General features: G+C 66.1%; 162 protein-coding genes, 1 pseudogene and 1 riboswitch. Of the genes and pseudogenes, 69 read left to right on the plus strand and 94 right to left on the minus strand.

The window, feature by feature from the left end:
- Window positions 1-319: 319 nt before the first annotated feature.
- Together AC0IX4_RS21470 and AC0IX4_RS21475 are read right to left on the minus strand one after the other, a co-directional pair.
- Window positions 320-766: a hypothetical protein gene (locus AC0IX4_RS21470; RefSeq protein ID WP_471830998.1), complete on the minus strand. Its 447-nt coding sequence runs from the start codon at window positions 764-766 to the stop codon at window positions 320-322.
- A 975-nt stretch (window positions 767-1,741) separates the two neighbouring features.
- Window positions 1,742-2,821 carry a DNA cytosine methyltransferase gene (locus AC0IX4_RS21475; protein ID WP_471831000.1) on the minus strand — a complete coding sequence of 360 codons (1,080 nt, stop codon included), beginning with the start codon at window positions 2,819-2,821 and terminating at the stop codon, window positions 1,742-1,744.
- Window positions 2,822-3,937: 1,116 nt separating this feature from the next.
- Between AC0IX4_RS21475 and AC0IX4_RS21480 the strand changes: the two genes are divergently transcribed.
- Genes AC0IX4_RS21480 through drmB form a run of 4 tightly spaced genes read left to right on the plus strand, consistent with a single transcriptional unit; the run spans window position 3,938 to window position 15,246 of the window.
- Window positions 3,938-8,635, plus strand: coding sequence for a DEAD/DEAH box helicase (locus AC0IX4_RS21480; protein WP_471831002.1), 4,698 nt, complete (start codon window positions 3,938-3,940; stop codon window positions 8,633-8,635).
- Window positions 8,625-10,358: a UvrD-helicase domain-containing protein gene (locus AC0IX4_RS21485; protein WP_471831004.1), complete on the plus strand. Its 1,734-nt coding sequence runs from the start codon at window positions 8,625-8,627 to the stop codon at window positions 10,356-10,358. Before AC0IX4_RS21480 ends, AC0IX4_RS21485 begins: the two co-directional genes overlap by 11 nt.
- Window positions 10,359-13,493: a helicase-related protein gene (locus AC0IX4_RS21490; RefSeq protein WP_471831006.1), complete on the plus strand. Its 3,135-nt coding sequence runs from the start codon at window positions 10,359-10,361 to the stop codon at window positions 13,491-13,493. It begins immediately after the preceding gene.
- 1 nt (window position 13,494) lies between these two features.
- On the plus strand, window positions 13,495-15,246 hold the full coding sequence (drmB, locus tag AC0IX4_RS21495) for a DrmB family protein (protein WP_471831008.1): 1,752 nt from the start codon (window positions 13,495-13,497) through the stop codon (window positions 15,244-15,246).
- 46 nt (window positions 15,247-15,292) lie between these two features.
- On the opposite strand, the gene AC0IX4_RS21500 is transcribed toward drmB, so the two are convergent.
- The 8 genes from AC0IX4_RS21500 to AC0IX4_RS21535 all read right to left on the minus strand — a co-directional run bounded on the left by AC0IX4_RS21500 (window position 15,293) and on the right by AC0IX4_RS21535 (window position 28,828).
- Window positions 15,293-16,933, minus strand: a complete 1,641-nt coding sequence (locus AC0IX4_RS21500; RefSeq protein ID WP_471831009.1) for a nuclease-related domain-containing DEAD/DEAH box helicase — start codon at window positions 16,931-16,933, stop codon at window positions 15,293-15,295.
- Between the two features lie 165 nt (window positions 16,934-17,098).
- Window positions 17,099-18,736, minus strand: a complete 1,638-nt coding sequence (locus AC0IX4_RS21505; protein ID WP_471831011.1) for a DEAD/DEAH box helicase — start codon at window positions 18,734-18,736, stop codon at window positions 17,099-17,101.
- Window positions 18,733-23,199: an AAA domain-containing protein gene (locus AC0IX4_RS21510; RefSeq protein ID WP_471831012.1), complete on the minus strand. Its 4,467-nt coding sequence runs from the start codon at window positions 23,197-23,199 to the stop codon at window positions 18,733-18,735. The genes AC0IX4_RS21505 and AC0IX4_RS21510 overlap by 4 nt, the downstream gene beginning before the upstream one ends.
- 555 nt (window positions 23,200-23,754) lie before the next feature.
- Window positions 23,755-24,834, minus strand: a complete 1,080-nt coding sequence (locus AC0IX4_RS21515) for a serine/threonine protein kinase (protein WP_471831014.1) — start codon at window positions 24,832-24,834, stop codon at window positions 23,755-23,757.
- A gap of 269 nt (window positions 24,835-25,103) precedes the next feature.
- Window positions 25,104-27,014, minus strand: a complete 1,911-nt coding sequence (locus AC0IX4_RS21520) for an AAA family ATPase (protein ID WP_471831015.1) — start codon at window positions 27,012-27,014, stop codon at window positions 25,104-25,106.
- Window positions 27,015-27,069: 55 nt separating this feature from the next.
- A complete protein-coding gene (locus tag AC0IX4_RS21525; RefSeq protein WP_222630673.1) occupies window positions 27,070-27,447 on the minus strand; it encodes a PH domain-containing protein in 378 nt (125 codons plus the stop codon).
- A gap of 94 nt (window positions 27,448-27,541) precedes the next feature.
- Window positions 27,542-28,177: a VWA domain-containing protein gene (locus AC0IX4_RS21530; protein WP_471831017.1), complete on the minus strand. Its 636-nt coding sequence runs from the start codon at window positions 28,175-28,177 to the stop codon at window positions 27,542-27,544.
- A 39-nt stretch (window positions 28,178-28,216) separates the two neighbouring features.
- Entirely contained in the window at window positions 28,217-28,828 is a 612-nt protein-coding gene (locus AC0IX4_RS21535) for a DUF4352 domain-containing protein (protein WP_471831018.1), read from the minus strand.
- Window positions 28,829-28,997: 169 nt separating this feature from the next.
- Between AC0IX4_RS21535 and AC0IX4_RS21540 the strand changes: the two genes are divergently transcribed.
- The gene (locus AC0IX4_RS21540; protein WP_471831019.1) at window positions 28,998-30,200 is read left to right on the plus strand and encodes a sensor histidine kinase; all 1,203 of its coding nucleotides are present in this window, start codon (window positions 28,998-29,000) and stop codon (window positions 30,198-30,200) included.
- A 4-nt stretch (window positions 30,201-30,204) separates the two neighbouring features.
- Here the strand turns inward: AC0IX4_RS21540 and AC0IX4_RS21545 are convergent, their stop codons facing one another.
- Entirely contained in the window at window positions 30,205-30,969 is a 765-nt protein-coding gene (locus tag AC0IX4_RS21545) for a 3-oxoacyl-ACP reductase (RefSeq protein WP_471831199.1), read from the minus strand.
- Window positions 30,969-31,063: riboswitch (TPP riboswitch) on the minus strand. (Overlaps the previous gene by 1 nt.)
- Before the next feature lie 57 nt (window positions 31,064-31,120).
- On the opposite strand from AC0IX4_RS21545, the gene AC0IX4_RS21550 reads away from it, so the two are divergent.
- From AC0IX4_RS21550 to AC0IX4_RS21560, 3 genes are all read left to right on the plus strand, one after another.
- A complete protein-coding gene (locus AC0IX4_RS21550; RefSeq protein ID WP_307108392.1) occupies window positions 31,121-31,768 on the plus strand; it encodes a response regulator in 648 nt (215 codons plus the stop codon).
- Window positions 31,769-31,935: 167 nt separating this feature from the next.
- Window positions 31,936-32,193 (plus strand): helix-turn-helix domain-containing protein, encoded by a 258-nt coding sequence (locus tag AC0IX4_RS21555; protein WP_222649636.1) that lies wholly within the window; start codon window positions 31,936-31,938, stop codon window positions 32,191-32,193.
- Entirely contained in the window at window positions 32,190-33,416 is a 1,227-nt protein-coding gene (locus tag AC0IX4_RS21560; RefSeq protein WP_471831022.1) for a type II toxin-antitoxin system HipA family toxin, read from the plus strand. Before AC0IX4_RS21555 ends, AC0IX4_RS21560 begins: the two co-directional genes overlap by 4 nt.
- Before the next feature lie 61 nt (window positions 33,417-33,477).
- Here AC0IX4_RS21560 and AC0IX4_RS21565 read toward each other — a convergent pair whose 3' ends face one another.
- From AC0IX4_RS21565 to AC0IX4_RS21575, 3 genes are read right to left on the minus strand one after another with little or no spacing between them, the layout of a single operon-like run.
- Entirely contained in the window at window positions 33,478-33,681 is a 204-nt protein-coding gene (locus AC0IX4_RS21565) for a zinc-ribbon domain-containing protein (RefSeq protein WP_056073455.1), read from the minus strand.
- A gap of 19 nt (window positions 33,682-33,700) precedes the next feature.
- Window positions 33,701-34,537, minus strand: coding sequence for an SDR family oxidoreductase (locus tag AC0IX4_RS21570; RefSeq protein WP_471831023.1), 837 nt, complete (start codon window positions 34,535-34,537; stop codon window positions 33,701-33,703).
- 60 nt (window positions 34,538-34,597) lie between these two features.
- Complete coding sequence (locus tag AC0IX4_RS21575; RefSeq protein ID WP_471831024.1) at window positions 34,598-35,557, minus strand: helix-turn-helix transcriptional regulator; 960 nt, start codon at window positions 35,555-35,557, stop codon at window positions 34,598-34,600.
- Window positions 35,558-35,660: 103 nt separating this feature from the next.
- Between AC0IX4_RS21575 and AC0IX4_RS21580 the strand changes: the two genes are divergently transcribed.
- Window positions 35,661-36,077 carry a VOC family protein gene (locus tag AC0IX4_RS21580; protein WP_471831025.1) on the plus strand — a complete coding sequence of 139 codons (417 nt, stop codon included), beginning with the start codon at window positions 35,661-35,663 and terminating at the stop codon, window positions 36,075-36,077.
- 65 nt (window positions 36,078-36,142) lie between these two features.
- On the opposite strand, the gene AC0IX4_RS21585 is transcribed toward AC0IX4_RS21580, so the two are convergent.
- Genes AC0IX4_RS21585 through AC0IX4_RS21595 form a run of 3 tightly spaced genes read right to left on the minus strand, consistent with a single transcriptional unit; the run spans window position 36,143 to window position 38,942 of the window.
- The gene (locus tag AC0IX4_RS21585) at window positions 36,143-36,742 is read right to left on the minus strand and encodes a LutC/YkgG family protein (RefSeq protein WP_471831026.1); all 600 of its coding nucleotides are present in this window, start codon (window positions 36,740-36,742) and stop codon (window positions 36,143-36,145) included.
- On the minus strand, window positions 36,739-38,205 hold the full coding sequence (locus tag AC0IX4_RS21590) for a LutB/LldF family L-lactate oxidation iron-sulfur protein (protein WP_307091655.1): 1,467 nt from the start codon (window positions 38,203-38,205) through the stop codon (window positions 36,739-36,741). Before AC0IX4_RS21590 ends, AC0IX4_RS21585 begins: the two co-directional genes overlap by 4 nt.
- Window positions 38,202-38,942 (minus strand): (Fe-S)-binding protein, encoded by a 741-nt coding sequence (locus tag AC0IX4_RS21595; protein WP_056073464.1) that lies wholly within the window; start codon window positions 38,940-38,942, stop codon window positions 38,202-38,204. Before AC0IX4_RS21595 ends, AC0IX4_RS21590 begins: the two co-directional genes overlap by 4 nt.
- Before the next feature lie 70 nt (window positions 38,943-39,012).
- Between AC0IX4_RS21595 and AC0IX4_RS21600 the strand changes: the two genes are divergently transcribed.
- Entirely contained in the window at window positions 39,013-39,696 is a 684-nt protein-coding gene (locus tag AC0IX4_RS21600) for a FadR/GntR family transcriptional regulator (RefSeq protein ID WP_471831028.1), read from the plus strand.
- 1 nt (window position 39,697) lies between these two features.
- Here the strand turns inward: AC0IX4_RS21600 and AC0IX4_RS21605 are convergent, their stop codons facing one another.
- Window positions 39,698-40,741, minus strand: a complete 1,044-nt coding sequence (locus tag AC0IX4_RS21605; protein WP_471831030.1) for a glycerophosphodiester phosphodiesterase family protein — start codon at window positions 40,739-40,741, stop codon at window positions 39,698-39,700.
- Window positions 40,742-40,780: 39 nt separating this feature from the next.
- The gene (locus AC0IX4_RS21610; RefSeq protein WP_328812248.1) at window positions 40,781-41,797 is read right to left on the minus strand and encodes a LacI family DNA-binding transcriptional regulator; all 1,017 of its coding nucleotides are present in this window, start codon (window positions 41,795-41,797) and stop codon (window positions 40,781-40,783) included.
- Window positions 41,798-42,076: 279 nt separating this feature from the next.
- Between AC0IX4_RS21610 and AC0IX4_RS21615 the strand changes: the two genes are divergently transcribed.
- The 9 genes from AC0IX4_RS21615 to AC0IX4_RS21655 are packed head-to-tail and all read left to right on the plus strand — an operon-like array spanning window position 42,077 to window position 53,151.
- Complete coding sequence (locus AC0IX4_RS21615; protein ID WP_471831032.1) at window positions 42,077-43,603, plus strand: sugar ABC transporter ATP-binding protein; 1,527 nt, start codon at window positions 42,077-42,079, stop codon at window positions 43,601-43,603.
- A complete protein-coding gene (locus AC0IX4_RS21620) occupies window positions 43,600-44,646 on the plus strand; it encodes an ABC transporter permease (protein ID WP_056073472.1) in 1,047 nt (348 codons plus the stop codon). The genes AC0IX4_RS21615 and AC0IX4_RS21620 overlap by 4 nt, the downstream gene beginning before the upstream one ends.
- On the plus strand, window positions 44,636-45,673 hold the full coding sequence (locus AC0IX4_RS21625) for an ABC transporter permease (protein ID WP_471831034.1): 1,038 nt from the start codon (window positions 44,636-44,638) through the stop codon (window positions 45,671-45,673). The genes AC0IX4_RS21620 and AC0IX4_RS21625 overlap by 11 nt, the downstream gene beginning before the upstream one ends.
- 26 nt (window positions 45,674-45,699) lie before the next feature.
- Entirely contained in the window at window positions 45,700-46,785 is a 1,086-nt protein-coding gene (gene rhaS, locus AC0IX4_RS21630; protein WP_042573774.1) for a rhamnose ABC transporter substrate-binding protein, read from the plus strand.
- 1 nt (window position 46,786) lies between these two features.
- Window positions 46,787-47,134, plus strand: coding sequence for an L-rhamnose mutarotase (locus tag AC0IX4_RS21635; RefSeq protein ID WP_285184499.1), 348 nt, complete (start codon window positions 46,787-46,789; stop codon window positions 47,132-47,134).
- Window positions 47,131-48,300: an L-rhamnose isomerase gene (rhaI, locus tag AC0IX4_RS21640; protein ID WP_042573776.1), complete on the plus strand. Its 1,170-nt coding sequence runs from the start codon at window positions 47,131-47,133 to the stop codon at window positions 48,298-48,300. Before AC0IX4_RS21635 ends, rhaI begins: the two co-directional genes overlap by 4 nt.
- A complete protein-coding gene (locus AC0IX4_RS21645) occupies window positions 48,300-49,715 on the plus strand; it encodes an arabinose isomerase (RefSeq protein ID WP_471831037.1) in 1,416 nt (471 codons plus the stop codon). The genes rhaI and AC0IX4_RS21645 overlap by 1 nt, the downstream gene beginning before the upstream one ends.
- A gap of 20 nt (window positions 49,716-49,735) precedes the next feature.
- Window positions 49,736-51,766: a bifunctional aldolase/short-chain dehydrogenase gene (locus AC0IX4_RS21650; protein WP_471831038.1), complete on the plus strand. Its 2,031-nt coding sequence runs from the start codon at window positions 49,736-49,738 to the stop codon at window positions 51,764-51,766.
- Window positions 51,766-53,151 (plus strand): rhamnulokinase, encoded by a 1,386-nt coding sequence (locus tag AC0IX4_RS21655; RefSeq protein ID WP_471831040.1) that lies wholly within the window; start codon window positions 51,766-51,768, stop codon window positions 53,149-53,151. The genes AC0IX4_RS21650 and AC0IX4_RS21655 overlap by 1 nt, the downstream gene beginning before the upstream one ends.
- A 107-nt stretch (window positions 53,152-53,258) precedes the next feature.
- Here AC0IX4_RS21655 and AC0IX4_RS21660 read toward each other — a convergent pair whose 3' ends face one another.
- From AC0IX4_RS21660 to AC0IX4_RS21675, 4 genes are all read right to left on the minus strand, one after another.
- Window positions 53,259-53,588, minus strand: a complete 330-nt coding sequence (locus AC0IX4_RS21660; RefSeq protein WP_471831042.1) for a TfoX/Sxy family protein — start codon at window positions 53,586-53,588, stop codon at window positions 53,259-53,261.
- Window positions 53,589-53,714: 126 nt separating this feature from the next.
- Window positions 53,715-54,143 carry a hypothetical protein gene (locus AC0IX4_RS21665; RefSeq protein ID WP_471831043.1) on the minus strand — a complete coding sequence of 143 codons (429 nt, stop codon included), beginning with the start codon at window positions 54,141-54,143 and terminating at the stop codon, window positions 53,715-53,717.
- Window positions 54,140-55,102, minus strand: coding sequence for a hypothetical protein (locus AC0IX4_RS21670; RefSeq protein ID WP_471831044.1), 963 nt, complete (start codon window positions 55,100-55,102; stop codon window positions 54,140-54,142). The genes AC0IX4_RS21665 and AC0IX4_RS21670 overlap by 4 nt, the downstream gene beginning before the upstream one ends.
- Complete coding sequence (locus tag AC0IX4_RS21675) at window positions 55,089-55,376, minus strand: hypothetical protein (protein ID WP_156148822.1); 288 nt, start codon at window positions 55,374-55,376, stop codon at window positions 55,089-55,091. Before AC0IX4_RS21675 ends, AC0IX4_RS21670 begins: the two co-directional genes overlap by 14 nt.
- 140 nt (window positions 55,377-55,516) lie before the next feature.
- Here AC0IX4_RS21675 and AC0IX4_RS21680 point away from each other — a divergent pair, with 140 nt between their 5' ends.
- Both AC0IX4_RS21680 and AC0IX4_RS21685 read left to right on the plus strand, forming a co-directional pair.
- On the plus strand, window positions 55,517-55,660 hold the full coding sequence (locus AC0IX4_RS21680; protein WP_197074702.1) for a hypothetical protein: 144 nt from the start codon (window positions 55,517-55,519) through the stop codon (window positions 55,658-55,660).
- A gap of 90 nt (window positions 55,661-55,750) precedes the next feature.
- A complete protein-coding gene (locus tag AC0IX4_RS21685; protein WP_471831046.1) occupies window positions 55,751-56,563 on the plus strand; it encodes a formate/nitrite transporter family protein in 813 nt (270 codons plus the stop codon).
- Window positions 56,564-56,621: 58 nt separating this feature from the next.
- On the opposite strand, the gene AC0IX4_RS21690 is transcribed toward AC0IX4_RS21685, so the two are convergent.
- The 3 genes from AC0IX4_RS21690 to AC0IX4_RS21700 are packed head-to-tail and all read right to left on the minus strand — an operon-like array spanning window position 56,622 to window position 60,710.
- Window positions 56,622-58,331, minus strand: a complete 1,710-nt coding sequence (locus AC0IX4_RS21690; RefSeq protein WP_042573785.1) for a glycerol-3-phosphate dehydrogenase/oxidase — start codon at window positions 58,329-58,331, stop codon at window positions 56,622-56,624.
- Complete coding sequence (gene glpK, locus AC0IX4_RS21695) at window positions 58,328-59,839, minus strand: glycerol kinase GlpK (protein ID WP_471831047.1); 1,512 nt, start codon at window positions 59,837-59,839, stop codon at window positions 58,328-58,330. Before glpK ends, AC0IX4_RS21690 begins: the two co-directional genes overlap by 4 nt.
- 31 nt (window positions 59,840-59,870) lie before the next feature.
- On the minus strand, window positions 59,871-60,710 hold the full coding sequence (locus AC0IX4_RS21700; protein ID WP_471831048.1) for an MIP/aquaporin family protein: 840 nt from the start codon (window positions 60,708-60,710) through the stop codon (window positions 59,871-59,873).
- 166 nt (window positions 60,711-60,876) lie between these two features.
- Between AC0IX4_RS21700 and AC0IX4_RS21705 the strand changes: the two genes are divergently transcribed.
- Complete coding sequence (locus AC0IX4_RS21705) at window positions 60,877-61,869, plus strand: sugar-binding transcriptional regulator (RefSeq protein WP_471831049.1); 993 nt, start codon at window positions 60,877-60,879, stop codon at window positions 61,867-61,869.
- 1 nt (window position 61,870) lies between these two features.
- Here the strand turns inward: AC0IX4_RS21705 and AC0IX4_RS21710 are convergent, their stop codons facing one another.
- Together AC0IX4_RS21710 and AC0IX4_RS21715 are read right to left on the minus strand one after the other, a co-directional pair.
- Window positions 61,871-62,746, minus strand: a complete 876-nt coding sequence (locus tag AC0IX4_RS21710; protein WP_471831051.1) for an SCO6745 family protein — start codon at window positions 62,744-62,746, stop codon at window positions 61,871-61,873.
- A 101-nt stretch (window positions 62,747-62,847) separates the two neighbouring features.
- Window positions 62,848-63,297 (minus strand): Hsp20/alpha crystallin family protein, encoded by a 450-nt coding sequence (locus tag AC0IX4_RS21715; protein ID WP_042573789.1) that lies wholly within the window; start codon window positions 63,295-63,297, stop codon window positions 62,848-62,850.
- 242 nt (window positions 63,298-63,539) lie between these two features.
- On the opposite strand from AC0IX4_RS21715, the gene AC0IX4_RS21720 reads away from it, so the two are divergent.
- Window positions 63,540-64,232 carry a TerD family protein gene (locus AC0IX4_RS21720; RefSeq protein ID WP_471831053.1) on the plus strand — a complete coding sequence of 231 codons (693 nt, stop codon included), beginning with the start codon at window positions 63,540-63,542 and terminating at the stop codon, window positions 64,230-64,232.
- On the opposite strand, the gene AC0IX4_RS21725 is transcribed toward AC0IX4_RS21720, so the two are convergent.
- A complete protein-coding gene (locus AC0IX4_RS21725) occupies window positions 64,233-65,114 on the minus strand; it encodes a LysR family transcriptional regulator (RefSeq protein WP_471831055.1) in 882 nt (293 codons plus the stop codon). It lies immediately after the preceding gene.
- Window positions 65,115-65,216: 102 nt separating this feature from the next.
- Here AC0IX4_RS21725 and AC0IX4_RS21730 point away from each other — a divergent pair, with 102 nt between their 5' ends.
- Genes AC0IX4_RS21730 through AC0IX4_RS21740 form a run of 3 tightly spaced genes read left to right on the plus strand, consistent with a single transcriptional unit; the run spans window position 65,217 to window position 68,157 of the window.
- Window positions 65,217-66,530 carry a CitMHS family transporter gene (locus AC0IX4_RS21730; RefSeq protein ID WP_471831057.1) on the plus strand — a complete coding sequence of 438 codons (1,314 nt, stop codon included), beginning with the start codon at window positions 65,217-65,219 and terminating at the stop codon, window positions 66,528-66,530.
- On the plus strand, window positions 66,527-67,861 hold the full coding sequence (locus tag AC0IX4_RS21735; RefSeq protein ID WP_471831059.1) for an acyclic terpene utilization AtuA family protein: 1,335 nt from the start codon (window positions 66,527-66,529) through the stop codon (window positions 67,859-67,861). Before AC0IX4_RS21730 ends, AC0IX4_RS21735 begins: the two co-directional genes overlap by 4 nt.
- Window positions 67,858-68,157 carry an AtuA-related protein gene (locus tag AC0IX4_RS21740; RefSeq protein WP_471831061.1) on the plus strand — a complete coding sequence of 100 codons (300 nt, stop codon included), beginning with the start codon at window positions 67,858-67,860 and terminating at the stop codon, window positions 68,155-68,157. The genes AC0IX4_RS21735 and AC0IX4_RS21740 overlap by 4 nt, the downstream gene beginning before the upstream one ends.
- 7 nt (window positions 68,158-68,164) lie before the next feature.
- Here the strand turns inward: AC0IX4_RS21740 and AC0IX4_RS21745 are convergent, their stop codons facing one another.
- The 3 genes from AC0IX4_RS21745 to AC0IX4_RS21755 are packed head-to-tail and all read right to left on the minus strand — an operon-like array spanning window position 68,165 to window position 71,793.
- Window positions 68,165-69,685, minus strand: a complete 1,521-nt coding sequence (locus AC0IX4_RS21745; protein ID WP_471831063.1) for an alkaline phosphatase D family protein — start codon at window positions 69,683-69,685, stop codon at window positions 68,165-68,167.
- A 60-nt stretch (window positions 69,686-69,745) separates the two neighbouring features.
- Window positions 69,746-70,951, minus strand: a complete 1,206-nt coding sequence (gene kynU, locus AC0IX4_RS21750; RefSeq protein ID WP_471831065.1) for a kynureninase — start codon at window positions 70,949-70,951, stop codon at window positions 69,746-69,748.
- Window positions 70,948-71,793, minus strand: coding sequence for a tryptophan 2,3-dioxygenase (locus AC0IX4_RS21755; RefSeq protein WP_471831067.1), 846 nt, complete (start codon window positions 71,791-71,793; stop codon window positions 70,948-70,950). Before AC0IX4_RS21755 ends, kynU begins: the two co-directional genes overlap by 4 nt.
- 48 nt (window positions 71,794-71,841) lie before the next feature.
- Between AC0IX4_RS21755 and AC0IX4_RS21760 the strand changes: the two genes are divergently transcribed.
- Window positions 71,842-72,849 carry an alpha/beta hydrolase gene (locus AC0IX4_RS21760; RefSeq protein WP_471831069.1) on the plus strand — a complete coding sequence of 336 codons (1,008 nt, stop codon included), beginning with the start codon at window positions 71,842-71,844 and terminating at the stop codon, window positions 72,847-72,849.
- Between the two features lie 3 nt (window positions 72,850-72,852).
- On the opposite strand, the gene AC0IX4_RS21765 is transcribed toward AC0IX4_RS21760, so the two are convergent.
- Both AC0IX4_RS21765 and AC0IX4_RS21770 read right to left on the minus strand, forming a co-directional pair.
- Window positions 72,853-73,254 carry a (R)-mandelonitrile lyase gene (locus AC0IX4_RS21765; protein ID WP_307091594.1) on the minus strand — a complete coding sequence of 134 codons (402 nt, stop codon included), beginning with the start codon at window positions 73,252-73,254 and terminating at the stop codon, window positions 72,853-72,855.
- 102 nt (window positions 73,255-73,356) lie between these two features.
- Window positions 73,357-73,887, minus strand: coding sequence for a TetR/AcrR family transcriptional regulator (locus tag AC0IX4_RS21770; RefSeq protein ID WP_471831071.1), 531 nt, complete (start codon window positions 73,885-73,887; stop codon window positions 73,357-73,359).
- Window positions 73,888-73,958: 71 nt separating this feature from the next.
- Here AC0IX4_RS21770 and AC0IX4_RS21775 point away from each other — a divergent pair, with 71 nt between their 5' ends.
- The gene (locus AC0IX4_RS21775) at window positions 73,959-74,873 is read left to right on the plus strand and encodes an alpha/beta hydrolase (RefSeq protein ID WP_471831073.1); all 915 of its coding nucleotides are present in this window, start codon (window positions 73,959-73,961) and stop codon (window positions 74,871-74,873) included.
- On the opposite strand, the gene AC0IX4_RS21780 is transcribed toward AC0IX4_RS21775, so the two are convergent.
- Genes AC0IX4_RS21780 through AC0IX4_RS21790 form a run of 3 tightly spaced genes read right to left on the minus strand, consistent with a single transcriptional unit; the run spans window position 74,821 to window position 77,552 of the window.
- Window positions 74,821-75,609: a cytochrome c oxidase assembly protein gene (locus tag AC0IX4_RS21780; protein ID WP_471831075.1), complete on the minus strand. Its 789-nt coding sequence runs from the start codon at window positions 75,607-75,609 to the stop codon at window positions 74,821-74,823. The genes AC0IX4_RS21775 and AC0IX4_RS21780 overlap by 53 nt on opposite strands.
- Window positions 75,606-76,124 (minus strand): DUF2243 domain-containing protein, encoded by a 519-nt coding sequence (locus AC0IX4_RS21785; RefSeq protein WP_471831077.1) that lies wholly within the window; start codon window positions 76,122-76,124, stop codon window positions 75,606-75,608. The genes AC0IX4_RS21780 and AC0IX4_RS21785 overlap by 4 nt, the downstream gene beginning before the upstream one ends.
- A gap of 42 nt (window positions 76,125-76,166) precedes the next feature.
- The gene (locus AC0IX4_RS21790; protein WP_471831079.1) at window positions 76,167-77,552 is read right to left on the minus strand and encodes an acyl-CoA dehydrogenase family protein; all 1,386 of its coding nucleotides are present in this window, start codon (window positions 77,550-77,552) and stop codon (window positions 76,167-76,169) included.
- A gap of 916 nt (window positions 77,553-78,468) precedes the next feature.
- Between AC0IX4_RS21790 and AC0IX4_RS21795 the strand changes: the two genes are divergently transcribed.
- Window positions 78,469-78,927 (plus strand): DUF3558 family protein, encoded by a 459-nt coding sequence (locus AC0IX4_RS21795; RefSeq protein ID WP_471831080.1) that lies wholly within the window; start codon window positions 78,469-78,471, stop codon window positions 78,925-78,927.
- 10 nt (window positions 78,928-78,937) lie between these two features.
- A complete protein-coding gene (locus AC0IX4_RS21800; protein ID WP_471831081.1) occupies window positions 78,938-79,264 on the plus strand; it encodes a hypothetical protein in 327 nt (108 codons plus the stop codon).
- Here the strand turns inward: AC0IX4_RS21800 and AC0IX4_RS21805 are convergent, their stop codons facing one another.
- From AC0IX4_RS21805 to AC0IX4_RS21855, 11 genes are all read right to left on the minus strand, one after another.
- Window positions 79,265-80,533 (minus strand): DUF4185 domain-containing protein, encoded by a 1,269-nt coding sequence (locus AC0IX4_RS21805; RefSeq protein WP_471831083.1) that lies wholly within the window; start codon window positions 80,531-80,533, stop codon window positions 79,265-79,267.
- Window positions 80,534-80,798: 265 nt separating this feature from the next.
- Window positions 80,799-81,203 carry a DUF6992 family protein gene (locus AC0IX4_RS21810; protein ID WP_471831085.1) on the minus strand — a complete coding sequence of 135 codons (405 nt, stop codon included), beginning with the start codon at window positions 81,201-81,203 and terminating at the stop codon, window positions 80,799-80,801.
- A gap of 30 nt (window positions 81,204-81,233) precedes the next feature.
- The gene (locus AC0IX4_RS21815) at window positions 81,234-82,421 is read right to left on the minus strand and encodes a CaiB/BaiF CoA transferase family protein (protein WP_471831087.1); all 1,188 of its coding nucleotides are present in this window, start codon (window positions 82,419-82,421) and stop codon (window positions 81,234-81,236) included.
- Window positions 82,418-83,884 carry a dihydroorotase gene (locus tag AC0IX4_RS21820; RefSeq protein ID WP_471831089.1) on the minus strand — a complete coding sequence of 489 codons (1,467 nt, stop codon included), beginning with the start codon at window positions 83,882-83,884 and terminating at the stop codon, window positions 82,418-82,420. Before AC0IX4_RS21820 ends, AC0IX4_RS21815 begins: the two co-directional genes overlap by 4 nt.
- 12 nt (window positions 83,885-83,896) lie before the next feature.
- A complete protein-coding gene (locus AC0IX4_RS21825) occupies window positions 83,897-85,264 on the minus strand; it encodes an FAD-dependent oxidoreductase (protein ID WP_471831092.1) in 1,368 nt (455 codons plus the stop codon).
- A complete protein-coding gene (locus tag AC0IX4_RS21830; protein WP_471831094.1) occupies window positions 85,261-85,893 on the minus strand; it encodes an aspartate/glutamate racemase family protein in 633 nt (210 codons plus the stop codon). Before AC0IX4_RS21830 ends, AC0IX4_RS21825 begins: the two co-directional genes overlap by 4 nt.
- 28 nt (window positions 85,894-85,921) lie before the next feature.
- On the minus strand, window positions 85,922-86,626 hold the full coding sequence (locus tag AC0IX4_RS21835) for an ABC transporter ATP-binding protein (RefSeq protein ID WP_471831096.1): 705 nt from the start codon (window positions 86,624-86,626) through the stop codon (window positions 85,922-85,924).
- Entirely contained in the window at window positions 86,623-87,342 is a 720-nt protein-coding gene (locus tag AC0IX4_RS21840; protein WP_200933460.1) for an ABC transporter ATP-binding protein, read from the minus strand. The genes AC0IX4_RS21835 and AC0IX4_RS21840 overlap by 4 nt, the downstream gene beginning before the upstream one ends.
- Window positions 87,339-88,376, minus strand: coding sequence for a branched-chain amino acid ABC transporter permease (locus tag AC0IX4_RS21845; RefSeq protein WP_042573813.1), 1,038 nt, complete (start codon window positions 88,374-88,376; stop codon window positions 87,339-87,341). The genes AC0IX4_RS21840 and AC0IX4_RS21845 overlap by 4 nt, the downstream gene beginning before the upstream one ends.
- Window positions 88,373-89,356 carry a branched-chain amino acid ABC transporter permease gene (locus AC0IX4_RS21850; protein ID WP_471831098.1) on the minus strand — a complete coding sequence of 328 codons (984 nt, stop codon included), beginning with the start codon at window positions 89,354-89,356 and terminating at the stop codon, window positions 88,373-88,375. The genes AC0IX4_RS21845 and AC0IX4_RS21850 overlap by 4 nt, the downstream gene beginning before the upstream one ends.
- Entirely contained in the window at window positions 89,353-90,573 is a 1,221-nt protein-coding gene (locus tag AC0IX4_RS21855) for an ABC transporter substrate-binding protein (RefSeq protein WP_471831100.1), read from the minus strand. The genes AC0IX4_RS21850 and AC0IX4_RS21855 overlap by 4 nt, the downstream gene beginning before the upstream one ends.
- Window positions 90,574-90,817: 244 nt before the next feature.
- Between AC0IX4_RS21855 and AC0IX4_RS21860 the strand changes: the two genes are divergently transcribed.
- On the plus strand, window positions 90,818-91,615 hold the full coding sequence (locus AC0IX4_RS21860; protein ID WP_471831101.1) for an IclR family transcriptional regulator: 798 nt from the start codon (window positions 90,818-90,820) through the stop codon (window positions 91,613-91,615).
- Window positions 91,612-92,430 (plus strand): HpcH/HpaI aldolase/citrate lyase family protein, encoded by an 819-nt coding sequence (locus tag AC0IX4_RS21865; RefSeq protein ID WP_471831103.1) that lies wholly within the window; start codon window positions 91,612-91,614, stop codon window positions 92,428-92,430. The genes AC0IX4_RS21860 and AC0IX4_RS21865 overlap by 4 nt, the downstream gene beginning before the upstream one ends.
- On the opposite strand, the gene AC0IX4_RS21870 is transcribed toward AC0IX4_RS21865, so the two are convergent.
- Both AC0IX4_RS21870 and AC0IX4_RS21875 read right to left on the minus strand, forming a co-directional pair.
- On the minus strand, window positions 92,431-93,864 hold the full coding sequence (locus AC0IX4_RS21870) for an MmgE/PrpD family protein (RefSeq protein WP_471831105.1): 1,434 nt from the start codon (window positions 93,862-93,864) through the stop codon (window positions 92,431-92,433). It lies immediately after the preceding gene.
- Window positions 93,861-94,673: a cyclase family protein gene (locus tag AC0IX4_RS21875; protein WP_042573818.1), complete on the minus strand. Its 813-nt coding sequence runs from the start codon at window positions 94,671-94,673 to the stop codon at window positions 93,861-93,863. Before AC0IX4_RS21875 ends, AC0IX4_RS21870 begins: the two co-directional genes overlap by 4 nt.
- 156 nt (window positions 94,674-94,829) lie before the next feature.
- Here AC0IX4_RS21875 and AC0IX4_RS21880 point away from each other — a divergent pair, with 156 nt between their 5' ends.
- The gene (locus AC0IX4_RS21880; RefSeq protein ID WP_471831106.1) at window positions 94,830-96,182 is read left to right on the plus strand and encodes an MmgE/PrpD family protein; all 1,353 of its coding nucleotides are present in this window, start codon (window positions 94,830-94,832) and stop codon (window positions 96,180-96,182) included.
- Between the two features lie 111 nt (window positions 96,183-96,293).
- Window positions 96,294-96,869 (plus strand): excalibur calcium-binding domain-containing protein, encoded by a 576-nt coding sequence (locus AC0IX4_RS21885; RefSeq protein ID WP_052493153.1) that lies wholly within the window; start codon window positions 96,294-96,296, stop codon window positions 96,867-96,869.
- 1 nt (window position 96,870) lies between these two features.
- On the opposite strand, the gene AC0IX4_RS21890 is transcribed toward AC0IX4_RS21885, so the two are convergent.
- The 3 genes from AC0IX4_RS21890 to AC0IX4_RS21900 all read right to left on the minus strand — a co-directional run bounded on the left by AC0IX4_RS21890 (window position 96,871) and on the right by AC0IX4_RS21900 (window position 100,087).
- On the minus strand, window positions 96,871-97,980 hold the full coding sequence (locus AC0IX4_RS21890) for a hypothetical protein (protein WP_156148825.1): 1,110 nt from the start codon (window positions 97,978-97,980) through the stop codon (window positions 96,871-96,873).
- Window positions 97,981-98,095: 115 nt separating this feature from the next.
- On the minus strand, window positions 98,096-99,586 hold the full coding sequence (locus AC0IX4_RS21895; RefSeq protein ID WP_471831108.1) for a fatty acyl-CoA synthetase: 1,491 nt from the start codon (window positions 99,584-99,586) through the stop codon (window positions 98,096-98,098).
- A 48-nt stretch (window positions 99,587-99,634) separates the two neighbouring features.
- Window positions 99,635-100,087 (minus strand): hypothetical protein, encoded by a 453-nt coding sequence (locus tag AC0IX4_RS21900; protein WP_471831109.1) that lies wholly within the window; start codon window positions 100,085-100,087, stop codon window positions 99,635-99,637.
- Between the two features lie 94 nt (window positions 100,088-100,181).
- Here AC0IX4_RS21900 and AC0IX4_RS21905 point away from each other — a divergent pair, with 94 nt between their 5' ends.
- Window positions 100,182-100,664: a hypothetical protein gene (locus AC0IX4_RS21905; RefSeq protein ID WP_042573823.1), complete on the plus strand. Its 483-nt coding sequence runs from the start codon at window positions 100,182-100,184 to the stop codon at window positions 100,662-100,664.
- 10 nt (window positions 100,665-100,674) lie between these two features.
- Here the strand turns inward: AC0IX4_RS21905 and AC0IX4_RS21910 are convergent, their stop codons facing one another.
- From AC0IX4_RS21910 to AC0IX4_RS21930, 5 genes are all read right to left on the minus strand, one after another.
- On the minus strand, window positions 100,675-100,914 hold the full coding sequence (locus tag AC0IX4_RS21910) for a hypothetical protein (RefSeq protein WP_042573824.1): 240 nt from the start codon (window positions 100,912-100,914) through the stop codon (window positions 100,675-100,677).
- The gene (locus AC0IX4_RS21915; protein WP_471831111.1) at window positions 100,911-102,188 is read right to left on the minus strand and encodes a WXG100-like domain-containing protein; all 1,278 of its coding nucleotides are present in this window, start codon (window positions 102,186-102,188) and stop codon (window positions 100,911-100,913) included. Before AC0IX4_RS21915 ends, AC0IX4_RS21910 begins: the two co-directional genes overlap by 4 nt.
- On the minus strand, window positions 102,188-102,475 hold the full coding sequence (locus AC0IX4_RS21920; protein WP_471831113.1) for a WXG100 family type VII secretion target: 288 nt from the start codon (window positions 102,473-102,475) through the stop codon (window positions 102,188-102,190). The genes AC0IX4_RS21915 and AC0IX4_RS21920 overlap by 1 nt, the downstream gene beginning before the upstream one ends.
- On the minus strand, window positions 102,472-102,768 hold the full coding sequence (locus AC0IX4_RS21925) for a WXG100 family type VII secretion target (RefSeq protein ID WP_471831115.1): 297 nt from the start codon (window positions 102,766-102,768) through the stop codon (window positions 102,472-102,474). The genes AC0IX4_RS21920 and AC0IX4_RS21925 overlap by 4 nt, the downstream gene beginning before the upstream one ends.
- Window positions 102,769-103,026: 258 nt before the next feature.
- Complete coding sequence (locus tag AC0IX4_RS21930) at window positions 103,027-103,665, minus strand: CsbD family protein (protein ID WP_471831117.1); 639 nt, start codon at window positions 103,663-103,665, stop codon at window positions 103,027-103,029.
- A gap of 163 nt (window positions 103,666-103,828) precedes the next feature.
- On the opposite strand from AC0IX4_RS21930, the gene AC0IX4_RS21935 reads away from it, so the two are divergent.
- Together AC0IX4_RS21935 and AC0IX4_RS21940 are read left to right on the plus strand one after the other, a co-directional pair.
- Window positions 103,829-104,941 (plus strand): hypothetical protein, encoded by a 1,113-nt coding sequence (locus tag AC0IX4_RS21935; protein WP_471831119.1) that lies wholly within the window; start codon window positions 103,829-103,831, stop codon window positions 104,939-104,941.
- Window positions 104,942-105,044: 103 nt separating this feature from the next.
- Window positions 105,045-107,441 (plus strand): phosphoketolase family protein, encoded by a 2,397-nt coding sequence (locus AC0IX4_RS21940; RefSeq protein WP_471831120.1) that lies wholly within the window; start codon window positions 105,045-105,047, stop codon window positions 107,439-107,441.
- A gap of 54 nt (window positions 107,442-107,495) precedes the next feature.
- Here AC0IX4_RS21940 and AC0IX4_RS21945 read toward each other — a convergent pair whose 3' ends face one another.
- Genes AC0IX4_RS21945 through AC0IX4_RS21965 form a run of 5 tightly spaced genes read right to left on the minus strand, consistent with a single transcriptional unit; the run spans window position 107,496 to window position 112,351 of the window.
- Window positions 107,496-108,830 (minus strand): ABC transporter substrate-binding protein, encoded by a 1,335-nt coding sequence (locus AC0IX4_RS21945; RefSeq protein WP_471831123.1) that lies wholly within the window; start codon window positions 108,828-108,830, stop codon window positions 107,496-107,498.
- Window positions 108,827-109,921: a branched-chain amino acid ABC transporter permease gene (locus AC0IX4_RS21950; RefSeq protein WP_471831125.1), complete on the minus strand. Its 1,095-nt coding sequence runs from the start codon at window positions 109,919-109,921 to the stop codon at window positions 108,827-108,829. The genes AC0IX4_RS21945 and AC0IX4_RS21950 overlap by 4 nt, the downstream gene beginning before the upstream one ends.
- 1 nt (window position 109,922) lies before the next feature.
- Window positions 109,923-110,801 (minus strand): branched-chain amino acid ABC transporter permease, encoded by an 879-nt coding sequence (locus AC0IX4_RS21955; RefSeq protein ID WP_042576085.1) that lies wholly within the window; start codon window positions 110,799-110,801, stop codon window positions 109,923-109,925.
- A gap of 28 nt (window positions 110,802-110,829) precedes the next feature.
- Window positions 110,830-111,561, minus strand: coding sequence for an ABC transporter ATP-binding protein (locus AC0IX4_RS21960; RefSeq protein ID WP_231568773.1), 732 nt, complete (start codon window positions 111,559-111,561; stop codon window positions 110,830-110,832).
- Window positions 111,554-112,351 carry an ABC transporter ATP-binding protein gene (locus tag AC0IX4_RS21965; RefSeq protein WP_471831127.1) on the minus strand — a complete coding sequence of 266 codons (798 nt, stop codon included), beginning with the start codon at window positions 112,349-112,351 and terminating at the stop codon, window positions 111,554-111,556. Before AC0IX4_RS21965 ends, AC0IX4_RS21960 begins: the two co-directional genes overlap by 8 nt.
- A 155-nt stretch (window positions 112,352-112,506) precedes the next feature.
- Between AC0IX4_RS21965 and AC0IX4_RS21970 the strand changes: the two genes are divergently transcribed.
- Window positions 112,507-113,808 carry a helix-turn-helix domain-containing protein gene (locus AC0IX4_RS21970; protein ID WP_471831128.1) on the plus strand — a complete coding sequence of 434 codons (1,302 nt, stop codon included), beginning with the start codon at window positions 112,507-112,509 and terminating at the stop codon, window positions 113,806-113,808.
- Here AC0IX4_RS21970 and AC0IX4_RS21975 read toward each other — a convergent pair.
- Window positions 113,780-114,991 (minus strand): metallophosphoesterase, encoded by a 1,212-nt coding sequence (locus tag AC0IX4_RS21975; protein WP_471831130.1) that lies wholly within the window; start codon window positions 114,989-114,991, stop codon window positions 113,780-113,782. The two genes, AC0IX4_RS21970 and AC0IX4_RS21975, sit on opposite strands and share 29 nt — an antisense overlap.
- Window positions 114,992-115,132: 141 nt before the next feature.
- On the opposite strand from AC0IX4_RS21975, the gene AC0IX4_RS21980 reads away from it, so the two are divergent.
- Genes AC0IX4_RS21980 through AC0IX4_RS21990 form a run of 3 tightly spaced genes read left to right on the plus strand, consistent with a single transcriptional unit; the run spans window position 115,133 to window position 117,944 of the window.
- Complete coding sequence (locus AC0IX4_RS21980) at window positions 115,133-116,557, plus strand: hypothetical protein (protein ID WP_471831132.1); 1,425 nt, start codon at window positions 115,133-115,135, stop codon at window positions 116,555-116,557.
- Window positions 116,554-117,378 (plus strand): ESX secretion-associated protein EspG, encoded by an 825-nt coding sequence (locus AC0IX4_RS21985; protein ID WP_471831134.1) that lies wholly within the window; start codon window positions 116,554-116,556, stop codon window positions 117,376-117,378. The genes AC0IX4_RS21980 and AC0IX4_RS21985 overlap by 4 nt, the downstream gene beginning before the upstream one ends.
- Window positions 117,375-117,944 (plus strand): hypothetical protein, encoded by a 570-nt coding sequence (locus AC0IX4_RS21990; protein ID WP_052493257.1) that lies wholly within the window; start codon window positions 117,375-117,377, stop codon window positions 117,942-117,944. The genes AC0IX4_RS21985 and AC0IX4_RS21990 overlap by 4 nt, the downstream gene beginning before the upstream one ends.
- Before the next feature lie 6 nt (window positions 117,945-117,950).
- Here AC0IX4_RS21990 and AC0IX4_RS21995 read toward each other — a convergent pair whose 3' ends face one another.
- Window positions 117,951-118,679: a siderophore-interacting protein gene (locus tag AC0IX4_RS21995; protein ID WP_471831135.1), complete on the minus strand. Its 729-nt coding sequence runs from the start codon at window positions 118,677-118,679 to the stop codon at window positions 117,951-117,953.
- 14 nt (window positions 118,680-118,693) lie between these two features.
- Entirely contained in the window at window positions 118,694-119,521 is an 828-nt protein-coding gene (locus tag AC0IX4_RS22000; protein WP_197074760.1) for an HAD family hydrolase, read from the minus strand.
- 576 nt (window positions 119,522-120,097) lie between these two features.
- On the opposite strand from AC0IX4_RS22000, the gene AC0IX4_RS22005 reads away from it, so the two are divergent.
- Window positions 120,098-122,629, plus strand: a complete 2,532-nt coding sequence (locus AC0IX4_RS22005; RefSeq protein WP_471831137.1) for a hypothetical protein — start codon at window positions 120,098-120,100, stop codon at window positions 122,627-122,629.
- Window positions 122,630-122,983: 354 nt separating this feature from the next.
- On the opposite strand, the pseudogene AC0IX4_RS22010 reads toward AC0IX4_RS22005, so the two are convergent.
- The 7 genes and pseudogenes from AC0IX4_RS22010 to AC0IX4_RS22040 form a co-directional block, all read right to left on the minus strand.
- A pseudogene (locus AC0IX4_RS22010) lies at window positions 122,984-123,088 on the minus strand (haloacid dehalogenase); the annotation flags it as partial.
- A 30-nt stretch (window positions 123,089-123,118) separates the two neighbouring features.
- Complete coding sequence (locus AC0IX4_RS22015; RefSeq protein ID WP_056073585.1) at window positions 123,119-123,766, minus strand: SDR family oxidoreductase; 648 nt, start codon at window positions 123,764-123,766, stop codon at window positions 123,119-123,121.
- 87 nt (window positions 123,767-123,853) lie between these two features.
- Window positions 123,854-125,119: an ABC transporter permease gene (locus AC0IX4_RS22020; RefSeq protein WP_471831139.1), complete on the minus strand. Its 1,266-nt coding sequence runs from the start codon at window positions 125,117-125,119 to the stop codon at window positions 123,854-123,856.
- Window positions 125,119-126,315 carry an ABC transporter permease gene (locus tag AC0IX4_RS22025; RefSeq protein WP_471831140.1) on the minus strand — a complete coding sequence of 399 codons (1,197 nt, stop codon included), beginning with the start codon at window positions 126,313-126,315 and terminating at the stop codon, window positions 125,119-125,121. Before AC0IX4_RS22025 ends, AC0IX4_RS22020 begins: the two co-directional genes overlap by 1 nt.
- A complete protein-coding gene (locus AC0IX4_RS22030; protein WP_471831141.1) occupies window positions 126,312-127,784 on the minus strand; it encodes an ABC transporter ATP-binding protein in 1,473 nt (490 codons plus the stop codon). Before AC0IX4_RS22030 ends, AC0IX4_RS22025 begins: the two co-directional genes overlap by 4 nt.
- Before the next feature lie 70 nt (window positions 127,785-127,854).
- Complete coding sequence (locus tag AC0IX4_RS22035; protein ID WP_471831143.1) at window positions 127,855-128,934, minus strand: BMP family lipoprotein; 1,080 nt, start codon at window positions 128,932-128,934, stop codon at window positions 127,855-127,857.
- Between the two features lie 168 nt (window positions 128,935-129,102).
- Window positions 129,103-129,303 carry a cold-shock protein gene (locus AC0IX4_RS22040; RefSeq protein WP_027504730.1) on the minus strand — a complete coding sequence of 67 codons (201 nt, stop codon included), beginning with the start codon at window positions 129,301-129,303 and terminating at the stop codon, window positions 129,103-129,105.
- Window positions 129,304-129,560: 257 nt separating this feature from the next.
- On the opposite strand from AC0IX4_RS22040, the gene thiM reads away from it, so the two are divergent.
- On the plus strand, window positions 129,561-130,382 hold the full coding sequence (thiM, locus tag AC0IX4_RS22045) for a hydroxyethylthiazole kinase (protein ID WP_471831145.1): 822 nt from the start codon (window positions 129,561-129,563) through the stop codon (window positions 130,380-130,382).
- Window positions 130,379-131,572, plus strand: coding sequence for a glutaminase A (gene glsA, locus AC0IX4_RS22050; protein WP_471831147.1), 1,194 nt, complete (start codon window positions 130,379-130,381; stop codon window positions 131,570-131,572). The genes thiM and glsA overlap by 4 nt, the downstream gene beginning before the upstream one ends.
- An 18-nt stretch (window positions 131,573-131,590) precedes the next feature.
- On the opposite strand, the gene AC0IX4_RS22055 is transcribed toward glsA, so the two are convergent.
- Genes AC0IX4_RS22055 through AC0IX4_RS22065 form a run of 3 tightly spaced genes read right to left on the minus strand, consistent with a single transcriptional unit; the run spans window position 131,591 to window position 135,023 of the window.
- Complete coding sequence (locus tag AC0IX4_RS22055) at window positions 131,591-132,481, minus strand: pseudouridine synthase (RefSeq protein WP_471831148.1); 891 nt, start codon at window positions 132,479-132,481, stop codon at window positions 131,591-131,593.
- Window positions 132,478-133,326, minus strand: coding sequence for an oxygen-dependent tRNA uridine(34) hydroxylase TrhO (gene trhO, locus AC0IX4_RS22060; RefSeq protein ID WP_471831149.1), 849 nt, complete (start codon window positions 133,324-133,326; stop codon window positions 132,478-132,480). Before trhO ends, AC0IX4_RS22055 begins: the two co-directional genes overlap by 4 nt.
- Window positions 133,327-133,352: 26 nt before the next feature.
- On the minus strand, window positions 133,353-135,023 hold the full coding sequence (locus AC0IX4_RS22065; protein ID WP_471831151.1) for an alkaline phosphatase D family protein: 1,671 nt from the start codon (window positions 135,021-135,023) through the stop codon (window positions 133,353-133,355).
- A gap of 103 nt (window positions 135,024-135,126) precedes the next feature.
- Between AC0IX4_RS22065 and AC0IX4_RS22070 the strand changes: the two genes are divergently transcribed.
- Together AC0IX4_RS22070 and AC0IX4_RS22075 are read left to right on the plus strand one after the other, a co-directional pair.
- Window positions 135,127-136,155, plus strand: coding sequence for an NADPH:quinone reductase (locus AC0IX4_RS22070; RefSeq protein ID WP_471831153.1), 1,029 nt, complete (start codon window positions 135,127-135,129; stop codon window positions 136,153-136,155).
- A 63-nt stretch (window positions 136,156-136,218) separates the two neighbouring features.
- On the plus strand, window positions 136,219-137,529 hold the full coding sequence (locus AC0IX4_RS22075; RefSeq protein WP_471831200.1) for an MCE family protein: 1,311 nt from the start codon (window positions 136,219-136,221) through the stop codon (window positions 137,527-137,529).
- 1 nt (window position 137,530) lies between these two features.
- On the opposite strand, the gene AC0IX4_RS22080 is transcribed toward AC0IX4_RS22075, so the two are convergent.
- The 8 genes from AC0IX4_RS22080 to AC0IX4_RS22115 form a co-directional block, all read right to left on the minus strand.
- Window positions 137,531-137,998 (minus strand): phosphoribosyltransferase, encoded by a 468-nt coding sequence (locus AC0IX4_RS22080; protein ID WP_042574845.1) that lies wholly within the window; start codon window positions 137,996-137,998, stop codon window positions 137,531-137,533.
- 59 nt (window positions 137,999-138,057) lie between these two features.
- Window positions 138,058-138,594, minus strand: coding sequence for a hypothetical protein (locus AC0IX4_RS22085; protein WP_471831155.1), 537 nt, complete (start codon window positions 138,592-138,594; stop codon window positions 138,058-138,060).
- 58 nt (window positions 138,595-138,652) lie between these two features.
- The gene (locus AC0IX4_RS22090) at window positions 138,653-139,159 is read right to left on the minus strand and encodes a mycothiol transferase (protein ID WP_471831157.1); all 507 of its coding nucleotides are present in this window, start codon (window positions 139,157-139,159) and stop codon (window positions 138,653-138,655) included.
- Window positions 139,160-139,289: 130 nt separating this feature from the next.
- Window positions 139,290-140,807, minus strand: a complete 1,518-nt coding sequence (locus tag AC0IX4_RS22095; protein ID WP_471831159.1) for a signal peptidase I — start codon at window positions 140,805-140,807, stop codon at window positions 139,290-139,292.
- The gene (locus AC0IX4_RS22100) at window positions 140,800-141,360 is read right to left on the minus strand and encodes a hypothetical protein (RefSeq protein ID WP_042574848.1); all 561 of its coding nucleotides are present in this window, start codon (window positions 141,358-141,360) and stop codon (window positions 140,800-140,802) included. Before AC0IX4_RS22100 ends, AC0IX4_RS22095 begins: the two co-directional genes overlap by 8 nt.
- Complete coding sequence (locus AC0IX4_RS22105; RefSeq protein ID WP_471831161.1) at window positions 141,357-141,917, minus strand: signal peptidase I; 561 nt, start codon at window positions 141,915-141,917, stop codon at window positions 141,357-141,359. Before AC0IX4_RS22105 ends, AC0IX4_RS22100 begins: the two co-directional genes overlap by 4 nt.
- Window positions 141,914-142,471, minus strand: a complete 558-nt coding sequence (locus tag AC0IX4_RS22110) for a hypothetical protein (RefSeq protein ID WP_471831163.1) — start codon at window positions 142,469-142,471, stop codon at window positions 141,914-141,916. The genes AC0IX4_RS22105 and AC0IX4_RS22110 overlap by 4 nt, the downstream gene beginning before the upstream one ends.
- A gap of 48 nt (window positions 142,472-142,519) precedes the next feature.
- Complete coding sequence (locus tag AC0IX4_RS22115; protein ID WP_471831165.1) at window positions 142,520-143,074, minus strand: alternate-type signal peptide domain-containing protein; 555 nt, start codon at window positions 143,072-143,074, stop codon at window positions 142,520-142,522.
- Window positions 143,075-143,451: 377 nt separating this feature from the next.
- Here AC0IX4_RS22115 and AC0IX4_RS22120 point away from each other — a divergent pair, with 377 nt between their 5' ends.
- The 5 genes from AC0IX4_RS22120 (at window position 143,452) to AC0IX4_RS22140 (ending at window position 149,213) form a co-directional block, all read left to right on the plus strand.
- Window positions 143,452-144,261, plus strand: coding sequence for a TspO/MBR family protein (locus tag AC0IX4_RS22120; RefSeq protein ID WP_471831167.1), 810 nt, complete (start codon window positions 143,452-143,454; stop codon window positions 144,259-144,261).
- Window positions 144,262-144,400: 139 nt separating this feature from the next.
- Window positions 144,401-145,999: an aldehyde dehydrogenase (NADP(+)) gene (locus AC0IX4_RS22125; RefSeq protein WP_471831169.1), complete on the plus strand. Its 1,599-nt coding sequence runs from the start codon at window positions 144,401-144,403 to the stop codon at window positions 145,997-145,999.
- Between the two features lie 77 nt (window positions 146,000-146,076).
- A complete protein-coding gene (locus AC0IX4_RS22130) occupies window positions 146,077-147,030 on the plus strand; it encodes a 5-dehydro-4-deoxyglucarate dehydratase (protein WP_471831171.1) in 954 nt (317 codons plus the stop codon).
- Window positions 147,027-148,289, plus strand: a complete 1,263-nt coding sequence (locus tag AC0IX4_RS22135; RefSeq protein WP_471831172.1) for a glucarate dehydratase family protein — start codon at window positions 147,027-147,029, stop codon at window positions 148,287-148,289. The genes AC0IX4_RS22130 and AC0IX4_RS22135 overlap by 4 nt, the downstream gene beginning before the upstream one ends.
- A 33-nt stretch (window positions 148,290-148,322) precedes the next feature.
- Entirely contained in the window at window positions 148,323-149,213 is an 891-nt protein-coding gene (locus AC0IX4_RS22140; RefSeq protein WP_042574856.1) for a LysR substrate-binding domain-containing protein, read from the plus strand.
- Here AC0IX4_RS22140 and AC0IX4_RS22145 read toward each other — a convergent pair.
- Together AC0IX4_RS22145 and AC0IX4_RS22150 are read right to left on the minus strand one after the other, a co-directional pair.
- Window positions 149,210-149,596 (minus strand): universal stress protein, encoded by a 387-nt coding sequence (locus AC0IX4_RS22145; protein WP_042574857.1) that lies wholly within the window; start codon window positions 149,594-149,596, stop codon window positions 149,210-149,212. The genes AC0IX4_RS22140 and AC0IX4_RS22145 overlap by 4 nt on opposite strands.
- The gene (locus tag AC0IX4_RS22150; RefSeq protein WP_471831175.1) at window positions 149,593-150,591 is read right to left on the minus strand and encodes a 2-hydroxyacid dehydrogenase; all 999 of its coding nucleotides are present in this window, start codon (window positions 150,589-150,591) and stop codon (window positions 149,593-149,595) included. Before AC0IX4_RS22150 ends, AC0IX4_RS22145 begins: the two co-directional genes overlap by 4 nt.
- A gap of 403 nt (window positions 150,592-150,994) precedes the next feature.
- Between AC0IX4_RS22150 and AC0IX4_RS22155 the strand changes: the two genes are divergently transcribed.
- The 8 genes from AC0IX4_RS22155 to AC0IX4_RS22190 all read left to right on the plus strand — a co-directional run bounded on the left by AC0IX4_RS22155 (window position 150,995) and on the right by AC0IX4_RS22190 (window position 160,205).
- On the plus strand, window positions 150,995-152,542 hold the full coding sequence (locus AC0IX4_RS22155) for an ABC transporter substrate-binding protein (protein ID WP_471831177.1): 1,548 nt from the start codon (window positions 150,995-150,997) through the stop codon (window positions 152,540-152,542).
- A 42-nt stretch (window positions 152,543-152,584) separates the two neighbouring features.
- Window positions 152,585-153,511, plus strand: a complete 927-nt coding sequence (locus AC0IX4_RS22160) for an ABC transporter permease (RefSeq protein WP_042574903.1) — start codon at window positions 152,585-152,587, stop codon at window positions 153,509-153,511.
- Window positions 153,512-153,521: 10 nt separating this feature from the next.
- A complete protein-coding gene (locus AC0IX4_RS22165; protein ID WP_082043077.1) occupies window positions 153,522-154,505 on the plus strand; it encodes an ABC transporter permease in 984 nt (327 codons plus the stop codon).
- Complete coding sequence (locus tag AC0IX4_RS22170) at window positions 154,502-155,518, plus strand: ABC transporter ATP-binding protein (RefSeq protein ID WP_471831178.1); 1,017 nt, start codon at window positions 154,502-154,504, stop codon at window positions 155,516-155,518. The genes AC0IX4_RS22165 and AC0IX4_RS22170 overlap by 4 nt, the downstream gene beginning before the upstream one ends.
- On the plus strand, window positions 155,490-156,521 hold the full coding sequence (locus AC0IX4_RS22175; protein ID WP_042574860.1) for an ABC transporter ATP-binding protein: 1,032 nt from the start codon (window positions 155,490-155,492) through the stop codon (window positions 156,519-156,521). Before AC0IX4_RS22170 ends, AC0IX4_RS22175 begins: the two co-directional genes overlap by 29 nt.
- Window positions 156,518-157,234, plus strand: a complete 717-nt coding sequence (locus AC0IX4_RS22180) for a TSUP family transporter (RefSeq protein ID WP_471831179.1) — start codon at window positions 156,518-156,520, stop codon at window positions 157,232-157,234. The genes AC0IX4_RS22175 and AC0IX4_RS22180 overlap by 4 nt, the downstream gene beginning before the upstream one ends.
- Window positions 157,235-157,920: 686 nt before the next feature.
- Window positions 157,921-159,234, plus strand: coding sequence for an enolase C-terminal domain-like protein (locus AC0IX4_RS22185; protein WP_471831202.1), 1,314 nt, complete (start codon window positions 157,921-157,923; stop codon window positions 159,232-159,234).
- Window positions 159,231-160,205, plus strand: coding sequence for a 2-hydroxyacid dehydrogenase (locus AC0IX4_RS22190; protein ID WP_471831180.1), 975 nt, complete (start codon window positions 159,231-159,233; stop codon window positions 160,203-160,205). The genes AC0IX4_RS22185 and AC0IX4_RS22190 overlap by 4 nt, the downstream gene beginning before the upstream one ends.
- Window positions 160,206-160,270: 65 nt before the next feature.
- On the opposite strand, the gene AC0IX4_RS22195 is transcribed toward AC0IX4_RS22190, so the two are convergent.
- Complete coding sequence (locus AC0IX4_RS22195; RefSeq protein WP_471831181.1) at window positions 160,271-161,401, minus strand: acyl-CoA dehydrogenase family protein; 1,131 nt, start codon at window positions 161,399-161,401, stop codon at window positions 160,271-160,273.
- An 11-nt stretch (window positions 161,402-161,412) separates the two neighbouring features.
- Window positions 161,413-162,588 carry an acyl-CoA dehydrogenase family protein gene (locus AC0IX4_RS22200; protein WP_042574865.1) on the minus strand — a complete coding sequence of 392 codons (1,176 nt, stop codon included), beginning with the start codon at window positions 162,586-162,588 and terminating at the stop codon, window positions 161,413-161,415.
- A 99-nt stretch (window positions 162,589-162,687) separates the two neighbouring features.
- Between AC0IX4_RS22200 and AC0IX4_RS22205 the strand changes: the two genes are divergently transcribed.
- Window positions 162,688-163,305: a histidine phosphatase family protein gene (locus AC0IX4_RS22205; protein WP_471831183.1), complete on the plus strand. Its 618-nt coding sequence runs from the start codon at window positions 162,688-162,690 to the stop codon at window positions 163,303-163,305.
- Here the strand turns inward: AC0IX4_RS22205 and AC0IX4_RS22210 are convergent.
- On the minus strand, window positions 163,271-165,589 hold the full coding sequence (locus tag AC0IX4_RS22210) for a putative bifunctional diguanylate cyclase/phosphodiesterase (RefSeq protein ID WP_052493259.1): 2,319 nt from the start codon (window positions 165,587-165,589) through the stop codon (window positions 163,271-163,273). The genes AC0IX4_RS22205 and AC0IX4_RS22210 overlap by 35 nt on opposite strands.
- Window positions 165,590-165,902: 313 nt before the next feature.
- Here AC0IX4_RS22210 and AC0IX4_RS22215 point away from each other — a divergent pair, with 313 nt between their 5' ends.
- Window positions 165,903-167,186, plus strand: coding sequence for an MFS transporter (locus AC0IX4_RS22215; RefSeq protein ID WP_471831203.1), 1,284 nt, complete (start codon window positions 165,903-165,905; stop codon window positions 167,184-167,186).
- An 82-nt stretch (window positions 167,187-167,268) separates the two neighbouring features.
- Here the strand turns inward: AC0IX4_RS22215 and AC0IX4_RS22220 are convergent, their stop codons facing one another.
- Window positions 167,269-168,963: a DEAD/DEAH box helicase gene (locus tag AC0IX4_RS22220; protein ID WP_042574868.1), complete on the minus strand. Its 1,695-nt coding sequence runs from the start codon at window positions 168,961-168,963 to the stop codon at window positions 167,269-167,271.
- Between the two features lie 146 nt (window positions 168,964-169,109).
- Here AC0IX4_RS22220 and AC0IX4_RS22225 point away from each other — a divergent pair, with 146 nt between their 5' ends.
- Both AC0IX4_RS22225 and AC0IX4_RS22230 read left to right on the plus strand, forming a co-directional pair.
- Complete coding sequence (locus AC0IX4_RS22225; RefSeq protein ID WP_471831184.1) at window positions 169,110-170,900, plus strand: AMP-dependent synthetase/ligase; 1,791 nt, start codon at window positions 169,110-169,112, stop codon at window positions 170,898-170,900.
- A gap of 115 nt (window positions 170,901-171,015) precedes the next feature.
- A complete protein-coding gene (locus tag AC0IX4_RS22230; protein ID WP_471831186.1) occupies window positions 171,016-172,578 on the plus strand; it encodes a molybdopterin-dependent oxidoreductase in 1,563 nt (520 codons plus the stop codon).
- A gap of 1 nt (window position 172,579) precedes the next feature.
- Here AC0IX4_RS22230 and AC0IX4_RS22235 read toward each other — a convergent pair whose 3' ends face one another.
- Entirely contained in the window at window positions 172,580-173,179 is a 600-nt protein-coding gene (locus AC0IX4_RS22235) for an alpha/beta hydrolase (RefSeq protein ID WP_471831188.1), read from the minus strand.
- A gap of 89 nt (window positions 173,180-173,268) precedes the next feature.
- Between AC0IX4_RS22235 and AC0IX4_RS22240 the strand changes: the two genes are divergently transcribed.
- Both AC0IX4_RS22240 and AC0IX4_RS22245 read left to right on the plus strand, forming a co-directional pair.
- Window positions 173,269-174,222 carry an alpha/beta hydrolase gene (locus AC0IX4_RS22240; protein ID WP_471831190.1) on the plus strand — a complete coding sequence of 318 codons (954 nt, stop codon included), beginning with the start codon at window positions 173,269-173,271 and terminating at the stop codon, window positions 174,220-174,222.
- A 30-nt stretch (window positions 174,223-174,252) separates the two neighbouring features.
- Window positions 174,253-177,666, plus strand: a complete 3,414-nt coding sequence (locus tag AC0IX4_RS22245) for a TM0106 family RecB-like putative nuclease (protein WP_471831191.1) — start codon at window positions 174,253-174,255, stop codon at window positions 177,664-177,666.
- 3 nt (window positions 177,667-177,669) lie between these two features.
- Here AC0IX4_RS22245 and AC0IX4_RS22250 read toward each other — a convergent pair whose 3' ends face one another.
- Window positions 177,670-178,305 (minus strand): TetR/AcrR family transcriptional regulator, encoded by a 636-nt coding sequence (locus AC0IX4_RS22250; protein ID WP_056073649.1) that lies wholly within the window; start codon window positions 178,303-178,305, stop codon window positions 177,670-177,672.
- 53 nt (window positions 178,306-178,358) lie between these two features.
- On the opposite strand from AC0IX4_RS22250, the gene AC0IX4_RS22255 reads away from it, so the two are divergent.
- Window positions 178,359-179,654, plus strand: coding sequence for a D-arabinono-1,4-lactone oxidase (locus AC0IX4_RS22255; RefSeq protein WP_471831193.1), 1,296 nt, complete (start codon window positions 178,359-178,361; stop codon window positions 179,652-179,654).
- Between the two features lie 13 nt (window positions 179,655-179,667).
- On the plus strand, window positions 179,668-181,164 hold the full coding sequence (locus tag AC0IX4_RS22260) for a molybdopterin-dependent oxidoreductase (protein ID WP_471831194.1): 1,497 nt from the start codon (window positions 179,668-179,670) through the stop codon (window positions 181,162-181,164).
- Between the two features lie 495 nt (window positions 181,165-181,659).
- On the opposite strand, the gene AC0IX4_RS22265 is transcribed toward AC0IX4_RS22260, so the two are convergent.
- Together AC0IX4_RS22265 and AC0IX4_RS22270 are read right to left on the minus strand one after the other, a co-directional pair.
- Entirely contained in the window at window positions 181,660-183,699 is a 2,040-nt protein-coding gene (locus AC0IX4_RS22265) for an MDR family MFS transporter (RefSeq protein ID WP_471831195.1), read from the minus strand.
- Between the two features lie 19 nt (window positions 183,700-183,718).
- Window positions 183,719-184,198: a MarR family winged helix-turn-helix transcriptional regulator gene (locus tag AC0IX4_RS22270; protein WP_042574908.1), complete on the minus strand. Its 480-nt coding sequence runs from the start codon at window positions 184,196-184,198 to the stop codon at window positions 183,719-183,721.
- 198 nt (window positions 184,199-184,396) lie between these two features.
- On the opposite strand from AC0IX4_RS22270, the gene AC0IX4_RS22275 reads away from it, so the two are divergent.
- Window positions 184,397-201,988, plus strand: a complete 17,592-nt coding sequence (locus AC0IX4_RS22275; protein WP_471831196.1) for an amino acid adenylation domain-containing protein — start codon at window positions 184,397-184,399, stop codon at window positions 201,986-201,988.
- Window positions 201,985-202,743 carry a tyrosine-protein phosphatase gene (locus tag AC0IX4_RS22280; RefSeq protein WP_471831198.1) on the plus strand — a complete coding sequence of 253 codons (759 nt, stop codon included), beginning with the start codon at window positions 201,985-201,987 and terminating at the stop codon, window positions 202,741-202,743. Before AC0IX4_RS22275 ends, AC0IX4_RS22280 begins: the two co-directional genes overlap by 4 nt.
- Window positions 202,744-202,816 lie beyond the last annotated feature (73 nt).

Here is a 202,816-nt window from a genome sequence, read left to right on the forward strand (position 1 = left end):
CCACCGACCCCACACAGGCATCGACGGCAAGTCACCCATCGAGCGACTCACCGTCCACAACCTCCCCGCGAAGAACATCTAGCTCTGTACCGACTCACCTTCGGCCAGCCGCGACAGGAAGACATGCTTGCGCTGCTCAGGAAGCGGGGACTCGAAGCGGACCCCGTCAAGCTGGCCGGCATGCGAATCGATCTGTCACCGCCGTATCGCAGTGAGACCCCGAAATGAACATACGGGCAATGCCTTCGCTGTTGTCGATAGCAGAAGCCTGTATTACCGCGCGTCTCCGCAGCAACCCGAAAGTGAACTCTGCCGCGAACTAGAACCCAGACGCACGCGAGATCATGGAGTCATCGCGATCGCATTCCCAACCATGCGCCCGCAACTCCTGCACGATCTCCGTCTCCGATTCGGGTCGCAGAATCAGGAATTCGCCGTTCAGGACACTGCTCTCGACCCGGCCGTATTCCTTGATCACTTCTATTGGGATTTCTGCGAGCATGACCTGGGCGGGCCACTGTGGCCAGTCTCCATCGACATGCCCCGGGATGGCATCTAAATCGAAGGGTTCGACATCTTCGGGCTGGTCGATCTCAGATTGCGAGAACACTGCGTCAATCTCATCGAGAGTAGTCTTGTCCAGTGTCGCTCGCGCCTTGCCCCAGTTCACGAACTCCGACCGCAGGGCACTCAATCGCTCTGCGAGATCGCGCCTCGCAAACACTAGGTTCCCGTCGACTTCGCCGTAGATGAAGGATTCGCTCATGATCTTGATTCTTTCAGGTTCCCCGACAAACCACGACGATATGCCGAATCTTCAGCGTCGAGGCCATCGCAGCCTGTGGAAAAGGGCGCAAAACCCGGGGCCCGGTCAACCAGAGCGACTCCGGCCCATTGGCTCTCGTGGACATCCTCAGCGGTTCAACGCCTGCGCCCCGGCTTGGGTACTCATCGGCCATTCACATACCGACCCGATCCGCTCGGATTGACACGGGCTGGTGTGCGCGTCGCCTACACCAAACTGTGAACGCAACCGTAGCGTGTTTGCCTAGCGACGTCTCGATCCAGGGAGCCCACTAGGCAAGGCCCGGACGCTTGAGCGTGTCTCGTCATTGTAGTCTCGCTGTTCTTGCAGTTTGACTAGTTTTCGGACCTCTGCCGCCTCACGCTCGGCTTTGAGCTCCTCCGCCCATTCCAGCGCGTGGGCACGCCTACGTTCCTCGGCAACTCTTTGCCGTTCGGAGTCCGCCTTACTCGCATTCAACGCAAGCTGAGCATGGGTTCGCGCAAGTTCTCGCGCCTTCAGATCAGTCCTTGCTTGATCGACGGCCTCGTCGCTGCTTCCGCAAGCCTCATGGGCGCGGAGCGCGTCGCGTGCATGCGCGACCGCCACTCTGGATTCGCTCAGCACCTCCTTCAACTGCTCACGCGACAGGCTTCTCATGTACGCCCTCTCGAATCAGTCGGTGTGGAATTCAACGGCGTTACAACTACCCTAAGCAGCGACCTTCGGCGGTGGGCCAAGTTGACGGATACACTGGCTCACAGCTGGTGAGAGCTCGGTCCCTGCTCGCAGTCAGCGCAATCGAGCGTCATGTAGCGAACTTCGCGAGTTTTCCGACCAGGACCACTGGTGAAGACGTCGAGCGGCGTCAGCGTCGATCGCACTCATCCCGTGCGATCGTGCCGAGGCATGCTAATTCGCTTATGCGTTATCGGAGTTCACGACCAGGTCGCCATTTCATATAGCACCGGACAACACAGGAACGCCGCCACGTGACTTCGACCATTTCGAAGTCACTGCTCTGTCGAGAAATGTTGGGTCCAGCGTCATACCCGTTGCGGCTGCAAGCACGTGAGCCGCAAGTCGTGGCGGGATCGCATTGCCGATTTGCTGGCTGACGTCGTTTCCCGACCACGGGTAGTCGGAGGGGAATGTCTGCAGGCGGCCGGCTTCCTGCAGGGTCAAGTTAGTTGTCGTCCCGTCTGCCAACTCGATCCGATTACGGGTGACCTTGCCTGTCACGGTTGCCGACGGTTCATCCCACTCCCGTCTACCCCGATTCTTCGGGTCGCCACCGCTTCCATAGTTGGAAACAACGGTAAATGAGTGTTCTCGGCCGAGTGCCTCGCTCATAGAAACCCAGGGTTCCAGACCCATCTCAGCTTGGCGCGGCACTCCCTTACGAAAGTGCTGATGCGTGGGAGCTGGAAGCCTTACTTGCCCCTGCCAGCGGGCGATGAGTATGGCGCGACGGCGAGTCTGCGGCACGCCGAACTGCTCGGTCCTCAGGATCCCGCAGTCCGCCCCGTACCCGTGCCGCTCCAACGCAGTCTGGATGGCTTGCCAGATCGGCAGCACTGCCGGAACCTGCTCCATCACGACTGCTTCATACGGCCTTCCCAGCCGAACAGCCTGTAGCGCCCATCGGAGGGGCTCGAGCACCAACCCGGTTCGCTCGTCCTCGAACATCGTCAGGCTCTTGGTCACATCCGCCCCACCTGCCATCTCATCCACGAGAGCAAGAACTTTGTTCAACGCTTGCCTACCTGCGCCGTTGCCCGCCAGGGTGTATGTCTGACAGGGCGGGCCCCCAGCGAGAATATTCGCATCAGCAAAGTCATCTGGCCCGAAGTCTCGGACGTCGCCCCGCACGGTAGGCAACCGCGCTGAAGCCCTGGTAGCGCAGGCGTGGCGGTCGAGTTCGATGCCATTGGTCTTCATGCCTAGCCAGTGAGCCCCCACATCAAGTCCTCCGGGGCCGGCGAACAGATCGACCACCTCGTGGCGAGAGGCGAGGTCGGGCATGGGGGTGGCCATGGTGCCGAATACTATCTCGGTCCGCGGCCCTACGACCGACGTCATGACACATTGCTCGACGGCGTGCGAGCGAGACCTCGGGCGGTGGTCCCCCACGGGGGACCCAAGGCCGGTCACGCGCAAACAAGCCGCTCGGCCACCCGGCCGCAGGTATAGGGCCAGCTCGGATGGCCACTCCCAGCGTTTCAGGCACACAGAGTTGATGGGCGTGAACGATCCCAGTGGGTCAACGACCACCTCAGACGCCCGCTCGAGCTGGTGACTACAGGAGATCGATCTGCAGCGTGGTCGCCGGCTTTCGTAGGTCGGTTTCGCCATGCACCCTCCAAACAGCCCCACAACGCGTGGCCGGTTGATCGACCGCGGCGCAATCCGGTACCACGATCGAGGCGCTGCCGGCCCCTTCGGCATGCCGATGGATCCGAACCAGCCCGCCAGAGCGTCCACAATGCCCGCCAGCAGCTCGTCAAGATCGAAGAGACTCTGTCGGCCGGGGTGCGGTCCTCGTCACACGAGCCCATCGCCGCGCTGGTCGGCGACGAGCTCGCGCGCCTATTCGGGCATGCGGTGCGCTGACACCGTTGACGTGACGCTACCTCGCACCACGTCAACCAGATTCCAGACCTCTACCCTGTCATCAAGGTGATGCGCATTGCCCAGCGAGATGAGCAAGGTCTCCAACCAGATCGCCAGCCGCACGCCTGGCGCGCCATTCCAACTCGACAGCGAACCCTGGCGTCATGTTCGAGATTGCGGACCTCTCACGGGCAGTCGCTCGACCGACGTCGCTGCTGGCTGCGACCCGAAGTGGTCGTCGCAGTCGCCGCCATGGTCGCCACCGGACTCCTAGACGTCGTGCAAGCCGTGTCCGCAAGAACCCGCCCATAATGACCGCTCGCGACGCGAAACTATGGTTGGCTGAAAACGTCACATCGTCAGCAACCGACTGCAACGCGGCATGGGTATGGTTGCGCGAAGCGCTGTTTCACGCAACAGACCCACCGAACTCGAGTCGGATCGTACGCGTTGCCGTCAGTCCAGTGTCGGTAACGTCTGGTAGGAATTTCGAGATAGGCAAGCAAAGGCGCTCCCCGCGCCCTGGTAAACGGAGGCTCGATGCGTGCACAAGGCTGGTCCACTCCAACTCAGGAGCTCATCGGCCTCGTCAACGACTATCACGCGAAGTGCGTCCAGGTGTACCGACAGGATGTCAACCGGGTCCAAGAAGACGCCGGCAAAGAGCGGGGAATCGCCGAGGGCGGATACGGGCGTAAACAGATCCAAGAACTGGTACAGAACGCGGCCGACGCTCTGCGTGGAACTCGGGGTCGTGTCCAGGTGACCCTCACCGATGATGCTCTGTACGTGGCGAATCAAGGCGAACCGTTCGAAGGCACAGGTGTACGCGCACTCCTGTACACCCATTTATCGAACAAGACCGGGGATGAAATCGGGCGCTTCGGCCTCGGATTCAAGTCCATCAGCGGTATATCGGACGGCCCTCAGATTTTCAGTCAGACCGTGTCTTTCGAGTTCAGTCGGCATCGGACTGCAACTGAGCTTTCGCACGAGCTGGGCCAAGACTTCGATGACGCCGACGTGCCAGCTCTGCGGCTTTCGTGGGTGATAGAACCTACGCTGGAGATTCGCTCCGATCCATTGCTCGCGGAGATGACCAATTGGGCTATGACCGTAGTCAAGGTGCCCCTCAAGCCAGGTGCTGCGGAACACCTTTCGGAGGAGATTGCAGAATTCGACGAATCCTTCAGCCTGTTCGCTCCTCATGTTCGTCAGCTAGATCTGCGCGACGTTGTTGCGGGTCAGGAACGATCGTTCTCTGCGACGAAGAAGGGAAACCGACTCACGCTCACCACCGAGGACGGTGCGCGCGACTGGCTCGTAATCTCGCGAGAGCACAGACCTTCCGACGCAGCCTTGGCTTCTGCAGGATACGCAGCACGTCGAGACGCTGTCACAGTCAGCTGGGCAGTACCCACCACCGGCAAGCTCGGGCTCGGACAGCTGTCCGCATTCTTCCCAGTCAAGTCGGATTTGTCTCTCAGCGGCCGCGTGAACGCCCCGTGGAAGCTGTCGGATGATCGAATCAACGTCATCGAATGTGAGTTCAACAGGGAAATACTTGCGGACGTTTTACCGAAACTTGTTGTAGACGCTCGACGAGAGCTGGTTGCGGACGGCTCGTACGGAAGATACATAGATGTCCTGCCGGCCCGTGGTCGGGAGATACGGAGCTGGTCTGACGGCGTACTCAATGAGCCCGTCTACGAGGCACTACGAGACGCCCGCTGCCTTCCCGACTTGGACGGCCAGCTGAGGTCCCCGAATTCCGTAAGGCGCGCACCCAGCGAGATTGTAGGAAACTTCACCGATCATTGGTTGAGCATTACTGGCGCTCGAGGCGACTGGGTTCACCCCGAGTGCACCGCAAATAGAGAAAGAATAGCGAAGGTAGACCGACTGATGCAGGACAACCCACACCGGGTTGGACGGATCGTTAGTTGGATCGAAGCTGTAGTGGCAGACCCGACCGCCAAGCAGTCGGCCGCAGCGATCGAGCTCGCAGCGGAGATTGAAGCGCTGGGGGGAAACGCACCGAAGGACGTACGCGACTCACAGATCGTCCTACTGGAGAACGGAAAACTGCAACAACCTGTCCGCGGGCGGTGCTTCATCAGGACCGACTCGGACCAAGGTGGCGCCGTGTTCATCGATGGCGACGTTACTCGTTCCCCGTCGACTCTCGCAGCACTGGAACACCTCGGCATCACCTCGTTCGAAGACGGCGGCGAGATGAGTCAGTTGATGTCCACGCTAGCTCGCGATGGTGTCGTGGACTGGGACGCGCTGTGGATCGCGATGAGGGGATCGGGCGAAGCGTCCGTGCTGGATTCCTTCAATCGAATCCTGCACGGGCATGCAGACAAGATCGTACGCGTCAAGAACGGAAATTCGGACTGGGTTCTGCCTTCCGACATGTTTCTGGCCGGCGACTATCTGAAGCAAATCAAAGAAGATTCAAGTTACCTCGCCGATAATGCTTACCACGCAGCAGACGCAGAGATCCTTGCACTTCTCGGGGTACGGTCACGACCGACGAGAGACGGGACGAGAGCTCGCGAAAAGTGGTTGGGCCGCTACCTGACCGAGCTCAAAGAACACGTCGGCGATCAAATGAAGCTCGGCATTCAGGCTCGCGAGAACATACACGTTGACAACATCGACACTGTTCTACGGCCATTGCAGTGCCTTCCTCAACTCAGTCCGACCAATCGCGCCGCTCTCACAGTGTCGATCTTGAAGGAATTACGCGATTCGTATGTTCGCGTTACCCATCCTTCAGTGAATAAAGCCGCCCGGTATATTGCACCGGAACTGTGGTGGATCAAGAACCAGGGCATGCTTCCGACGAGTCTCGGATTAGTCCATGTTTCGAAGGCATTCACCCCTTCAAGTGAAGCGGGCGAGTTTCAAGGTCTCCTGCCGACAGCGGGAGTCCCAGAGCTGAGCGACGAAGTCGTCAGGTTGCTCCGTCTTCGCACCGACATCGCCACACTCAGTTCAGAAGACTTTCAGTGGCTTATCGACGCGCACAAAGACCGTGACGACGTCGTAAGCGTCGGAAGAATCTACGGTTGGTGGTGCCACACTCATACTGATCACGCACCAGCCACCATCTGGGTCCGTCAGCGCGGTACTTGGGCCCCTGTCGAAACCGGCCAGGTAGCAGTGGCGCCGAACACCGAGGCTCAGCGCGACCTCGAAGAATTCGGAATTCCCTGCGTTCTTCTGGACACCGCCGAAGACTGCTACAACCTTCGAGAGTTCTGGGGTTGCCTCGAAGGTCGCGAGCTACCACTCACCTACTCCTACGAGACCAGCGCAGAACCAGCGCCACTACTCGACATGTTCGACATCTTCGATGAGTTGGATCTAGATTACGACCCCGATGACTTATCGATCCAGAAATGCCTCTCGATCAGCAAGGTTGCCGCCGTACCCGGCCGTCCGGAAGTCCGAGTCGGGTGCCAGTACGGCCGAGAAGGCAATATTGTTCTTGTCACAGGAGAGAACGAAAGAGACATCCTGCAGCAAGTTCTTGCTTGCCTCGAACTCGACGACTCACGTGAACAGGTCGACGCACACCTTGACACCCGCCAGCGCAAACGCGACACCAAACTCATGCGTCAGATTCGAGGGGCAGCCGACGACGGCGAGCGGCTCCTACTGTTTGCAGGTGAAGACAGGCTGAAGGCGCTGATCCCTAAAGATGCCCTCGATTACCTCAGCTCGACCGCAGGCACCTCGATCAGCGGGTCGGAACTAACGAGGCTCTGCATCACCATGCTGGGAACACGCGCACTGGAACGTGTCTGCAAGGTAGAGGCGGGCGGTCTTCCCGTCACCCCGCCATCCACGTGGCACGGGTCCTTCCAAACACGGAAGTGGGTTCGAGATCTGGGTTTCGGAGACGAGTGGGCTGGGCAGAAAACCGGACGTCGCAACAAACCGACTGAGTACATCGAGGGCCCCACAAAGCTGAACAAGCTCCACGATTACCAGGAAGCTGTTTCAAACCGTCTGTTGGGCATGCTGATCGGTGACGGTCCGAACCGAGGAATCGTGTCCCTGCCTACCGGCGCCGGCAAGACGCGTGTCGCAGTACAGACAATCATCTATGCAATCCGTGGTGGGGCAATGGGGGAATCGACCACTGGATTCTCGGGCCCCATCTTGTGGCTCGCCGACGGTGAGGAGCTCTGCGAGCAGGCCATCGATGCGTGGTCGTACTTGTGGCGCGCGGAGGGCCAACAGGACACCCAACTTGTGCTCAGTCGGTTCTGGTCGAACTACGAAACAGAAGAAGAAAGCGGTGGAGTTCAAGTAGTCGTCGCCACGTGGCAGAAAATACTGAAGCGGGCGGTGGGTGAACCCGATTTCGCGTGGCTCGCCGACAGTCCCTTGGTCGTCATAGACGAAGCTCACGGGGCACTTCACAAGTCCTATACCCAAATCCTCGAGTGGACAGGTAGAGGCACTCATCAGAGGGATAAACCACTCTTGGGCCTGACGGCGACTCCGTTCCGAGGACGTAAAGGGAGCGAGGAAACGCTTCGTCTTCTCAGACGTTTCGACGACAACCTCCTCGACGAAGGTGTATTCGGCGACGACATCCCTCAGGTACGTCTGCAACGTGACCGCGTGCTGGCGCGTGCGCGACTCGAAATTCTGCACGGTGTGTCGATAGAGCTGTCTGATCAAGAATTGGAGGAATTCCGCAAGAAGTACTGGATGCCCAAGAACGCGGAAAAGCGCCTCGGCCAACGCGAAGATCGCACCCGAACGATCCTGGATTCAATTCTGAGCAAGCCTGATGATTGGCCGATCGTGGTGTTTGCCGCGTCCGTCGAGAATGCGCAGACGCTGGCGACTTTGCTGACGTTGCAGGGCCGACCGGCCGCTTCGATCGACACCGACACCAGCCCAGACGACCGACGAAGTGCCGTTCAGCGATTCAAAGACGGCGAACTGCGGGTGCTCACGAACTATGCCGTGCTGTCGCAAGGATTCGACGCGCCGTTGACTCGCGCGGTTTACATCACCAGGCCGACAAGCAGTGAAGTTCGATACCAGCAGATGATCGGTAGGGGGCTTCGTGGACCGAGAAACGGCGGAAGCGAGGAGGTCCTCATCGTCAACGTGCTCGACAATATCGTCGAGTTCGGAGACAGTATCGTGTACGACAGCCTCACAGAGATTCTTGAGATTGAGGAGCCCGAGGTAGGTGCACATTAATCTCGACGAGTCACAGCGCGCAATCGTCCACGCGAACTATTCGGACCGCCGTATCGTCACGGCGGGACCGGGCGCAGGTAAGACAGCTACCGCTGTAGCGCTTGTCGAGGAAATTACATCGCGCACAAGAACCGATTCCGACGACGTTTCACAGGTGCTCTTCGTATCGTTCTCTCGCGCCTCGATCAACGCGTCCATCAATGCTTTCGGTAGCGGCCTCGACAAGGACACCGATGCGGTTGTTGCGATGACTTTGGACTCCCTGGCTTGGGAGCTGACTGGAACGAGGAATGATCAGTTCGCGGCACGCATCGACTTCGACGCAATTATCGAGCTGGCAATCAACAAGGTATGTGGTGACTACGGCGGGGAGTTGGACGACGTCGTCCACTTGATAGTCGATGAGGCTCAGGACATGACCAATGTCAGGCGGAAGTTTCTGCTCGCATTGATTGATCGGCTGCCTGCGGATTCCGGATTGACCGTCTTCGGCGATCCGCTTCAGTCAATATACGAGTTTCTGGATTCTTCTGCTGAGAATGGTCAGTCTGCGTGGGACAGTCTGTTGACAGGCCTGCGAGACCGTGACGTCACCTCGTTCTTGACGCTGGACGGAGAGTACCGTGCACGGCGACGTGGTCCACGGAAAGTGTCCACGGCGGCTCGAGCGATGCGCCACGTCGGTGCAACCGAGCGCATTGACCTACTCGACGAATTAGTCACGGACCTTTCACTCTTTAACGCTGCACAGTTCGGACAACAGGCTGCCGACTGGGTAGGTACCACCGCTGTTCTCGTCCGCACAAACGCGGGTGTTGTCGCGCTTCATGACGAGCTTGCGAAGGCCGGTTTTCATTGCCACGCCCGCCATCGGGATGCCCGACAAGCGACCGTCGCCCCCTGGGTGGCGGATTTATGGGAAGCGGTGTCTGGCCGACCCGTAACGATGGCAGCATTCGATGAGTTCGCATCGTTCCGTGACGACGTGGAGTCGGGCTGGTTTCGGTTGCTTCTGCACGCGACGCACGCAGGAGAAACCGTCAGCTGGAACTCATTTGCGAGAATCTGTTCGACCAGCCTCGACTCGGCCCAGCCCTGGTTTACTCCCGATGTGGATGTACCGGTCATATCGACAATCCATCAGGCAAAAGGTCTGGAGTGGGACAATGTCGCGGTCGCAGACGTTCCTACGCTGCTCAGGCCCGCCGGCAAACGCGAGCCCGAGAGTGAGCTGCTCTTCGTAGCTTTGTCCCGCGGACGCGACAAGGTCGTAATAATGGATTGGGAAGCGCCGTTCTACAGAACCGCGCCAAGAAGCAACCTGATGTATCGGCCCCATCCGCGCCTGAACTTCCCGACAGAAGTGCTCATCACGCCAGAAAGCCTGCGACTCGATGACATGATCGGCGACGCCGGAGGCCAGGCATGTCTACGCTCGGCTGCGCCCGGGTCGAGAGTGGACTTTGAGCTTCTGTCGTCCGGGTCAGGTTGGCCGAACTACCGTTGCCTTGTGAGCGGCGAGGTTATCGGTGCGACGACACCCGAGTTCGGCAGGGCTTTCTCGCAGCTCTTGCGAGGTCGTGGCGCCGGTGGATGGCCGCAGCTGGGTAGCGTCACGCTGGAAGGTGTCGAATCCAGGTGGTCGACGATCGAGAACACAAAGTTTTGGTTGCAGGCACGACCATTCGGTATGGCCGAAGTACTACGAAAGGGACCTGAGTAGATGGCCGAGGATCTTGCACCGTGGTACCGAGCTCGAGACGACATCTTCGACAGCCTGGAAGACGAGCTGTTGGGTCCGGCCGACGGCCCGTTGTCCGAGTTTCCTCTCAACAGAATCATCGTCGGGATCCTGCACCCACAGAAGCCCCATCAGGCCATCGCCACCGAGTATCACGAGAAGCTCGAGGCCGACGAGCCTGCGGAGGACGCGCGCTCGGCCTCTCTCGACAGTAGTGCGACCGAGTCTGCTGTTGCACGGTCGCATGCCCACAAACCGTCCGCAATGGGCCTGACTTTCAGCGTGGACTCGACGAAAACCACGTCAGTCATCGTTGACGTCATGGCGCACCGGTATGAAGAACAAGGCGACGGTTCGTGGCTGCCGATCCGCGTCGCGACGGACCACCCGGTCGAACTCGACCCACTCGGACCGCACCAGCTGAGCGCGGTCGTCGCAGAGAACCTGTTGCTCAGAGGCGTCGTACGAGACCCTGTCGACGGAGTCGTCCGCATTACACTTTCCCTGGTCAATACCAACGTTCAGAGCGCAGGCGAGGGCCACGACGACGCAGCATGCTGGTTCCGTCCGTCGATCACGGTGGCGACCGCGAACGGGAAGTTTGTCGACCGACGACGACCACGGGATGTAGCCAGCAGCGACCCCGATGTACGTTCGTCAGAGTTTCTGTACCGAGACGAACCAGCGTTGGCCATCGGTCACGGGTGCGCAGTGTCGTGGGATGAGACTGCCACTGATGTGACTCACCTTCGTACGACATTCCTGCCTTCACACGATGTACGACTCGCGCGACCATCGGGTGGTGACGATGATGACCCGTTCGGGTCCTATCAACTGGTGATGAACGACCTTGCGTCGAGTGACGACAGAACACACCTGTCCGGCATGGCGTCAGCGTACGAAAGATGGATCGAGGCGCGGGAGGCTGACAGTGGGCTGTTGGCAGGGCCTGCGCGCGAGGCTGCCCTCGAGCACATCGACATGGCGGCAGTGTGCGCTCGCCGGATGAGGGCGGGCATCGAGGCGCTCGAAGACCCGTTGGTCAATCGAGCATTTCGTCTGATGAACGAGGCAATGGTTGCACAGCGAGACGCACAGGACAAAGCACGTGGAGAGGCGCCTTCCACTCAAAAATGGCGACCATTTCAGCTTGCATTCATTCTCATGAACATTCCAGGAATCGTTGATCCGACTCACGATGACCGCGACGTGGTGGATTTGTTGTGGTTCCCGACTGGTGGCGGCAAGACAGAGGCATACCTCGGATGCATCGCACTGACAGTGCTGCTGCGGAGATTGCGCCGCGCGGACGACGGCGGTGTTTCGGCAATCATGCGGTACACCCTGAGACTCCTGACGAGACAGCAATTCGAACGTGCAGCAGGTCTCATCTGTGCGCTCGAGTTGATCAGACGCCGAGATCTGCCGAAGTCGAAAGAGATCACACTCGGCCTGTGGGTCGGCGACAAGGCGTCACCGAACAAGGTCGAGGACGCAAAAGCCATCCTCGACAAGTACGCATCGGGCGAGCAGCCCGAAGGGTCGACGCCGGTTCAACTTCTTCGCTGTCCATGGTGCTCCGCTGAACTCGGTCATTTGAATTATCACATCGTGAACAAGAGTGAGCTCGTTATTCGATGCCCGAATTACTCATGCGAATTCAGCGATGGCCTACCGTGCTTCGTTACCGATGACGATGTCTACCGAGTGCGACCGTCTCTCGTCATCGGGACCGTCGACAAGTTCGCTCTCATGACGTGGAGGTCTCGCGTCGGATCACTTCTCTCGGTCGACGGTCCGGATTCTCGGCCCGATTTGATCGTCCAGGACGAGCTTCACTTGATTTCGGGCCCTCTCGGAACGATGGTCGGACTTTACGAATCGGCGCTGGATCTGGCCTGTACGGATGCCGGCCGTCCCAAAGTATTAGCCTCGACAGCCACGATCAGGCGCGCGCAGCAACAAGTGAAGAGGGTTTTCGACAGAAATTCCGTTCAGTTTCCGCCACCTGGGTTGAATCCATCGGACAACTACTTCGCTGTCGATGCGACTCCGGAGCAGAAAGGGTCGCGCCGCTACGTCGGAGTGATGGCTCCCGGTACGAGCCAAGCGACTCTACTGGTGCGTCTGTACTCGGTTTTGCTCCAGTCAGTAAGCGAACTGGAAGCGCCCGATGCAGTACGAGACGACTACTGGACGCTACTCGGCTACTTCAATAGCCTGCGGGTTCTTGGTTCGACGTATCTTCAGGTGTTGGACGATGTGCCTGACCGTCTTCGCATCGTGGCCGCGCGACATCGATCCGAGGCCCGAGTCATCTCTCAGGAGCCCGTTGAACTGACTTCCCGTGTTGATCAAACCAAGATTCCGACCGCGATGGGAAAGTTGGAAACGTCATACCCGTCGCCGGATAGCCCCGACGTTGTTCTCGCAACCAACATGATCTCGGTTGGCCTCGACATCGATCGCTTGGGCCTGATGGTCGTCGCCGGGCAGCCGCAGAGTTCGTCGGAATACATTCAGTCGACAAGCCGGGTCGGCCGGAGGCACCCAGGATTGGTCATCGTCGCACTCAATGCGCAACGTTCGCGTGACTCGTCTCATTACGAATCATTCATCCCGTTCCACAGAGCTCTCTACCGTGAGGTGGAGGCCACCACAGCGACGCCTTTTGCCTCACGAGCCCGCGATCGGGGCGCCCATGGCACGCTCGTGGCAGCGATACGCTTGTTGATACCCGGTCTCCGCGACGACAACTCGGCAGTCGCGATAGCCAAGTATCCCGCTGAGACACGCAAGATCGTGGACGCACTCGTCGCGCGGGCCGAACGTGTCGCACCTGACGAATACGAAGCCTATAGAGACCAGTTGCTCACCTACATCAAAATTTGGGAAGAAGCAGCCGAGCGAGAGCTCATCGACGAATACGGCAAACTCACGCATCCGAGAGCATCGCGACAAACTGCGCGGAAGCCACTGCTAGCGTCGACAAGTGGCAATTCGCAGCCTGCCAGTTACCCAGTTCGGGAACCCGCATGGCCTACCCTCTCCAGCATGCGCGATGTGGACGCGGAGACCCAAATGTTCGAAAAGTACCTGGCGAGAGAAGCTCAGTGACATGGTAATCAGTAGAAGCCTCAAGAGTAAAAAGCCGCCGGTCAAGGCCACTGTTCGCCGTAGCCAACTGATCAGCACTTATGGCGTTGGCTCGATATTGCCGGTCGAGTCTGAAAGTTTCATCGTCGCGGGACTCGATTACTGGAAACCCACTGCAGCGGACGAAATCGAAGAACCCCGACTGTGCGGACTCCTTGGCGTGACGCGGTTGTATTCACCTCCGGGTGGCGAAGGCGCGGGCATGGTCCCGATTGCGCGATTCCCAGAATGGGTGTACTGCCCAAGTTGTGCCAGACTCGATAAGTTTTGGCGGCTGGCAGACAAGATGGAAACCCGTTACATCAACAAGTGCCGTCACTGCATTACCGCAAGACTGGTCCCGTCGAGGTTCGTCGCATGCTGCACGAACTGCCACATTCAAGACTTCCCGTACAGGTATTGGGTTCATCGTGGAAAAGCCGACATCGCCGACTCGGATCATTCGCTGCGAATCGATACTGACGCAACCGATTCGACACTGGCCGGGATCACTATCCGCTGCAGCTGCGGGCAATTCCGAACGCTGGAAGGAGCGCTCGGAAGCAACTCTTTGCGTATGCGTTGTGGAGGAGCGTCGCCCTGGCTCGATGGTGACAGGGTGGACTGCGATGAGCAGCTGGTGGGCTTGCAAAGAGGCGCGTCCAACGTGTGGTTCGCGGACGTGCGATCTGCGCTGACCGTCGACCGAACCCAGACCGACATCGAACGCGTTCTCGAGCGCATTGCGCCGGAGCTTTCGGAGATCAGTGAAGTCGACGTTGTGGTGATGTTGGGCGTACGAGCTCGCCAATACCACGTGGACGAACAAGAACTGATCGATGCGTACCGGAAGTACCACGATGCACCGCAGTCGTACGAGGACGCTGCGAAGCAACTCCGCGCGGACGAGTACGAAGCTCTGGGGAGATCTCACCCCGAAGTGGATGGAACCGAAACCTTCGTGTGCGAACCGTCCTTCATGGGAGTGGATGACACAGCCGACAGTCGCATCGAACTCGTCTCGCGGGTGACGCGCCTTCGGGAAGTTCGCGCACTGCGAGGCTTCGCTCGCGTCAGCACAGTCAACGAAAGTGTCGCTACATCACCCGGCTCGCTGGCGAGAAAGAGAACCAATTGGCTGCCGGCAGTCGAGGTGTTGGGTGAGGGCGTCTTCATCAGACTCGGCGAAACTGCGATAACGCACTGGCAGCAGACTCAGTTCGCGCGTGATCGAGCAGAAACGCTCACGCAAGCGATGCAGGCCGCCGCACCCGAACGCGTCGGCTTGGTGTCTCCAGTTTCTCCGCGCTTCTTACTTCTCCACTCTCTGTCACACGCCCTTCTCAATGAACTCGCCCTGGACACCGGTTACCCTGCCTCATCGATCCGAGAACGGGTTTACGCAGACAAGGGTCAAGCCGGGGTGCTCCTCTACACGGCCACCGCGGACGCCGCTGGAAGCCTCGGCGGCTTGTGTTCGCACGGAACCATCGACAATGTACTTCGCCTTTTCGAGTCAGCCACAGAGCGAGCCCAGTGGTGCTCCGCAGATCCTGTATGTCTCGAGTCGATGTCGACCGGCGCCGGCGCCGCCAACCTGGCGGCGTGCCACTCCTGCCTCCTAGTACCTGAAGTGTCATGCGAGCATCAGAACAAGTTGCTCGACCGCGCTTGCCTGGTGGGCCGCGAAGCCGACCCTCATGATGGCTTTCTGGCAATTAGTCCAGCTCGTTGACCCGCGACGCTCGAGGCGTCTTTCAGGCTCGGACGGGACAACCCCGTCACACACCGAGGCGCGTTGCACACTCATGGCCGCCGACATGACGTATGTACTCGGGATCTCCACACACCACGAGTTGGTCTCGCGCCCGTGACAATCCGACATAGAGACGCTCTCTCGACCGGTCACGACTGCCCGACTCGTTGACCGCCAACACCACCGCCCGCCGCTCCAGTCCTTTGAATCCGAGAACGTGCCCGTAAAACACCTGCTCCTTGTCCCAGAAGCTGTCCCAGTAAGCCCGTTGACCCTCGAGCTGACGAGACACCTGCTCGGGATGGCGGGTCCCCGTAGACAGAAGCGCAAGATCTTCCGGTCGCCATCCGGTGTTGATCAGTGCCTCGATCTCGTCGTCGGCGCGATCGAGCGCTTCATCAGGCGAGCACCTGACCATCGTCACCTCGGGACCGTCGCCTCCGAGTAGACGCATCCGCTGGTTTGCAAGCGGACTGAAGCATGTCGCGATCTGGCGGGTGTTGCGAAGGTTCTGGTCGAGCACTATTGGAACGAGGTCGAGCGGCGGTGTCCCATGGCGATCGAACACGCGCTGCGCTTCGTCGCTGAACAGGTAGATCCCGCCGTCTTCATCGCGAAGTGATTCAACCACCGGACGCCACCATGGATCCGCGAAGTCCTGCGCCTCGTCGACAACCACCGCGTCGAAGCGTTTGCCCCAATCCAAGGCGCCCGCAAGGTCAGCCATCTGGGCCGGGAGCACCTCTTCCCAGAACCGAACGCTCTCCGCTGTTCGCACCGACTCGGCCGGTCCTGCCGCGGCACCCCACTCTCGCCCCAATGTGTGGAACTCCCCCACGTAGGCCGGGCGCTCCTTCCAGTGCCAAGTCTCGGTCACCCTACGCAGATACGACGCAAGCCCATGTGAATAGCAGAGCAGTGCGACTCGCTTGTTTGCCTTCGTCAGCCTTCGTGCCTGCTCCAGCGCCAAGAAAGTCTTTCCGCTTCCAGCGCCGCCGCGAATTTCAACCCGCGGAAGTAGCTGGATGGCATTCAAAATCACAGTCTGCTGCGTGGTGAGAGCATCTGCCGCATCCTCATTGGCGAGTGCCCGCGACAAGAGATCTTTCTGCGGAAGGCCGCGGCCGTTCAAGACCATGCGAAGCTGTTCGCCGGCCTCGGAGCCCACCTCGCGGTGTGATTTATTCTCCAGCACCGTGCGGACGGCAGCCACCAGCTGATGCAACTGAGCTCGGTCTACGACTTTCCACCGAGGGCATTCGGGGAGAGAGAAGTCGGCCGTCAGCTCGGTATTGGGGAGAACTAGCAAGTGCACCCACGGCACGCGCCCCTGCGTCCACCTAGCGTCTGACTCGACGTACTCACGCAACGCATAAGTCGCATTGAGCACTTGCCGGACCGGATCGATCTGGTGATCGCGACCGCCGCGAGACTGCACCCACGTGGACCCGTCGTGCCACACTTGGCCACCCTTGACCTCGAGGCATGCAACACCCAGGCCATCAATAGCCACGACAAAGTCGATCTCATGGTCTTTGTCGTGATTGGAGATTCGTTGATTGGCTGCGACGAAGTCAAACTCGCCGAGCTGTGCCGACAGCGCGTCCCACACGGCCCTTTCCGCGCCGTTCACCAAGGGCGGGTCTTCCGTTGCTTTCACCACCATGGGACCAGCGTGCCAGTCGCCACGCGCGTGCGCTTCCAAATTTTCGATTGCTGTGCCTGACCGGCGACGTAGCAATGCGTGCCGGACCCGTCAGCGCCTGCTCGACAGCGACGTCAACACCGAACTATCCACCTTATCGGGCTGGTGTGCGATGAGTCATTGGCGTCACGTCGGTGCCAGCCCTTCCAGCCCTCTTATGGCCGCCTGACGGATGGCGATGACGTCAGGGGGATCAACACCCGCACTCGTCGCAATGTCTTCTATGAGACTGGGAGGTGTACCGCCCAGGCCGAACAGGTCGACAACAACTCGAGCCTGTATCGGTGGCAGGGTGGCGGCATATCGCAGCATCGCGTCCACGCCACCCTGGACATCGTCGAAAGGCGACGCTGAGAGCACGTGCTGTTGCGAAGAGGCGAGACGCAGCGGCGTCTGTTCCTCCTCTGCGGGTTCTACGGACGCGGGCGAATAGTCGGAGGGGCGACGCTGTTCCCTCGGCGTCGTGATCGGCTGAGCCAACCAACCAATGAGCGTGCCTGCAGCATCGGACAACGGAACATCGACCTGCTCTTCAGCAACGTCCAGAAGCTGATCCAAGAACGCCTCATGAGCACCCCACGCGGGGTCTTCCATGGTGCCGGGCACGTACAGGATGACGAACGCTGCCGCGCGGTCGCCTGGCTTAGGGCGCAGAACGCGCCCCATCCGCTGGATCATTTGGCGACGGGAGCTACTGCTTGCGATGATGACCCCGACATCGACGGATGGAACGTCGATGCCCTCGTCCAACACTCGCGGAGCCACGAGATTGGTCAGCGCGCCGGCCCGGAACTGCTGCAACACGCGCGTCCTCGCCAGCCGATCGAGCCCGCTCGAGTACGCACTCGACTTCACACCCTTGTCACGGAGGGCGGCCGCACCAGCTCCCGCAGACAATTTCGTCTCGGAGAACACGATGGAACGATCCGACTGTGCCAGCGCCGGCGCCAACGCGGCGAGAGCGTCGAGCTTCCCTCTGCAGTCCGCGAGCAACGACCGCCTTTTGCTGAAGGCAGACATGTAGCGGCTCGCCAGTCGGCCCTCAGGTAGCTCCCGCTGCTCTGCCAACACAGTGACGTCCTTCATGAACGCCCCGAACGGTGCAGCGGCGCAGCCGTACTTGCTGATGAGATTCTTACGGGCTTCGCGAGCGATCGCGTCGTGCTCGTCGAATTTCTGACGTTCCTGCGTGGTGAAGTCGATGGCGACGGTCATGACGCGGACCGGAGCAAGGACGTTGTCCCGCCGGCCCCGAGCGAAGTCACACCCGGCGATCCTCGACTCGAAGTACGGGAGGATGTATGAGTCGACGCCCTCGTCCTGGCGCTCCAGCGTCGCGGTCAATCCGAGGCGGTGATCGAACCGGTCACTGAACACACGAGCAAATCCGTCCGTGCCATAGCGGTGCACTTCGTCGGCGATAAGCAAAGCTCCCGGACGTGGTTGCGGAGCACCCCTCACGATTGCCGAATGGATAGTGCTGATAAGGATGCTGCTGTGCCTGAAGTCGTCCTTGTGGCCGTTACCCCGTCGGCCCACCGAGACAGAAGGGAGCAGCTGCTTAGTTTCTGTGAACCACTGTTCGAGAAGGTCGATCGTCGGAACCACCACGAGAATCTGCTGTTGCATACTCCGCGCAGCGACCATCGCGGCGATTCCGACACGCGTCTTGCCCGTCCCCGTGACCGCCTCGACGATGCCGCGGTGCCCAGCGGCTCGCCATGCGTCGAAGGCCTCGACTTGCCATTCTCGAAGTTGCGTCACGCTGCATCCTCCGGTCGAACCCACTCTGCGACGCCGTCGCGCCGTTGGCGCCGCACCAACTTCCCAGAACGCTGAAGCTCACCCAACAGCTGAGTCGCCACGACCGGTGTCAAACCAGTGACCAACGCACATCGTCGGACAGTCAGCGGAGCACCCGGCCGCGCAGCAGCCACTGCAATGACACGCCCTGTCGCCATCGACGCAGCAGGCAGTGCTGCCAACCTCGCCTGGATCTCCGGTGAGAGGGTCTCGATCCCGGTCGCGGACGTCACTGGGACAGCGGGGGCTGCCGCTGGTGTGTCCACGCGTTTCGGAATCACTGTGGACGAAGGACGCGGCGCAGCCGGGCGAGGCTGAACAGAAGGCGTCGCACTTGATCGTCGGGACGACCCGTAGCGCGAATCGACACGGATCACGGTCGACCCGTCAAACCGCGGGGGCCGTGTTTCGCCGGGTTCGAGCTCAGTCGCCGGCATCCGGCTCGATCGCGTGTCCGCGACGACCGGCGGAGGCAGGGGAGCCACGTCGGTCAGCACGGAAGGAGCCAACGCGACGAGCAGTTTTTCCTCTGGACCGTCGTCGTCCTCGTCGGCCGCTGTGAGGGTGACAGGATGCCAGTCGCCCGTCTTGCGCTCCTGGTCGATGGTGACCTCGCCCGGAAGGATGCCCAGCGCGTCGAGCGCTTCGATCACTGGTGCGACTGCGGTCCCGGGGTCCGCGAAAAGATCGGAAGCGCGGAGGCGTACGAAGTTCCATCCAGCGCGGCGCAGATCAGCTTCGCGATCGAAGCGAACAGCCACGGCATCGACGGACTGGTCGCGGTCGTCATCGCACTCCACCGCCAGCCGAGTGTCGACACCGGTGACCACAAGATCGAGCTCGAGGTCGTTGATCTCGACGGACGGATTCACGTGGTAGCCACGGTCTCGCAGGATCATGAACAAGCGCTGCGCGGTCATCGACGCGAAGGAAGAATGTGGTGTATGCGCGTCGGATACATCGGGCATCTGCGGCACAGGAACGGCAGGCAATGCATGCACGTAAGTGAGAAGCGAGGCTCGTAGATCGGCCGGCGACAGCTCCTCGACCCTCACGGAATGGAACAGCCACATCTGATCTCGCGCTCGACTCGCCGCCACGTTGAAGCTGCGTTGCCAGCGAGCACTGGTAAGTGCGTTCGTGACCGACGTCGGTGCCACGACCATGGATACGAACACGACATCGCGTTCGTCGCCTTGGAAATCGGAGGGTGTTCCCACGCGGAGTCGCAGCTCGTCCCGCTGCTCCGCAGGAATCTTCTCGGCAAGGCGCGCCCGAATGAACTCTGCGTGCGCTTGGCTCTGCAGGACTACGACGCCAAAAGTTTTGCCTTCGTAGTCTGTGTCGGCTACGCATGTACACAAGGCCTCGACGAGGCTCTCTGCCTCGGCCTCGTTGACGAGCGTGGTGCCGGATCCCCTGGTGGCGGCACCCGACACGAACGTGGCGCGCAACGGTTTGAGTCGATCAGCGCCGAACTGCCGCACTGGCACCAACGGGGTGTCGCGATAGAACTGAGTGGACGACCACTCGATGATCTCCGGCATGGACCGAAAATGCTCACGGAGCCGCACTCGCTGCGCATAGCGGCTTCGTAGCAGGGAGAACAAGCTCGATCCCGGTCCGAAGTTGTTCCGCACGTGCATCGGAAGATCCGTGAGGTAGGTGTCCAGTCGTGCGAGCACCCTCTCCTCGCTCTCCTGCGGGATCAGGTTGGGAGCGCACTGGCGGTCGTCCCCCACCACGATGACTCTCGGGGCAAGCCACATGAGGAACAGGCTGCTCGGCTCTGCCTGGCTGGCCTCGTCGACGATCACCACATCGAAGCTGTCCTGCACGGGCGGGATGGTCGACAGCACCTCGCCGATCGGCATGATCCACGCCGGTACAGCACTCTGGGCTTCGTGCATCGCTGTTCGAGCTGCGGCCCGGTATCGCTGGGTTCGTCTGTTTCGTCCATCGCCGATATGACCGACGCTGTCCTGGTAGGTACGGAGCGCCTGCATCTCCCGGGTAGTCATGCGCTGTAAGCACGCACGCCATGCAGACTCTGCAGCAAGCGTTGCGGTCAAAGCTGACAGGTCGCCGTCTGCAGCATCGAAATCGTCGTCGAGGTTCGGCGCCGTGGGGCGGGTGAGTCGTTGCTTGACCTGCTGACGAGCCCAACGCCACGCCCACGCATCGTTGAAAGTGGCTGCCAGCGCAGGCCAGTCGGTCGTGCGGTCCTCGACAAGTTGGGTGCTGAGGCTGGGAGCCTCCAGGTCCAGTCGCGAGAGGAGCGCGTCGAGGGCGGACTGTTCATGGTGCTCGCCCAGCGCGTGCTCATAAGCGACGACCGCGTCATCGAAGGCTGCCCGGTCAGCAAGGCGAAGGGCGTCGGAAACCTGCAGCGCCTCAGGACTGTCGGCTCCGCCGGTCGCTGCCTCGAAGTCGCTTGCGTGCGCGATCAACCGTTCAGCGACGTGCTGATTCTCCGCTGACGTGACGACCGCCGCGAGGTCATGGATCAACGATTGAACATCGTCGATCGACAGGAGACGAATACGTCCGTCCAACGCGGATTCGAGCGACGCGATCGCAGACGTGACCGCCCTGACGTCGACGAGCCGGTCCCACACCGCTTGCACCTGCTCCAACAGTTGTCGGCGGTCGCGTGCAGGCGGCAATTCGATTCCCAGTTCGAACAGGGTCGACCGGGCGTCGTCGAGCAGCAGGGCGAATTGCAGGTGGTCGGCAACTGCTCGGTAGTCGGTAGCAGTGCGCGGCACGTTGCCGTCGAGGGTGACTTCCACACCCAGTTCAGCCACGGCTGTGAGCTCTCGTGGTGTCCGGAGGCGCCGGAGACCACGTCCTCCGGCGAGCGCTTGTGCAGCGAGGTCGTATGCCTCGAACACGCGTCGACTGGCGTCTCCGACGGAAATCGCCGCAGAACCCAGACGTCGGTCCAGATCTCGGGCCCGCTCCACAAGCTGCGGCAGTTCGCTCGCCTTGTCCCAGCCAGCACTGAGCCGTCCTGACAACGTCTCCAGGAGCATTCGTTGTGAGTCGCCATCGAGAGCCGTTGCCTTGCCGAGGATCCGCCGAGCCACTGCAGCATGCTGCCGCGCATCCGTCGGTTGTACATCGGCAAGATGTGCCGGCACCGATGCCTGACTCGACTGCTCGAGAAGGCGTCTGATGGCCGCCGCTGGAGGAAGGACGTCGCCCAACCGCGGAAGGGTGTGCTGCCTGCGGTCCACTTCGTGCGATTCACTGCTCACGAGCAACGTTGCAAGCGAGAGAAATTCAGTTTCAGTGATCGGTGGCGCTTCGGAGTACACCGGCCCCGGAACCCAGCTGAGGTGTTCAGTGCCCTCCAGTTTCTGCAGAATGCCTACCAGGGTTCCGGTGTATCGATGCCCGAAGTGATGATGTTCCGCCTCCGCTCGACGTGCGGAGACGGCTGACTGCTTGATGACATGGCGCCGCTGGTACGCACCGTGCCGGCGTCGGGTCAGATCCGAGATGCGACGATCGGCGTCGCCGAGTTCGAACTTCTCGAGCCGGTCGGCGATGACGGACACGCTGTGGTCGAGCTCCGCGGAACCACCTTTCGCGAGGTCGGTCACCGAGACGCAAAGGTCTTGCAGCTCAGCGGGGAGCTTGTCCCGGAGAACGCGCAATGCCTGCGCCTTCTCGCTCGTGACGAGAACCCTTTTGCCCTGGGCCAACATCGCCGACATCAAGTTCGCGATGGTGTGAGTTTTACCTGTTCCGGGAGGGCCCTCGACGACCACGCCGGTGTCGAGGGCAAGTTTCTCCATGATGCTGCCTTGTGCGCGGTTGACTGCGAGCGGGAACAGGACTTCTGCGGGCGCTTCGCCGGGTTTCCTGGACAGCCAATCCAACCGATCCGTCGAGTCGATGCTCTCGACCAGTTGCTGCAGTCCCAGCGGCACCGGAGTGCCGGTGTCCATCGCTGCGATCATCGCGTCGAAGTAGGAGATCAGCGCGAAACCCGAACGTGGCCGCAAGAGCAGCGCCGGAGCTTCCCTGACGGTTCCCCTACGGATGGCGGGCGGCATGTCCGACGCGCTGACATATCTGAGTCCGCCCACGGCACTGGCAGCCCACTCGCTCAGCACATCAGAGACCTCTGGGGACAGCGGCGTCGATGCCGTCTCAGTCAGTTTGGACAGAAGACGATCGGACTGAGAGATGTCCAGACCGTGCAGTCCAGCGAAGATCTGCTTGTCCTCGAGTCGAGCACTGCTGCCGAGCGTGGCGCGGACGAGAAGGTCACCGGTCTCGTCCTCCCGCATGATCTCCACGGGCTGCGTCACCAGATGCGCGTCGATGGCGGATCCGCCGACATCCACCGACAGCAGGCCGGACGCCAGGACCACCTCGACCGTTTCGGGTTGCTCGAGAATATCCTCCCTCATCCGGTCCACTGACAAGTAGAGAGCTGCGAAAGGACGGATACGAGAGTCTTCCTCCGCCCAACGCGACCATTCGGCAAGCCACTCATGCGCCGCTGCACGATGTTCGCGAGGGATTGCTGGGTCCACGACAGGACGCTTGCGCGCGTCTTCAAGCGTTCCATTGACCCACGCGCTCCACGTCGGCGACGGCACTGGTGCAGTTTCGACACTTACCCGCGGAACCCGAACCGCCGTCTGCCCCGGCGCGGCGTTCGTGTCGATCTCCAGCGCGCGACCCGGACGGTACAACCACTCAAGCCGAGTGCTCGGCCCATACGCGCGAACAGGCTTGGAGCGCGCCGCCACAGTCTCCCGCAGGAACCCCAGAAGCCGACGCACCCGCGCACGCACCTCGGCATCGCCACTGTCGACCACTGCACTCCTCTTCACCATGCGACGAAGTGCCAATCTAACCGGAGGATCCGACAAACAGGTCAGGTGGTCCGTTGGTCTCCGCGGACCCTGCCCCTCCAGGTGTCACGCGAGGTCTCGGGTGCTCACGACGATGAGCCGCACCTAGCTCAAGGCGCGGACCAGCTGCCCACCTGAAACGATGTGTATTTTCTGTCCGGTTCGCCTGCGCTCGCGGACTGCGAATAATTTCCGGCCTTCCGTCTCACCGAGCACATTTCGCACAGTGCCGCGTATCAACAGCGAGGTCTCATTTGTCACAGTTTCCTGGACACGAGCGCCTGCGCGCATAAGCCCGCCGATCGCATCTTTCCGAGTCATCCCGTCTATCCGACCTGTCAGGACCACGTGCTGGTTCGCCAGGCGGGAGGGGAACCGGCCCGGTGCCATAGTGTCTCGGCCCAGCGTGTTCAGGGCATGGGCGGCTTCTCGCGCCGATTGGTAGCGACGCGCCTTCGGCGACGTCGTGTGCCAAATCCAGCACATAAGGTCGTCAGCAATCTGCGAATGCCTCAATCCTGCAAGGTCGTCTGTTTGCCAGACTGATCCGGTGAGGAGGGTGGCCGTGAGCAGACCGACTTGAAACACATCCACAGCAGGTCCCCACAGGAATCCGTCACCGACGTCTCGCGGACTGAACGCCGGAGTCCAAGCGTCCACCTCGCTACGCTGCACACCCAGAGTCATCTTGGATATCCCGAAATCACCCAGCACGAGGGCCCCGTTGCGGACATAGACGTTGCTCGGCTTAATGTCTCGGTGCGTGATTCCTGCCTCGTGCATCTTGGCAAGTAGGATGAGTAGAGCTGAAATCCGCGAGCGCACACGAGACTCGCTCCAAAGTGGTCCATCGCTATCCCCCACACGGTCCGCGACCGTTCCCTCGCTCATGAGCTCGGAAACGAGCACATAGCCGATGCGAGACTTGCCGATCGGGTGCGCGAAGGAGTCGAGGACGCGGACGACTCCCCGCTCTCGCGCAAGAAGCTCGCCGTAGAATGCCTCACCGTGCCAATCGCGTGGCGTCGAGCATACTTTGACTGCTACTGCTTGCTGATCCTCGGCACCAAACAAGCGGTGCGCTAGGTACACCCGACCAAAGCCTCCAGCGCCTATCTCGCGGACAATTCGGTAGCGTTGCCCCTCCGCGTTCGCAAGCACGGTCCGAGGCTTCAATTCACTCATCCCGCTATTCGACCAGAGGTTCACCAACCCGGTGACGCATCCGGACATCGGATGTCTGACGTTTCGTTCGCCACGACGACCACTGACGCGAAACGGTTGCGACCAGATGGCTAAGAACCCGCTTCGCCGGGGTCCTTCGAGTACCCGTCGCGGTTCGACGTCCGCCGGCACGGTTCCGTATGCGGCAACTTCTGGCTCGATCAGGGCGGACGCCGCTCGCGAGGAGCGCAAACGGAGGCAAGCAACCAGGTATGGCAGCTACTAGTCGTTCAGTGCATCTCCAACCTTGTCGGGAGCGGCTTGGCGTGCAAGACGACAAGCTTCTTATTCGCACGCGTAAGCGACGTGTAGAGCGGTCCTGATCTACCGAGATTGCGGCGGAAGTCCGCCGGCTCCAAAACCACTACCGCGTCGAATTCCAGACCACGTGCGGAATCAGCGTCATGAACCTCGACTCGGTTCTGCCGGTGGCACCAGGTTGCATCTCGGACCGGCGTCCACCCCCGTGCCTGTAGACGACTTTGGGCGCCAGTCCGGTCATGAGCGATGATTGCCACGGTTCCGTCTGGGTAGCGGTCGACCAGTTGCTCGATCAGACGTACCAGCGTTCGACCTACCTCCGCGGACCGCGTCTGCACGATCTCTGGAGCGGGACCATTCGCCCTCAATGCTGTAATCCGCCTCGACTCTCGTGGCAGTAGTCGGGCGGCGTAGTCCAGGATCGGCTGGGTCGAACGATAACCGCGATGCACGCCAGCCCGTGTCTCCCCGCCTGCCTCGACCTCGAGGATGTCCATGACCGATTCCCAGCTGGCAGGTGTGTGGTCAGATCGCCGTTGATTCAGGTCGCCCAGGAGTGTGTACTGGCGCGTCTCGTTCAACAAGTGAACGAAGAACCATTCGAGCGCTGTCAGATCTTGGGCCTCGTCAACGATGATGTGTTCGATATTCGCGTAGGCGGGATCGGGATCGACTGACCATTGCAAGATCGCGAGAAGAGGGAGGTAGGCACGCGTCGTGGCAGCCCTGGCGAACGACGGCAACTGCCTCAGATAGCGCGTCCACTCCGCAAAATCTCGATTACGCTCGGAAACTAGACCCCGTCGCAGCTGCTCAAACGCGTGCTTCGCTGTCACGTGTTCCCCGTGAGCGTTGCGGGCCCTGGTCACCGCCGCCTGCGCGAACCTACCCAACTCGAAATCAGCATCACGCCAGCTCCGAGTAGGTGACCCCGACGGCTCCGTCCGCAATCCGGCGATTTCCTGCATCAAACCCGGTAAGGCTTGAATGCGAATGCGTTCCCCACTATCGGCAAGCGAAGACACCACTGAGGCGACGTGGGAAACGTAACCTCTTGTCGGCCCGAGGAGAAGGACGTTGCCGTCCATCGAATTCTCGGGTGGGGTATCACGGCTGACCACGTAGGCGGCGCGGTGAACCGCGATTACGGTTTTGCCACACCCAGGCGGCCCTTCGATAAGGGTCGTGTGCATCGCCGGCGCTGTCACCAGGTCGTATTGCTCGCGCTGCAGGGTCGCCAGGTGCGAGGCCAGAACTGTCGATTTCGGTGCCGTCACACTCGCGTGTAGCGCAGCCGGGTTGCGTATCTCGTTGTCCTCAACACGTTCCGCGGGATTGGCGCCCAGGCCGGAGTCACGACTTCGCCGCGGGGACACATCCGGCATGCGGTTCGCACTAGAGCTGCGCTCTAGACGAGATCTGAATCGTGACCCACCTGCGAAATCCTGATCAAGCCCCGAGAGCCGGTGCCCACTGACATCGTCAACGTAGCCTGACACGACTCCATCGCTATACAGCAAGGTCCGCACTCCCGCGACGGTGCTGCACAGGTCGTGATGCTGACGGCCCCCGAAGAATGCGCAGGCGATCGGCGCTGTCCAATTGAAGACTTCGACGTCACCTAATGCGGCATGGGCTCCGCCGACGTAGAAATACCTGCGTCCGTTCAACACGTCCTGGTCTGCCTTGAACAGCTCTACTCGACCCAGCAACACGGCGTCGCTCAGCCGCTGTTGCTGCGGTAGGCCGGTGCCGGTCCACAAACCATTGCGCGGACCGGCGTACCGCACCGCCTCCGACGATTGCTGGGTCAATTCGCGCTGATACTCGGCGTGGACACGACGGAGCGCGTGCAGCTCGTGTTGTTCCCCGTGGTTCACCTGAGCTCCGTCGACCTTCGTTCCAACCGTTGTCGGATAGAGCCTTGAGTGGGTTTCACACTGCGACGAAGTGCGACAGGATCCCCTGCACCTCGTAGATGTCGACCGACTTGTTGAATTGCTTCTCGATGGGTGCAGGGTTGCCGGAGATCCAAATCTTCAGCTCGGCGTCCAGATCGAACGTGCCCGCTGTCTCCACGGAGAAGTGGGTGATCGCGCGGTAGAGAACGCTGTGGTACTCCACCTTCCGGCCAGTGATGCCCTGCTTGTCCACCATGATGAGACGACGGTTGGTGAACAGGAACGCATCGCGGATCAACAGGTAGGCAGCGTGGATCTGTTCTCCGTTGCCGAGGAGCCGGCCGTACTCGGCGTGAGCCGCCTGCGGATCTATACGGCCCGCATTACCCATCATGCCGTCGAACAGTCCCATAATTCACTCCATCGATCTCGCCAGTCTCAGAGTCTCGGACGGTACCGGATATCGCTCGCGTCGAACGGTATTCGGCGCACAAGCGGTTGAACACCTACCGCCCCGCTCGCCGACGATCCCCCTCCGAAAACCCGCCCACCTGCCCAACCCCGCCGGCGCGCTTCCGATCCTGGTAGTCCACCACCGCTGAGAACGCTGCGCTCACACCCACCGACGAGGCGTCGTAGGTCAGCGACTTGTCGGCCTTGAAGCCCATCTGCGAACCCGTGTCCACCGCGTCCATGTTCGCTCCGAGGAACACGAAGTCCCACCCGTACTGCGATTCCTGCTGCTCGATCAGCTCGCGAACCGCCTGATTCGACCACTCCCGACTCGAGTTCTCCTGTCCATCGGTCATCACCAGCACGGTGACCGATCCCGGCCGTTCTTCCTCGGGCAGGGCCGCAAGCGATGAGCCGATCTCGGTGACGAACTTCCCCACCGCGTCGTACAACGCCGTCATCCCGCGGGGTATCAAGTACAGCGGAGGGACCTGGTCGATCGGTGTCGAGTCGTAAACCATCGCGTACTGATCATCGAACTGCGCCAGCGTTACGACGGTCGTGCCGTCGTGACCACGCTCGGCGTCGATGAAGGCGTCGAATCCTCCGCGGGTGTCGTCGGCGATAGACGACATCGAACCGGAACGGTCGAGAAGGGCTGCAACGAGGGACAAAGAAGGATCTGGCATGGGAACTCCTGACGTGGTGACGGATAGGTGGACTGAAGATCAGGCGACGGAGACGGTGACGCCACCGGAGAACAAGGAGTCGTGTAGCTCGATCTCCGACGGTGCGGTGCCCGCCGGCACGTCGTAGACGAGTGTCGCCACGAGCGAGTTGCCCGGATTGATCTGTGAAAACCCGAGATTCGGGTCGTTGGTCACCGTCGCGAGCGTGTCGGTCGAGTACTCGCGCCCCTGCCCATCGAGCAGCTTCTGCGACGACGTGTCGAACAGCTGCTGCTCGTTGCCGATGTTCGCGACATTCAGGGTGACCAGCACGTACTCGCCCTGCGGCGTCTGCGACGTGTACTGATCCCCCACACTGGCGACGCCACGCTCGACGTTCTGCACGGTGAACTCGAACTTGCCGTCCCTCACCGCAGCACCGATTCCCGGTGCCGACTCTTCGGCCGGCGTACTGCTGCCCTCCGTTGCAGCCTGCGAAGAGGACGTGGTGCCACTCGTGGACGAGTCCTGTCCTCCGCTCGCCAGATTGACGCCGACAGCGATGACGACGACCGCACCGATCGCCGTGAGGATCTTGTGCCGCAGGAACCAGTTCTTCTTGGTCGGCGGCTGCTGTGGCTGCGCGTACGGGTTCTGGGGAGGCTGAGTCATGGCGAGTCCTTTCGGCGGTACCGGCACCGGTCGGTGCGTCCCACCAAGAACACAGCAGTGACCCCGTCGGGCACCTCGTCGATTCGGCCGGTCTCACTCCTCCTTTCGGTCGGCATTCGCGACCGAAGAACGGAGGCTCATGTCGGACCATGGCCGTACCGTCTTCTCTGTGACCACTACTGCAGCTACGGTTCGGCGTCGCGCCTGGACCGTCGGCGCAGTGACGCTCAGCTTGTTCTGCACCTTCATGGCTGCCGGTCTCGCAGGCACATCGGGAACACCGGTGTGGAACGTCGCGCTCGGGGTCGTCCTCAACATGGCCGCCGCGATTGCGTTGATCTGGCGACACGACAAACCGTGGATTGTCCTCGCGATGGCCGTCGTCGGTCCGCTCTTCTTTGCCACCGACGCAACGGCCGCGCTGATAGCCCTCTACGCGGTGGGCGTCTTCGCTAGGGGTCGCGCTCTCGCCGGAGCTGCCGTCGCGGTCTACCTGGCCTGCGCGATATCCCTCGTGTACGACGCAGGGCGCCGCCGCGACTATTCGGTCCTGACGATCGGAGTCAAGCACGTCGAGGGCACTCCTCCGCCGACGTGGTCGCTTCCCTGGTGGCTTCCCTGGCTCGTCGCGGCCGTCCTCGTCGCCGTCGTTCTGGGGCTTTCTCAACTTCGCCGTACCAAGTCCGATCTTGTTGTGGCCGTGCAGTCCCGCGATCAGGCGACCGCGCAGTCGCAGCGCATGCACGAGGACATGCTGATACAGCAGGAACGCTCCCGCATCGCACGCGACATGCACGACACCCTGGCCGCCGGACTCAGTCGAATATCGTTACTGGCGGGCGGTTTACAGGTCGGGAGCAATGACGGACCGGAGAAGATCTCCAACACGTCGGCACTGATTCGGTCCACGGCTCACGAGTCCCTGGACGAGCTCAAACGCATCATCGGCGTTCTCCGCGGGTCCGATACCGGCGGCGAGGATGCTGGTCGGCGAAGCATCGCGGGAATCGGGGACCTCGTCGACGCAGCGCGTTCTGCCGGGTGTCGGGTGACGCTGGTTCAGGACATTCATCCCGGTGTGGTCGGCGATCTGACCAGTCATACCGCGTACCGGATCGTGCAGGAAGCTCTGACCAACAGTCAGAAGCATGCCCCGAGTTCCCCCCTTCACATCACGGTGAGTGGGGCGGACACGGACGGCATCAGCCTGACCGTGCGCAACCACATGTCGACGACAGCGCAACCTGGACCTGGTTCGCGAACCGGACTGGCCGGCCTCGCAGAGCAAGCTCACAACGCAGGCGGGTGGGTGCGGTGGACTGCCACGGGTGGCGAGTTCATCGTGACGGCCTGGCTCCCCTGGTACTCCTGACGCGTCAGTCCTTCACCAATCCGCCGTCGACGACCAGGTTCTGCCCCGTCACCGCTCTCGACCACGGCGATGCGAAGAACAGCACGGCATCCGCGAACTCGGACGGCGTCGTCACCCGGCGCAGCGGGGTGCTCTCGGCGATCATGTCGAACACCGCAGGCGGGGTCGCGGAGCTGGCATCGGTGGTCCGCAACAGACCACCGGACACCATGTTGACGGTCATGCCGTCAGGCCCGAGATCCGCCGAGAAAGTCCTCGTGAGCGCCAACAGAGCAGCCTTCGCCGCCGTGTAGTCGTGATACGGAACGACGGGGTTCTGCACGAGATTGGTGCCGATCGTGATGATCCGCCCGAATCCCGCCGCACGCATGCCCGGCACAGCTGCCTGCGTGGTGTGCAGAGCGCCGGCAACGCTGCCACGGAACTGCGAGTCGAACGCCGACCAGTCGATCTCGTCGGCCTTGGCACGGTCGTCACCGTTGAACGAGAAGTCGATCAAAGCGTTGTTGACGACGGTGGTGACAGTCGACCCGAAATGTTCACGTGCCCTGTCGAACAGCGCGTCGACCTGGTGTCGGTCCGTGACATCGGCCTGCGCCGCGACAATGCGGTCAGGACCGAACTCGGATGCCAGAGCGTCGGCTGCGGCTGCACTGCGGTGGTAGTTGACCACGACGCGGGAACCTTGCTGCAGGAACGCTCGCGTGATCGCAGCACCCAGTCCGCGAGCACCGCCCGTCACGAGCACGATCTGTTCGGCCAGCGGCACTGTGCGCATCTCGACATCCCTTCGCCAGCATGACCTGGTCAGGTTCGACGGGTGTGTTCTCAGCCGGTTCGGTTCGGCACCCCGTGTCCGACTCCATAGAACACCTCGTCCGCTGTGGCGTGTCGGCACGACCCGATACGGTCGACCCATCATGGACTCCGATGCGGTCATCACCGTTCTCGTCGTGGACGACGACGCATTCGTTCGTCGCGGCGTGGCGGACATCTTCGCCGCCACCACGGACATCGTGGTGGTCGGATCGGTCTCGGACGGTGACGAGGTACCCGCCGCAGTCGCCGCTCATCGGCCCGACGTCGTCCTGATGGACTTGAAGATGCGCCGAGTGGACGGACTCGACGCCACGCGAGCATTGATGGCATCTGCACACCCACCGAAGGTCGTCGCGATGACGGCGATGGACGTGGACGACCTGGTGGTCCAGGCTATCGAGGCCGGAGCCCACAGCTTCCTCAGCAAGTCCGAGGCGCCCGAGACGTTCCACCAATCGATTCGCGCCGTCGCTGCCGGCAACACTCTGTTCTCCGAGGAGTCACTCCGAAAGATCGTGGCCACCACCCGACCACCACGGCCGACGGTGACGCTGGAAGCGCTGACCGACAAGGAACGAACAGTGTTGTCGGTCATGGCATCAGGGGCAACGAACGCCGACATCGCACGGCAGCTCTACATGGCAGAGACCACGGTGAAATCGCATCTCACTGCCGTCAATCACAAGCTGCACGTCACCAACAGGGTCGAGGCTGCGCTGATGGCGTTCCGTGCGGGACTGGTTGTCTGAGGACCTCGGGTCAGGCTACGCCTGTTGACGCATGCTTTAGCCGGATTCGTGCTGGCCATTACACGCATCGGCCCTTAAGCTTGCTGCAAACGACATAAGAATGTTCAATCGTCGTCACCGGCGGTAACGTGACCTTAAGTTGTCTCTGGCAAGCATTGGAAACCCGCATGGCACCTCCTCGAAAGTCGCGTCGTACCGACGTCAGCAATCTCGCCAGGTCTTTCACAGCGCGCCGTCACGAATTAGGTCTGACGCAAGCTGAGCTCGCTCTGCTGGCCGGAGTCGGCCGTTCGACTGTTCAAGCTATCGAAGGCGGCAAGGACGCGCCTCAACTCGACGGGGTCAACGCCGTCGCTGACGCGTTGGGGTGCGATCTGACGCTTGTGACCCGCGCCGGAGCCATAGTCGAACCAGGGGAACGATGACCACCGGAGCCGACTTGCGCGACATCGATCGAGCAGACGTCTACAAGGGCAACGTTCGCGCAGGGTCACTGACGAGGTCCGGCGACAACGTCAGCTTCCACTACGACGATGACTACCTGGCGCGACCCGGCGCGGACCCGGTTGCCTGGTCGCTGCCCACCGACGCTGTCGACGTCAGCGTAGGAGCGGGGAGCGTGCCGCCCTTCTTCGCAGGATTGCTCCCGGAAGGTGTTCGTCTCTCCGGCGTGGTCGCCGGGATGAAGACGTCGGAGGACGACCACTTCACCATTCTCCTGGGCGTCGGATCGGACACTATCGGCGACGTGCGCGTCGTCCCCCACGGAACCGAGCTGCAGCCTGCAACGCTCGCCTTCGATCCGGAATCCCCGTCACCGGATTTGCGGGCGTTGTTCGATCAGTTGTCCGGGCCGGATTCGATGCGCGTCGATACCGCGAGCTTGCCCGGGGTGCAAGGCAAGGTGTCCGCCCAGATGTACACGTCGCCCGTAGCGACGACGCAAGGGGCAGCCATTCTGAAACTGGCTCCGCCGAACCGCTTTCCGCGTCTGGTCGAGAACGAGAACTTTTTCATGACTGTCGCCGAGAGCTGCGGGCTCGTCGTACCGCGTCGGCACATAGTGACCGACGCCCGTGGAGTATCGGGACTTCTCGTTCAACGTTTCGATCGGGACGGTGATCGCAGGCTCGCGCAAGAGGACGCGTGTCAGATCAACTCGCTGTACCCATCGTCGAAGTACCGGATGAAGACCGAGACGGTGCTCGACACGCTCGCCTCGACTGTCGAACGCGGTGGAGGTTCCGCGCGCCAGTCGGCGCTCGAACTGCTCAGGCTCACCGTGTACTCGTATGCGATCGGCAATGGAGATCTCCACGGGAAGAATTACTCCATTCGTCGGAACACCAGCGGAATGTGGGGAGTCACTCCGGCATACGACCTGCTGTGCACTCAGCCGTACATGGGCTGGAACGATCCGATGGCACTGACGTTCTACGGTCGGAACAATAAGTGGTCGCGCGACCACATAGTTGACGGCGCGGCACGCCATCGACTTCCACGTAAAGCAGTAGAGCGAGTTCTGGACGACGTGTGCGCCGGTGTACGCGCGGCGACCAGCGACGTGGAATCGATCGGCTTCGACGACAAGACCACGTCGCGGATGACCAGGTTCATCAGCGCGCGCTGCGACGAGCTGTCCAGCTGACGCACCTCCGACATCCACCCGCGCAGTCAGGTCGCCATGACGGACTGCATATTGCAGTGAATCACGCGTAGACAGCTGCCCCGCAGATTCCACACTCCTCGAACTCGGTGCGCTTCCAGCGCGCAAGCGGGATGAAGAAGACGCTGAACTGCTTGTACTGCTGCATGCGAGCCCACTGAGTGGTGTTGTGGCAGCGCTGGCAGGTGCGGGTGTGACCCGCGCCGAGGGATCTGCGTTTCAGGCCGAAGCCGAAGAGGAGGAACACCTCTCCCAGGATAGGTGGTCTAGTCGTTCTGAAGAACCTCTCGCAGCGTCATCGCACGTCGGCCCGTCACCCGCTCGACGTCGTCGGTCACAGCACTGAGTTCGCCGGACGCGATCGCCGTGTACGTCGACACCCAGGCATCGTTCTGCCAGTCCGGTGCGTTCCACACCGCTCGTGACTCGTATGCCTCGCCCAGCATCTCGTCGTGGAACGACACCGCACGACCTCGAACGTCGGCAATGGTCGCGGCGATCTCGGGCATCGACAGTGCCTCCGGCCCCGTCAGGTCGTAGGTTCTGTTCGCGTGTTGCTGGGAGTCGGACAGAACGCGTGCCGCGACTCGCGCAACGTCTGCGCGCGCCACCAAGGACACTCGTCCGTCCGCCGCCGGGCCGCGGATGACACCGTCCTCGCCGGCGAACAGTTCCATCACGTCGCTGTAAAAGTTGTCGCGGAGAAATGTGTGGTCCAGCCCGGAATTCTGGATGTGCTGCTCGGTGAAGTAGTGATCGCGCGCGAGAGTGAACGTCGCGTCCGGCGCAGCCCTGAAGAACGACGTGTAGACGATGTGCCGAACTCCGGCCTGCGCCGCAGCATCGATGAAGGTGCGGTGATCCGTCAGCCGTGTCGCATTCTCGGCGCCGGACACCATGAACAACACGTCGATTCCTGCCAAGGCCTGCGTGGCAGCTTCCGCGTCAGCGTAGGAACTGGTGCCGACGGTGGCACCGGGCAGCTTCGGCGCTCTGGACGGATCGCGCACCAGCAAGTGTTGTGGTGTGCCGGCTTCCGCGAGGTGCGCTGCAACAACGCCTCCCACCGAGCCCGTCGAACCTGTGACAGCAATAGTCGGCATGATCGTCCCCCGCAGCAGTGTCGAACGGGTGACCGTTCGCGTCCGAGTCGAGTATGCCCGTCACCCACTCGCCACCGCCCGCCGCAAGCGCTCGCCGACCCTCACCACCGCGTCGACAAGCTCCTGGGGACGTAGGTCCTCCAACTCTGCGTCGAACCGCGCCAACGATGCCGCGATACCCGTCCACGACCACGCGCCGGTGCGGACGCGACACCGACCGTCGCCGAGATCTTCGACCGTCCCGTCGGCGAGATAGGGAGCGACCTCTGCCGCCGGAAGGTGCACCGTCGCCTCCCCTTCGCACGCCCAATCACCCGAGAACGTGCCGCGGAAGCGTCGACGGAGCAGCTCGGCCGACGAGCCGCCGGGGATCGGACGCGGGTTGAATCGCACGCCCGTTCGCATCTTCGGTGTTATGCGATCGACTCGGAACACACGCCAGTCGTCGCGGTCCAGATCCCACCCGACGACGTACCACCGGCCTCCGGCACCGACCACTCCGTGCGGCTCCACGCGTCGCTGAGGTTTCACTGAATCATATTCCGCCGATGCGTAATCGAAGCGAATCAACTCACTATTGCGCGCCGCTTCTCCTAACGTGCGTAGCACCGCGGGATCGATCGGGTCTCCGGCTGCGGGCAGCGCAGTGAGCGCCAGCGCGTCGACGCGGTTGCGGACGCGGGTAGGCATGACAGTCCGGAGGGTTGCCAAGGCTCGCTCGGCGGCATCGGCGATGTCGATACCCAGGGCCGGCACGACCTGCAACGCGAGTGTCAGTGCGACTACCTGGTCGTCGTCGAGAAGTAACGGCGGTACTTCTTCGCCCCCGTCCAGCCGGTAGCCACCGTCGGACCCGCGCAGCGCAGCGACGTTGTAGCCGAGAACGCGCAATCGGTCGACGTCGCGGCGGATGGTTCTCGGGCTCACACCGAGCCTCCCGGCCAGTTCGGTACCCGGCCACTCGCGGCGGACCTGCAGCAACGACAACAGGGTCAACATGCGTGAGGACGGTTCCGACATCACTCGAGTATGCGCGACCAAGCGGTCAGGATCTGACCTATTGACCTGCGATCGTCGTTCCTGTCGGCAAAGCCTGCCGAAGTGAACTACTCGAGGAGTCTCGATGGCCGTCATCACCGCCCTGCACATCAATCTTCGCGGCAACGCACGTGAAGCGTTGGAGTTCTACCAGTCCGTCTTCGGCGGCGAACTGGTCGCATTCCCCTACGGCGACACCGAGTCGGGCCAGGGACCGACACAGTCCGAGCAGATCGCCTGGGGTGAGGTCAGTACACCCGGCGGGTTCCGCGTGATGGCGTACGACATCCAGGACTCGCTTCCCTACAACGCGGGTGAGAACGCCTTCTACAGCGCGCTTCGAAGCCATGATGCGGACGAGATCACCGCAGCATTTGAGGGTCTATCGGCTGGGGCAACAGTGTTGGTGCCCCTCGGGCCGGTCGGGTTCTCACCGCTGTACGGCAAGCTCGTCGACAAGTTCGGCGTCGTATGGATCCTCGACGTCATCCCCCAGTGGTGAGGTAACTGCAGCTGGTTGTGGACTTCTGCCACCGCTGAGCGGGGGTAGAAGTCCACGACCTTGAGTCACTCGACGATGAGCACATCCAACCGCCGGGGCCCGTGGACTCCCTCCACCCTGTTCAACTCGATGTCACTGGTCGCACTCGGCCCGCTGATGAAAGTCAGCGGCCGAGTGGCGTCCAGCACCGCGAACGCCTGCGGCACCGTGTCCACTACCTGGTCGGCGCGGACGATGCAGATGTGGTGGTCCGGCACCAGTGTCAGAGCCCTACGACCCTGCGCGACAGACGCATCGAGCACGATCGTTCCCGTGGCGGCGATCCCCACCGCGCAGCCGGTGATCACCGCGTCGAGGGCATCGAGTTGGTCGATCGACAGGACCTCGTCCGGAACCACCGCTATGCCGTCGACCCAGGCAGAGGGCAGATCGACGGGTACAACCGCTCGACCACCACCGAGCAACGACGCCACCGTGCCGGCGATCTCGGCCTCGGATATCCGGTACACCTGCGCCCGGTAGTCGTCGACCGTTTCGGCGAAGCGGTCCACGTTCCCCGGCCCGACAAGAGCAGCTCGGTCGTAGTCCCGCGGAACATCGACTCCGGCAACCCCACCCGCGGTAGCGGAACGGATGCGCTCGAGAATCTCCGACTTTGCGTTCATGACTCATCCTCGTGCGTTCGTGCCCACCACTGGCGGAACGTTTCTTTCGGAGGCGCCGGCATGTCACGGCTGGTGGTCCACAACGATCCTGGGAAGGGAAGAGACTCGATGTGGCCCTTCTTCCCTGCCAGCAGGCGTCCGACGCCTGCAGCCTTCTCGGCCATCCCGAATCGCTTCGGCGAGTTCATCGCCCACCCTGCCGCCCGCATCGCGATCTCTTGCGCGCCGGGGATGCCGCCGCGTTCGGAGTCGACCTGCTCCGCCCGAAGGTGCACCAAAATCTCCGGGATGTTGATACGTACGGGACACGCATCGAAACATGCCCCGCACAGTGACGACGCATACGGCAGTGAGGCATTGGGATCGTCGTGACCGGTCGTGCCGGTGAGCTGGGGCGACAGAATCGCACCGATCGGGCCCGGATACACAGACCCGTACGCGTGCCCACCGGTCCGCTCATAGACCGGGCACACGTTCAAGCACGCGCTGCAGCGAATGCAGTTGAGGGCGGCGCGGCCTACCTCGTCGGCAAGCACGTTGGTTCTGCCGTTGTCGATGAGCACCAGGTGGAAGTTCTGGGGACCGTCGCCCTCATGCACCCCGGTCCACATCGAGGTGTACGGGTTCATCCGCTCGGCCGTGGACGAGCGGGGAAGCAGCTGCATGAACACTTCGAGGTCCGCGAACGTGGGAACCAGCTTCTCGATGCCCATCAGTGTGATGAGGGTGTCGGGCAGCGTCAGACACATGCGCCCGTTGCCTTCGGACTCGACGACGGCGAGCGTCCCCGTCTCGGCGACACCGAAGTTTGCGCCGCTGATGGCGACCTTCGCCGACAGGAACTTCCGCCTCAGGTGCTCGCGCGCCGCCATCGCCAGTTCGCGCGGCTCGTCGGTGATGGCCGCGTCGACACCGGGCATCCGGCGGAGGAAGATCTCTCGAATCTCCGCGCGGTTCCGGTGAATTGCGGGAACGAGGATGTGGCTGGGCTTGTCGTCACCCAGCTGCACGATGAGCTCGGCCAGATCGGTCTCGATCGCGGCGATGCCCTCGGCTTCGAGGTACTCGTTCAGGCCGGTCTCCTGGGTGGCCATGGATTTCACCTTGACCACCTCGTCACTGCCCGTGGCCTTGACCAAGTCCGTGATGATGCGATTGGCCTCGTCGGCGTCGCGTGCCCAGTGCACCACTCCCCCGCGGGCGGTGACGTTGGCTTCGAGTTGCTGCAGCAGTTCGGGCAGCCTCGACATCACGTCGGTCTTGAGGGCACTACCGGCAAGGCGCAGTTCTTCCCAGTCATCGCACTCCGCAACAGCTCCCAGTCGTTTTTCGCGAATGGTCTTGGTCGCAGCCCCGACGTTGCGCCGCATCTGAGTGTCCTGCAGCGCGCGCTTCGCGGCCTTCGGGAAGCTCTCCTCCCCGCGAATGTTGCCGATGCCGGGCGAACCCAAGAAGGTGGTCATGCTGCCTCCGTCGACGCAAGGATCTCGGCAAGGTGGACGGTCTTGACGCCGGTGCGCAGGCGGGACAGTCCGCCACCGATGTGCATCAGGCAGGACGAATCCCCGGCGCTGCACACCTCGGCCCCGGTGGACAGCACGTTGGCCATCTTGTCCGAGAGCATCGCCGTCGACGTCTCGGAGTTCTTCAGCGCGAACGTTCCGCCGAAGCCGCAGCACGACTCGGCCTGGGGCAGTTCGACCAAGGTCATGCCGCGCACGTTGCGCAGCAGTTCGAGGGGCTTGTCGCCGACGCGCAGCATTCTCAGCGAATGGCACGTGGGGTGGTAGGTGACGCGGTGCGGGTAGTAGGCGCCCACGTCGGTGACTCCGAGGACGTCGACGAGCAGTTCGGACAGCTCGTAGGTGCGTCCGGCGATGTCCTCGGCGCGCGTGGCCAGGTCCTCGTCACCGGCGCGGCGGGCGACCATCGCGTGCTGGTGCCGCACCGATCCGACGCACGATCCCGACGGTGCTACCGCGACATCCCACGACGATTTCTCGAAGACCTCGACGTGGTGGCGCACCAGCGGTGCGGCTTCTTTGAGGTAGCCGGTGTTGACGTGCATCTGGCCGCAGCATGTCTGGTCCGACGGGAAGACGACGGTGTGACCGAGCCGTTCGAGCAGTGAGACAGTCGCTTTCGCTGACTCGGGGAAGAGTGCGTCCGCCAGACAGGTGGCGAACAGGGCGATCCGCATGGAGCCTCCAGAGCGTGTGGTCTGACCACAGTAACCCCTGTGGTCAGACCACACCAGCTATTCTCCGACAATGCGCGCACACGAGGTGGTTCTCCACCGCATCGAACAGGACCTGGCGGCGGCCCGACTCCGCGTCGGCGACCGGCTGTCGGCCGAGCGCGCACTCGCTGAGGAACTCGGCGTCGGCCGCAGCTCGGTTCGCGAGGCCATCCGCGTCCTGGAGGCGATGGGCGTCGTTAAGACGTCGGTCGGGTCGGGCCCCGACGCGGGAGCAATCGTGGTGGCGGACCCTGCCACGTCCATCGGCTCGGCACTGCGCCTGCACATGGCCACGCAGTTCCTGCCCATCGCCGACGTGGTGCAGACGCGCGTGCTCCTCGAGTCGTGGGCGCTACGCGAAGCCGCGGCGCGCACCCCCGACCTCACAGCCATCGACGAGCTACTCGACCGAATGGACGACCAGAGCCTCGAACCCGATCAGTTCCACCGCCTCGACGCCGAGCTGCATGTTCAGTTCGCCGGGCTTGCGGGCAACGTGTTGATCGAGGCGATGATGACCTCGCTCCGCGACTCGATCCATGGCTACGTCATGGACGCCGTGCCGATGCTCGACGACTGGTCGGCCGTCGCCGTGAACCTTCGGTGCGAGCATCGCGGCATCGTCGACGCGTTGCGCCGAGGCCACGGCGCCAAGGCCGCCACCCTGGCGCGCGAGCACATCGAGGGGTTCTACGGGTTGATGCGGCTCGACTAGCTCAGCGCGTCGTGGCCGGGTCCGGTAGCGCCATCCCTCGCTCCCCCATTACCTCTCGCAGACGGTCGGGATAGTCGGTGATGATGCCGTCGACACCCATGTCCATCAGCGCCGCCATGGTCGCGGGATCGTCCACCGTCCACGGCACGACACGGATCCCGGCGGCATGCGCGGACGCCACCATCTCGGGTGTCACGTAGAACTCGAAGTCCGGATCGCCCACGACTCCCTTCTGCGGGGTGCCCTGGACGGGCGAGAGAGCGTGGGCGCCGAACGACTGCACCGCCGCCACCGGATCGCCGTCGAACTCGTCGATGTCGAGACCGCCCAGCCACGGAGATGCCCCCGCTTCTCCGACCTGGAGGAAGTCGGGCTCCGTGAGCGCGACCAGACGCATCGACGGGTCGACCTTCTGCACCGCGAGGAGAGCGCCCCAGTCGAAACTCTGAATGGTGGTGCGATCGAGCAGGCCTGCCGCCCCCACCGAGGCGAGCACCACGTCGGCGAACTGCTCACGGGGCGCCGTCTCGGTGGGCGCCGCCGCCTCCACCTTGGTCTCGATGTTCAGCTGCACCGTGGAGTCGTACGAGTTCACCAGCGCGAGAACCTCGTCGAGGGTCGGGATGCCGGCAAATGTCGCCACCCGCTGATCGGGATAGCCGTCGAGCTGCGTCACACCACAATTCAGGGTCCGCACCTGCGCCAGCGTCAGGGTGTTGACGAACTTCCCGACGTAGGGAAACTCGGGATCGTCGTCGGTCGCGGGCCGGGTATCGCGGCACTTCGCGTCCGACACTTTCCCGTCGTGCGTCACGACGGCGATGCCGTCCTCGGCGATCTGGGTGTCCATCTCGAGGGTGGTGACGCCGAGCTCGAGGGCGTTGGTGAACGAGGCGAGCGTGCTCTCGGTGACCAGTCCGAGGCCGCCGCGGTGCGCTTGGAGGTCGAAGCCATCGAGCGGCTGCGCGGTCTCGGTCTCCTGCGTGGAGCAGGCCGCCAACGCCATACACATCGAGACCGTCAGCAGCACTCGTCGCATCGCCATGACGCCCACGCTAAGCCGGAAAGGTGAACGCTTGATGGATCAGCGCGCGCGCCACCCCTGATCGGTCGACCCTCGCACCACCAACGACGGCTCGAAGGTCAGCTGCCGGAACTCGTGAGCGCCCGACGCCGAGACCTGCTCGAGCAGTAGTTCGGCTGCAGCCCTGCCTAATTCGGCTCGGGGCTGCGAGATGGACGTAAGGGGAACTGCTGCACCCGCGGCGTAGTCGATGTCGTCGTATCCGACGATGGCCAAGTCCTCCGGCACACGCACGCCGCGGTGCACACATTCCTGCAGCACACCCAGCGCGAGCAGGTCGTTCGCGCACACGACCCCGGTCGGCGGGGCATCGGTCATGTCGAAGATCCGGGCGGCAGCTCGTGCGCCGGCCTCGATGGACAACGACGTCGACCACACGGTCGACATGCGGGTACTGGCCGATTCGGCGACAGCCGTGAGTGCGCCGGAGCGGCGGTCGCGCACCTGCCGAATGCTGTCCGGGCCGCCGACGTAGACCAGGGTGCGGTGTCCCAGATCCATGAGATGCCGTGCAGCCAACCGTCCCCCGAGAACGTCGTCGACCGCGACCGACGATCTGCCGGGGGCATGCGACCCGCGATCGAGCAACACCACCGGGGTGCCCTGGCGGTCGAGGTTGTCGAGCATCGGCACGTTCTCGCCCACGGGACTGAGCAGGATGCCCTGCACGCGCTGCTCCATGAGCAGGCGAAGCTGACGGTTCTCGCGCTCTTCGGACTCGCCGCTGCCGACGATCACGGTCAACAGATCGTTCACGTCCGCCACGGATTCGGCACCGGCTGCCACGTCGAGGAAGAACGGGTTCCGGGCGTCGAGGACCACGACGGCGAGCATGCGGGACTGGCCGGCTCGAAGTTGGCGGGCCGCGTCGTTACGCACGAATCCGAGCTGCGCGATGGCCGCCTCGACGCGCTCACGGGTGGCGGCGGAGACCATGTCGGGCTTGTTCAGAACATTGCTGATGGTGCCCATGGAGACTCCCGCTAGAGCGGCGACCTCACGCATGCTCGCTGCCACGATCGCCCCCCTTCGATGCCGTTACGGTCGCCATTGAATCGGTTTACCGACGGTGACGCAACTGAACGGCGTTCTCGAACCCACCGAGCCGCCCCACGACACGACAGTTCGTGACCGATCCTCATCGTTGCTGCTCAACATTGGAAACATCACGGTTCGGTAACGCTGTGTCGTGATCCGGGTCACGGGGTTGACCAGTGGCCCCCGTCACTTCTATGTTCACGGAGCTGAATGAACCGATTCAATTCGAATCGCTTCGGTCCGACGGAGGTCCCATCCATGAGCGTCCCCAGTGCGACGACGCCCACCGCAGTTCCCCTGCTCGAAGTCCGTGACGTCACCAAGTCGTTCGGAAGCGTCGCCGCCGTCTCCGGGGTGTCCTTTCCGCTCTACGGCGGTGAAGCGCACGCACTCGTGGGCGAGAACGGTGCCGGCAAGTCCACCATCGTCAAGATGCTGGCCGGTGTGCACAAGCCGGACACCGGCACGCTGCTCGCCGGCAGTACCCCGATCACGCTCGACTCCCCCGCCGCCGCGAAGGCCGAGGGCATCGCCGTCATCTACCAGGAGCCGACGCTGTTCCCGGACCTGACTATCGCCGAGAACATCTACATCGGTGCCCAGCCCACCTCGCGCGGCCGGATGATCGACCGCGGCGCCATGAACACCGCCGCCGATGCACTGTTCACTCGCCTGGGTGTTCCGATGGATCCGAACCGGCTCGCGAGCGGACTGTCCATCGCCGATCAGCAGCTCGTCGAGATCGCCAAAGCGCTGTCCACCAAGGCGTCCGTCATCGTCATGGACGAACCCACCGCCGCGCTGTCGGGTAACGAGGTCGCCCGCCTCTTCAAGGTCGCTCGCTCCCTGTGCGCCGACGGAGCTGCCGTGCTGTTCATCTCGCACCGCTTCGAAGAGATCTTCGACCTCTGCCAGCGCGTCACCGTCATGCGCGACGGCAAGCACATCTCCACCGCACCGCTGGCCGGACTCACCGTCGACGACCTGATCAAGCAGATGGTCGGCCGCGAACTCGGCGCACTGTTCCCCAAGCTCGACGTCATCCCCGGTGCCGTCATCCTCGAGGTCGAGAACCTCACGCGTGCCGGAGTGTTCACCGACGTCAGCTTCCAGGTGCGAGCAGGCGAGATCGTCGCACTCGCCGGATTGGTCGGGGCCGGACGCTCCGAGGTCATGCAAGCCGTCTTCGGCGTCGACCCCCGCGATTCCGGTTCCGTCAAGGTCCGCGGCAAGGTGCTGAAGGCCGGCAATCCCAAGGCCGCCATGCGAGCGGGTATCGCCCTCGTTCCCGAGGACCGTCGCCAGCAGGGCCTGATCCCCGAGATGTCGATCGAGCGCAATGCGACGCTCACGCGTTCACAGGCGCTGTCGCGCTTCGGGTTCCTCGTCGGTGGTGGCGAGCGCCGCTCGGCCCAGGAATGGACGAAGAAGCTGCAGACCAAGTTCTCGCGCATCACCGACCCTGTCGGCACCCTGTCCGGCGGCAACCAGCAGAAGGTGGTGCTGGCCAAGTGGCTCGCCACCGACCCGATCGTTCTCATCGTCGACGAGCCCACCCGCGGCATCGACGTCGGCACCAAAGCCGAAGTCCACAAGATCATTTCGCGTCTCGCCAGTGAAGGAGTCGCCGTCGTCATGATCTCCTCGGAACTGCCGGAGGTCCTCGGTATGGCCGACCGCGTGCTCGTCATGCGCGAAGGCCGCATCGCCGCGGAGATCGATCGCGATCATGCCACCGAGGAATCGGTCATGTTCGCCGCCATGGGATCGGAGTCCGCAGCATGACCGTCACCACCCAGACCGCCCCGGCGGCCGACCCGCTCAAACCTGTCACCAAGGACGGGAGCTCGCTGGTCGAGAAGATCCTGAGAATGCGCTCGCTGGGCATCCTCGGCGCGCTCGTCGTCCTCATCGCCGTGACCGCGGCGACCAACAGCTCGTTCCTGTCCGGTCAGAGCATCCGCGACCTGCTGCTCGCCGCGTCGATCATCGCCGTGCTTGCCGTCGGTCAGACAGTCGTCATGATCACCAAGAACATCGACCTCTCCGTCGGCTCGGTGCTGGGCCTGTCCGCATTCGCTGCGGGGTCGGTCATGAAGGCCGGCTCGCCGATCGTGCTCGGCATCCTCGCGGGCATCGTCGTCGGCACGCTGTGCGGAGTCTTCAACGCGCTGCTCGTCCGCTACGGCGGCGTTCCCGCCCTGGTGGTCACGCTCGGCACCATGTACATCTTCCGCGGCATCGCCTTCTTCTGGGCGGGCGGCGAGCAGATCACCGCCGACGAGATGCCCGGCTCCTTCCTCGATCTCGGCACGGCCAGTGTTCTCGGACTCCCCGTCCTGGTGATCGTCGCCGTCATCGCACTCGTCGGAGCTGGCATCTACCTCGGCCGATACCGCAGCGGCCGCGACCTCTACGCCATCGGGTCCAACGGTCACGCCGCCGAACTCGCCGGCATCTCCGTCGGCAAGCGCACGCTGGCGGCCTTCGCCTTCTCCGGCGCCATGGCCGGTATCGCCGGAGTCATGTTCGCCGCCCGCTTCGGCACCGTCGACGCGGCCGCCGGCACCGGCTACGAACTCAACGTCATCGCAGCCTGCGTCGTCGGCGGCGTGGCCGTCGTCGGCGGGGTCGGCACCGTGTGGGGAGCCGCCCTCGGCGCCCTGCTGCTGACCACCATCAACAGCTCGCTCCCGGTCCTGCAGATCGATCAGTTCTGGCAGCAGGCCATCGTCGGCGCGCTCATCCTCATCGCCATCGCGGCGGATCGCATCGCGGCCGTGCGTGCCGCCCAGCAACTTCGGAAGAGGAGCGCTCATGTCGAGTGATCTCGCCACCCGTCCCGACGCCCCCGCACCGACCGTGCAGCAGGGCAGTCGCATCCGGGAGCTGCTGGCCAGCTGGGACACCGCGGTCATCTTCCTGACCATCGTCGTCGTGCTCGGTGCGTCGGTGATGAACCCCGACTTCGGCAGCGCCACCAATTTCACCTTCCTGGTACTCGACCTCGCGCCGATCTTCCTCATCGCGCTGCCGATGACGTTGATCATCGTCACCGGCGAGATCGACCTCTCCGTCGCCAGCACCCTCGGTCTGAGCGGCGCGGCGATGGGCTGGATGTGGAACAACGGCTTCACCATCGAGGCCATCGTCCCCATGTGCATCCTGCTCGGTGCACTGCTCGGCGCGCTCAACGGATTCCTCGTCGCCACGCTGGGTCTACCGTCCCTCGCCGTCACGATCGGCACGCTCGCGCTCTTCCGCGGACTCGCCTTCGTCCTGTTGGGCGACACCGCCGTGTCCAACTTCCCGCGGGCCTACACCTCGTGGGTCACCGGCACACTGGGAGATTCGTCGGTTCCCAATCTCGCTGTGCCACTGATCATCCTCGCGGTAGTGTTCGGCGCGGTCCTGCAGTTCACCTCGCTCGGCCGCAACATCTACGCCACCGGCGCCAGTGCCACGGCCGCGAAGTTCGCCGGCATCAACGGCAACCGCATCAAGTTCTGGCTCTACGTCGTCGCCGGAGCGGTCGCCGCCCTGGCCGGTGTTCTGTGGAGCCTGCGCTACTCGAGTGCTCGCGCCGACAACGGTGCCGGCCTCGAACTGTCCGTCGTCGCCGCAGTCCTTCTCGGTGGCGTCTCGATCTTCGGAGGCAAGGGCCGGCTCGTCGGCGTTCTCGCCGCCGTCGTCCTCCTCGCGGCACTGCAGAACGCACTGCGTCTCGAGGACATCTCCAACGAAGCACTCACCGTCGTCACCGGCGTCCTGCTCATCGTCGCCGTCCTCCTGCCCAACCTCATCAAGGCAGTCCGCACCTCGTCGGACCGTCGCAAAGCCGTCGCACGACTCTGATCCACCCCCTTCCCGAAAGGTCCACCATGTCCCGCACCTCCCGGCGCCTCGCGCTGGCGCCGCTGGCCGGCATCGCCGCCCTGTCTCTCGTCCTCACCGCCTGCGGTGGCACGACGCAGGAGTCGGCCTCCGAGTCCTCCGACAGCGGAAGCCGCGTCACCGGCACCGCCAACCCCGACGCCGAGATCCAGGACGGCCTCAAGATCGGCTTCCTGCCCAAGCAGCTCAACAACCCGTACTCCGACATCGAGGTCGCCGGTGGCGAGAAGGCAGTCGGCGAGTTCGGGGGCGAGTACAAGCTGGTCGGCCCCAACGACGCCAGCGCATCGTCGCAGGTGTCCTACATCAACACCTTGATCCAGCAGAACCAGAACGTCATCGCGATCGCAGCGAACGATCCCAACGCGGTGTGCCCCTCGCTGAACCAAGCGCGTGACGCCGGCGTCAAGGTCGTCACCTTCGACTCCGACGCCGACAAGAGCTGCCGCGACCTGTTCATCAACCAGGCCACCACCGAGGGTGTCGGCGAGTCGCTGGCGAAGATGACGAGCGACCAGATCGGCGGATCCGGCAAGATCGCCATTCTGTCCGCAACTCCCAACGCCACCAACCAGAATGCGTGGATCGAGGTGCTGAAGGAGCAGCTCGCCTCCAACCCGGAGTACAAGGACATCGAGCTCGTCACCACCGTCTACGGCAACGACGACGACCAGAAGTCCTTCCAGGAGACCCAGGGTCTGCTGCAGACCTACCCGGACCTGAAGGCCATCGTCTCCCCCACCACCGTCGGCATTTCCGCTGCCGCCCGCTACATTTCGGGCTCGTCGTACAAGGACAAGATCGTCCTCACCGGACTCGGCACGCCGAACCAGATGCGTGAGTACGTCAAGAACGGCACCGTGAAGCAGTTCGCGCTGTGGGATCCCACCGACATCGGCTACCTCGCCGCCTACGCCGGTGCAGCCTTGTCGTCCGGTCAGATCACCGGCGCCGAAGGTGAGAAGTTCACCGCGGGCGAGCTCGGCGAATACACCATCGGTGTCGACGGCGAACTGGTCCTCGGACCGCCCACGGTCTTCGACTCCGCCAATATCGACCAGTACAACTTCTGACATGAACCGGTACTGCTTCACGCTGCAGCTCAGGCCGGAATCGGTCCCCGAGTACTCCCGTCGTCACGCCGAGGTGTGGCCCGAGATGCTCGAGGCCCTGAAAGTGAACGGCTGGAACAACTATTCCCTGCACATCCGTGACGACGGCCTGATCGTCGGCTACGTCGAAAGCCCCGACTTGGGCGCGGCGCAGGCAGCGATGAGCAGTACCGACGTCAACGCACGGTGGCAGGCCCAGATGGCTCCGTTCTTCACGGGCCTCGGGTCTGCCACCCCCGACGAAGGATTCGTGCTGCTGCGCGAACTCTTCCACCTCGAGACTCAACTCCGCGAAGGTCACCCATCATGAGCACCACAGCAGTTCAGGACATCTCGGCCCTCGCCGACTTCGGTATCGAGGTGCCCAGCTGGGCCTACGGAAACTCCGGAACCCGCTTCAAGGTCTTCTCCACCGCCGGCGTGCCCCGCACTCCTTTCGAGAAGGTAGCCGACGCCGCCGAGGTCAACCGCGTCACCGGCGCAGCTCCCCGCGTCTCGCTGCACATTCCGTGGGACAAGGTCGACGACTACTCCGCGCTCGCCTCGTTTGCCGCCGAGAACGGCGTCGCATTGGGAGCCGTGAACTCGAACGTCTTCCAGGACGACGACTACAAGCTCGGGTCATTGACCAACGCCGATAAGCGGATTCGCGCCAAGGCCGTCGCCCACCACCTCGAGTGCGTCGACGTCATGCGGGCCACCGGCTCTAAGACACTCAAGCTCTGGCTTCCCGACGGCACCAACTACGCCGGGCAGGACTCCATCCGTGCGCGCCAGGATCGTCTCGCCGAGTCGCTGCAGGAGATCTACGCCGGCCTCGACGACGACCACACACTCCTCATCGAATACAAGTTCTTCGAGCCGTACTTCTACACGACCGACATCCCCGACTGGGGCACGTCGCTGCTGCACTGCCTCGCCCTCGGAGACAAGGCGAAGGTGGTCCTCGACACCGGGCACCACGCGCCGGGCACCAACATCGAATTCATCGTCACGCAGCTCATCCGACAGAACAAGCTGGGCGCCTTCGACTTCAACTCCCGCAACTATGCCGACGACGACCTCATCGTCGGTGCCGCGGACCCGTTCCAGCTGTTCCGCATCATGCACGAGATCGTCGCCTCCGATGCTCACCTCCCCTCGTCCGGCATCAACTTCATGCTCGACCAGTGCCACAACATCGAGCCGAAGATCCCCGGCCAGATCCGGTCGATCATGAACGTGCAGGAAGCCACCGCGAAAGCGTTGCTCATCGATGCGTCGGCACTCGAGAAGGCGCAGATCGACGGCGACATCCTCGGTGCCCACGCGGTGCTCATGGACGCCTACAACACCGATGTCCGTGGGCTGCTCGGTGATCTGCGGGAGTCCCGCGGCATCGACCGAGACCCCGTCGCCGCCTTCGCCCGCTCCGGGTACATGGAACGCGTCGAAGCCGAGCGCGTCGGCGGACAGCAAGCGAGCTGGGGAGCCTGATGGGCCTGGAGCGGACGGTTCCGAGGAAGACCCGCCTGGGGCTGGTGTCGGGCGGACTGGGTGCTTACTGGCCACAGTTCCCCGGTCTCCTGGAGACGTTGCGGCAGTCCGCTCGCTACGTCACCGAGCGGTTCGAGAAGCAGGACTGCGTCGTGGTCGATGCCGGCTTCGTCTCCGATGCAACGGAATCTGCCTCTGCGGCCGAGAAGTTGCGAGTTGCCGATTGCGACCTCGTCGTCGTATTCCTGACGACGTATCTCACGTCGTCGATGGTGCTGCCCATCGCGCAACGAGTCGATGCCCCGGTGTTGTTGATCGATCTGCAACCCACCGAGGCCATGGACCACGCCACTACGGGCACCGGCGAATGGCTCGCGTACTGCGGCCAGTGCCCGCTCCCCGAGGTGGCGAACGTGTTCCGTCGCAGCGGTATCGACTTCCGCTCCGTCTCGGGCTATCTCCACGACGAGAACGCGTGGTCCCGCATCGAGGCATGGGTGGGAGCCGCGTCGGCGCGCGCTGCGCTGCGACACTCCCGGCTCGGCCTGATGGGGCATCTGTATCCGGGCATGCTGGACATCTCGACCGACATGACCCTGCTGTCGTCGCAGTTCGGCGCCCACGTCGAGGTACTGGAATTCGACGACCTGCGGGTGCGTGTCCAGAGCGTCACCGACGCACAGGTGGACGAGCGACTCGAACTCGCGCGCAGCGTCTTCCACCTCGACGACTCCGTCGTGAACGACGACTTCGCGTGGGGCGCTCGCGTATCGGTCGGCCTCGATGCCCTCGTGGACGACTTCGGACTCGACGCCATGGCGTACTACCACCGCGGACTCGACGGCGAACTGCACGAACGTCTCGGCGCCGGCATGATTCTGGGCGCCTCGCTGCTCACAGCCCGCGGAATTCCGTTGGCCGGCGAATACGACATCCGCACCGCCGTCGCCATGCTGATCGCGGACCGCCTGGGCGCCGGTGGGTCTTTCACCGAGCTTCAAGCACTGAACTTCCGAGACGGTGTCGTCGAGATGGGGCACGACGGGCCCGCGCACCTCCAGGTGTCGGCCGGCGAGCCTCTGCTCCGCGGCCTCGGTGTTTATCACGGGAAACGTGGATACGGCGTCAGCGTCGAGTTCGACGTACAGCCCGGGCCCGTGACGACCTTCGCTATCGGACAGAACCGTGACGGCTCGTTCACGTTCATCACCTCCGAGGGCACCGTTGTACCCGGCCCTCTGCTGCAGATCGGCAACACCACGTCCCGCGTCGACTTCGGGCGCGATCCCGGCGAGTGGACGGACGAGTGGAGTGCCACCGGCACCGGCCACCACTGGGCACTGTGCATCGGGCACCGCGCCAAGGACATCAAGGCCGCAGCAGAGCTGCTCGGCATTTCTTATATCAGCGTCTAGACCTACTCAGGAGAACCACTGTGACGACGATCGACGATCTGATCGCCCGGTCCAACAGACTCGGCGCCGATGCGCGCAACACCAACTACGCGGGCGGCAACACCTCCGCGAAGGGAACCGAGACCGACCCGGTCACCGGTGAGGACGTGGAACTGCTGTGGGTCAAGGGATCCGGCGGTGACCTGGGCACGCTGACGCCCGCCGGGCTCGCCGCGTTGCGACTCGACCGCGTCCGCGCCCTGAAGGACGTCTACCCCGGCGTCGACCGCGAAGACGAGATGGTCGCCGCCTTCGACTACTGCCTGCACGGCAAGGGCGGCGCGGCACCGTCCATCGACACCGCGATGCACGGTCTGGTCGAGGCCGCGCACGTCGATCACCTCCACCCCGACTCGGGCATCGCCCTCGCGACCGCCGCCGACGGGGAGGAGCTGACGCGCAAGTGCTTCGGTGACCGTGTGGTGTGGGTGCCGTGGCGTCGCCCGGGCTTCCAGCTCGGGCTGGACATCGCCGAGATCGCCGAGAAGAACCCGCAGGCCATCGGGTGCATCCTCGGTGGGCACGGCATCACTGCCTGGGGCGCGACCAGCTCCGAGAGCGAGGAACGGTCGCTCGAGATCATTCGCACCGCCGAGCAGTTCCTTGCCGACAACGGTCGCTCGGAGCCCTTCGGATCCCCGCTGGCAGGCTTCGAGGCACTGCCGGCGGACGACCGCCGCACCCGCGCCGCGGCCCTGTTCCCGCTGATCCGCGGGCTCGCGTCGACCGACCGACCGCAGGTGGGCCACTTCGACGACAGCGACGTCGTCCTCGACTTCCTCGCCTCGTCCGAGCATCCGCGCCTCGCAGCACTCGGAACGTCGTGCCCCGATCACTTCCTCCGCACCAAGGTGCGCCCGATGGTGCTCGACCTCCCGACGACCGCATCGTTGGAGGACGTCTCGGCTCGACTCCGTGAACTCCACGTCGCGTACCGCGAGGACTACGCCCGCTACTACACCGAGCACGCCGAGGCCGACAGCCCCGCGATGCGCGGCGCCGATCCCGCCATCGTGCTGATCCCCGGAGTCGGCATGTTCTCCTTCGGCGCCAACAAGCAGACCGCCCGCGTCGCCGGCGAGTTCTACATCAACGCCATCAACGTGATGCGCGGCGCCGAATCCGTGTCGACCTACGCCCCGATCGACGAGCGCGAGAAGTTCCGCATCGAGTACTGGGCGCTCGAGGAGGCGAAGCTCGCTCGGATGCCCGCACCCAAGCCGCTGGCCACCCGGATCGCACTGGTGACCGGCGCCGCGTCGGGAATCGGCAAGGCCATCGCGCAGCGTCTGGCGGCCGAGGGTGCGTGCGTGGTGATCGCCGACCTGGATGTGGAGAAGGCCGCCGCTGCCGCTGCCGAGATCGGTGGCGCCGACGTGGCCGTGGGCATCGCGGCCGACGTCACCGACGAGGGACAGATCGCAGCCGGGTTCGCGGACGCCGTGCTGGCCTTCGGTGGAGTGGACCTCGTCGTCAACAACGCCGGACTGTCCATCTCCAAGCCGCTGCTCGAGACCACCGTCAAGGACTGGGATCTGCAGCACGACGTCATGGCACGCGGATCCTTCCTCGTCTCCCGCGAGGCGGCTCGCATCATGATCGAGCAGGGCCTGGGCGGCGACATCGTCTACATCTCGTCGAAGAACTCGGTGTTCGCAGGTCCCAACAATATTGCGTATTCGGCGACGAAAGCTGATCAGGCACACCAGGTTCGGCTGCTGGCCGCCGAGCTCGGCCATCACGGGATCCGCGTCAACGGCATCAACCCTGACGGCGTGGTCCGCGGATCGGGCATCTTCGCGGGCGGCTGGGGTGCCAAGCGCGCCGCGGTCTACGGCGTCGAGGAGGAGAAGCTGGGCGAGTACTACGCGCAGCGCACGCTGCTCAAGCGCGAGGTGCTGCCCGAGCACGTCGCCAACGCCGTGTTCGCCTTGACCGGTGGAGAACTGACCCACACGACCGGGTTGCACATCCCGGTCGATGCGGGTGTCGCAGCCGCGTTCCTGCGCTGATGGGGGCATTCGCGGCGGTGGATCTGGGGGCGTCGAGCGGTCGAGTGATGCTGGGGCGCGTGGTCGACGGTCGGGTGGACCTGACGGAGATCGCGCGGTTCGAGAACCGCCCCGTGCGACTCGGTGGATCGCTGCACTGGAACATCCTTGCGCTGTATCAGGGTGTGCTCGACGGATTGCGGTCGCTGGTCGAGCGGTTGGACGGCGAGCCGTTGACGTCCGTCGGCATCGACACGTGGGCGGTCGATTACGCCCTTCTCGATGCCGACGGGCGCATGCTCGGCGTCCCGTTCCACTACCGCGACTCCCGCACCGACGGCGAGCACGAGGACCTGTTCTCTCGCAGCGGTATTTCTTCGCTGCCGTTCAACACGGTGTACCAGTTGCTGGCCGAGTCGCCCGATACTCTGAGCGTCGCCAGGCGCCTGCTCATGGTCCCGGACCTGTTGGCGTACTGGCTCACCGGCGTCGCTCGAGGCGAGGTGACCAATGCGTCGACAACCGGGCTCCTCGACCCGCATACCCGCGTGTGGGATCGCGACTCGATCGCGTCACTCGGCCTGAAGGCGGACCTGTTGCCGGACCTGGTCGCACCGGGAACGACGATCGGGCAGCTTTCCCCGGACGTCGCGACCGTGATCGGTGCCGACGCGTCGGTGGTCGCGGTGGGAACTCACGACACCGCGTCGGCCATCGTGGCGGTTCCGGCTGCGACACCGAACTTCGCGTACATCGCGTCGGGCACCTGGTCGCTGGTGGGAGTCGAGACGCAGGAGCCTGTGGTGACGTCTGCGGCCCGAGACGGTGGGTTTACGAACGAGGCCGGTGTCGACGGCACCGTGCGACTGCTCCGCAACGTCATGGGTATGTGGCTGGTGCAGGAGTCGTTGCGGCAGTGGGAGCGTGACGGTCTCGAGCTGTCCCTCGGCGCACTGCTCGTCGAGGCTGCCGGTCTGCCCGCGTCGTCGGTCATCGATCCCGACCTCCCCGTGTTCCTGCCACCGGGCGACATGCCGGCGCGAATTGCCGCCGAGTGCCTCGCGGCCGGAGTGCCGGTTCCGACGACCCCCGCGTCGTTCGTGCGCTGCATCGTGGACAGCCTCGCAGCGGCCTACGCTCGCTCGGTGCGTCTGGCCGGTGAGCTGTCGGGTATCGACGTCGAGGTGGTGCACATCGTCGGCGGCGGTTCGCAGAACGCGCTGCTGTGTCAGCTGACCGCTGATGCCACCGGACTGCCGGTGGTCGCTGGACCGGTCGAGGGATCCGCCCTGGGCAACGTTCTGGTCCAAGCCAGGGCTGCCGGTGTGGTGAGCGGCGGGCTCGCCGACCTGCGGCGGGTGGTGCGGAACTCGTTCGAGTTGGTGGAGTACCTGCCGAAGCGGTGATCGTGTGCAGTGATCCGCGCTGTCCGCGGTTTACTGCACAGGATCCGTGGTGCGGGACTGGTTCGAGTTGGTGGAGTACCTGCCGCGGTAGAACGTCGGCACGCGAGCTAGGAAGTATCGGCCGAGGTTGCGGCGTCGATCCAGACCAGCAGGTCGTCGTCGGACTCCAGAGCTGCCGCGTTCACGGAAATCCACCCCTGTCCCATCGACCTGCCCGCGCCCATCTGAGCGCGGCGAGCTCCCGGGCGTCCGACGTAGTCGTCATCGCGATCGCGCGGTACCCGCACCAGCAATGCTCCGCCGCCGTTGCCGACGGATACGACCATCTTCCCGTCGACCATGAACGCCAGCCCGCCGAACATCGCTTTCTCGGTCACGGTGGACCTGGCGGACAACGCAGCGCGAACCCTGTCCTCGAGGTCGGCGTCACGAGCCATGGGAAAACTGTACGACACCTCCCGACGCGCCGGAAGGTGCGCGGAGCCGCGGATTGCGCGGGTGAGCGCACCGTCGCGACGAATCCGGTGCAGAAATGTTCGCCTAGCGACGATTTCTGCACCGGATCACCGCAGTCCGCTGCGAGTCTCGAACGGGCCGATCGTGTTGTCCCACGTCATGCCCTGTGCCTCGAGCTCCGCAAGACGTCGCTCACCCTTTTCTGTGATGTTCGCACGAAACACTTCGCACCAGACCAGGTCTTCACGTTTCGTAGCGTCCAAGTAGCCCTGGCTGTTCCCGTATCCCTCGGCGATCCGGCGCATCGACTCGTCGATGTCTACGTCCCACTCTTCCCACCCGACGCCGTTGTTCGCCATCACTCCGAACGTCATCAACCCGGACTCAGCGAACCAACGAATGACGCCCGCAACGGTGTCGATCGTGGTTTTCCATCCCCGGAAACCGGAAACCATGGCCACGAAGCCCCACAGCGGCATCCAGTCGTCATCGAGTTCGTCGAGCAGTCGAAACTCCAGGCCCTCTTCGACATTCATCGCACATGCACCTTGATCACTTGAGTACCTTCCGGCTTCACGATGTCGATCACTGATCCACCAGACTTGCTGTCGACTCGCAACTGGACTCCCGTACCGTCCGGCAATTCGTATCGCTCGATAATTTTGACACTGTCACCTGTTCCGACCGCCCTACCCTGCTCAGTGAGTTCGTCGAAGACGGCTCGTACGTCCTCCTCCGACTCCACTTGTCTGTTGACACCGCGTCGGCCCGGCTCCGTCAGATCGTTCAACACGTCGTCGACACCCGCCGCATCGACCGGCCCCGAGTCCTGGAAGAAACTGTCCGGCAGCGCGTCGTGGATCTCATCCCACGCATCCATGCCGAACCGGTCGACCAGTGCGAAGGCCATCGCGCCGACGGACAGCACCCCGGCCGCGATCATCGCGTGCACCGCCGCCTCCACGGTCCAGGCCAGGCCGATTGCGAGGGGGACGAAGTGGCGTGGTTCGCCGTCGAGAAGTGCAGCGGACGCGGCGTCGATCGACCTCGCAGACGACTCGTCCGCATCGATCAGCGCCTGTACATGCGCAGCGATGTCCGCCGCGTGGGCGGCACCGTTGTCAGCGGTGCTGACCACCGACCAGTCCGGTGCGACGAGGCAACCGTCCGCCTCGGCCACGACGACAGCGTCGAGGAGTGCCTCGCGAGCAACGGCGATGGCAGAAGCACCGTCGCTAATTGCGCGCTCGAGCGCACGCAGCTGAGTCGTCCGGCGTTGCGCTGCAGCACAATCACGTCCGAGACGACCTACCGCAGCATCGCCGGCCGCACCCTGCCACGCCTCGCGCAGATCTACACGGCTGCGGTCGATCGCCGTTGCGCGAGATTCCAGAACCGACGCTCCGTCGCCGATCCACGCTGCGTCGATCCGCACGCTGCCGGGATCCCATGACGCCACCACTTCTCGGTGCGGCGCGAGCTCAGCGACCTCCACGCAGGATCCCCTCCAGCCGTGCGGCATTAGCCGAGTCCGCATCGGCGTAACCCACGGCAGCAATGTCCAGCGATCGCGCCGTCGCGGAGAAACCCGCGACAAGATCGTTCAGCGCCGACACCGCTCGTGCCTCGGCCCGGGCCAGTGCGGCCGCGGTCGAGGCACCGGGTAGAGCGTTCACACCGCGCGGCAGCACACCGATCTGCTCAGCCTCGCCGAGGACACTTCGACTCGCGGCCCGCATGGCCCCCACATCAGCGACGACGAACGTCATCGTTCCCACCCCCTTGTGGGGTAGGACGCGTCAGTCGCACGGCGCGTTCCACTATCGGCGTTTGCGCTGCTCACGCCGCATCAGGCGTAGTGTTCGCCGTATCGGAGCCACCTGGTTCCCTTGATCAAGGGGCTGACACCATGGCTGACAAGTCTCCGCGCAACTCGATGACACAGAAATCGGGTAAGTCGCTGAAGGAAAAGCGACTGGACAAGAAAACGAAGGCCGCGGGCACCATTGCCGCCGACGACGCCTCCGCAGCGGTGAACAAGAAGAAGCGCTGACTGCCCGATCGTGGACTCCCACTCCCGCCCAGCGGTGGCGGAAGTCCACGATCGTCCGGTAGCAGCTCACCCCGTGGGGTATACCGAAGGATGAGCGAAGAAGCGCGCCGCAATGACGGTGACAACGAAGGTCCCGTCGAAGAGGAACTGGAAGAGAGTTTCGACGCGGTCGTCACCGAGGGTGCCGAGCGTCTGCACCGCACCGTTCGCGCCGTCATAGTCACAGGGCTGTTCGGCGGTCTCGAAGTGGCCCTCGGTGTAATGGCCTACCTTGCTGTGCTCGACGAGACGGGCAGCCATCTCCTCGCCGGACTGGCGTTCGGGATCGGGCTCGTCGCAATCTATCTCGCGCACAGCGAGCTCTTCACCGAGGACTTCCTCATGCCCGTCGCCGCAGTGGTCTCGAAGGACGGCACCCCGGCGCAACTCGCGAAACTCTGGATCGGCACCCTGTTGGCCAACCTGGTCGGTGGATGGGGAGTCATGTGGCTTGTCGCGCAGGCATTCCCGCAGTGGCTCACCGTGTTGTCCGAGTCAGCGCACCACTTCGTCGACGCCCCCCTGAACACCCAGTCGATCTGCCTGGCGATCCTCGGTGGCAGCACCATGACACTGCTGACGAGGATGCAGCAGGGAACCACGTCGGACGTCGCCCGCATCATCGCCGCCATGGCGGCGGGGTTCCTGCTGGCGGGCCTCCAGTTGTTCCACTCGATCCTGGACTCGCTGTTGATCTTCGGAGCCATTCACGCCGGCGCGGACGTGGACTACCTGCAGTGGATCGAGTGGTTCGGGTACACGGTGGCGTTCAACATCGTCGGTGGCGTGTTCCTGGTGACGGCGCTGCGCCTCGTGCGGACCAAGGAACTGGTGAAGTCCGAACGGAATAACGAAGCAGCCTGAGACAGCAGAACACCCTCCCCAGTCGACTGGGGAGGGTGGTCGTACGGGGTGCGGAGGATCAGCCGCCGACTCCCACGCGGACGTCAGGAGCGCCGAGTCGTGCTGCGTCGGCGGTCTCGTCGTCCGGCTGTGCCTGCGATTCGCGTTCTGCCGCAACACGCTTGCGGTAGTGCTCGATCTCGTCGGACACGTGCTGCTCGTCCCACCCGAGGATCGGCGCGACCAGTGCGGCCACCTCGGACGCGGCGGCTTCGCCGCGATCGGCCAACTCGATCGACACGCGGATGCGCCGCGTCAGGATGTCGTCGAGGTGCTGCGCACCCTCGTGGCTCGCGGCGTAGACGGCCTCGGCCTTGAGGTAGTCCGGCGCATTCTCCAGGGGCTTGCCGAGCTCCGGATTCTGATCGATCAGCTCGAGAACCTCACCGACCAGGGTGCCGTAGCGCCCGAGCAGGTGCTCCATCCGACCGACACGCATCCCGGCGCGCTCGGCCGCGAGCTGACGGGAGTTCCAGGCGCCGAAGTAGCCGTCGGCACCGACGAGCGGGATCTTCTCGGTGACGCACTCCGGAACCTTGCGCTCCATGTTGTGCACCGCGGAGTCGACCGCGTCCTTCGCCATGACCCGGTACGTCGTGTACTTGCCGCCGGCGATGACGGTGAGGCCACGCACGGGGCTGGAGACGGCGTGCTCGCGAGACAGCGTGCTGGTGGAGTCGGACTCGCCGTACAGCAACGGACGGAGGCCGGCGTAGACACCGACGACGTCCTTGTGATCGAGCGGATCCTGCAGCAGCTTGTTGACGTGCCCGAGGATGTAGTCGATGTCGCTCTTGCTGGCCGCGGGATGCGCCAGATCGAGCTTCCAGTCGGTGTCGGTGGTGCCGATGATCCAGTGGCTCCCCCACGGAATCACGAACAGCAACGACTTCTCGGTGCGGGTGATGATGCCCGTCGAGCTGTTGATGCGGTTGCGCGGCACCACCAGGTGCACGCCCTTGGACGCGCGAACCTGGAACTGGCCGCGGCCGCCGACCATCTCCTGGATCTCGTCGGTCCACACACCGGCAGCGTTGATGACCTGCTTGGCGTGGATCTCGAACGACTCCCCCGACTCGAGGTCCGTCGCGACGACGCCGATAACACGGTCGTCCTCACGCAGGAAGCCGGTGACGCGAGTGCTGTTGGCGCACAACGCTCCGTAGGCCGCCGCGGTGCGGGCGATCATCATGGTGTGGCGGGCGTCGTCTACCTGGCCCTCGTAGAAGCGCACGGCACCGCGGATGGCGGAGCGCTTGCCCGACGGGAACGACTCGAGCGTCTTCTTCTTGCCCAGGTGCTTATGGTGCGAGGGCACTCCGCGGCCTGCGCCCATCACGTCGTAGACACCGATACCGAGGCCGACATACGGCCGGTCGATGATCTTCTCGAGCGGATAGATGAACGGCACGGGGCGTGCAAGGTGCGGGCACAGGTCGTTGAGGACCAGCGACCGCTCCTTGAGCGCCTCGAAGACCAGCGCGAAGTTGAACTGCTCGAGGTAGCGCAGGCCACCGTGGAACAGCTTGCTGGACCGGCTGGAGGTCCCGGCGGCGTAGTCGCGCGCCTCGACGAGACCAACCTTCAAGCCGCGGGTGACCGCGTCGAGAGCTGCACCCGTCCCGACGACGCCGCCGCCGATGACGAGGACGTCCATCTCCTCGGTGGCGAGACGTCGGAGTGCTTCCTTGCGGGCTTCGGGGCTGAGAGCTGTTGTGGTGGAATTCATTCGGCATCGACCCAATCGAGTGTTCGTGTGACGGCTTTCTTCCAACCGGCGTAGAGCTTGTCTCGCTCCGCGTCATCCATGGACGGTGTCCACGTCTTGTCCTCGGCCCAGTTCTCGCGGATCTCGTCCTCGCTCGCCCAGAATCCGACAGCAAGGCCCGCCGCGTACGCCGCGCCCAGTGCAGTGGTCTCTGCGACCACCGGCCGGACGACATCCACGTTCAGGATGTCGGACTGGAACTGCATCAGCAGCTCATTCACCACCATACCGCCGTCGACCTTGAGCACCTCGAGGTCGACGCCCGAATCGGCGTTCATTGCCTCGATGACCTCGCGTGTCTGGTACGCGGTGGCCTCGAGCACGGCTCGCGCCAGGTGGCCCTTGTTGACGAATCGGGTGAGTCCGACGATGGCGCCGCGGGCGTCGGAGCGCCAGTGCGGAGCGAACAGACCGGAGAACGCGGGCACGAAGTAGGCGCCGCCGTTGTCGTCCACGGAGCGGGCGTCGACCTCGATATCCGCTGCGGTGGAGATCATTCCGAGGTTGTCGCGCAGCCACTGCACCAGCGATCCGGTGACGGCGATGGAACCCTCGAGGGCGTACACCGTCGGCTGATCGCCGATCTTGTAGCAGACCGTGGTGAGCAGTCCGTTCTTGCTCATCACCTTGTCGGTACCTGTGTTCAACAGCACGAAGTTGCCTGTGCCATAAGTGTTCTTCGCCTCACCGGGCGAGAGGCACGCCTGGCCGAACGTGGCGGCCTGCTGGTCACCGAGGATGCCGGCGATGGGGACACCGCTGAGCGAACCGCGCTCGCGGACGTTGCCGTACACCTCGGACGAGCTGCGGATCTCCGGGAGCATGGACATCGGGATGCCCATGTCGGCACAGATGCCCTCGTCCCAGGCGAGAGTGTCGAGGTCCATGAGCAGCGTGCGCGAGGCGTTGGTGGGGTCGGTGTAGTGCAGACCCCCGTCGGTACCGCCGGTCATGTTCCACAGGACCCAGGTGTCCATGTTGCCGAAGCACAGCTCGCCGGCGTCTGCCTTCTCCTGCGCACCCTCGACGTTGTCGAGGATCCACTTGACCTTGGGCCCCGAGAAGTAGGTCGCGAGCGGCAGACCGGTCTTCGCGGTGTACTTGCTCGCGTCACCGCCGCCGAGCTTGGTGACGATGCGGTCGGTGCGGGTGTCCTGCCAGACGATGGCGTTGTAGACGGGCTTGCCGGTGGAGCGTTCCCACACCAGCGCGGTCTCGCGCTGATTGGTGATGCCCACGGCCGCGATGTCCTTGGGTGTGAGGTCGGCTGCGGCGAGTGCGCCCGCGGAGACACTACGGACGTTGTTCCAGATTTCGACGGCGTCGTGTTCGACCCAGCCGGCCTGCGGGAAGATCTGCTTGTGCTCGCGCTGGTCGGCGGCGACGACGGTGCCCTTGTGATCGAAGATCATGCACCGGGTCGAGGTGGTGCCCTGATCGATCGCTGCGACGTAACGGGTTTCGGTCATGAGTGGTTCTCCTGGGTAGTGGAGTGGACGATCACGCGGACTTCTCGGGCAGACGGCTGGGCTCTTGCTCGTCGTCGCCGTCGGGATCGGCCGGCAGGAACCGGCCCACCAGGTTGTCGTAGAGCAGCACGCCGATCGGGCCGCCGATGATGGGCCCGACAATCGGCACCCAGAAGTAGAGGCTTCCGTACTGATCTCGCCATGCCCCACCGTATCCCGTGATGAACGACGCCAGGCGGGGTCCGAAATCACGAGCCGGGTTGATCGCGTATCCGGCGTTGGTGCCCCACGCGAAGCCGATGGCCACCACGATGAAGCCGATGATGAGCGGCGCCATGTTGGACAGCGGCGGGCTGTTGCGGGTGTCGGTCACGGCAACGATGAGGAACAGCAGGATCGCGGTACCGATGATCTGGTCGATCAGCGCGGAGCCGAGGCTGACGGGCAGCGTGCCGTTACCCGGGAGCGTCGAGAAGATCGTCTGGGTGGCGGTGGTGTGCTCGGGGTCGATCGCGTTGAGCATGTCGTTGTAGTTCCACCGCACCAGCAAGGCGGCCACGAAGGCGCCGAGTGTCTGAGCGAGGGCGTACGGCGCGACCTTCGACCACGCGAAGCCTCGGAACAACGCGAAGGACAGCGTGACCGCGGGATTGAGGTGGGCGCCGGTGGCGCGGCCGGCGACGTAGACGCCGAACATGACACCCAGGCCCCAGGCCCAGGCGATGGAGTCGTGGTCGCCGAGGCTTCCCGACTCACCACCGGAGACCACCTGCGCGACGACGCCGGCACCGAACAGAATGAGGATCATCGTTCCCGCGAATTCGGCTGCCATCTCTGTCGGCAACCCCCACTTCGCGCGCTTGTCCGCCATGCACAGCCTCCTGGTAGTTGTGGTGCATATTTGTGATGCACGCCATAAGAACTCGGTGAACGCAATGCTAGGTGACATGCACGTCGGCGCAAAGCGTGTGCACATATGTGCAAATGCGACTCGATCCAGGTACCGAAGTGGCCGGATCATGGTTTAGCGTGAGGTGGTGTCGGAGCTGAACATGTACGGGGAACACCTGCTCCCCGACGCGACGGATCCGCGCACCACGGACGCCGTGCAGGCCGCTCGGCTCTACTACTTCCAGGACTTGACGATGGCGGCGATCGGCCGCGAAATGGGTGTCTCCCGCAGCACGGTCTCCCGCCTCATCACGTTCGCCCGCACGTCGGGACTCGTGGAGATCAAGATCAGCACCGCGTCGGGCCAAGCGCCCGGACTCGAGCGCGCGTTCGCCGATCGCTACGGAGTGCGGGCTCACGTCGTGCCTGTTCCGGAGACGGTGAGCGACGTCGATCGCCTCGACCGGGTGGCCATGTTCGCGGGCCGACTGCTGACGACGTTCTTCGCCTCCGACATGGTCATGGGCGTTGCGTGGGGTACAACCCTGAGCGCGGTCAGTCGACACCTCGCTCCGAAGCGCACGCACAACTCGCACGTCGTTCAACTCAACGGCGCAGCCAACACACGCACCACCGGAGTGTCCTACGCGACGGACATCGTCCGCACTGTCGCCGACGCATACGGCGCTCTGCCGCAGGGCTTTCCGGTTCCCGCGTTCTTCGACTACCCGGAGACTCGGCAGATGCTCTGGCGCGAACGCAGCATCAAGCGCGTTCTGGATCTCCAGGAGCGCATGGACCTCGCGGTCTTCAGCATCGGCGTCCACGGCGGTGCCGTGCCGAGCCACGTCTACAGCGCGGGCTACCTGGAGAAGTCGGACCTCGACGAACTGGACCGGGACGGAGTCGTCGGTGACATCGCCACCGTCTTCCTCCGCTCCGACGGCAGTTACGACCGCATCGCGCTGAACGATCGTGCGAGCGGCCCACGACTCGACCGGCTCAAAGCTGTTCCACGGCGGGTGTGCATCGTCGCGGGCGAGTACAAGCTCACCGCACTGCGAGCCGCCCTCGCGGGCAAGATCGTCACCGACCTCGTGATCGACGACCTCAGCGCGGCAACACTGTTGCAGGCGTAGGTCAGCTCTTCTTCTTCGTCCCGGGCAGAATGCCTGCGGAGATGACGGCCTTGACGTAGGGCCGTGCGGAGGCGAAGAGCTCCTCCGCATCGTCGACACCACGCCACGCCGCGGACGCCATGATGTCGGTCCGGTCCTCGATGTGGCGGTCGAGTGCGACGCCGTCGTCCGTCAGGGTCTCGACACCGTCGGCTGACGTGAGCAGACCACGCGCGGCGAGCTGCTCGGCCGCGGAGTCCCACTGCTCGTCCGACCACTCGCGCGTCAGCTGTGTGATGCGGCGTCCCAGCACGCGCCGCGCGCCGGGCTCGGGGTGCTGAGCCTCGTGGAAGACGCAGGCCTCGACCGGGTCCAACTGGGCATCGAGCAGTGCCGCGAGATGGCCGTCCCCGCGCCATTCCCTCAATACTGCAATCGCATGCCACAGCTGCAGGTGCGGGACGTCGGGCGCCGACGACTGATGCCACGCTGCGGACAGTGGGCGGCCGGCGAAGGTCAGCGTGTCGCCGATGCCGTGCAGGCGGTCGGCCAGCGACGTGAGGCCCGGGTCGGTTGCCAACTCGCCCAACGCTTGTCCGAGAACTGTGTCCAGCGCCGCCCATCGGCGTTCGGCGACGGCGTCGAGGCCGGCAGCGACCGCGGCCGGCCAGGCGCGCCCGACGAGCACCGGGCTGAAGCTGTAGAACGCGGCCGCGACGACGTCGGCAGCGCACGGCCCCATCGGCTGAGCCCGGGAGCCCACGTACCAGGCGTGTCCGTCGAGGCCGGTGTCCTTCCCTGCATTCCCGAGTTCCGGGTTGAAGTAGGCCGAGATGTGGAAGGGCTCGAACGTGCGGTACGCAGCGCGGGCGTGGGCAGCTGCCGTGGAGTCGGTCATGGGTCGAACCTACTGGGCTCGGTGTACCGCGGGACCCCCGAATCGACGACAGCGCTGGACACTCCCTGGTGGGAGTGCCCAGCGCTGTCCGGAATGCGGTGTCAGGACGCCGATGCCTCGAGCGAGGTCTGCTCACCGGTGTTCTCGGCCTGCGCGATACTGATCTTGCGCGGCGCGGCGCGCTCGGACAGCGGGATGTGCACGGAGAGAACACCGTTGTCGTACGACGCGGTGATGCGCTCGGTGTCGATGCCGTCACCCAGCGCGAGCTGGCGACGGTAGGTGCCCGTGAAGCGCTCCGAGGTGAGCCACTGCCGGGAGTCACCGCTCGGTGCCGAACGGTGGGCCGTCACCGTGAGGGTTCCACGGTCGACGTCGAGGTCGATCGAGCCCGGATCCACACCGGGAAGGTCGGCGTCGAGAACGTAGTGGTCGTCGACCTTGTACAGATCCATCGGCATGAACCGCGGCGAACGGTCGGTGCCCGACCCGGCTCCCAGCAAGCTCGAGGTCATGGCGTCGAGGTCACGGAAAGGATCGAAGCGAAGCACAGCAACACACCTCCTGATATCTCGTGGATACCGAGCCCGTCATGCCCGGCTCCTCTGTGCGTGACACCGAATTTAGCACTCGGCACCGGAGAGTGCCAAGTACTTTCTCGAAGATTCTTGTCCCGAAGATGCACTCGCAGAGCAGGACTGGTGAGCGACAGGTGTGGAGCCCGCCCGGCGGCTAGGCTGATGGAAGTGCGCGAAACGGACACCGCCGTTTCCGGAAGAAAGGCCTCTCACCCATGGCGATCGATTACACCAAAAGGCCGTCCACCCCCGCCCCGGCAGCGGGCGGCGTCAATCTGAGCAAGGTGACGCTGTCGAAGTCAGCGCCGACGGTGAACCTGGCCAAGAAGGGCGAGAGCCAGGGCGCCATGCGCGTCAACCTCAACTGGTCGCAGGGCGCGGCCGCACCCGAGCCGAAGAAGAAGGGCTTCCTGGCCAAACTCGCCGCCGCGTCGTACGGCACCGGCGGGGTCGATCTCGATCTCGGCTGCCTCTACGAGCTGGCCGACGGGTCGAAGGGAGTCATCCAGGCTCTGGGCAAGAGCTTCGGCGCGCTGGAGAGCGCACCGTTCATCCAGCTCGACGGCGACGATCGCTCCGGATCCGTCACGGGCGGCGAGAACATGCACATCAACCTCGCGCGGCCCGACGCCTTCAAGCGGATCCTCATCTTCGCGATGATCTACGACGGCGCACCGAACTGGGCCGCAGTCGACGGCGTCGTCACGCTGTTCCCCACCAGCGGCCCGCAGGTGGAGGTACGGCTGGACTCCGACAACAACTCCGCCCGCATCTGCTCCATCGCGCTGATCCAGAACACCGGTCAGGGCATCACGGTCACGCGTGAGGTCGAGTACATCCAGGGCAGCCAGGCGGACCTGGACAAGAAGTACGGCTGGGGCATGCGGTGGGCGGCGGGGCGCAAGTAGTCAGCCCGTCAGGCAGCGCACGAAGTTCTTCACGCTCGCGGTCTCGTGTCGGCCCTCGACCCGCACGAGCGAGATGGTCCGCTCTACGGTCGGCGACAACGGGGCGTGACGCAGCCCCGCGAACTCCATCATGGGCAGGACCAACTGCGGAACGGCGGTGACACCGAGACCCGCCGCGACCAGGCCCGCGACGGCGCCGACGTTCTGCGCATGCATGACGGGGCCGGTTCGCACATCCGCGTCGTCGAGCGCACGGGCGACGGGTCCGGCGATGCTGCTCTGCGCCCCGAAGGCGATGAACGACTCGCCGGCCAGTTCCGCCCACTCGATGCGCTCCCGGCCGTCGAAGGGGTGACCGGCGGCGAACGCGCAGTGGAACGAGTCCGTGGTCAGAGTTCGGTGGACAAGTCCGGGTTCGGTCGTCGGCGCCGAAACCAGTGCCATGTCCACGGTGCCGTTCAGCAGGTCGGTCAGCGCTTCCTGTCGCAGCCCGTCCCGGATTTCGAGCAATACGTCCGGGTGGTCCCGCCGGAACTGCACCACATAGGGCGGAAGGAACGTCGCGGCGAGTGAGGGAAGGCACGCGACCGACACGGTGCCGCGATCCCCGGTGACGAAACGGCCGATCTGGGCAAGACCCTCGTCGAAGTCCTGCACCATCTTCCGCGCGTATTGCGTGACGGCGACACCATCGGGTGTCACGACGACTCTGCGGGTCGTCCGCTCGAACAGCGTGACATCGAGCCGGCGCTCCGCCTCTGCGACCGATCTGCTGAGCGAGGACTGCACCATGCCGAGCGCCGAGGCCGCCGCCGTGAAACTCTCGTGGTCGGCAATCGCGACGATGCAGCGGAGGTGCGTCATCCCCAGGTTGAGGTTCACCCGTCGAGTCTATGCACGGGTGCCATCAATGCATCGGCAATTGATATTGGACTTGCAATTGTGATGTGAGCAACATGTGACGAAGTCCTTGAAGGAGGTCACATGGTTGCAGCGCTCGGCTTCGCCACGATCGTCACGTTTCTGGCACTGACATTCACCCGACGGGTGTCGGTGCTGGTGGCCCTCGTACTGGTCCCCATCGGTTTCGCACTCATCGGCGGCTTCGGCGCCGACCTCGGCGACATGATTGCGGAGGGCCTGATCAAGGTCGCCCCGGTCGCCATCATGATCGCGTTCGCGGTGCTGTACTTCAGCCTGATGGTCGACCAGGGTCTCTTCGACCCCGCAATCCGCCGCGTCGTGCGGTGGGCCGGAGGCAGCCCGACCAAGATCGCCGTCGGCACCGCCGTCCTGACGTTGATGGTCGCCCTCGACGGTGACGGCACCTCGACCTTCCTCATCATGGTCTCCGCGATGCTGCCGATCTACCAGCGCATCGGAATGCGGCCGCTCGCGCTCACCGGCATCATCGCCCTGTCCGCCGGCATCATGAACATCATCCCGTGGGGCGGCCCGACGGTGCGCGCCATGGCGGCCCTCGACGCGACGAGCGCCGACATCTTCACGCCCGTCATCCCGGCCATGGCCGCGGGCATCGTGTGGGTGCTGTTCTCCGCGTTCATGATCGGCCGCATGGAAAGCAAGCGGATCGGCGCTCTGACGGAAACCGTCACACCCGTGAAGGCCGGCCCCGGTACGCCCCATGTCGACGACTTGCCGGTCCGCACCACGGTGCATCCCGCCGTCATGGCCTTCAACGTCGTGCTGACACTGGTGCTGCTGGTCATCCTGCTGTTCCAGCTGGCCCCGCTGCAGGTGGCGTTCGCCATTGCCTTCGCGCTGGCCGTCCTGGTCAACAAGCCGAGGTGGTCGGCGCAGCAGGAAGTGTTCGCCAAGCACGGCGGCAACGTCACGATGGTGGTCGTCATGATCCTCGCTGCGGGCGTGCTCACCGGAGTCCTCAACGGCACCGGCATGATCACCGCGATGGCAGAAACGTTCGTGTCCTGGATCCCCGACTCCTTCGGTTCCTCCATCCCCGTCATCACCGCGATCACATCGATGCCGCTGAGCCTGGTCTTCACTCCTGACGCCTACTACTTCGGCGTGCTCCCGGTTCTCGCCGAGACCACGGCCTCGTTCGGCGGCGATCCGATGGAGACGGGCCGCGCCGCCATCCTCGGCCAGATGACCACCGGCTTCCCGCTCAGTCCGCTGACCGCAGCGACGTTCGTGCTGATCGGCATGACGAAGGTGGAATTGGGCAAGCACCAGCGCTTCATCTTCGGGTGGGCGTTCGGCACCACCATCGTCATGACCGTGGTGGCCCTCCTGACAGGAGCGATCTCGCTGTGAGAAAGACGATTCGCCTCGGCGCCGGCTCCGGATTCTCCGGCGATCGCATCGATCCCGCCGTGACTCTGGCCGAACACGGAGATCTCGACTACCTCATCTTCGAGTGCCTCGGAGAACGCACCGTTGCGGCCGGCAATGCACGTCGACTCGCCGACCCCGACTCCGGATACGACACCTTGCTCCTCGCTCGCATGAAAGCCGTTCTGCCTCATGTTCTCCGGCGGGGCACCACCGTCATCACCAACGGCGGCGCAGCGAATCCTCTCGCCGCGGCGCGCCGAATTGCGAGCAGTGTCGGCGACCGTGCGCGCGTCGCCGCAGTGACCGGTGACGACGTCCTCGAGGCGGTGCGTGCACTCGATCCCGAAGTCTGGGAGACCGGTAAATCACTCTCGGCGCATCCCGAGATGCTCGTGTGCGCGAACGCCTACATCGGTGCCGACGCGGTGGTGCCGGCACTGACAGCCGGTGCCGACATCGTCGTGACGGGCCGACTCGCCGACCCGTCGCTGTACGTCGCGCCGCTCGTCCACGAGTTCGGCTGGGATCTCGGCGATGCCGACATCATCGGCGCAGCGACGGCGGTGGGACACCTGCTGGAATGCGCGGGGCAACTGACCGGCGGCTATTACGCGGATCCGGTCACCAAGCCCGTTCCGGGTCTGGCTGATCTGGGATTCCCCTACGCAGACGTGTCCGCGGACGCCGCAGCTGTCTTCGGCAAAGTCGACGGAACCGGTGGGATGCTCACCACGCGTACGGCAACCGAGCAATTGCTGTACGAGGTCGGCGACCCCACCACGTATCTGACGCCGGACGTCACGGCCGATTTCGGCGCGGTGACCTTCGAGCAGGTCGGACCGGACAGGGTGTCCCTCACCGGCGCCACCGGTCGCATCCGACCGGACGACCTCAAGGTGACGCTTGGCTTCCTTGACGGGTGGATCGGCGAAGGCCAGATCAGCTACGCGGGACCTCGCGCGTACGAGCGCGCCCAACTCGCCGCGGACATCGTCACGCAGCGCCTCGCCGACGTCCACGGATTCGACCCGGACGGTGTGACCGTCGAATTGATCGGTGCCGGAGCGGCTTTCCGTGGCCTCGCCACCGACACCGCACCGACCGAGGTGCGGCTCCGCGTCACCGGGCGGGCGGGGTCACGGGAGGATGCCGACGTGGTCGGGTGGGAAGTGGAGAGTCTGTACACCAACGGTCCTGCCGGCGGAGGCGGTGCACGGCGGTCCTGTGCGGAGGTCCTGTGCATTCGATCGACATCGCTTCCACGGCACCTGGTGCACACCGAGGTTCACTTGCTGGAGGGCACACGATGATCATCGACGACCTGGCCGACGTCCGCACCGGGGACAAAGGCGACACCCTCATCCTCTCGGTCTTCGCGAGGGATGCAGCGTCGTTCGACATACTGGCCCGGGATCTGACCCTTGATGCCGTCGTCGCGCATTACGGCAACCGCACCATCCGAGCGCCGCGACGAACCGTGCTGGCGACCGTTCTGGCCGTGGTCTTCGAGCTACCGGGACAACTCGGCGGCGGGGTCACCGGCTCGGCGGAACTGGACGGGCACGGCAAGGCACTGAGCTATCACTTGTTGGGGCTCGAGATCTGACCCGCCGTCAGGGCGCCGGCAGCACCTGCGTGAAGAGAACCGACCCGGTTCCGTCGCACAGGTTCACCGTCAGCGACCGCGAGTCCTTGTCGATCAGCACCTCCCCGAAGTGTTGGAAGGTATCGAGCGGTGAGGCATTCGGCTCCGGGGGTGCGTGCACGAACACAGCCTCCGGGCCGAAGGTGGAGTCGAGGTCGTTCGGCCCGAACGCACCCGCGTTGAGAGGCCCGCTGACGAACTCCCAGAACTCGCGGAACTCCTGATAGGCGGCACGCTCGGGTGAATACCGATGCGCCGCCGTGTAATGCACGTCTGCGGTGAGCCACACGGTGCCGGTGACGTCGTTCCGATCGATCGCGGTGAGTACCTGCGCGATGTCGGTCTCCCGACCGAGCGGGGCACCCGGATCCCCGTTGCCGACGCCCTCCTGCGCGGTCTTCCCGTCCGGCACCACGAGTCCCAGCGGAAGGTCGTTGGCAATGACCTTCCAGGTGGCGGTTGAGCGGGACAACTCGTCGATCAGCCACCGCCGCTGAGCATCTCCGAGAATCTCCCCGGTCGCGGCAGTGTTGGCACTGTTCGCGTCCTTGTAGCTCCTCATGTCCAACACGAAGACGTCGAGCAGCGGACCGTACGCGATCTTCCGGTACACCCGCCCGTCGACGGCCTCGGCGGGAACGACGGGAAGCCACTCGTGAAATGCCTGCAAGGCCCGTTGCGACAACAGGTTCACATCTTTCACGGTGTACTGCTCGAGGTCGAGAATCTCACCGGGATACCAGTTGTTGACGGTCTCGTGATCGTCCCACTGCACCACCTGCGCGACCGAGGAGTTGAAGCGTCGGTAGTTGTCGTCGGTCAGGTTGTACGCGTACTGCCCGCGATACTCGTCGAGGGTCTCCGCGACCTTGGACTTGGCCTCGGACATCGTGTTCCGCCACACCCGGCCGTCGGGCAGCGTGACACTCTCTTCGAGCGGACCGTCGGCGTAGACGACATCGCCGCTGTGCAGGAACAAGTCCGGTTCCCGGTCGGCCATCGCACCGAAGATGGTCATCCCGCCGATGTCGGGGTTGATCCCGTAGCCTTGCCCGGCCGTGTCACCGCCCCACAGGAGGCGAATGTTCGACGGGCTGTCCGGAGCCGTGGAGAACACCCCGGTGACGGGCTCCGACGTGGCGCCGTCCTCGCCCTCCAGCGTCACGCGGTAGTGCACTCGCTGTCCCGCCGGTAGACCCGTGAGGCGCAGCACGCCGGTGCCGTCGGACTGCGGAGTGAGGAGAGGCCCTCGCATCGTCGTGACGGAGGAGAACGCGTCGGTGGCCGACGTGTCGACGACCATCGTCGCGGGCGTGTCCGACCGAGCCCAGACCAGCGCACCGTCAGCCCGGACGTCACCGCTCGCGACGCCGTGGGTGAGCGTCGGGCGAGCGCGAACCAACGCTGGACCGGTGTTGCAGGCTAGCAAGGGCGCCGCCGCTGCACCCAGAGCTGCATAGCGGAACAGGGATCGTCTCGACATCTGCATGGCTCGCACGGTGCCGGATCGACGTGAACGCGCAGTGTGTCCCGGGAGGACAGTCGGCTGTCAGCGACCGAGTTCGTCCGCGATGGCAAGCACGCCGATGTGCGCTTCCTCGAAACTAGTGCTCAGCGGGCTCAGTCCCAGTCGAATCCCGCGCGGTGCCCGGAAGTCGGGGATGACGCCGCGCTTCCACAACCGCGCCGTCACCTCGCGGAAGTCGGGGTGATCGAGCGTGACGTGTCCCCCTCGCTCCGCCGAGTCCTCCGGAGATGCGATCTCGACTCCGAGAGGCACGAGGTGTTCTCGGACCAGTTCGAGCGCGAACTCCGTCAGCGCAACGGATTTGGCGCGGATAGCACTCATGCCGACCTCGTCGATCATCTCGAGCGTGTCCTGCATGGCAATCATGCCGAGCACCGGCGGCGTCCCGCTGACGACGCGTCGGATACCCGCCGCAGGCTCGTATCCCTGCTCCATGGCGAAGGCGTCGGCGCGGCCCATCCATCCCCAGATCGGCTGGTCGAACTCCTGCTGATGCTCCTGCCGGACATACGCAAACGCCGGCGAGCCGGGCCCACCGTTCAGGTACTTGTACGTGCATCCGACAGCAAGGTCGACGCCCCACTCATCGAGGTGCAGCGGCACCGATCCCACCGAGTGCGACAGGTCGAGTATCAGCAGGGCACCTACGTCATGGGCAACGCGCGCGGCGGCGGGAGCGTCCGCCAGGAAGCCGGAACGGTAGGCGACGTGGCTGAGCAGGACGAACGCTGTTCGCTCGGTGACGACGTCGGCAATATCGGCGGTTCGAACGCCCGACCTACGGTCCGACTCGATCCACACGAGCGTCAGACCGAGCTCCGATGCGATGGATTCGAGGACGTAGCGATCGGTCGGGAAGTTGTCGCGATCGAGGACGATCTCGGTGCGTCCCGGTCGCAACGCTGCGGCGCCGCGGGCGATCTTGTAGAGCATGACCGTCGTCGAATCACCGATGGTGGTCTGCCCGGCCGCCGCACCGAGCGCAACGCGGCCGAGCCTGTCGCCCTGCGTGATCGGCAGATCGAACCACTCCTCGTCCCATCCACGGATCAACCTGCCGCCCCACGCCTGCGCCATGAAACGGGTGACGCGCTCGATGCTCGCCGTCGTGGGCCGACCGAGCGAGTTACCGTCGAGGTAGGCGACGACGGGATCGGCGTCGTCCGTGTGAAATCGAGAACGGTACTCACGCAAAGGATCCTGTGCGTCGAGGTCTGCTGCGGTCATGAACGTCCGATCTCGGTGCGTGCGGCGAACAACTCGGGGAAGAACGTCAGTTCGAGGGCGCGCTGGAGGAAGCCGACACCGCTCGAACCCCCGGTGCCCGACTTGAATCCGATCGTCCGGAGCACCGTGCGCATGTGCCGGAACCGCCACAGTTGGAAGTTCTCCTCCAGGTCGACGAATTCTTCGAATGCCTCGTAGGCGGACCAGTTCTCGGTCGGATTCTCGTACACGTGTGTGATGAGCGGCATCAGGTCGTCGTTGCGGGAGTAGGGCGCGGTGACATCGCGGTGCAGCGCACTGGCCGGGACGTCGTGGCCGGAACGTGCCAAGCAGCGCCACAACGCATCGTAGACACTGGGTTCCTGGTGCACCCGAGTCAGCAGATCGGTTGCAGCAGCGTCGGATTCGAACACCGTGAGCATCGCGTCGTTCTTGTTGCCGAGCACGAATTCCACCGCGCGGTACTGCGCGGACTGGAATCCGGAGGAGTTCCCGAGGACGCCGCGGAACTGGGCATACTCGGTGGGCGTGAGCGTCGCGAGTACCGACCATTGTTCGGTCAGCGTCTTCTGGATGTGCTTGACCCGGGCGACACACTTGAGCGCGAACCCGAGGTCGTCCGCGTCGAACGCATCGCGCGCCGCAAGAAGTTCGTGCAGGACCAGCTTGAACCACAGCTCGGTGGTCTGATGCTGGATGATGAACAGCATCTCGTCGTGGTGCTCCGGAACGCTGACCGGCTTCTGAGCAGCGAGCAGGGTATCGAGATCGAGGTACGCCCCGTAACTCATCCGCTCGCGGAAGTCCGTGACGATGTCCTTCTCGATGGCGCGCTCGTCCATTGCTCCTCTTCCGTCGATTCCCCCGAGCCTAGGACGTAGATTCGAAGGATGAGCGATTCCTCGGAACGAATCGACGTCGTCCTGCACCCGGACACCGTTCGAGACCTCGGCACGGTGACCGACCTGGTGCAGTCCGCGCTCGCCGCGCGCGGCGCCACCGGCGAGGTCCACGTGTCGGACGACGTTTCCGTGGCCTCCGGCGACGTGATCGTGGTCCCGGCCCCGGGCGGACGCGTCGACACGCAGGCGAGCGACCGGTGTGTGGTGCGTGTCGACTACGGCTACGTCGCGACGGACCTCTCGCCGGGGCTGCACGCGCACATCCGTGGCCGCGGACTCGGCGGGCTGCGGTACGCCGTCGACAGGATTCACCATCACCGACTGCACCCGGCGACCGTCGAGTCGTATGGGGAGCACCCCGAACAGTTCGCCGAGGTGCGGGGGACGAGCGGGCCGGTCGTCGCCCTGATCCACGGCGGTTACTGGCGGGCACCGTGGCGACTCGACTCGCTCGATGCGGCGGCGATCGATCTCGCCGACCGCGGCTACGTCACGTGGAACATCGAGTACCGCAGCCCCGACGAGCACGGGTGGGAGACGACGACGGCGGATGTCGCCGCGGTTCTGGACCACGCCGGTGCGCAGGCCGTCATCGGCCATTCGGCAGGAGGACAGCTCGCGATGCGCTGGGCCGCCGACGCCCGTCCCGTACTGGCGGTGAGTCTCGCCGGAGTCCTCGACCTACAGATCGCCGACGACCGCGGCCTGGGTGACGGCGCGGTGCGTGCTGCCCTCGGCTCGCGGTACACGGATGCTCACGCCGAGTCGTCCCCCAGAGCGCGACTGCCACTCGGGGTTCCGCAGATCGTGGTGGTCGCGGCGTCGGACGATCCGAACCTGAACAACATCGGCCGCGAGTACGTGGACGCTGCTCGCCGAGCGGGCGACGACGCGGATCTGGTGGAGGGTCCGGGCGGGCACTTCGACGTCGTCGATCCGCGGTCGCAGATCTGGCCTGACATCGTGGAGCGGATCGAGGGACGTCTCCCCCGCTGATCGTCACTCGTGAGCGGTGTACTCCGCGTCGGTGACGGGGTCCATCCACACGACGACGTCGTGCTCGTCGTCGCCCTCGTTGATGGCGAGGTGCACCATGAGGCGATCCGGTGCGGCGCCGTGCCAGTGCACCTCGTCGGCCTCGAACAGCACGCGGTCGCCGGGACGGATGACCTCGACCGGTCCACCCTGCCGCTGGCACAGACCGACGCCCTCGGTGACGAACACCGTCTGGCTCAGCGAGTGGCGGTGCCAGTGCGTACGCGCCCCCGGCATGAAGTGGACCAGGTTGGCGGAGACCCGCGAGGGGGCTGGTGCTGCGGCGACGGCGTCGATGTAGACGTCGCCGGTGAACCAGTCGGCCGGACCCTTGGTGGTCGCGATCGAGCTTCGGGTGATCTGCATGCGCGGTTCCTCTCGTCGGTGGTGCTGGTGTCCAGCATTCGCGGTGCCGGTCCACGGGGGAAGTCCCTGCCGAGGAGCGCCCCGACAGGGCACCCCGGTCGTCTAGGTGAACAGGGCGTCGACGATCGCAGCCTTGCCGGCAGCGCTCTGCGGATGCGTCAGCATGCCCTCGACAGCAAACACCACGACCTTGGTCCGCGCGTCGATCCGCTCCTCGGCGACGCCGACGTGGCGCAGTTCCTCCGCGACCAGCGCATCGGCCATGGCATGAAACCCGTTGTGCCACTCGTCGATCGGAGCCGATACCGCAGCGCGGGCGTGAACGGTGTCCACCAGCCGGTGGTAGCGCTCGAGCTCGGTGACCACCCACGTCAACCGTTCCTGCGGGGACGTCACCTCCAACTCGGCGAAGCGCGTCAACGCCGACGCCGTGATCTCGGTGAGGGCTGCGACGAGCAGTTCGTCCTTGTCGGAGAAGTACCAGTAGATGGTGTTGGGCGTGACGCCGGCGCGCTGCGCGATCCGGCTCAGCGGGGTGCCGTCGAATCCGGCCTCGACGAACAGGGCCGTCGCGGCGTCGACGATCTCGGCTCGTTTCTCCGCTCGATCCTGCGGACGTCTGTTCCGAGGCATGCGGTCACCTTATCTTGATGCTCGATCAAGACGCTGCTACATTTCTTGAACGTCAATCAAGAGGAGCCCGCATGCCTGACACCGTTCGCGACGACCTGTGGTTCGACTCCGGTTCCGATCGCTGCGCGATCTCGGTCCTCCGACCTGCCGGGCTCGACGGTTCCGCGCCGATCATCGTCATGGCCCACGGCTTCGGATCGGTGCGCGCGTTGCGCCTCCCCGCCTACGCGGACCAGTTCGTGCAGGCCGGCTACGTCGTCGCGATGTTCGACTACCGGCACTTCGGCGACAGCGAAGGAACTCCGCGACAGCTCCTGGACGTGCGCAGACAGCTCGAGGACTGGCGCAACGCGCTGGCCTTCGCCCGGCGACTCGACGGCGTCGACGCCGACCGCGTCGTCGCGTGGGGAACCTCGTTCGGCGGTGGCCACGTCCTCACTCTGGCGGGCACGAGCGAACGCCTGGCAGGCATCATCGCGCAGGTCCCGCACGTTGACGGCGTCGCCGCCGTGCGTTCCGCCGGCCTGCGCCAGACATTGCGTCTCGCACCGGCGGCCCTCTCGGATCAGGTGCGGGGACTCCTCGGTCGCGAGCCACGCTACATCGACTCGATCGGCAAACCCGGTGCCCTCGCCGCCATGGTCTCGCCCGACGCCGCCGTCGGACGTGACCGTCTTCTCGACGCGTCGGGACTGCAGACCGGTGACTACCCCGAGACGGTCGCCGCCCGCATCCTTCTCCACATCGGCCTGTACTCACCGGGGAAGACCGCCGCGAACATCACGTGCCCCGCCCTCGTCCAGATCGTTACCGAGGACGCCATCACTCCCACGGACGTCGCGCTGCGCACCGCACGAAAGATCCCGCGCGCCACCGTGGTGACGTACGAGGGTGGTCACTTCGATCCGTACGTCGAGCCGCTCTTCCCCCGGATCATCGCCGACCAGCTGGCGTTTCTTCGCGACGTCGTGCCGGTCGCCAGGTGAGCAGAAGCGCCAGCGCCAGAAGAAGTTCGGCGATGTCGCCGCCGTAGTACATCAGCTCGCCGGCGCCCTGGCGCTGATCGGCGGGCACCGGGATCTGCACGAGGAGTCCCGCGTACATGAGCTGCGACAGCACGGCATGGCCGAGAATCGCAGCCCCGAGTATCCAGAGTCGGGTGGGTACCGAAGGCCGATGCGGTGCTGGGTCGGGGCCGGCGATCACCCACGCGAACAGATACCCCGCGAGGAAGAAGTGCACGTGCACCAGCAGGTGCAGTGCGGCGCTGTGTGTCGTCGCCACGTAGAGCGGGGTGAAGTACAGCAGCGCAAGACCGCCGAGACTCAAGGTTAGCGCGACGACCGGGTTGGCGATCACGTGCACCGGCCGCGAGCGCAGGACACGTCCGATGGCGCGGCCGATCGGCGGCGACACCGAGCGCAGCACCAACGTCATCGGGGCACCGAGTACCAACGCCAATGGCGCGTACATGCCGAGAAGCAGGTGCTGGTGCATGTGGCCGCGGAAGTCGCCGTCCGGGTAGGGCGACAGTGCGGGGACCACGGCGAGGACGAGGAGCCCGATGCCGACGAGGAAGCTCGCCGTGCGCCACGGGTTCCATCCCCGCGGCTGATGCCTGCAGCGCTCCGCCGCAACGACGTAGGCGATGGCCACCACGACGAGAATCACGACCGGTCCGAGACCACCGCTGCCGTGATGGGTGTCGTGCGCGAGCATCATCGCGATCGACGTGCGCTGCGCTGCATGAGCCGGCCGCCGGCGATCAGGAGGACACCGAGGGCGAGAAAGCCGAGGTCCCACCACAGTTGATTCGGACCGCTGCGAACGTGGTGGATGCCGAGAAAGTGGTGGTCGACGATGCCTTCGACCAGGTTGAACAGGCCCCACCCGACCAGAACCCACCCCCAGAGCACTCGCGATGCCCACACCCGCCCGCGCGATCCGGTGACACGCGAGTACAGCATTCCGAGACCCAGTAGGACGGCGAGCCAGGTGACCGTGTGGAAAACGCCGTCCCACAGCGTGTTGATCTGAAGGCCGTGGACGGTGTCGACGGGATAAGGCTGCAGGCCGATGTTGTCGTCGCCCGAACTGCTCAGCAGGTGGTGCCACTGCAGAATCTGGTGCAGCAGAATTCCGTCGACGAAACCGCCCAAGCCCACACCGAGCACGATGCCGGGCAGGGCGATTCCGCGGTCGGGCACGACGCCTTGTGGGCGTTCCGAGGTGACCATGCGCAGGGCAGTACCCGGCGCACGGCCCTCGAAACGGTCGGGCTACTTCCGACTGGGCGGCTGCAGGAACTTCATGGCACCCCGCAGTACGGGCTCGGGAACCTTGTCCTTCGCCGCCATCGCCTTGTCCATGACCTTGGTTCGCGTCTCGGTGCCACGGCCGAAGGCCTTGTTCAGCGCCGACCCGTCCGGATTCATCTGCACGTGCAGCGGCGGCGCACCGTCCTGCTGCGCGATCGCGTTGCTGATCACGACGCGCTGGATCTCGCTGGTCCCCTCGAAGATGGTGTAGAGCTTCGCGTCCCGATACCACTTCTCGACAGGGTGATCGGTGATGTAACCCCAACCACCCATCGTCTGGATCGCCCGCTCGGTGGACGCCACCGCGACTTCCGTGGCGGCGAGCTTGGCCATCGAACCCTCGCCGCGCTCGAAAGCGACACCCGTGGCCGCCATCCAGCTCGCGCGCCACGTCAGCAGTCGCGCCGCGTCGATACGCATGGCGAGGTCCGCCAGCGGAAACGCGATGCCCTGATTGTCGATGATCGGCGACCCGAACGCCTCACGCTCGTTGGCGTACTTCGTCGCGTATTCCAAAGAAGCACGGGCGATTCCGAGTGCCTGAGCGGCCACCATCGGTCGTGTCTGCTCGAGTGCGCCGAGAGTGGCGGAGCGACCTCTGATTCCGGTCTTCTCAGCCTCGCGCGCCTTGGCCAGCTTGTGCTCGAGCTTGTCGAGGCCGCCCAGGAGGTTCGCACCGGGGATGCGGACACTGTTGAACTTCAGCTCCGCGGTGTGGGATGCACGGCACCCCAGCTTGTCGAGCTTGCGCACGAGTTCCAGGCCGGGCGTCCCGCCGGGGACGATGAAGAGCGCTTGACCCTTGTGACCGAGTTCGGGGTCGACGTTGGCATTGACGACGTGGACGTCCGCGATACCGCCGTTGCCGATCCACATCTTGTGGCCGTCGATGATCCAGTCGTCGCCGTCCTGCCGCGCCGTCGTCCGAAGGTTGCGAACGTCGCTGCCGCCCTCGGGTTCGGAGATGGCGAGCGCCGCCAACTTCAGATCGTCCGGGGTGCCGAAGCACTGCGACGCCCATTCGAGCATCTGCTCCGGAGTCGCGGCCTGGCCGATGGCGGAGAGCGCGAGTGCCGGCATCACCACCGCGAGACCGATTCCCGCACAACCCCAGAAGAGTTCCTCCATGAACACCGGCAGGGACAGACCCGTCGGATCACCGATGAGGTCGCGGTAGAAGAGTGGCGAGTAGAAGCCCGCCCGCGCCGCTTCCTGCAGCACCGGCCACGGGAACTCCTGCTCCTTGTCGTAATGCTGCGCGACGGGTCGCACCACGTTCTCGGCGAAATCGTGCGCCCTGCCGACCAGCTCGTGCTGCGCGGGCGTCAGTGTCAGATCGAAGCTCATGATGTCCCCCCAGGACCTCGTTTGGCCCAGGCATACCCGGGTGGACCGAGTGTTACACGTCACTTGTCTGCCCGGTCGGGACCCGTCGGCTCGGGCCGGCCTGTTCGTGGACGTTCACCCCCGCCGAGCGGTGGCAGAAGTCCACAACCAGCGTGAAGTCGGAGCATTAGGGCAGCGTTGGGCTTCGTCCAGCGGGATAGTGGAACTTGGACCCCGGGAACCTGGGTCTGAAGTACACAATCTTGGTCGACAGAGCTGGGCGCTGGGAGGGCTTGGTCCAGCTCGATCGTGGACGTCCACCACCGCCAAGCGGTGGCAGAAGTCCACAACCAGCGTGAGGGCGGCCGTGTCCGACGACTGGGGCAACGTTAGGCACAGTCCAGCCAGATAGTGGATCTTGGACCCCGGAATCCGGGGTCTGAAGTCCACAAACTTCGTCGACAGAGCTGGCCCTCAGTGGGGGCTCCGTCCAGCTCCATCGTGGACGTCCACCCCCGCTCAGCGGTGGCAGAAGTCCACAACCAGCGTGGGATTGAAGGCATCAGGGCGGCGTTGGGCTCCGTCCAGCCGGATAGTGGAACCTGGACCCCGGAAACCGGGGTCTGAAGTACACAATCTTCGTCGACAGAGCTGGCCCGCAGTGGGGGGCTCCGTCCAGCTCGATCGTGGACGTCCACCACCGCCCAGCGGTGGCAGAAGTCCACAACCAGCGCGGGGTCCAAGGCATCAGGGCGGCGTCGGGCTCCGTCCAGCCCGATAGTGGAAACTGGACCCCGGAAACCGGGGTCCAGATTCCACTATTTTCGTCGGCGAAGCTCTCCATCGTGGGCCGACCCGACGACGGAACCGGTTGCCCGCGCGGCGCGTCTTAGATGGTGTGCGATGGATTCGAGCTGGCCTAGCCGCGACGGCGGTCGTGCTGACCAGTGGGTGCTCGACCGGTGTCGCCGGAACACCGGTAGCCGAGCTCTGGGATCCGTGCACTATCCCGAGCGAAGCGATCGAAGCAGCCGGGGTGGATCCCACGGTTGTCGACTCGGGTCGGTTCGACCAGGATGACAACCAGTGGAGATACTGCTCGTACCGGCAGGATTGGTTTGTGTTATCAATCTTTTCCACAACCAACTCGTTGGAAGAAGTCCAAGATAACGCGAAGTCCGACAGTGGAATTTCAACGATGATCAACGACCGCGCGGCGTTCTCCTACTCCGAGCTGCCGGGGACCATTGATGAGTCGTGCTTCGTATCTCTTGCAACCAGTAGCGGCGCGATTGAATTCGAAGTCAGCGAGGCCGGAACAGAACCCCGCGCAGAGCCACTGTGCGGTGTGGCGGTCCGATCAGCCGAACGTCTCGAAAGAGCGACCCCTCGATGAAAGCAGAACTATGAGCGACCTGGAACGCCTTGCATTGACCGCTGACTCGGCTGACCGTTGCGCGGCAGCCTGCTCAGCTTTTGCCGACAACGTCGTGTCAATCCGAGATTCGCTACGGTCTCAGATACATGGCGGCGGGTTCGGGACCCTCCCCTCAGGCATCGCCCTGCAGAAGAAGTATTCCGAACTGGCGGTAGGTGGACCGGGGAGCCTGTCGGCCATGCTCCAGGCACATATCACCGTCGCGACCAACCTGGCAGCCACGTTCACCGAGATCGGGAGAAACTACGTCGCGACGGATGATGCTGTGGCGCAGCTGATCACAGCTCCGCGCTGACTAGCCCTTCAGCGCATCGAGGTTGGTCTTCAGCAGCATGACGTTGTAGTCCGACCAGCGGGACGCGGTGAAGTAGAGGTCGCTGCCGCTCGACTTCGGGTGAATGTACGGCGCGTAGACGCCGCCGACAGTCTCGCCACGTCCGAGCAAGGTGGTCGGTCCGCTCCACGGGCCTTCCGGGTTCACAGCCGTGCGCGCGACGATGGATCCCTGCGTCTCGTCGCCATACAGCATCACGTACTTCTGCAGGTAGTCGTTCCAGGCAACGCTGAGCTCACTGACCGGTTCCTGGACGACCTTCTTCGAATCCTCGACCTTGGTCGACCAGGGGGCCGCCGGATCACCGGTGGCGTACTCGTACTTGGTCAGGTCGAGTATGTCGGCCGGCTGCACCCGCGCGACGAAGGCAGCTCCGAAACGGCCGTTGGGTGTTCCGAACTGGTAGAGGAAGCCGTCACGACCTTTCGCGTAGGCGTTCATCTGGAACCTGCCGTTGGCCTCGTTGACCTGCGCGACACCGGGAATGGTGACGCCCTTGTTGACGCGGATCGTCAACGGATCCGTAGCCCACGTCTGACCGTTGTCACGGGAGACCGCGATGGCGGAGAAGTTGGTGACCCACCGTCCGGGAGCTCCCCAGCTCTGCACGGACATGTAGTTCAGGTACTGCACCCCGTCGATGGCGATCGCCGCCGTGGGAATCGTGGTGGCCTCGACCTCGGGGAGACCGAGACTGGGCACGATCTGCCTCGAGTAGCGCGGCGCATCGGAGGTGACGACCGAACCCGACGACGTGTTGCCCGGGGCAGCGTCCGGGATGGTGATGCCGTCGGCGAGGTTCGAGTCGTCGGAACGTAGGAGCAGGTTGTTGCGCCACTGCTGGCCGCTCACGGAGCAGTTGCCGAACGAATCGCCGAACGCCATCAACGTCTGACCGGCGCCGTTGTCCCAGCTGATGCCGAGATCGGTGCCCGAGATGCCGAATCGGTCGTACGTGTTGTTGGCACTGACGGGACCGGTCACCCACCCGACGGACTGCGTGTTCGCACTGCGGATCGGCGCGAGGGGCTGCTGCGTCCCCCGCGGGTTGCTGCCACCACCGCCGCTCGAACCGCTACTGCCGAAGAAGTTGCCGAAGATCGACGACCCTGGCCCACCGAGTCCACCGCACGGCTCCGCAGATGCGACCGGTGCGGCGAGCACGCTCATTCCGCTGACGACCATGGTGACCGCAGCCCCCACTGCAATCCGCCGAGTAAGTCCGTGCATGTTCCGACCCCCACCGATCGTCTGTGTTGCTCACGTGACACGTGTGACTGATGTGGTGAGTGTTACCGACAAAAAGGCATGCCGCAACCGATCGGTCGTGTCGGTTCTTGACTTTGTGAATTACATGGATGCGATTCGCCGCGGGAGAAACTCCAGGCGGGAGGGGCCGGTGCGCCCCCGACGAACGCACCGGCACGAGGCCCGCGTCGGTCGGCGACCTCGACTTCCCAGTGTGGCACTCGGCGCACATCGGCGCCGAAATCAGCTACCCGAGCTGCCGCGCGTGCACGCTGTCCAGCACCAGCAGAGCGGCGCCCTGTACGACGACCGCCGCGCCGTGACCGATGGCGTCGTCACGCGTCAGACGACCCTCGAACGACGGCGTCCGATACGCGAGATGGGCGCCTACTGCGATGTAGACGACGTCGAGGCCGGTGTTGATCCACAGAGTCCTGCGGAGCTTCGCGGCCTCGACCTCGGATTTCCGTGCTGCCCCGATGCCGGCGATGGCGAGATCGATGGCTCCCCACCCCGCCGATTGCAGTCCGAATGCGCGGACCGCAGGACTCGGCCCGGCGACAGCGGCGACCGCTCCGCCGACGACGCTCGCGCCGCCCCACCACGCCAATCGACGGCCGAGCTTCTGTGCAACATCGCGAGCAGGAGTCATCGCACCAGTGTGCCCGGCGAGACCGCGACGTCAGACGATGCCGGCGTCATGGAGTGACCGCACCTCCTCGCCGCTGTATCCGAACTCCCCGAGAACAGCGTCGGTATCGGCTCCGTGCGAACGTCCGGTATGACGGATGCTGCCCGGGCTCTCCCCCATCCGCCACATGACGTTCTGCATCCGCACGGGACCCAGATCGTCATCGTCGACGGTGGTCACCATCTCGATGGCGTTGACCTGTGGGTCGTCGAGAAGCTCGCTCGGCTTGTACACCGGGGCGACGGCCGCACCCGCTGCTTCGAACGCCGCGATGACGTCGTCCCGCGTGCGTTCCCCGATCCAGCCACCCACGTAGCCGTCGAGCAGATCAGCGTGGGCAGCTCGTTGGCGGCCGGTGGCGAACCACGGCTCGTCCAGCACCTCGGGGTGGCCGACCAACCTCAGAACTCGTTCGGCGATGGAATTGGCGCTGGTCGAGATGGCCAACCAGTGTCCGTCCCTCGTCTTGTAGAGATTGCGCGGTGAGTTGTTGCTGGATCGATTGCCGGTGCGCTCCTGATCGATGCCCAACTGGTCGGCATAGATGACGCCGGGCCCGACGGCCGTCATGATGGGACTGAGCAGATCGAGATCGATCTCCTGACCCTTCCCCGTCTTCACCCGGTGCAGCAACGCCATGGACACCGCCGAGGATCCCGCGATGCCCGCCAGCGAATCCGCGAGTCCGAACGCCGGAAGTGTCGGCGGACCGTCGGCGGAGCCCGTCAGATGCGCGAAGCCGCTCATCGACTCGACCAAGGTGCCGAAGGCGGGACGCGAGGAGTACGGGCCGGTCTGACCGAAACCGGTGACCCGCAGCAGGATCAGGCCCGGGTTGATCGCGGACAGGACGTCGTATCCTAGTCCCCACTTCTCGAAGGTGCCGGGCCGGAAGTTCTCGACGACGACGTCGGACTCGGCGACCATCTTCTTGAACACCTCGGCACCCTCGGGCTTGCCGAGGTTCAGCGTCATCCCCCGCTTGTTCCGGCTGACCATGGTCCACCACAGCGGGTGGCCGTCCTTGTCCAGGCCGTGACCGCGCATCCCGTCGGGCTTGGTGGGGTGCTCGATCTTGATGACGTCTGCACCGAAGTCACCGAGTATCTGCGCGACGAGCGGCCCCGCGAGAATTGTCGACGCGTCGAGTACCCGAATTCCCTCGAGCGGGCCGGTCACTTGTAGGGCCTGTGCAGGTAGCGGCCGGTCGGCTCCCCTGCCACGGACCCGTTGTCGAGCACGCGATGTCCACGCACGAATGTGTCGGTGACCTTGGCACCCAACTCGAAGCCTTCGAAGGGGGTGTACTCCTGCGTCGACTCGGAGTCTTCGGGGCGCACGGTCCACGTGTGGTCGGGATCGACGAGGGCGAGGTCAGCGTCCATGCCGACGGCGATCTCACCCTTGCCCGGAAGTCCGTACCGGCGAGCGGGATTGAGTGAGGTGAGCTCGGCGATACGGCGCCAGCTCAGCCCACGCTTGCGGCCTTCGCTGACCAGTCCCGGCAGCAGGTACTCGGCGCCGCCGAATCCGGACTTGGCGGAGAAGATGTCACCGCGGTCCTCGGCGAACTTCTTCTCGTCCTTGCAGCAGGCATGGTCACTGACCACCCAGTCGATATCGCCGCCGAGCAGGTGCTCCCACAGTGCCTCGACGTCGTCGCGCGGACGCAGCGGCGGGTTGACCTTGCCGCCCAGGCCGTAGGCGGTGTCGATGTCGGCGAGCAGGTGACCGATGGTCACCTCGCGACGGAAGTTCACGTGCGGGAACGCCTTAGCCATCCGCATGGCGGCGGTGAGGGCCTTGCGGGAGGAGAGGTGCAGAAGGTTGATGTTGGGCAGCTGCGTCTCGTCGGCGAGGAACGACGCGATGGTGACCGCGAGCCCCTCCGAGTGGGGCGGACGCGAGGCGCTGTAGGCGGCGAGACCGGTGAGCGTTCCCTCCTCCTCGACGAGCTTGGTGTACGCGCTCATGATCTCGGCGGTCTCGCAGTGCAGCGACAGCGAGATGTGATCCGCCTTGTCGCCGAGCTGCTCACGGGCCGCCTGGATGCCGCGCATGACGAACTCGAAGTGAGCGAGATCGTAGCGTTCACCCTCGGGAGTCATCAGGAATTCGCTCTGGTCGGTCGAGCGGCCGTGCAGACCGTGGCTGCCGTAGAACATGAAGATCTTGAACGACGTCACACCGTGATCGGTGATGAGCGAGGGGATCTCGGCGATGTGCTCCTTCGACATCGGCGCGAGGTGGTACGCGTAGTCGACGAACGGCTTGCCCTCGGTGGCCTCGAGCACCGTCGGGAAGACGTCGGCATACGAGCCGCCGGTGTTCATGTAGTACTGGCCGGTGCGCATGTAGGACAGCGACGTGGTCACGCCACCCTGTACGCAGGCGCGGGATTCGGTGTAGGCGTCTTCGCCCAGCGGGTTGTAGATGCCCCAATGCTGGTGTGCGTCGACAACTCCGGGGAAGGCGACCTTGCCGGCTGCGTCGATGACCGTGTCGGCCTCGGAGGCGTCGATTCCGGCCTCGATGCGGGTGAACTTGCCGTCTTCGACGAGCAGGTCCAGGAATTCGCCGTCCTCGGGATGATCGGCGCCCGGACGTACGACTCGGGCGTTGGTGATCAGAAGCTTCGTCATGACAATCCTTCTCTAGTGATGGGAGTCGGCCGCGACACCGGCGGCCAGATACGCGAGTCCGAGGGCAGGGAGCAGACCGTTCCCTGCGAGGTAGCCGGCGGCGCCGTGACCGGAGATACCCATGGCGGCGCCCCCGGACGCGAAGAGGCCGTCGATGGCCGTGCCGTCCGGGCGGAGTACCCGAGCGGTGCCGTCGACGACGAGACCGCCCTGGGTGTGGAACAGAGCCGGCACGATGCGTACGGCGGCGTACGGGGCGGTGAGCTCATGCTCGAACGAGCTGCGTCCGAACGGATCCTGCGCCTCGCCGCGAGCGTACTGCTGCACCGCCGCCATCTCCTCGACCACCGCCTCGACGGGTAGTCCAATCTCGGTGGCCAACGCGGACAGGTCGTCCGCCCACACGACGGCACCGGACTCCACCGTCTGGCGGAAGTCGGTGAAGGACAGACACTTGTCGTGGATGTCCTTGTCGATGACGATCCAGCCCTCGGAATCCGGCCGGGCCGCCAGATGGGCGGCGTACTCCGAATAGCCCGTCGTCTCGTCTCCGAAGCGGCGGCCCGTCACGTCCAACACGACGCCGCCGTGCATGATCGTCGCCCACCCGACCAAGGTCGACGCCTTCTTCGACAGCGCGGCGTGGCCTTGATACGAGTCGAGGTAGGCCGAGGCCGCACCGAGCCGATCACCGATAGCCAGTGCATCGCCCCGCGAGTACTCGCTGCCGTGGTAACGAGCGTCGGCGATCTCCGGGACATGCTCGGCGACGCGGTCGTGATCGCCGCCGTACCCGTTGGTGGCCAACAGGACTGCACCTGTCGGAATCGTCTCGGTCGTCCCGTCGGGCAGTGTGACGACGGCACCGCGGACACGACCGTCCTCGATGACGACGTCGGTGAGGCGCGCCGGCGAGAGCACGTCGATGCGAGGGTTCTCGGTCACCGCCCGCACCAGGTGGTCGAGCAGAATGCTGCCGTGTCGACCCTCGACGGTGTGGCAGCGCAGGGCCGAGTGACCCGGGTATGCGAAGTCGGTCACCAACGTGAGTGGGATGGACAGATGGTCCGCCATCCATTCGACCAGCGGCGCACTGACATCGGCCAGAGCCTGCGCCAGATCACGGTCCGCGGAACCCTTGGTCTTGCGCATCACGTCGTCGACGAACATCGCCGGCGAATCCTCGATCCCCGCCTCTTCCTGCCAGCGCGATCCGGCACCGGGAATCATGGCGGTCGACATCGCAGTGTTGTTGCCCCGCTTGAAGTGTTCGCTGGCCTCGACCACCAGGACGTCGAGTCCCAGCTCGGCGGCACGCAGGGCGGCGACGAGGCCTCCGCCGGCGCCCGCGACGACCAGATCGGGTCCGTCCTCGCTCATGCCGCCGCCTCGAGATCGGCGGTCAAGGCCAGCAATCTCAGCGCGGTAGCCGTCGGGTCGACGACCAGAGGTCGGGTGCGTGGTCCCGTCAGATCGACCGCGGAGCAGGCGTTGATGGCTACCGAACTCGACAGCCGCTGTGCGTGAACGGTGACCGCATCGGCCCATGCCTGTGAGTCGGCGATGTCGTCGAACGAGAGGTCCATGACCGTGGTCGGTTCGGCATCGATGCCGTACCCGGCCAGCCGACGGTCCAACTCCGCAGCGATCGCCCCGTTCCGCGCGAGTGCGCCGATGCGGTGACCCTGGGATGCGTAGAACGACGCGGTCAGCCGGGACAGGCCGAACATCGGCCGGGCGAAGGAGTCGAACCGGTCGGCGCACGGGTCCAGGACACAGTCCGGGAGGAAGCCGTCGAAGCCCTCCGGGTCGGCAGTGGAGAAGGCCTCCGTCAGCACTGCCTCGGACCGGCGGACATCCGCCTCGGTGTCGAGAGCGCGGGGAGCGTCCGGACCGATGTTGCGGAGGACGACGGTCAGTCCGGCGGGGCTCAGGGCGTCGTAACGCTCCTGGCGGCGGCGGAACTCGGTGAAGTCGACGTGGATGGGGGTGTATGCGAGCAATCGCACGGGGAAACTCCTGACGAGAGATGCGGCATCAGATGCCGAGGTACGCCGCCTTGACACGATCGTCGTGGGCGAGCTCTGCACCGGTACCGGTGAGCACGATGGTTCCGCTCTCGATGACATAGGCGCGGTCCGAGATCGCGAGTGCCTGAGCTGCGTTCTGCTCGACGATCAGCACTGTCACACCGGTCTCCCGGATGCGCACGATGGCGTCGAGCACCTCGGCAGCGAGCTTGGGTGCGAGACCCACCGACGGCTCGTCGAGGGTGAGCACCCGCGGCTTCGACATCATCGCGCGACCGATGGCCAGCATCTGCTGCTGACCGCCGGACATGGTGTCCGCGCGTTGAGTCCGTCGTTCGGCGAGGATCGGGAACAGTCCGAACACTCGGTCCAGCGACTCCTTCATGGAGCCGCGTTTCTGGGTGTAGGCACCCATCTCGAGGTTCTCCGACACCGGCAGGCTGCCGAACAGGGCTCGATCCTGCGCGACGTGCACCAGACCGGACTTGACGATTCTGTCGGCGCGATTGCCGCTGATGTCGTTGCCGTCGAGCACGATTCGCCCTTTGGACGGTGCCACCAGACCCGACAGCGCACGCAGAGTCGTCGTCTTGCCGGCACCGTTCGCGCCGATGAGGGAGACGATCTCGTTCTTGTCGAGATGCATCGTGACGCCGTGCAGGATCTCGAGCCGTCGGTAGCCGGCGTGAAGATCGTCGATCTCGAGCATCATGCGCTCTCCTCACCCAGGTAGGCCTCGACGACGCGGTGGTCCTCGATCACGGTGCGCGGGTCCCCCGCCGTCAGAACTGCGCCTTCGTGCATGACGACGAGACGCTCCGACAGGGCCATGACCGCAGCCATGATATGTTCGACGAACAGGACTGTCTGCCCGCCGCTGTGCAGCGACCGAAGCAGGTCGATCATCGGGGCACGTTCTGCCGGAACGAGTCCCGCCAGAACTTCGTCCAGAAGCACGACGCGCGGTTCCATCGCCAGTGCTCGCGCCAACTCGAGACGCTTGAGTCCCGCAGTGGACATGGTCGACACCTTGCCGCCCACCTGATCCGAGAGCTGCACCCGATCGAGGACGTCGAGTGCGTGGCGACGAGCATCGCCGCGGGACTTGCGCTTCGACAGCGCGGCGATGGTCACGTTCTCGAGGACCGACATCGACTCGAACGGCCGCATCAGCTGGAACGTGCGCACCAGGCCGGCACGCGCGATCTTGTCCGCAGGCCATCCGGTGATGTCGGTGCCGTCGAAGATCACCCGTCCCGACGTGGGCGGCTGCTCGCCGGCCAGCAGGGAGAACAGGGTGGTCTTCCCGGCCCCGTTGGGGCCGATGATTCCGAGGAACTGCTCATCCGGGACGTCGATGCTGACGTCGCGCACCGCGTGGATGCCGGAGAACGATTTGCTCAGATTCTCGATACTGAGGACGCTCACTTGCGCCACCTCTCGCGAATCGTGCCGAAGATCCCCTTGGGCAGGAAGATCACGATCAGGATCAGGATCACCGAGTACACGGCCACATCCAGACCGATGGAACCCTGGAGGAACTCGAGGAACGCCGGGGGGTTCCGCAGCAGCTGGTTGATCAGCTCCGACAGCGGCCCGATGACCGCGGCGCCGAGAACCGGTCCCCAGATGGTGCCGATGCCGCCGATGACGGCCGGCACGATGGCCTCCACGGACACCGCGGACCCGAAGGCCTGCTCCGGTCCGACGAAGAAGTAGTACTGCACGTAGTACACGCCGGCGACGGCGGTCAGCGCGCAACTCGCTGCGACGGCGATCAAGCGGTACTTCATCGTATCGATGCCCAGCGAGGCTGCGGCGGTGGCGTCGTCACGAATGGCCTGAACGTACTGACCCGGCCGTGAGCGGACGTAGAAAATGGTGCCGAGTACGGCCAGCGCCAGGATCACGAGCGGGATCCAGATGTAGTTGGGACTGCCCTTCTCGAACTGCAGCATCCACCACGAATCACGCGGCAGAATCGGCACATTGAAGCCCTCGGTCTTGTTGAAGACCTCGAGGTTCTGCACTAGCAGCAGGAACATCTGCGCGAACGCGAACGTCGCGAGGGCGAAATACGATCCGGCGAGCCGGTAGCGCAGGCACAGGTACGCGATCAGCGTGCCGACAGCGGCGGACAGCACGGCGGCGACGAGCATCGAGATCCACGGTGAGATGCCGTGTTCCACCAGCAGGTAGGCCCCCGTGTACGCGCCGATGCCGAAGAACGCAGCATGGCCGAAGCTGAACATTCCGCCGAACCCGCTCATGAGGTTCCAGCCGACGGCCATGACCGCGAAGATCAGGGTCCGCACGGCCACGGTCTGCGCCTGCTCGCCCAGCACCAGCGGGAACGCAGCGACGACGACGAAACCGATGACGAGAGTGAGCAGTTGGCGACGGAGCCACGTGTCCTTCAGACGAGTCTCCGGCGGCGCGGATGCGGGTGTCGTGGTGGTCATCGGCGTCCTCCGTACAGTCCTTCGGGCTTGAGAAAGAGCACCATGACGAACACCGCGAACACGAGGATCAGCGAGCCGGTACCGGGGAGGTAGAGCGCACCCACGGTCTGCACGAGGCCGATGACGATGCCCCCGACCATGGCTCCGACGACACTGCCGAGCCCGCCGAGGACGACGATCACGAACGCGAGGATCGTGAACTGCTCACCCACCGACGGCGTGAGCGAGGTGAACGGCGTCATCAATCCGCCGGCCACCGCGACACAGGCCGCGCCGATACCGAACGTCAACGCGTACACCCGGCCGATGTCGACGCCGACCAGCTTGGCGCCTTCGGAGTTGGACGCGACAGCGCGGATGGACAATCCGAGTCGGGTTCGCTCGAGCACCGACTTGAGAGCGATCGCGACGACCGCAGCACCGATGAAGGCGAGCACTCGCGGCCAGGCCGCGACCGTCCCGAAGATCGACAGCGAGCCGTCGACCGGTGCCGCAACGGATTTGGGGCGTCCACCGAAGACCATCAACAACACGTTGATGATCAACAGCGACAGTCCGAGCGTCACCAAGAGCGGGCCCTCGTGACTGCCACCGATGGTGAGCTTGGTCAGCAGCGTCGCCTGGACGACCATGCCGAAGACGAACATCACCGGCACTGCCAGCAGCGTCGCCAGGTAGACGGGCAACCCGGCCGTCGACAGTGCGTAGACGATGTACATCGCGAGCGTGAGCATGGCGCCCTGGGCGAAGTTGACGATGCCCAGCACACCGAAGATGAGCGTGAGTCCGACGGAGATCAGCGCGTACACGCCGCCCAGCAGCAGCCCGGAGACGATGGCCTGACCCACCAGGCCCTGGTCCTTGCCGCCGACGAAGAAGACGACGGCGAGGATGATCACCAGGGCTCCTCCGACGGCGACGCCGGGATTGACTGCGCGGCGGGTCTTCTCCCCGGCGGCACCCTCGGCGACTACCGTCACCGGCCCGCTCCGACAGGGAACTCGATCGCGTCGGTGGCGAACTCGTCCGGGAACACCTGGGCGACCTGACCGTCCTTCACCTGCATGACGATGACCGTCGCGTTGGTGTTCTGACCGGTCTCGTCGAACTGGATGGGACCGGAGAAGGCGAGCAACGGATCCTCGATGGTGACGCCGGAGATGGCTTCGCGCAACGCTTCCGGGTCCGCGTCCGCACCGTCGTCCAGTCCTGCGGCGATGACCTCGACGGCCTGGTACGACAGCATGGCTGCCGTCTCCATGGGGCGGCCGTACTTCTCCTCGAACCGCGCCCGGATGTCGTTGACGCGGTCGCTGGTGGCGTCGAAGTGGTAGTTCGCCGACAGCACGCCTTCACCGGCGGCACCGGCGGCTGCGGGGAACGAGCTGTCGTCGAACGCGCCGTTGGCAATTCCGTAGACGCCCTTGACGTTCACGTTCAGCTGCTGCACCGCGTTGGCGATGAGCAGACCGTCCGGGTAGTACCCCGTGGCGACGATGACGTCCGGGTTGGACACGGCCGCTTCCCGCACCTGGGTGGTGGCGTCGGAGAAGTTCGTGGCCGGGTAGGTGATCTCCTGGACCGACGAGATGCCCTGGTTCGCGGCTTCCTTCTCGAACGCGTCGAACACACTGTCGCCGAAGGACCCTTCGATGTGCAGGTAGGAGACTCGGTCGATGGCCTGACCGGTCTGCTCCTCGATCGCGGCGAGCGCCTTCGCGCCGTCCGTGCCCATGCTCGACGCATTGGGCTGGATCCGGAACGCGTACTGGTAGCCCTGATCGAGGATCTTGTCGTCGACGGCGACGTCGATGACCAGCGGGACGCGCGAACGCTCGGCGACCGAGGCGACGTTCTGCGTGACGTCGCTCTGGTAGGTGCCCACCAGGGCCACGGCGCCGTCGTCGATGAGTCGCTGTGCTTCGCTCTGCCCGACCTCGGCCTTTCCCTGACTGTCACCCGTCACCAGCTCGAGCGTGCGACCGTCCATGGAGGCGATTCCGCCGGCCGCGTTGATGTCCTCGACCGCCAGTGCCGCACCGTCGTTCATCAGCCCACCGACTCCGGCGAGTGCGCCCGTGGTGGGGTGTACGGCTCCGATCTTGATCGGACCCGAACCGTCGGAGCCCGAGGAGGATCCGCATGCGGCGGTGCCCAGTAGGGCTACCGCGGCGAGAACGCCTACGACTTTTCTCATGATTGGATCTGCCTTCCGCGCCGACCGTGGCGACGACTCAAAGAAACCGTGTGGCAAAAGGACACGTTCTGTGTTCCGCTCAGCGCACCACCGAAGTGGCACCTGATCCCCCTTGCATCTGAGTATGGCACGCCTCACTGGGTCAGAACAGGCTCTTTGATGACTTTCTTGTTACGGGTATGGTTCGCTCAGCGGAACGCTCCGAAGCCGCGCGGGCGTTCGCACGATGTGGAAGGTTAGCCATATGGCACCGACTCCCAGCTCGAAGGTCGTACTCGAGTCCACCGGAACCGAATCCGCGGATCGAGTCGCGGACGTCCTGCTCGCCTTTTCCCAGTCCGACCGCGCACTGGGGGTCTCGGAACTGGCCCGCCGCCTCGACCTGAGCAAGGCAGTCGTCCACCGGATCCTGCAGTCGCTCTCGTCCCGATCCATCGTCCAACCGGTCACCGGGGAATCCACGTACTCGCTGGGGCCCGCCGCCATCGGCCTGGGCACGAAGGCGTGGAGCCAACTCGACGTCAGGTCCATCGCCGCACCGATTCTGCGGCGCCTGCGCGCGGAGACGCGCGAAACCGCGACGCTGTCCGTCCTCGTCGGGCACCGACGCGTCTACCTCGACCAGTACGAGAGCCCACAGGAAGTGAAGATGGTGGTCGAGATCGGACCCCAGTATCCGCTGCACTCCGGTGCATCGAGTCGCGCGATCCTGGCATTCCTCCCCCCGCACTATGCCGACGAGGCGTTCGAGGAACTGAGCGGAACCACCCCCGACACCGACCGCTCGATCTTCCTGTCGCGGCTCGCCGAGATCCGCGACATCGGCTACGGCACCTCGATCAACGAGCGCAACACCGGCGCCGCGTCCATCGCCGCGCCGTTCTTCGACGCGGCGGGCCACGTCCTGGGGTCGGTCAGCTCGTCCGGGCCCGCGTTCCGCTACTCCTCGACGGCCGACGACGATCACGCCGTTCACGCGGGTCAGGTACTCGCCGCGGCGCATGCCATCACGCAGAGCCTCGAGGCCAGGGCTACCCGATGACGCGTCGTGCGCCCCGGTCCTTCCTGTACGTGCCGGCCGTCAAACCTGCTCTCTTCGACAAGGCCGCGGCAGGCCCCGCTGACGCGATCATCATCGACCTCGAGGACGCGGTTCCGCTCACACACAAGGACACTGCACGTGCCGACGTCTCCCGATGGTTGGACACACGACCCGGCGCGCGCGCCGAGATCTGGATTCGCGTGACTCCCGAATTCCTCCGCGACGATCTCGCCGCCGCAGCGAGGCCCGGAGTCGCCGGCATCATCGTCGCGAAGTGTTCGGCTACGTCGTTGTCCGATGCCGACGACCTGCTGACCGGCACCGACATCGCCCTGGTCGGGCTCATCGAGACGGCGGCGAGCCTTCGCGACATCCCGGCGATGGCGTCCCGACCACGGGTGCAGACGTTCGGGATCGGTGAGGTGGATCTTCTCGCCGACCTGCGCATCACCCGGAGCGACGCCACCCGTCACGTCGTCGACGCGATACGCACCGATGTGGTGATCGGCTGCGCCGCAGCGGGTCTCGACGCACCGATCGCGCCCACGTCGACCGACTTCCGCAATCTCGACGCCTTCGTCGCCACCACCCAGCAGTTCGTCGACATGGGCTTCCGGTCCCGGACGGCGGTGCATCCGAGTCAAGTGCCGGTAATCAACGCCGCCCTGACACCGTCACCGGACGACGTGCGCCGGGCGGAGCGCCTCGTCGAACTGTTCGACGCCGCGGCCGGAGGTCCGACCGTCGACGACGACGGCAAGTTCGTCGACGAAGCCGTCGTGCGCGGGGCCAGGGAGATCCTGGCCCGCGCCTGATCAGGTCGACGGACGAGCCGCCGGCCCGAGCCGACGAAGTGGGTCGAGGAGTGTTCCTACGTCGGTGATGCCCGGGAGCGTGGCGCACAGGGCGGCGAAGTCCGTTGCCGCCGAATTATGCAGCAGACCGGTGACGTTGGCGGTGAACTTCGCGCGGACGTCGTCGAAGGACAACGGCCGGTCCGGCCCTCCGCGGGTGGTCAGGACGTCCTCGACCACGGTGGCGCCGTCGTGAAGATGAGCCGTGAGCACAGCCGGGAACTGATGCGGGAAGATCGCATCGCAGCGCTCGTCGGGGACTACGTCGACGCGCGCCATGATCTCTCGCCGCTGCGTCGACGTCGCCTTCTCGTCGGTGTAGTCGTCGAGTGCCGCTCCCAGTCCCCCACCACCGAGCATTCCCACCGCCACCGCGTACGGGCCGCTGAACTGTGCCATGTACCCCGTCTGCGGGGTCCGCTTCACCTCGATGGGCTCACCGATGGTGCGAAGGTTGGCGGCCGGCACCCCGAGGACGTACCGGTGCACGTCGTCCGAGTTGATGCCCCGATTCCTCAGTGCCGCAGCCGCATCGATGGCCGCATGCGTGAAGTGATTCGCCGGATAGGGCTTGAAGAAGATGCCGGGTGCCGCCCAGCGGTCACCGAGACCGTCCGTGATTTCCTCACCGCGACCCGACTGGTGCAGCCACGCCTGGAAGAACCCGAACCGGCCTTCCAGCACGGTCGGTGGGCCGGTGATGCCGTGGCGGGCCAGCCCGGCGGCGGACACCGCGGAGTGCGCCGCCCATCCGCAGTGCAGGCGTTTGACCGTGCCACCCGTGCGATTCGCTTCGATGATGCCGGCCGCCATCGACGCGGCGATACCCAGAGCGTCGACGATTCCGTCGGCCGATGCGCCTCCGATGACGGCCGCCGCGACGGCGCCGCCCATGGCTCCACAGATGGACGTCGCATGTTGGCCGTGCTCGAAGAACACGGAATTCTTGGTCTCCGGGTCGAAGCCCGCCATACCCAGGCGCACGCAGACCTCGAGGCCGATCGCAATGCCGCGCACGAGATCACGGCCGGTCGCTCCGTGGTGCTGGGCAGCAGCGAGTGCCGCCGGAACCACGCTCGCGCTCGGGTGCAGCACCGACGGAAGATGCGTGTCGTCGAAGTCGAGCGAATGGGCCAACACTCCGTTCACGAACGCGGCCAGCGTCGGGGGGAGGTTCTCCCGCACACCGACGGCGGAGGCGACGGCGTTGCCGCCCTGTTCCGTGGCCCACGAGATGGCGGCCTTGCTCGTCTCCAGCGCCGTCGCGGCGACGGCGATACCGAGGGTGTCGAGGACTCGCAGGCCGACGCTGTCGACGACGTCCGCCGGCAGCGAATCGAAGGTCGAGTCGACGGCGAAGCGTGCCAGATGCTGCGCCAGCGTGGTGTCCGTCATGCCGACACCACCGCGAGCGGACGGACCGGCGAGCCTGTTGCTCCGAAGATGTTGAGCGGCACCAGGACGAACGTGAACTCGTACGTCCGGGTGCGCGCCAACTCCTCGAGGTCGAGAGCCTCGATGATGTAGATGCCACTCTCCACGAGCAACACTCGGTGCGCCGGCAGCAGCGCGTGGCCGCCTCCGGGAGCGAGCCTCTCGAAGGCGATGGTGTCAGCACCCGCTGCATGGATGTTGCGGGCCGCGAGCCACGTCGCGCCGGCCTCGCTCACTCCGGGAACACCCGACGGTCCCCCGACATACGGCTGACCCTCGTCGAAGATCTGCGCCCATCCGCTGCGGATGAGGACGACGTCCCCGGCACGAATCTCGACTTCTTCGGCGGCGCAGGCGGATTCGAGGTCGTCGACGGTGATCTCCTCGCCGCCTTCCAGACGATCGACGCCGCGGACGCTCGGGATGTCCAGCAGGACACCGCGTCGCATCATCGGGGCGATGGTGTGCACTCCGAGTTCGACGTACTTGCCGCCGATCCCGGCCTCGACCGCGTCGACTCCGCCGTGCATCTTGCCGTCGTGCGACACGTGAGCGAGGGCATCGATGTGGGTGCCGACGTGCGTGCCCGTGGTGATCATGTCGTTCGCCGCGCTTCCGCCGTCGGCACGCGTCATGTCACCGTGCCGACGCGGCAGGGTGTGCCAGAACTGCGGGTGGTTCGGCGACTGCGGCATGCCCACGCGGAGCTGGCGACCGAGATCCACCGTACGAATACCGGCCGTGACGGCCTCGAGAAGTCTGTCCGACATGAGCTGTGTATCTCCTCTAGCTGAGCCGACCGGGGTTCCTGTTCCGCTGAGCGGAATCGCTGACGCAGCGGTTCCGATGGCAGTCAGACTAACAGGAGCAGCGGTTTCACGGCGGTTATCTTGACCGCCCCGCACACCATGCTTAGCGTTACCCGCATGAGCCCTGCAGAGACGTTCCGACCAGCGGAACGCGTCCGCGACGCCGTCGACAGGCTGGCAGCCTTCGCGGCAGCCCTCGAGGACCGGTCGATCGCACACGACACCCGGGTCGGCACCGTTCTGCTGGATCTCCTGGGGGTCACGCTGGCGGGCGCGCGAACCCCCGAGGTGACGGCGATGACGGCCCGATGGCGGTCCGAGCCGGGCAGTTCGTCGACGATCGGGCGCGCGGTCACGACGACGGCGGAGACCGCGTCGTACCTCGACGCCGTCGCGTCGTGCTGCCTGGAACTGGACGAGGGAAACAAGTACGCGGCGGGTCATCCGGCAGCGCACGTCGTTCCGGCAGCCATCGCCGCGACACGCCTCGCCGACGGACCTGTGCCGGGCACCCGATTCCTCGCCGCCGTCGTGGCGGGGTACGAGGTGGCCACCCGATTCGGCGCGGCCCTGACACGCGATCCTCGCTGGCACACGCACGGCCATTGGGGTGCGACGGGCGCCGCGACCGCCGCCGCGGTGATCTGGCAACTCGACGCCGACCGCACTGCGGCCGCGATCGACGCATCGACCGCCCTGGTGCATGTGGCGCCGTGGGATGTGGTGCTGGCCGGGAACTTCGCCCGCAATCTCTGGATCGGCGGTGCCGTGCGCGCCGGTCTGGACGCGGCGCGACTGGCAGCCTCAGAATTGGTGCACAACAACGGCGCTGCCTCGTCGACACTCGGCGACATCGTCGGTTCTCTCGATCCGGTCGCGCTGTCCCTCGATCCGGACGGTGTCTTCGCCATCGATCAGGGGTACGCCAAGCGTCACGCGAGCTGTTCGTACACGCACGCCGCGGTGGACACCGTCTACGGATTGCGTCCGTCGTTCGACGCTCGACACGTCGCCGCGGTACATGTCCGCACGCACGCATTGGCCGAGCCGCTGTTCCGGAGACACCCGGAGACACGACTCGAAGCGATGTTCTCGTTGCCCTTCGTCGTGGCTGCGGCGATGACGAACGACCGGATCGACGCGGACGCACTGACACCGCAGACGGATTCCTTCCGCCGTGCCGAGGACTTCAGTGCGCGTGTGCACGTCGAGTCGTCGCCGGATCTCACCCGCCTGCTCCCCGATCGACGCGCCGCGGAAGTCGACGTCGTCCTGACGACGGGCGACGTGCTGTCGGCCGGGACGCCCAACCCCGTGGGCGACGTGGACCATTTCCCCCTCGACGACGCGCAGGTGCTGGCCAAGATCGAGCACCTCGTCGGCCGGGAGGACGCCGCGACCATCGATCGTGTCGTCGCCGACCTCGCGGGATCGACGGATGTCGCGGAGATCCTGCGCGCGCTGCCGTGACCTCACGTCCTGCTGCGGACGGTGTACACATACCGACCAGCCTGTAACACTGCGGGCGTCGACGGCGACGTGAGTGTGACCCGTCGCTTCCATCTCCGAGGATCCTCTTCCATGTCGAACGCGTACCCCCCGCCCTACCAGCCTCCCCACGTCGAGACGCGGAAGAAGGGCAACCGGGGCAAGATCACCGCTGCCGTCGCAGCATTCGTCGGCTTGTCCGTCATCGGACTCGGCGCCATGCAGGACCCCGAGACCGTCGACGCCAGCGCCGAGACCGTCATCACCACCACGACGTCGGTACCCACCACGACCTCCGCGCGCCCGACGACCACGACTCCGCGGAGCACCACGACGACGACCACCTCGGCCACCACGACCGAAGAGACCGTCACCGTGTACGCGCCACCTCCGACCACGGAACCCGCGTACACCGAGCCCGTGTACGTCGAGACGCCGTATGTCGACGTCCCCGACATCGACCGTGCGTACGTCCCCGCGCCCGTTCCGTTCGTCGCCCCCGCCCCGATCCCGGCACCCGCGCCCTACGTCGAGGAGTCGTCGGGTTCGGCGTATTACAAGAACTGCTCGGCCGCGAAGGCTGCCGGCGCCGCACCCGTCTACGCGGGCGACCCCGGATACGGATCGCACCTCGATCGCGACGGCGACGGCGTGGGCTGCGAAAACTGACTCAGCGCACGCTGGTCAACACACCGACCGCGGGCTTGGCGGTGCCGTCGGCGCGGTAGATCCCGAAGTAGTTCTCCTTGTCGGGATCGACCGTGGTCAGCGGGGCCCGGTCGGTGGTCTCGTAGAAGAAGATCGGCCCGGCCCAGCTGTAGGACAGCCGGTTGTCGACGGCTTGCCGGTAGGCGGTGGTCTGGTCCTGCTCGGTGAGGCTGGGATCTCCGGCCGTCGCCGCGCCCGCTTCCGTCATGACGATGAGTTTCCCGGCGTCACCGTTCTCGGTCATGATCGTGCGCGCACTCTTCTGGTAGATCGCACCCTGAGCATCGGTGAAGTCGACGCTCATCTGAGACCACGCATTCCAGTCCGCAGTGTCGTTCGGCATCGCAGGCGCCGTGTACGGGTGCCACCCGACGGCGTCGAAGTAGTTCTTCGCTCCCGCGTCGTACATCTGGTCGAGGTAGGTGAGCGGGGAGATCGCGTGCCCTTCCGGGCTCTGCCCCGTCGTTCCGTACGGCGACAGCCCGGCGGCGACGATGCTGATGGAGCTGTACGTGGCGGCCTTCATCTTGGGATACGCGGCCTTCAGCAGGTCGACGTAGCCCTGCACGTTCGGCTTCCCGGTGACCGGGTCCGCCCAGAACATCCACAGATTCGGTTCGTTCCACACCTCGTACGACCGGACACCCTGCGGCGCATACCTGCTGACGACTTTCGCGGCGAACGTGGCGTAGTCGTTCGGATTCGTCGGAGGTGTGCTGCCGTCGGCCGTGGTCCGCGCCCACGGCGGTGTCTTCTGGATCAGCAGCAGCACGTTGAGCGACTTCGCCTTGGCTGCGGCCACCGCGCCGTCGGGACCCGCCCAGTTGAACGATGTGCGGCCGCCGTCCTGGACGTACCACCAGTCGATCTCGATCCGGACCCACTTGGCGCCGGTACCCGCCACCCGTGCCGCCTGAGTTTTCTGCACCGCCGAACTGGCACGGAAGTCGATGCCGTTGAGACCGATTCCTTGGCGGCCCACGTACGAACTGGCCGCCGAGGCGTCCGGGACGCTCAGCGACGCGATCACCATCGCCGCCACGACCACTATCTGCGCAACTCGTCTACCCATGTGCATGACGGCACTCCCCGAGCGATGCGGCTACCGCGGACGCGCGGGAACTCACGAGTCAGAAGTACCACCAGTCACATCAGTCACACGTGTAACACGCCGAACCTCGGTTCGATCACCTCAACTCGCGTTTGAGCAGCTTGCCGCTCTGGTTACGCGGCAGTTCGTCCATGAACCGCACCTGCTTCGGAATCTTGAACGGTGCGATGCGGCCCGATACGTGCTCGACGATCTCCTCCGCGGTCACCGTGTGACCGTCCTTCACCGTGACCACGGCGGTGATCGCCTCGATCCACTTGTCGTCGGGAACGCCGATGACGGCCACCTCCGCAACAGCGGGATGGGTGTAGATCGCGTCCTCCACCTCGCGGGAGGCGACCAGGATCCCGCCGGTGTTGATGACGTCCTTGATGCGGTCCACCACGGTCACGAACCCCTCGGCGTCGCGGGTCACCAGGTCTCCGGAGTGGAACCAGCCGTCGCGGAACGCCTCGGCTGTGGCGTCGGGGTTGTCCCAGTACCCGTCGCACAACTGCGGCGAACGGTAGAGAATCTCTCCCGGTTCACCGTCCTCCACGTCCTCACCGTCGGCACTCACCACGCGCGTTTCGACGAAGAACACCGCCCGTCCACACGACGCGGGGCGCTCGTCGTGCTCCTCGGGTTGCAGCACCGTCGCGAGCGGCCCGATCTCGGATTGGCCGAAACAGTTGTAGAACTTCAGCTCCGGGTACCGCGTCCGGAGCCGTTCGAGCACCGTGACCGGCATGATCGACGCTCCGTACTGGGCCTTCCTCAACGACGACAGGTCCCGACTGTCGAGATCGGGGTGACCGGCCAACGGCACCCACACCGTCGGCGCCAGGAAGAGCGACCCGATGCGTTCGGCCTCCACCCGGCGCAGGATCTCCGCGACGTCGGGCTTGGCCATCAGGCGGACCGTCGCCCCCACCGACAGGTACGGCAGAGCGAAGACATGCATCCCGGCGGAGTGGTAGAGCGGCATCGCGATCAACGGCGCATCATCGGGGCCGAAGGACAGTGCGAGAACCGACGACACGTATTCGCTGACGAGAGCGCCGTGAGACATCATCGCGCCCTTGGGTTTCGACGTCGTCCCGGACGTGTAGAGCAACTGCACCAGATCCGAGGTGCGGACGGCGGGGAGTGACACGTCTGCGTCGGGGAGGTCGAGAAGCGTCTGCAGGGACAGCACCCTGTCCAGTGCCAGCCCGTCACGGACCGCGGCGACGGCCGGTTCCAGAGCATCGTCGACGAGCAGTGCGCGCGCTCCCGACTGATGGACGAGGTAGGTCAACTCGTCCTCGACCAACGCGTAGTTGATCGGCACGTGGACGAGGCCGGCTCGCGAGCACGCGAGGAAACCCACGATGTAGGAGTCGGAGTTCGTGCCGTACGCCGCTACTCGGTCTCCCGGACGCAGACCTGTCGACACCAGGTGCCGTGCAACGCGGGAGACAACGCCGTCGAGCTCCGCGTAGGTGTGGGTGCGGCCGTCGAACTCCAGCGCGGGCCTGTCCGGGTGACGACGCGCCGATCGCGTCAGGATTCCGTCGACCGTGCTCGCGCGAACATCAGCTGTCATACCTCGGACACTAGAGACATCCGCCCGACGGGAACAGTCCCCACGGGCTCAGCTACGGCCGACTCGCGCGCTCACGATCGGACCCAGAACGGCCCACTCGTCGGCTGTGATCACCGAGGGATTCGACTGTTGCGGGGACCTCAGGACCTCGAGTCGGTCCAGCCCCGCGGTGGCGGCACACTCCGCGGCCGTCAGCGGTTCGTCGAACGTCCGGATACGGGTGGGAACGTGCAGTCGTCGATCGTGCGGATCGTGCATGTCGACAGCTGGTCCGAGGACTGTTCCGAGTCCCCAGAATCCCCGTGTCGGGTGGGCACCCGAGGCATTGCTGACCCACAGCAGAACCGGTTGACCCTCGCCCATGAGCCGGGACCGGTAGTTGGGCGCGACGCACCACTCGCCGCCCGCATCGCCGGTCGCCAGCAGCGCGACGGCGTCGGTCCGCCGCGGATTGCACTTGATCACCCAGGCACCGAGCGTTCGACGGGTGATTCTGTCCATGCGCGCGTTCCCCCGAGTTTCTGTGAAGTAGCAGTAACATTGTGCTCGAAAATGGGTATAAGTCAGTGACTGACCCACTTATCAAGGACATGTGATGCCAGCACATCGGCGCCCGACCCGCACCGGACGACGCCTGACGCTGATCGGCGCCGCGGTGGTCGTCCTGGCCGGCGCCGCGACGACGACCATGGTGCTGGGCGACGGCGTGACCGCCGACGCCTCGGACGTTCCGACACCCGCGAGGCAGTCGTCCATCGGCACGCCCGTCCCCACCATCGACACACCGGCAGTGGTGACCGCGGCGGGAGAACGGATCGCCGCCGCGGAACCCGTCGACGCCTTCGCACAGATCATGGAGATGGCGGGCTTCCCGACGGATGCGGACACCGCCGCGTTCATGGACACCTCGGTCACCGCGATCTGCCGTGACCTCGCCGTCGGTCGCACCGGCGTCGACATCCTGGCCGAGACGGCCGACCGGACACGAGCCCGCGGATGGACAGACGAACAGTCCGACGGACTCGTCTACATCGGTGTCGCCTCGGAATGCTCTGCCTACTCGTACCTGCTCCCCTGAGCCGCACAGGTCACCCCCGCAGCTGACGCGCGCCGTCCCACCCCTCCGGCCGAGGAGCCGACGACGTCCACGGACAGCCCTGCTCGATCCAGCGACGGCGCCACGACTGCGGCGAGACACCGAGATCGTCGTCGGTGACTCCGAACTCGAAGCCGCACGACGGGCAGATCTCGTACGACGCACCGGCGTCCGAGTACGGCGGTTCGGCGAGATCCGGATAGTGGCAGATCGGGCAGACGGTGTCGCTCATTCGGTGATGACCCCCGGTTGACGGTCCCAGTACGACGCACCGGAACCAGGCTTGAAGTATGTCTTGGTGATGCCGTCCGGCGTGTACGACGCGAAGGTGTTCGTCTCGGCGTCGTACATCCGGATCGTGCCGTCGGGACCGACCTTCACCTGGTGTGATCCCTCCGTGCGGAACCGCGCCGCGAGGTCGGCGTACTCGTCGGACGACCGCGCTCCGACGTCGGCGCCGTGACGGGCGAAGTGATCGTCGAGCGCCCTGGAGGACGACCACCCGGCAGGCGGGGCCCCGGTACTGCGCTCGACCGTAGCCACGTCGTCGAGGCCGACGGGTACCCGCGACGTCAGGTCCTCGACATCGTCGGTGGCCCTCCGCATGGTCTGCATCGAGGTCTCGTTCCGCCGCATCCGTGCGAACGCGTGCAGCGCATCGATCACCCGGCGAACACGGGCAGCTGTACGGGCGAACCGACCGGCGGCCACCGCGGCTCCGGCCGCGGCCGACAGCCCGGCGGAGACGAAGGCCAATCCGATACCGACCGCGACGGCCGCGGCTTCTTCGAGCGCGAACCGTTCGATCAGGTCCCGGATCTCCCGACGTGCCTCGTCCAGTCGCTCCGCGTAGTCGCGGCAGAGAGCGGCGAGTCCGGAACAGGCACCCGCTGCGGCTTCCACCGCGTCGGACAATCGACGCAGATCGCGATGCATGCCGTCGAGTTCCGGCGACCGGACCGCAGCCAGGTCGGACGTCGCCGACAGGATGTCGGAGCGGGCATCGAGCATCGCCTGGCCCAGCACGATCCACTGCCGCGCCGCGTCGCGCAACGCTCCGGTGTCTCCGTTGGGGCACGGCACACCGACCGCGTCGGCGAGCTCGACCGCACCCTGCAGGCCGGGCCCGGAATCCCCCACGGAGCTGGGGTAGTCGAGTTGCCTGGTGGATGCGGGCGCCCTTCCGACCGGCGGCGGCGCCCCCGGGGTCAGCGCATTCGCCTCCGCAGCAGCATGATTGGCGCCGGCCTGCTCGACGAGTCGAGCCGTGACGGAGGTGGCCGAGAAGACGGTGGCGAGTGATCGGCCGAGTTCGGTGACCTGCCCGTCGTACGACGTGCCCCACTGCTCGCCGGCAGCATCGCTTCCTGCCATGCCGGCCCACCGGGCGGCAGCGGCGTGATGAGCGGCAGCCGCATCCGACATGACCTGCTCGGCACGGTAGATCGAGCGCGCCGCGGCAGCGTAGACCTCGGGCGAAACGTCGAGAACCGCCGGAGGCGCCATCAGCGTCGGCCGAACATGAGCAGATTGGCATCGACCGCGGCGGTGTACCACGAATGTGCCCGATGCGCAGCATGTCTCATCGACTCGACACCCTCGGTCATGTCGCGGGCGTTCGACACCCATGCAGCATGCACGGCTCGGTGCGCGTCGGCGGCGGCTCCGTCCCAGGGCAGTGCATCCACCCGTGTCGTCACCTCGGCGAGTGCGCTGCGCGTCGTGTCGACCATGTGTGCCAGTTTCAGCACCACCGAGTCCAGCTCTGCCAGATCCGCGCGGTAGCCGCTCACGATGCACCCGCGACGGCGGCGGCTGTCGACTCGTCCTGCTGCGCATACGTTGTCGCCGCGATCTCCAGATTGCGCGCGGAGTCGGCGAGAACCGCCACCATCTCTCGTACACCGCGGTGGACCGCCGCCCAGCCATCGGCGAACGCGTTCGCGGCGCCGCCGTGCCACGAGGCGGTTATCGCCGCGACGGCCGTTGCCGCATCGGCGATCTCACGCTCGAGATCGCCGGACACCCGCCCCAGTGCTCGACCCACATCCACCATGGCCGGTGTATCGACAGCTGTGTGTTCCATACCGGTCTCCCCCCGAACGACCCGTCGACGCCGTCGATCGACGGCGCGTACAGACATGGACGGATTCACAGCCCCATCGGTTCCCGGCGCGTGCGAGCAACCGACCCCGGACAGACGAATGCGGCGCCTGCCCCTGCAGACGCCGCATTCGGTTGCAGCTCACCGTGCACCGCGGTGACGGTGAACGGTGCTCAGTTCAACGCTGCCCCCTCGTTCGAACGAACAGTCCGCAGCATTGGACCGGATATCGTCCGGTGATCAGCGATCGAGCTTGTGCTTCACCGTCTCGGCCAGATCGTGGCCGAAGCTCTGGGCGGCGGACAGACGCTGCTCGGCGATGCGGCGCGGCGCGTTGCGGCGACGGCGCACGAGGACGACGGCGACGATCGCGCCGATGACGGCGGCGATGACGGGCGCGCTGACAGCGGAGGCCTTCTTCACATCGGACGAGTTCGCATCGAAGCTGCGCACCTGCTGGGCGACGTTGTCGGCGGCGTGCTTGGCGCGGTCCGCGACCTCGCCGGCCTTGTCCTGTGCCTTGGCAGCGACCTCGTTAGCCTTGTCGGCAGCCTTCTCCGCGACGTCACCGGCCTTGTCGGCAACTTCGTTCGCCTTGTCCGCTGCCTTGTTCGCGGCGTCGTCCGCCTTGCCGGCGACCTTGTTCGCCGCGTGCTCGGTCTTGTCGGCGACGTCGCCCGCCGTGTCCTTCACCGCATCCTTGGCGTCGTCGACCGCTTCGCCGGCCTTGTCGGCGGCCTGCTTGCCGTCCGCCTTCGTCTGCTGTGCGGCACCCTCGGTGCGCAGCGAGTCGTCCCCGGTGGCCTCGCCGACCTTCTTCTTCGCGGCGCCTGCGGCCTCGTCGACCTTGTTCTGTGCCTTCTCGATGAAGTCGGCCATGGTGAGCTCCTTTCGACGCTGCCCCTACCGGGCGCGCTCGTGTTCGTATGAAGATGAGTCGTACCGAGAACGCAGAAGCGTGCGCCGCCAGCACATGATCTGGGTCACAGTCGGCGGCAACCTACCGCGGCGACGCGTGTCCGTGCACCACTAGGGTCGGCGCATGGGATCGAATCGACCGTCCAACCGTGGCCAGAAGCGTGCGGCCAAGACCGCAGCACGTCGGCGTCGTCAGACCGGAGCACCCACGGCCTCCACCACCGAACGCGTCCTCGCTCGCTTCGTGACCTGGATGGCAGCGCAGGACGGTGCCGGGGACATCGAACCCACCAGGCGCGTCGTCGAGTCGCTCCTGGGCGAACTGACCAGGGTCCACGAGAAGTTCACCCCCACCGCATGGACACCCGACGACGCCCACCTCGTTCTCGACGCCGCCGAGTCCGTCCTGGCACAGGACACCGAGGCGAGCGAGGACGCGGCGCTGCACCTGGTGTTCAGCGCCCTGTCCTATCTGACGTTCCTCGACGACGAGGACATCTGGAGCGGAAGCGACGCGGACTACGAGCACTGCATGGAAGACCTCACGGACTTCGTCGACGGAATGCCCGACACCCTCACCCCCGACGACGTCACGCTTCCCGACGTGTCCGCGAGCGACGAGGCGGGCGCCCTCGCGGAACTCGCCGTGATCGGTCGAGTCGACGCGCTGCTGGCCTGGTCGTCGACCGGTGCTTCCGTCGACGCACGTGGGGTGGCCGACGCCCTCGGTGTGGACGTCCCCGCCTCCGCGTTCCAGATGCCGGCCGATGTTCCCGAGCTGGCCCACACCTGGAACTGTGCGATCGAGTCCGGTGTCGTCGAGATCTCCGCGAGCGGCGCCGCTCCGGGACCTCTCGCCGCCGACTTCCGCGCCCGCGCTGTCGAGGCGTTGCGTGCGGTGGTCGCTGCCTTCGTGCGGGTGCAGCTGTCCGCAGGCGAGGAGGTGGACGTCTCCGCGTCGGTCGCCGACAGTTTCGTCGCTCAGAGTGTGCTCGCGGCCATGACACCCGATCCTCCGGAGGGCAACCTCGACGAGAACTACGACGACCTCGAGGGCGAGGACAAGCGGACCGCGGAGCTCGTCACCGCGCGACTGCGCGCCTTCATCGACGAGGGCCTGATCGTCGGCGGCGATGTCCTGCTCGTGCCGCCGCAGCTCCGGCATGCGGTCCTCGACGGAATCGCCGGCGCGGACATCTTCGGAACCGCGGCGGACGACGCCCCGCCTCAGGACTGAGACGAGCTTCCCAGGATCCACCGCTCCGGCGCTGCATGGATCCGCCTCCCACGGGTAGGCCACTGCCGACGAGCGGGGCCACCCGGTCGGGAGAGGACCGCACATGCCGTACGAGGATCACGACCTGGACCTGGACCTGCGCTGGTGGGCCGCCGCGAACTATCTGACCGTCGCGCAGATCTATCTGCAGGACAACACGTTGCTGCGCGAGTCACTGCGAGCCGAGCACATCAAGCCTCGACTGCTGGGGCACTGGGGAACCAGCCCCGGACTGTCGATGATCTACACGCTGCTGAACCGACACATCCGACGCACCGACACCGACTGGCTGTACGTCACCGGACCGGGCCACGGCGGTCCGGCCCTGGTCGCGTCCACGTATCTGGAGGGCACCTACAGCGAGATCTACCCGAAGGTCTCGCGGGATGCCGCCGGCGTGCATGTCCTGTGCCGCCAGTTCTCCTCACCCGGTGGCATTCCGAGCCATGTCAGCGTGCCCACCCCGGGCAGCATCCACGAAGGCGGCGAGCTCGGTTACGCGCTGGTGCATGCCGCCGGTGCGGCGTTCGACCGGCCCGACCTCACGGTCGCGTGTGTCATCGGCGACGGGGAGGCGGAAACCGGACCCCTGTCCGCGTCGTGGAAACTGCCGGCCTTCCTGAACGCCCGACGCGACGGTGCGGTTCTGCCGATCCTGCATCTGAACGGCGCGAAGATCGCCGGACCGACAGTGCTCGGCCGCATGTCCGACGAGGACGTGACGGACTATCTGTCGGGACAGGGATGGTCCCCCGTCGTCGTCGAGGGTGACGATCCTCGACACGTCTTCCGGGACTTCGAGCGAGCGCTACGGGAGTCCCACACCACCATTCGCGAGATCCAGGATGCTGCGCGGTCCGGCACGGGCGGTCGAGTCCGGTGGCCGGCGATCGTTCTGCGGACACCCAAAGGGTGGACCGGTCCCCACGAGGTCGACGGTGTTCTGGTCGAGGGAACCAACAGGGCGCACCAGGTTCCCCTGTCCGGTGTGCGGGACAACCCGGCGCACCTCGAGCTGCTGCGCGAATGGCTCCAGTCGTACCACCCCGAGACGCTGTTCGACGAGAACGGAACGCTGGCACCGGAACTGGCGGCGCTCGCTCCGACCGGTGACAAGCGCATGGGCTCGACTCCCTACGCGAACGGCGGCCGACTCCTGACCCCGCTGACCATTCCGCCGCTCGACGAGTACGCCCTCGACATCCCCTCCCCCGGCACCACGTTCCACGGGACGACGAAGGTTCTCGGTGAGCTGCTGCGAGAGATTTACTCGCGCAACATCACCGCCGACGGTGGCGGCACGTTCCGACTCTTCTGCCCCGACGAGACCGCCAGCAACCGCCTCGACGCGGTCTTCGAGGTGACGGATCGGTGCTGGCAGCTTCCCACCACCGAGTGGGACACCGCGTTGTCCGCCGATGGCCGAGTGATGGAGGTGTTGAGCGAGCATCTGTGTCAGGGCTGGCTGGAGGGATACCTGCTGGCGGGCGGCCACGGCATCTTCGCAAGCTACGAAGCGTTCGCCATGGTCAGCGTGTCCATGATGATCCAGCACGTCAAATGGCTCCAGCACGCGCGCGATCTGCGCTGGCGCGAGCCCGTCGCGTCACTGAACATCCTTCTGACGAGCACGTGCTGGCGCAACGATCACAACGGTTTCTCCCACCAGGGCCCCGGCATGATCGACGCGGCCATCCCGCTGTCGTCCAAGGTGGTGCGGGTATGGCTGCCGCCGGACGCCAACACCCTTCTGTCGATCTCGGATCACTGCCTGCGCAGCCGGGACCACGTCAACCTCATCGTCGTCGACAAGCAGGAGCACCTGCAGTACCTGACGTTGGAGGAGGCGCACGAGCATTGCGCGCGAGGGGCCTCGATCTGGGGGTGGGCCGGGACCGAGGCGAGGACGACCGGTCGAGCGGAGGTTCCGGACCGCCCGGACATCGTGCTCGCCTGCGCCGGAGACGTTCCGACGCAGGAGATCCTGGCCGCGGCCGAGTTGTTGCGGGAATGGGTTCCGTACCTGCGTGTGCGCGTGGTCAACGTCGTCGATCTGATGGCGCTGATGCCGGTCCCGGACCATCCGCACGGCATGCCCGAAGACAGGTTCGTCGAGCTGTTCACAGCGGACACCGACGTCGTCTTCGGCTTCCACGGCTACTCACGTGCGGTCCACGAACTCATCCACGGACGTACGGGCGCGGCACGTTTCCACGTGCACGGCTTCAGTGAGCAGGGCACGACCACCACGCCGTTCGACATGGTCGTCGTCAACGAGATGAGCAGGTACCACCTCGTTCTCGACGCCTTGCGACGGGCGAGGCGGGTACCCGAACGCAGTGAGGAACTGGCCGATCACTGCCGTAACCAGTTGGAGCGCCACCGGTCCTACGTCGTCGAGCACCTCGAGGACATGCCGGAGGTCAAGGATTGGACGTGGGGGTCGGTCGAGCGGCACTGACGAATGGCGGGGGCGCCTGTCGACGCCCCCGCCATTGTCATCCCGCCAACCGGGTCAGCCGGCAGGCTGTGTGTCCGGGATTCCGCTCTCCGGCGGTGTCGCTTCCTCGCCGGTGTACTCCTCCACCGGCGAGTCGCCGACATCCGTGACCAGGACCGGGGTCAGGTTCTCCGGCTTGCCGTTCGTGATCTTGTAGACGCTGGCACCGGAGATGCCGAGGTGACTGTCCTCCGAGTAGCGGAACGGGGCGAGCTGCGGGCCGGGCAGGTCCTTGCCCTGCGACTGCAGCGCCGACACGATCGACTCCCTGGTCGGGTTCTCACCGGCGGCCTGCAGAGCCTGGACGAAGGCGTAGGCATGACTCATGCCGTAGATGCGGTAGTTGGTCAGCTCCTCGCCGGTTCCGTTGGCGGCCCACACCTTCTGCCACAACTGGGTCCAGGGATTGTCCGCCGAGTCGATCCCCGGGATGTACTCCAGGGAGATCATGTTCTCGAGCGACGACGCGCCGTCGGTCACCGCGCCTTGGGAGAACCGTCCGAGCAGTGACCCCACCAGGTCCACGTCGGAACCGATGGAGCTGTAGAACCATTCGGGCGTGTAGTTCAGTCGGCGCGAGACCAGCTGGCTCAACGCGGTGTAGGACGGGACGTTGAACCCCAGGATCAGATCGGCGCCCGCTGCCTGGAGCGACGCGATCTGCGGGGCGACGTCGGTGTTACCGGACGTGTAGCGGGCGACGCCGACGATCGACTCGTCGAGATACTGACGAACGGCTTCCTCGCTGTCGCGCCCGAGATCGTCGTCCTGCAGGAACAGACCCACTTTGGCGTCCGGGCGGTTTTTCTGCACCCAGTCGCCGATGATCTTGCCCTCGACCTGGTAGTCGGGCTGCCACCCGAAGGTGTTGGGGTACTTCTCCGGATCGTTGCCCCACATGATGGCTCCGGACGAGACGAACAGATCGGGCACCCCTTCCTCGTTGAGGAAGTCGATGACGGCACTGTGCGTGGCAGTGCCCAGACCGCCCACCATCGCGAAGACCTCGTCCTGCAGGACGAGTTCGTTGACCACCTGCGTGGTGGTCGTCGGGTCGTAGGCGTCGTCACGCACGAGGTACTCGATCTGTCGGCCGTTGACACCCCCCGCAGCGTTGACGTAGTCGAAGTACGCCTTGGCGCCGGTAGGGATCTCGCTGTACCCGGGAGCGGCGACACCCGTCAGGGGATAGTGCGCACCGATCTTCACCGAGGTGTCGGTGATCCCGACGGTGGAGCCCTCCGTGGACTCCTCCGCCTCCTCACGGCCACCCGCACCGCACGAGGCCACCAGTACGACGGCCGCCGCGAGGGCGGTGCCCCGCTGCGCCCATGTTCGGATCCTGTTCATCGAACTCCTTCTTTCGTGGTACGACGCTGTACGAGACGACTCCGGACCGTGCCGACCAGCCCGAGTGGCGCGAAAAGGATCACGACCACGGTGAAGATGCCGGTGACCAGGGGCGCAAGTTCCGCGGCCTGCAGGCTGCTCAACCCGGCGTCGAGGCCCAGGTTGGTCACGACCGGCGGGATGTAGGTGAGGAGGGCGGCGCCGAGGAGAGCTCCTGTGAGCGAACCCAATCCACCGATCACGACGGCCGAGAGCAATGTCAGCGACAGCACGAGAGTGAAGCCGCTGGGCGCCGCGATGCGGGACGCCATGGCCATGATGGCGCCGGCCGCACCGGCACACGCGGCGCTGACGACGAACGCGAGGATGCGTGCGCGCCCCAGGTCGATCCCGGCGATCTCTGCGGACACCTCGTCGTCACGCACTGCTCGCCAGCGTCGGCCGATCCGCGACGACGACACGTTGGCCAGCAGGAAGAACACCAGCACGAGCAGGAACCAGGCGACGTAGGCGACGAACTTCGTCGGGGTGAGGTCGGCGCCGGTGACGAAGAAGGCGATGTCGTCGAGCACGGTCGGGACGTCCGGACTGGGCACGATCAGTCCCTGCTCGCCGCCGAGATAGTCCGAGAAATACAGCGCCAGACCGGGCACCGCCACGGCCAGTGCCAACGTCGCACCCGCGAGATACGGTCCCTGCAGACGCGCGGCCGCGACACCGACGACGATTCCGACGACCCCCGCGACGACCGTCGACGCGACGAGTACGAGGGGCAGGGACCATCCGGACTCGTTGGCCCGCAACATCAGCGCCGCGGTATAGGCGCCGACGGCCATGAATGCGCCGTGCCCCAGGGAGAGCTGCCCGTTCAACCCGGTGAGCACGGTCAGTCCGGCAGCCGCGACGGCCAGGTAGGCGACCGAGGTGAGCTGGCCCTGCCGGAACGTGCTGACACTCTCGAGAACCAGAACGATCACGACGATGCCGAGCAGGGCACCGAGGACATGGCGACGCACGGGAGTGGACACAGCACGCGCGACACGTGCGGACATTCCCGAGGAGGGGGCGCGGTCGATCGCAGGTGCACTCATGTCAGACCCGCCTCGCGGACGCTGCGGCGAAGAGACCGTTGGGTCGCAGGAGCAGAACCGCGATCAGGATGACGAGTGCGGCGAATGACACCAGGTCCTGGCCGATGTAACCGCTCACCGCACTGAGCCCGATACCCATCAGCAGTCCTCCGACGATGGCTCCTACCGGACTGTCGAGACCCCCGAGAACCGCTGCGACGAAACCGAACACGACGACGGAATCCATGTAACCGGGATGAACCAGCGACCCACCGGCGATGAGAAGTCCGGCGACCGAGCCGACGACCGCCGCCAATGCCCACCCCAGGGTGAGCATGCGGCCGACGCGGACGCCGAGCAACCGTGACACTTCCTGGCTGAACGCACTGGCGCGCATGGTCAGGCCGAGGTCGGTGAACCGGAACAGAGCCACGAGTGCTGCCAGGACGACGAGCACGGCCACCACCTTGTAGACGTCGTTTCCCGTCAGGGCGATGTCCACGGAGCCGATCCGTCGCCCGTCCAGCCCGAACGGCGCAGGGAAGGAACGGAACTGGTTACCGAACACCAGGGCGGCAACGGCATGGATGACGATGAACAACCCGAGAGTGAGAATGACGGGATTGATGTGGGACGCGCTGTCGACGTACCGGATGATCAGGCGCTCGATAAGGGCTCCGAGGATCAGGCCCGACAGCAGGGCAGCCGCGAAGCCGATCCAGTACGAGTACCCGGCATCGACGACGACGAGCGCGACGTACGTGGTGATCATGGCCATCGGCGCCTGCGCGAAGTTGACGATCCGGGTGGAGCGCCAGATCAGGACCAGCGCGAGAGCAAATGCGGCGTAGACCATTCCGGTGGTCACACCGTTGATGACGATGGTGAGCAGTTGTTGCACTCTCGTCCCTTCGGAGCTCGGAGGGTTGTCAGAAACCCAGGTAGGCGTGGCGGAGTTCGTCGTCACCGACGAGATCCGCGGCGGGACCTTCGCGTGCGACCGTGCCGAGGGACAGAATCACGGCGTGTTCGGCGATGGACAGGGCACTGCGGGCGTTCTGCTCGACGAGAACGACGGTGAGTCCGTCCGCGTCGACGGAATCGCGCAGCCGCTGGAAGATCTGCGCGACCACACGGGGTGCGAGGCCGAGCGACGGCTCGTCCAGCAGAAGGATCGACGGGGTCGCCATCAGAGCACGACCGATCACCAGCATCTGCCGTTCACCGCCGGAGAGCGTGTGGGCCGTCGCCTTCCTCCGTTCGGCCAACGGAGGAAACATCTCGAAGATGCGGTCGATGGTCACCGGGTCACGAGAGGTGTTGCGGCCCAGCGCACCGAGCCGGAGATTCTCCTCGACTGTCAGCTCCACGATGACCCCACGGCCCTCGGGCACCTGCGAGAGCCCGCGGCGCGACAGCGTCTCCGGATTCGCGCCCACCAGCTCCGTGCGTCCCATCGTGATACGCCCGGACACGGGAGCGCAGAGCCCGGACACCGTACGGAGCAGCGTCGTCTTGCCCGCCCCGTTGGCACCCAGGACCGCCGTGACAGCGCCCGCCGGAATCGTCATCGACACGTCGTCGAGAGCTGTGACCGCGCCGTACCGCACCGTCAATCCCGATATCGTCAGCGCGTCCTCGGCAGTACCGATATCACCCACGGTCCACCTCGTCCCCGAGATATGCGGCGAGAACAGCCGGATCCGCACGAACGACATCGGGTGTGCCCCGAGAGATGACTTTGCCGAAGTCCAACACCACCAACCGATCACACACACTCATGACCAGATCCATGTGATGTTCGACCAGCAGGATCGACATCCGGGAGGTGAGCGCCCGGATCAGCTCGCCCAACTCGTCCATCTCCGTGTTCGACAGTCCCGAGGCCGGCTCGTCGAGAAGGAGCAACGTCGGCTCCGCCACGAGCGCCCTGGCGAGTGCGACACGTTTACGCACCGCGTACGGCAGGCTGGGCGGAAACCGGTGCGCGTACTCGTCGATACGCAGGTCGGACAGCGTCGCCAGCGCACGGTCACGGATTGCGGCGGTGTCGGTTCCACTGCGGCGAAGTCCCAGCAGCCCGGACACGACCCCCGTCGTCGCCAGGTGATCGGCACCGACCATCACGTTCTCGAGTACCGACATGCGGTCGAAGAGGCCGAGCCCCTGCAACGTCCGGCTCATGCCCAGCGACGGCAGGTCTCTCGGTCGGAGCCGCGCCACCGGGGCGCCGTCGCGCGTCACCGATCCGGACCGCGGAACGACCAACCCGCACGCGACGTTGAACAGCGTCGTCTTCCCGGCACCGTTCGGACCGATCACCCCGACGACTTCCCCGGGTCGGACGTCGAGGCTCACATCGGAGAGCGCGACGATCCCGCCGAAGGTGACGGTGACGGAGGACAGGGCGAAGACGGTGTCCGTACCCGTCTCGAAATTCGTGCCGGTCATCGACAAAGTGGTCCACCTCACATGTTCGTGGACCTCACTATGGACGCTGCGCACAGTCGGCGATATGGTCCGAGCGCACAAAAGTGATGGGCTCGGCGGCACCAATATCGGGCAAAGCACCGCCTCATCCGGGCGCTGTGCGCAAAACTTCCTCCGTGGGTGTTCCGGGACGCGGACTTCGGACGGGGACCGGCGCTGTCCGCGGCCACCTGTCCGCTGCCGATCGGGCCGCCATCCAGCGGGCGTGGGCGGTCCTGATTCCCGACTCCGATGCCATCGCCGACTCGATCACGCTGGCCTTGTTCGAACAGGACCCGGACTATCTCGATGCCGGGCCGTCCGACATCACCGCCGTGGTTCGCCGCAGCACGCGAGAACACATCAGGCTCGGCCTGCGCAAGCTCAGCGGCACCCAGAACGCGACCGAGGACAACACCGTCGTGTGGCGGCGTACCGGTCGAGAACGTGCTCGGCAGGGAATCCCGATGGAACTGGTCCTCAAGGCCTACACCCTGGGCAGTCGGACGCTCTGGGAGGAGCTGGTCAACGCGCAGACAGCACGTCCCGACCTGCTCGATCCGCGCCTGCTTCTGGTTGCGGGGCAACGGCTGTGGTTCGCGCTGGACACCCAGAACACCATCCTGGTCGACGCGTATCGCCGCGAGACGATACGGATGCAACAGCGCGACTTCACGAAAGTCCTGGCAGCACTGGACGGTCTGCGAGACGGGCGCGGAAGCGATCCGGCATTCGTCGCCGACGCACGCGTCACTCTCGGCCTGAGCGCCCAGCATCGGGTCGCCTGCGTCGTGGGACCGCTGTCGGACCTGGGCGACCCACCGTTGGCATCACCGGAGGATGCCGTGGACGGTGTGTCGTCGTTGTCCCACTGGCACATCCGGGACGGAGTGCAGTTCGGCATCGTGTGTCCGCTCCGCTCCGACCTGTCCTCGGTGGCCGACGCGCTCGCGGCGCGCGCGACCGGTCCCGTCGGTATCGCATCGTCCCCGGACGGGTTGGTGACGTTCGCGGCGGCGTACCGTGCGGCCGCGCGCACCGCCGACACGATCGGAGCGTCGGACAAGCCTGCAGCGGTGGCGACGGATCGGTTGCCCCGCATCGTCATGTCGGCCGACGCCGAGACATCGGACCTGGTCGTCTCGCACGCGCTGGGAGCGCTGGCGACGCACCCGGCAGTCCAGCGCGACACGCTCCTGCGCACCCTGGCCTTCGTGCTGGCGACGGACGGATCGCCCACCAACGCCGCGAAACTGCTGTACTGCCATCGCAATACGGTGATCTATCGCATCCGTCAGCTCGAGGAACTGACGGGCCGCACGATCACCTCACCGGACGACAGGTTGCTCCTCACCCTCGCCCTGGTCCGATCCGGGCACTGGGACAACGCCGTCGACCAGGTCGGCCGAGCTACCCGGACTTCAGCGTCAGCACCGTGATCTCGCTGGGCGCGAAGACGCGGAACGGCGGGCCCCAGAAGCCGGTGCCGCGGCTGGTGTAGAGCTGGGTCCTGGTTCCGTGCCGACTGAGTCCGCTGACGACGGGTTGATCGAGCCGGACCAGCGCACCGAACGGCCAGATCTGACCGCCGTGCGTGTGTCCGGACACCTGGAGATCGGCGCCCGCCGCGACCGCCGCGTCGATCTGCTTGGGCTGATGCGCGAGAAGGAAGATCGGCAACGCCGGGTCCGCCCCGTCGAGCGCCGCGGTGAGATCGGCACCGTGGCCGGCCTCCCCGGATCCTCGCGCCGTCCGGTCGTCGACACCGGCGATCACCAGCCGGTCACCACCCCGCATGACTGTGATGTGCCTGTTGTGCAACGAGTCCCATCCCAGCGACGTCATGTGGTCCAACCACTCCTGCGCCTCGCCGAAGTACTCGTGATTGCCTGTCACGTAGACCCGAGCCGATTTCGCCGACACCCGTTCCAGCGGAGCCACCTGACCGCGTCGACGCTCCACGGACCCGTCGGCCAGGTCACCGAGATGGCACACGATGTCCGCGTCCTGACGATTGACCTCGGCCACCACGTCGGCGGACCACCCCGACCGCTCGATCGGACCGTAATGGGTGTCGGTGATGAGGACGATGCGTATGCCGTCCAACCCCTGACCGAGCCGATCGAGGGTGACGGTGACGTTCTTGACCCGCGGCAGACGCATCGCTTCCCGTCGACCCCATCCGGCGAGAGCGACCACCACGACGACAACCGCACCGGCGACGATCCGCGACCTCACCGGATCGTCGACACCGACGAGAAGCAGGACGAGACCGAGGACCTGGCCCAGCACGGACCAGACGAACGCGATCCACACCAGCCCGAGAAGGGTGTCTCCGATGCGTGCCCAGCCGTCGGAATGCGCGCGTCCGTGGCCCTTCGTCATGCCGACGATCAGGCCTGCGGCCGCGCCGACGACGGCCAGGGAACCCACGATCCGTGCGATCGCCGGCCACTGCGCGCCCGAGAACACGACGGTCCACAGCGGCACGCCGAAGAGGAGCAGGACGACGAGCCCCACTATCGCGAGCCGCGCGAGCGGCGGGCCGCCCGACTCGGCCTCCGTAGCGGGAGGCGGCGTGCCGTGACGCCGCGCCTCGTCGGGCCTGATCTCGTCCGACATGTATCAGCCCTTCGTCATCGGGTGGCGACGTCGACGGAGCCCGTCACGACGACGCGCCCAGGGTACGCGGAACCGATCGGGCGGCTGTTGCGTCGAAGGTCACGGGGGAATGCGACACCGCGCTCGGGGAGGGGCTGCACCATGGGGTTCGACATCGCGACCGTCGTCGGGTCGTCACAACACGCACTGCACGGTATCGGCGAGGCCGTGTCCGGCGCGGCATCGGAAGCGCTCGACTTCGCGACCGGCGAGGACAGTGACACCGCCGACCGCGTCGATCAGCTCACCGACGAGTACGACCGTGAAACGGACGCACGGACGTCGAGGGAGGACGTCGACAGAGCTCGGACCGGAGAGACGGCGAGTGCGGACAGTGTCGTGGTGCCCGAGGCGTTCGACGGAATGTCGCACCCGGAGATGTTCGCCTACAGCACCGAGCTCACTCCGGAGCTGCTCGATTCCGCGGCCGTCATGTGGCGCGAGGCGCATGCTCGGATGACCAATGCGGTGTGGGCGCTCTGGAACGACCTCGGAGCAGTGCTGGGCACCGACTGGCAGGGCGCGGCAGCGGACACGGCACTCGCCTCGGTGACCGGGTACCGCACCGAGTCGTTGCGCACGCTGGACCTGATGGACATCGTCGCGGGGAAGCTCGAACAGTCACGCGACGGGTTCGCACTGACCCGGGCGACCATGCCTGCGCCGCAATCGTTCACGGTCTCCGACTGGGCTCGCACGGCGGTGTCCACGGCGCTTCTAGGGCCTGTCGGCGCCGCCGGGTCGATTCACGCCATGATGGCGGAGGAAGAGGAACGCCGAGCTCAGGCCGTCGCGGTCATGAACGGGACGTACGTTCCCACCGTCGTCCGCGCGGACCACGGCGTTCCGGTACTCCCGCCGCCCACCGACCCTGCGAGCGGAACCGCGTCGTCGTCGATCGGCGGCCCGGGCGGCAGCGGTTCGGCCGCGTTCGCTGCCGGGTCACCGTCCGCGTCGTCCGGGTCCCCGGCGGCTTTCGCAGGACCGGACTCGGTACGGGCGACCGCCTCCCCCGGTGACGTGCCGTCCGATGCCGCGGACGCCGTTCCCGCGGACACCACCGCGGCGTCGACCGACGGTCCGACCACCGCGGCGCAGTCGACGCCGCCCGCGCCGGGGCCGGGGTCCTCGCCCGGTGCGGGCGCTCCCGGTACCGGACCGGGGAGCTCCGGTGTCGTCGCCGCCCCGACGTCCGCGGCCGGAGCGGGCAGGGCGGTCGGCTCTGCCGGTCGAGGGCAGACCGGGGGACGCTCCGGGTCGTCGGCGGCTCCGCTGTCGCGGCCGTCCGGACGTCCGTCGGCGTTCGGCGGGACGGGGTCGGACTCCCGCATCCTGCAGAGCGCCTCGGGTGGCGGAACCGGCGGCGGCCGCGCCGCCGGGTACGGACCCGGAGGAATGATGCCGGGATCCCGAGCGGGCGGAGATCAGGACTCGGAACATCGCACCGCGGGCTATCTGGTCACGGCCGACAACGGGGACGACCTGGTGGGAGAACTCCCGCTGGTGGCGCCGCCGGTGATCGGGTGACCGGCGCGCACACCTGGCACCTCACCTCGCTGGCCTTCGCCGTCGCGATGGAACGGGTAGGACGTGATCGAGTTCCGTTTCCGTTCACGTGGACTACCGATGCTCGCACCGCGGAGACGCTGCTCGCGCGTCGATCGGAGGCGCGACGCCAGGCGGACGACGCAGCGCTGCTGTCAGCGCTGTCCCTGCTCTCCAGCGACGAACAACAGATCACCGCCTGTGGGACGGGTGAGTCGGATCGGCCGGTCAGACTGCGGGCCGCCGTCGCCGGAGAGTACGGCGTGGTGCTGGCGCAGGATCCCGGCCCCAGCGCGGACCGAGGTGGCGACGTCCATGTTCTCGCCGTCTCGAGGTCGGCACTCGTTCCCACTCTCGTGTCGGTGCTCCCTCGTGGGGCGGCGGGCAGGATCGCGTCGTCGACCGCGGCGCGGGCCGACCTCGTCGGTGCACCTACCTCCTACCTGCACGGCTCGACCGGTGACAACGACATCCAACGGGTGATGGCCGTACTGGACGCGCCACGAGCGGGTCTCGGCGAAGTCGTCGTCGGCTACGCCTCGGCCGTCGACGGCCCCCTGGCCGCCCGCGACGGGTTCCGGTGGATCGACGTCTCGGGTGACGGACGCTACCTCCTGATATCGGGTGACCAGGTGAGCGTTCGACCCGCCGACCTCCACGCGATCACCTCGGCCCTCGACGATGCGATGCGGCGCGCGGTCGACGGGGACCCGCACGGTGAGGCGCTCCCCGCAGCTAGGGTTGGGCAACTGGACGCCGCACCCGTCGACGGGTACGGCCGATCGAGAGGACCGGTCAGATGAGCGATCGCTATCCGCGCGACTCCGAGAACTACGGTTACGACCCCAACGGCGGCTACGACGACCGCACCCGCGCCTACGGTCGGCAGGATGCGTACGGCGCTCCGGGCGGGCAGCCGTACGCACCGCAGAAGCAGGGTCCGTCGTCGGCCGGTCTGAAGTTCGACGTCGGCCCGTTCGTCGGTGGCGTCGTCGCGACAGCGATCACGACGTTCATCGCCGGGTGGGTGGCCACCGCCATCGTCCAGGCCGTCTACAACCGGACCGGCACCAGCGTGTTCTGGATGTACGGCCTCACCGATCCCTGGATCGCCGGGGTCTACGGCGCACTCGCCGCCGTCCTGGCGGGCGCGTTCATGCTGCTGCTCTTCCAGGCGGTTCCCTCCCCCAGCACGTTCTTCAGCTGGATCGCCGGGTTGGTGGTCGTCGCGATCATCGTGCTGCCGTTCCTCGCTGCCGGAGCGATCACGGCCGCCTTCGGTTCGGCGATCGTCAACGGTCTGATGGGCTTCGTCATCGTCGCGTTGTTGTCCACGACAGCCGCCAAGACCTATCACGGGCGGCGCTGACCGCAGTCAAGGAATCCAGTAGCCCTGAGCCTTGATCGACTTCCGCGAGATCCGATACCGATTCTTCAAGACCGCCGCGATCGCGCGGGTGGTCACCGTGTCGCAGGCGATCCACGCCGCGTGATCGGAGGCGTCGCGAACGCCGGCGGTCACCGCGTCGATCATCGATGTTCCGTGCCCACTGCGCGGTACCCGATGCACCGTGGTCGCGGGGGTCGCGGAGATGGGGAGTCGATCGTCGTCGGCGTGCACGGTCTCCAACCACACGGTGACCGGTAGGTCATCAGGAAGTGCGCTGAGCAGCGAATTGATCGCCGGCAGTGACGCGCTGTCGCCGGCCACAAGGTAGCCGGCCGGCAACGGATCGGGAACCGAGAACTTCGACCCCTGGAACGTCGCCTCCACCGTGTCGCCGATGTCCGCGTCCCTGGCCCACCGTGCAGCGGGGCCCTCGTGCAGTGCGAACTCGAGGTCGAACGTGTCGTTCGCAGGGTCGGGGTTCACCACCGTGTACGCCCGGTGATGTAGCGACGCGTCGGGTTCGCCCGTCGGGAACCACAGCCGAAGCCACATCGTCGGGTGCACGGACTTGCGGGTGAACAGTCCGCCTGCATCGAGTGTGAGGCGGCGATAGTGCGGCGTCACGTCGTGCGTCCCCGTCACCGTCAGCAGGACGTTCGAACCGCCCATCAAGGTCAGGACGGTGCCCTGCCAGCCCTTCGTCTGCTCGGTCATGGACTGAGGGTAGCCTAACTCTGCTCGGTGCGGCTCCGCGTCACTCCTTCGAGGAACGACGCCACGCCGTCCTCGTCGTTGCTGTCCACCACCAGTCCCACCAACGCACGCACTTCGGGAATCGCGTTGGCCGGGCAGATCGGGGTGCCGACCCAGGCCAGCATCTCCAGATCGTTGCGAGCATCCCCCGCCCCCGCGGTGTCGCGTCGCGCGATACCGCGTTCTTCGCACAGCTGCGCGAGGGCCGTGGCCTTGGAGACTCCGCGCGCCGCGATCTCGATGTAGGGGGCGCCCGAATGCGTCACCTCGACACCGTCGAGGCCCGCCGCGATCACGGTCCGGTAGAGCTCCACGCTGGGCACCGTGGGATGCCGACCCACGATCTTGACCATCGTCTCGTCGAGCCACGGGAATTCGCCCGCCAGATCCATGGTGTCGGGATCGCGATGGTGGTCGGAGAACACGGACAGGGCTGCGTAGCCCGCCTCCGCCGCGAATGTAGTCGGTCCGACCGCGGCGAAGACGATTCCGGGAATCAACGATCGGAGACGCGCGATCGCGGCACCGCCGGTATCGATGTCGATGCCGACGGTGCGCGTGACCACGGGAGTGCCGTCGGCGAGGTCGATCACGACAGCACCGTTGGCGCACAACGCAATCCCGCGGAAACCGCTCTGCGTCGCGAACTCGTGGACCGAATGACGGGCACGCGCTGTCGCCCAGACCACGTCGATTCCCGCCGCCGCGGCATCGGCCATAGCGCGAGCAGTGCGCGGCGAGATGGTGCGGTCCGACCGCAGCAGCGTCCCGTCCAGATCGGTGGCGAAGAGTCGAACGGTCACCCGCTCAGCTTCCCACCCGATCGGGTGAAATCAGGTCAGGGCGTCGGCAATCGGGGTGTCGTCGGTGAGGTCGCTGTTCTTCGGATGCTGGTGCGCGTCGGCCTTCGCCTCCGGGTACGCGTAGAACGAGTCGTCCGGGGGACACCGTGAACTGATCCCGCACCGAAGTGCGACACCGGCACGAAACGCGGCACCCCGGCGACACGGCACGTGACGGTTCCCGCGGTCTCCGGCGTCTCTGCGACTCGACGTCGGCGACGGCGGCAGCAGTAGCCCCCGGCCTTCTCGATGTCGGCACTCGGGTCCGTGTTCCGGATCAGCGACGTGACCTCGTGCCCGTTGTCGGTCAGGATCTTGGCGAGCTTCACGGCGATCTTTCCGTGGCCACCGACGACGGCCTGACGGGACATGAGTTACGGGTGTCCCTTCCGTGGGCGTGCGCGGCCGTACGAGCGTACGGAGGGGGTTCCTTCCGCAGGTGCCCGACAAACAATGCACCGAAGCGTTTGCTTTGCAAAATATTTGCACTCCCCTCCGTAGGGTTCGGAGCGGGGAATTGGCATTCGCCATTCCTGCATGCCCGAAAAGGAGCCAGAAGTGTTCTCAACCCGCAGCGAACGCGTCAGGGCTCGAACCAGCACGTTGTTACTCGTCGCAGCTATCACTGTCGCGTCCCTCGGCAACGCGGGGACGGCAAGTGCGGAATCTCCGTTCATCATCGACCTGCCAGGCACCGGATCATCTGACTCAGGGTCCTCTGACAGCGGTTCATCCGACTCAGGTTCGTCCGGCACCAACCCGAACGCGAATGGACCCGGGTCCACCGGCCCTGGCGGGTTGCAATTGTTGTCCCCCAACGCCGGTGAGCCAGTGCTCGGGGTGCGAATCGAGACACTCTCCGACAATCCTGGAGCCGCAATTTTCGTCGGTACCGAGGGCATGCCATTCGCGAGCAATCGCGAGAACTTGCTCCTCGCTGTTCTGGACGCCACCACCCGCCAGCGTCTCGAGTCCGGCACGCGACCCAACAACGCCGGAGGTGTGCGAGACCTCATCAACATCACGAACTCCTACCGGACCAGGGCTGACACAATCGTGATCGTCAGCGGCTACCGCGGTATCACCAACGCCAGTCGAGACTCCGGTGTCGGCGAACTCTTCCGCACTCTCGGATCGACTCCGATGACCGCCAATGACCTCAGTCGGTTGGAGGCCGGATCCCCGTTTTCGATCGTCGGCAAGACCGGTGCGGCCGAGGGTACCGCGTACACGCGCGTCGGCACCGATATGGGAGACCGTGCCGGAGCCGACATTATCGGACTTCTCCGGTGGAGTGCCGCTGGTCAGCGTTACGACTTCACCCCGCCCGCGCCGGTGTCGTTCTCGACTCAGCAATCGGCCGTCGACGGGTCGACGGTGACCATGCGACTCGGCGACGCGACCTACCCGTCCACCGCAAGTGGCCCGAACGGCTTCGTTATCCGCGGCTTCGACAGCCAGTCTCTCGCGCCCGCATTCGACGCCACCGTTGTCACCGACACGGATGCGGGCGATCGCGAGTTGAGCGCCGAACTCGTCGCGGTTGCGAACCAAGTCGACGCGGCCGGACGACCGCTCCTTGTCATGATTCAGAGTTTTGGCCGACCCAGACCCTCGGGAGCTTGGCAAGACGGCAGCGACGCCTTAGTTCGACTCGGCGGGTCCAGGCTCAGCTTCCTCAGTCTCGACGGGACGAGCGACTACACCTTGGTCGGCGGCGTCGGCGCCGGCAGCACGGTCGTCGAGCGCGGATCGATCCTTGGAAAGACGGGTCCGGCAATGGGGCTGATCGCGCGAAGTCACGACTTCTCATACCTGCCGTTGCAATCGGGCCCTATCGGCGGCGTCGACCTACGGCAAAGCGAGATCATGTACCAGCCCGCCTATGAAGGCGGAACCGACAGAGCCCCCAACTTCCCACCGATCGATTCCGCCGCGGAGAGTTACATCGGCTGGAGAGCTCACGTTCCCGGATGTGGCACAACCAGCGTCGTCACCTGCAACGTACGGGAGAAGTACCGGACAAACTACAACGCCGCCTGGACATCCATAAGGCAGGATCTTGTCAGCACGGTCACCATGCCCGCCGAGGGAGCCACATTTACCGCCGCGGAGTTCGATGCAGCCCTCACGCAACTTCGTAAGGAGGTCACCTCATTTGTCGCAGTCAAGACCTACTACGCCAATGTCCAGCAAGCGATGGGGCTTGTTCGCGGCGACGTCAAACTGGGCGTAACCAAGATCGGCAACGACATCGTCAACGATGTGTCACCACCGCCGGCAAGCACCGCTTTCGCTGACGGCTTGAAGCTGACGAACGTCGTCATGAACACCGTGATGTTGGTAGCACCTGAGATAAAAACGGTGTGGGGGCCCATAGCAACCCTCCTCGCACTCGGCGCCTATGCCAGCGGCGAAGCCGAGGCGAATGCAAACGCGAACTCGCTGGCGAACAAAACCAAGGTACGATCCGGTCAACTCGCGCAGCAGGTCGAAGACTCTCTCTCCGCCGCGACATATGCATTCACCACAGTCGCATTGGTCATGGCATCCGATTACGGCAAACTCGAAGCCGCTAACGCGGAGATCGCCGAGGAGCACTGGATCGCGCCGATCGAACCCGCACAACTGTTGAACAACCTGACGACGGGATTGCGCACCTGGTTCGCGACCACGCTGGTCTCGGCAATGTATCCATGGCTCATCCGCGGCACTCCCCCACCAGTGGGTCCCGGTGACGTGAACGGTCTGAGTTGTACTCAGTACGAGTTCCCTCGCGACCTCAATTGGCATCCGTGGTCATCCATGCCCGCGAACGCTCAGATGCGAGCGACGTGGAGTTTCGCCGGTGCAGACCCAGTAAAATGGAACATGTTCTTCACCCGCGTGAATCCGGGGGTCTGGGGAAACAACCAAACCGACGACTTCATAAGACCGAACACCGCCAACACGATGTTCGGAACCGGCCAGAATCAACTCCGAATCAATCTGTACGACTTCATGAGTCCGCGGAACTTCGGAACGACGATGTATCAGGCAAACGATGCCGCACGTAGGTGCGGCCTCTGAGTGGGCCGACGCATCAGGCCGATGACGCGGCCCGATTGCGCGATTTCTGACAAAAGACTATGGCGCCGACGAAACGTCGGCGCCATAGCTACCAGCTTCGAATCGAAACTTTCGGATGCCCGACGATCGCATCTGAACTCACGTCGAACCGGAAACGCGCCGACACCTCTCGCACGAGAGCGCGGGTGGCGTCGAGGTGGAGGCGACCGCCCGAAGGGGTCCTTTCGTTCCCGGAGAATGGTGTCGGCAGCGATGGTGAAACCTGGGACCAGCATGAAGTGTTGTCAACATGCCGATACCGGCGCTCATCGCCTCGCCGGGACCGGCGAAGGTGCGCCGCTCCCCCGTCGATTTGGCTTCCCGCGCCGTCGTCATGGGGTCGGTGGTGCGCGCGGAACCGGTGCGGTCCGACCGCAGCAGCGTCCCGTCCAGATCGGTGGCGAAGAGTCGAACGGTCACCCGCTCAGCTTCCCACCCGATCGGGTGAAATCAGGTCAGGGCGTCGGCAATCGGGGTGTCGCCCTTGTCGAATTCGATCATCCGGCCGGCGGTCGACGGGGTGTCGAGGACGGCCGCGATCACGGCGGCGACGTCGTCGCGGCTGACGGAATCGCCCGTGGCACCCTGCGCCTTGGTGGTGATGGAGCCGGTACCGGCGTCGTCGGTGAGGCTCGACGGCGCGACGATGGTCCATGCCAGGTCGCTGTTCTTCAGATGCTGATCGGCCTCGGCCTTTGCCTCGGCGTACGCGTAGAACGAGTTGTCCGGCGAGACGCCGTGATCGGGTCCCGCTCCGAAGTACGACACCAGCACGAAGCGCGGCACCCCCGCGGACACGGCCGCGTCGACACAGCGGATGGCAGCGTCACGGTCGACGGCATAGGTGCGATCGGTGTCCCCACCGCCCGCTCCCGCCGCGAACACCACGGCGTCGTGGCCCGTGACGGTTCCCGCGATCTCCGGCGTCGTCTGCGACTCGACGTCGGCGACGGCGGCAGTGGCCCCCGTCTTCTCGATGTCGGCACTCTGGTCCGGGTTGCGGATCAGCGAGGTGACCTCGTGCCCGTTGTCGGTCAGGATCTTGGCGAGCTTCAGGGCGATCTTTCCGTGCCCACCGACGACGGCGATACGTGACATGACTGGTTGGTCCTCTCGTGAAACGTGGACGGTCGGACGACCTGCTCCGCCCGGGGGGTTCCCGGGGTCACGACCCGCACAAACATCTCAGGGATACGGACGCCCGGCAGCGGCGGGTCCACGGACCTTTCCGACGAGGCCCGCGACCGCGAGAATGGTCACGACGTACGGGAGCATCAGCATGAACTCGCTGGGTACCGGTGAGCCGATGATGCCCAACACGTTCTGCAGATTGGATGCGAAACCGAAGAGCAGCGCCGCCAGGGTCGCCCGTACGGGATCCCATCGGCCGAAGATGACCGCGGCCAGGGCGATGTAGCCGGCACCTGCCGTCATCTCCTTGCCGAAGGCGCCGACGGATCCGAGGGTGAAGTACGCACCGCCCATTCCCGCGATGGCGCCCGCGAGGCAGACGTTCCAGAAGCGGGTGCGGGCGACGTCGATGCCGACGGAATCCGCTGCGCGCGGGTGCTCGCCGACCGCGCGCAGCCGTAGTCCCCATCGGGTGCGGAACAGTCCGACGAACACCGCGGCAACCGCGATGTACATGACGTACTCGATGACCGTCTGACGGAACAGGACCGGCCCCACGATGGGAATCTGGGACAGCAGCGGGATCTCGATGCGCGTGAATCGCGGCGGCGTGTTCAGGGTCGCGGCGCTCGGCACCAGCACCTTCGAGTACAGGAAGCTTGTCAGGCCGACGACGAGCACGTTCAACACGACACCGACGATGACCTGGTTGACGAAGTAGCGGATCGAGAACACCGCCAGGACGCTGCCGACGAGGGCTCCCGCCACCAACGCCGCCACCAGGCCCGCATACGGCGACCCGGTGAGCGTGGCGACGACGGCACTGACGAACGCTCCGCCCAACAACTGTCCTTCGATGGCGATGTTGATGATGCCGACACGTTCGGACACGACGCCGCCCAGGGCACCGAAGATCAGCGGCGTGCTCAGCGCCACCGTGCCCAGCAGGAGCCCCGGAACGGGGATGGTCTCCCCCACCGCGGACCAGGTCAGGAACAGGAGCACGAACGCCACCGCGAACACGGCGGTCACGGCGATCGGGGTACGACGACCGGCGCGGGTGCGGACCGCACTGAACGCGGTGAGCGCGAACAGCAGCACAACCAGGGCGATGCATGTTGCTCGAGCGGGGAGACCGACGTCGGGCAGCCTGACGAAGTCGCTGTCGCTGGCGAGGGAGAACGTGCTGGTTCCGCTGTCACCCCGGACGCCGAAGGCGAGGAGGGCGACCACGGAGACCACGCCGAACACGACGGGCAGCTTCCAGGACGACCCCGACCGAGCGCCGGCATCGGGAGGGGCGGTGGCGAGGGAGCTCATCAGCTCACCGCTTTCGCTCGTGGTTCGGGCAATCGGAAGACCGCGCGCACCAACGGCGGCGCGGCGATGAAGAGCACGATGACGGACTGCACCACCAGAACGATGTCGACAGGAATCGCCTCGCCGGCCTGCATCGCGAAACCGCCGGCCTTGAACGCACCGAACAGGATGCCGGCCGCGAACACGCCCCACGGACGTGAACGACCGAGGAGTGCCACGGTGATGGCGTCGAATCCGATGCCGGCGTCGATGTCCGCGGAGAACCCGGTCGTGACCGTGCCGAGAACCTGGGTGACTCCGGCCAGACCGACCAGAGCGCCGGACAACACCATCGCGTAGATGTAGACCCGCTCGACCTTGATACCGGCGACACGGGCAGCGGACGCATTCTCACCGACGACGCGGAACCGGAACCCTGTGCTGGACCGCTCGAGCAACCACCAGACAGCGGCGGTGACTGCGATGACGACGACGAAACCCCAGTGCAGCGAGTACTTCGAGCCGAACAGCGACGGCAGCGTCGCGTCGTCCATCATCGCGGGGGTCTTGGGGTTGTTCGAGCCCGGCGCCTGGAGTGCTCCTGGCGTCCTCAGCAGATACGAGATCAGGTAGAACGCGACGTAGTTGAGCATGATCGTGACGATGACCTCGTGTGCACCGGTCCTCGCACGCAAGACACCGGCGATACCGCCCCACACCGCCCCGCCGAGGACGCCCGCAAGGATCGCGGCGATCAGGTGCACGTAGGGCGGAAGGTCGAAGGTGAACCCGACGTACCCGGCGCATGCCGCGGCGATCAGCATCTGTCCGCGGCCGCCGATGTTGAACATGCCGACGCGGAAGGCCAACGCCACGCCGAGTCCGGCGGCGATCAGCGGGGTCGCGAACGTCAAGGTCTCGGTCAGCGGACGGATGCCGTCGGCGAAGCGCGGACGTCGGAAGTTGTAGACGCTGCCCTGGAACAGCGACGAGTAGGCGCCCCACACCGAGTCCCAGATCGCGGACAGCATGTCGGTCGGACGGGAGAAGAAGTAGCCCGCCGTCTCCCGCACGTCGGGGTCGGTGGCGGCGATGAGGACCGCTCCGACCACGAACGCCATGAGCACCGACAGGAACGACAGCAGCACACTGCCACTGGCGATCTTGCGGAGTACCGATTCCGACTGTGACGGCGCGGTTGCTTCCGTCGTGCTCACGTAGCGCCCTCGGCGCGTTCTGTTCTTCCGCCTGCCATGAGCAGTCCCAACTCTTCTCGCGATGCGTCACCCGGCACGATGCCGACGATGGCGCCTCGGTACATCACCGCGATGCGGTCGGCCAGGGCCGAGACCTCGTCCAGTTCGGACGAGATCACGATGACCGGCGTGCCGGCGTCACGCGTCGCGACGATGCGCTTGTGGACGAATTCGATGGATCCCACGTCGATTCCGCGCGTGGGTTGCGACGCGATGAGCAGTCGGAGGTCGCGACCGAGTTCACGTGCCAGCACCACCTTCTGCTGGTTTCCGCCGGACAGCCGCCCGACGGGAGTGTCGATGCCGGGGGTGCGGATGTCGAACTCAGACACCTTCTCCGACGCGAACGTGCGCAGGAACGACCGCAGGATGCTGCCGCGCGCGGAGAACGGCGCACCGTGGGAGCGATCGAGCATCAGATTCTCGGCGACGCTGAACTCGGCGACGAGCCCGTCGTCGGTGCGGTCCTCGGGCACGAAACCCACGCCCGCGTCGAGGACTGCCCGGACATCGCGCCCCACGATCGACGCACCGTCGAGTGTGATCGATCCCGTCATCGCCGGGTGCAGACCGAGGAGCGCCTCGGCGAGCTCGGTCTGTCCGTTGCCCTGCACGCCCGCGATCGCCAGGATCTCCCCGGCTCGAACCTCGAACGACACGTCGTCGACGACGGGTCCGGCGGGACCGGGCACCGTGAGGCCGGTGACGACGAGGGCCGGATCACCCAGCTGCGCAGGCTCTTTGGACACCCGTAGCTGGACGTCACGTCCGACCATCAGGGATGCGAGCTCCCCGTCGGACGCTGTGGGCTCGGCCTGACCGACCACCTTGCCCAAACGCACGACCGTGATGCGGTCCGCGACGACGCGCACTTCACGCAGCTTGTGAGTGATGAACACGATGGCGGTGCCCGAGTCCGCGAGTTGACGCATGATCGTCATCAACTCGTCGGTCTCCTGCGGCGTGAGCACCGCGGTGGGCTCGTCGAACACCAGGATGTCCGCGTCGCGCGAGAGCGCCTTGATGATCTCCACGCGTTGCTGCACGCCGACCGGAAGGTCGCCGACGACGGCGTCGGGATCGACGTCGAACCCGAAGCGCGCCGATACCTCTCGCACCAGCGTGCGGGCTGCCTCGATGTCGAGACGACCACCGAACGTGGTCTTCTCGTTGCCCAGGATGATGTTCTCCGCGACGGTGAACACCGGGATGAGCATGAAGTGCTGGTGCACCATGCCGATGCCGGCGCTCATCGCCTCGCCGGGACCGGCGAACGTTCGCGTGTCCCCGTCGATGAGGATGTCGCCCTCTTCGGCCCGGTAGAGGCCGCTGAGGACATTCATCAACGTCGATTTACCGGCACCGTTCTCACCGAGGAGGCAGTGGATCTCTCCTGCCTCGACGGTGAGATCGATGCGGTCGTTCGCCACGAGGGATCCGAAGCGTTTCGTGATCCCCCGAAGCTCCAGCTTCGGCTTCCGTTCGAGCGCTGATGTCATCTCAGCTGGGCGAGGACGGCGACGTGACCGTGATGGACCCGTCGACGATTCCTGCCTTGATGGTGTCGAGCTCGCCCTGCAGCGCCGGGTCGACCTGCGACTCGAAGTCGTGGAACGGCGCGATACCGACTCCCTCGTTCTCGAGCGTCCCGACGTACGGGGAGTTGTCGAAGTTGCCCTCGGCAGCCGCCGTGACGGCTTGCTCGGTACTGGTGGCCAGTCCCTTGGTGACGGAGGTCAGCACCAGGTCGGAGACGGACGGGTCGGACACGTAGACGTCGGCGTCGGCACCGACGAGTGCGATGGGCCGGTTGGCGTCACGGATGGCCTGTGCGGCCGACTGGTAGATCGGTCCACCGACGGGGAATACGACGTCCGCGTTCTGGTCGATGAGGCCCTGCGCGGTGTTCTTCGCGACCTCGTTGGCCTCGAAACCGCCCGTGAAGGAACCGTTCTGGGCGTCGACGTCCCAGCCGATGACGCGGACGTTCTTGTTCTTCTGCTCGTTGAAGTACTTCACGCCGTCCGCGAAGCCGTCCATGAAGATGGTGACGGTGGGGAACTGCGATCCGCCGAAGGTTCCGACGACGCCGGTCTTGCTGAAGCTGGCGGACGCATAGCCGGCCAGGAACGCGGACTGCGCGGTGTCGTAGGTGAGCGGCTTGACGTTGTCGAGCTCGATCGACGAGTCGTCGACGATGGCGAAGTCGATGTCGGTGTTCTGCTCGGCAGCGGCCTTGGTCGCATCGGCCAGCGCGAATCCGACGGTGACGATCAGCTGACATCCCTGGTCCACCAGGTTGTTCAGGTTGGGCGTGTAGTCGGTCGGTGAGTTGGACTGCACCGTCTTGGCCTCGACACCGAGGTCGCCGGCCGCGGTCTGCAGTCCCTCGTAGCTGAGCTGGTTGAACGACTTGTCGTCGAAACCGCCCGAGTCGGAGACCATGCAGGGGGTGAAGTCACCCGATGCGGAGCCGCCGTCCGCGTTGTCTTCGGGCGCCGACCCACAGGCTGTGACCAGGGTGAATGCGCTCGCGACTGCGACGGTGGAGAGTGTTGCTCGGGAGAAGGTGTTAGGCACCGGTGTGCTCCGTTTCGCTCGTGGCTGTGAAGGAACATTAACCCGAGCGTCGAACGAGCGCCGCGCGTCTGCCCGAAAACCCGCGTGGCACGGCTGTGGACACAGCACTAGGGCCGGACACCTGTCGGTGTCCGGCCCTAGTTGAAGTTTCGGTGGGTTACTCCGAAATCAGATCGCGCGAACGCCGCTCGCCTGAGGACCCTTGGCGCCCGAGGTGACCTCGAACTCGACGCGCTGGTTCTCTTCGAGGCTCTTGAAGCCGGTGCCCTGGATCTCGGAGAAGTGGACGAACACGTCGGGTCCATCTTCCTGAGCGATGAAGCCGAAGCCCTTTTCAGCGTTGAACCACTTGACGGTGCCCTGAGTCATGATTTTGCTCCCTTTTACAGCTGACATGGCGGGCTCCACACCGTGTGAAACCCGGGCCGGCACTGAACGTGACGAATTCCGAGTTTCCTCAGACGACGCGCACGCTCGCAACAACAAGTTCCCAGCGAGCGTGCATGAAACACGAACACACAAAAACTACGACCTGTCAGCTGGGATAAGGCTACAACACACCATGGACAGCGCGCTACCGGTACCGCGTGCGGTGACGAGATGCACTCGGCGGGTATACCCGGACGATGACCGATTCAGCCCGTCTCGTTGCCGATGCCCTCACGTCGATGCGCGATCGCGCACCTCTCGTGCATGCCGTGACCAACTATGTAACAGCAGGTTTCACGGCCAACGTGCTTCTCGCGGCGGGCGCGAGCGCCGCCATGGTGGACAACGAGGACGAGGCCGCACTCTTCGCCGGGGTGGCCGACGCAGTCCTGATCAACCTGGGAACTCCGCAGCCTCAGCTCCGCGAGGTCTATCTGGCCACGGCGTCGGCGGCATCCGCGGCCGGCACTCCGTGGGTCCTCGACCCCATCGCCGCCGGAGGGTTGCCGTGGCGCGGCGCGCTCGCTCGGGATCTGCTGACGCACCGACCGGCGGCCGTCCGCGGCAACGCCTCGGAGATCATCGGGCTCGACGGTCTGTCCGCCGAGGGCAGTGACAGCCGCGGCCGGGGCGTCGACAGTTCGGACGATCCGGCGGACGCTGTGGAGTCGGCACGCAGGCTCCTGTCCCATGCCACCGCGGTGTCGGCGTCGGGCGAGATCGACCACGTCATCACTGCCGACGGCGTCGCGACGATCACGGGCGGCAGCGTCCTGATGACGAAGGTGACCGGAACCGGGTGTTCGCTCGGAGCTCTCGTCGCCGCGTACTGCGCCGCTGTCGACGACCACGGAGTCGCGACCATCGCGGCCCACACGCACGCGACGGTCGCCGCCGACATCGCGGCCGAGACCGCCACCGCGCCCGGCTCGTTCGCGGTCGCCTATCTGGACGCACTGCACGCTGTCACGCCCGACGACATCCTCCGGCGCGCGCACGTCGAGTGGCGGCCACGGTGACGTCACCGATCACCGACTACCTGGAGGCCGTGCTGCGCGACTGCCGGGACTCGGACGGCGGCGAGGTCCTCACGGGCAACCGCATCCTCTCGGAGGCCGACCCCGACGTGTTCTCGGTCGCCGTCGTCACCGTCGAGGGCACGGTCTACTGCGCCGGCGACGTGGACTCGTCCTTCTCGATCCAATCCATTTCCAAGGCACTCACCTACGCCCTCGCGCTGGCCGACCGTGGGCTCGACGCCGTGCACCGCAAGATCGACGTCGAGCCGTCGGGCGACGCGTTCAACGAGATCTCGCTCGAACGCGACACCGGCCGACCACGCAACGCGCTCATCAATGCCGGTGCCATCGCGGCACACTCCTTGGTAGAGGGGCGTGACGTCGAGCATCGCGTCGACCGGATCCTCGCGCTGCACTCCGCATTCGTCGGCCGCGACCTCTCGATCGACGACGACGTGTTCGACGCCGAGATGGAGTCGAGCGACCGGAATCTGGCGCTAGCCCACATGCTCGCCTCGGTGAAGGTTCTCGAGTGCGATGCACACGAGGTCGTCACCGGGTACGCCCGGCAGTGCAGCATCGACGTCACCACACCCGATCTCGCGATGCTCGCCGCGACGATGGCGAACGGCGGTGTCCATCCCGGGAGCGGCGACCGGGTGGCGACGTCCGCCGTTGTGCGACAGGTGCTCTCGACCATGACCACGTGCGGGATGTACGACGGCACGGGCGACTGGATCGCGAACGTCGGCATTCCCGCGAAGAGCGGTGTGTCAGGGGCGATCATCGGCGTCCTGCCCGGTCAGCTCGGCATCGCCGTCCACTCCCCACGACTCGACGACCGTGGCAACAGCGTGCGCGGGGTCGAGGTGTTCGAGCGACTGTCGCGGGACATGGATCTGCACATGATGGACATCGCCCCGTCCGGTCACTCCGCGGTGCGCCGGGCCCGTGAGGAGGACGGCCGCACGGTGTACGAGCTGCAGGGCGACATCCGGTTCGCCGGCGCGGAGAACATCATGAGCCGCGTCCTGGCCGACCTCCCGGACGACCCGACACGCATCGGCTTCGAGCTCGAGCCCGCCCGAGCGGTCAACGGAGCTGCGGTGCGGCTGCTCGGTGAGCTGATCGAACGGCTGCGCAGCGACGGCCACGACGTCGAGGTGGACGACCCCAACGGGCTCATGTAGCCAGAAGGCCGGCCGGAATCAGATGAGCCGAAGTTTCCTCCGTGAGCGGAAGGTGCGGGGGTCGCCGGTGAGCGGATCGGTGAAGCTCAACCGGCGCGCGAGCAACTGCAGGGGTGTCGAGAAGTCGTCGGGCGCCACGGATGTGAACGTCGGGTAGTAGGGGTCGCCCTGGATCGGGATACCGAGCGAGGCCAGATGCAGTCGCAGCTGGTGCGTCTTGCCCGTTCGGGGGAACAGCCGGTAGCGCGCACGGTCTCCGGACTGCTCGATCATCTCGACGTCGGTCTCGCTGTTGGCCTCCCCGGGTTCCTCGTGCGCCGTCATGACGCCGTGCTCCTTGACGATGCGGCTCCGGACCGTGCGCGGGAAGTCGAGAGTGGCGTCGTACCCCGCGACGGCCTCGTACTCCTTGGTCAAGGAGCCGGTCGAGAACAGATCCTGGTACGCGCGTCGATACCGGGACGCTCTGGTGAACAACAGCACTCCTGCGGTGGCGCGATCGAGGCGGTGCGCCGGCGTGATCTCCGGATCGTCGTACCGTCGGCGCAACCGCACCGTGGCGGTTTCGGTGACATGTCGGCCTCGAGGGATCGTGGCGAGGAAATGCGGCTTGTCGACGACGACGATCGCGTCGTCCTCGTAGAGCACGTCGAGTTCGAACGGGACGGGAACCTCCGCGGCGGGGACTCGGTAGAAGTACACGAATGCGCCTGCGCGATAACGGGTGTCACAGGTGTAGGGCCGACCACGCTCGTCGACCACCTCGCCGCTCGCCATCGCGGACGCCCACGCGCCGTCCGGGTATTCGGACCCGAGGTACTCGACCGTCGTGTCGGGGTGGTCGCCGTGCGGCAGCCTGATGCGCAGGGGAGCCAACCCGTCGCGGAACGGGAGCGGCAGAGCCGTCATGCGGGGTGGCACCCGGTACACATCAGCACCAGCCCCCGCCCGTGGCCGTCGTCCAGATCGACGTATCGCGACGTGGGAGTGCCGCAGCGCGAACAGGTTCCGATGACAGCCGCGTGATCGGAGAACTCGACGGTCTGGCGCTGGTCGAAGACGTACAGCGAGCCCGACCACAGGCCGTCGTCACCGTACTTCTCGCCGTAGCGCACGATGCCCCCGTCCAGCTGGTAGACCTCGTCGAAGCCCCGCGACCGCATCAGCGAGGACAGCACCTCACACCGGACGCCACCGGTGCAGTACGTGACCACCGGCTTCGACTTGAGGTGGTCGAAGACTCCGGAGTCCAGTTGGGCGACGAACTCCCTCGTGTTCTCCACGTCGGGGACGACGGCGCCGTCGAACCGTCCCACTGCCGCCTCGAAAGCATTGCGGCCGTCGAAGAAGACGACGTCGTCGCCTCGCTCGGCGACCAACGCGTGCACGTCTTCGGGGGCGAGGTGCGTGCCTCCCCCGACGACACCGTCCGGCGTCACCTCGATCTCGTCGGGCGCTCCGAACGTCACGATCTCGGGGCGGACCCGCACGCTCAACTTCGGGAAGTCGTCACCACGTCCGTCCGACCACTTGACGTCCGCGTCCGCGAACGGCGCGTACTCCTTGGTACCGCGGACGTACTTCTTCACCGCGCGGACGTCCCCGCCGACGGTGACGTTGATGCCGTGCGGAGCGACGATGATGCGCCCGGTCAGGCCGTTCGCCGACGCCAGGGAGTGCTGCCACAGCCGGATCGCGTCGGGATCCGGCAACGGGGTGAACACGTAGAACAGCACGATCTTGGGCGTCGACACGATCGTCCAGTCTACGTCGTCCCGCGTCAGGTCAACGGCGGTGCCGGAGCCACGGTCTGCGTTCCGCTGGCCACCCTGAACCCCGCGCCGAAGTACGCCGCCGATGCAGGATCCTCCTTGGCGACGACGTACCAGTGGTCCATCTGGGCGCCGGCCGGCGTCACCTCGAAGACGCCGAACCCGTGCGTGTCCAGGTCCACGTACTTCACGTGGTGGTTGAACGCCTTGAATGCTTCCTCCGCCACGCGCCCGACGGTGTGTTCGGGCACCTTCAGGAAGTCGTCGATGTTGGCCGAGGTGACGGAGGTGACCACGAGTTCGGTGGCGACCGTGCCCGCCGCGGGATAGGCGGCAGCGTCGACCGGGATGTCGCACGCCCACGAGGAGTGGATGTCGCCGGTGATGAAGACCGTGTTGTCGACACCTGCGGTGCGGATGGCGTCGAGAAGTCGCCGACGGTCGGCGGTGTAGCCGTCCCAGGGATCGGCGTTGTAGGACACACCCGCAGCGGGGAGGCCGAGCAGTTCGGTGACGCCGCGCGCCGCCTCCGGCTCGAGGGGCGGGATCAGCGTCGGCGTGATCATCACCGGGTTGCCGACGATGCGCCATCGGGTCGGCGACGACGTCAGACCCGAGGTCAACCACGCCATCTGGTCGGCGCCCGTGATGGTGCGGTCGGGTGAGTCGACCTGCTCGCCCTGGAACGGGAGCACCTGCTTCGAGCGGTAGGTCCGCAGGTCGAGCATCGACAGTTCCATCAAGGTGCCGAAACGGAGCCGGCGGTAGAGATGGCGATTGTTCGCCGTACCCGCGGCGCGAACCGGCATCCACTCGTAGTACGCCTGAACAGAATTCGCCTTGCGCGTCGCCCAGTCGCCCTCGGTCGCGGGCTGATGATTCTCCGCGCCCGTGTCGTACGCGTCGTTGGCCGACTCGTGGTCGTCCCAGGTGCAGATCCACGGCACCCCGCGATGCGCTGCCTGCAGATCGGGATCGGACTTGTACTGGCCGTGGCGGATCCGGTAGTCGGCGAGGGTGACGATCTCGTGCACCGGATCGTGGACCCGGACGACTCCGTTCTTCCCCTCGAAGCCGCCCGTCTCGTACTCGTAGATGTAGTCGCCGAGGTGGATGATCGCGTCGAGGTCGGGTCGAGCGGCCAGGTGGCGGTACGCCGAGAAGTAGCCCGACTCCCAGTTCGCGCAGGACACCACACCGAACCTGAGCCTGGCCACGTCGGCGTCGGCCGCCGGGGCCGTCCGAGTGGTCGCGACCGACGAGGACTCACCCGCGGCGGAGAAGCGGTAGTAGTACGTCGTGGACGGGGACAGCCCACCGACGTCGACCTTGACGGTGTGGTCGCTGTCGGCGGACGTCGTGACAGAACCGGAGCGGACGACGTCGGTGATCGCGGCATCGCGCGCCAACTCCCACGTGACCGTCGTGGCCGGACCACGGCCGGATCCCGGCACGGCATCCGGCGTCGGCGTGACACGGGTCCACAACAGAACGGCGTCCTCGAGGGGATCGCCCGACGCGACGCCGTGGCGGAAGACCGGTGACGTGCTTGCCGACGCCGTCCTGGTCGTGAGCGACACCGCCGCCCCGACCCCCGCTGCGAGCGTCGTGGTGCGCAGGAAACCACGTCGATTCAGACGCGGAGATGATGACGTACTGCGGTGTTCTGTGTCGTCCACCCGCTGAGTTCATGCCATCGCGGGCGATCGGTCAAGTGAACAGGCCGTTCAGGTTCGTCGGTCGATGGAACACCACGGTGGGGACCTCGCGTTGGAGGTGTTCATGAAGGCAATCGTGTACACCGAAACCGGCAGCCCCTCCGTCCTCACCGCGGTCGATCGCGACATCGCCGAACCCGCTGAGCAGGAGGTGCGAGTCCGCCTCGTCGTGGCGGGTGTCAACCCGACGGACTGGAAGTCGCGGACGGGAGCGAAGCCGGGTGACAAGCCCGCGTTCGACGAGGTCGTGCCCGGCCAGGACGGCGCGGGCATCGTCGACGCGGTGGGTTCCGCGGTGGAGAATCTCGCGATCGGCGACCGTGTGTGGCTGTTGCTCGCCCAGCACGAGCGCCCCACGGGAACGGCGCAGGAGTTCACGGTGGTGCCGTCCGACCGAGTCGTCCGCCTCCCCGACGGCGCGGACTTCGATCTGGGCGCGTCCCTCGGAGTTCCCGCGATCACCGCCCACCGCGCGCTCACCGTCGCGGAAGACGGGCCGTCGCGGCTGCATCCCGGCGCACTGTCGGGAAAAACCGTTCTGGTCGCCGGCGGCGCCGGAGCCGTCGGTCATGCCGCGATCCAACTGGCGACGTGGGCGGGCGCGACTGTCATCACGACGGTCAGTGGACCGGAGAAGGCCGAACTCGCCTCGGCAGCGGGTGCTCACCACATCGTGAACTACCGGTCCGACGACGCGGTGGCACGAATCCGCGAGCTCGCTCCGAACGGAGTCGACCACATCGTCGAGGTTGCTCCGGCCCAGAACGCCGAGTTGGACGCAGCAGTAGCAGCGCCTCGCGCATCGGTGGCGATCTACGCCAACAACGGTGGCGATTCCGTGTCCATCGACATCCGTCCCAGCATGGTCGGCAATATCCGCTATCAGTTCGTTCTCCTCTACACCGTCGGCACCGACGCACTCGAGGCTGCGAAGGAAGACGTGTCGGCTGCCGTGGCTGCGGGCGCCCTGCCCGTCGGCGACGATGCCGGCCTACCGCTGCTCCGTTTTCCCCTCTCGCGTACTGCCGACGCGCACGCCGCCGTGGAGTCCGGGGTGACGGGAAAGGTGTTGATCGACATCTCGACGCCCTAGCTCATGACCAATGACCGATAGGCCATTGACAAATGGCGTGATGGGGATCACCATTTGCCGATGATGGCGCGACGAGTGGCCGGTCTCCTTTTCTTCCTCGCCGTCGTCGCCTTTGTCGGCATGAGCACTCTCATCTATTCCAAGACGTTCCGGTCCGTGGTGATGGTCGACCTGGTCACCGACACCGTCGGCAATGCACTCCCGCCGAACGCGGATGTCAAGATCCGCGGCGTCATCGTCGGTGAAGTTCGGTCGGCCGACACGCAGGACGGGCGGGTGGTCTCCCACCTCGCCCTCGATGCGGATCAGGCCTCCGCCATCCCGTCGACGGTAACGGCTCGACTGCTCCCGAAAACGCTGTTCGGAGAACGGTACGTCGCTCTCCAAGCGCCGAAAGGGCCGACGTCGGACCCCATTTCGGCGGGAGACACGATCCAACAGGACGTCAGCGGGAATGCCGTGGAGGTCGGCCAGCTGCTCGACAGCCTGCTGCCGTTGCTCGACGCCGTGCCGCCGGACAAGCTCGCGTCGACGCTCGGTGCGCTGGCCCAGGCACTCGACGGGCGAGGTGAAGTGCTCGGACGCACCATCGACAGACTCGACCGGATCTTCTCGGCTCTGGGAGACGAACTTCCGACCCTGCAAGCCGATCTCGCGGACTTCGCCACCCTCACCGAGACGTACTCCACCGCTGCACCCGACCTTCTCGACGCTCTCGACAACCTGAGCGTCACGGGAAACACCGTGGTGGAGAAGAAGTCGGCGATCGACACGCTGCTCACCTCCGCCGTCTCGACATCCGGGAGCACTGCCGACCTACTCGCCGCTAATGCGGAGTCGGTCGTGTCGCTCTCGCGGGACACCCGCGGAACACTCGAACTGCTGGCCGAGTTCTCACCCACCATCCAATGCGCGCTGCCCAAGTTCGCCGCCCTGATCGGCGACGCGGAACGCATTCTCGGAGTGAACGAGGAATACCCGGGGGCTCGCGCGACCGTCAATTTCGTCAATCCTCGCGGCCGCTTTCTGCCCAATCAGGACGAGCCTCGGCTGTTCGACGATCGACCGCCTGCGTGCTACCAGGACGTGACCGCACCGGGACGATTCTTCCCTCAGTATCCCGGCAGCGGCATCAACGACGGCTCGTACCAGCCTCCGTCGCGGAACCCCGGGCCGGCGGAGATCACCTACACGGAAGCGGCGCAGTTCTCCCCTGTGCCGACCGACGCGTCGTACGCAGGGTCGGACATCGAGCGCGACACCCTGGCCGTCGTCTACGGGCAGGGCAGTGGAGTCGAGCCGGAGGACGTGCCGGGGTGGACGACCCTGATCGGAGCGCCGGCGCTGCGCGGCACCGAGGTGTCCGTGCGCTGAGTCAGCGCGGTTCGATGACCGGCTCGGTGGACCACGGGAATTCGATCCACAGATCGGTTTCCCGCCAGGAGAAGTCCGGCGTGATGATGGTGCGCGGCTTGGTGTAGACGACTGCCGACTTCACCTCTGCTGCATGCTCGTTCAGCAGTCCCACGACGAGCGACAGCGTCCGACCCGAGTCCGCCACATCGTCGACGACCAGAAGCTTCTTACCGACGATGGCGTCCGTGTCGAGCAGCGGAGCCAGAACCACCGGGTCCGGCAGCGTCTCCTCCACCTCCGTGTAGAACTCGACGTTCAGAGTCCCCGCGGCCTTGACGCCCATGGCGTAGGACAGCGCACCGGCCGGAATGAGTCCACCGCGTGCGACCGCGATGACGATGTCGGGGCGGAACCCACTGTCGACGACGGTGCGCGTCAGCTCGCGGGAAGCAGTACCGAACAGGTCCCATGTCATCGTCTCGCGCATGGGAGTCGAATCTACCCCGACGGCGCCGTAGCCACCCGCCTGTTACCGCGGCCGGCCCGTCACGGCCACTCGATCGTCTCCGCAGCCGCGATGTCGTCGATCACCATCGTGACGACGGCCTCGACGGGCGAACCGACTCGTGACAGCAACGCCTCGGTCACCACCGCCGACGCCCGGATCGCGGACGCCGATGCCAACCGCGTGATGACGGTCTGCGATTCCCGGTGATCCTCGGGATCCTGACTGTCGTCGTCCGAGCCCTCTCGTTCCGGCTCGGGATGGACACCGAGCGTTCCGAGGACGACGGTCACGACGTCCGCCGGGGCGACATCGGGGTCACGTGATGCCGCGTCGCGTACCACCGCACCCACATCGTCCCCGTCCAGACCGTCCGGATGCGCCGCTTCGAGGAGCAGGCGGAGCATCGCGGCGTACACGTCCTCGACCCGAACGCCCTTCTGCGAGGCCAACTCCGAGACTGCGGCCGACTTCGCGTCGGCATCCTCGTCGCGCAGCGCCGCCGACAACCGGGTGATGCCGTCGGCCACATCCTTGGCGGAGGCCGGCCACCGTGCGGGCCAGGTCGTGATGGTCATCGAGGGGTCCTCTCGTCGGGTGCCGTCGACACGGTCCCACGGCGGTCCGACAGAACGATCACCGACGCTCGAACACTCCGCGGATGTACGCCGCTTGGCCGATGTGCTGCAGGTCGTCGGACACGACGCTGATCAGTCGGACGGCGAGTGTGACGGGTGGGTCCCAATTCTCGTCGATCACACGGTCGAGGTCGTCTGCTGTGAGCGTGTCGAGGTACTCGACTGTGCGAGCGTGGACCGCGTCGACGTACCCGACGAGGAGGTCAGCGTCGACGTCGACCTTGCCCACGTCCTCCGTCGACTGCCCGTATCCGATGGCGTCGTCGTCGAAGGGGAGGCCGAACCTGTCGTTCCAGCCGTGCGCGGTGTAGACCTGCTCGCTGTCCGCGACGCCGGCGATGTGGTCGTCCTGCACACGCGCGAGATGCCAGACCAGCCAGGCGACGGTGTTGGCCTCGGGGTCGATCCGGTACGTCAGCGCCGCAGGGTCCAGCCCGTCCAGTGTCTGGTGCACCGTCTCCTTGATGCGGTCGTACGCGTCGATCAGCACGCCTCTGTGGTCCACCGGTTGTCTCCTTAATGTCGGTGGCCCCAGTGTGCCCGAGTTCGAGCTCCTTTACCCCTCGCGAGTACGTCGAAAGTGTCACGAAGCAACCCCCTTTCGCGACACTTCCGACGTACTCGCGGGGTGGGGGTCAGAGGAGTGCGCTGATGTCCGAGGGGAGTTCGGCGGTCGACACCGCACTCTCGGTGGCGACGCCGTTCGCGACGACGATGCGCGATACCCCCGCATCGGACAGCACGTAGAGGTCGCCGGTGTTCGAGAAGACGACGCCGGTGCCGTACCGCGCACTGGATGACACTGCGCGCGAGTAGAACGGCGTGCCGTCCGGTCCGCTGAGCGTCAGGGTGCTTCCCGACACCGATGCCGTCGTCGTTCCGCTGGTCGCCGAGCCGCCGTCCGCGACGAACGCGCTCGCCGGTGTTGGCGGAGGAGTCGTGCTCGTCGGCGGGGGAGGCGGCGGTGCTGCCGTCGTCGTGGTCACGGGAGGTGTGGTGGTCGGAGCCGGGGCGACGGTGGTGGTGACGCCCGTCGAGGTCGGAGCAGACGTCGTGGGCGCCGCGGTGGTGGTCGCGGATGCTGCCGGTGCCGTCGTGGTGGTGGTCGACGGAGCGACCCGCGCGGCGGCGAGCGGAGCAGCCGCGGGACCCGTCGTGGTGCCGGTGGTGTCGCAACTGGACGTGACGTTGGACCCCAGCCCGACGATCGAGATGTCGCGTGTCAGAGCAGGAGTCGAGACGAAGTTGCCCACCTTCGACACGAGCGTCGCACGGTAGTTCTGAATGACGAACCCGGTACTCGGCGGTACTGCCGTCGTCGGCGCTCCCGGCGGCACATCGACGGTCTGAGTGGTACCACCGAGGAGCCCGGTGGGTGTGAAGACGACCCGATAGCCGTACAGCGGATCGCCTGCCGGCCAACTCAGGTTGGCGACCCTGTTGCTTCCCGTTCCCGTCGTGTTGCAGGTGAAGCTCGTCGGTCGGACCATCGTCGCGGCCGTCGGAACGGCCCGCGCCTGCGCTGTGTCGTTCAGGGCTGCCTCGGTCCCTTGGGTCGCCGCGAATCCGGGGACCACCACGACCGCCACCAGTGCTGCCGCGACCCCGGAATGCACTCGATGACGACCGGGCGGGACCGGCGATTCCCTGCGAAGACTTGTCGGCCGTACAACGACGTACAGCAGTGCCGCCGCAGCGAGACCGCCGACGACCCACGCGAACGGTGTGGACAACCAGGACGCTGCGTAGCCCGCGTACGGCACGTGCGCGACGACCCGGTCGACGGAAGACAGGATGTACGGATCGGCGTCCGGTGTGGAGTTGGCGTCACCCTTCAGGATCAGGACGGCGGTCTGACCCTCGGCGAAGTCGACTCGGTCCACGCGGTGAGTGATGCGAGACCCGTCGGAGCGGAGCACGCTGACCACGTCTCCGACCTGAACCTCCACCGCGGAAGTCTCACGCGCGAGCGCCAGCGATCCGGTGGGAATCGACGGTTCCATCGAGCCCGATCGGAAGACCAAGGGTGTCAACGAGAACACGGAGGCGCAGACCGCGAACACGATGCAGAGGGCGCCGAGCACGGCGGCAGCGGTGAGTGCGCGGTCGGCGACCCGGAGCCGCTTGTCGGATGTATCGGACTGGTCAGGCACTTCCCACCCCCGTCGCAGCGAAGGTGAACGTCACGGTGTTGTTGACACCCTGCAGGGTGTTGGCTGCGTTGATCGACAGATCGAACTGCACACACAGCGACTCGGTCGCACCGACAGCCAGCGGGCGTGACGTGGTCAGGACGGGCGTCGTACCGCCCGTGCACGTGAGACCGGTCGCGACAGAACTGACGGCGACACCCGTGCCGGCTCTCACCGCGGTGGTCAGGCTGGTCCCTAGGCCGCCGGCCGACGTCACCGCTGTCGGGATGTAAGTGAAGGCGATGTTGCCGGCGTTCCGGACGTTCACCAGTGCCGCGGTCGACCTGCCGGGCAGGATGTTTCCCGCGGGCAGTGTGATCGTGGCAGGCGTGGGGGCACCCTCGGTTCCGTTGACGGTGATGTCCACCGACCCGGTGAGGAACTGGCCGGACGTCGTCGTCGATGACGTCGACCAGGCGGCGAGGGTCCCGACAGCTCCGAGCCCGAACACGAGACCGGACGCCAGGATCGCCCGCACACGGACGCCTGCGGATCCGTCGAGGAAGGCGATCATGACGCGTGTCGCCCGGAGCGTCGACGGTCGCGCGCTGCCGAGACGAATTGCAGTGCGGCGTAGGCGACGAGCAGTGCCGCGCCGATGCCGACGACTGTGGTGCGCGTACTACCGGTCAGCCAGTTGTTCACATAGCCCAGGTACGGGATGTCGTACCAGACTTCGCCGCGGATCTGGCCGGGCTGCACCGGGTTCGGGTCGGGCTGCGGGTTGTTGTCGCCCTGCGTCGTGTATACCCGCGCACCGTCCTTGTCCAGGCCTGTCGAGATGATGCGGTGTGTGACGACATCGGGCTGACCGGACGAGATCTGGTACGTGATCGCGGTGCCGATGCCCAGTTGCTCGGAGGGGCGGATAACGACGAGGGTTCCCGGCGGATACGTCGGTTCCATGGACTGCGTGAGAATCGTGTACGGCTGAGCACCCGCGACCTTGGGCACCACGACCGCCGCGAGCAGTACCCCTACGACTCCGATCAGCAGAACCCACGACAGGATCGTCCCGATCCACCAGAGCGGGCCGGTGCGACGAGGCGTCGCATCGGAAGACTCGGTCATCGGGTCTGCTCCACGGCGAACGAGAAGCGGTGCGTGTAGGCGACGGCGCTGGTCGATGTGACCTGTGTCAGAACCGTTCGTATGCACCATGTCTGCGTTCCACCTTTCGGAAGAGCCTGCCAAGGACTCGTCGCGACAGTGGAGGGTGCGGACGACGAGAAGGTCGTGAAGGCCGATCCCAGGACGGTCGTCGACGTGCAGACGCCGTCCGTGATGACGCCTCCCGACAGTGAGACGGTGGCGCCGGCGCCCGCCGTCGAGACGACGGGGCCGGCCGAAGTCAGTCGGAACCGGAGTGGAGTGTCCCCGGTGTTGGTGATCACCAGTGGCGCCTGCACGGATTCGTTCAGGGCAACCGGATCCTTCTTCAAGGCGCCGAACGTGTAGTTCGTTCCGTCCGGGGAACCGGTCGACAGCGAGATGGTTCCGGCCGTGACCGTCGCGCCCGCCACCGTCTCCTGGTCACGCCAGAGAGCACCGGTGCTCTGGACGGACCCGAACACGAGGGTGACGGCGCCGACGACCGCCACCCCCAGCCACACCTTCCGCGGCACTTCGAGTCACCTCACTGATTGTCGTTACGAATCAAGCAGACCGGCCAATTACGCTGTAGTGCGGGCGTTCTGCTGCAGGTTGATGCGAAAGTTGGTCAGATTGACCGAATCTTCCGTACCTACCTGATTCGGCGTCGTCTCCACGAAGGTGACCGTGACCGTGACGTCGACCGTACGGCCGTCGTCCGCCTCGGTGATCTGGTTGTTCGCGAGCGGAGCGCCGTTGTAGGTGGTCACGAGCGACACAGGAGTGTTCGCCGGCGTGAGTTCGCCGCCCCGTGTGATGGTCTGCGGATCGGCGGCGATCGTCGCGCGCAGGTTCTCGCCGTCGGCCAGCACCTTGTAGGACGCCTTGTACTGCAGAACGTCTCCGGGGACCATGCGGAACGTCGCGATGTTCAGGTTGCCGGGGGTCTTGATTCCACCGGGTGACACGTCGGTCCACACGCCGGCCGCCACCGGGGAGATGTCGAGGTTGCCGGCGGTGATGGTGCCGCCCTGCACGGTCTCCGCATCGGTCCACAGCGCGTAGCTGCCTGCGCCACCGAGCAGGAGGATTCCGGCGGCACCCGCAGCGAGGGCACCCTTCGTGGTCTTGTTCATGGGTTTCACTTCCGTCGTTGTCCTCCACGCCGGACATCGGCGCGGTACAAACCATTACTTCGAGATGTGATTACCCATTCGTTACACGAGCCAAAGCGGATGGGGTTGTAACTCGACGATGCGGGGATGCTGGTCAAACCGGCGCTGCCAGTAACGACTTGACGTCGTTCGAGACGGTAATCATGCCTCGCACCAGCCCTTATCGAGCCATTAAAGACCATTCTTTTCCCTGCGGTAAAATGGCCTTGCCGTGCAGGGATCTGCACCATTGTCTGTCTGCCCGGCCGAAACTCGACCCGCAGAAAACTTCAGTTTTGTTTCGTGATTCCCGGTTTCGGGCATGATTGCGCCGTCGAACCCCCTCGCGAAGGACCCTCATGACACCTGACATCACTGCCGCGACGCCCTCGTCGGACGTGGCCCGGCCGAGCTCCGTGTGGCTCGTCGTACTGAGCGCGATCGTGGCGGTGGTCGGTGGATTCCTCGGCTCGGGCGCCGTCGTCGGCACACCGATCGCGGAGGCAGCGGACGGTGCGCTCAGCGCCACCGCAACTCTCGTCGCTCCCGCCGGACCGGCGTTCTCCATCTGGTCGGTCATCTACCTCGGACTGATCGCTTACGCCGTCTGGCAGGCACTGCCCGCCCAGCGTCGGTCGGAGCGGCAGCGAGCACTTCGTGTGCCCATCTCCGTGACGATGCTGCTGAATGCCGCCTGGATCACGGTCGTGCAGTTCGGGCAGGTGTTCCTGAGCGTCGTCGTGATCGTGGCACTCCTCGCGAGTCTCGCATTCGTCTTCGCTCGACTGATCGCGGCGCCTCGAACGACCGCGGTCGACACGGTGATCACCGACGGAACCATGGGCCTGTACCTGGGCTGGGTATCCATCGCGACAGTGGCGAACATCAGCGCGTGGTTGACCTCGATCGGAGTCGAGTCCGCCGCCACCGTGTGGGCAGTCGTCGTTCTGGTCGTCGCGGCGGCCGTCGGACTGTTCCTCGCAACGGTGTCCGCGGGCCGCATCGCGCCCGCCCTGTCCTTGTCGTGGGGTCTCGGCTGGGCGGCTCAGGGACGCCTGTCGGGAGAAATCCTGAACACCACGGTCGGGTGGACAGCCGCGGTGGCTGCAATCGTGGTCCTTCTCGGCACGATCGCCGCGCGGATGCGGCGCGACGGAACCTCACGCTGACGTTTGTGCGGTAGCCGGGGCGTCACCCCGGTCGATACAGTTCCTGAATCGCTGCAGTGCAAATTTGACTTGGACTTGTATGGCTGAGGGTCCTAACGTCAGTCGCACACGCACTACAGCGAGAAGGGCTGATCCACTGATGACTGCAACGGTGACGACGACCGCTCCCCTCACCGGGAAACTGATCATCGCCGGGTCCACCGTCCCCGGCACCGGCAAGACGATTCACGGCATCGATCCCTCCACCGGCGCGAGCCTCGAGCCCGCGTATCGGCACGGCGCACTGGCCGACGTCGACGCAGCGTGTGCCGCCGCGGACCAGGCCTTCGACGAGTACCGCTCCACGACGTCCGAGGCACGCGCACAGTTCCTCGACGCGATAGCCGACAACATCGAGGCACTCGGCGAGACGTTGATCGAGCGAGCGGTGACCGAGTCCGGTCTCCCCCTCGGCCGCATCACGGGCGAGGTCGGGCGCACCAGCGGTCAACTCCGCCTCTTCGCCTCGGTGCTGCGCGAGGGCAGCTGGAACGGCGCCCGGATCGACCCGGCCGTGCCGGACCGCGCTCCCCTGCCTCGCGCCGACATCCGCCAGCGCATGGTCTCGCTCGGGCCGGTCGTCGTGTTCGGCGCCAGCAACTTCCCGCTGGCGTTCTCCGTCGGCGGCGGTGACACCGCATCGGCTCTGGCCGCCGGCTGCCCCGTCGTCGTCAAGGCACACGACGCCCATCCCGGTACGTCCGAGTACGTGGGGCGCGCCATCACCGAGGCGGCGGCCGCCACCGGAATGCCCGCCGGCGTCTTCTCCCTCGTCTACGGCGACGGACCCACCATCGGCACCGCATTGGTCACCGACCCCCGGATCAAGGCCGTTGGATTCACCGGATCACGTTCGGGCGGAACAGCACTGGTACGCGCTGCTGCCGGTCGACCCGAACCGATCCCGGTCTACGCCGAGATGAGCTCCATCAATCCCGTCTTCCTGTTTCCTCACGCTCTCGAGACGCGCGCAGCGGACCTCGGCCGTGCGTTCGTAGGTTCGCTGACGCTCGGATCCGGCCAGTTCTGCACGAACCCCGGCCTCGTCATCGCTCAGGACGGCCCCGGCCTGGACGCGTTCGTCGCAGCTGCCGCCGACGCAGTCGCCGAGAGCGCCCCAACGACCATGCTGACCCCCAACATCGCGGCCAGCTACGGCAAGGGCGTCGAAGCGCTCGGCTCCGCCGCCAGCGAGGTCGCGCGCGGCCGTGCGACCGATGCGCCGAACGCCGGACGGGCAGCGCTCTTCAGCACCGACGCCACGACCTTCCTCGGCCAGGACGTGCTGCAGACGGAGGTCTTCGGCTCGTCCGGCCTGGTCGTCCGCTGCGCCTCCGCCGAGCAGGTCACCGCGGTGGCTCGCGCGCTCGAAGGCCAGTTGACCGCCACCATCCATGCCGACGCAGCCGATCACGCCGATGCCGGCCGCCTGCTCCACGTCCTCGAGCTCAAAGCCGGACGCATCCTGTTCGACGGATGGCCCACCGGCGTCGAGGTCGGTCACGCCATGGTCCACGGCGGGCCCTACCCCGCCACGTCGGACTCACGGTCGACGTCCGTCGGATCGCTCGCCATCGAGCGATTCCTCCGACCCGTCGCCTACCAGGACGTCCCGTCCGCTCTGCTCCCCAGTGCGCTCGCCGACGGTAATCCCGACGGCATCTGGCGCCGCATCGACGGCCAGCTCTCCCGCGACTGACCCAGCTTCCCACCTTCCCGCTCCACACCGGCCGGCCTCCGGCCTTCCCGCACCCCCCTCTTACACCAGGAGATCCCATGCTCGACGGCGTCCTCTTCTTCCCCGTCACCCCCTTCACCGACTCCGGCGAGGTGGATCACACGCTGCTCGCGGAACACATCGCCAAGGGTGTCGACGCCGGCCCCGGCGGCGTGTTCATCGCCTGCGGCACCGGCGAATTCCATGCTCTCGAGACCGTGGAGTTCGGCGAGATCGTCGCCACCGCCGTGCGCACCGTGGCGGGACGGGTTCCCGTCTACGCCGGAGCCGGCGGTTCCGTCGCCCAGGCAAAGATCTTCGCCCGGACCGCTCGCGACAACGGCGCCGACGGTCTCCTGCTGCTGCCGCCGTACCTGGTGACGATGCCGCAGGCAGGCCTCGTCGAGTACACCCGCCAGGTCGCGTCCGAGACCGACCTGCCCGTGATCGTCTACAACCGCAGCAACGCGCGCTACGACGAGGCGTCCGCCGTCGAGGTCGCACACTTCCCCACCGTCGTCGGCTTCAAGGACGGCACAGGCGATCTCGATCGTGTGTCACGCATCGTCCGCGCAGTCCAGGATTCCCTCGCTCCCATCGGCAAGGCATTCCAGTTCTTCAACGGCCTCCCCACCGCAGAGGTGTCGCAGCAGGCCTACCGCGCCATCGGCGTCACGCTCTACTCGTCGGCGACGTTCGCCTTCGCTCCCGAGCTCGCCCTGGCGTTCTACACCTCGCTCGAGAACGGTGACGACGACCTGACCGACGCTCTGCTGCGCGACTTCTTCCACCCACTGGTGCGGTTGCGCGACTCGGTCCCCGGCTACGCCGTCTCGCTGATCAAGGCGGGCGTCACGCTGGAAGGTGTTGCCGCCGGCCCTGTTCGCGCTCCCCTCGTCGACGCCGCCCCGGCGGATGTCGAGAAGCTCACCGCGATCATCGCCGCGGGCCGCGCCGTTCTCGCCGACGCACTCGCTGCAGACTCGGTCACCAAGGAGGCCGTGCACTCGTGACCGGACGCATCGCCTCTGTCACCGTCACACCGGTCGCGTTCGCCGACCCGCCGCTCCTCAACACCGTCGGTGTCCATCAGCCGTTCGCCCTTCGGGCGATCGTGCAGGTGCGTACCGACGACGGGATCGTCGGACTCGGTGAGACCTACGCGGACACCGCACATCTCGTGCGGCTGAACGCGGCGGCAGAGGCGATGCGCGGTGTCGACGTCTTCGCGCTGAACGTCCTGCGCACCGTGATCGACGACTGCCTCGCCGGCCTGTCGGTAACAGGCGGTGACGGCGTTGCCGGAATGATCACGACCGCCAGCACCACCGATCGCGTCTTCTCGCCCTTCGAGGTCGCCTGCCTGGACATCCAGGGCAAGATCCTCGGTCGGCCGGTATCGGACCTTCTCGGTGGATCGGTACGGGACACCGTGCCGTTCAGCGCCTACCTGTTCTACAAGTGGGCAGCGCATCCGGGCGCGGAGGACGACCGGTGGGGTGCTGCGCTCGATCCCGACGGGATCGTGCGCCAGGCCCGGACGATGATCGAGCAGTACGGCTTCGGTGCGATCAAGCTGAAGGGTGGGGTGTTCCCACCCGAGGAGGAGATCGCGGCGATGGTCGCGCTACGCGAGGCCTTCCCTGATCTCCCCCTGCGACTCGACCCCAATTCGGCGTGGACCGTCGACACCTCCCTCGAGGTCGCGTCGGCTCTGAACGGCGTCGTCCAGTACCTCGAAGATCCGACTCCCGGCCTCGACGGCATGTCCGAGGTCGCCCGAAAGGCCCCGATGCCGTTGGCCACCAACATGTGTGTCGTCGCCTTCGATCAGCTCGAGCCGTCGGTTCGGCGTGACTCCGTGGGCGTCGTCCTGTCGGATCACCACTACTGGGGCGGCCTCCAGCGGTCGCGTCTGCTGGCAGGTATCTGCGACACGTTCGGACTCGGCCTGTCGATGCACTCCAACTCGCACCTGGGCATATCCCTCGCCGCGATGGTGCACCTCGCAGGCGCCACGCCGAATCTCACGTACGCCTGCGACACACACTGGCCGTGGAAGACCGAGGACGTCGTGGTCCCGGGCGTTCTGCGCATCGAGAACGGCGCCGTCGCCGTACCCACGGGACCGGGGTTGGGCGTCGAACTCGACGAGGGCGCGCTGGCGAGGCTGCACCAGCAGTACGTCGACTGCGGGATCAGGGACCGTGACGACACCGGCTACCGGCAGAGTCTCGAACCCGCCTTCGTCAACTCTTCGCCGCGATGGTGACCGGCCGTTCACACGGTCGGCTATCTTGAGCCGATGTTCTCGCTCTCGCGTCTGACGTGCTTCATCGCCGTTGCGGAGGAGCTGCACTTCGGCCGCGCCGCCGAGCGGCTCCACATGACGCAACCGCCGCTGAGCCGACAGATCCAACAGCTCGAGAGCGAGCTTGGCGTCCAACTGATCGACCGGACTTCCCGCTCGGTGACACTGACCGCCGCCGGCCTCGCGTTCCTTCCCGACGCCCGCCGCATCGTCCGGCTGGCGGAGAGCGCTGCGCTGACCGTCAAGCGCGTCCCGGAAGGCGACCTGGGAACAGTGGTCATCGGATTCACCGCGGCGTCGGCCCACGCCGTTCTCCCACGGCTCCTCGCCGACGTCCGCGACACCCTTCCCGACGTCGAACTCGTTCTGCGCGAGATGGTCTCATCCATCCAGATCGACGCACTGGCCAGCGGTGAGCTCGACCTCGGGCTGGTCCGTCCCACGGTGACCCGTCCCGGAATCACGACGCGGCCCATCCACCGTGAAGCGCTCGTCGCCGCGATCCCCGAGGGTCACGAACTTCTCGACGTCGAACGCCTCGCGGTGACCCACTTCGAGGATCAGCCGGTGATCATGTATTCACCCGTCGACGCCCGGTACTTCCACGAGCTGCTCATCAGCACTTTCACCGTCGCCGGCGTGTCTCCCCGCTACGTGCAGTACGTGACGCAGGTGCACACCATGTTGATGCTGGTGAGTTCCGGGCTGGGGTGCGCGTTGGTTCCGGCGTCGGCACGCACGATGCACACCGAGGGTGTGGTGTTCCGCGAACTCCGATCCAGCACCGAGAAGCCCGTACGGCTCAATGCCGCATGGCGTCACGACGCGACGAACCCCGCCCTGCACCGGGTGCTGGGCGACGTCGCCGCCGTGACGCAGCTCTAGCGGGCGACCTCGACAGGCGGCTTGACCGCCACGACGGGGCAGTGCGCGTCGAGAAGCACGCGCTGGGACAAACTGCCCAGCAACAGCTTTCCGACGGGCGACCGGCGACGCACGCCGATGACCAGGATCTCGACGTCCGGCTCGTACGACATGTCGACCAGGTTGTCGGCATGCGATCGGCCGGGCACCAGGTCGGCCACGCGCACCGCGATACCGTCGGCACCCGAGTCGGTCCGGGCGGCCATGATCTGCTCGTCCACCGACGACCGGTCGCCGTCGACCACGACGGTCACGTCGGTGCCGCGCATGACGGCCTCGCGGAACGCGAACGGCAACGCATTGCGGTCCTCGACGGTGTCCGCGTATCCCACGACGACGCTCATGAGGTCTCCTTATGTCCGGGCTGGAAGACCGGCGTCACGAGCGTGCCGTCGGCGAGGAACGAGTGAAGATTGTCGAGCGTCAGAGCTTCCATCGCCGCACGTGTCTGCACGGTCGCGCTGCCGATGTGCGGAAGCAGGACGACGTTGTCGAGGCGTCGGAGCGCTTCGGGAACCTCGGGTTCGTGGGCGAACACGTCCAGTCCGGCACCGGCCAGACGTCCGCTCTGCAGGGCGTCGACGAGGGCGTCCTCGTCGACGACGCTGCCGCGCGCGACGTTGACGAGGAATCCGTCGGCGCCGAGCGCATCGATGGTCGCCTTGTCCACCAGCTGCTGGGTGTCCGGGCCCCCTGCGGCCGCGACCACCAGAACGTCCACTGCCGCAGCAAGTTCGCGGGGTGAGGAGTAGTAGTCGTACGGGCTGCCGTCGACCACGTTTCGATTGTGGTAGCTGATACTGCACCCGAACGCGTCCAGGCGATGCGCGATGGCACCGCCGATCCGGCCGAGGCCCAGAATGCCGACGCGCGAGCCGCTCACCTGACGCGCGAGCGGGGGCATGGGCTTCGTCGTCCACTCGCCGGCGCGCACGTAGCGGTCGGCCGCGGAGAACCCCCGCATCGTGTCGATGAGCAGCCCCAGCGCGGTGTCCGCTACGGCGTCGGTCAGGACGTCGGGTGTGTTGCTGACACCGATGCCGAGGCGACGAGCCTCGTCGGCGTCGGTGCCGTCGTATCCGACACCGAAATGCACGATCGCTCGCAGACCCGGCAGGAGTCGCATCAGGTCGGCGTCGACACCGACCCGGCCGGAGGTGACCACGGCGCGGACCCGGTCGGCGTGCTGCTCGAGGAAAGCGTCGCGGCCGTCGTCCGGCAGAACGAGCGCACCGCCGGCGCTGAGCGTCTCCATCAGAGACGGCTTCAGTCCGCCTACCCGCAGAACATCGGAATAACGCTGCGCATCAGCCGAACTCGGTGAGCCACCGTCGGTCATGCCGCCTCCTTCGCCAGTGCGCCGACCGTCGGGTGTGACGGCCTTCGTCCGGGTCATCGTATGCCCGGCGACGAATACCGGTCCAACACGCAATTAGCATGGATCAATACTCATCCAGCATTGATATGATCGCCGCGTGTGATGCAGCAGGTCAGAGCCTCGACGCTGTGACCCGGACCGCACGGGAAGGCCGTGACGACGTGAAAATCCGCTCTCAACTGCGATTTTGCGGGTCATCCGCTGTTGACGCTCACCGGCCACCCTCCTACCGTGTGTCTACCGTCACAGGCGGCAACGAACCCGCAACGTCTTTCTCGACCGGCCTCCGGCCTCCACGCCCCAGCGCGCGTCGACAGCCCCGACAGCACGCGCTAGGCAGAGCCCCACTCAGCTTGGAGAATTCATGAGATCCACCCGCGCCACATCTCTGGTGTCGGTGCTCGCTGCGTCGGCATTCCTGACCGGATGCACAGTCGCCAACTCGGACAGCGGCGATGCCGCAAGCCCGGACACCGTCCGGATCGTGCTGCCCCAGGAGCCCCCGACACTCGAGCCGTGCGACGTCTCCCTCACCGCCATCGGTGTGGTCGTCCGCTCCAACATCACCGAGCCCATGATCGAGCGTGACCCCACATCGGGTGACCTCGAACCGAAGCTGGCCACCTCCTGGGAGCGGACGTCCGATACGGAGTGGACCATCCGCCTGCGGGACGACGTCACCTTCAGCGACGGATCCACCTTCGACTCCGAGGACGCCAAGGTGTCCATCGAGCGAGCAGTGAACTCGGACCTGGCCTGCAACGTCGAGGGCTACGTCTTCGGCGACGACGATCTGACCGTCACGGCGCTCGACCCGACCACCGTGACGGTCGCCTCGCCGGCGCCGGACCCCATCCTCCCGCTGCGCCTGTCGTTCATCGAGATGGTAACCAGTGAGGTCGGCGACGCCGAGCGCACCCGTGAACCCATCGGCACCGGCCCCTACCGCATCGATTCGTGGGACTACGGGCAGCGACTGTCCCTGGTGCGCAACGACTCCTACTGGGGAGAGGAGCCCGAGTTCACCCGCGCGGTCTACCAGTGGCGCACCGAGGGTTCCGTGCGCGCAGCCATGGTGACCAACGGCGAGGCCGACATCGCCACCGGCCTCGGCCCCGAGGACGGGGCCGGCGACCTCGGTGTCGCCTTCCCGAACAACGAGACGACGGCACTGCGCATGCAGGCCACGACGCCGCCGCTCGACGACCAGCGTGTGCGGGAAGGCATCAACTACGCCATCAACCGCTCCGGCATCGTCAAGGCGCTGTTCCGCGGAATGGGTTCCCCCGCAGCACAATTGATCGCGGACGGCGTCGTCGGCTACAACGACGAGTTGACGCCGTGGCCGTACGACATGGAGAAGGGCAAGGCGCTGATCGACGAGGCTCGCGCCGACGGTGTTCCCGTCGACACCGAGATCCGCCTCATCGGCCGCACCGGGCAGTTTCCCAAGATCAACGAAACCGTCGAGGTCATCCAGAACGCACTCGCCGGCATCGGCCTGAACGTGAAGATCGAGATGAAGGACACCGCGGCCACCGCGGAGTTCCAGGAACGCCCGTTCCCGAACGTGGGGCCGTACCTGCTGGTGATCCAGCACGGAAACCAGGCAGGCGACGCAGCGTTCACGATGGACCAGTACATGAGGAGTGACGGCTTCCAGAGCTCCTACGGCACAACCGGTTTCGACGAAGGTATCGACGAGGCCGAGGCACTCACGGATGAGCAGCGCCAGGATGCGTTCGCCGGGTTGTTCGCACGCGAACCCGAGGAGATCACGCAGATGGCGTACATCGCCCACATGAACGGTGTGTTGGCCAAGGACCCGCGCATCGACTACACCCCCGATTCCGCCACCGTCGACGAGATGCGACTGGCCGAGATGACTCGGAGTTCCGATGCGACCGACTAGCCCCACCCGCCAGCAGCCCACCTCCGGAAGGGTGTGACCGCCATGTTCGCTTTCCTCCGACGACGCGTCTACACCAGCCTCGTACCCCTGCTGGTCGTCCTGATCGGCGTCTTCTTCCTGGCCCGACTTACCGGCGACCCCACCAGTCTCTACCTGCCGGAGTCGGCCACCCCCGCCCAACGCGAGGCCTTCGCCGCGCAGAACGGCTTCGACCAGTCCGTGTGGACGCAGATGGCCGACTACTTCGGCGGCGTCCTGCATCTCGATTTCGGCGAGTCACTGCGCACCGGTGAAGCCGCGTCGACGATGGCTCTGCGAGCCTTCCCCGCGACGCTGCAGCTCGCGTTCGTGACGATGCTGCTCGCCGTGATCGGTTCCATCGTCATCGGCTGCTGGGCCGCTTACCGTCCCAACTCGATCGCCGATCGCTTCTCGAGTCTGCTGTCGATGACCGCGGCCAGCATCCCGGACTTCTGGTTCGCCATCACCGGCGTCTGGATCTTCGCCGTCGTGCTCGGTGTCCTGCCGACCTCCGGAACCGGCGGCGCCGCCGCCTGGATCCTGCCGATCGCGACCCTGCTGATCCGTCCGCTGGGCGTGCTCACCCAGGTCGTCCGCGGAGCCATGGTGTCCGCCCTGTCCGCACCGTACGTCCGGCTGGCACGGAGCAAGGGCGCCGGCGACCTGCGCGTCGTCACCCATCACGCCCTGCGTAACGCTGCCGCTCCGGCCCTGACGGTTGCCGGTGACCTCACCGTCGGCCTGGTCAACGGCGCGGTCGTGGTCGAGGCCATCTTCGGCTGGCCCGGCATCGGAAAGCTGATGATCGACGCGATCCTGCAGCGGGACTTCGCCGTTCTCCAAGCGGCCGTGCTGCTGACGGCCATCAGCATCTTCGTTCTGAACATCGTCATCGACGCGTGCTACGCACTCCTCGACGCACGAGTTCGCGACAAGGCAAAGGTCTGAGGAGGCCGTCATGACACTCGAAGCAAGCAAGGACAGCTCGGGGATCCCGGTTCCTCCGGTGCTCCCCCCGGGCCCCGATCCACAGTCCGCGGCGCCGTCGCGCACCACGACGATGCCGCTGTGGAAACTGCTGCTGCGTGACCGCGTCGCCACCATCGCAGCCGGCATCCTGATCCTGGTGTTCCTCACCGCGATCTTCGGCCCGATGGTCGTCTCCGACGCCGCCACCCGGCAGGACCTCGACCGCTCCAACCTGGCACCGTTCTCGATGAGTACCGGCTTCATGAACATCCTGGGCACCGACCCCCTCGGTCGCAGCATGCTCGCCCGGTTGATCCTCGCGAGCCGCACCACCCTGTCGGTCGCCGTACCCGCCGTGATCCTGTCGGGCATCATCGGCTCCGTCATCGGAATGTGGGCCGGCTACCACCGCGGATGGCGAGAGACCACCGCGATGCGCGTCGCCGACGTCATCATGAGCTTCCCGTCCCTGCTCATGGCCGTGGTCGTGCTCTACGTCTTCTCCCCCAGCGCCGCCAACATCGTGCTGATCCTGACCATCACCCGCATCCCGATCTACCTGCGCACCGCCCGTGCCGAGAGTGCCGAGCTGCGCTCCCGCGTGTTCGTCGACGCGGCCCGCACGTTCGGCGCCGGCAGCGGCGCGGTGATCCGTCGTCACGTCGTACCCATCCTGTTGCCGACGCTGCTCACCGTCGCCACGCTCGACTTCTGCTTCGTGATGCTCGCCGAGTCGTCCCTGAGTTTCCTCGGTATCGGCATCCAGCCGCCCGACATCAGCTGGGGCCTGATGGTCTCGCAGGGCCGCACCTACCTGCAGAGCGCCTGGTGGCTGTCGTTCTTCCCCGGCCTCGCCATCGTCATCACGACGGTGTCCGCGACCGTGCTCGCCGCGTGGGCACGCATCGCCACCGACCCGGCGCAGCGCTGGCGCCTCACCCTCCCGCGTTCGAAGAGAAAGGCACGCCGATGAGTGCTCCCGCTCTCGCCCGCACCGCGCTCGACGTCGACAACCTGACCGTCGAGATCCGCACCCCGTCCGGCACCGTCCGCGCGGTCGACGGAGTCTCCTTCAGCGCGAAACGTGGGCGCACGTTGGCACTGCTGGGAGAGTCCGGCTGCGGCAAGTCGATGACCGCCCAGGCCCTCGTGGGTCTGCTCGAACCCATCGCCGACGTCGTCGACGGAACCGTGATGCTCGGCGACACCGACCTGGTCACGGCGAACTCCAAGACCCGCCGCCGCATCGCCGCGACCGAGCTGGCCATCGTCTTCCAGGACGCACTGACAGCGCTGAACCCGGTCTACACCGTCGGCACGCAGTTGGCGGAACCGTTCCGCATCCACCGCGGCATGTCCGCCAAAGCGGCTCGCGTCGAAGCGATCTCGTTGATGGAACGCGTGGGCATCCCCGAGCCCGAGTCACGCGCGGACTCCTACCCCCACCAGTTCTCCGGCGGTATGCGGCAGCGTCTGCTCATCGCCATGGCCGTGGCCCTGGGTCCGACGGTGCTTCTGGCCGACGAGCCCACCACCGCCCTCGACGTCACCGTGCAGGCGCAGATCATGTCCCTGCTGCGCGACCTGCGCACCGAGCACGACATGGCCGTCATCCTCATCACGCACGATCTCGCCCTCGTCGCGGAGGAAGCCGACGACGTCGCCGTGATGTACGCGGGAACCGTCGTCGAAACGGGACCCGTCGCCGAGGTGTTCGGCGATCCGAAGCATCCCTACACCAAGGGGCTGCTGGACTCCGTGCCCGTCGCCACCGTGCGCGGCGAGCACCTCAAGTCCATCGGCGGCACCCCGCCGGACCTTCACTCCATTCCTAGCGGCTGCGTCTACCAGGCCCGCTGCCCCATCGCTCGCGCCGTCTGTGTCGCGGAGCGTCCCGAACTGCGCTCCGCCGGCGATGTCCGGTGGACCGCATGCCATTTCCCCGAGGAGGTGTCCGGTGTCCGTTACGACGACAGTGGAGAGTGAGGCCGCGGCCACGCAGGCCGCACCGTTGCTCGAGGTCCGTGGAGTGTCCAAGACGTTCGATGTCGCGGCCGGCAGCGGAGGCCACAAGAAGCTGCGCGCACTCGACGGCATCGACCTGACGCTGCGCCGAGGCGAAACACTGGGACTGGTCGGTGAATCCGGCTGCGGCAAGTCCACTCTCGCGCGCACGCTGATGATGCTCGAGCGCCCCGATACGGGCACCGTGTCCTGGGACGGCGTCGACCCGTTCAGCCTCAAGGGAAAGGAGCTGCTGGCGTGGCGTCGGCGGATCCAGATGGTGTTCCAGGACCCGTACGGCTCCCTGAACTCCCGCATGTCGGCCGCCGAGATCATCTCCGAGCCCTGGCATACGCACCGCACGATGTACAAGACCAAGCGCGACCGCGCCGCCCGCGTCCGTGAACTGCTGCACCTGGTCGGACTTCGTCCCAGCGACGAGCACCGCTTCCCGCAGGAGTTCTCCGGTGGTCAGCGCCAGCGACTCGGCATCGCCCGAGCCCTGGCACTCGACCCGAGTGTCGTCGTGTGCGACGAGCCCGTCTCGGCCCTCGACCTGTCGGTCCAGGCGCAGGTACTCAACCTGCTGTCCGACCTGCAGAAGGAACTGGGCATCAGCTACGTCTTCATCTCGCACGACCTGTCGGTGGTGCGGCATGTCGCCGACCGAGTCGCCGTCATGTACCTCGGCCGCATCATCGAGACCGGACCGACGGACGACGTCTTCGACCATCCCACGCACCCGTACACCGAGGCACTGATGTCGGCAGCCCCGACGCTGGATCCCTCGACCCGGCGTTCGCGCATCCTCCTGGAGGGCGAGGTACCGTCGCCTCTGAACCCGCCGTCGGGCTGCCGTTTCCGCACGCGCTGCGCTCACGCGACGGACGTCTGCTCGACGGGCATTCCCCCGACGGTCGGCCGTCTCGGGAACCTGCACATCGCGGAATGCCACCACCCCAGATCGGACGCCTTGCCCGTATGACCGGAATCGAATGGACGATTGTCGGGCTCGCCGTGTTCGTCGCGTCCTGTCTGCAGTCGTCCATCGGTTTCGGTATGGGAATGGTCGCGGCGCCGATCCTCGCGATCATCGACCCACGGATGGTGCCCGGCACGCTCATTCTGCTGGCCACGGCACTGACCGCGCTGGTCGTGCTGCGCGAGCGGACCAGCCTGGACGTGCGCGGCGCCGGCTGGGCGTTGGTGGGTCGAGTTCCCGGCGTGATCGCCGGCGCCGCGCTCCTGGTCGTCCTCCCCGATCGCGGCCTGTCGATCATGCTGGGCGCGGTCGTGCTGTTCGGCGTCGTCGCCACGTCGATCGGCTGGTCACCGGCACCCCGACGCCGCTCGCTGATGACGGCGGGTGCGGCATCCGGACTGCTCGGAACCGCCACGTCCATCGGTGGACCGCCGATGGCGCTGATCTGGAGCGGAAGCACCGGAGCGACACTCCGCAGCACCATGAGCGGGTTCTTCCTCGTCGGCTCGATCATGTCTCTGGCCGCACTCGGCGTCACCGGGTCCCTGTCGGCGCGGTCCTTCGTCGCCTGCGCTCTGCTGCTGCCCGTCGTGGCGCTGGGCTATGTGGCGTCGCGGTGGGTGAATCGGGTGTTGGACAAGCGCCGGCTCCGGCTGGTGTCCATCGTCGTCTCGGCCGGTGGAGCACTGGTTCTGCTGGTCGATGCGCTGGTGTGAGGTGTGTCCTGTGCGGTGAGCGCGCACCCTTTGTGGTGAGCGCACACCCTCTACGGCCGGCTGGACAGGGTGTGCGCTTCATGGCGGGGGTGTGCGCTCCATCCGCGCAGCGCCATCTGCGAGTGAAGACCGCTGCGGCCGGCTTGGACGAGGTGTGCACCTCACGGCGGGTAGTGCGCTCCTACGACACAGCGCTCCTTTGCAAGCGTGCACCTGCTGTGGTGAGCGCACACCCTTTACGGCTGACTGGACTGGGTGTGCACTTCATGGCAAGTGTGTGCACTCCGTCTGCGCAGCGCGCGACCCCAGCGGCTGCACCACAATCCGCGAGCGCACACCCCCTCTGGTGAGCGCACACCCTCTACGGCCGGCTGCACAGGGTGTGCGCTTCACGGCAGGTGTGTGCACTCCTTGGCGCAGCGCGCGACCCCAGCGGATGCACCACAGTCCTCGCGAGCGCACACGCCCTCTCGTGAGCGCACACCCCCTACGGCCGGCCGCACAGGGTGTGCACCTCACGGCAGGAGTGTGCACACTAGTTTCAGGCCGCCACACCGATACCCGCTGAGCATCGCTGCATCCACAAATAGTCTTGGACGGGAATGGATCGCGGGTCTTAACCTTATTCTGTGAGCACCGCCACCGAAACTCCTCGTACCCGTAGCGCCACGCCTGTCGTCACCGAGATGCGGGTGATTCCCCTCGCCGGCCACGACAGCATGCTGCTCAATCTCAGTGGCGCGCATGCACCGTTCTTCACTCGCAACCTGGTGGTCCTCACCGACTCCGACGGCCGCACCGGTGTCGGTGAGGTACCCGGCGGGGAACCGATCCGGCGTTGCCTCGAGGATGCTCGCTCCCTCGTCGAGAACGCATCGGTGGGCAACTACCACGCGGTTCTCAACGCCATGAGGCACGCGTTCGCCGACCGCGACTCCGGCGGACGCGGTGCCCAGACCTTCGATCTCCGGATCGCGGTGCATGCCGTCACCGCGGTGGAGAGCGCCCTGCTCGATCTTCTCGGTCAACACCTCGGCGTCAGTGTCGCTGCCCTGCTGGGCGACGGCCGCCAGCGCGACAAGGTGCAGGCGCTGGGCTACCTCTTCTTCATCGGCGACCGCACCAAGACCGACCTCGCGTACCGCGCCCCATCGGACGAGAGCAGTTCCGCCGACAACTGGTCCCGCATCCGGCACGAGGAAGCCCTGACGCCCGATGCCGTCGTCGCGTTGGCCGAAGCCGCACAGGCGAAGTACGGGTTCCAGGACTTCAAGCTCAAGGGCGGCGTACTCCCCGCAGCGCAGGAAGCCGACGCGGTCCGTGCGCTCGCGGAACGATTCCCCTCCGCCCGCATCACCCTGGACCCTAATGGCGGATGGCTCCTGAAGGACGCGATCGAGACCTGCCGTGGTCTGCGGGACGTCCTCGCCTACGCGGAGGATCCCGTCGGGCCCGAGGGCGGCTTCTCCGGCCGCGAGGTGATGGCGGAGTTCAAGCGCGCCACAGGCCTTCCGACCGCCACCAACATGATCGCCACCGACTGGCGCGAGATGGGGCACACGATCCGGTCCGGCGCCGTCGACATCCCGCTGGCGGACCCACACTTCTGGACGATGAACGGATCGGTCCGCGTCGCGCAGCTGTGCGATGCCTGGGGTCTGACGTGGGGTTCGCACTCCAACAACCACTTCGACGTCTCCCTCGCCATGTTCACCCATGTCGCCGCGGCTGCGCCGGGTGAGATCACGGCGATCGACACACATTGGATCTGGCAGGACGGACAGCGGATCACCATGAACCCGTTCACCATCGACGGTGGCTACCTGACAGTTCCCGAAACACCGGGTCTCGGAGTGGAACTCGACATGGAGCGCGTCGAGGCAGCACGCGAACTGTACGAGCGCGAGGGGCTGGGCGCTCGCGACGACGCCAGGGGAATGCAGTTCCTCATCCCGGACTGGACGTTCGACAGCAAGCGGCCGGCTCTGCAGCGCGCATGAAAGTCGTCGTCGCCGATCGCAACCTGCTTCCCTACCGCGAGACACTGGAGAGCGGGACGCCCGACGGCACCGAGCTGTCCTGGCACGAACGCTTCGACGAGGACGCACTGATCGCCGACCTTGCCGATGCCGACATCCACGTGGGCGGCAAGGTCACCGACGCCATGGCGCGAGCCGGCACGCGGCTGCGACTCGTCCAGGTCGTCGGTGCGGGCGTCGACAACGTGGCGCGCGCATCACTTCCCTCGACGACCGTCGTGGCCAACACCTTCCATCACGAGGACTCGATCGCCGAGTACGTGCTCGCCGCAGCGATCCTGCTCCGTCGCGGATTCCTCGATCAGGACCGCGCTCTGCGACAGGGTGTGTGGGCAACCTCCGTCTACGACGAGGCGCTGCCCCAGCCCGACGCCACTGCGGGCGCTCGGGTGGGCTTCGTGGGATTCGGCCACATCGGGCAGCGGTCCTGGTCACTCCTGCGCACCCTCGGATGCATCGGCGCGGCCGTGACGGGACGCGGTGCCGTCGACGTGGTCGCCCATGGCCTGGACTGGGCCGGCTCGACCGACGAGCTCGACAGGCTGGCCGACGAGTCCGACATCATGGTCGTCTCCGCTCCGCTGACGACTGCGACCAGCGGCATGATCGGTCCCGCGCAGCTGCGCGCACTCGGGCCGCAGGGTGTTCTGATCAACGTCGGACGTGGGCCACTGGTGCAGGAACGTCCACTGTACGAAGCACTCTCGTGTGGCGACCTGGGTGCCGCCGCGATCGACGTCTGGTACGACTACCCCGGAGTCGGCGGACAGGGAGCCCCCAGCTCGTACCCGTTCGGGGCACTACCCAACGTGCTCATGACACCGCACTCGTCGGGCATCACCCGTCGCACCTTCGACGGCCGGTCTCGCGACGTTCTCGAGAACATCCGACGCATCGCCGACGGAGTCGATGTGAAGAATCTCGTGTCCTGATTCCGACATCCCGACACGACGAAGGCCGGTGACCACGCGGGTCACCGGCCTTCGTCGGGATGAAGCTAGGAGACGCCCAGCATCTCGTGATCTGCCAGGGCCTCGGTGATCACGCGAAGGTGATCGTCGACGCTACCGAGCGTGTGCTCGATGGCCGTGAGACGCGAGAAGTAGTGTCCGACAGGGTATTCGTCGGTCACACCGATACCGCCGTGCAGCTGGATCGACTCCTGGCCGATCTGCCGGGCGGAACGCCCGATCTGCAGCTTCGCACGCGACGCGACCGTCGGATCGGGTGATCCGTCGGCCAACGACATCGTGGCGTACAGCGCCATGCTGCGAGCGAGCTCGAGCTGGACGTACATGTCCGCTGCGCGGAACGTCAGTGCCTGGAACTTGGCCAGCGGCACGCCGAACTGCTTGCGCTGCTTCAGGTAGTCGGTGGTGAGCCGCAGCGACTCCTCCATCGCACCGAGCGCCTCGGCAGCGAGAGCCGCCTGCGCACGGACGTTGGACGCCACGATGGCGGCACTGGCGTCGCCGCCGTCACCGAGCGGTTCGCCCGCGACGTCCGACAACTCGAGCGACGCGCCGCGCAGACCGTCGTGGGTGCGGTAGGTCTTGCGGGTGAGACCCTCGGCATCGGCCGCGACGAGGAACAGGCCCACGCCGCCGCCGGGCAGCGCCGCGCTGATGACGAAGTGATCGGCGCAATCACCGTGCAGCACAGGGTTCTTCACGCCCGACAGTGCCCACGAGCCACCGTCCTCGGTGGCCGACGTCGACACCTCGGCCGCCGGCCAGCGGGAGCCCGGCTCGGAATGCGCGAACGCGAGAAGGGTCTGCCCCTCCGCGACGCCCGGCAGGATGCGCTGACGCTGCTCGGTCGATCCGACCTCGGTGATGAGGCCACCCGGAATGAGCACGCAATCCAGCAGCGGCTCGGGTGCGAGGCGGCGACCGATTTCCGTCATGACTGCGAAGGTCTCGACCGGCCCGGCATCCATGCCGCCGTCGTCCTCGGCGAAACTGAGGCCGAGCAGGCCCAGTTCGGCGAACTGCTTCCAGACCGACTCCGTCCATCCGCGCTCGCTCTCGACCGCGGCCTTACGCTTCTCGTTGTCGTAGCTGCGGGCGAGCACGTCACGCACCGTGTCGCGCAGCAGCTTCTGTTCTTCGTCCAGTTCGAACTGCATGTCGTGCGCTCCTAAAGACCGAGAATGCCGGACGCGATGATGGTGCGCTGCACCTCGTTCGAGCCGCCGTAGATGGATGTCTTGCGAAAGTTGAGGTACGTCGGGGTGGCACGCTGAGCCCACACCGGCGTCGGCGAATCGGTGCCGGCCGAGAAGGGCAGCGAATCGGGCCCTGCCACGTCGGTCAGGATCTCGGTCGCCAGCTGCTGCAGCTCGCTGCCGCGCAACTTCAGCACGGACGATGCCGGGTTCTCCTTACCGGACACGTAGCTCGACACGATGCGGAGCTGCGTCAGCTCCAGCGCCAGTACCTGGTTCTCCAGCTCGGCGAACCGTGCGGCGAATACCGGGTCCTCGAGCAGGGTTCCGGTGCCGACCTTGGTCTCGGCAGCGAGCGCCTTGGCCTGAGCGAGCTTGGTCTTGGTGAACCCGAGGCGCGTGATGCCGGTGCGCTCGTTGCTCAGCAGGAACTTGGCGTAGGTCCAGCCGGCGTTCTCCTCGCCGACCAGGTTCTCGACGGGGACGCGGACGTCCTCGAACCAGACCTCGTTGACCTCGTGGCCGCCGTCGATCAACTTGATCGGGCGCACCGTGATGCCCGGGGTCTTCATGTCGACCAGGATGAACGAGATACCGGCTTGCTTCTTCGGCGCATCCGGGTTGGTCCGTGCGAGCACGAAGATCCAGTCGGCGTGCTGGCCGAGCGTGGTCCACGTCTTCTGACCGTTGATGACGTACTCATCGCCGTCCCGAAGAGCGACCGTGCGGAGCGACGCGAGGTCCGACCCCGCCTCGGGCTCGGAGAAGCCCTGGCACCACCAGATGTCGAGGTTCTGCGTGGGCGGGAGGAACTTCTGCTTCTGCTCCTCGCTACCGAAGGTCGCGATGACGGGCCCGACCATCGAGATGTTGAAGGCCAGGGGCTCGGGCACCGAGGCGAGCTGCAGCTCGTCCAACCAGATGTGGTGCTGCATCGGGGTCCAGTCCTTGCCACCCCATTCGACGGGCCAGTGCGGGCTCGCCATGCCGTGCTTGTTCAGGATCTGCAGCGTCGTGATCATGTCCTCGCGCTCGAGTTCCTCGCCTGCCGCGTTCCGCTCGCGGATATCGGCAGGGATCTCGGTACGGAAGAAAGTCCGCATCTCGTCGCGGAACGCAGCTTCCTCATCGGTGAGTGCCAGGTTCATCTGTGACCTTTCGAAGTCATTCGCTGATTGTTAGCACCGTACTCCCCGGTAACCAGGCTCGGACAGGGGTGCCGTCGACCGATATTCTGATGTCCGACCATGACGGACCACGCCGACTCCGACGCGCGGAACAGCTCTGTCCGAGTGGCCCTCGTGCGCCACGGCGAGACCGACTGGAACATCGACGGGCGTCTCCAGGGATCGTCCGACATCCCGCTCAACGACATCGGCCGACAGCAGGCACGGGACGCCGGATCCGTGCTCGCAGCCGACGAATGGGACACGTTGGTGAGCTCTCCGCTCTCCCGCGCGGCCGAGACCGCCGACATCATCGGAGACATCGTCGGCCTTCCGCGATCGGCGGATCACGACGATCTGGCCGAACGCCACTTCGGCCGCGCCGAGGGAATGACGGGATACGACGCCTGGGCGTACTGGCCGGACGGTCGCTACCCGGGCGCCGAGTCGAGTCACGACCTCGCCGTCCGCGGACGACGCGGGCTGGACCGGATCGTGGACACTCACCCGGGCGAGTCGGTCATCGCCGTCGCGCACGGCGGAATCATCCGAGCGATCCTCCATACCGTCACCGGCCATCCGGCCCCGCGCATCGCGAACGCAGGGATCAGCGTGCTCGTGGGTCAGCGGAGCGGTAGCGACGTCGACTGGACGGTCGAGACGATCAACTCGATTCCGGTACGTCGCCGCCGGCGCTGACCGGCAGGTAGGTCTCCACCGGGGCAGGTCTGCCGAACAGGTATCCCTGCGCGTACGTACATCCGAGTTCGGCGACGATCAACTCCTGCTCCCTCGTCTCGATGCCCTCGGCGACCGTGCGCATGGACAGGGCCGACGCCATGGCCTCGACCGCCGCGACGATCGACACGGAGGCTTCGTCCTCGGTCACGCGGCCGATGAAGGACCTGTCGATCTTCAGCACCGAGATCGGGAGATCGCGCAAGCGACCGAGGGACGAGTACCCCACTCCGAAGTCGTCGAGAATCAGGACGATCTCCTGCTCGGCGAGTCGCGCGAGCACACGATGCGCCACCTCCGGATCGGCGATCAGCGCGCTCTCCGTCACTTCGAGGCCGAGAACCGAGCCGTGCAGTCCGTGCGCGGCCAGCAGACCCGCGACGATGTCGGGAAGCCGCTCGTCGCGTAGTTGCAGGACGGACAGGTTGACCGACATCGTCATGGTCGGGGTCCCTGCGGCCCGGAGCCGTACGAGGTCGCCGAGAGCGGTGTCGAGTACCCAGGTGCCGATCTCGGAGATCATGTTCGTCGCCTCGGCGATGGGAATGAACTCGTCGGGACGCACCCACTCGTCCTGCCTGCGCCACCGCAGAAGGGCCTCGTAGACGTAGACGTTGTGCGTGCGCAGCGAGACGATGGGCTGGTAGTACACGGACATCTCGCCGCGGTCGATCGCCCCGCGCAGGGCCGTGCCGAGTTCGACGGCCCTCGTCGCGGCGGTTCGGAGCGACTCGTCGAAGAACGCGTACGACCCCGGCCCGCGGGACTTGGCGTCGTACATGGCGGTGTCCGCCTCGCGGATCAGCTCGTCGGCCGCCTCCCGCTGAGTCCGGCCGGTGCTCGCGGCCCGGCCGGATGTCGCGAGACCGATGCTGACGCTCACGTAGAGCGACGCGACGCTCAACACGAACGGTTGCGAGAACGCCTCGAGCATCCGGGCCGCGAGGCGCTCGGATGTCTGGCGGTCGGACTGCGTCACGACGACGAATTCGTCTCCGGCATATCGGACGACGGAGTCCGCGGCATCGACGACGGACAGGATCCGCCGAGCAGCGGCGGCGATCAGTTCGTCTCCCGCGCGATGCCCGTAGGAATCGTTGACCATCTTGAAGTTGTCGATGTCGAGGAACAACACCGTCGTCGGATGCCACGGCGCGTAGGGGACCTCGTGCGTCCGGTCGAGGATTCCGGCCAGCATCGACCTGTCCGGCAGACCCGTCAGGGTGTCGTGGGTGGCGTCGTGTCGCGCCGTGTCCTCACTGTGCTGCGCGCGGCTCAGTGCGCGCTCTCCGCGAATGAACAAGCCGACCAGCATCACGGCGAGGAACACCGACCGCACGAGAATGTCCGCGGTTCCCGCACTCGGACCCACCAGCGGCAGAGCCGAGCAAGTGGCCACCAGTGCCACCGCCACGGTCATTCGTTGTCGCGTCAGGGCGGGCGTCACGCCGGCGCTCCGCCCGACTCGGGCCATCGACGGGTGTTGCGCCGCGGCGGCGAGGAACACGAACGACAGGAGATAGGTCGCGTCGAGGGTCACCATCGGTGCGGTCACGCCGCGCGCCGTGGCGATCGCGTAACCGAGGTCCCCGACGAGGCTGGCCAGCAGACCGACCACCAGAAGCGTCAACGAGACGTTCACACGCCGCCTCGACAGCAGCAGGAAGAACGCCATCGTGAACAGGCCCGCGTCGATCGCCGGGAACAACCCGTTGACGACGACGAACGGCACGTCGTCGGTCGACGACAAAGCGGGCGCGATCAGCAGCACCCACGACACGAACGTCATACCGAGCGTCACCAGGAACGCGTCGACGACCGTGGGTAGCGATTTGGCGAGACGCCCACTTCCCGACCACCCGACGATCCCGACGACCACGAGCGCGTACCCGAGCAGAACGAGGAACTCGGGCACCAGCCGCAGCGACTCCGGGAAGACGTCGCGCACGTCTCGCAGGGACAGTCCCACGAGGAATGCTGTCGACGCGCCCACGACGCATCGCCACGAAAAGGTGTCGGCGAGACTGTTGCGCTTGAGCCCGACCAGCGCCGCGATCATGCACCCGGCGGCGGCGACGGCGAAGACGCCGTGTCGTGCACCGCCGGGGACCGCGAAGTAGGCCGCGAGGACGACCGTGGCGACAGCGAGGGAGAGAAGAAGGTAGGTACCCGGCGACGGTCTGCGCCGAGAGAATCCGAGGCGTCCGGCGACGCGGGACGGCGGCGAGACAGGCGTCGAGACCATCGACTCGTCCTTCCTCGGCGCTGCGCGACCCTCCCGACCCCTCGCTCAACCTAACCGAGCGCGGGGATACCGACACCATTGTCGCAGGAGAACCGCGGTGTCGGGCCGTTCCGACGGGCCTTCGCCGAGGCCCTGTGGGCCCGATTCGCCGATAACGATGGGATAACGAAGAGACCGATCGCCCCTGAGGATGCGGGACTTCGGGCCCGACTTCGGTAGGTCTGGGTGAATGACCGTTTCGGATACAGGTGCCCAAGACCGCCCGAAGGATGCTCCTCCGGGAGTGTTGAAGCGAGCGATCGCCGCCTCCGCCATGGGCAACGCGACCGAGTGGTTCGACTACGGCGTCTACGCGTACACGGCGACGTACATCGCGAACGCTTTCTTCCCGGACGACCTCGAGTCGGCCACCTTGCTGACCCTCGGGATCTTCGCCGTCTCGTTCCTCGTGCGCCCTATCGGCGGACTCGTGTGGGGACCTCTCGGAGACCGGCTGGGTCGCAAACACGTCCTCGCTCTGACCATCGTCATCATGGGCACGGCCACGTTCCTGATCGGCGTGATCCCCAGCTATGCGTCGATCGGCATCTGGGCGCCCATCCTCCTGGTGATCCTGCGCATGATCCAGGGCTTCTCCACCGGCGGTGAGTACGGCGGTGCGGCGACATTCATGGCCGAGTACTCCCCCGACCGCAAGCGCGGGTTCTACGGAAGCTTCCTCGAATTCGGCACCCTCGGCGGCTTCTCGCTCGGCGCCTTGGTGGTGCTCGCGGTCGACCTGTTGTCGACGGACGCGTTCATGGACACGTGGGGGTGGCGACTGCCGTTCTTCGTCGCCGGACCGCTCGCCCTGATCGGTCTCTACCTGCGGTCCAAGCTCGAGGACACCCCGGTGTTCCGCGAGCTCGAGGATCAGGACGCCGTCGAACACAAGGTGTCGACCCAGTTCCGCGACCTCATCGCCACGTACTGGAAGCCGATCCTGACCCTCATGGGTCTGGTCGTCGCGCTCAACGTCACGAACTACACGCTGCTCAGCTACATGCCGACCTACCTGGAGAGCCGAATCGGCCTGTCCAGCACCGCGTCACTGTTCCTCGTCGTCATCGGTCAGCTGGCGATGATGGTCGTCATCCCGTTCGCCGGGGCACTGTCCGACCGCATCGGGCGCAAGCCGCTGTGGCTGATCTCGATGGTCGGCCTGCTGATCTTCGCCATCCCGATGTACATGCTGATGACCGTCAACTTCGGGTGGGCGATCGTCGCGTTCACGGTGCTGGGTCTGCTGTACGTCCTGCAGCTGTCGACTATCTCGGCGACCTTCCCCGCGATGTTCCCGACGCACGTGCGCTTCGCCGGCTTCGCCATCGCCTACAACGTGTCCACGTCACTGTTCGGCGGAACCGCGCCGGCTGCCAACGAATGGCTGGTCGAGCGGACGGGCAACGACCTCGTGCCGGCGTTCTACATGATGGGCGCGTGCGTCGTCGGCCTCGTCGCACTGTTCTTCGTCGCCGAGACGGCGGGCGCGTCGATCCGCGGCCGCGGGGTTCCCGGCGTCGACACGCAGGCACATCCGTCGGCAGTTCGGAGCTGACGGCCGGGCGAGTACGTCCGTAGTGTCGCGAAAAACCCCCGCGCAACGACACTATGGCCGTACTCGCGGGGGTCTCGGTGGGTCAGCGCTGGCCGCGAGGCGGTCCGCCGTCGCGCTGCAACTGGATCAGCACGCCGCTGATCCTGGTGCGCCGCAGGGCTTCCAAAGTTTCGTCGGCAAGATCCGCAGGCAGCTCGACCAAGCTGTGGTCCGGCCGGATGCTGATGTGCCCGAAGTCGCTGCGCCGCAACCCGCCCTCGTTGGCGATGGCACCGACGATGGCTCCGGGAGCCACCTTGTGCCGCTTGCCGACGCTGATGCGGTAGACCGCGAGGTCCTGATCTCCCTTGCGCGACTTGCGCAACGGGGGCGCGTCACGGTCGTCGAACTTGCGCTCGGGTCGTTCGCGCTTCTCCCGCGGCGCGGGCGGCGGCTCGGGCGACATGAGGAACGCGTCTCCGTCACGCGACTGGGTCGCCAAGGCCGCGGCGATGTCCGCCATCGGCACGTCGTGCTCGCGCTCGTAGTCCTCGATGAGGCGACGGAACATCGCCAGCGACGTCGACGACAGTGACGTGGTGATGGAGTCGGCGAACTTCGAGACACGCTGCGCGTTGACGTCCTCGACGCTGGGAAGCTGCATCTCGGTGATCGGCTGACGCGTGGCCTTCTCGATCGCCTTGAGCAGGTGCCGTTCCCGAGGGGCGACGAACAGCAGTGCCTCGCCGGCGCGGCCCGCGCGACCGGTACGACCGATGCGGTGGACGTAGGACTCGGTGTCGTGCGGGATGTCGTAGTTGACGACGTGCGAGATGCGCTCGACGTCGAGTCCACGCGCCGCGACGTCGGTAGCCACCAGCACGTCCAGCTGACCGTTCTTGAGCTGACCGATGGTGCGCTCACGCTGAGCCTGGACGATGTCACCGTTGATCGCGGCGGCGGAGTATCCCCGTGCGCGCAGGCGCTCGGCGAGCTCCTCAGTGGCTTGCTTCGTCCGGACGAAGATGATCATCGCCTCGAAGTCCTCGACCTCGAAGATGCGCGTCAGAGCGTCGAGCTTGCGCTGGTGCGCGACCTGGACGTAGCGCTGCGTGATGTTCGGGGCCGTCGATGTCGTGGTCTTGACGGTGATCTCGACCGGATCGTGCAGGTACTGCTGCGAGATCTTGCGGATCGCCGACGGCATCGTGGCCGAGAAGAGCGCGACCTGCTTGTACTCCGGGGTGTCGGAGAGGATGCGCTCGACGTCTTCCTGGAAGCCCATCTTCAGCATCTCGTCGGCCTCGTCGAGGACGAGGTACTCGAGGTGGGAGAGGTCCAGCGTCCCCTTCTCGAGGTGATCGATCACTCGGCCGGGGGTACCGACGACGATCTGCGCGCCACGGCGAAGGCCCGACAACTGGATGCCGTACGCCTGACCGCCGTAGATGGGCAGGATGTGCAGACCGGGGATGTGGGTCGCGTACTTACCGAACGCTTCGGCGACCTGTATGGCCAACTCGCGTGTCGGCGCGAGCACCAGAGCCTGCGGAACGCGGTTGGACACGTCCAGGCGGGACAGGATCGGCACGGCGAAGGCGGCAGTCTTGCCGGTACCCGTCTGCGCGAGGCCCACGACGTCGTTTCCGGCCATCAGCGGCGGAATGGTCGCAGCCTGGATGGGGGACGGGGTCTCGTACCCCACGTCCGACAAGGCCTTCAACACACGTTCGTCGATGCCCAGATCGGCGAACGTGGTGGTGTCGGTAGGGGCCGATTCCGACTCGGAAGTGCTCATGTGTACCAGAGTCTAGTCGAGGTACGCCCACCCGACCGCCATCTGATGGAACCGGACAAACCGGATGCGGTACTTCGTTCACCGTTGCACCGATGCATGTGATGAGATACACACCACACCTGCTGCAACTGGAAGGTACAGATACTGTGCGCGAATATTCCGTTCCCGCGTCCTACACGATTCCGGACGACGTCTCGATGGCCGACACCGTGTTCCGATACGCGGACGAGACCCCCGACTGGGTACCGTTCCAACGGCGCGCGGGCGGCTCGTGGAAGGACGTCACGGCACGTACCTTCGCCGACGAAGTCGCCGCCGTCGCGAAGGGCCTCATCGCCTCCGGCGTCGAGTTCGGTGACCGCGTCGCGATCATGGCCGGCACCCGCTACGAGTGGGTGGTGCTCGACTACGCCATCTGGACCGCCGGTGGGTGCACCGTGTCCATCTACGAGACCTCGGCAGCCGACCAGGCGCAGTGGATCCTCGAGGACTCCGCGACGAAGCTCTTCGTCGTCGAGACCTCCGAGCACCTCACCCGCATGAAGGACGTCACCGACGGCGCGGCGGATCTGCGCGAGGTGCTGAGCTTCGATGGTGGCGCCATCGACGAGCTCTCCACGCGCGGTTCCTCGGTCTCCGACGAGGACCTGCACGCCCGACGCCAGCAGGTGACCGCGTCGTCCGCCGCGACCCTCATCTACACCTCGGGTACCACCGGGCGCCCGAAGGGTGTGCAGCTCACGCACTCCAACTTCTACGCCGAGACCACGGCCACCCAGGTGGCACTGCACGACCAGATGACCGAGGGCAAGCGCACGCTGCTGTTCCTCCCGATGGCGCACGTGTTCGCCCGCGCCGTGTCGTTCGGTGCGTTCGAGGCGAAGGTGACCGTCGCGCACACCTCCGACACCACGACGTTGGTCGAGCAGTTCGCGGAGTTCCAGCCGGACTTCATCCTCTCGGTGCCCCGCGTGTTCGAGAAGGTCTACAACTCGGCGAAGCAGAAGGCGCACGACGGCGGCAAGGGCAAGATCTTCGATCAGGCCGCCGACGTCGCGATCGAGTGGAGCATCGCGCAGGACAAGGGCGGTGCCGGCCTGGTCCTCAAGGCCAAGCACACCCTCTTCGACAAGCTGGTCTACTCCAAGCTGCGCGCTGCACTCGGCGGACGGTGCACCAGCGCACTGTCCGGTGGCGGCCCCCTCGGCGCTCGCCTCGGGCACTTCTTCCGCGGCATCGGAGTGCCGGTGCGTGAGGGTTACGGCCTGACCGAGACCAGCGCGGCTGTCACCGTCAACACCACCGACAAGCAGCGCATCGGCACGGTGGGCCGCCCGCTCGCCGGTCACGCCGTCAAGATCGCCGAGGACGGCGAGATCCTGGTCAAGGGACCTGTCGTCTTCTCCGGTTACTGGCACAACGACAAGGCCACCGAGGAGTCGATCCGGGACGGCTGGTTCCACACCGGCGACCTGGGATCTCTCGACGAGGAGGGCTTCCTCTCGATCACCGGTCGCAAGAAGGAGATCATCGTGACCGCCGGCGGCAAGAACGTCGCACCTGCCGGCCTCGAGGACTCCATCCGATCGCACCCGCTGGTCAGCCAGTGCCTCGTCGTCGGAGATGCCAAGCCGTTCATCGGCGCGCTGATCACTCTCGATCCCGAAGCACTGCCAGGGTGGCTCGAGCGTCACAACCTGGACAAGAGCACCACGCCGAGCGATCTGACGACCAACGCCGACCTGGTCGCCGAGATCGACAAGGCCGTCGCGACCGCGAACTCGAAGGTCTCCAAGGCCGAGCAGATCAAGAAGTACACGATCCTGCCCGGCGACTTCACCATCGAGTCGGGTGAGCTCACCCCCACGATGAAGCTCAAGCGCAACGTGATCCTCGAATCGCACGCCACCGAGGTCGCCGACATCTACGGCGGCTGACCTTCCGAGCCCCGACCGACGCGCGTCTGTGAGAACTCCTCACCGGCGCGCGTCGCTCGTTGTGGGTGATCAGTACCAAAGCAAGCCGATGCAGGGGTCGTGACGAATGAGTGTCATGACCACCACACTCACCGAGCCCGACACCGCGCGCACTCGTGTCCATCCCTTCGCGCGGATGCTCAGCGGCGTCGTTGCCGCCGGCATGGTCCTCGGAGTCGGTGAGATCCTGTCGCTGCTGTTCAGCTCCGCCTCGTCCCCGTTCTTCGCGGTCGGATCCACCACCGTCGACCGCACTCCCGCGTTTGCTCGCGAGTTCGCGATCGAGACGTTCGGCACCAACGACAAGACAGCACTGTTCGTCGGCATGTCGATCGGCATCGCGATCATCGCCGCGATCGCAGGCCTCCTGGAACGGCCCGCCCGGCCCATCGGTTCGGTGATCCTGCTGGTCCTCGGCGCTATCGGCGTCTACGCCGTCATGCAGCGACCCACCTCGACCCTGAGCGACGTCATCCCCACCGTCGTCGGTGTCGTCGTCGGCATCGCGGTCCTGCAGGCCCTCACCCGGGCTCTCGAGGTTCCGTCCGACACCGTCGACGGATTCATGCCCCGACGCAAGTTCCTCGTTCTGCTCGGAGCAGCCGGCGCAGTGGCCGTCGCGGCCGGAGTCGCCGGACGCTACCTGGGCGATCGCGTCGCCGGAGTCGCCGACGACATCAAGAATTTCCGCCTGCCGAGCGTGGCCGCCGGCGAGACGGCGAAGGCCATCCCCGCGGGGACCGACATCGGCGTCGAGGGCGCGACCCCCTTCGTCACCCCCAACAACACCTTCTACCGCATCGACACCGCCCTCCAGGTGCCGCAGCTGACCACGTCGGAATGGCAGCTGAAGATCCACGGCAAGGTCGACCGCGAGATGACTCTGACGTGGGACGACCTGATGGCCCGCACACCGATCGAGCGTGTGGTCACGCTGACGTGCGTGTCCAACGAGGTCGGTGGCCCGCTGGCCGGCAACGCCACCTGGATCGGCTTCCCCATCAAGGATCTGCTCGAGGAGGTGGGCGTGCAGGCCGACGCCGACATGCTGCTCTCGACCAGTATCGACGGCATGACCATCGGCTCTCCCGTCGAAGCGCTGATGGACGGACGTGACGCGATCCTCGCGGTGTCGATGAACGGCGAACCCCTCCCGGTCGAGCACGGCTACCCGGTCCGCCAGGTGGTTCCCGGTCTCTACGGCTTCGTGTCCGCGACCAAGTGGGTCGTCGACTGGGAACTCACGCGTTTCGACGCGGCCAAGGCCTACTGGACCGACCGTGGTTGGGGCGACAAAGCTCCGATCAAGACGGCATCACGCATCGATGTGCCGGCGGCGTTCGCCCCGGTCGCTCCCGGTGCGGTCCGCGTGGCAGGCACCGCATGGGCCCAGACCCGCGGTATCGACCGCGTCGAGGTCCGAGTGGACAACGGCCCCTGGGAGCCGGCGACGCTGGCCGAGCAGTACACGATCGACACGTGGCGCCAGTGGTACTGGGACTGGAACGCCACTGCGGGAAACCACAACATCCAGGTCCGCGCCACGGATCAGGACGGCAACACCCAGGTCGAGGAGCGCACTCCCCCGATCCCCGGTGGGTCGACCGGCTGGCACACCCGCACCATCATCGTCAGCTGAGTCAGGCGTACTCGAGGACGTGATCGGCGGCAGCGTCGGTCACGTCCTTGTGGACCTTCTCGTGCAGGAGGTCATGCCCGGCATGCTCGTACTCGCGCAGCGTCAGGTTCGGCACCCCACGCGCGATGTCGCGGACTCCGTCGACGCGCACCATGCGATCGTCGATGCCGTGCAGCGCCAGAGTCGGTGCGTTGCAGGCTCTCACGAGATCGTCGTGGCCGACGGCGCGCGGCGGAACGGCGACGAGAACCGTGGACAGTGCGGTCGTCCCCGATCCGAGCATGCGCACGGCAGTGGCCGATCCCATCGAGTGCCCCATGACCGCGACGTTCCCGCCGGCCACGTCGACCAGGTGGCGGGCGTTCTCCGCGAGCGCATCGAGATACGCCAGGTCGTCGGCGATCTCACCCTCGGACAGACCGTGGCCGATGTGATCGAGGGCCCAGGTGTCGACTCCGCGGGCGGCCATCGCCGCGCCGAATCGGTGGTATTGGCCCGTGTGCTGTCCGCGGCCGTGCAGGAAGACGAGGCTTACCCGCGAATCCGGTGACGGCCACCGTCGATAGTGGACGCGTCCGCGGGATCCCTCGAAGAACGGCATGGGGCCATTGTGGCCGATGTGATGGAAAAGCAATCGCATCGACACAGAACCGAACCCCGCGGTCGGTCGTCGTCTGCAATTATCGGACCATGAAGTTGGTTTTCGTCGTCGTGCTTGCTGTGATTGCCGCCGTGATGTCGGCACCGCCGTCCGGTGCCGCCGAAGGACCGCACGTCGTCGGAGTGCGTGAACTCTCGCCGACACACTCCGTCGTCGACGTCTGGTCGCCGTCGATGAACCGTGTCGTCCCCAACGATGTCCTCCGACCCGCGCGGGGCGGTTCGCTCCCCACGCTGTATCTGCTCAACGGCGCCCTGGGCAACGAGGACGGAGTCGGCTGGATCAACAACTCCGGCGCCCCGGGATTCTTCGCCGACAAGAACGTCACCGTCGTGCTCCCCATCGGTGGGCGTCTGAGTTTCTACACGGACTGGCTCGCCGACGATCCGATCCTCGGATCGAACAAGTGGCAGACCTATCTGACGCGGGAACTGCCAGGCGTGATGGATCAGCACTTCGGCAGCACCCGTCGTAACGCGGTGGCGGGTGTGTCGATGAGCGGCGGGCCGGCGCTCGACCTGGCCGTCCAGGCACCGGGCCTCTACCGAGCCGCCGCCTCGATCAGCGGGTGCCCCGCCTCGTCGAACCCGCTGGCGCAGGCAGCGATCTCCATCATGATCGGCGGCGCCTTGAACAATCCGTTCAACATGTGGGGCCCTCCCGGATCGCCGGCCTGGGCCCAGCACGATCCCTCCCTGAATGCCGACCGTCTCCGCGGAACGGCTGTCTACGCAGGATCCGCGAGCGGCCTCCCCGGCCCCGTCGACCGGATCCCGCCGGGCAGCATTCCCCCGTTCGGCGGAGCGGCGGTGGAGGCCATGGTGAACACCTGCACCGGCATCTTCGCCGACTCGGTACGCAGGGCCGGTGTACCCGCGACCATCTCGATGAGAGGCGAGGGATCGCACAGCTGGGCACTGTTCGAGGACCAGCTGAAGGAGGCGTGGGGAACGACCATCGCACCGGCCCTCGGAACCCGGTGACCTGTCGGACGAGCTGGCTAGGGTGGCGGAATGTTCGTCACCGGAGACTCCCTCGTCCACAGCGCAGGCGATCTGGCACTTGCATCGCAGTGTGAATACGCGCTGCTGCGCACCCTGGACGCGTCTCTCGGCCGCATCGACGTCGAGAGCGTGGACGACGCCATGTTCGCGCGGCTGGCGCGCCTGGGCAGCGATCACGAGGCCCGCGAACTGCTCCGCCTGAAGCGGCTGCACCCGGACGGCGTCGCGATGATTCCGAAGCCGGAGAAGCGCATTCCGTCCGAGCTGGCCACAGCCGCGGCTGCCACCATCGCCGCCGCGGCGGAGCGCGTTCCGGTGATCTACCAGGGCACGTTCTTCGACGGGCAGTTCCTGGGATTCAGCGACTTCCTCGTGCTCGATCCGGCGACCGACAGCTACGAGGTGCACGACACCAAACTCTCCCGCAGCGAGCGAGTCCCGTCGGTACTGCAGATCGCCGCGTATTCCGATGCACTGACGGCGGCCGGGATCCCGGTGTCCCCCACCGGACACCTCGTGCTCGGCGACGGCACCCACAGCACCGTCCACCTCCCCGACGTGCTCCCCGTCTATCGACGGGCGCGGCGGGAGATGGTGGCTCTGCTGACAGCGCACTACGAGCAGTTGCTGCCGGCGTCGTGGGCCGACCTCGACATTCGCGCCTGCTTCCGATGCGAGCACTGCGCACCCGAGGTCGAGGCGCAGCGCGACCTGCTGCTCGTGGCGGGCATGAGGGTGTCGCAACGAGCAGCTCTCGTCGCTGCGGGCATCACCACGATCGACGATCTCGCCGCGTCCGAGGGCTCGATTCCCGATCTGCCCGAGCGCAGCCTCGCCGGACTGCGGTCCCAGGCCCGTGCGCAGGTCGAGCAGGAGAGCACCGGGGAACCGGTCGTGGACGTCCACACCCCGAGCGCGCTCGGAGCACTCCCGGCCCCGGATCCGGGCGACATCTTCTTCGACTTCGAGGGTGATCCCCTCTACAGCGAGCACGGGTCGGCGGACTGGGGATTGGAATACCTGTTCGGCGTCGTGGAGTCCGACGGCGCGTTCCGGCCGTTCTGGGCGCACGATCGGCGGGAGGAGAAGTCCGCGTTCGTCGAGTTCGTGGACTACGTACTGGCCCGGCGCGAGAAGTACCCCGACATGCACGTGTATCACTATGCGGCGTACGAGAAGTCGGCCCTGCTGCGGTTGGCGTCGCGGCACGGCGTGTACGAGAACGAGGTGGATCACCTGTTGCGGCAGCAGGTCCTGGTCGACCTGTATCCCGTCGTGCGATCAGCTCTGCGCATCGGAGCGCGGAGTTACAGCATCAAGAAGTTGGAACCGCTGTACATGACCGAGGTCCGTGGGGATGTGGCGGATGCGGTCGCATCGATCACCGAGTACGCGCGCTGGTGCGACCTTCGAGACCGCGGCGACGTCGAGGAGGCGGCGCAGGTGTTGTCGGAGATCGCCGACTACAACGAGTACGACTGCGTGTCGACGCTGGAGCTGCGCGACTGGATGGTCGATCGCGCCCGGGCTGCCGGAGTCGCACTGCGCGGGCCGGTAGCTCCGGTCGATCCGCCTGTCGACGATGCCGACGCGTCGCGAGATGCGTTGTGGGAGTCCGCCGGTGAACCCGGTTCGCGGACCACCGACCAGCAGGCGGTAGCTCTGCTCGCTGCCGCTGTGGGCTACCACGACAGGGAAGCGAAGCCGTTCTGGTGGGCGTACTTCGACCGCCTGTCCTCCCCGATGGACGAGTGGGCCGATACTCGGGACGTGTTCATGGTCGAGGGGGTCGAGTCCATGTCGGAGTGGGCGTCGACAGGCCGCAAGTTGCCGCGGCGTACGACGGTGCTGCGCGGCGAGTTCGGACCCGGTAGCCGTGGGGTCGGATCGAAGGTCACGGTGCTCTACGCACCGCCCGCACCCGAATGGGTCGCGCCCGAGAAGCGCGCGAACCCCCAGTACCGCTGGACGATGAAGGGCACGGTCCTCGACGTCAGCGACGACGGCTCACTGGTCACACTCGAGGAGTCGCTGTCTAAGGGTGCGGAACCCCATCTGTCCGAACCTGTTGCCACCACGCCGGACTCGTTCATCTCCACGAAGAGTCTCAGCGCCGCCATCGCCGCGACGGCGGCGGAGGTGGCGGCCGGTCTGCCCACCCTTCCGGCATCGGCGGTGATCGACCTGCTCAGGCGTGATCCGCCGCGATTGCGGTCGGGGGCGGGCCTCACGGGCATCGCGGCCGACGGTGACGTCATCGCGTCCATCACGGCGTCGCTGCTGGATTTGGACGACTCGTACATCGCTGTTCAGGGACCGCCCGGAACGGGCAAGACGTACACGGGTTCTCGGGTCGTCGCTGCGCTCGCCCGCGAGCACGGGTGGCGAATCGGCGTGGTGGGCCAATCGCATTCGGTGATCGAAAATCTGCTCGACGGAGTGATCGATGCCGGTCTCGACCCGGACCGCGTGGCCAAGAAGGTGTCGTCGGACAGGCCACACGAGTGGACAGGCATCGACTCGTACTCGGAGTACCTTGCCTCCCGGACGGGGGGATGCGTGGTCGGAGCAACGGCATGGCCGTTCACCAATCGGAACGAATTCCAGGAACTGGAACTCGATCTGCTGGTGGTCGACGAAGCAGGACAGTTCTCGTTGGCCAACACCGTCGCCGTGGCCAGGGTGGCTCGAAATTTGATGCTGCTGGGTGACCCGCAGCAGTTGCCTCAGGTCAGCCAGGGCAGCCATCCCGAACCCGTGGACACGTCGGCACTGGGTTGGCTCGCGGACGGATCGGACACCCTGCCCGCGCATCTGGGCTACTTCCTCGCGACGACGCGGCGTCTGCACCCGGCGTTGTGCTCGGTGGTGTCCGACCTGTCCTACGACGGCCGCCTGAGTTCGCACGAGTCGGTGCAGGTGCGCAACCTCACGGGAGTCGAGCCGGGCGTCCACACGGTGCTGGTCGACCACGTCGGCAACGCCACGTCGTCCCACGAGGAAGCGGTGGAGATCGTCCGGCTCGCACGGTCACTGGTTGGATCGGCCTGGTCGTGCGATGGGGGAACACGGCCGCTCAGCGCGTCGGACTTGCTGGTGGTCGCTGCCTACAACGGGCAGGTCGCCACGGTGCGTGCCGCGCTGGACGACGCCGGCCTGGGCGAGGCGTCGTGCGGAACCGTCGACAAGTTCCAGGGACGCGAGGCTGCGGTGGTGATCGTGTCGATGGCGGCGTCGGCACCCGAGGACGTACCTCGCGGAATGCAATTCTTGTTGTCCCGCAACAGGATCAACGTCGCACTGTCACGGGGACAGTGGGCGGCGTACGTCGTGCGGTCACCCGCTCTGACGCACTACCTGCCGTCGTCGCCGGCCGAGTTGTCGCTGCTCGGCGCATTCATGCGGGTCAGTCCGGACGAGTAGCCGTCAGACCGATACTGCCTTGGTCGCGATCCGGGCAGCCAGGTCGTCGAGTTCGGCGATCACCGCGAGCGTGTCCCGGTCCACCAACCACCGCAGCACGACGCCGTCGATCGTGGCCAGCGCGGATCGAGTCAGTGACCCCATGGGCTCGGTCCACCGCATGGACGACGCCTCCGCGGCCGCGTCGAGGAAACGCTCGGTGGCGGTATCCATCACGCGGTACTGCAACGTGCCGATGCCGGGACCCGCTCCCGCCGACCGCACCGAGTAGGCCGTGATCTCGTAGGTGAGCAGCTGACGATCCGCGGTGGCCTCGACGACCGTCCACAGCGCGGCCATACCGCGGTGGAGCACCTCGCGCAGCGCCCGGGGGCCGACGCACCGGAGACCGGACGACTCCGCCGCGTGATGCAGGGCGATGCTCACCGCCGATCCCAGCTCGTGGACGAGCGACGCGCCCATGGCGGTGACGAGTGCTTCCTTGTTCTCGAAGCAGCAGTGAACGGCGCCCAGCGAGACCGATGCGTGATCTGCCACGGCGCGCACCGTGACCGCGGAGATTCCCGACTCGGCGGCCACTGCGAGTCCTGCGTCGATCAGCTGTGTGCGCCGGAGGTCGGCTGCCAATCGGACGGACATGACCGAATCCTAAGGGGTTGACCTGGACGGACGTCCAGTAGTTGTATCCAGCGATGACCGCATGGACGAACTGGGCAGGAAACCAGCATGCCGAGCCCAGCGCAGTCGTGAGACCCCACAACGCCGACGAGATCTGCCGGATCGTGGCCGCGGCTCCAGGGCGGGTGAAAGCAGTGGGCGCAGGACATTCCTTCACCGGTGCGGCCGTGACGGACGGCATCCTGATCTCGCTCGACGACATCACCGGTATCGAGCGAGTCGAGCCGGGACCGGACGGCACCACCGACGTCACGGTTCGAGCGGGAACTCGACTGCACGACCTGAACGATCAGCTGTACGCACGCGGGCTTGCCCTCACGAACATGGGCGACATCGACGTCCAGAGTGTCGCGGGCGCCATCTCGACGGGCACGCACGGAACCGGCGCCGCATTCGGTGGCCTGTCCTCCCGGGTGGTCGGCGTACGGCTCGTGGGTGCCGATGCCCGCGAGATCGATCTCACCGACGGGCCACTGTTCGAGTGCGCACGACTCGGACTGGGCGCGTTCGGCATCCTGACCGCGGTGACGATGCGGTGCGTTCCCGCCTTCGTGCTGCACGCCGACGAGACACCGGGGAGGTTGGGCGACGCGCTCGAACGGTTCCCGGACGACATGCGCACGGTCGACCATCCCGAGTTCTACTGGTTCCCCCACACCGACCGCGTCCTGACCAAGCGGAACACACGCATGCCTGCCGACACCCCACTCGAACCGGTCGGCACACTGTCCGGCGCCGTCGACGATGCACTGTCCAACAACGTCTTCGAGATACTCAACCGCGTATCGACGCGCGTCCCCTCGATCATTCCGCGGATGAACAGACTGTCCGCAGCAGCATGGTCCGGACGCACGGCGACCGACCGGAGCGACCGCATCTTCGCGTCGTCACGCAGGGTTCGGTTCCGGGAGATGGAGTATGCGGTGCCGCCCGAGTCGCTGCCGCACGTCATCCGGGAGATCGACGCCTGGATCGAGCGCACGCAGTACCGGGTGAGTTTCCCGGTGGAAGTGCGCTGCGCTGCAGCCGACGACGTGTGGCTTTCGACGGCGTATCGACGCGACAGTGTCTACGTCGCGGTGCACCAGTATCACCGGCGGCCCGACGGCGGGTACCTCGACGCTGTCGAGGCCATCGCTCGCGACGTCGGCGGCCGGCCGCACTGGGGCAAGCTGCACTCGCTGGACGGCGACTCCCTTCGCACGCTGTATCCACGATTCGACGACGTCGTCGCCGAGAGGGATCGCGTGGATCCGCACCGCGTCTTCGATAACGACTATTCGGACAGAGTCCTGACGCGACTAGAGTGACACAGTGAACGTGATGCGCAGGGCCCTGTCCGGAATACTCGCGGCGGCGCTGGTCCTGGGAATCGGCGAGTTGCTGGCCGCGGTCGTCGGCCCTGACTCGTCGCCGTTCGTCGCGGTCGGATCCGCCGCGGTGGACAACACTCCGTCGGGTGTCCGGGAGTGGGCCATCGGAACGTTCGGTACCTCCGACAAGCTGGCGCTCTTCATCGGCATGGGCGTCGTCATCCTGGCGCTCGCCGCCGCGGCCGGCGTGCTGGAACGACCGAAGCGGCCCATCGGCTCGGCCCTGTTCGTCGTCCTCGGAATCCTCGGTGTGCTGGCGGCGATGACGCGCTCCGGAAGTGGAGCCGTCGCCGCCCTTCCCACCATCGTCGCCGTGGCTGTCGGCATCCTGGTGCTGCGGTCGCTGGTCGACCGCGCGGAACCCGTAGCGGGCGAGGGGTTCTCGCGTCGGAAATTCGTCACACTTGCCGGAATCAGTGCTGCCGCAGCCGTCGCCACGGGTGCCGCAGGTCGAGTGCTGGGAGCGTCGACACGTGCCGTCACCCAGGATCGAGCGGCATTCACCGTCCCGGTGCCCGACAGCCCCGCGCCGCCCGTGCCTGCCTCCGCCGACCTCCGTCTCCCCGGCCTGTCGCCGTACGTCACCTCGAACACCGACTTCTACCGCATCGACACCGCGCTGGTGGTGCCTCGCGTGAACTCCGGAGACTGGAGCCTGCGCATCCACGGGATGGTCGACAACGAGTTGACCCTGACGCTCGCCGATCTGGAGAAGCGCGTCTCCATCGAACGCATGGTGACGCTGACGTGCGTGTCCAACCCCATCGGCGGCGACCTGATCGGCAACGCGACCTGGACCGGGTACTCGCTGAAAGACATTCTTGCCGAGGCACGTCCGCAGTCGTCCGCGGACATGGTGCTGTCCTCGTCGTACGACGACTTCACCGCGGGCACACCGCTCGACGTGCTGATGGACGGCCGCGACGCCATGCTGGCCGTCGCCATGAACGGTGAGCCGCTCCCCATCGAGCACGGTTACCCGGCGCGCCTCGTCGTACCCGGCCTGTACGGGTACGTGTCGGCAACGAAATGGGTGACGGATCTCGAAGTGACCAAGTTCAGTCAGGCGCGGGCGTACTGGACCGACCGCGGATGGTCCGAACGCGGCCCGATCAAGACGGCCTGCCGCATCGACACTCCCGCCGGGAGCAAGGACGTCGATGCCGGCACCGTCATGATCGCGGGCGTCGCGTGGGCGCAGCACCGCGGAATCTCACGCGTCGAGGTGCGTATCGACAACGGCGACTGGGCCGCGGCGACACTGTCGGACGAATACTCGCGCGACACGTGGCGCCAGTGGTCGTACGCATGGGAGGCCACGTCCGGCCAGCACCGTATCGAGGCCCGCGCCACCGACAGCACCGGCGAGGTTCAGACCGACGTGCGTGTCGACACCGTCCCCGACGGCGCCAGCGGCTACGCGAGCATGCCGGCCAACGTGCGCTAGGCCGACCGGCTCAGCGTTCGGCCCGAGCGCACACCCCTTTCGGTGTCCGCACACCCGTTACAGCTGACTGGGAAGGGTGTGCGGTCACCACGCGGGGTGTGCGCTTTTCGGTGGTGCGGCGCCTGGATGGAGCGCACACCCACATACGCGCGCTGGCTGCAACGGGTGTGCGCTCACCACGCAGGCTGTGCGCTGTTCGGTGGTGCGGCGCCTGACTGGAGCGCACACACCTTCCGGTGTCCGCACACCCCCTACAGCCGACTGCAACGGGTGCGCGGTCACCACAAACGGCGCACACACCCCCTCCAGCCAGCGAACCCGTCGAGCTGACCGAAGTCGCCGCACCCAGCCCGAGCGCACACACCCTCCGGTGACCCCACACCCCCTACAGCCGACTGCACAGGGTGTGCAGTCACCACAAACAGTGCACACACCCCCTCCAACGCCGAACGGACGCACCCCATATCGGGTGCGTCCGTTCGGCGAAGCGGTGGATCAGTTGTTGGAGGCGCTGAACCGCGACTGCACGTCGGGAACGTGCACGTCTCCGAGCACCCGAGCGATCTGGTCTTCGCTCAGGCCGAGGCGACGGAGTCGCTCGCACACTGCGTCGAAGCTCAGCATCTTGGCGTCGAGTTCCTGCTGGAGCTCGGCGACCTCGGCGCGGAGGACCTCTGCTTCCTCGAGCGCGTCGAGGGTCTCGGCGGGCTTGGGGAGCAGCAGCGAGAGCAGGCGATCACGAGCGTCGGTGCTGAGTCCGTCGAACGGTGCGGAACCGTCGGCAGCCTCGTGCTTCCCGGCCGGGGCGTCCAACCGAACACCATCCGTCCGAACATCATCCACCCGAACACTCTCGGACCGAGCACCATCCGACTCGACAGCATCCGACCGAACAGCCTTGACGCGGTCGGAGTCGAGCTCGGCAGTTGCTCCGTCGGCAAGCGGCACGACGGTGTCGGCACCCTCGGGCTTCATGTCGATCGTGGTGCGCAGCGGGCGGTTCGGGATGAACAGCACGGCGAGCACGGTGACGAGGGCGACGAAGCCGGCGATCAGGAAGATGCGTCCGGTTGCGTCACCGTAGGCGGTACGAATGACTGCGGCGATCGGAGCGGGCAACGCACCGATGTCGAGGGATCCACCGCCGCTGGATCCGGCGGGGACACCGAGTGCAGCGAGGCCGGCTGCCGAGTTGTCGGCGACGCGGGTGGCGAGAACCGAGCCCAGGACCGAGACTCCGATGGCTCCACCGAAGGTACGGAAGAAGGCGACGGTGGACGATGCGGCGCCGATGTTCTGCACGCTGACCGTGTTCTGGACGGCGAGGACGAGGTTCTGCATCAGCATGCCGGTACCGAGGCCGACGATGGCGATGAAGACGCCCACGAGCCACAGGTTGGTGGCGTGGTCGAGGGTTCCGAGCAGTCCGAAGCCGATGACCAGTAGGAACGAGCCCGTGACGATGAAGGGCTTCCACTTGCCGAAGCGCGAGATCAGCTGACCGGATCCGACCGACGAGACCAGCATGCCGGCGACGAGCGGGATGGACAGCAGCCCGGCTGCGGTGGGTGAGTATCCGCGAGCGGTCTGGAAGTACTGGCCGAGGAAGGTGGTGGCGCCGAAGAGGCCGACACCGACTGCGACGGAGGCGATGATGGCGAGCCCGGTGGTGCGCTCGGTGACGATCTTCAGCGGGATGATCGGGCTCTTGACCTTGGCCTCGACGAGGACGGTGGCGATGAGGAGTGCGACGCCGCCGCCGACGTACATGGCGGTCTCTCGGGAGATCCAGTCGTAGTACCCGGCCTTACCGGCGAACGAGACCCAGATGAGCAGGACGGACACACCGGCGGTGAGGAGCAGTGCTCCGAGCCAGTCGATGGAGACGTCGTCCTTGCGCTCGGTGGTGATGTGCAGGGTGCGCTGGAGCAGCAGGAGCGCGATGACGGCGAGCGGGATGCAGACGAAGAAGCACCAGCGCCATCCGAGCGGGCTGTCGACGATGACGCCGCCCAGGATGGGGCCACCGGACATCGAGACGGCCATGACGGCGCCCATGTATCCGGAGTAACGGCCACGCTCACGCGGGGAGACGATGCTGCCGATGATGGCGACGACGAGGGCGGTCAGACCACCCATGCCGATGCCCTGCACGACGCGGGCGGCGAGCAGGATCGGCACGTTGTGTGCGAATCCGGCCATGACCGAGCCGAGGACGAAGATGACGAGCGAGCTCTGGACCAGCAGCTTCTTGTTGAAGAGGTCGGCCAGCTTGCCCCAGATGGGGGTCGAAGCCGCGTTGGCGAGCAGCGCCGTGGTGATGACCCAGGCGTACGCGGTCTGCGAGCCCTTCAGATCACCGATGATGGTGGGCAGTGCAGTGGAGACGATCGTCGTGCTCAGCAGCGCCGTGAAGAGACCGGCGAGCAGGCCGATGAGTGCCTCGAGAATCTGGCGGTGCGACATCGCCTTCGGGTCTGCCGAGGTGGCGGTGTCACCTACCTGTGAGGGTGGAGTGTCCTGTGTGACAGTCATGTCGGTGTTCTTTCTTTTCTCAGTTATGTGAGAGGACGCGGTGGCCGGAATGGCGGGCCTGCGCCTCGTCGGTGAAGGTGGTGGTGAGTCGGCGTATGGAGCAGAGCGCGGCATTGGCCTCGTCCTCGTCCCAGTCCCCCAACATGCGGGACAACCGTTCGACTCGTTGACCCTTGATGCGTTCCAAGCACTCGAGACCCGCGTCGGACACCCGAACCCGGGTGGCGCGTCCGTCGTCGGGATCGGGGGTGCGTACGACGTGCCCGGCGTCCACCAGCTCGGCGAGCTGACGGCTGAGCACGGACTGGCTGGTGCACATGGCCCCGGCCAATTCGGACTGCCGGCATTCGCCGTGCGTAGCGAGTGTGCCGAGGACACCGATGAGAGCGGACGGCAATTCCGTCCGGTCGTCCCCCGTCGACACGGCCACGCGCAGCGCGCGGCCGAAGCGGAAGACTTCCTCCACCAGCGACTCTGCTGTGTCGGTGTTGACGGCCACGTCGATCACTCTCCGTTCTCGTTTACTTGCTGTCCACAACTATATAGATAGATACCTTAGGTAAACAACTATTAATGTGCGTCTGCTCGATCACACGGAACGTGGCCGACGCCAGAGCACGGACCACACCGCTGTGAGTCCTCCAGAAGACGTCCAGGCATGCCTGACAGCCCCGTCCGCGCCGTTACATTTCGGAGCGTGGGAGACGACCGGAACGAGGGGGCGGTCGTGTCTCTCGAGGGTCTGCAGGTGCCACTGACGGGTGCGCAGCGGCCGCTGTGGCTCGCGCAGCACCTCGATCCGGACGCGGCTTTCACCATCGCTCTTCACGTCGACATCGACGGGCCGATCGACCACGCGCGACTCGAACGCGCGATGCATGCCGCCGGCACCGAATCCGGACTGCGCCAGACGCGCATAACGGGCGCGACGGACGACGAGCCGACTCTGACCTTCGTCGACGATGCCGTGATGAACCTCGACACCGTGGACCTGCGCGACGAGTCGGACCCGACCACCGCGGCCCGGGACTGGATGCAGAACGAGTTCCAGAGGCCGGTGGACCTCTACGGAACCACCCTCGTCCAGTGCGCCTTCGTTCGCGTGGCAGACGACCATATGTACCTCTATCTCCGCGCCCATCACCTCGTCCTCGACGGCCAGGGCGCGTTCACCCTCCTGACGCGGATCGCCGGCCACTACTCCGACTCCCTCGCCGACGGCATCGGCCCGACGCCCGATGCCGCACTGCGCATTCATGATTCGGAAGCCGCCTACCGTGAGTCCCGACGTCACGATGCAGACCTGGCGCACTGGTCGGATCACCTCGCCGACTTCACCGGACCCACCTCGATGTCTGCGAATCCGCCCAGCACTCCCCGCCAACCGAAGGCGACGCGGGTGCCGTGGGCGCCCCCCGCCGGGACGGTGAGCGACCCGCTGGCCGTGGTGGCCGCACTGGCCGTCCACCAGTCACGAGTGCTCGACACCGCCGACGTGATGCTCGGATTCCCGGTGACGGGCCGCACCACCGCGGCACTGCGCGCGACCGCAGGCATGATGGCCAACCTCGTGCCTGTCCGACTGCGTGTCGACGACGACACGGCGGTACGGGATCTGGTGGCGCGCGTGCGGCGGGAGATCACCGGAGCCTTACGCCACCAACGGTTCCGCGAGTGGGACCGCATCGTCGACGCCGAGGCGAGGCCGTACGGTGTCTCGTTCGGTCCGGTGGTCAACATCATGCCGTTCGTGGCCCCGTTGACCTTCGACGACGTGGTCGCTCCGGTCACCATCCTGTCGTCGGGTCCCGTTCACGACACGGCGGTCACCATCTACCCCGGCGACGCCCTCACGTTCGACATCCAGTGGAATCCCGAGCGTTACGACGACTCCGACATCGAGCGCCACGGCACACGACTCACCCGCCTGCTCGACGGCATCCTTAGAGCCGACGACGACACCACCGTCGGCGATCTCCCGTTCTTCGGCGACGGCGAAGAGGTCGATCTGCTCTCCCGTACGGGCGGTCCCGCGCCGTCACCGTCGACGCTCGGCGAACTGCTGGCACAAGTCGTCGGCCGACACCCGGACGCACTCGCTCTGCGCGAGCAGTCCACCTCCCTGACCTATGCGGACCTGGACGTGGCGTCGTCGCTGCTGGCGAGGACGCTGGCGAATCGAGGAGCCGGGCCGGGAACGGTGGTGGCGCTGGCACTTCCGCGCTCGACCGAGTATCTGGTCGCTCTCTGGGCGGTGGTCCGCACCGGTGCAGCCTTCCTCCCGGTCGATCCGGCGGCGCCGTCGGCGCGGCTCGACCGCGTCCTGACCGACTCCGCAGTGCTGCTCGGCGTCACGTCCCGTGATCACGTGGCCGACCTCCCGATCGGCGTCCAGTGGACCACCGCCGCCGACGCGGCATCCGAGCCTCTGCCGTGGATACGCCCGGCCATCTCCGACCTGGCTTACGTTCTGTACACCTCCGGGTCGACCGGTCGACCCAAGGGTGTGGCGGTCACGCACCACGGGGTACACGGTGTCGTCGCGGCACACAGAGCGCGGGCCGACGACGCCGCGGCTCGGGTACTGGCCGTCGCGGCACCGACGTTCGACGCGTCGATCTCGGAAATGCTGCTCGCCGTGGCACTGTCGGCCTGCCTGGTCGTCGCCGACGATCGCTCGTACGCCGGGGCACCCCTTCAGGACCTCCTGCATGACGAGAAGGTCACCCACGCGATCCTCACGCCGCGCGTTCTCGGGACTCTCGATACGGACGGACTCGAGTCGCTGCGGTGCGTCCTCAGCGTCGGCGACGTGCTGCCTCTCACCCTCGCAGCGCGGTGGGCGCGCGGCCGCCACCTGTACGACGACTACGGCCCCACCGAGGCCACCATCTGGGCCACCGGCACCGGTTGCCTCGGCGCCGAGGATCGCGTCACCATCGGACGACCGCTCCCCGGAGTCGGTGCAGCAGTGCTCGACTCGCGCCTACGCCCCGTCCCGATCGGCGTGCCGGGAGAGCTTCATCTCAGCGGGCCCGGTCTGGCGCGCGGATACGTCGGACGCCCGGCGGAGACGGCGGTGCGCTTCGTGGCCGGCCCCGACGGCTCACGTCGCTACCGCACGGGCGACCGGGCGCGGTGGACTCGTGGCGGCGACCTCGACCACCTCGGCCGAACGGACGCCCAGGTCAAGCTCCGCGGCCAGCGCATCGAGCCGGGCGAGATCGACACCGCGCTGCGCGGGGCACCGGGGGTTGTCGACGCCGCCACGATCGTGCGCCGCGACGGAGAATCGGAGCAGCTGGTCTCCTACGTGACCGGTGACGCCGACCCCGCGGCCGTGCTCGCCGTCGTCGCCCGGATGCTGCCGAGTTATCTCGTTCCAGCACATATCGTTCCGGTAGCGGCGTTGCCTCTCACCGCGTCGGGAAAGCTCGACGTTGCAGCGCTTCCCGAGCCCGACCGTCGCTCACGCACCTCGAGTGCTCCAGGCTCCGACATCGAGCAGGCCCTCGTCGCCGCTGTGTCGCAGGTGCTCTCGCGCATCGACATCGGAGTCGACGACGACTTCTTCGCCCTCGGCGGTGACAGCATCCTGTCGATCCGGCTGGTCTCCGTAGCCGCGGCCGCCGGCGTGCGAGTCAGCGCTCGTGACGTGTTCGAGCAGCGCACCGTCGCCGCGCTGGCACGCGTGGCTGACCGGATTTCGCAGTCCGTCGTCGAATCACCGGACGACGGCGTCGGCCCGGTGGTGCCGACGCCGATCGTGCGCCACCTCCTGGGCCGCGGCGGCACCCTGAATCGATTCGTACAGACGCTCACCGTGGCGCTCCCCGTCGGCATCGACCGACAGTCGTTGGTGGACACCGTCACTGCCGTCGTCGATCACCACGACATGCTTCGGGCCGTCCTGGTCCGCGACACCGACGGCGCCCACCTCGACGTCCGGCCGAGAGGCACGGTCGACGTCGACGCGCTGATCCGGCACGTCACGGACGGGGCCGACGTCGTCGACGACGTGGTGCGAGAGCTCGACCCGGAGACCGGAACGGCACTGGCACTCGTCTGGATCGACTCCGGACCGCAGGTGAGCGGCCGCCTCGTGATCGTGGCGCACCACCTGGTGATCGACGTCGTCTCCTGGGGAATCGTCGTCGCCGATCTCGTCGCAACGTGGGCCGGTCGTGGTGAAGCCTCTGCGACATTGGATCCGGTGCGCACGTCGATGCGCCGGTGGGCCACCGGCCTCATGTCGCACGATGCCACCGACCGCATTCCGTACTGGCGGTCCGTGCTGCAGGGTCCGGATCCTATTCTCGGGCAACGACGCGTCGATCCCGTCGACGATACGGTCGGCGACGCCACCGTCCGCGACGTCACCTTCACCCGGGAAATCACCGACGCCGTGATGACCCGCGCACCGCACCTCTTCCATGCCGGACCCACCGACGCGCTGCTGGCCTCGCTCGCCCTGGCGGTCGCGGTGTGGCGATCGACCACGAGCGACACGGGCCTGCTGCTGCAGCTGGAAGGCCACGGCCGCGAGGATCACCTTGTTCCGGGTGCCGACACCGCGCGCACCGTCGGCTGGTTCACCACCGTGTTCCCGGTGCGCCTCGATCTCACCGGAGTCGACCTCGACGACGCCATGGCCGGAGGATCCGCTGCAGGAGACGCGATCCTGCGCGTCAAGGAGCATCTCGCGGCCGTACCCGACCACGGAGCGAGCTACGGACTCCTCCGCTACCGGGCGGACGGTGTCGCCGACGAGTCTATGCACTGGACTCCGCAACTGTCGTTCGCTCACCTGGGCCGGATGTCGTCGGCAGAGACGGGTGACTGGCTCCCGGTCCCGGACGTCTCACCCCTTGCCGGTCCGCGCGCAGAAGATCTGGGTGCCGCGGCCGCACTCGAGATCGACACCGTCGTCGTCGACGGCGTCCTGGTCGGGCAGGTGTCGCACCTTCCCGACGCGGTGTCCACGGAGGACGTGACCGCGCTGCTCGATCTCTGGGTCGCGGCCGCCGCGGCACTCGCACACCACCTCGACGACCCCCGTGCCGGTGGCCACTCCCCCTCGGACTTTCCACTCGTCCGCGCGTCGGGCGCCGATGTCGACTCGTGGACTGCTCGTCATCCCGCTCTGACCGACGTGCTCCCCACCGCGCCGTTGCAGTCCGGTCTGCTGTTCCACGCGCAGCTCGCGGACACGACCGTCGATCCCTATGTCGTGCAGACGATCTTGCGGGTGCGAGGAACCCTCGATACCTCACGTCTACGCCGGGCAGCGCAGACACTTCTCGATCGGCACGACGGGCTCCGGGTGGCCTTCGCCGCGACGTCTGACGGCACGGATGTCCAGGTGAACGTCGGCGCAGTATCCGTCCCCTGGACCGATCTCGACGTCGCCGGCGATCCCGACCCCGGTGCGGTGATCGACGCGTTCCTCGCCCACGACCGCACCGTGGGTTTCGACGTCTCAACTGCGCCCCTGATGCGATTCGCCGTGCTCCACAGCACCTCGGACGAGCACACCGTAGTGCTGACTCACCACCACCTGATCCTCGACGGCTGGTCGCTGCCGATCGTCCTCGGCGACCTCCTCACGTCCTATGCGGGAGACACCCGCACTCCGGAATCTCCCTCGCTGCGGCGCTATCTGCAGTGGCTGGGCGACCGTGACACGGCAGCGTCCGTCGCTGCGTGGACGCAGGCGCTGGCGGGCCAGGAGGAGCCGACTCTGCTGGCTCCCGCGATCAGTGAGCACGCCGCGGGCGTGCCCGGGCAGCGGATCACCACCCTCGACCCCGACAGCACCGCCGCCGTCGTCGCGCGGGCTACCGACATGGGCGTCACGACGAACACCTTCGTCCAGTTCGCCTGGGGTGTGGTTCTGGGATCGATCCTCGGCCGCACCGATGTCGTGTTCGGTGCCACCGTGTCGGGTCGACCACCCGAGCTGCCCGATTCCGCATCCATGGTGGGGCTCCTCATCACCACGGTGCCGGTCCTCGTACGACTGGAACCGTCGACGTCCCTGCGTGAGTGCGTCGCCCTACTCCAGAAGGAGCAGGCGGCGCTGATGGATCACCATCACCTCGGCCCCGCGACGATCGAGGCGGCAGTCGGCGCCGGCGCCCGCTTCGACACCTCTCTCGCCTTCGAGTCCTATCCGGTGGATCACGCTGCGTTGACCGCCCTCGCGGGCGACCTGACGGTGCTGGGCGTCGAGGCACGCGACGCCACCCACTACCCGCTGTCGATCGCCGTCGAGATCGGGGACGAGCTGATCCTGCGCGCGACGCACCGCACGGACGCTGTGGACGGCACCGCGGTGGATCGGATGATCGACCGTCTCGTCCGTGTCCTCACCACGGCCGACGCCGATCGCCCCGTCGGCGAGATCGACCTGCTGTCACCGGACGAGCGACGGACCATCTCGGGGTGGAACACGAAGGACCACGCCGTCGCTCCGTCCACGCTGATCGACCCATGGGATACCCACGACGGCAGCCGTATCGCGTTCTCGCACGGCGGTACTCGAATCTCCCGGGGTGAATTCGCCGGTCGTGTCCACCGGCTCGCGCGCTTCCTCGTCTCGCACGGAGCGGGCCCCGAGGTCGCCGTCGCCGTGGCCGTCGAGCGCTCGATCGATCTGTTCGTGGCCGTGCACGCCGTGGTGGCGACCGGTGCGCACTACGTCCCGATCGACGCAGGCCACCCCGACGACCGCCTGCGGCACGTACTACGGGAGTCCGGCGCTCTGTTCGGACTCGTCACGGGGTCCACGCCACTGCCCGACGTGATCCCGTGGATCGACATCGCCGACGTGCCCACCGCGGGACTGTCCGACGAGCCGCTCACCGACGCCGAGCGACTGTCGCCGCTGCGCCCGGACCACCTCGCCTACGTGCTGTTCACGTCGGGCTCCACGGGGCTCCCCAAGGGCGTGGGTGTCTCGCACGCCGCCATCGTCAGCCACCTGCAATGGCGAGCGGAGTTCATCGGCCTCACCGCCGACGACGTCGTCCTGAACAAGACGCCCGCCACGTTCGACGTGTCCCTGTGGGAGTTGTTCCTGCCGTGGCACGTCGGAGCCGAGGTGGTCGTCGCGGACCCGGGTGCCCACGGCGACGCCGATGCCATGGTGGAGCTGATCGCGCGGCGCTCGGTCAGTGTCGTGCATTTCGTTCCGTCGATGCTCGCGCTCGTCGCGGACGCACCGGGCCTGGCCGCCTGCACATCCCTGCGCACGATCCAGTCCTCGGGAGAGTCGTTGCCTGCCAGCGTTGCCGACTCGGTACGCGCTGCACTGCCCGTGACCCTGGTGAACCTGTACGGACCGACCGAGGCGGCGGTGGACGTCACCGCCCACGTGGTCACCGACGACGACACGACCGAGGTACCGATCGGCAGGCCCGTGTGGAACACGACCACGCTGGTTCTCGACGCCGCCCTGCGGCCCGTTCCGATCGACGTGGTCGGCGAGCTGTACCTGGGCGGTGACCAACTTGCCCGGGGCTACGCGAACCGTCGTGCGCTGACAGCCGAGCGGTTCGTCGCCGCACCGGATGGCCGACGTCTGTATCGCACCGGGGACAGGGTGCGCTGGACGGCGTCCGGTGAGCTCGTCTTCGTCGGCCGGACCGACGACCAACTCTCGGTCCGTGGTGTCCGCATCGAACCGGCGGAGATCGAACACGTCCTGACGGCGCTGCCCGAGGTCGACCGCGCCGTGGTGACGGCCCGCGGCGATCGACTCGTCGCGTTTGTCGTCGCGGCGCACTCCGTCTCGGACGTCGCGGTCACGGCGAAACACGCACTGCGATCCGCACTCCCCCGTCATCTGGTTCCCGACGACGTGGTCGAGATCGACGCATTACCGCTCAGCGCGTCGGGCAAAGTGGATCGACGTCTTCTCGGCGCTCGGACGCTGCCGGATCACGTCCGCACTCACCGCCTACCGAGCACCCCGACACAACGGCTGGTCGCCGATGTCTTCGACGCCGTCCTGCAGCCCGACGGCCCGGTGGGAGCGGACGACGACTTCTTCGGTCTCGGCGGAACATCGCTGACGGCGGCGCGCGCAGTGGCACGAATCCGGTCGACCACGGGACGAGAGGTGTCCCTGCGCAGCCTGTTCGACGTCTCGACCGTGGCCGGGCTGGCCGCACTGCTGGACTCCGCGGCACCGGATGCAGGCGTCGTGCGTCTCGGGGGCGAGCGCCCCGCGACCCTGCCCTTGTCGTTCGCGCAGCAACGCATGTGGTTCCTCGACCGCTACGAGCCCGGCTCCTACGTCATGCCGTTGGCACTGCGGATGCGCGGGGACCTCGACACCGGCGCGCTCACCGCGGCACTCGACGATCTGGTGGCACGTCACGAAATCCTGCGGACCGTCTACGCCGACCACGACGGCACCGTCGAGCAGATCGTGCTGCCTCCCGCGTCACGCACGGCGCCGCCGATCACCACCATCGACCTCGACGACCTGCCCGACCGCCTCGAGTCGGCACGGTTCACCACCTTCGACCTCGCGACCGAGCCGTCCCTCCGGGCGGAGATACTGCGTATCGACGACGCGGACCACGTCCTGCTCCTGCTGCTGCACCACATCGCCGCGGACGGTGTGTCGCTCACGCCGTTGGCACGCGACCTGCTGTCGGCCTACGACGCTCACCGATCCGGCCGTGGGCCGACCCGCTCACCGCTGCCCGTGCAGTACGCCGATGTCGCTGTGCAGCAACGTCGAACCGGCGTCGACGAGCAGGCGGCAACCTGGTGGGCGGATCGCCTCGCCTCGCTCCCCGACGTGCTGGACATGCCGACGGACAGGCCACGGCCCGAGCAGCCCACACGGATCGGTAGACGGGTGGCGCTGGACATCGACGTCGCCACCGTGTCCGGCCTGGCAGACCTCGCTGCGCGACACCGCGGGACGGTGTTCATGGTGGTGCACACCGCGCTGGCCGTGGCCCTGTCACGGTGGACCGGGAGCCTCGACATCGCCGTGGGAACACCGGTGTCCGGGCGACCGGATCCGATACTCGACGACCTCGTGGGCCTGTTCGTCGACACCGTCGTCCTGCGCACCGCGGTCGACCCGGCGGAGTCCTTCGCACAGGTGCTGGCCAGGACACGCGACGAGACTCTCGACGCTTTCGCTCATGCGGCCGTTCCGTTCGACCATGTCGTCGACGCCCTGGGTACCACCAGGACGTCGGCGCACCACCCCGTGTTCCAGGTGATGGTGGCGTTCCAGGACGAGGATCCCGTGCGCGGCCGCAGCGACATCGAGGTACTCGATGTGGGTCCGGCGCCGGCCATGTTCGATCTCACGCTCGATGTCCGCCCCCGGGGCGGCGGCCTCGCCTGCGTCCTGACGTACGCGCGTGATCTGTTCGATCACGCCACCGCGCAACGCTTCTGCGACATTCTGGAGCGGGTTCTGAAGTCCGTCGTCACGGACTCGGACACGCCGGTGGGTGATCTGACGATCAGGGACCCGAAGGATTCCGGGCCGGCGACCCACCCCCTCGCACGATACGAACCGCTCACACTCCCTCAGCTTCTCGACCGCGCTCCGGACGGTGTCGCGATCGTCGACGGCGATACCGAGCTCACCCGTACGGAGTGGGCGCGGGCCTCGAACCGGTGGGCTCGACACCTGATCTCGCTCGGGGTGGGTCCCGACACCGTGGTGGCCGTGGCGCTCACACGGTCGGCCCAGTACCTCACGATGATCGCTGCGATCAGCCGCGCCGGCGGGGCATTCCTGCCGATCGATCCCGGACAACCGACCGACCGCCTCGAGCAGATCCTCACCGAATCGGCGGCCGCGGTGCTCGTCGTGTCGACGTCGGATTCGCTGTCCGACATCGGCTGCGACGCCACGCGGGTCGTCCTGGACGGGCCGGCGACCGTCGATGACGTGACCACCTCGTCCGACGAGGCGATCACCGACGAGCACCGCCTCGCACGACTGCACCCGGATCATCTGGCGTACGTCGTCTACACCTCCGGATCGACCGGGCGGCCCAAGGGCGTGGCGGTATCGCACCGAGGACTGCGTAATGCCGTCGAGGATCAGCGCGATCGTCACGAGTCGGTGGCCGACGCCCGTGTCCTCGCCGTGTCGTCCACGACGTTCGACGCCTCGGTCGGCGAGCTGCTGATCGCTCTCGCGATGGACGCAGCACTCGTCGTCGCGCCGGACGGCGTCTTCGGCGGAGCAGAACTCAACGCGCTCATGCGTCGTCACCGTGTCACTCACACTCTGATGACTCCGCGTGCGCTCGACGTCACCACGGATGCCGGCCTGGAGCACCTCGGTGTCGTCATGTCCGCGGGTGAGGCGTGCCCGCCCTCCCTCGTCGAGGCCTGGGCACCGGACCGTCGGATGAGCAACGTCTACGGTCCGACCGAGGCGACGGTCTGGTCGACGTCGGCGACCCTGGAACCCGGCCGCCCGGTGACCATCGGCACGGCAACCCTGGGTGTGGACGCGGTCATCCGCGACAGTCGTCTGCACGCAGTCCCGAGCGGCGTCGTCGGCGAGTTGTACCTGGCGGGAGAACAACTCGCTCGGGGTTACCTCGGCCGCCCTGCACTGACGGCGTCTCGGTTCGTCGCCGCACCCGGCGGTGCGCGCACCTATCGCACCGGAGACCTGGTGCGGCTGAACGCTGCCGGGGACATCGTCTACCTCGGACGGGACGACCACCAGGTCACCCTCCGAGGTCTGCGCATCGAACTCGGGGAGATCGAGTCGGCCCTTAACGCCGCGCCCGGCGTGGGCACGGCGGTGGCGGCCGTGCACGAGGAGCGGATCGTCGCGTGGGTGAGCGCCGTCGACGGTCGCTCTGCGCACTCCGTGGACATGGCCGAGGTGACCGCCGCGGCGACCCGCGCCCTGCCTCGCTACATGGTGCCCGCCGTCGTGACCGCGGTGGATGCGATGCCGCTGACGACGTCGGGGAAGCTCGACCGTGCGCGTCTACCGCGGCCGTCGGTCACCGTGGCGGCGTTCCGTGCCCCCATGTCGCCACTCGAGATCGAGGTGGCATCCGTGTTCGCCACCGTCCTCGACCGCGACGATCCCGTGGGGCTGGACGACGACTTCTTCGCCCTAGGTGGGCATTCACTCAGCGCGACGAGAGTCGCGGCACGACTGGACACCTCGGTGCGGACGATCTTCGACGCCCCCACCGTCGCTGCCCTCGCGACGCGACTGACAACCGAACCCTCACCACCCGCACGCTCGACGTTCCGGCGTCCGCCTGTTCGCCCCGACGTCCTGCCGCTGTCGTTCGCGCAACAGCGAATGTGGTTCCTGAACACCGTGACACCCGACTCGGGATACGTCATCCCTCTCGCGCTGCGCCTGCGTGGACCGCTGGATCACGCCGCGCTGGCGGGAGCACTGGCCGATGTGCTGGACCGACACGAGATACTCCGCACCATCTATCCGGCACCGGACGGCGTGCCGCGCCAACAGGTACTCCCGGCCGGCGAGGTGACCGTCCCGTTCGAACATGTCGTCGACGAGCCATCGGCACACGTGCTCGAGCGCATCGCGTCGTCGCCCTTCGATCTGTCCACCGAGCTTCCGATCCGCGCAGCCGTGGTCTCCGTCGCCGAGGACGACCACGTGCTGGCGATCTGCCTGCACCACATCGCCGCCGACGGATGGTCGTTGGCCCCGCTGACCCGCGACATCACCGCGTTCTACGGCGCCCGCCGATCCGGTCTGCCCGCGGCCCTCGAGGCGCTTCCCGCGCAGTACGCCGATCACGCTGTGTGGCAACACGATCACACGATCGAGATCAGGGAACGATCGTCGTACTGGACGGACCGGCTCGCCGGCCTTGCGGATGTTCTACCCCTCCCGACCGACCGACCTCGACCACTCGTCGCGACCCATCGTGGAGCCCGCGTCCCGATCACGGTTCCCGACGACACCGTGGCAGCCCTGCGCTCCCTCGCGACCGCGCAACGCGCCACCGTCTTCATGGTGGTGCAGGCCGCCTGGGCGATCACTTTGTCCCGCATCACCGGACACGACGACATTGCGATCGGCACGCCGGTCGCCGGACGTGGCCAGGAGGATCTCGACCAGCTGGTCGGCATGTTCGTCGACACGGTCGTGCTCCGATCGACCGTCACGCCGACGGCGACGTTCTCGGCTCTGCTGGACGATGTCCGGGAGTCCACGCTGTCGGCGTTCGCTCACGGCGACGTGCCGTTCGAGCTGATCGTGGACGCTCTCGACCCGGTGCGCTCGACCTCGCATCACCCCCTGGTCCAGGTGATGCTTGCGTTCCAGAACCAACCGCCGCCCGCCCTGACCGCCGCCGGACTCGAGATCGGCGTGCTCGACCCCGGGCACGTGTCGGCGGCAGTCGATCTCACGCTCGACCTGACGGACGGCGAGCGCGGACTCCACGGCGCTCTGACCTACGCGGTGGACCTGTTCGATCACCGCACCGCGGCGCGTATCGGCGACATCCTGCTCCGCGTTCTCGACGGAGTGGCGCGTCGACCGTTCGAGCGCATCGGTGCCCTCGAAATCCTGCATCCGTCGGAGCGGGCTCTGCTGCTCTCGCAGCACGGCAGCGCGGGCCTACCGCCGCGCGTGCTTCCCCGATTGCTGGCCGACGCCGTCGCCGGGAACCCCACCGGACCGGCAGTGATCGGCGACCGGACCCTGACCTACGACGAGCTCGACCGGCGATCCAACCGGTGGGCACGCGTGCTGATCGACGCCGGTGCCGGCCCCGGATCGGTGGTCGCCCTCGCACTGCCTCGATCGGTGGACCAGATCACCGCCGTGTGGTCGGTCGCCAAGACGGGCGCCGCGTTCCTGCCGGTCGACCCGTCCGGGCCCGCGGAACGGTTGTCGCACATCGTCGCCGAGGTCGGCGTGGTCCTCGCTGTCACCGCCGGAGGCCCTCTGGCCGATCTGCCCTCCGTGTCGATCGATTCGCTGGACGATGCCGTCGCGAGCGAGGCAGCCGTGACGGCCGACGACCGTCTCGGAGCCATCCACCCGGACACCCTCGCGTACGTCATCCACACGTCCGGGTCGACGGGAGTTCCCAAGGGCGTGGGCGTGACTCATCGCGGTCTCGTGGACGCACTCTGGGATCAGCGTCTGCGCGGCGTCGGGGATGCACGGGTGCTCGCCGTTGCCTCGCCGACCTTCGACGCGTCGATCGCCGAAGTCCTCATCGCACTGTCCCTGTCGGCACCGCTCGTCGTCGCACCGCCCGACGTCTTCGGCGGACCGGCCCTGGAGCGACTGGTCGCCGACAGCGCGGTGACCCACGCTCTCATCACGCCACGCGTCCTCGAATCGATGACGCCGGAACGTGTTCCCGGCCTCCGATCGTTGGTCACCGCGGGTGAGGCATGCCCGCCGGCTCTCGTCGCACGCTGGGCGCCGGGCCGACGATTCTTCAACGACTACGGGCCTACCGAGACCACGATCTGGGCCACCAGCCAGGGACCACTGCGACCCGACGACGCGGTGACCATCGGCCGACCGGTGCGCGGAGTGGGCGCCCACGTGCTCGACACGTTCCTCCGTCCGGTCCCGATCGGGATCCCCGGCGAGCTGTACCTCGAGGGGGCTCACCTCGCTCGTGGGTACGTCGGCCGTCCCGCGTCGACGGCCGAGCGGTTCGTCGCGTCGTCGCACGGCACCCGCCTGTACCGCACCGGGGACCGGGTGCGGTGGACGAGCACCGGGGAGTTGGACTACCTCGGCCGCAACGACTTCCAGGTCAAGCTCCGTGGACTGCGGATCGAACTGGGAGAGATCGTCGCGGCGGTGACCGCACACCCGGGCGTCGAGCGCGCCGCCGTCCTCGTGCAGGACGATCACCTCGTCGCCTACGTCGTGGGAACCGATGTGGAGGCAGATCGCCTCCGGCAGGCCGTGGCACGCACGCTTCCTCGGTACATGGTGCCCACCCACGTCGTGGTCCTCGACGAGTTCCCGCTGACATCGTCGGGCAAGCTCGATCGGCGCGCGCTACCCGAGGTCAGCGGTGGCCGCGCGCCGCACCGGCCCGCGGTGACATCGGAGCAGCGGCTGGTTGCCGACGCGTTCGCCGCGGTGCTGGACCTGACCGAGAGTCCGGGTCTCGACGACAACTTCTTCGATCTCGGCGGACATTCACTCACCGCGACCCGGGTGGCTGCTCACGTGTCCGTCGCGGCGGCGCGCGAGGTGTCCGTCCGATCCGTCTTCGACCACCCGACGGTCGCCACGCTGGCGGGCAGCCTCGCCGAGTCGCCGGCATCCGTGCGACCGGCCCTGACGACGGCGCCGCGACCGGATCGCGTGCCCCTGTCCTTCGCGCAGCACCGCATGTGGTTCCTGAACCGCATCGACGCCGACCGCGGAGGCTATGTCGTCCCCATCGCTCTGGCGCTCACCGGACGACTGGACGTCGAGGCGTTGCAGTCCGCGCTGGGCGACGTGATCGACCGTCACGAGATCCTGCGGACGGTCCACCCCGCGATCGACGGCGTTCCCCACCAGGTGGTCCTGCCGAGCGTCGACGTACCACTCGCCGTCGTGACCGTCGATGCCGACGCAGTACCCGACGCCGTACGCGACGCGATCGCCGTGCACATCGACGTCGTCACCGATACTCCGCTGCGCGCGACGCTTCTCGTCACGTCACCGACCGAGCACGTGCTGGTTCTCGTCGTGCACCACATCGCGGCGGACGGATGGTCCATGGCACCGCTGACGCGCGACATCGTCACCGCCTACGGTGCGAGAGCGCGGGGACGGCGGCCCGACCTGTCGCCGCTGCCCGTGCAGTACGCCGACCATGCGGTGCGGCAAAGAGCGACCCTCGGGTCACCGGAGGACCCGTCCTCCCCGGTCTCGCGGCACCTCGCGTACTGGCTCGACCGGCTCGCCGGTCTCCCCCTGGACCTCGCACTGCCGACGGACCACCCACGCCCGAGAACGCCGTCGCACCAGGGTGATCGAGTGCACGCCGTGATCGACCGGAACGCGGCGACGGCGCTCGCAGCGGCCGCCCGTGCCCACGACGTCACACTGTTCATGCTCGCGCAGACCGCGCTGTCCCTGGTGCTCGCGCAGTGGGCGGGCACCGACGATCTCGCCATCGGGACGGCGGTCGCGGGCCGCGACGACCCTGCGCTCGACGAGACGGTCGGGATGTTCGTCGACACCGTTGTCCTGCGTACCACCGTCGACTCCGAGCGCTCCGTCGCCGATCACCTCGCCGCGGCACGCGAGACCACACTCGACGCCTTCGCCCACGCGGCGCTGCCGTTCGACCTTCTGGTGTCGGCGTTCGATCCGGTGCGGACCACGGCGAGTCACCCTGTCGTGCAGGTGATGCTGACTCTCCAGAACGTCACCCCGCCCACGTTCCCGACGACCGCGCCGACGGTCGAGGTCCTCGACCTCGGTGGCACCTCCGTCCAGTTCGACCTCTCGATGACGCTGACAGAGGACGACGGCCGTCTGTTGGTCGACCTCACCTACGCCACCGAGCTGTTCGAGCGCAGCACTGTCGAACGCGTCGTGCGGCGCTTCGTGCACACCCTGGGGTCGATGAGCCGGGACACCTCCGTCTCGGTGCGCGACCTCGACACCGTGGAGCCGTCCGAGCGCATCGACATGTCGACTCGTGTCGGTGCGCCGGCTCTCCCTCCGCGGACACTCGATCGCATCATCGCCGACGCATGCGCAGCTCGTCCGGACGCCGTCGCCGTCCGCACCGACGACGTGGACGTGACCTACGCCGAGATGGGAAGCCGGGCACACCGTCTCGCCAGGGAACTGATCGCGTGCGGTGTCGGTCCCGATGCTGTCGTCGCTCTCGCGCTACCCCGGTCGATCGATCATCTGGTGTCCGTCTGGGCCGTGGCCGCCGCGGGAGCGGCGTTCCTGTCCGTGGACACGTCCCACCCGACCGAGCGCATCGCCCACGTCCTGCGGGACTCCGATGCGGTCATCGTCGTGACGACGGCCGACCGCGCCGGGCCACTCGGACCTGCCGCCCCGTGGATTCCGCGACTCGTGCTCGACGAACCCGACGTGGTTGCGGCACTGTCCCGTCACAGCGACGACGACGTCGTCGACACGGAGAGACTGGCGACGCTGCAGCCGACGTCGGCCGCCTACGTCATCTACACGTCCGGCTCCACGGGACTACCCAAGGGCGTCACGGTGACCCACGCGGGTCTCGCCGATGCCGTGGACGATCAGGTTCGACGATCGGTTCCCGGCGCGGCACGGGTCCTCGCCGTCGCGTCCCCGACGTTCGACGCGTCGATCGCCGAGATGCTCATGGCGCTCGCCCACGTCGGCACCCTGGTTCTCGCTCCGCCGACCGTGCACGGCGGTGCGGAGTTGTCGGCACTGATCCGTCGACAGCGGGTGACCCACGCGATCATCACCCCGCGGGTACTCGAGTCTCTGTCTCCGGCCGGGCTCGACTGCGTGGGCGTCCTCGTCGTGGGCGGCGAGGCCCTGCCCGACTCGGTCGCCGCCACATGGTCGGTCGGGCGCGAGATGTACAACGACTACGGCCCCACCGAAACGACGATCTGGGCCAGTGCACACGGCCCGATCTCTACCGATCGGCCGGTCGGCATCGGCGCCCCGGTACGCGGTGTGGGGGTGATAGTCCTCGATGCGCACCTGCGGCCCGTCCCGCTCGGCAGCGTCGGCGAGCTCTACCTGACGGGCCCGCACCTCGCCCGCGGGTATGTCGGGCAACCGGCGCTCACGGCTGCTCGCTTCGTGCCGGCACCGTTCGCGGGGCCCGGTGAGCGGATGTACCGCACGGGCGACCTCGTGCGGTGGAACTCGTCCGGGGAGTTGTCGTTCCTCGGCCGCACCGATTTCCAGATCAAGTTGCGCGGGTTGCGCATCGAGCCCGGAGAGATCGAGAACGCCGCCCTCGCCCATCCAGGAGTGACACAGGCCGTGGTGGTCGCGCATCGCGACGCGGGCACCGGTGCCGAACATCTGGTGGCCTACGTGAGCGGTGATGCTCTCGACGTCACCGCCGTCAGGGACGTCGTGGCGGACCGCGTGCCGCAGTACATGGTGCCGACGCGCATCGTCGCGATGACCGAGCTGCCCCGCACGACGTCGGGAAAGCTCGACCGGGCTGCCCTTCCCAGGCCGACGTTCGCACCGACGGCATACCGCGCGCCCTCGACTCCGACCGAACACATGGTGGCGGACGCCTTCGCCATCGTCCTGGGACTCGGGCTCGTGGGACGGGACGACGACTTCTTCGCCCTCGGTGGCACCAGCCTGTCGGCGACGCGGGTGGCCGCTCATCTCGGTCGCGCCACCGGGGTGGACCGGGTGCTGAGACTGCTGTTCACGCACGGCACCGTCGTCGCGATCGCGGAGCACCTGGACCGCGAGGACGACGACGAGTCCCTCGCCTCGTCCGAGGCCGTGGCACCGGTCATGCGACTCGGCGGCGGCGACGGGCTCCCACCGGTGTTCTGCATCCACCCGATGATGGGACTCGCCTGGCCCTACTTCGAGCTGGGCAGGCACCTCGAACCGACGCGGCCGCTGTGGGGCGTGCAGACACCGGCCGTCGCCGATCCGGATTTCGCGCCGGCAACGATGGCCGAGGTGGTCGACCGTTACGTCGCCGAGATCCGTCGAGTCGATCCGGACGGGCCGTACCACCTCGTCGGTTGGTCCGTCGGCGGCGTGCTCGCCCATGCCGTCGCAGCCCGCATGGAATCGAGCGGTCTCCCCGTCGCGTCCCTCACGCTCCTCGACCCGGTACACAGCGTCGTCGCGGGCAGCGATGTGAAGAAGGCCCAGGCGGACGCCATGTTCGGCGCCTACCAGCACCTCACCGAGGATCTCGCCGACATGACCCCGGACGCACTGTGGGCGGTGTGGTCGGCGATGGGCGGAGATCAGCTGCCGGTCTCGGACATCCAGGCTCGCCTGATCACCAAGGCGATGCTCACGCTGTTCGCCCTCGTCGACGATCACGTGCCGGAATCCTTCGGCGGCGAGGTGCTCATGATCGACTCGGACGTCACCGCCGACCAGCTGGGCCGCATGTCGGAGTTCTGGGCTCGGTACTGCACCGGACCGATGACCGTCGAATCCGTTCCGTGGCGCCACGGCGAGCTCCTGTCGAGCGAAGCGGTCGCCGATCTCGGACCGCTGGTGAGCCGCTGGCTGCCGCATCGCGATCGCGTGCCCCTCAGCATGGTGGCCGGCGCGATGGTTACTGTCGACGAGTGAGTCGTTCCGCCGAGAGCACCGTGCCCGACGACCAGTTCCACCTGGCGGGAGCGTGGAACTTCCGCGACACGGGTGGTCTGCGCACCACCGACGGGTCCCGGACGCGCTCCGGCGTGCTGTTCCGATCGTCCGCTCTTACCCACCTCACCGACGACGGTCGACGCGCGCTGACGGATCTCGGCGTCACCGACGTCTTCGACTTCCGCGGGGAGGCCGAGGTGCGCCGACTCGGGTCGGATCGCACGCCCGCGTCGGTACGGGTCCACGCGGTCCCGTACATCCCCACGGAGGCTGCACCGCACGAGCGGACCACTCGCGCCGCCACCGCCCGCGAATACCTCGACGGCGCGTACCGCGCGTTCCCGACCCTGCCGGGCGCCCGCGTCGCCATCAGGGCGGTCGTCGACGCGGTCAGCGGTGGCTCCGCGGTCCTGGCGCACTGCGCCGCCGGGAAGGATCGCGCGGGGTGGACCGTCGCGACAGTGCTCCGCGCCGCCGGCGTCGTCGAGGACGACATCGTCGCCGACTATCTGCGCAGCGCAGCAGCAGTGGACCCGTTGCGGCAGCACATCGTCGACCACGCCGACGTGAGCGCCGACGATCTAGACGACGACCTGCTCGGCGTGCGTGAGGAGTACTACCGCGCGGGTCTCGACGCGATGACCGCCGCGCACGGCTCGTACGAGGGGTACCTCGACTGGCTCGGCATCGACGCCGATTCCGTGGCTGCGCTTCGGCGCGCGCTGGTGAGCTAGCTGTAATGGCCAGGGACGTTGTGGACGGCGTGGCGACAACAGATAGGTGAGGACCTCCGGTATCGGTGTGGTT

Source organism: Rhodococcus sp. AC861 (genome assembly GCF_979256035.1).

Coding starts and splice junctions, on each gene's coding strand:
- AC0IX4_RS21470 (WP_471830998.1), bottom strand. CDS start 766: ATGAGCGAATCCTTCATCTACGGCGAAGTCGACGGGAACCTAGTGTTT.
- AC0IX4_RS21475 (WP_471831000.1), bottom strand. CDS start 2,821: ATGGCCACCCCCATGCCCGACCTCGCCTCTCGCCACGAGGTGGTCGAT.
- AC0IX4_RS21480 (WP_471831002.1), top strand. CDS start 3,938: ATGCGTGCACAAGGCTGGTCCACTCCAACTCAGGAGCTCATCGGCCTC.
- AC0IX4_RS21490 (WP_471831006.1), top strand. CDS start 10,359: ATGGCCGAGGATCTTGCACCGTGGTACCGAGCTCGAGACGACATCTTC.
- drmB (WP_471831008.1), top strand. CDS start 13,495: ATGGTAATCAGTAGAAGCCTCAAGAGTAAAAAGCCGCCGGTCAAGGCC.
- AC0IX4_RS21500 (WP_471831009.1), bottom strand. CDS start 16,933: ATGGTGGTGAAAGCAACGGAAGACCCGCCCTTGGTGAACGGCGCGGAA.
- AC0IX4_RS21510 (WP_471831012.1), bottom strand. CDS start 23,199: ATGAGGGAGGATATTCTCGAGCAACCCGAAACGGTCGAGGTGGTCCTG.
- AC0IX4_RS21515 (WP_471831014.1), bottom strand. CDS start 24,834: ATGAGTGAATTGAAGCCTCGGACCGTGCTTGCGAACGCGGAGGGGCAA.
- AC0IX4_RS21525 (WP_222630673.1), bottom strand. CDS start 27,447: ATGGGACTGTTCGACGGCATGATGGGTAATGCGGGCCGTATAGATCCG.
- AC0IX4_RS21530 (WP_471831017.1), bottom strand. CDS start 28,177: ATGCCAGATCCTTCTTTGTCCCTCGTTGCAGCCCTTCTCGACCGTTCC.
- AC0IX4_RS21535 (WP_471831018.1), bottom strand. CDS start 28,828: ATGACTCAGCCTCCCCAGAACCCGTACGCGCAGCCACAGCAGCCGCCG.
- AC0IX4_RS21550 (WP_307108392.1), top strand. CDS start 31,121: ATGGACTCCGATGCGGTCATCACCGTTCTCGTCGTGGACGACGACGCA.
- AC0IX4_RS21555 (WP_222649636.1), top strand. CDS start 31,936: ATGGCACCTCCTCGAAAGTCGCGTCGTACCGACGTCAGCAATCTCGCC.
- AC0IX4_RS21560 (WP_471831022.1), top strand. CDS start 32,190: ATGACCACCGGAGCCGACTTGCGCGACATCGATCGAGCAGACGTCTAC.
- AC0IX4_RS21570 (WP_471831023.1), bottom strand. CDS start 34,537: ATGCCGACTATTGCTGTCACAGGTTCGACGGGCTCGGTGGGAGGCGTT.
- AC0IX4_RS21575 (WP_471831024.1), bottom strand. CDS start 35,557: ATGTCGGAACCGTCCTCACGCATGTTGACCCTGTTGTCGTTGCTGCAG.
- AC0IX4_RS21580 (WP_471831025.1), top strand. CDS start 35,661: ATGGCCGTCATCACCGCCCTGCACATCAATCTTCGCGGCAACGCACGT.
- AC0IX4_RS21585 (WP_471831026.1), bottom strand. CDS start 36,742: ATGAACGCAAAGTCGGAGATTCTCGAGCGCATCCGTTCCGCTACCGCG.
- AC0IX4_RS21590 (WP_307091655.1), bottom strand. CDS start 38,205: ATGACCACCTTCTTGGGTTCGCCCGGCATCGGCAACATTCGCGGGGAG.
- AC0IX4_RS21595 (WP_056073464.1), bottom strand. CDS start 38,942: ATGCGGATCGCCCTGTTCGCCACCTGTCTGGCGGACGCACTCTTCCCC.
- AC0IX4_RS21600 (WP_471831028.1), top strand. CDS start 39,013: ATGCGCGCACACGAGGTGGTTCTCCACCGCATCGAACAGGACCTGGCG.
- AC0IX4_RS21605 (WP_471831030.1), bottom strand. CDS start 40,741: ATGGCGATGCGACGAGTGCTGCTGACGGTCTCGATGTGTATGGCGTTG.
- AC0IX4_RS21615 (WP_471831032.1), top strand. CDS start 42,077: ATGAGCGTCCCCAGTGCGACGACGCCCACCGCAGTTCCCCTGCTCGAA.
- AC0IX4_RS21620 (WP_056073472.1), top strand. CDS start 43,600: ATGACCGTCACCACCCAGACCGCCCCGGCGGCCGACCCGCTCAAACCT.
- AC0IX4_RS21625 (WP_471831034.1), top strand. CDS start 44,636: ATGTCGAGTGATCTCGCCACCCGTCCCGACGCCCCCGCACCGACCGTG.
- rhaS (WP_042573774.1), top strand. CDS start 45,700: ATGTCCCGCACCTCCCGGCGCCTCGCGCTGGCGCCGCTGGCCGGCATC.
- AC0IX4_RS21635 (WP_285184499.1), top strand. CDS start 46,787: ATGAACCGGTACTGCTTCACGCTGCAGCTCAGGCCGGAATCGGTCCCC.
- rhaI (WP_042573776.1), top strand. CDS start 47,131: ATGAGCACCACAGCAGTTCAGGACATCTCGGCCCTCGCCGACTTCGGT.
- AC0IX4_RS21645 (WP_471831037.1), top strand. CDS start 48,300: ATGGGCCTGGAGCGGACGGTTCCGAGGAAGACCCGCCTGGGGCTGGTG.
- AC0IX4_RS21655 (WP_471831040.1), top strand. CDS start 51,766: ATGGGGGCATTCGCGGCGGTGGATCTGGGGGCGTCGAGCGGTCGAGTG.
- AC0IX4_RS21660 (WP_471831042.1), bottom strand. CDS start 53,588: ATGGCTCGTGACGCCGACCTCGAGGACAGGGTTCGCGCTGCGTTGTCC.
- AC0IX4_RS21665 (WP_471831043.1), bottom strand. CDS start 54,143: ATGAATGTCGAAGAGGGCCTGGAGTTTCGACTGCTCGACGAACTCGAT.
- AC0IX4_RS21675 (WP_156148822.1), bottom strand. CDS start 55,376: ATGACGTTCGTCGTCGCTGATGTGGGGGCCATGCGGGCCGCGAGTCGA.
- AC0IX4_RS21680 (WP_197074702.1), top strand. CDS start 55,517: ATGGCTGACAAGTCTCCGCGCAACTCGATGACACAGAAATCGGGTAAG.
- AC0IX4_RS21685 (WP_471831046.1), top strand. CDS start 55,751: ATGAGCGAAGAAGCGCGCCGCAATGACGGTGACAACGAAGGTCCCGTC.
- AC0IX4_RS21690 (WP_042573785.1), bottom strand. CDS start 58,331: ATGAATTCCACCACAACAGCTCTCAGCCCCGAAGCCCGCAAGGAAGCA.
- glpK (WP_471831047.1), bottom strand. CDS start 59,839: ATGACCGAAACCCGTTACGTCGCAGCGATCGATCAGGGCACCACCTCG.
- AC0IX4_RS21700 (WP_471831048.1), bottom strand. CDS start 60,710: ATGGCGGACAAGCGCGCGAAGTGGGGGTTGCCGACAGAGATGGCAGCC.
- AC0IX4_RS21710 (WP_471831051.1), bottom strand. CDS start 62,746: ATGACCGACTCCACGGCAGCTGCCCACGCCCGCGCTGCGTACCGCACG.
- AC0IX4_RS21720 (WP_471831053.1), top strand. CDS start 63,540: ATGGCGATCGATTACACCAAAAGGCCGTCCACCCCCGCCCCGGCAGCG.
- AC0IX4_RS21730 (WP_471831057.1), top strand. CDS start 65,217: ATGGTTGCAGCGCTCGGCTTCGCCACGATCGTCACGTTTCTGGCACTG.
- AC0IX4_RS21740 (WP_471831061.1), top strand. CDS start 67,858: ATGATCATCGACGACCTGGCCGACGTCCGCACCGGGGACAAAGGCGAC.
- AC0IX4_RS21745 (WP_471831063.1), bottom strand. CDS start 69,685: ATGCAGATGTCGAGACGATCCCTGTTCCGCTATGCAGCTCTGGGTGCA.
- kynU (WP_471831065.1), bottom strand. CDS start 70,951: ATGACCGCAGCAGACCTCGACGCACAGGATCCTTTGCGTGAGTACCGT.
- AC0IX4_RS21755 (WP_471831067.1), bottom strand. CDS start 71,793: ATGGACGAGCGCGCCATCGAGAAGGACATCGTCACGGACTTCCGCGAG.
- AC0IX4_RS21760 (WP_471831069.1), top strand. CDS start 71,842: ATGAGCGATTCCTCGGAACGAATCGACGTCGTCCTGCACCCGGACACC.
- AC0IX4_RS21765 (WP_307091594.1), bottom strand. CDS start 73,254: ATGCAGATCACCCGAAGCTCGATCGCGACCACCAAGGGTCCGGCCGAC.
- AC0IX4_RS21770 (WP_471831071.1), bottom strand. CDS start 73,887: ATGCCTCGGAACAGACGTCCGCAGGATCGAGCGGAGAAACGAGCCGAG.
- AC0IX4_RS21775 (WP_471831073.1), top strand. CDS start 73,959: ATGCCTGACACCGTTCGCGACGACCTGTGGTTCGACTCCGGTTCCGAT.
- AC0IX4_RS21780 (WP_471831075.1), bottom strand. CDS start 75,609: ATGATGCTCGCGCACGACACCCATCACGGCAGCGGTGGTCTCGGACCG.
- AC0IX4_RS21785 (WP_471831077.1), bottom strand. CDS start 76,124: ATGGTCACCTCGGAACGCCCACAAGGCGTCGTGCCCGACCGCGGAATC.
- AC0IX4_RS21790 (WP_471831079.1), bottom strand. CDS start 77,552: ATGAGCTTCGATCTGACACTGACGCCCGCGCAGCACGAGCTGGTCGGC.
- AC0IX4_RS21800 (WP_471831081.1), top strand. CDS start 78,938: ATGAGCGACCTGGAACGCCTTGCATTGACCGCTGACTCGGCTGACCGT.
- AC0IX4_RS21805 (WP_471831083.1), bottom strand. CDS start 80,533: ATGCACGGACTTACTCGGCGGATTGCAGTGGGGGCTGCGGTCACCATG.
- AC0IX4_RS21810 (WP_471831085.1), bottom strand. CDS start 81,203: ATGACTCCTGCTCGCGATGTTGCACAGAAGCTCGGCCGTCGATTGGCG.
- AC0IX4_RS21820 (WP_471831089.1), bottom strand. CDS start 83,884: ATGACGAAGCTTCTGATCACCAACGCCCGAGTCGTACGTCCGGGCGCC.
- AC0IX4_RS21825 (WP_471831092.1), bottom strand. CDS start 85,264: ATGAGCGAGGACGGACCCGATCTGGTCGTCGCGGGCGCCGGCGGAGGC.
- AC0IX4_RS21835 (WP_471831096.1), bottom strand. CDS start 86,626: ATGATGCTCGAGATCGACGATCTTCACGCCGGCTACCGACGGCTCGAG.
- AC0IX4_RS21845 (WP_042573813.1), bottom strand. CDS start 88,376: ATGACCACCACGACACCCGCATCCGCGCCGCCGGAGACTCGTCTGAAG.
- AC0IX4_RS21855 (WP_471831100.1), bottom strand. CDS start 90,573: ATGAGAAAAGTCGTAGGCGTTCTCGCCGCGGTAGCCCTACTGGGCACC.
- AC0IX4_RS21860 (WP_471831101.1), top strand. CDS start 90,818: ATGGCACCGACTCCCAGCTCGAAGGTCGTACTCGAGTCCACCGGAACC.
- AC0IX4_RS21865 (WP_471831103.1), top strand. CDS start 91,612: ATGACGCGTCGTGCGCCCCGGTCCTTCCTGTACGTGCCGGCCGTCAAA.
- AC0IX4_RS21870 (WP_471831105.1), bottom strand. CDS start 93,864: ATGACGGACACCACGCTGGCGCAGCATCTGGCACGCTTCGCCGTCGAC.
- AC0IX4_RS21875 (WP_042573818.1), bottom strand. CDS start 94,673: ATGTCGGACAGACTTCTCGAGGCCGTCACGGCCGGTATTCGTACGGTG.
- AC0IX4_RS21880 (WP_471831106.1), top strand. CDS start 94,830: ATGAGCCCTGCAGAGACGTTCCGACCAGCGGAACGCGTCCGCGACGCC.
- AC0IX4_RS21885 (WP_052493153.1), top strand. CDS start 96,294: ATGTCGAACGCGTACCCCCCGCCCTACCAGCCTCCCCACGTCGAGACG.
- AC0IX4_RS21890 (WP_156148825.1), bottom strand. CDS start 97,980: ATGGGTAGACGAGTTGCGCAGATAGTGGTCGTGGCGGCGATGGTGATC.
- AC0IX4_RS21895 (WP_471831108.1), bottom strand. CDS start 99,586: ATGACAGCTGATGTTCGCGCGAGCACGGTCGACGGAATCCTGACGCGA.
- AC0IX4_RS21900 (WP_471831109.1), bottom strand. CDS start 100,087: ATGGACAGAATCACCCGTCGAACGCTCGGTGCCTGGGTGATCAAGTGC.
- AC0IX4_RS21905 (WP_042573823.1), top strand. CDS start 100,182: ATGCCAGCACATCGGCGCCCGACCCGCACCGGACGACGCCTGACGCTG.
- AC0IX4_RS21910 (WP_042573824.1), bottom strand. CDS start 100,914: ATGAGCGACACCGTCTGCCCGATCTGCCACTATCCGGATCTCGCCGAA.
- AC0IX4_RS21915 (WP_471831111.1), bottom strand. CDS start 102,188: ATGGCGCCTCCGGCGGTTCTCGACGTTTCGCCCGAGGTCTACGCTGCC.
- AC0IX4_RS21925 (WP_471831115.1), bottom strand. CDS start 102,768: ATGGAACACACAGCTGTCGATACACCGGCCATGGTGGATGTGGGTCGA.
- AC0IX4_RS21930 (WP_471831117.1), bottom strand. CDS start 103,665: ATGGCCGACTTCATCGAGAAGGCACAGAACAAGGTCGACGAGGCCGCA.
- AC0IX4_RS21935 (WP_471831119.1), top strand. CDS start 103,829: ATGGGATCGAATCGACCGTCCAACCGTGGCCAGAAGCGTGCGGCCAAG.
- AC0IX4_RS21940 (WP_471831120.1), top strand. CDS start 105,045: ATGCCGTACGAGGATCACGACCTGGACCTGGACCTGCGCTGGTGGGCC.
- AC0IX4_RS21945 (WP_471831123.1), bottom strand. CDS start 108,830: ATGAACAGGATCCGAACATGGGCGCAGCGGGGCACCGCCCTCGCGGCG.
- AC0IX4_RS21950 (WP_471831125.1), bottom strand. CDS start 109,921: ATGAGTGCACCTGCGATCGACCGCGCCCCCTCCTCGGGAATGTCCGCA.
- AC0IX4_RS21965 (WP_471831127.1), bottom strand. CDS start 112,351: ATGACCGGCACGAATTTCGAGACGGGTACGGACACCGTCTTCGCCCTG.
- AC0IX4_RS21975 (WP_471831130.1), bottom strand. CDS start 114,991: ATGTCGGACGAGATCAGGCCCGACGAGGCGCGGCGTCACGGCACGCCG.
- AC0IX4_RS21980 (WP_471831132.1), top strand. CDS start 115,133: ATGGGGTTCGACATCGCGACCGTCGTCGGGTCGTCACAACACGCACTG.
- AC0IX4_RS21990 (WP_052493257.1), top strand. CDS start 117,375: ATGAGCGATCGCTATCCGCGCGACTCCGAGAACTACGGTTACGACCCC.
- AC0IX4_RS21995 (WP_471831135.1), bottom strand. CDS start 118,679: ATGACCGAGCAGACGAAGGGCTGGCAGGGCACCGTCCTGACCTTGATG.
- AC0IX4_RS22005 (WP_471831137.1), top strand. CDS start 120,098: ATGCCCGAAAAGGAGCCAGAAGTGTTCTCAACCCGCAGCGAACGCGTC.
- AC0IX4_RS22015 (WP_056073585.1), bottom strand. CDS start 123,766: ATGTCACGTATCGCCGTCGTCGGTGGGCACGGAAAGATCGCCCTGAAG.
- AC0IX4_RS22020 (WP_471831139.1), bottom strand. CDS start 125,119: ATGAGCTCCCTCGCCACCGCCCCTCCCGATGCCGGCGCTCGGTCGGGG.
- AC0IX4_RS22040 (WP_027504730.1), bottom strand. CDS start 129,303: ATGACTCAGGGCACCGTCAAGTGGTTCAACGCTGAAAAGGGCTTCGGC.
- thiM (WP_471831145.1), top strand. CDS start 129,561: ATGACCGATTCAGCCCGTCTCGTTGCCGATGCCCTCACGTCGATGCGC.
- AC0IX4_RS22055 (WP_471831148.1), bottom strand. CDS start 132,481: ATGACGGCTCTGCCGCTCCCGTTCCGCGACGGGTTGGCTCCCCTGCGC.
- AC0IX4_RS22070 (WP_471831153.1), top strand. CDS start 135,127: ATGAAGGCAATCGTGTACACCGAAACCGGCAGCCCCTCCGTCCTCACC.
- AC0IX4_RS22075 (WP_471831200.1), top strand. CDS start 136,219: ATGGCGCGACGAGTGGCCGGTCTCCTTTTCTTCCTCGCCGTCGTCGCC.
- AC0IX4_RS22080 (WP_042574845.1), bottom strand. CDS start 137,998: ATGCGCGAGACGATGACATGGGACCTGTTCGGTACTGCTTCCCGCGAG.
- AC0IX4_RS22085 (WP_471831155.1), bottom strand. CDS start 138,594: ATGACCATCACGACCTGGCCCGCACGGTGGCCGGCCTCCGCCAAGGAT.
- AC0IX4_RS22100 (WP_042574848.1), bottom strand. CDS start 141,360: ATGATCGCCTTCCTCGACGGATCCGCAGGCGTCCGTGTGCGGGCGATC.
- AC0IX4_RS22105 (WP_471831161.1), bottom strand. CDS start 141,917: ATGACCGAGTCTTCCGATGCGACGCCTCGTCGCACCGGCCCGCTCTGG.
- AC0IX4_RS22115 (WP_471831165.1), bottom strand. CDS start 143,074: ATGAACAAGACCACGAAGGGTGCCCTCGCTGCGGGTGCCGCCGGAATC.
- AC0IX4_RS22120 (WP_471831167.1), top strand. CDS start 143,452: ATGACACCTGACATCACTGCCGCGACGCCCTCGTCGGACGTGGCCCGG.
- AC0IX4_RS22125 (WP_471831169.1), top strand. CDS start 144,401: ATGACTGCAACGGTGACGACGACCGCTCCCCTCACCGGGAAACTGATC.
- AC0IX4_RS22130 (WP_471831171.1), top strand. CDS start 146,077: ATGCTCGACGGCGTCCTCTTCTTCCCCGTCACCCCCTTCACCGACTCC.
- AC0IX4_RS22140 (WP_042574856.1), top strand. CDS start 148,323: ATGTTCTCGCTCTCGCGTCTGACGTGCTTCATCGCCGTTGCGGAGGAG.
- AC0IX4_RS22145 (WP_042574857.1), bottom strand. CDS start 149,596: ATGAGCGTCGTCGTGGGATACGCGGACACCGTCGAGGACCGCAATGCG.
- AC0IX4_RS22150 (WP_471831175.1), bottom strand. CDS start 150,591: ATGACCGACGGTGGCTCACCGAGTTCGGCTGATGCGCAGCGTTATTCC.
- AC0IX4_RS22155 (WP_471831177.1), top strand. CDS start 150,995: ATGAGATCCACCCGCGCCACATCTCTGGTGTCGGTGCTCGCTGCGTCG.
- AC0IX4_RS22160 (WP_042574903.1), top strand. CDS start 152,585: ATGTTCGCTTTCCTCCGACGACGCGTCTACACCAGCCTCGTACCCCTG.
- AC0IX4_RS22165 (WP_082043077.1), top strand. CDS start 153,522: ATGACACTCGAAGCAAGCAAGGACAGCTCGGGGATCCCGGTTCCTCCG.
- AC0IX4_RS22170 (WP_471831178.1), top strand. CDS start 154,502: ATGAGTGCTCCCGCTCTCGCCCGCACCGCGCTCGACGTCGACAACCTG.
- AC0IX4_RS22180 (WP_471831179.1), top strand. CDS start 156,518: ATGACCGGAATCGAATGGACGATTGTCGGGCTCGCCGTGTTCGTCGCG.
- AC0IX4_RS22185 (WP_471831202.1), top strand. CDS start 157,921: ATGCGGGTGATTCCCCTCGCCGGCCACGACAGCATGCTGCTCAATCTC.
- AC0IX4_RS22190 (WP_471831180.1), top strand. CDS start 159,231: ATGAAAGTCGTCGTCGCCGATCGCAACCTGCTTCCCTACCGCGAGACA.
- AC0IX4_RS22195 (WP_471831181.1), bottom strand. CDS start 161,401: ATGCAGTTCGAACTGGACGAAGAACAGAAGCTGCTGCGCGACACGGTG.
- AC0IX4_RS22200 (WP_042574865.1), bottom strand. CDS start 162,588: ATGAACCTGGCACTCACCGATGAGGAAGCTGCGTTCCGCGACGAGATG.
- AC0IX4_RS22205 (WP_471831183.1), top strand. CDS start 162,688: ATGACGGACCACGCCGACTCCGACGCGCGGAACAGCTCTGTCCGAGTG.
- AC0IX4_RS22210 (WP_052493259.1), bottom strand. CDS start 165,589: ATGGTCTCGACGCCTGTCTCGCCGCCGTCCCGCGTCGCCGGACGCCTC.
- AC0IX4_RS22215 (WP_471831203.1), top strand. CDS start 165,903: ATGGGCAACGCGACCGAGTGGTTCGACTACGGCGTCTACGCGTACACG.
- AC0IX4_RS22220 (WP_042574868.1), bottom strand. CDS start 168,963: ATGAGCACTTCCGAGTCGGAATCGGCCCCTACCGACACCACCACGTTC.
- AC0IX4_RS22230 (WP_471831186.1), top strand. CDS start 171,016: ATGACCACCACACTCACCGAGCCCGACACCGCGCGCACTCGTGTCCAT.
- AC0IX4_RS22235 (WP_471831188.1), bottom strand. CDS start 173,179: ATGCCGTTCTTCGAGGGATCCCGCGGACGCGTCCACTATCGACGGTGG.
- AC0IX4_RS22240 (WP_471831190.1), top strand. CDS start 173,269: ATGAAGTTGGTTTTCGTCGTCGTGCTTGCTGTGATTGCCGCCGTGATG.
- AC0IX4_RS22245 (WP_471831191.1), top strand. CDS start 174,253: ATGTTCGTCACCGGAGACTCCCTCGTCCACAGCGCAGGCGATCTGGCA.
- AC0IX4_RS22250 (WP_056073649.1), bottom strand. CDS start 178,305: ATGTCCGTCCGATTGGCAGCCGACCTCCGGCGCACACAGCTGATCGAC.
- AC0IX4_RS22255 (WP_471831193.1), top strand. CDS start 178,359: ATGACCGCATGGACGAACTGGGCAGGAAACCAGCATGCCGAGCCCAGC.
- AC0IX4_RS22260 (WP_471831194.1), top strand. CDS start 179,668: ATGCGCAGGGCCCTGTCCGGAATACTCGCGGCGGCGCTGGTCCTGGGA.
- AC0IX4_RS22265 (WP_471831195.1), bottom strand. CDS start 183,699: ATGACTGTCACACAGGACACTCCACCCTCACAGGTAGGTGACACCGCC.